This is a genomic window from Burkholderia sp. BCC1208, from assembly GCF_902833095.1.
In the GTDB taxonomy this organism is placed as follows: Bacteria; Pseudomonadota; Gammaproteobacteria; order Burkholderiales; family Burkholderiaceae; genus Burkholderia.
Window position 1 is genome coordinate 456,866 of the sequence record NZ_CADFDY010000001.1, and the last position, 228,459, is coordinate 685,324.

Here is a 228,459-nt window from a genome sequence, read left to right on the forward strand (position 1 = left end):
CCGCGTTGTTGCTGATGCAGGTGATGCCCTTGACGGCCGTATCGCGCAACGCCGCGATCAGCGCCTCCGGAATCCCGCACAGGCCGAAGCCGCCCACCGCGAAGGTCTGTCCGTCACGGACGATCCCTTCCAGCGCGGCGGCCGCGCTTGGATAGACTTTGTTCATCTGTTGTCCCTTCCTCTATGGAAACCAGCGAAACCGGTTCACGCGCCCTTGTGGGCCGCAAGCCCGCCGCACCATTCTATGCATGCACGGCGATACCTGCGTCGAGGCGCGCTGTTTTTATGTCGCGGCAAACCGCCGCGAGATGCCCGAAAGGGTACGATGTGACGCCGATACGGCACAATACGCAAAAATACATAAGCATTTGCCTCCGCTTGCCCGCGCCATGCCCGACCTCGATTACCAGACCGCCTTCCACCTCGCGCCGCTCGGCCTCGTGCTGTCGCGCGACCGCGTGATCGAGGACTGCAACGACGCGCTCGCGTCGATCTTCCGGTGCGCGCGGGGCGACCTGATCGGGAAATCGTACGAGGTGCTCTATCCGTCGACGGACGAATTCCAGCGAATCGGCGAGCGCATCTCGCGCGTGATGGCAGCGAACGGCATCTACTCGGATGACAGAATCATGAAGCGCGCGGACGGCGAGCTGTTCTGGTGCCACGTGACGGGCCGCGCGCTCGACCGCACCGCGCCGCTCGCGGCCGGCGTCTGGACCTTCGAGGACTTGAGCGCGACGCGCCGTGTCGCGGTCGAGCTGACGCCGCGCGAGCGCGAAATCGCCGCCCAGCTCGCGACCGGCAAGACCAGCAAGCAGATCGGGCGCGTGCTCGACATCAGCTCGCGCACGGTCGACATCTACCGCGCCCGGCTGATGCGTAAATACGGGACGAACAACACGCCGGAGCTGCTCCAGCGCCTGCTCGGGCAGTGAACGCGCATCGCGTGGCGGCGCTCGAACGACAATCGGCCGCACATGGCGGCCGATCAGGGGAAACAACGGAGAAACAACAGGCACGGCATGCCACCGGCGCCCGGTGCCGGCCTGCCGGCAGCCGCGCTCAGACGACTTTCGTCGCGAGCGCGTGCTCGATCGTGTCGCGCAGCAGTTGCGGCAGCGGCACCGACTTGCCGAGCGCGTAGTCGACCCACACGCAGCGTGCGTTGCCACGCGCATAGACGTGCTGCGGATCGTCCGCGCGCGTGAGCTCGAACCCGGTGTCGAAGCTGCTTCGGCCGGGCTTGGCGGCCGACATCTTCGCGATCACGTCGCCCGGATAGTGCAGCTGCTTGAGGAATTCCATCGACGCCGTGACGATGACGGGCCCCTGCCCCTCGCCGTTGCCGCCGGCAATGCCGAGCGCCTCGAACCACGAAATCCGCGCCTGCTCCATGTAGCGGAAATAGACCGTGTTGTTCACATGGCCGAACGCGTCCATGTCGCCCCAGCGGATCGGCATCGACATCTCAAAAACGGGGGAGTAATCGCTTGTTGCGCTCATTGCACTCTTCTTTGTTGCTGAATGTCACCCGCTCAGGCGAGGCCGAAACCGTCGTCGGCGGAGATGATCGAACCGTTGATGAACTGCGACTCGTCGGCCGCGAGCAGCAACAACAGCCCGTCGAGATCCTGCGGCTTGCCGACGCGCCGGCGCGGCAGCATCGACTGCAGCTTCTGGCCCTGTTCGGTTTCCCACAGGTAATGATTGATTTCGGTATCGATATAGCCCGGACAGATCGCGTTCACGTTGATCCCGTGGCGCCCCCACTCCAGCGCCATCGCGCGCGTCATCTGCACGACCGCGGCCTTGCTCATCGCGTACAGCCCGATCTGCGGGAACACGCGCAGCCCGGCCACCGACGCGATGTTGATGATCCGGCACGGCGGCTTGCCGTTGCCGCCGCCGTTCGCGCGCATGATCATCCGCTTCGCGACTTCCTGCGCGACGAAAAATGCGCCGCGCGTGTTCGTATCGAACACGAACTCGAAATCCGCCGGCGTCACGTCGACGAGCTTCTGCATCGTCGACACACCCGAATTGTTCACGAGGATGTCGATCGTGCCGGCTTCCGTCTCCGCATGCGCGACGGCCGCCTTGATGCTCTGGACGTCGGTCACGTCGAGCGATACGACGTGCGCGGCACCGCCCGCCGCCTCGATCTCCGCACGCAGCTCCTTCAGGCGTTCGACGCGGCGGCTCGCGAGCACGACCTTCGCGCCGGCCTGCGACAGCACCTGCGCAAAACGCTGCCCGAGGCCGCTCGACGCGCCCGTGACCAGCGCAACCTTGCCTTCCAGATTGATCGATCGACCCATTTGCACATCCCCTTTCGATATCGTTTCGCCAGCCCAGGCGGCACTGCCTGAGCGGCATTACCCTAGCACAAAAAATAGAACGATCGTGCTAATCTACTTGCATGTTGTTGCGGCAAGCGTTTCGTTTCGCAGACAATACGCTCCCGAATAAAAGCATTCTAACGGTTAGAGGAACGCCAATGACCCCCGCAAGCCTCATCGAGCAATACGGCCCGCGCGAATCGATGGAATACGACGTCGTGATCGTCGGCGGCGGCCCCGCCGGGCTGTCGGCGGCGATCCGGCTCAAGCAGCTGGCCGCCGAGAAAGGCACCGAGATCGGCGTATGCGTGCTCGAGAAGGGTTCCGAGATCGGCGCGCACATCCTGTCGGGCGCGGTGATGGACCCGCGCGCGATCACCGAACTGTTTCCCGACTGGAAGGAACGGGGCGCACCGCTCGATGTCGAGGTGACGGAAGACCGCTTCCTGTTCCTGTCCGAGAAAAGCGCGGTGACCACGCCGAACTGGGCGCTGCCCGAGAACTTCAAGAATCACGGCAATTACGTGATCTCGCTGGGCAACGTCACGCGCTGGCTCGGGGCACAGGCCGAAGCGCTGGGCGTCGAGATTTTCCCGGGCTTCCCCGCCGCGGAAATCCTCTACAACGACGACGGCTCGGTCAAAGGCGTCGCGACCGGCAACATGGGCGTGGGCAAGGACGGCGAGCCGACCGAGAACTTCCAGCTCGGCATGGAATTGCACGCGAAGTACACGCTGTTCGCCGAAGGCTGCCGCGGCCACCTCGGCCGCCAGCTGATCTCGAAGTTCAAGCTCGACGCGAACGCCGATCCGCAGGCGTACGGGATCGGCATCAAGGAACTGTGGGAAATCGATCCCGCGAAGCACAAGCCGGGTCTCGTGATCCACACGGCCGGCTGGCCGCTGAAGTCCGATACCTACGGCGGCTCGTTCCTGTATCACATGGACAACAACCAGGTCGTGGTCGGCTTCGTGGTGGGCCTGGGTTACACGAACCCGTACCTGTCGCCGTTCGAGGAATTCCAGCGCTACAAGACGCATCCGTCGATCCGCGCGTTCCTCGAAGGCGGCAAGCGCGTGTCGTACGGCGCGCGCGCGATCACCGCCGGCGGCCTGCTGTCGCTGCCGAAGACGGTGTTCCCGGGCGGCGCGCTGATCGGCGACGACGCGGGCTTCCTGAACGCATCGCGGATCAAGGGTAGCCACGCGGCGATCAAGACCGGCATGCTGGCGGCCGACGCCGCATTCGACGCGGTGCAGGCCGGCCGCCAGTCGGACGAACTCAACGCGTATCCGGATGCGTTCAAGCAATCGTGGCTGTACACGGAGCTGTACCGCGCGCGCAACTTCAAGCAGTGGATGGCCAAGGGGCTGTACCTGGGCACGCTGATGGTCGGACTCGAGCAGAAAGTGATGGGCGGCAACGTGCCGTGGACGCTGCATCACCAGCATGCGGATCACGAAATGCTGAAGCCGGCGTCGCAGTGCGAGCCGATCGCGTATCCGAAGCCGGACGGCAAGCTGACGTTCGACCGGCTGTCGTCGGTGTTCATCTCGAACACGAACCACGAGGAGAACCAGCCGGCGCATCTGACGCTGAAGGATGCGAGCGTGCCGGTGAACGTGAACCTGCGCACGTACGCGGGGCCGGAGGCGCGGTTCTGCCCGGCGGCGGTGTACGAGTTCGTGAAGAACGACGACGGCGGCGATCGCCTGGTGATCAACGCGCAGAACTGCGTGCACTGCAAGACCTGCGACATCAAGGACCCGACGCAGAACATCGTGTGGGTCACGCCCGAAGGGGGCGGCGGGCCGAATTACCCGAACATGTAACCTGCCGGAACGCGCCGCCACGAGCGGCGCGTTTTGTTTGGTCGCTACACACTGCCGCAAACGAAACGGGGCGCTGCATCACGCAGCGCCCCTCTTGCATTCGTCGTTCGACGGTCGGGATGGCGCACGCCGCGCCCCGCCCGCTCGTATCAGGTCGCGCTGGCGGCGATCTTCGGCGTCGGCGTCTCGACGTCGCCGCACTGCGCGCGGTGACGCAGCGCATGGTCGATCAGCACCAGCGCGAGCATCGATTCGGCGATCGGCGTCGCACGAATGCCGACGCACGGATCGTGGCGACCGAAGGTTTCGACCGTCGCCGCCTCACCGCTCTTCGTGATCGAACGGCGCGGCGTGCGGATGCTCGACGTCGGCTTGATCGCGATCGACACGGTGATGTCCTGCCCCGTCGAAATCCCGCCGAGCACGCCGCCCGCGTGGTTGCCGACGAAGCCGGCCGGCGTCAGTTCGTCGCCGTGCACCGAGCCGCGCTGCGCGACGCTGTCGAAGCCCGCGCCGATCTCGACGCCCTTCACCGCATTGATGCTCATCATCGCCTTCGCGATATCGGCATCGAGCCGGTCGAACACCGGTTCGCCCCAGCCGACCGGCACGCCCGACGCGACGACGTCGATGCGCGCGCCGATCGAATCGCCCTCCTTGCGCAGCGCGTCCATGTACGCCTCGAGCTCCGGCACGACCGCCGCGTTCGGCGAGAAGAACGGGTTCTCGTGCACGTGCGACCAGTCGACGAACGGCACGTCGATTTCGCCGAGGCCGCTCATGTAACCGCGCACCTCGACCCCGAAGCGCTCGCGCAGCCACTTCTTCGCGACCGCGCCGGCGCCGACGATCGGCGCGGTCAGGCGCGCCGAGGAACGGCCGCCGCCGCGGTAGTCGCGAATGCCGTATTTCTGCCAGTAGGTGTAGTCGGCGTGGCCGGGACGGAACGTCTCGACGATGTTGCCGTAGTCCTTGCTGCGCTGGTCGGTATTGCGGATCAGCAGCGCGATCGGCGTACCGGTCGTCACGCCTTCGAACACGCCCGACAGGATCTCGACCTCGTCGGCCTCCTGCCGTTGCGTCACGTGCCGCGATGTGCCGGGCTTGCGGCGATCGAGCTCGGCCTGGATGTCGGCTTCGGTCAGCCCCATCCCCGGCGGGCAGCCGTCGATCACGCAGCCGATCGCGGGACCGTGCGATTCGCCGAAGGTCGTGACAGTGAAAAGCGTGCCGAGGGTATTGCCGGACATGATGGAACCGCCCAAAGAGAAATGGGCAAACCGATGCGCTGCCGGGGCCGCAGGCAGGTCGATCGTTTGCCGGTCGAGAAAAGAGGTAAACCGCTATTATGCCAGCCGTCCCGGGCCGGCGGGCCGCCTGACCGCCGGCTGGGCGCAGGCGTGTGTGCAAGCAAGGCCCCGGAGGGCGCGACCGGACGCCCGTTCCAGCCCGGACGCAGCCGAATGTCCGTGCGCTATCGGGCCGGGCGCCCTTCTACTTCCGCGCGCCGCGCAGCTCGGTCACCGCCGCCTGCAGCGACTCGGGCGTCGCAACCGACGCCGGGATCGGCTCACCGACCGCCAGCGTCAGCCGGCTCATCATGCCGCGCTTGATGGGACGCGGCATCCGCGCATCGGTATGCCGCGAAAAATAGCTGCCCCACAGCCCGCGTAGTGCCATCGGGATCACCGGCGCCGGCGTGCGGTTCAGGATCTCGGTGATGCCGTGGTGAAACGTGTTGATGTCGCCCGTCTTCGTCAGCTTGCCCTCGGGGAAGATGCACACGAGTTCGCCGTCCTTCAGCGCGGCCTCGCACAGGTCGTACGCGCGCGCGAGCATCGCGGGATCCTCGTGACGCGGCGCGATCGGGATCGCCTTCGCATGCCGGAATACCCAGCTCGCGAAGCGCGTCTTGAAGATCCGGTGATCCATCACGAAACGAATCGGGCGGGGGCTCGCGGCGGCCAGCACGAGCGCATCGACGTAGCTGACGTGGTTGCACACGAGCACCGCGGCCCCTTCCGCCGGGATCCGCTCCGCGTGCACGAGGCGAATCCGGTAGAAGGTGTGCACGAGCACCCACGCGACGAAGCGCAGCAGGAACTCGGGCACGAGCAGGTAGATATACCCCGCGACGACGACGTTCAGCAGCGCGGTGACGAGGAACAGGCCCGGGATGTCGACGCCGGCCTTGGTCAGCCCCATCGCCATCACGGCCGACAGGATCATGAACAGCGCATTCAGGATGTTGTTCGCGGCGATGATCCGCGCGCGGTGCGTCGGCGCGCTGCGGCTCTGGATCAGCGCGTACAGCGGCACGCTGTAGAAGCCGCCGAACATCGCCAGCAGGAACAGGTCGGCCAGGATGCGCCAGTGGCGCGCACCGGCCAGGAATTCGCCGACCGACAGCAGATGGCCGGGCGACGGCAGCGCGTGGCTCGCGAAATACAGCTCGATCGCGAACACGCTGATGCCGATCGAACCGAGCGGCACGAGCCCGATCTCGACGCGCCGCTGCGACAGCCGCTCGCACAGCAGCGAACCGAGGCCGATACCGACCGAGAACGTCGCGAGCAGGACCGTGACGACGTCGGGGCTCGCGGACAGCACGTCCTTCGCGAAATTGAAGAACGACGTGAGGAACGTCGCGCCGACGAACCACAGCCACGAGATGCCGAGCAGACTCAGGAACACCGTGCGGTTCTGGCGCGCGAGGCCGAGATTGCGCCAGGTCTCGCTGACCGGATTCCAGTTGATCACGAGGTCGGGCTGCGGCGCGGGCGTCGACGGCACGCGCTGCGCGACGAGCCGCCCGGCCAGCGCGATGACGACGACGCTCACCGCGAGTATGCGCTCGCCGCTGCCTTCGATGCCGGCCGCCGCGCCGCCGATGATCGTGCCGATCAGGATCGCGATGAACGTGCCCATCTCGACGAGACCGTTGCCGCCGACCAGCTCGTGTTCGCCGAGATGCTGCGGCAGGTACGAATACTTGACGGGCCCGAACAGCGTCGAGTGCATCCCCATCATGAACGTGCACAAATACAGCAGCGTCGCGCTGTGCGTGACGAAGCCCGCCGCGCCGACCAGCATCAGCACGATCTCGAAGGACTTCACGAAGCGCGTGAGGGTCGCCTTGTCGTATTTGTCGGCGATCTGGCCGGACGTCGCCGAGAACAGCACGAACGGCAAGATGAAGATCGCGGAAATCAGGAACGCGGCCGTCTTCGCGTCGACGCCGGAGAACCGCGCGGTGTGATACGTGACGAGCGACGTGAAGCCGATCTTGAAGACGTTGTCGTTCAGCGCGCCGAGGAACTGGGTCGTGAAGAACGGCGCGAAGCGGCGCTCGCGCAGCAGGTCGAACTGCGATGCGTGCGCGCGCCGTTCGTCGCGCCGCCCGGAAGTGGCTTGCGTGTGATCGCTCATGCGGAATACGCGCGCATCGTCTGGGCGAAGCTGCGCGGGCCTCGTGTTGTTGTCGTTGAAAAAAAGGCGGCGCAGGTCAAACCTGCGCCGCCGCATGCCGGATGGCGGCGCCCATGCATCGAGGTGCCGGGCGCGGCATGGTTCACGGCTTGTGCGCTTCGGCTTCCGATTCCGGCCAGTCGCGGATGTACGCCTTCAGCATCCGGTTCTCGAAGCTCTGCGCCTCGACGACCGTCTTCGCGACGTCGTAGAACGAAATGACGCCCATCAACACCTTCTTGTCGAGCACCGGCATGTAACGCGCGTGACGCTCGAGCATCATCCGGCGCACTTCGTTGACGTCCGTTTCCGGCGTGCACGTGAGCGGCTCGTCCATCACCTTGCGCACCTGCACGTCGCCGATCGCGCCGCCGTTCACGTGCAGACGCAGGATGATCTCGCGAAACGTCAGCATCCCGACGAGATCGCCGTACTCCATCACGACGAGCGAACCGATGTCGTGTTCGGCCATCGTATCGACCGCTTCGCGCAGCGGCATATCGGGCGTCACCGTAAACAGCGTGTTGCCCTTCACTTTCAGAATATCGCTGACGCGCATCGTAGTCCCCTCATGCTTGAATGCAAAATCTCTTTCGATCCTATCGGAAAGCCTGTCAAAAGGAAAGCACGGGCCGGCGCGGCGGTCCGCCGCCGCTTGCGGACGCGGGCCGCCGGCCGCACAATGGCCTCATGAACGGCGGCCCGAGGAGACGGCCATGGCGCATACGCATACGGAGCAATTCGCCAGCTTCGCTGACTTCTACCCGTATTACCTGAACGAGCACCAGAACCTGACGTCGAGGCGGCTGCACTTCATCGGCTCGCTCGGCGTGATCGGCTGCGTCGCGATGGCGGTCGCGACGGGCGACTGGCCGTGGCTGCCGGCGGCGGTCGTCTGTGGCTACGGGTTCGCGTGGGTCGGACACTTCTTCTTCGAGAAGAACCGCCCGGCCACGTTCCGGCACCCGATCTACAGCCTGATGGGCGACTGGGTGATGTTCAAGGACATCTGCACCGGCAAGATCCCGCTGTAACCTGCCCGCCCCGCCTTCACGCTGGCCGCGGCGGCCGCGCGTGCGGGTCGGCCACGCCCGGCGCCGGACCGGCGCTCCCGGCCGGCTGCGCGCCCGCGAGCCGGTGCGCGGCGATCAGCGACGCGAGCGTCACGTCGAACCGGTCGCTCGACAGCACCGCGAGGAGCGCCGCGCCGTCGACGTGGCTGCGGCGCCGCTGGAGCTGGTAGGTCAGCTCCGTCCGATCGATCACCAGCACGTCGAACAGGTGCGCGAGCGTCAACTGTTCGGGGTTCGCGAGCAGGATGTAGCGCGGCGTGGCCTCGCCGTCGCCGTCGAGCCGCGCCACCCATTCCCGCTCCTCCATCGTCGTCAGCAACCGTTGCGCGGTTTCCATGTCGCAGCGCAGCATCGTCGCGAGCCACATCGCCGTGTGGCCGCGCTTGCCGGCCGCGCGCGCTTCGGCCAGCCGTGCGAGCAGTTCGAGCGCGTCGAGCAGGTCGCTGCCCGGATAGTGGATGCGGTGGAACTGGCCGACACGAATCGCCGGCAGCGCCGACGCCACCATCGCGCCGAGCAGCGCGATGAACCAGCTCAAATAGACCCACAGCAGGAACACCGGCAGCGCCGCGAACGCGCCATAGACGGCCGTATAGGTCGGAATGCGCCGGACGTAGTAGCCGAAGCCGCGCTTCGCGAGTTCGAACGCGATGGCCGCGAACAAGCCGCCGATCACCGCGTCGCGCCATGCGACCGCGCAGTTCGGCAGGTACACGTACAGCAGCGTGAACGCGAGCACCGTCAGCGGCAGCGACGCGAGCGCGAGCAGCCACTCGACGATCGACGTGGACGACGCCGCGCCGGTGAATGCGAGCGACTGCGTGAACAGGTACGACGAGATCGACAGGCTCACGCCGAACAGCAAGGGCCCGAGCGTGATCAGCGCCCAGTACGCGAGCACGCGCTGCGCGAACGGCCGCGGCTTGCGCACGCGCCAGATCAGGTTGAACGCCGATTCGATCGTCATCATGGTCATCACCGACGTGACGACGAGCACGATCAGGCCGGCCGTCGTCAGCCCCTTGGCCTTCGCCGCGAACTGGTTCAGGTACTTGAAGATCTGGATGTTGAACTGCGCGGGCATCAGGTGATCCGCGAGGAACCCCTGCAGCGAGATCTGGAACGACGCGAACATCGGAAACGCGGTGAACAGCGCGAACGCGACCGTCACGAGCGGCACGAGCGCCAGCATCGTCGTGAAGGTCAGGCTGCCCGCCACTTGCGGGATGCGATCCTCGGCGCTACGCCGGGCCGCGAACTGCGCGAGGCGCTTGATGGTGACGAAATCCACGCTCAACTTCGGCAAACGGCTTCTCCTTCCTGATGCTGCGCGTCACGGCGCGCCGCCGCCGCGCTGCGCGACGGCTTCAGCCCCTATAATAGCCGCTCGATTCCAGCAGGGGCCGACTGCACCGGGCACGCGCGCGGCCGCACGCGGCTCCGTCGCCCATGAAAGACATCCTCGTCCTCTATTACAGCCGGCACGGCGCCACGCGCGATCTCGCGCTCGCGATCGCGAACGGCATCGACAGCGTGCCGGGCATGCAGGCCCGCATCCGCACCGTACCGCCCGTGTCGGCCGTCTGCGAAGCCACCGCCCCCGACATCCCGGCCGACGGCCCGCCGTACGCGGAACTGCGCGACCTCGAGGAATGCGCGGGCCTCGCGCTCGGCTCGCCGACCCGCTTCGGCAACATGGCCGCGTCACTGAAGTATTTCCTCGACGGCACGACGCCGCAATGGCTGTCGGGCGCGCTGACCGGCAAGCCCGCGAGCGTGTTCACGTCGACGGGCAGCCTGCACGGCGGCCAGGAATCGACGCTGCTGTCGATGATGCTGCCGCTGCTGCATCACGGGATGATGATCGTGGGGATCCCCTACACCGAATCCGCCCTCAGCACGACGCGTACCGGCGGCACGCCGTACGGCGCGTCGCACGTCGCGCAGCACGATCGCTCGGCGCCCGGCGGGCTGTCGGCGGACGAGAAGGCGCTCGCGGCCGCGCTCGGCGTACGGCTCGCGCGCGCCGCCGCGGCCCTCGCCGGCGCCCAGGCCGCCGAGGCGGCATGAACACCCCCGCCCGCCCCGCCGTCGCGGCCCGGCCGCGCTATGCGCTGGCCGCCGCCGCGTGTCTCGTCGCGCTGATCGCGCTGTCGCTCGCGTGGGAGCTGTGGCTCGCGCCGTTGCGCCCCGGCGGCTCCGCGCTGATGCTCAAGGCCGTGCCCCTCGCGCTCGCGCTGCCCGGCGTCTGGCGGCGTAACATCTATACGATGCAGTGGGCGAGCATGCTGATCCTCGTCTATCTTGCCGAAGGCATCGTGCGCGGCATGTCCGATCGCGGGCTGTCCGCGACGCTCGGCTGGTGCGAGACCGCGCTTGCCGTCGGCTTCTTCGTGGCGGCGCTGGCTTATGTCGCGCCGTTCAAGCGCGCGGCGAAAAAACCGCGCGCCACGTCCTGACCCTTACGCGACAAGGTGATGATGTCCTCCGAAGCTTTCGTTTCCGCGTGCCGCGACGCGATCGGCGCCGACCACGTGCTGACCGATCCGCACGATACCGAACCGTTCCTGACCGACTGGCGCCGCCGCTACAAGGGCGCGGCATGCGCGGTGCTGAAACCCGCGAACACGGCCGAAGTCGCGGCGCTCGTGAAGCTCGCCAACGCGCACGGCGTCGCGCTCGTGCCGCAAGGCGGCAATACGGGCCTCGCCGGCGGCGCGACGCCCGACGCGAGCGGCAGCCAGGCCGTGCTGAGCGTCGCGCGCCTGAACCGCGTGCGCGCGCTCGATCCGCACAACAACACGATCACCGTCGAAGCCGGCGTGATCCTCGCCGACGTGCAGGCGCGCGCCCGCGAAGGCGGCCGGCTGTTCGCGCTGAGCCTCGCGGCGGAAGGCAGCTGCACGATCGGCGGCAACCTGTCGACCAATGCGGGCGGCACCGCGGTACTGCGCTACGGCAATGCGCGCGAGCTGTGCCTCGGGCTCGAGGTCGTGACGCCGCAGGGCGAGATCTGGGACGGACTGCGCGGACTGCGCAAGGACAACACGGGCTACGACCTGCGCGATTTGTTCATCGGCGCCGAAGGCACGCTCGGGATCATCACGGCGGCGGTGATGAAGCTGCATCCGCTGCCGGCGGCACAGGTCACGGCGCTGGCCGCGCTCGAATCGCCGCACGCGGCGCTCGATTTCCTCGCGCTGGCGCAGCGCGCGGCCGGGCCGCTGTTGACCGGCTTCGAGCTGATGTCGGATTTCTGCATGCAACTGGTCGGCAAGCACTATCCGCAACTGCGCTACCCGTTCGCGCAGACCCATGCGCAAACGGTGCTGCTGGAGCTGTCCGACAACGAAAGCGAAGCGCATGCGCGCGCGCTGTTCGAGAAACTGATGGAAGAAGCGTTCGAGGCCGGGCTCGTGGTCGACGCGGTGGTCGCGGAGAACCTCGCGCAATCGCGTGCGTTCTGGGACCTGCGCGAGCACATCCCGCTCGCGCAGGCCGATGAAGGGCTCAACATCAAGCACGACATCGCGGTGCCGATCTCGTCGATCGCACGCTTCATCGACGAGACCGACGCGGCGATCCAGCAGGCCGCGCCGGGCGCGCGCATGGTCACGTTCGGCCACCTCGGCGACGGCAACCTGCACTACAACGTGCAGATGCCCGAAGGCGGCGATGCGAAGGCGTTCCTCGCCGCGTTCCAGGCGCCGATCAACCGGATCGTCTACGACAACGTGCACAGCCACCACGGCACGATCAGCGCGGAGCACGGCATCGGCCAGCTGAAGATCGACGACGCGCAGCGCTACAAGTCGCCGGTCGAAACAACGCTGATGCGCACGCTGAAGGCCGCGCTCGACCCCCGCGGCCTGATGAATCCCGGCAAGGTCCTGCGCTGAAGCCGCCTACTCCGGAGCGAATCCCGTGAAAGTCCGCGTTCTGTCCGACCTGCATCTCGAAAACGACCTGCCCGACGCGATCCCGCATGCCGACGCGGATCTCGTCGTGCTGGCCGGCGACATCCACAACCACGCGGAGGGCCTGCGCTGGGCCGCCGAAACGTTCGACCTGGCGGTGCCGGTGATCTACGTGCCGGGCAACCACGAGTATTACGACGGTGAATTCGGCGCGCTGGAGTCGTCGATGCGCGACGCGGCGCGAGCGCTCGACAACGTGCATTACCTGAACAACGGCGTCTATATCGATCCCGAACAGCGCTTTCGCGTGCTCGGCACGACGCTCTGGACCGATTTTTCGCTGTTCGGCACCGACGACGCCAGCGTCGCGAGCGCAATCGACGCGGGGCTGCGCGTGATGCTCGATTTCAAGGGATTGATCCAGGTGACCTGGCCGCACGACGCGGCGCTGCATGCGGCACCGGGCGCGGCGGAACGGGATTTCGCGCCGGCCGACGCGATCGCGCTGCACCGGCAAGGTCGCGCATGGCTGGAAGCGCAACTGGCGGCGCCGTTCGCCGGCAGGACGATCGTCGTCACCCATCATGCGCCGCACCGGCGCTCGCTGGCGGAACGCTATGCGGAAGATCTGGCGTCGGCGGGGTTCGTCACGGACCTGGCGGAACTGGTGCGCCCGCCGGTGGATCTGTGGCTGCACGGCCACACGCATACGTCATTCGACTACGCGGCGGACGGCGGCACGCGCGTGGTGTGCAATCCGCGCGGCTACCTTCACCGACGCACCGGCGAATGGGAAAACCCCGCGTTCGCGTGGGACAAGGTCGTCGAGCTCGGCTGAGCGCCGGGCCGGGCGGCCGCGTGGCGCGGCCTTGCCGGCCCGAAGCGCGACGGCAGGATCAGCGGCCGGGGCGGCGCGGATCGCGCACGCGGACCGGCACGGGCTTCATCTGCGCCTTCGCCTTCATCGCACGCAGCAGGTCGCGGGTCGCCGCCGCGGCGGCAGCCGCGCCCAGCAGGACGCCAAGGCCGATCATCAGGTGCGTATCCATTGCTACTCCGGTGTGGTGTATCTCGTTAATTCCAACAGTATCAAACTGTCTGACACACGTTCGTAAAAAAATGTTGCGTGAAGGACAAATCTCGTCAGATTGCGGTCGCCCGCGCTGTCATGTCGCACGCGTGTACTGTTCGAGCGCGGCTTCGTCGGCTTCGAGCGTGAGCGGCAACGTTTCGCGCAGGAAATCGACCCAGGTCCGGATTTTCGCGTCGAGGTACTGGCGCGACGGATACAGCGCGTAGATGTTCATCACGTGCGACCGGTACTCGGGCATCACGCGCACGATGTGTCCGCTGCGCAGCCAGCCGATCGCCGAATAGACCGGCAGCCCGCCGACGCCCATCCCCTCCCGCACGGCCACCGCGAGCGCCTCGGCGACGTTCACGCGGAACGGCGACGCCGTGACCGACACGACCTCGTCGCCGTCCGGCCCCGCCAGCGCCCATTCGTCGAAGTGAAAGCCCGGCGCGACCATCCCGAGGCACACGTGCTGCGCGAGATCGCCCGGCCGCTGCGGCACGCCGTGCGACTCGACGTAGCCCGGCGATGCACACACGACGCTATAGCTCTCGCCGAGCCGCTGCGACACGAGCCCCGAATCGGGCAGATCGCGGCCGACGACGATCGCGACGTCGTACCCCTCGTCGAGCAGGTCGGGCATCCGCTGCGCGAGCGTCAGCTCGACGTGCACGTCCGGATAGCGCTCGCGGTAGCGCGCGATGGCCGGCACCAGATAGTGCTGGCCGAGGCTCGTGAAGCAATGGACCTTCAGCTTGCCGGACGGCCGCGCATGCGCGTCGCCCGCCTCGGCTTCGGCCTGGTCGACGTACGCGAGGATCTGTTCGCAGCGTTGCAGATAGCGCTCGCCGGCTTCGGTCAGCGCGATCCGGCGCGTCGTGCGGTTCAGGAGACGCGTGCGCAGGTGCGCCTCGAGATCCGAGACCGCGCGCGACGCGTAGGCGGTGGTCGAATTCATCTGCTGGGCGGCCGCGGTGAAGCTGCCCGCGTCGACCACGCGGACGAATACCCGCATGTTTTGTAGCGTATCCATCCTGTTACCCCCATGAATCCGGAGGGATTGTTGCACAGGGTCGAACAAATATTATCTCAGGATTCGTAAAAATGACTTGCACCGTTGTCCGTTTATTCAGGAATCGCTGAAAAATATAATCGCCTCCGACTCATCTATATCCGAAAGGGAGAAAATCGTGCAGTCTCCGGCGACAAAAGGGACGCTCGCACTGGCGGTTCTTGCAGTCTCATTAATAATGGCCGGTTGCGCGAGCATGGGCGACAACAAGACCCAGTCCACCCGCATCGAGGCGAACGCGCTCGACGCAGGCGCGGCGATCCGCGCGGCCGACCGCGACGCGGGCTGGCCCGCCGCCGACTGGTGGCGCGCGTATCGCGATCCGCAGCTCGATGCGTGGATCGCCGCCGCCCAGGCCGGCAACCCGACCCTCGCGGCCGCCGAGGCCCGCGTGCGCGAAGCGCAGGCGATGGCGCGCGTCGCGCGTTCGGCCGAACTGCCGCAGATCAACGGCAACCTGTCGCTGATGCGCGAGCACTGGCCGGACAACGTGTACTACGGCCCGGGCCCGCTCGCGAATGCCGACACCTGGAACAACACCGGCACGCTCGGCCTGTCGTACCACCTCGATCTGTGGGGCAAGGACAAGAACGCGACCGAGCGCGCGCTCGACACCGCGCATGCGAGCGCCGCCGACGCACGGGCGGCGAAGCTCGAACTCGAGGTCAACGTCGTGCGCGCGTATGTCGGCATGTCGATGAACTACGCGCTGCTGGATCTCGCCCACGAAACCTTCGAACGCCAGCGCGCGCTCGCCGATCTCGCACGCAAGCGGCTGCAGGCCGGCCTGGGCACGCAGCTCGAAGTGAGCCAGGCGGAATCGACGCTGCCCGACTACGAACGCCAGATCGACAGCTATGAAGAAGCGATCCAGCTCGCGCGCCACCAGCTTGCCGCCCTCGCCGGCAAGGGCCCGGGCGCCGGCGACGCCATCAAGCGGCCGCAGCTTGCGCTCGATGCGCCGGCCGGATTGCCGTCGGCGCTGCCGGCCGACCTGCTCGGCCGCCGCCCCGATGTGGTCGCGGCGCGCTGGACGGTCGACGCGCAGGCGCGCGGCATCGACGTCGCGAAAGCGTCGTTCTACCCGAACATCGACCTGCTCGCGACGGTCGGCGGCTTCGGCGTGACCGCGCCGTTCACCGACTTCCTGCGCGCGATGAACGGCGGCTGGACGGCCGGCCCCGCGCTGTCGCTGCCGATCTTCGAAGGCGGCCGGCTGCGCGCGCAGCTCGGCGCCGCGAATGCCGGCTACGATCAGGCGGTCGAGCGCTACAACCAGACGATCGTCGGCGCGCTCAAGGACATCGCCGACCAGGTCGTGCGGATCCGCTCGCTCGATACACAGAAGAAGGACGCCGCGCGGTCGGTGGCGGCCAACGATCGCAGCTATCGACTGTCGCGCGAAGGCTTCCGCCGTGGGCTGACCGATTACGTGAACGTGCTGGTCGCGCAACAGCAGCTGCTGCGCGCGCAGGAAACGGCCGCCCGCATCGACGCGGAACGCCTCGCCGCGCACGCGCAGTTGATGGCCGCGCTCGGCGGCGGAGTCGAGACGGGCAAAGACGTTCCGGCGGAGGACCCACCCGCCGGCGGCGCCGCCCCGTCGGGCGCGAAGCCCGCGGCGGCCGTTGCCCGGCCCGAGGCGTTCGCCGCTGCCGGCGCGTCCGGCACGACGTCCGGCACGTCCGGCACGTCCGGCACGTCCGGCACGTCGGCCGCACGGTAACGCGGAGCGCCCGCCATGTCAGCCTCCTCCCCCGCTTCCACGCCCGCCGGCGGCCCGTTCGCGGCCTGGTATGCCGCGTTCGGCGACTGGGCCCGCACCGACGGCGCCGCGTGGCTCTACCTGTTCAAGGCGCTGCTCGCCGCGTTCATCGCGACCGGCGTGTCGATGCGGCTCGACCTGCCCGCACCGAAAACGGCGATGACGACCGTGTTCATCGTGATGCAGCCGCAAAGCGGCGCGGTGCTCGCGAAGAGCTTCTACCGCGTCGCCGGCACGATCTTCGGACTGGTCGCGACGCTCACCTTCGTCGGGCTGTTTCCGCAGCAGCCGCAATTGTTCCTGCTGGCGGTCGCGCTGTGGGTCGCCCTGTGCACGGCCGGCGCCGCGCGCAACCGCAACTTCCGCAGCTACGGCTTCCTGCTGGCCGGCTACACGACCGCGCTGATCGGGCTGCCCGCGTCGCAGCACCCGGACGGCGCGTTCATGAGCGCGATGACGCGCGTGGCCGAAATCATGGTCGGAATCGTGTCGGCCGGCGTGGTCAGCGCCCTCGTGTTTCCGCAGACCACCGGCGAGCAGATGCGCACGACGGTGCGCAAGCGCTTCGGCAGCTTCGTCGACTACGTCGCGGCGGCGCTGTCGGGCCAGCTCGACCGCGAGCATATCGAAACCATCCATACGCGCTTCGTCGCCGACGTGGTCGGGTTCGAGGCCGCGCGCAGCATGGCCGTGTTCGAGGATCCGGACACGCGGATGCGCAGCGGACGCCTCGCGCGGCTGAACAGCGAGTTCATGAGCGCGTCGAGCCGGTTCCATGCGCTGCACCAGTTGATGAACCGGCTGCATGCGGCCGGCGCGCAGGCCGCGATCGACGCGATCGAGCCGTACTTTCGCGAGATCGCACCGCTGCTGCTGACGCCCGCCGGCGAACCGGTGCGCACGTCGGACGATGCGGGCCACGCGGCGGCGCAACTGCTCGCATGGCGCGACGCGCTGCCGCGCCGCATCCGCGCGACGCGCGCCGCACTCGAAACGCGGCCGGACTTTCCGCTGCTCGACTTCGACACGGCCGCCGAGCTGCTGTACCGCTTCATCACCGACCTGCACGAGTACGCGGCCACCTATGCGTCGCTGTCGACCGCGACGCACGAGCGCGAGCGCTGGATCGAGCGCTACGAGCCGCGCACCAATGCGACGGCGATGGTGATCGCGGCGATCCGCACCGCGACCGTGATCCTCGTGCTCGGCTGGTTCTGGATCGAGACCGCGTGGCCGAGCGGCGTGACGATGACGCTGACGGCGGCGGCCACCTGCGCGCTCGCGTCGTCGACGCCGCGCCCGACCGCGATGTCCGCGCAGATGGGCATGGGCACGGCGCTCGCCGTCTGCACGGGCTTCCTGCTGACGTTCGGCATCTATCCGCACATCGACGGCTTTCCGCTGCTGTGCGTCGCGCTCGCGCCGCTGCTCGCGATCGGCATCTTCATGACGCTGAAGCCGAAGCTCGCCGGCTACGGGATGGGCTACCTGATCTTCTTCAGCTTCCTCGCCGGCCCGGACAACATCACGCACTACGATCCGACCAGCTTCATGAACGATTCGCTCGCGCTCGTGCTGTCGATGGTGGTGTCGGCGATCGCGTTCGCGGTCCTGTTCCCGCCGACCGCGCCGTGGCTCAAGAAGCGGTTGTTCGCGGACCTGCGCCACCAGGCCGTCGCGGCCGGCCACGCGCGGCTCGCGGGCTTGCGCACGCGCTTCGAGAGCGGTGCGCGCGATCTGATGTACCAGGCGCACACGCTGTCGGCCGACCAGCCCGACGTGCAGCGCGACGCGCTGCGCTGGATGTTCGCGGTGCTCGAAGCCGGCAACGCGACGATCGACCTGCGTCACGAACTCGCGACGCTGCCGTCGGACCCGCGCTATGCGCCCGCGATGCCGTGGCGGCGCGCGATCGAGACGATGCGCGCCGCGCTGTCGGCGCTGTTCTCGAAGCCGAGCGCCGCGCGTTTCGACGCGACGCTCGCCGCGACCAACGCGGCGATCGACGCGACCCGGCAGACGCTCGATGCATTCGAGCCGTCGCGCGACGAGCGCCACCGGCTGCAGCGCATCCTGAGCCACCTGCATTTCGTGCGCACCGCGCTGCTCGACCCGGAATCGCCGCTCGAGCCGCTCAACCGCAATCGCCCCGTGCGTCCCCAACCAGGAGCCTCGTCATGATGCCGCGTGAAATCGCCATTCTCGATGCCTACATGCCCACGGTGGTGCTGATGTTCGCCCTCGGCGCGATCGCGACCTGGGCTGTCGACCGCCTGCTCGCCCATACGGGCCTCTACCGTCTCGTCTGGCACCCGTCGCTGTTCCGGGCCTGCCTTCTCGTCTGCATTTGCGGCGGACTGAGTCTTGCCGTTTACCGTTGATTCCGAACCATCATGATGCTCAGAAAACTCTTCGGCTTCGTCGCGACCGCCGTCATCCTTCTCGTCGCGATCCTCATCGGGCGCTCGCTGTGGGTCCACTACATGGACGATCCGTGGACGCGCGACGGGCGCGTGCGCGCCGAGATCGTCAACGTCGCGCCGGACGTGTCGGGCGCGATCGTCGAGCTGCCCGTGCATGACAACCAGCTCGTGAAGAAAGGCGACCTGATCATGCAGATCGACCCGTCGCACTACCAGATCGCGGTCGAGCAGGCGCAGGCGGCGGTGGCCGCCCGTCGCGCGGAACTGCAGATGCGCCGCGACGACGCGGCCCGCCGCGCGGATCTCGACGCGCTCGTCGTGTCGAAGGAAAACCGCGAGAACGCGGCGCACAGCGCGTCGAGCGCCGATGCGCAGTACCAGCAGGCCATCGCCGCGCTCGACGCCGCGAAGCTCAACCTCGAACGTACGCGCGTCGTGGCACCGGTCGACGGCTACATCACGAACCTGCAGACGTTCAAGGGCAACTATGCGGTGGCCGGCCAGGCGAAGCTCGCGATCGTCGACAGCCACTCGTTCTGGGTCTACGGCTACTTCGAGGAAACCAAGCTGCCGCGCGTGAAGATCGGCGCGCCGGCCGAAATGCGGCTGATGAGCGGCGGCGTGATGAAGGGCCGCGTGGAGAGCATCTCGCGCGGCATCTACGATCGCGACAACCCGCAAAGCCGCGACCTCGTCGCGGACGTGAACCCGACCTTCAACTGGGTGCGCCTCGCGCAGCGCGTGCCGGTGCGCATCAGGATCGACGAAGTGCCGGCCGACGTGGTGCTGTCGGCGGGCACGACCTGCACGGTCATCATCGATCCGGACCAGCAAAAGAAGTCGTGATCGCGCCGCGGCAGGGGGCACCCCCGCCCGGCTACGTCATTCCCAGAAGAACCGGTAAGGCAGGAACGGCGACGGGCCGAGCCCGTATTCGCCGAACATGTTGCGCAGTCGCATCGCAAAGCCGATTGCGCCGACCACCGTCAGCGCAACGATCACGTGCCGGCGACGCATGCGCGGCACGTGCTGCAGCGGCACGAACTGGCAGCCCATCGCGAACAGCACGAGCCACTGGAAACGCAGCCCTGCGTAGCTGATCCGCGCGAGCGCAAAGCTCGCGATCTCGCAGACGAACAGGAACACGAGCGTGCGCGGCATGCGCGCAAGCAGCACCCAGCCGGCCACGAGCGTCAGCCATGCAAGCACGAGCGGCGCGCTGCCCGACATCTGCGCGGGTGGCGTAAACGCCGCATAGAGGCCGATCTTCGCGAGCAGCGCGTCGTGATGCATCGCGAACAACACGCCGCCGATCGCGGCGGCCAGCCCCGCATAACGCAGCACGCGCAGCCGTCCCACCTGCAGCAACACGACGAGCAGCGCCGCCGAGACATGCATGCCGGCCGCCGCGGCCGTGAATGCGATCGACGCGCCGTGCCGCCTGCGCGCCCAGGCGTCCGACGCGAGTTTCGCGACACAGAACGCGATGCCGTAGCGCAGCCCGCTCATCGCCATGTCGTAGAAGAACAGCGGAAAGATCAGCGTGGCGAATACGCACGCGTCCTCGGTACTCCGGCCGAACGCGGCGACGCACGCGACGACGACCAGCAGCGACAGAATCGCAGTCGCGACGCGCGGATCGTGTCCGACCCATTCGAGCGCGCGCACGAGCCACACGAAGCCCGGTTCGAGCGTGCGCGGCACGACCTTGAGGTTTCCGCTCCAGATGCCGGCGATGATATTGCGGTAGATCGCCGTGTCGGTGCCCGTTTGGCCCCGCAGCACGGCGAACGTGGCGGCCGGCGCGATGCCCGCCGCAAGCCATCGCCATGCGGCGACGCGTGCGCGCATGCCGAGCGCGGCGGACGCGAGCATGCCCAGGTACCCGACAAGGTAAATCGTCACTGTCATTGTTATGACCCGCTCGGCGTGCACGCGGGTGTCGGTGCACACGCGCGGGTTCTGGCCCCCAACTGTGTGGACGCGCATTCTAAGGGATTGCGCGCAGGCCGACTGCCGGGTTTGTCACCAATCGACAGCATGCCGCCGATCTGCGCGCGTCACGGGCGGCCGACCCGCGACGCGGCGAGGCTCAGGCCGCGATACGAAAGCGCCCCACCAGCGACTTCAACGCCTGCGCCTGCTCGTCGAGCGCGTTCGCGGCTGCGGCCGCCTGCTCGACGAGCGCCGCGTTCTGCTGGGTGCCGGCATCCATCTGCGTGACCGCGCGGCCGATCTCGTCGATCCCCGCGCTCTGCTCGTCCGACGCCGCCGAGATCTCGCCGATGATGTCGGTCACGCGCTTGACCGCGCGTACCACGTCGCCCATCGTGCGGCCCGCGTCGTGCGCGAGCGCAGCGCCGTTCGCCACGCGCTCGACCGACGCGCCGATCAGTTCGCGAATCTCCTTCGCCGCGGTCGCCGAGCGCTGCGCGAGCAGCCGCACCTCGCCCGCGACCACCGAGAAGCCGCGCCCCTGCTCGCCGGCACGCGCGGCCTCGACCGCCGCGTTCAACGCGAGAATGTTGGTCTGGAACGCGATCCCCTCGATCGTGCCGATGATGTCGCGGATGTTCTTCGCGCTGTCGTCGATCTCGCTCATCGTCGCGACCACGCGCCCGACGACCTCGCCGCCCGTCTCCGCCACCGCCGACGCATTGGCCGCGAGCGTGCTCGCCTGCCGCGCGTTCTCGGCGTTCTGCCGTACGGTCGACGTGAGCTGCTCCATGCTGGCCGCGGTGCGTTCGAGCGCGACGGCCTGCTGCTCGGTACGCCGCGACAGGTCGAGGTTGCCGGTGGAGATCTCGCCGGAGGCGGCCGCGATCGCCTCGGCGCTCACCGCGATCTCGCCCACGGTGGCCGCGAGCCCGGTCTGCATCTCCGCCAGCGCGCGCACCATGCTGTCGCGGTCGTGCCGCGCGAGCGTGATCGGCCGCGTCAGGTCGCCGCGCGCGATGTCCGCGGCAATCTCCTTCGCGTGCGCGGGCTCGCCGCCGAGCTGCGACGCGAGGCGCCGCACGACGCGCTCGGCGATCGCGACGGCCAGCACGATCAGCGCGGCCGTCATCGCCGCGATCATCGCGAACGACGACGAAAAAATGGTCGCGGACGCATCGAGCGTCGCCTTCGACTTTTCGCCGCGCGTCTTCACGAGTTCGGCGACGAGTTTTTCGAGCTTGCCGGTTTCGACCAGCAGAGACACGTCCTGCGTGCCGACCTGCCAGTTCATCTGCGACAGGTCGAGCGGCTGCGCGCGCACGAGCGTGACGAAATCGCGCAGATGCGTGCTCCACGTGCCGACCGCCGTCGAGAATGCGTGCAGCCGCGCCGAATCGCCGGCATCGGCCGGATCCGCATGGCGCTGCAGCGTGCCGAGCGCCTGGCCGATCGACGCGAGCCCCGCGCTCACCTCGGCGCCGAGCTCGTCGCGCTCCTTCGCGGTGGTCGCGGTCAGCAGCATCTTCTGCGCGCGGCTCGCCCGCAGCACTTCGGCGCGGACTTCCTCGGCCGCACGGCTCGCGACGTGCCCCTGCGCGTAGACCGACGCGATCGACGCGTTCAGGCGGCTGATCTGCCACAGCGAAAACACGCCGATCGCGAGCGTGCCGGCCAGCAGGATCGCGAATGCGGCGCGCAACGTCGCCTTGACGGTCCACGGCCGGCGCGCGCGACGCGCCGCGTGCGCACGCCGAGCGGCGCGACCGCCGGCAACGTCGGGTGCGGCGGCGGCCGCACCGGCCGGTGGATGCAAAGATGCTGCTTTCATCGATCTACCCCGTATTGATCACGCTGCCGGAAAGGTCGGTCCGGCGTTCCCGCGACGGCTGGTCATGCCGCGCGTCATGCGCCCTGCCCGGCGGGTAGCCGGTGCCGGGCGCCGCGTGCCTGTTGTCATTGGGTCGTTCTACGGCCTGCGCCGCCGTTTCTTGAGTCCGGTAAAACACCACCCGGCCCGGCGCGCCCCGCTGACGCGGCTGACACGCCGCGAGCGTTATACCCGTTCAAAAAAGCATGCACCGGCCGATCCGCCACACGAATGTCCGATTCACGACAAAACTTGGCCTGACATTCTCGATACGCCACATTACACTTCTTTGACGCAGCAACGATCCAGAACGCGCCGGTCCCCAACAGAGCGCGCCAGCCACCTCAACTCGTTCAGCTCTCATGGAAACCAGCCTCGACTCCGGCTCCGCCGGCGCAACAGCCGCCCAGCCGTCCGCACCGCCCGTCGCCCGCACCGTCTATCCGGTGCTCGGCGCGATCAGCTTTTCGCACATGCTCAACGACATGATCCAGTCGTTGATCCTCGCGATCTACCCGATGCTCAAGAGCCAGTTCGCGCTGTCGTTCGCGCAGATCGGCCTGATCACGCTGACTTACCAGATCACCGCGTCGCTGCTGCAGCCGCTCGTCGGCCTCTATACCGACAAGCGTCCGAAGCCGTACTCGCTGCCGGTCGGCATGGGCTTCACGCTCGCGGGGCTGCTGCTGATGTCGGTGGCGTCGAATTTCCCGATGCTGCTGGTGGCCGCCGCGCTCGTCGGCTGCGGCTCGTCGGTGTTCCATCCCGAATCGTCGCGGGTCGCGCGGATGGCGTCGGGCGGCCAGCACGGGCTCGCGCAGTCGGTGTTCCAGGTGGGCGGCAATGCGGGCTCCGCGCTCGGGCCGCTGCTCGCCGCGCTCGTGATCATTCCGCACGGCCAGCACAGCATCGCGTGGTTCTCCGCGGCCGCCCTCGTCGCGATGATCGTGCTCACGCAGATCGGCCACTGGTACAAGAAGCATCCGTCGATGAAGAAGAAGGCCGCATCGGCCGGCCACCCGACGCTGTCGCGCGGCCGCGTGATGGGCGCGATCGGCGTGCTGGTGCTGCTCGTGTTCTCGAAGTACTTCTACCTCGCGAGCATCAACAGCTATTTCACGTTCTACCTGATCGACAAGTTCCACCTGTCGGTACAGGCCGCGCAGATCCACCTGTTCGTGTTCCTCGCGGCGGTGGCGGCCGGCACGCTGATCGGCGGGCCCGTCGGCGACCGGATCGGCCGCAAGTACGTGATCTGGGTATCGATCCTCGGCGTCGCGCCGTTCACGCTGCTGCTGCCGTACGCGAACCTGTTCTGGACGACCGTGCTGACCGTGATCATCGGCATCGTGCTGGCGTCGGCGTTCGCCGCGATCCTCGTCTATGCGACGGAGCTGATGCCCGGCAAGGTCGGGATGGTCGCGGGCCTGTTCTTCGGCTTCGCGTTCGGCCTGGGCGGCGTGGGCGCGGCCGTGCTCGGCCAGCTCGCGGACGCGACGAGCATCCCGTTCGTCTACAAGGTGTGCTCGTTCCTGCCGCTGATCGGCGTGCTGACGGTGTTCCTGCCGAACCTCGAAAGCAGCCGGCGCAAGAAGGCATGACGAACGACCGGCCGCGGCGTGCGCGTCGCGGCCGGTCGAACGGTACGAACGGTACGAACGGAGAATTCGACGGCGGCCTCAGGCCGCCGTCGTCGCGTGCAGCGTCAGGAAACGCTTGAGGATGCCGGACGAATAGCTGCTCGCGATCGCCGACAGGAAGTGCGAGAACGACTGCATCGCGTGATCGTCGGCCGTATCGGAGATCGTGCGCACGAGCGCGAACGGCACGTCGTGTTCCGCGCATACCTGCGCGATCGCCGCGCCTTCCATTTCGACCGCGAGCGCGTCCGGCAGCGCGTCGCGCAGCGCGACGACTTCCTGCTCGCTCGACACGAAGCGGTCGCCGCTGATGATCAGCCCCGCGTGCAGCGCCGCGCCGGCGAGCCCGAAGCGCTCGGCGAACCGCGCGCCCTCTTCGTCGACGAACAGCGCGCACGCAGCCCGCAAGCGGGCCGTCAGCGCCGCGTCGGTCGCGAAACGCGTGATGCCGAGCAGCGGCACCTCGTAGCGCGGAAAGAACGGCGACGCGTCGAGATCGTGCTGCAGCAGCGTATCGGCCACGACGACGTCGCCGACCCGCACCGTGCGCGACACGCCGCCCGCGACGCCGGTGAACACGACGCCCGACACGCCGAACACGTGGATCAGCGCGCTGACCGTCGCCGCGGCCGCGACCTTGCCGACCCGCGCGAGCGTGACGACGCAGGCGGCACCGTGCACGGTGCCGACGTGATAATCGCGGCGGCCGAGCGTGACCGTCTTCATCGCGCCGTCGGCGCGCATCGCGGCGATCAGGTCGCCGAGTTCCTCGGGCAGCGCGGCCAGAATGCCGAGCGGCCGCCCGGCAGGCGTAACGACCATGTCGACGTCCATCATTCCACCGCCTGCAGTTTCGCGACCGCGAGCGCGAGCCATTTCTCGCCGTGGCGCTTGAACTTCACCTGCGCCTTCGCATCGGTGCCGTTGCCTTCGAGCGCGGTGACCGTGCCTTCGCCGAACTTCGTATGGAATACCTGCTGGCCGACCCGGAAGCCGGCGTCGGCCGCGCGCTGCTTGTCCGCGAACGCCGGCAGCGGCGCGGACACGGCCGCATCGACGATCTGCTCGCGGCCGCCGCCGCCCGGCCGCGCGAACCAGTCGCGCCCGTAGCCGGCATTGTCCGAACGCCCGCCCCAACGCGACCCGGCCTCGACCTTCGGCGTCAACCACTTCAGCACGTGCTCCGGCAGTTCGTCGAAGAAGCGCGAGCGCACGTTGTAGCGGGTCTGGCCGTGCAGCATCCGGCTTTGCGCGAACGACAGGTAGAGCCGCTCCTTCGCGCGCGTGATCGCGACGTACATCAGCCGGCGCTCTTCCTCGAGGCCGTCCGATTCGAGCACGCTGTTCTCGTGCGGGAACAGCCCCTCCTCGAGCCCCGTGATGAACACGGCCGAGAATTCGAGCCCCTTCGCCGCGTGCACCGTCATCAGCTGCACGGCGTCCTGGCCGGCCTGCGCCTGGTTGTCGCCGGCCTCCAGCGACGCGTGCGACAGGAAGCCCGCGAGCGGCGTCATCGTGTCGGGGTTCTGCGCGGGGTCGGCGGGCGACGCCGGGTCGAGCACGTCCACCGCCGGATCGTCCGTCGCGGCGCCGAGCTCGGGCGCCGCGATCGCGCCCGCGCGCAGCGGAATCGAGCGGGCCGGCGTGTCGAGGCCGTAGCCTTCCTCGGCGATGAACGCGGTGGCCGCGTTCACGAGTTCCTGCAAGTTCTCGAGGCGATCCTGGCCTTCGCGCTCGCCCTGGTAGAAATCGGCGAGGCCGCTCGCGCGCACGATGTGCTCGACGGTGTCGGGCAGGTTCATGTGCTGCGTGTCGGCGCGCATCTTCGCGATCAGGTTCGCGAACCCGCCGAGGCTCGTGCCGGCCTTGCCGGCCACGTACGGAATCGCGGCGGCCATCGAGCAGCCGTACAGGCGCGCGGCGTCGGCCAGCTGCTCGATCGAGCGCGCGCCGATCCCGCGGGTCGGGAAATTGACGACGCGCGCGAATGCCGTGTCGTCGTTCGGGTTGTCGATCAGGCGCAGGTACGCGAGCGCGTGCTTCACTTCCTGTCGCTCGAAAAAGCGTAGGCCGCCGTACACGCGGTACGGAATGCCCGACGACATCAACGTGTGCTCGATCGAGCGCGACTGCGCGTTGCTGCGGTACAGAACGGCCACTTCGCTGCGCGCCATCCCGGTGTTGATCAGCGAACGGATCTCCTCGACGATCCAGCCGGCCTCCTGCGCGTCGGTGCTGGCTTCGTACACGCGCACGGGCTCGCCGTGGCCGGCATCGGTGCGCAGGTTCTTGCCGAGGCGGTGCGCGTTGTTCGAGATCAGCTGGTTCGCCGCGTCGAGGATGTTGCCGTGCGACCGGTAGTTCTGCTCGAGCTTGATCAGGTTGCGCACGCGGAATTCATCCTCGAAGTCGCGCATGTTGCCGACGTTCGCGCCGCGGAATGCGTAGATCGACTGGTCGTCGTCGCCGACCGCGAAGATCGCGTTCTCGCCGCCGGCGAGCATCTTGAGCCACGCGTACTGCAGCTTGTTGGTGTCCTGGAACTCGTCGACGAGGATGTGCCGGAAGCGCGCCTGATAGTGCGCGCGCAGCGGCGCGTTGTACGCGAGCAGCTCGTAGCAGCGCAGCAGCAGCTCGGGGAAATCGACGACGCCTTCGCGCTGGCACTGCTGGTCGTATGCCTGGTACAGCTCGACGAACTTGCGGTTGAAGTTGTCGGTCGCGTCGACCTTGTCCGGGCGCAGCCCCTGCTCCTTCGCGTTGTTGATGAAGTACTGGACGTTCTTCGGCGGGTACTTTTCGTCGTCGACGTTCGCCGCCTTCATCAGCCGCTTGATCGCGGACAGCTGGTCGGCCGTGTCGAGGATCTGGAAGGTCTGCGGCAGGCCGGCATCGCGCCAGTGCGTGCGCAGCATCCGGTTGCACAGCCCGTGGAACGTACCGATCCACATCCCGCGCGTGTCGATCGGCATCATCGCCGACAGGCGCGCCATCATCTCGCGCGCGGCCTTGTTCGTGAAGGTGACGGCGAGCACGGTGGGCGGCGATGCATAGCCCTGCTGGATCAGCCACGCGATGCGCGTGATCAGCACGCGGGTCTTGCCGCTGCCCGCCCCTGCGAGGATCAGCGCCGGTTCGTTCGGCAACGTGACGGCGGCGTGTTGTTCGGGGTTCAGATTGGCGAGCAGATCGGGCATGGAGCGGCGGCTAACGGGCGAGAAAAATGCGGACCCGCCATTATAAGTCGGCCGCGCGATACCGTTTCCGATCCGTTCGGCCGCGCGTCGCACGCGCCGTGCGGGCACGTCGCGGCCGCATGCCGACCGGCCCGCGCCGGCAAGGCGATGGCTGGCCGATGGGCATCCATTTATAATTATCAGATTCGGCATCCAATTCACGCATTTTTCGGCAGATTTCCAAACATGAGCGACAACACGCTTGCGAAGAGCTTCGAGCCCCATACCATCGAGTCCCAATGGGGGCCGGAGTGGGAAAAACGCGGCTATGCCGCCCCGGCATTCGATCCGTCCCGCCCCGATTTCGCGATCCAGTTGCCGCCGCCGAACGTGACGGGCACGCTGCACATGGGCCACGCGTTCAACCAGACGATCATGGACGGCCTCGCCCGCTATCACCGGATGCTCGGCGAGAACACGCTGTGGGTGCCGGGCACCGACCACGCGGGGATCGCCACCCAGATCGTCGTCGAACGCCAACTCGACGCGCAGGGCGTGTCGCGCCACGATCTCGGCCGCGAGAAGTTCGTCGAGCGCGTGTGGGAATGGAAGCAGAAATCCGGTTCGACGATCACCGACCAGGTGCGCCGCCTCGGCGCGTCGACCGACTGGTCGCGCGAATACTTCACGATGGACGACAAGATGTCGGCCGCCGTGCGCGACGTGTTCGTCACGCTGTATGAACAAGGGCTGATCTACCGCGGCAAGCGCCTCGTCAACTGGGATCCGGTGCTGCTCACCGCCGTGTCGGACCTCGAAGTCGTCAGCGAAGAGGAAAACGGCCACCTGTGGCACATCCGCTACCCGCTCGTCGACGGCTCGGGTTCGCTGACGGTCGCCACCACGCGTCCCGAGACGATGCTCGGCGACGTCGCGCTGATGGTCCATCCGGAAGACGAGCGTTACGCGCACCTGATCGGCAAGCTGGTCACGCTGCCGCTGACGGGCCGCGAGATTCCGGTGATCGCCGACGACTACGTCGACCGCGAGTTCGGCACGGGCGTCGTGAAGGTCACGCCCGCGCACGACTTCAACGACTACCAGGTCGGCCTGCGCCACAAGCTCGCGCCGATCGAGATCCTGACGCTCGACGCCAAGATCAACGACAACGGCCCCGAGCAGTATCGCGGGCTCGACCGCTTCGACGCGCGCCGTGCGATCGTCGCCGATCTCGACGCGCAGGGCTTCCTCGACTCCGTGAAGCCGCACAAGCTGATGGTGCCGCGCGGCGACCGCACGGGCGTCGTGATCGAGCCGCTGCTGACCGACCAGTGGTTCGTCGCGATGACGAAGCCGGCGCCGGAAGGCACGTTCAATCCGGGCAAGTCGATCACCGAGACGTCGCTCGACGTGGTGCGCGACGGCCAGATCAAGTTCGTCCCGGAGAACTGGACGACCACCTACTACCAGTGGCTCGAGAACATCCAGGACTGGTGCATCTCGCGCCAGCTGTGGTGGGGCCACCAGATTCCCGCGTGGTACGGCGAGAACGGCGAGGTGTTCGTCGCCCGCAACGAGGAAGACGCGCGCGCGCAGGCCGCGGCGAACGGTTACACGGGTGCGCTCAAGCGCGACGAAGACGTGCTCGACACGTGGTTTTCGTCCGCGCTCGTGCCGTTCTCGTCGCTCGGCTGGCCGAACGAAACGCCCGAACTGAAGCATTTCCTGCCGTCGTCGGTGCTCGTCACCGGCTTCGACATCATCTTCTTCTGGGTCGCCCGGATGGTGATGATGACCACGCACTTCACCGGCAAGGTGCCGTTCCATACCGTCTACATGCACGGCCTCGTGCGCGACGCGGAAGGCCAGAAGATGTCGAAGAGCAAGGGCAACACGCTCGACCCGATCGACATCGTCGACGGCATCGACCTCGAAGCGCTGGTCGCGAAGCGCACGACGGGCCTGATGAACCCGAAGCAGGCCGCGACCATCGAGAAGAAGACGCGCAAGGAATTCCCGGACGGCATCCCCGCGTTCGGCACCGACGCGCTGCGCTTCACGATGGCGTCGATGGCGACGCTCGGCCGTAACGTGAACTTCGACCTCGCGCGCTGCGAAGGCTATCGCAACTTCTGCAACAAGCTGTGGAACGCGACGCGCTTCGTGCTGATGAACTGCGAAGGCCACGACTGCGGCAGCGACAAGCCGGAAGTCTGCGGCGCGGGCGACTGCGGCCCCGGCGGCTACCTCGACTTCTCGGCGGCCGACCGCTGGATCGTGTCGCTGCTGCAGCGCACCGAAGCCGACATCGCGAAGGGTTTCGCCGATTACCGCTTCGACAACATCGCGAGCAGCATCTACAAGTTCGTGTGGGACGAGTACTGCGACTGGTATCTCGAACTCGCGAAGGTCCAGATCCAGAACGGCACGCCGGAACAGCAGCGCGCGACGCGCCGCACGCTGCTGCGCGTGCTGGAAACGGTGCTGCGCCTCGCGCACCCGGTCATCCCGTTCATCACCGAAGCGCTCTGGCAGAAGGTCGCGCCGCTCGCGGGCCGCTATCCGCAGGGCAAGGCCGACGGCGAAGCGTCGCTGATGACGCAGGCGTATCCGGTCGCGAACCTGCAGAAGATCGACGAGGCGTCCGAGCAGTGGGCGGCCGACCTGAAGGCGATCGTCGATGCATGCCGTAACCTGCGCGGCGAGATGAACCTGTCGCCGGCCACCAAGGTGCCGCTGCTCGCGGCCGGCGACGCCGAGCGCCTGCGCTCGTTCGCGCCGTACGTGCAGGCGCTCGCGCGCCTGTCGGAAGTGCAGATCCTCGCAGACGAAGCGGCGCTCGACCAGCAAGCGCACGGCGCGCCGATCGCGATCGTCGGCCCGAACAAGCTGGTGCTGAAGGTGGAAATCGACGTCGCGGCAGAACGCGAACGTCTGTCGAAGGAAATCGCGCGCCTGACGGGCGAGATCGCGAAATGCAACGCGAAGCTCGGCAACGAGGCTTTCGTCGCGAAAGCGCCGCCGGCCGTGGTCGAACAGGAGCAGAAACGCGTCGCGGAATTCCAGAGCACGCTGGAAAAACTGCGCGCGCAGCTCGATCGGTTGCCTGCGTAACAAACGGTAAGGTCATTTGCGTTCACTATAATGCGAACGTGAACATAGACCGTCTGACAAGTCGATTACAGGAATAAAGGTTCGATCATGTTGAAAGTCACCAAGGCGGTATTCCCCGTTGCCGGCCTCGGCACGCGGTTCCTGCCGGCAACGAAGGCGAGCCCGAAGGAAATGCTGCCGGTCGTCGACAAGCCGCTGATCCAGTACGCGGTCGAGGAAGCGATCGCCGCGGGCATCACCGAGATGATCTTCGTGACCGGGCGCAGCAAGCGCGCGATCGAGGACCACTTCGACAAGTCGTACGAGGTCGAGGCCGAACTCGAGGCGCGCGGCAAGGAAAAGCTGCTCGAACTCGTGCGCAGCATCAAGCCGAGCCATGTCGACTGCTTCTACGTGCGCCAGCCGGAAGCGCTCGGCCTCGGCCACGCGGTGCTGTGCGCGGAAAAGCTCGTCAACGACAATCCGTTCGCGGTGATCCTCGCCGACGACCTGCTCGACGGCAACCCGCCGGTGATGAAGCAGATGGTCGACGTGTTCGACCACTATCACAGCTCGGTGATCGGCGTCGAAGAGATCCCGCCGTCGGAGACGAAGGCGTACGGGATCGTCGACGGCAAGGAATGGGAAGAGTCGATCGTCAAGATGTCGGCGATCGTCGAGAAGCCGGCGCCGGACGTCGCGCCGTCGAACCTCGGCGTGGTCGGCCGCTACATCCTGAAACCGCGGATCTTCGAGCACCTGCGCGCGCTGAAGCCCGGCGCGGGCGGCGAACTGCAGCTCACCGACGCGATCCAGGCGCTGCTCGCCGACGAACAGGTGCTGGCCTACAAGTACCAGGGCACGCGCTACGACTGCGGCAGCAAGCTCGGCTACCTGAAGGCGACGGTCGAATTCGCGCTGCGCCACCCGGAAGTCGGTGCGGAGTTCGAGACGTACCTGCGCACGCGCGACGGCGCCCAACCGACCGTCTGAACGCGGCAAGGGCGCGCCCCGACGGGCCCGCCCTCACCTCCCGGCCACCGCTCAGCGCGCGTCGGCCGGCTTCACCGAGACGACGCCCGGCATCCCGCCCGCGTCGTCTTTTTTCGTCTTGACGAGCCAGCCGCTGCCGTCGCCGAACGGTATCTTCGCCAGCGCGCTCTTGACGAGCGCCGGCGCGGCCTGTTGCGTGCCCGGATCGCGATCGCGCAGCGACGCCGACACGCGATAGACGTCGGCACCCGATTGCGCATCGACGAAACGCAGCGTCAGCACGTGGCGGTATACCTTGCCCGCGAACGGCAGCGCGAACGGCGCCGGCCCGTCGACCGTCACGCATGCGCTGCTGGCCGCGCCGCACCGGTCGGCGCTCGTCGCGACCGCCGCCGGCTGCGTCGCATACGCGATCGAGAGCCGATAACGCGCGTCCTTGAGCGGCTGCGCGTCGAAACCGCGGTGCGCGAGTTCGTCGCGTACGAGCGTCTCGATCCGCCGGTACTCGGCGTCGTCCGCCTGCGCGGTCGTCCGTACGAAATCGTAGCCGTGCGCACCGGATGCGAATGCATTCGGCTGCCCGACCGCGCTCACGCCGCTCGTCACGCCGGCGCAACCCGTCAACAGCGACGCCGCCAGCGCGCTCGCCGCCCATTGCTTTCTCATGACTTTCCCCAAATGCCTGCCGTCGCGCCCGGCCCTGTCAGGCGGACGGCTCGTCGATCGCGGGCAGCGACACCGTCACCGCGGTGCCGACACCCACTTCGCTGTCGACCGACACGCTGCCCCCATGGCGCGTGACGACCGTCTTCACGAAAACCATGCCGAGGCCGGAGCCCGGGATGTCGGGCCGCTCGCCGGCATGGAATCGCTTGAAACGCTCGAACAGATGCCGCTGATCTTCCGGCGCAATGCCGTAGCCCTGATCGCGAATCGTACAGAACATCCGCTTCGACGCGTGCTCGACCGTCAGCGTACACGTGATCACCGTGTCGGACGGACTGTATTTGACCGCATTGTTCAGCAGGTTCACGAATGCGCGCGTGATCAGCGAGCGATCCGCGCGCACCCAGCACATGTCGGCGCCCACGTCGGTCTCGATGCGAATGTGCTTCGCCTGCGCCTGCGGCCACACCTCGTCGCTCGCATCGATCAGCACGTCGACGAGGCTCGTCGCTTCCAGCTGGTAAGCCTGCGACTCCGCGCGCGCCAGTTGCACGAACTCGTCGGCGAGCGACAGCGCGCGGTGCGCATAACGCTCGATCCGCGCGAGCAGCCCGCGCATCGTGTCGGTCTCGACGCGATCGCGCTCGATCTCGACCAGCGCAAGGATCGACGACTGCGGCGAACGCATGTCGTGCGACAGCAGGTGCAGCGCTTCCTCGCGATGCCGTTCGGCCGCATGCAGCTCGGTCACGTCGACGAGGCCGGCGATCCAGCCCGTCACGCGCCCTTGCGCGTTCGTACACGCCGCGTAGCGTAGCAGATGGTCGAGCCCGTCGCGATCGCGCACCTCGATGCCGCGCGCCATCGCGTCGTGCTCGGCCTCGAGCGTCGGGTCGAGCGCGGCCGGCCAGCGCTCGCGGATCGCCGCGTCGTGTTCGGCGTTGCCGTCGACGGTCTTCATGAACGTCAGCTCGCCGAGCGCGGTGCGCAGCGGCCGCCCTTCCGGCAGCGGCAGCGCGAGCCGCGACCCGTAGCGTTTCGCCGCGTGGTTCGCGATCAGCACGGTGCCGGCGAGGTCGGTCACGAAAATCGGTTCGGGCATGCTGTCGAGGCTGTCCCACACGAAACGCTTCATGTCCTGCACGCGCTGCGCGGCCTGCGCCATCAGCGCCATCTGCCGCTCCAGCACGTCGCCGCCGACGCTGCGCGTGCGCGGCGCCTCGGGCAGCAGGTGCGGCTCGTCGGCGAGCCGCTGCAGCTCGCGGCGCAGGTACGACATCGTCATTTCCAGCCGTCGCCAGTTCCAGATCGGGTAGACGGCGATCAGCCCGAAGACCGCGGGCGCCGGCGTCAGCCAGATGCGCGCCTCGAACAGCAGCGCCACGCTCGCGAGCACGGCGAGCGCGGCAAGGCTCAGCGTCAGCAGCAGCGCGCGCCACGGCGACAGCATCAGGAAGCCGCCCAGCAACACGGCGAGCGGCAGCAGCGACGCGATGAACAATCCCGCGCGCGACGCGGGCGAGATCGCGCTGCCGGTCGCCAGCATGTCGAGCACGTTCGCATGGATGTACACGCCGGCCAGCGGGCCGAACTCGCCGGACACCGGCGTCGCGAAGCGATCGTACAGCCCCGATGCCGTCACGCCGACGACGACGATCTTGCCGCGCAGCGCGTCGGGCTTCACGCGCCCTTCGAGCACGTCGTCGAACGACAGCGTCGGATACGCGGGCGTGTTGCGGCTGAACGGAATCAGGTAGCGGCCGTCGCCCGCCGCATCGCGCGACAGGTCGTGCGCGTTCGCGCCGGGCACGCCGCCGACCGGGTGCAGCCGGCCGGCCTGGATCGCGCGGTACACGGGCACCATCAGTTGCGGCCAGCGCACGCGGCCGTCGCTTTCGAACAGCGCGACGCTGCGCACGATACCGTCGCGATCGACTTCGAGATTGATATGGCCGAGCCCCGTCGCCCGCGCGGCGAGCGCGGCGACCGGCGGATCGACCGATCGCGTGCCGTCCGCCTGCTCGGGGCTCAGCAGCACCGGCAGGAAGGTCGGCACGCGGCTCATCGCGTCCGCGAACGTGCGATCCTCCGGCGACGGCTCGGTAAACAGCACGTCGTAGACGACGGCGGCCGGCTGCGCGCGCGCGAGCGTGTCGAGCAGCCGCGCATGCACGTCGCGCGGCCACGGCCAGCGGCCGAGCGCGGACACGCTCTGGTTGTCGATGTCGACCACCACCACGTCGGGCGACAGCGGCAGGCTGCGCAGCATCAGCAGCCGGTCGTAGATCAACCCGTCGACGCTCGACGACAGGCGGCCGAGCGCGCACGCGAGGATCACCGCGATCCCGAGGCAGCCGATCGCGATCCATTCGATCAGGAAGCGGCGGCCGAGGCGCCGCCGCGGGGAAACGGAGTCGGGTTTCATGCGCCGCGGGTCAGCGCGACAACGTGAACGCGCTGACCGGACTGGTCTTCTCGTAGAACTTGCCGCCTTCGAATTCCTCGACGGTCACGGCCCAGAAATAGTCGCCCGCCGGCAGGTGCGCGACGGTGATCTGGCGCGCGTGCAGCCCGACCTGATCGACGACCGGCGCGCTCAGGTCCTTCGAGCGCGACAGCACGAACCGGTAACGCGCATTCTGGCCCGACCCGTTCGGCGACCAGCGGAACTCGTAGCCGCCCGCGCCCTGCGACGCGCTCGCATCGAGCCCCATCACGCGACGTTCGAACGCATAGGTGCGCGGCAGCCCCTCGAGGCCGTTCGCATCGATCGCGGCAATCCGCACGAAGTAATTCCCGTTCGGCACGTCGCGGAACACCGCGCGCGGCGAATCGGTACGCGTTTCGCGGAACAGGTCGAGCAGCCCCGCATCGTGCGCGAGCTGCACGCGATACGCATGCGCCTGCGCAAGCGGCGTGACGTCGAATGCGACGTCGGGCTCGTCCTGCACCTTGTCGGGATGCGCGAGCACGGGCGCGTCCAGCAGTTCGACGGGCTCGCCGACCGCACCGGACGACGTCGCCACGCTGCCGAACTTCGCATGCACGAGCGTCGCGCCCGCCGGCTGGCGGCCGCCCGCGACGCCGACGGTGCCGTCGAGCACTTCGACGCGCGTCGACGCAGTGCCGGCGGCGTCGTAGTTCACGCGAAAGCGCGTGCCGCGTACGCCGGCGACGACCGACGGCGAGCGGATCTGGAAGCGGTCGTCGCGTTTCTTCAGGTGGGTGACTTCGCTGTCGACCGAACCGCGCGTGAGTTCGAACTCGCGATCGAGCGTGCCGGTCAGCACCGTGCGGCGCAGCGACTTCAGGTCGAGCTGGCTGTCGGGCGGCAGGCTCATGTGCGTGCCGTCGGCCAGCTCGATCGTCACGAAGCCGTTCGGGCCGGTGCGCACGCGGTCGCCTTCGGCGAGCGTCGCATCGTTCGCGAGCGGCGCGAAGGCGGCGCCGGATGCGCGCTCGGCCGTGCCCTGCACCGCGATCACGCGTGCGGTGAGCGTTTCCTTGCGCAGACGCGCGACCGGCAGCTTCAGCGCGACGCCGGGCTGCAGGCGCTTCGGCGCCGGCACGCCGTTGATCTGCTGGAGCAATTGCCAGTCGTCCGCACCTTGCAGGTAGCGCGCGGCGACCGCGTACAGCGTGTCGCCCGCCTGCGTGCGATAGACGACCATCTTTCCCGCGGCGGCGGGCGGCTGCGCCGCGGCCTGCTGCGCGGCGAACACGAACGCGACCGCGCAGGCCGCGCGCAGCGCCGCCGTGCACAGGCCCGCCGTGCGCTGCGTGATTCGCGCGGTCACTCCGGTTCCCCCTGGCCGACCCGTTCGAGCCGGTAGCCGTACCCGTAGATCGGCGCGAGACGGTAGCCGTTTTCGGGCCGCAGGCCGAGCTTGGTGCGCAGCATCGAAATGTGCGTATCCATCGTGCGCGACGGAATGTCGGTCGCCTGCTTCCACACGAGGTCGAGAATGTGCGCGCGCGACAGCGGCCGGTCGAGATGCTGGAACAGCAGCAGCGCGAGCTCGAATTCCTTTTGCGTGAGGCTCACGGCCTTGTCGCCGACGTACGCCTGCTTCAGGTTCACGTCGAAACGGAACTGATCGAATTCGCGGACGGTCGCCTCGGCGTTGACCGGATACGCGCGGCGCAGCAGCGAACCGATGCGCGCGCGCAGGATCGGGCCCGACACGGGCTTGACCACGTAATCGTCGGCGCCGGCGTTGAGAATCTGCGTGATCCCCGCCTCGTCGTCGCGGCTCGTCATGAAGATGATCGGCAGGCTATGCTCGGTCTGGTTGGCGCGCACCCACTTGAGCACTTCCTCGCCGGACATGTCGGGCACGTTCCAGTCGAGCACCAGCAGGTCGAACGTCTCGCGCTGCAGGCGCTTCTTCAGGGCCTTGCCTTCCTTGAACGCATAGCACGTATGGCCGATGGCCGTCAGCGTTTGACTGACGAAATCCGTCTGGGCCGGATCGTCATCCAATACAGCAATTCTCATAGCACCCCGCAAATCGAAGTCGATTCGTCCATTCGGCTCCCGCGCCTGCCCCGGCCGCGCAGCATGCGCGCGGCACCGGATACCGGCCGGCGAGCCGTCGTTCGCCGCTCGCGCCACCTGCGCAAACCGGCGACCCCGGTTAAATATCTCAAAAACGGGGCACGGACGAACCGGCGATTTCATCATAGTAGTATGAAATTCGCCAAGAAATTGCGCGGACTATCGCCCTTTCTTCGAATAATCCTTTCTGTTGCGCAACCGGACGCCTATTCGGCGCCCGCGATGCCGGCCACCGGCTCGGCAAAATCGTCTGTCGGCACGCGTGGCGACGGCCGCTCCGACAGCGGCGGTTGCGCCAGCATCCGCTGCAACTGGTCGCGCACACGCTCCCACGCGCCGGCCGCGTAGTCGGGCTGGCCTGCCGCCCATGCCTGCGCCAGATCGAACACGCGTTCGATCGTCGCACCGCAGTAGGTCGGGCCCGAGCCATCGCCCCGCGCGGCATCGCGCAGCCGTTCGTCGAGCCACTCGGCCAGCCACGGCATCTCGGCCGCGGCCGAATCCGCATAGGCCTCCAGCGCGGCACGCGCGTGGCGGTCCCGTTGCGGATCGAGCTCGATCCGGTTCAATTCCGAGGTGCGCACGGGCGCGATGCTTTGCGCTCCGGACGGACTTCGAAGGGTCCCTGGTCTGAAGGACATGTCCTCTCCCCGTTGTACGACGGTAGCGTCAGGCATGGCCCCCGAGCCCGCCGTGCGACGTACCGTGGCCGGCGCCTCCGCTGGGAGCGGACGACCGGCCGGGTCAGTATACGCAGCCGGTCACGCAACGAGGTTTAAGAATTGTCAGAGAGGCGCGGTAAGCGCTTTCCAATGGAACAGGAGCCTGAGCGAGGGGTGCGCTGGCTCTTGTGTAGCGCTCGCTCCCGTCAGGCTTCTTTCGGTCTTGGAAAGTACTCAGGGGCAGCCGGCTGGGTGGGCCGGCGAAGCGGTCCGCCAGGCGCGCCGGCCGGGCGCCGGGCGCGGCGGGACGTGCGATGCGCGCCTTCAGCGGCGGCGCATCAGGAACACGAAGGTCTTGTCCTGGGTCGTCGATTCGACGATCTCGTTGCCCGTCTGCTTCGCGAACGCGGCGAAATCGCGCTGCGAGCCCGGATCGGTCGCGAGCACCTTGAGGATCTGCCCGCTTTCCATATCGGCAAGCGCTTTCTTGGCACGCAGGATCGGCAACGGGCAATTGAGCCCGCGCGCGTCCACTTCCTTGTGAATCTGCATCGGCGGTCGACCTTCGAATGACGCGCCACTCACGGCGCGGGAGGAAGCCGCGATTTTACCGCAGCGCCGCCGTGCCCGCCCGGCCCGCCCACGGCCCGGCGCGCGCCGCCGTCGGGCTCACGCGCCGGAGAAGCCGCCCGCAAGCCGTTCGCGCAGGTGCCGCACGAGCGCGCGCACCGCGCTCGGCACGACCGGGCTGTATGGGCGGATTGCGAAAATATGGTCGCCGAACGCGCCCGACGGCCGCCAGCCATCGAGCAGCGCGACGAGCCGGCCGGCATCGAGATCGCGCCGCGCGCTGAAATCGGGCAGCAGCGCGATGCCGAGCCCGCCGAGCGCGGCCTCGCGCATCGCCTCGCTGTTGTTCGCCGCGAAACTGCCGCGCACCGGCACGCTCACGCGCTGGCGCCGGCGGCCGTCCGGCTCGAAGCTCCACGCGGCCGGCTCGTGCTCGCGCAGGTAGCACAGGCAGCTGTGATCGACGAGTTCGCTCGGGTGGCGCGGCGCGCCGCGCATGTCGAGATAGTCGCGGCTCGCGACCAGCAGCGAACGCGTGTCGCACAGCTTCCATGCGACATGGGTCTGCGGCGCGGTGGTCGTATGGCGGATCGCGAGGTCGAAGCCCTCCTGCGTCAGCGAATGCAGGCGGTCGGACAGGTCGAGCTCGATCTGTACGCCCGGATGCTGACGCAGGAAATCGGGCAGGTGCGGCACGATCTGCTGGCGCCCGAGCGCGACCGGCACCGTGAGGCGCAACAACCCGCGCGGCTCGCCGGCGAGATCCTTCACGCGCGCGAAATGCTGGCCGATCGACTCGAACGCGTCGCGCGTGCTGTCGACGAGCGTCTGGCCCGCATCGGTGAGCCGCACGCTGCGCGTGGTGCGCCGCACGAGCGGCACGCCGGCCGCCTTTTCGAGATCGGCGATGCGCTGGCTCATCGCGGCCTTGCTGATGCCGAGCCGCTGTGCGGCAGCCGTGAAACTGCCGGCCGCGGCCAGCACCGTCAGCGAATGGATGTGCGGCCAGAGCGCCTGGACATTTTGCTGATTCATCCACTGATTATTCAGAATTCTGAACAGTGAATCAAGTTTCGCGGCCTTCTCCGGCCCTGCCGGTTTCCCTAGACTAGGTGCTGTTCCCCCCTCATCCCCCAGGAGACACGATGAATCAGGTTCCCGCGTACACGTCCGACGCCGACGTCGGCCACTATGTCGACGGCGCGCCCGTCGCCGGCCGCAGCGGCCGTTTCCAGGACGTCCTCAATCCGGCGCTCGGCCGCGCGGTGCGCCGCGTGGCACTGGCCGACGGCAGCGAAGTGCAGCAGGCCGTCGCCTCCGCCCACGCCGCGTTCCCGGCCTGGGCCGCGACGCCGCCGATCCGCCGCGCGCGCGTGCTGCACCGCTTCCTGCAACTGATGAACGAGCACCGCGACACGCTCGCGGCGATCATCACCGCCGAACACGGCAAGGTATTCTCGGACGCGCAGGGCGAAGTCGCGCGCGGCATCGACATCGTCGAATTCGCGTGCGGCGTGCCGCAGCTGCTGAAAGGCGATTTCACCGACCAGGTCAGCACCGGCATCGACAACTGGACGATGCGCCAGCCGCTCGGCGTCGTCGCGGGCATCACGCCATTCAACTTCCCGTGCATGGTGCCGTGCTGGATGTTCCCGGTCGCGATCGCGACGGGCAACACGTTCGTGCTGAAGCCGAGCGAGCGCGACCCGTCGGCCGCGCTGTTCATCGCCGACCTGCTCACGCAGGCCGGCCTGCCCGCCGGCGTGTTCAACGTCGTGCAGGGCGACAAGGGCGCGGTCGATGCGCTCCTCGATCATCCGGACGTGCAGGCCGTCAGCTTCGTCGGCTCGACGCCGATCGCGGCGTACGTGCAGCAGCGCGCGGTGCAGTCGGGCAAGCGCGTGCAGGCGCTCGGCGGCGCGAAGAACCACCTCGTCGTGATGCCCGACGCGAACATCGACCAGGCCGTCGACGCGCTGATCGGCGCCGCATACGGCTCCGCGGGCGAGCGCTGCATGGCGATCAGCATCGCGGTGCTGGTCGGCGACGTGGCCGACCGAATCGTGCCGGCCGTGGCCGAGCGCGCGCGCAAGCTGGTGATCGGCGACGGCATGTCGCCGGAAGTCGAGATGGGCCCGATCGTCACCGGCGAAGCGTTGAAGCGCATCGAAGGCTATATCGAGCAAGGCGTGAACGAAGGCGCGCAACTGGTGGTCGACGGGCGCGGGCTGCGCGTGCCGGGCCGCGAAGCCGGCTTCTTCACCGGCGGCACGCTGTTCGATCACGTGCGCCCCGACATGCGGATCTACAAGGAAGAGATCTTCGGCCCGGTGCTCGGCTGCGTGCGCGTGAAGGATTTCGGCGAGGCGGTCGACCTGATCAACGCGCACGAGTTCGGCAACGGCGTGTCGTGCTTCACGAGCGACGGCGGGATCGCACGCGAATTCGCGCGACGCATCCAGGTCGGCATGGTCGGCATCAACGTGCCGATCCCGGTGCCGATGGCGTGGCACGGCTTCGGCGGCTGGAAGAAGAGCCTGTTCGGCGACATGCACGCGTACGGCGAGGAAGGCGTGCGCTTCTACACGCGCCAGAAGTCGGTGATGCAGCGCTGGTCGTCGAGCATCGGCAAGGGCGCCGAATTCGCGATGCCGACCGCGAAGTAAGCCGGCCGGTGCGCCGCCCGTCGGCCGGTCAGGCGGGCGGTGCGCCGGCAGAAGCTTCGTCGCATTCCTTGCGCCCGGCCCTTCTGGTGGCCAGCGCAAGCCCGTGATTGGCGGGAACAGCCCTAGCCGGCCTTCGTGCCGTGCGCACCGTCGGCGGTCGGCATATAGGATAGCTCGAGCCGGTACGCGAGCGCGACGAACAGGCTCTGCGCGAGGCCCATCGTGGCCGTCAGCGCACGAAAGCCGAACGTTGCACTGTCCTGCACCATCAGCGTCACTTCCGCGTCCCGCGCGAGCGGGCTCATCCGGCTGTCGGTGATCGCGATCAGTCGCGCGCCGCGCTGCGCGGCCTGCTGCGCGACCTGCACGGTCTCGTCCGCATACGGCATGAACGAGATCGCAATCATCACGTCGCCCTCGCGCACCGACCGGATCTGGCCGAGATGCATGCTGCCGAGCGCGCTGAACAGGCCGATCCGTTTGTCGGTATGCTGCAGCGCATAGTCGAGATACACGGCGATCGGAAACGCGCGCCGCGACCCGGCGATCCAGATCGCCTGCGTATCGGCGAGCAAATCCACGGCCTGCGCGAGCGCCTGCGAATCGAGCGTCTGCCGCAACTGCTGCATCCCGGCAATGCTGCCCTTGATGAATTCGTCGGCGATCTGTTCGGGCTGCAGGCTCGACGAGCCGGCCTCGATCACGTCGCGCAGCCGCAGGTTGTATGCGCGCCCGGGCGCGATCTGCTGCGCGAGCCCCTCGCGAAACAGCCGCTGCATCTCGGAGAAGCCGGAGAAGCCGAAGTGCTTCGCGAAGCGCACGACGGCCGACGGCTGGACGCCGCAGGCTTCCGCGAGCGACTGGATGCCTTCCAGCCCAAGCTGGTCCCGATGCGTTTCCACGTGGCGCGCAATCACCTTCAGGCGATTGCTGAGGCCGTCGTACTCCTGCGTCAGGTGCTGCAGGAACTGCTCGACGGTGGCGGGAGGTTTCTCGGATGAACTCATCGGATAGCGCGAAGTTGACGGCCCCGATGCGCGCGCGATGCTGGCGCACGCGGCCCGGGGCTCGACTGGATACATGCATGAAGGGCGAATTTAATCACGTTTGCGGCCCGGCCCGCGCCGCCTGCTCGCTCCCACGCGCTCGATCATCACTTGCACACGCTCCACGGCACGACTGGAAGCGATTGTCCAACGGGCTCGCGGCGTCGTAAAGATTAGGGCGTCTACCGAGGCCGGCTGTCGCGACGAAGCGCGACGACGCGCCGCGCAGCCCGCCTGCCCTCACCGTTCAACGATAGTCGACCCATACGCTGCCCGCATCGGCCGAACGCACGCAATTCTCGACCCAGCGCACGCCCTCGACGCCCGCGTGGACGTCCGGAAAGCGGATGGCCTTCAACGCCGCGGCGTCGCCGCGATCGGCCGCATCCATCGCGAGCGCGAAGCGCGCGTACAGGTTCGACCAAGCCTCGAACAACCCTTCCGGATGCCCGGCGCCGATCCGATCCTCGCGCAGCGCCCGCGGATGCAGATAGCCCATCCCGCGATCGAGCACCTGCGCGGGCTGCCCCTGGATTTCGTAGCGCAACTGGTTCGGATGCTCGTCCCACCATTCGATGCTGGCCTTCGAGCCGATCACGCGCACCTTCTGCCCGTGCATCGAGCCGGCGTTCACCGCGCTCGACCACACGTAGCCGATCGCCCCGGTGTCGTATTCCATGATCGTGAACGCGTTGTCCTCGAGCGGCGCGCGGCTCTTCACGAAGCTTTGCCGCGAACACATCAGCCGCCGGATCTTCAGTTCCGGCGCCATCACCTCGGAGATGTACAGCGGATGCGTGCCGATGTCGCCGAGCACGTAGCTCGGGCCCGCGAATGTCGGATCGACGCGCCAGCGCGCGGCCGCGCTCGCGGCCTCGACGCCTTCGCTGTGAAAACCGTGCGCGAACTGCATCTGCACGATGCGGATCTCGCCGAGGTCGCCGCGCGCGATCATCTCGCGCGCCTGCTCGATCATCTGGTGTCCCGAGTAGCCGTACGCAACGCCGACGATCCGGTTCTTCTCGATCGACAGCCGCTGCAGCGCCTCGGCCTCTTCGGTCGTGAAGCACAGCGGCTTCTCGCAGACCACGTGCAGCCCCGCGTTCAGCGCGGCGCAGCAGATCTCGAAGTGCGTGTTGTTCGGCGTCGCGATCGACACCGCGCGGATGCCGTCCGGGCGACGCGCTTCGGCGTCGAACATCGTCGCGTAATCGGGATAGCAGCGCTCGGCCGCGACGCCGAGCTTCACGCCGAACTGGCGGCCGCGTTCGGGATCGAGGTCGAATGCGCCGGCAACCAACTGGAAGCTGCCGTCGCGCAGCGCGGCCGACCGGTGGCTGTAGCCGATCTGGCTGCCGAGCCCACCGCCGACCATGCCCCAGCGAATCGAATGTCCAAGCAGAATCTGTCCGTCAATCATGATGGTGGTGTTCCCGGTGCGTGTTCAGGAGGTCATGCAAAACCGGCCGACGCGAGAAACGCGCGGCTCGCGGCGACGTCGCGCAGGCTCGTGCCGGCGTTGCGCGGGTCGCGCTCCTGCTCGATCGTGATGGCGCCCGCGTAGCCGATGTCGTCGAGCGCCTGGCGGATCGCGCGGTAGTCGAGCACGCCGGTGCCGATCGGGCACATCACGCCGCGCGCGCATGCGGCGAAAAACGCGATGTGCTCGCCCATCACCGCGTCGTACACGGCCGCGTCGATATCCTTGAAATGGACGTAGTCGAGACGCGCCGCATGGCGGCGCAGCCACATTTCGGGGTCCATGCCCGAGTAATGCAGGTGGCCGGTGTCGAGACACAGGCCCACCGTATCGGCCGGAATATCGGCCACGATCCGGTCGATCTCGTCCGCGAACTCGATGTAGCCGCCCGCATGCGGATGAATCACCGCGCGCACGCCGAACGCGTCGCGCGCGATCGTCGCGATCTGCCGGATATGGTCGACCATCCGCGCCCAGCGCTCGTCGGACAGCCGCGGCGCGCGATCGCCGTGACCGGCCGCGTAGTCGCGTTCCTCGTGGCCCCAGTCCATCACGACCAGGTACGGCGCCGCGTAGCGCTGGCCGTCCTGCGTCGGCGGCGTCGGCAGCCGCGTGATCAGCGCGCAGATGTCGCGCGTCTGGCGCAGCAGGTTCGGCAGGTTCTCCGGCGACACGAGATCGTCGAAGATCGTGCCGGCCGTGATGCTCAGGCGGTGCCGTTCGAGCTCGGCGCTCACCACGTCGGGCTCGAGCGGGATGTAGCCGTACGGCCCGAGCTCGATGCCCGAGTAGCCGGCCTGCGCGGCCTCGGCAAGCACGTGCCGCCACGGCGGCAGGTGCGGGTTCTTCACGTCGTCGACGCCCCAGCAGCACGGCGCGCAGCCAATCTTCATCGTCATGTCGGTCGGTCCGGTAAGCGACGAGCGGCCGCGGATCAGCCGCGATAGAACGCGGGATGGTCGGCCATCGCGATCGGTTCGACCGCGCCGCTCTTCTGCGCCCGCACGCATGCGTCGGCCGCGACCGCCGCTGCGTAGCCGTCCCATGCGGACGGCCCGGTCAGCCCGCCCTGCCGCACGCCGTCGATGAACGCCTGCAGCTCGACGTCGTACGACGCGATGAAGCGCTCCTTCCAGTCAGTCATGATCTCGACCGACTGCCGCGCCGCGTGCTTGAGCCCGACGGCCGGCGGATCGGGCAGCTTTGCGATGCCCTGCTCGCCGACCACCTCGCACTGGATGTCGTAGCCGTACTGGCAGTTCACGAAAATCTCGACGTCGATGCGCACGCCGCTCGCGGTTTCGAGCAGCACGATCTGCGGATCGGCGAGGTGCGCGGATGCATGGCGCGTCTTCCTCGGATAGACGACCTGCGCGCTCGCATAGTCCTCGCCGAGCAGCCAGCGCAACACGTCGAGTTCGTGGATCAGCGTGTCGGTGATCGCCATGTCGGTCGTGTAGCGCTCGCCGACCGACTGGTTGCGGTGCGCGCAGTGCAGCATCAGCGGCGCACCGATTGCGCCGCTGTCGATCAAACGCTTGAGCGCACGATAGCCTTCGTCGTACGGCCGCATGAAGCCGACCTGCACGAGCCGCTTGCCGTGCGCGACTTCGGCTTCGACGATCCGCATGCAGCCGTCGGCCGTGACGGCCAGCGGCTTCTCGCAGAACACCGGCTTGCCGTGCGCGATCGCGTCGAGCACGAACGCTTCGTGCGTCGGCCCCCACGACGTGACGAGCACGGCCTGCACGTCGGCGGCCGCGACCACTTCGTGGCCATCGCCGTAGATCTCGGCGTCGAGCCCGTATTTCGTCACCGCGTCGCGCGCCTGCCGCGGATCGATGTCGTTGACGGCCACGACGCGCGCGCCGGACAGCGTGCGGGTCAGTCTGCGGATGTGGTCCTGGCCGATCGCGCCGCAGCCGATCACGCCGATTTGCAAGGTCATGCAGGTGTCTCCAGTGGTTCGTTCATCAGCGGCGCGACCCGTGCCGCGCCGGTCATCAATCGGTCAGCGCGCGGCGCGGTCGAAATGGCGATCGACGTAGCGCTGGATGGTGTCGCGCATGTAGCGCGACGAGGCTTCCGCGCGGTCCTCCCATGCGAACACGCACGACGACATCACGCCGTCGAAGCCGGCCGCGCCGAGCGCGCGGAAAAACACGTCCCAGTCGATCTCGCCCTGCCCGATGTCGAGATGCTGGTGCACGCGGATCTGGTTCGAGCCCGGCGGGTTCACGATGTAGCGCAACTGGCTGCTCTTGCGGTGGTCGAACGTGTCGGCCACGCGCACGTGCGCGAGAATCGGCGCGGCCTGCGCGATCATCGCGGCCATGTCGTCGCCGTAGTAGAACGTGTGCGGCGCGATATACGACAGCTTCAGCGCGGGCGACCCGAGATTCGTGACGATGTCGATCGCCGGCTGCAGCTGCTCGATCCAGTCCTCCGGATGCGGCTCGACCGACAGCACGATGCGTTCGCGCTCGAGGATCGGCAGCAGCACGTCCATCGAGCGGAACCACGCGGCTTCGCACAGCTCCTTCGGGTTCGCGCCCGGCCGCTCGCCGACCGAACGCTCGGGCGACGCGCCGCGCCCGAACTCGGACACCATCAGCGGGCACTCCATCTCGACCGCGACCTCGATCGCCTTCTGCCAGCAGCGCACGGCCCATTGCCGCTCGTCCTCGAACGGGCTCGCCCAGCGGTACATCGGCTGCAGCGACGCGAGACCGACGCCGCTCGCGCGCATCGCCTGGCGGAACGCGGCCATGCGTGCGGGGGTCGCGCGCGGCATCACCCACCAGTCGAGAAAATCGCTGCGCGGCGACAGCTCGATCTGGTCGTAGCCGAGCTCGGCGACCGCATGCGGCAGCCGATCGAGCGGAAGGTGGCGAATCATGTAGGGATCCAGAGCGATCTTCATCTTCTTCCCGGACGGTTCCACGGTTTCGGCAGTATCGAAATCGGTCAGCGGCGCGACTTCTTGTTGCGGTACTGGTCGGCGATCACGGCCGCGACGATGATCGCGCCCTTCACCATCTCCTGGTAATACGCATCGATGCGGATGAACGTGAAGCCCGACGTCATCACGCCGAGGATCAGCACGCCGATCACGGTGCCCGTCACGCGCCCGAGGCCGCCCGACAGCGACGTGCCGCCGATCACGACGGCCGCGATCGCATCGAGCTCGTACATCACGCCCATGCCCGACTGGCCGGAGATCGCGCGCGCGGCCGTCACGGTGCCGGCGATCCCGCTCAGGAGTCCCGCGATCGCATAGACGAAGATCAGGTGCCGCGTGACGTTGATGCCCGACACGACGGCCGCGTGGCGGTTCGCGCCGATCGCATAGGTGTATTTGCCGAAGCGCGTGTAGCGCAGCACGACGTGGAAGATCGCGGCGACCACGAGAAAGATGATCACCGGATTGGCGCCCGCGCCGATCGCCGCGAACGGGTCGGTCAGCATCGACACCGGCATCCCGTTGGTGAACCACTTCGCGAAGCCGCGCGCGGCGACCATCGTGCCGAGCGTCGCGATGAACGGCGGGATGCCCGTCATCGCGATCAGCGTGCCGTTCAGCAGGCCGACCAGCAGCCCGACGCACACGCCGGCGAGCACCGGCCAGATGATCGGCAGGTCGGTGAGGTGCGGAAACACCGCGCGCGGAAAGTCGGACACCTGCGCGAGGCTCGCCGACACGACGGCGGCCGCCGCGACCACCGACCCCGACGACAGGTCGATCCCGCTGGTGATGATCACGAGGTTCACGCCGACCGCGATGATGCCGATCACGGCCATCTGCAGCACGATGATCTCGAGCCGCTCGGTATTGAAGAGGAAGCTCTGGCCGACGACGATCCAGCCGACGATCTCGAAGAACAGGCTGATGCCGACCAGCACGAGGAAGATGCTCAGTTCCGGCGGCCACTTCGTATGCCGCGACTTGAGCGTCATGGTCTGCGCATCCGCGACCGGGTTCAGGTTGCCCATTTCAGTTGTCTCCAATCTTGTTACGGCTCAGCGCGACGCGAGATCCATGATGCGGACCTGGTCGGCGTCCTTGCGATCGACGATGCCGGTCATGCGCCCTTCGTGCATCACCATCACGCGATCGCTCATCCCCAGCACTTCCGGCATTTCCGACGAGATCATCAGCACCGCGACGCCCTTGCCGGCAAGCGCGCTGACGAGCCGGTGGATCTCGGCCTTCGCGCCGACGTCGATGCCGCGCGTCGGTTCGTCGAGGATCAGGATGCGCGGCTGCGTGAGCAGCCAGCGGCCGATCAGCACCTTCTGCTGGTTGCCGCCCGACAGGTTCTGGATTTCCTCGTGCAGCCCGGGCGACTTCACGCGCAGCATCCGGCTCATTTCCTCGCAGTCGCGCTTCAACTGCGCCTGCTGCACGAAATTGAACTTCACGTAGCGGCGGCTCAGCACCGCCGCCTCCATGTTCGCGAGCAGGTCGAGATTCAGGAAGCAGCCGGAATCCTTGCGGTCCTCGGTGAGGAACGCCATCCCGTGCTTCATCGCCTGCGCGGGCGTCGCGATCCGCACCGGCTTGCCGTCGATGCGGATCTCGCCCGACGTGGCCGGCACGACGCCGAACAGCGCCTCCGCGACGTTCGAGCGCCCCGAGCCGACGAGGCCCGCGACGCCGAGGATCTCGCCCGCGCGCAGCTCGAAGCTCACGTCGCGGAACACGCCGTCGACGCAGAGATCCTTCACCGACAGCACGACGTCGCCGATCGGCACGTCCTCCTTCGGGAACATCTGCGTGATCTCGCGCCCGACCATCATGCGGATGATGTCGTCGCGGGTGACGTCGCTCGACGCATGCGTGCCGATGTACTTGCCGTCGCGGAACACCGAGAACTCGTCGGCGATCTCGAACAGCTCGTTCATCTTGTGCGTGATGTAGACGATGCCCTTGCCCTGCTCGCGCAGCTGGCGAATGATCCGGAACAGGTGCGTGACTTCCTTGTCGGTCAGCGCGGAGGTCGGTTCGTCCATGATCAGCACGTCCGAGTCGAACGACACGGCCTTCGCGATCTCGACCATCTGGCGGCTCGCGACCGTCAGCGCGCGCACGTCGGTTTCCGGATCGATGTCGATCGACAGCCGCTCGAACAGCGCGGCCGTGCGGCGGCGCAGCTCGGCGTGATCGATCAGGCCGAAGCGGTTCTTCGGTTCGCGGCGGATCCAGATGTTCTCCGCGACCGTCATGTACGGCATCAGGTTGAGCTCCTGATGGATCATCGCGATGCCGCGGTCGAGCGCATCGAGCGGGCCGTTCAGCACGACCGGTTCGCCGTTGATCAGGATTTCGCCCTGGTCGGGCGTGTAGACGCCCGCGATGATCTTCATCAGCGTGGACTTGCCGGCGCCGTTCTCGCCCATCAGCGCATGAACGGTGCCGCGGCGCACGCGGAACTGCACGCCGTCGAGCGCGACGACGCCGGGAAAGGACTTGCCGACGCCGCGCACCTCGAGCACGCAGTCGGCCGCGGAAGGAGGCGGCGAACCGGACGAGCCGGCCGCCCCGGACGAAGCGGCCGGCGCGTCGCCGCCGGCCATCGGGCGCGCGATCCTGGCTGTAAACATGGACGTTCCTCGACAAGTCGCGCGCGAACCCGGCCGTGCCGGGCCCGCGCAGTTCAACGGGACAACCGGTCAGTGCTTCGCGTACTGGTTCATGTTGTCGGGCGTCACGAGCTCGAACGGCACGTTCACGTAGCGGTCGACCGGCTGCTTCTTCGCAAGCTTGAGCGCCGCGGCCACCGCCTGCGCGCCCTGCCCGGACGCGTTCTGGTACACGGACACCTTCAACTCGCCGGCCTTCATCGCAGCAAGCCCGTCCGGCGTCGCGTCGATGCCGGCGACGACCGTCTTCGGCGTCAGCTTGCGCGCGGCCTTCAGCGCGTTGATCGCGCCGATCGCCATTTCGTCGTTGTTCGACACGATCGCGTCGAACTTGGTCCCGGAGCTCAGCCAGTTCATCGTGATGTCCTGGCCCTGCGTGCGGCTCCACTTGCCTTCGCGCTTGTCGACGATCTTCATGCCCGCGCAATCCTTGGTCGCGATCACGTCCTCGATGTCCTTGGTGCGGGCGCGCGCCGATTCGTTGGACAGCTCGCCCATCAGCACGAGGATGTCGCCCTTGCCGCCGAGCAGCTTGCACACCTGGCGCGCCTGCAGCGTGCCAGACTGCTTTTCGTCGGATGCGACGACCGCGACGCCGGCCGGCAGCTTGTCGAAATCGACCGGCTTGCGGTTGACGTAGACGAGCGGGATCTTCGCCGCGGTCACCATCTTCGTGATCTTCGGCGTCGCGTCGGTATCGACCGCGTTCACGATGATCGCGTCGACCTTCTGCGCGATCATGTTCTGGACCTGGCTCAACTGCTTGCCGACGTCATTGCCGCCGTCCTCGATCTGCACCGTCGCGCCGTCCTTCTTCGCGGAATCGGCGATGCTGTTGCGCAGGATGGTCAGGAACGTGTCGTCGAACGATGCCATCGTCACGCCGATCTTCTCGGCATGCGCGAGCGGCGCAGCCAGGATCGCGGCGGCCGCGACGGCCATCAGCTTGGTCTTCATGATCAATCTGTCTCCTCATCTCCGGGGGCGGAAGACGGCGCGTTGCGCGCCGCCGGGCCGAGTCCCGTCTGGTCCGATCGGGACTGAAGCATCCGGATGAAACTGTAGATCACTTCCTCGAAAATTTGGAAATTTATTTCTACGTGATTTCACCTAGGGAACTGGATTTCCAAAAAGTCTAGACTGCGTCCGTAGCCCGAATCCTGACGGCAGGCAGCCTCGCGTCGTGCAGCATCCGCTGCCGATAGCCGCCCAGGATTCGGTCCCCTAATCTGCCGGCAGCGCCGAACGCCGGCCGCGAGCGTGACACGTGATATGAGCCTGCTGAACTTTCCGAGTGACCGCCCCATCGATCTCGCCTGCCTCGGCCGCGTGGCCGTGGATCTCTATGCGCAGCAGTACGGCAGCCGCCTCGAAGACGCGCGCAGCTTCCAGATGTATCTCGGCGGCTCGTCGGGCAACGTCGCGTTCGGCGTCGCGCGGCTCGGGCTGAAGACCGCGATGATTTCGCGCGTCGGCGACGAGCAGATGGGCCGCTTCCTGCGCGAGACACTCGAGCGCGAAGGCTGCGACACGAGCCAGTTGCAGACCGATCGCGAGCGCCTCACCGCGCTGGTGCTGCTCGGACTGAAGGATCGCGATACGTTTCCGCTGCTGTTCGTGCGCGAGAACTGCGCGGACATGGCTGTGCGCGCCGACGAGATCAGCGAGGACTTCATCGCCGGTTGCCGCGCGCTGGCGATCACCGGCACGCATCTGTCGACGCCGGGCACGCGCGAGGCGTCGCTGACGGCGTTGGCGTATGCGCGCCGGCACGGTGCCGTGCGCATCCTCGACATCGACTACCGGCCGGTGCTGTGGGGGCTGACAGCACGCGGCGCCGGCGAGAACCGCTACGTACCCGACGCGCAGGTGACGCGGCAACTGCAGCAGGTGCTCGGCGAATTCGACCTGCTGGTCGGCACCGAAGAGGAATTCCTGATCGCGGGCGGCGTGCCGCACGACCTGATCGCGTCGTTGCAGGCGGTGCGCGCGATCACGACCGCGACGCTGGTGGTCAAGCGCGGCGCGCTCGGCTGCTGCGTGATCGAAGGCGACGTTCCCGTGCGCATCGACGATGCGCCGACCTTCGTCGGCGAACGCGTCGAGGTGCTCAACGTGCTCGGCGCGGGCGACGCGTTCCTGTCGGGCCTGCTGTCGGGGCTGCTGCGTGGGCGCGACTGGGCCGAATCGACGCGGATCGCGAACGCGTGCGGCGCGATCGTCGTGTCGCGTCATGCATGCTCGGCCGCGATGCCGACGCCGGCCGAACTCGCGCACTGGTTCGACGGCAGCCGCAATCCGGCGGTCGATGCCGACCGCACGCTCGCGCACCTGCATCGCGTGACGGTGCCGCGCCGCGAATGGGACGACCTGTGCGTGATGGCGTTCGACCATCGCAGCCAGTTCTACGAACTCGCGGTGCAGGCCGGCGCGGACGAAGCGCGGATCAAGACGTTGAAGCGCCTGCTCGTGCGCGCGGTCGAACAGGTCGAACGCGATCGCGGCATCGCCGGCCACGTCGGCGTGCTGATCGACGGCGGCGCGTACGGCAGCGACGCGCTCGCGTCGGCCACCGGGCGCGGCTGGTGGGTCGGCCGCCCGGTCGAGCTGCCGGGCTCGCGGCCGCTGCGGTTCGACGAGACGCGCTCGGTCGGCTCGTCGCTCACGCACTGGCCGACCGAACAGGTCGTGAAGTGCCTCGTTCACTATCACCCCGACGACCATGTCGACCTGCGTGTCGAGCAGGAGCAGCGCGTGCTGGAACTGTGGGAAGCCACGCGGGCGAGCGGCAACGAGCTGCTGCTGGAAATGATTCCGCCGCGCGCGGTCACGCCGGCCGGCACCGAGGACGACGCGGTGCTGCGCACGGTCGCGCGCTTCTACAACCTCGGCGTGAAACCCGAATGGTGGAAGCTCACGCCGTTGAGCGCCGACGGCTGGGCGCGGCTCGCCGCGCTGATCGCGGAGCGCGATCCGCACTGCCGCGGCGCGGTGATCCTCGGGCTGAACCAGCCGCTGCAATACCTCGTCGACAGCTTCCGCTCGGCGACCGACCCGATCGTCAAGGGCTTCATGGTCGGGCGCACGCTGTGGGCCGATGCGTCGTTGAACTGGTTCGCGGGCCGGATCGACGACCAGGCGCTGATCGACGAAGTGGCCGGCAACTTCGCGCAACTGGTCGACGCGTGGCTGGGCCGGCGGGCCGCCGCGCGCGCCGCGGCGGCAGCCTGATGCCCGTGTTCGTGACGACCATCCGACTTCTCTCTATCGACCGACGATGACCACTACCGTAAGACTGACCGTCAGCCAGGCGCTCGTGCGCTACCTGGCCGCCCTGCGCGCCGAAGTCGTCCAGCCTGACGGCCGCACCGAGATCCTGCCGTACTGCGGCGGCGTGTTCGCGATCTTCGGCCACGGCAACGTGGCCGGGCTCGGCGAAGCGCTGCATGCCGAGAAGGACCGGCTGCCGACGTTTCGCGCGCACAACGAGCAAGGGATGGCCAATGCGGCCGTCGCGTTCGCGAAAGCGAATTTCCGCCAGCGGATGATGGCCGCGACGTCGAGCATCGGCCCCGGCGCGACCAACATGCTCACCTCTGCCGCGCTCGCGCACGTCGGCCGCTTGCCGCTGCTGCTGCTGCCCGGCGACGTGTTCGTGTCGCGGCTGCCCGACCCGGTACTGCAGCAGGTCGAGGATTTCGAACAGGGCGACGTCAGCGCGAACGACTGCTTCCGGCCCGTGACGCGCTACTTCGATCGCATCACGTCGCCCGAGCAGTTGCTCGTCGCGCTGCCGCGCGCGATCCAGGTGATGACCGATCCCGCGCAGTGCGGCCCCGTGTGCCTCGCGCTGCCGCAGGACGTGCAGACCTTCGCGTACGACTGGCCCGAGGATTTCTTCGCGCCGCCGGTGATCCGGATGCGCCGGCCGCCGGCCGACGCGCTCGAACTCGCCGATGCGCTCGACGTGCTGAAGGCCGCGAAGAAGCCGCTGATCGTCGCCGGCGGCGGCGTGCTGTACAGCCAGGCGTGGGACGCGCTGCGCGCGTTCGCCGACACGCACGGCGTGCCGGTGGCCGAATCGCAGGCCGGCAAGGGCAGCCTCGCGTGGGACCACCCGCTGAACCTTGGCTCGATCGGCGTGACGGGCTCCCCCGCCGCCAACCGCGCGGCCGCGCAGGCCGACGTCGTGTTCGCGGTCGGCACGCGGCTGCAGGATTTCACGACCGGCTCGCACGCGCTCTACGGCGACGCGACGCTGCTGAGCCTGAACGTGCAGCCGTTCGACGCGGGCAAGAAACGCGGCCGGCAACTGGTTGCCGATGCGCGTACGGGCCTCGGCCAGTTGTCGGCCGCGCTGGCCGGCTGGCGTGCCGACGCGGCGTGGACGGCCGCCAACCGCGACCAGGCCGCCGCATGGAACGCGCGCGTGACGGAGCTGACCACACGGATGCCGAAGGACACGCTGCCGTACGACGCGGACGTGATCGGCGCGGTGCGCGACTCCGCGGCCGACGCGGGGCGCGACAGCGCGCGCGACGATCTCGTCGTCTGCGCGGCCGGCACGCTGCCGGCCGAACTGCACAAGCTGTGGCGCAGCGGCGTGCCGGGCAACTACCACATGGACTATGCGTATTCGTGCATGGGCTACGAGGTCGCGGGCGGCCTCGGCGCGAAGCTTGCACGACCCGAGCGCGAAGTGATCGTGATCGTCGGCGACGGCTCGTACATGATGCTCAACGCGGAGCTCGCGACCTCCGTGATGCTCGGCCGCAAGCTGATCGTCGTGATCCTCGACAACCGAGGCTACGGCTGCATCGAGCGGTTGCAACTCAATTGCGGCGGCGCGAGCTTCAACAACATGCTCGACGACTGCGTGCCCGAGGGCGGCGAACGCTCGACGATCGACTTCGCGATGCATGCGCGCGCGATGGGAGCGGACGCCGTGCACGTGGGCGACATCGGCGAGCTGCGCCGCGAAATGAAACGCGCGCGTGCGACGACGAAGAGCCAGGTGCTCGTGATCGACACCACGCACCGTCGCACCACCGACGACGGCGGCGCATGGTGGGAAGTCGCGGTGCCGCAGGTATCCGAACGCGCCGGTGTCGAGGACGCACACCGCGCGTATCTCGATGCGAAAACCCGGCAGCGGCGCTGATTGCGCACGCTGCGCCACGAACACGCCTGCCACACATCATCCGAATCAAGGAAGCAAGTCATGAGCTGGAACGTCCGCATCGGTATCAATCCCCTGTCGTGGATGAACGACGACCTGCCGTCGCTCGGCGGCGAGACGCCGCTCGAGACGGCGCTGAAGGAAGGCGCCGAAATCGGCTATGCGGGCTTCGAGCTCGGCAACAAGTTTCCGAAGACGGGCCCCGAACTGAAGGCGAAGCTCGCCGAATTCGGGCTCGTATGCGTGTCGGGCTGGTATTCGGGCTTCCTCGCGGAAGTCGCGCCGGGCATGACCGACGCCGATGCCGTCGCGGCGGAAATCGAGCGCTGCCGCGCGCACATGACGAAGCTGCAATTCAACGACGTGACGGTCGTCGTGTACGGCGAATGCGCGGGCACGATCCAGGGCAGCATCGACACGCCGGTCGCGAAGCGGCCGCGTTTCGTCGACGACGACGCCTGGCGGCGCTACGCCGCGCGCCTCGACGCGTTCGGCGCGCATCTGCTCGACACCTACGGGATCCGGCTCGCCTACCATCACCACATGGGTGCGTACGTCGAATCGCCGGACGACGTCGACCGGCTGATGGCGCTGACCGATCCCGCGAAGGTGTTCCTGCTGTTCGACACCGGCCACGCGTATTTCGGCGGCGCGGCCGACCCGGTGACGCTGTTGAGGAAGCACGTATCGCGCGTGGCGCACGTGCATTGCAAGGACGTGCGGCCGCAGGTCGTCAACCGGGCGCGCAACGACGGCTGGAGCTTCCTGAACGGCGTGATCAACGGCACCTTCACGGTGCCGGGCGACGGCGCGCTCGACTACGACGCGACGCTGCGCACGCTGAAGGACGCCGGCTACGAAGGCTGGCTCGTCGTCGAGGCCGAGCAGGATCCGGCCGTCGCGCCGAGCTATGCGTATGCGAAGAAGGGCTATGAATCGCTGCGCGCGATCGTCGACCGGTTGAGCGCGTGAGCATGTGCGCAAACGCCCGAGCGCGCCGCCCTATCCTATTGCGGAGACCCATTTCATGACGATTTCTCCCCTGCTGGTCAAGGCATCCGCCGACCGCGAAATCTGCAACGTCACGCCCGAATCGGCCGGCTGGAAACACGTCGGCTTTCGCGCGCTGCGCCTGAAGGCCGGCGACACCGAGACGCTCGACACGGGCACGCGCGAACTGTGCGTCGTCGTGCTGACGGGCACGGTGCGCGCGGAGGTCGACGGCGAAGCCTACGACGCGCTCGGCAAGCGCGACAGCGTGTTCGAGGACGTGTCGCCGGACGCGCTGTACGTGCCGGGCGGCAAGCGCGTCACGCTGGTCGCGACGCGCGATGCGGAGGTCGCGCTGTGCACCGCGCCGTACGCGAGCGGCGACAAACCCGTGCGGCGCCTCGACGGCGAACGGATGCGCCGCTCGGCGCGCGGGCAAGGCACCAACACGCGCTACGTATGCGACATCCTGATGGGCGACAACCCGGCGGCCGAGCGCCTCCTCGTCGTCGAAGTCGTCACGCCGGCCAGCCATTCGAGCAGCTATCCGCCGCACAAGCACGACCGCGACGCGGCGCCCGACGAAACCTCGCTCGAGGAAACCTATTACCACCGGATCGATCCGCCGCAGGGTTTCGCGTTCCAGCGCGTGTACACCGACGACCGCAGCCTCGACGAGGCGTGCGCGGTCGAGAATCACGACGTCGTGATGGTGCCGCGCGGCTACCACCCGGTGGTCGCTCCGCACGGCTACAACCTGTACTACCTGAACGTGATGGCCGGGCCGAGCCGCGCGTGGGCGTTCAAGAACGATCCCGCGCACGAGTGGATGCTCGATGCGGCGCCGAAACGGTGAAGGGCTGAAGTATTGAAGCGCCGAAGCACTGAATGGAAGACGGGCCGACGCGGCCCGTGACGATGCGACGCCCGGCACGCGCATACAGTGCCGGCAACGCTACGGAGCCGCCATGGTGACGCCCCCCTTTCGCCTCGAATCCCACGCCTTCGACGACGATACGTCGAACCCGGCGCTGCCGCACTTCAATGCAGCCGTCGCGCGCCGAATGGGAGAAATCGCGATCAACCTCGCGTCGCGACGCGGGCTGCCGATTGCGGTCGGCATCGTGGGCGAGCAGGCGTTGCTGTTCTACTGCGCGCTCGACGGCAGCGGCGCGCACGACGGCGATGCGATCCGCCGCCGGCAAAACACGGTCCTGCGTTTCGGCCAGAGTTCGCTCGCGGTCGGCGCGCGCTTTCGGCGTGCCGGCTGGTCGCTGCGGTCGCAGGGCCTGTCGGACGACGATTACGCACTCGACGGCGGTGGCGTGCCGGTGCGTATCGCCGGCGCCGGCATCGTCGGTGCGATGACGATCGCGGGGCTCGGCTCCGAACGCGATCACGCGCTCGTCGTCGAATGCTTGCGCTGGCACGTCGGCGCGAATACGCTGGCGATGAGCGCGTAACGGCGCGAACGGCGCCCCTGCACCGTTCGCGCGGTACCGCCGACGATCAGTTCAACCCGCCGCTCACGACGAGATGCTCGCCGGTCATCCAGCGCGCATCGTCCGAGGCGAGGAACACGGCGACCGACGCGATGTCGTTCGGCTCGCCGAGGCGGCCGAGCGGCGTCTGGCCGAGCACCTGCGCTTCGAGATCGGAACCGATGATGCCCGCGCTGTGCGTGCCTTCGGTCACGACCATCCCCGGGTTGATCGCGTTCACGCGGATCTTGCGCGGGCCGAGTTCGAGCGCGAGCACGCCGGTGATCGCGTCGACCGCGCCCTTCGTGCCGCTGTACACGGCGCTGGCCGGCGGCGTGATGCTGGTCACCACCGAGCTGATGTTGATGATGCTCGCGCCTTCGCCGAGATGCTTGACCGCCGCCTGCGTCGTCAGCAGTACGCCGAGCACGTTCGTGTCGAACTGCCGGCGGTAGTGCTCTTCGGTGATCGCTTCGATCGGCGCGAATTCGTACACGCCGGAGTTGTTGACGAGTACGTCGAGACGACCGTACGTTTCGATGGCGGTATCGACGATGCGCTGCGCATCGGCGGCCTTCGACACGTCGCCGCCGACCGCGACCGCGCGGCCGCCCGCTTCCGTGATCGCGCTCACGACCGCGTCCGCGCCCGCCTTGCTGCTCGCGTAGTTGACGACGACCGATGCACCTTCGTCGGCCAGTGCCTTCGCGATTGCCGCGCCGATGCCCTTCGATGCGCCCGTGACGATCGCTACCTTGCCTGCCAGCTTGCTCATGATTTCATTCCTCTGTTCGAAGACCTTCGATGGATGGCGCCGGTTGCCGCGACGATGCGTCGATGCGTTTCAATGGCGACCGGCCTGACTGGCAATGTAAGGTGCGGCACCGCAGCGATAAAGCGGCTCGAAGCGAATTGACTGGCGGAGTTTGCCGAACAATCGAGCGGGCGTCGTCAGCCAGCGCTCAGCCAGGCGTGCGCGACCTCGCCGCCGAGGCCGTCGAGCCCGCCGTCGTAGACGATCCGTCCGCGCCCCATTACCGCCGCGCGTCGCGCGAGCCGCGGCGCAAGCTGCAGCCGCTGCTCGATCAGCACGATCGAAACGCCGTCGGCCTGCAGCGCGGCGAGGCACGCGCCGACTTCGTCGACCGCGAGCGGCGCGAGCCCTTCGGCCGGTTCGTCGACGATCAGCACGCGCGGCCGGCCGGCGAGTGCGCGCACCAGCGCGAGCACCTGCTGCTCGCCGCCCGACAGCCGCCCGGCTTTCACGTCCGCGCGCGCGGCCAGCAGCGGAAAACGGTCGAACAGGCGGTCGAGCGCCGAGCGTTCGGTTGCGCCGCTTGCGCCGCGCAAACCGAGCCGCAGGTTGTCGCGCACGGTCAACAGCGGGAACACGTCGCGGCTTTCAGCCACGTAAGCGACGCCGCGCCGCGCGATCTCGAACGTGCGCGCGCCCACGCATTCGGCGCCGGCGATGCGCACCGAGCCGGCGGTACGCACCAGCCCCATCACGGCCTTCGCGAGCGTGGAGCGCCCCGAGCCGTTGCGCCCGAGCAGCGCGAGCGTCTCGCCCGGCGCGAGCGCGAGATCGACGCCGTCGAGCACGGGCCGTATCCCGTACCACGCGCGCAGCCCGCGAATGTCGAGCACGGCGCTCATGCCGCGCCCTCGCCCAGATAGGCGGCCCGCACGCGCGAATCGGCGCGGATCGCGTCGGGCGCGCCGGTCGCGACCACCGTGCCGCGCACGAGCACCGTGATGCGTTCGGCGAAACCGAACACCGCATCCATGTCGTGCTCGATCATCAGCACGGTGCGGCCCTGCGTCGTCGCGCGGATCAGCGCGATCATCCGCGCCGCCTGTGCGCGGCTCATGCCGGCCGTCGGCTCGTCGAGCAATAGCGTACGCGCACCGCTCGCCAGGGCGATGCCGAGATCGAGCGCGCGCTGCTCCGCATAGCTCAGCTCGGCGGCCGGCGTGTCGCGTCGCGCGTCGAGCCCGATGTCGTGCAGCACGCGCGCCGCCGCGACATCGACCGACGCCGATTCGCGCAGCCGGTTCCACCAGCGCCGCCGTTCGGCCGGCGCATGCAGTGCCGCGCAGCGCAGGTTGTCGAACACGGTCAGGCGCGCGAACGCACTCGTCTGCTGGAAACTGCGGCCGATGCCAAGCCGGCTCGCGACGACCGGTCCGCGCCCGCGCAGCTCGATGCCGTGCAGCACGACGCGCCCACGCGTCGGCCGCGTCGCCCCGGCGATCACGCCGAACAGCGTCGACTTGCCCGCGCCGTTCGGCCCGATCAGCGCATGGCGCTCGCCGGCCGCGATGCTCAAGTCGACACCGTCGAGCACCGTCTGCGCGCCGAAGCGCTGCACGACGCCGTGAAGCGCGATCGCGTTGCCGTTCATCGCGCGTCCTCCGGCGTGGCCGCCGCGGCGCGATGCCCGAGCCGCGCGCGCCAGCTCCACAGCAGCGTGCCGATGCCGGCCGCCGAGCACGCGACGGCCCAGCCAGCCGGCGTATCGGCGTCGATGCCCCATGCGCCGAACGCGAGGCCCGTGCCGCCGTCCTGCGCGAAGCGCCACGCATAGCCGAGCTCGGCCGCGCAGACGATCGCGACGCCCCAGAACGCGCACGCGCCGACGCCGCACAGCGCGCGCCATCGCTCGACCGCCGGCGCGCCGCGCCTGAGCACATGCGCGAGCGCCCGGGCAATGCCCGCGATCCCGCCGGGCGCGGCCACGACGATCGCGACGAACAGCACGCCCAGATACAGCGCCCACGCACGCGACACGCCCGCGACGACGATACTCAGCGCGGTCAGCACGGCCGCGCCGGCCGCGGGCCCGAAGAACGCGCCGGTGCCGCCGATCACCGCGGCTATCAGCACGGTCGCCGAGCGCGCCATCGACACGCTGTCGGGTGTCGCGATCTCGACGTCGATCAGCGTCAGCGTACCGGCGACGCCCGCGAAGAACGATGCGCAGGTGACCATCGCGAGCCGCACGCGGCGCGGATCGGTGCCGAGCGCGGCGACCCGCTCAGGGTTGTCGCGCACCGCGTTCGCGAGGCGCGCCAGCGGCGTGCGCGTCAGCGCATGCATGGCCCATGCCGACACGACGCACCACGCGGCGATCAACGCATACGCATGCGCCGGCGCGCCGAATTGCCCGTTGCCCCACGACACGCCGCTCGCACGGTCGATCGGCACGCCGCCGAGGCCGCCGAACCACGCGGGCACGCTCCACGCGGCGGCCGCGACGCATTCGCCGAGCCCGAGCGTGATCATCGCGAACGCGGTGCCGGAACGACGCGTCGCCAGCAGCCCGGCAACGAACCCGAAGCCCGCGCCGGCCACGCCGCCGACGAGCGGCAACAGCGGCAGCGGCGCGCCGATGCGGTTGAACCAGTGGGCGGCCGCGAACGCGCCGAGGCCCGCGAACGCCGCATGCCCGAACGACAGCAGCCCGGTCGTACCGAGCTGCAGGTTGTACGACAGCGCGAGCACGACGAGCGCGGCCGTCTGCGCGAGATAGCCGAGCACCGCGCCATGCGGCCACAGCCATGCGGGCAGCGCGACGCACGCGACGAACGGCGCCCAGCGCGCGAGGCCGGCGAGCGCTCGACTACGCATCGGCACGCTCGCCGAACAGCCCGCGCGGCCGCGCGACCAGGACCGCGACGAGCAGCAGGTACGGCACCAGCGGCGCCAGTTGCGCGATCGACACCGCGGCGACGCTGTCGGGCAGCGCGATGCCCGTCCATTGCGCGAGGTCGCGCAGCGACGTGTCGCTCGCGGCCGCGAAGGTCTGCGCGAAGCCGACCGCGAGCGACGCGACGAACGCGCCGCCGAGCGAGCCCAGGCCGCCGATCACGACGACCGCGAACACGACCGACCCGACCGTCTCGGCGAGCGCGGGTTCGATCACCGCGAGCGGCGCGCCGATCACGCCGGCCAGCGCCGCGAGCGCGGTCCCCGCGCCGAACAGCGCCGTCATCACACGCGGCACGTCGTAGCCGAGCGCCTCGACGGCCGCGCGATGCGTGAGCGCCGCGCGCACGACGAGCCCGATGCGCGATGCACGCAGCAGCCCGCCGAGCGCGACCAGCATCGTCGCGGACATCGCCATCATGAACAGCCGGTAACGCGGCAATGCGAGACCGAACACGCTCGCGGGCGCGCCGTCGAACAGCGGCGGCACGGGCGCCGGCAGCGGCGCGAGGCCCCACGCGAGTTTCGCGCCCTCGCCGATCAGATATGCCAGACCGAAGGTCAGCAGCAGTTCGCTGGTATGGCCGCGCGCCTGCACGCGGCGCAGCAGCGCGCGTTCGCAGCCGGCGCCGAGCAGCCCGACCGCGAGCGGCGCGAGCACGAGCGCGGGCCAGAAGCCCGCCCAGGCCGCGATGCTGTAGCCGACATACGCACCGAGCATGTAGAAGCTCGCATGCGCGAAGTTGAGCACGCCCTGCACGCTGAAGATCAGCGTGAGGCCGGCCGACAGCATGAACAGCAACAAGCCGTAGCTGAGGCCGTTGAAGGCCTGGAGCGCGAACGCGTGCACCGCGTACCGTCAGGCGGCGAGCGGTTCGAGCGCGGCGCGCAGCGCGTCGGGCAGCGGCGCCGGGCGGCGCGTGCCGCGATCGACGTACACGTGCACGAAATGCCCCTGCGCGGCGGGCGATGCATCGCCCTGTGCGAACAGCCCGACTTCATAGCGCACGCTCGACGTGCCGAGCTTCACGACACGCAGGCCCGCGTCGACCGATTGCGGAAACACAAGCGGCGCGAAGTAGTTGCACTGCGTCTCGACGACCAGCCCGATCGTCTGCCCATGCTCGACGTCGAGCACGCCTGTGCGGATCAGATACTCGTTCACGACGGTGTCGAAGTAGCTGTAGTAGACGACGTTGTTCACGTGCCCGTAGACGTCGTTGTCCATCCAGCGGGTCGTGATCGGCAGGAAGTGGCGATAGGCGTCGCGCGGACGCGGCTGCGGCTTGTCGGACATGGCGATGGCGGTCAGGACGATGGAAGCGAAGGGAACGACGGGAACGAAGGGAACGGCGAGGACGACGCGTGACGGCCGCACGACGCGGCGCGCCGGCCGGCAACGAAGCGCCGCGTCGCGATCGCGCGCGCCGCGGCGGATGACACGCTGCGGGCAGGCCGGCCCGTCACTGCCCCGGCCGGTCGACGAATTCGAAATCGAGGCCGCGCGCGCGCATCCAGTCGGCGAGCGCGACGCCCGTGCCGGCGCGCCACGGGCGCAGCAGCGGCGGATCGACGAGCTTGTATTCGAGCAGTTCCGGCGACAGCGACACCGTGCCCGACGCCCGCACGTGATACGCGATGATCAGTTCGTTCTTGCGCACGAACTCGTACACGCCGACGAGCGATACGTGCTCGGCCTTCAGCGCGGTTTCCTCGAATACCTCGCGCGCGATGCCGTCCTCGGGCGTCTCGCCGTTTTCGAGGAAACCGGTGATCAGCGCGAACATCCCTTCGGGCCAGGCCGCGTTGCGCGCGAGCAGGATCTTGCCGTCGAGTTCGACGATCGCGGCGACGACGGGCAGCGGGTTGTTCCAGTGCACGTAGCCGCAGGTGTCGTCGGGGCAGGCCTGGCGAATGCGGCCGCCCTCATGGTCGGGATCGGCACGCTCGGTCAGCGGGCTCGCGCAGCGCGGGCAAAAGCGGTAGTCGGCGGTGGTCATCGATGGAAGTCTGGCGAGCGCCGGACGGCCGACTGCCGGCTGCCCGCGCACCCGCTCGGCGCGGGAAAGGCTTCATTCTAGCGAGTTTGCCCGCGCCCGATACGATCCGGCCCCACCGGTATCAGGATGACCGGCGAGCGTGTGCGGCGGTCGCCGCGAAGCCGCCGGCGCCGATCAGCAGCGCGGCCACCGCGACCCACAGCGCGGGCGTAAACGACCCGAAGCGCGCGGCCAGCGGCGCCGCGACGAGCGGCCCGAGTATCTGCCCGACGCCGTACGACGCGGTCGCATAGCCCATCAGCCCGGCCGCACGCTCGCCGTGCAGGCGCCGCGCCTCGCGCATCGCGAACAGCGTGATCGCGGTGAACGGCAGGCCGAGCAGCGCGCTGCCGATCGAGAAACCGGCCGCGTTCGGCCACACGATTCCGGCCGCGATGCCGAGCGCCTGCGTCGCGCAGCCGGCCGCGAGCAGCAGCCGGTTGTCCCAGTGCCCGGGCAGCCGCGCGGCGGTGATCGCGCCGACGATCAGCGCCGCGCCGAACATCGGCCAGAAGAGGTCGGGCCACGGTGAACCGGCCGGCAGCGCGGCGCGCGCGATCACCGGCAGGAACGTCGCGGTGATGATGTAGCCGAAGCCCGGTGCGCCATACAGCACGACGAGCCAAGCGGCGTCCGCGCGATGGCTTCGCGTGCCGGCCCGCGCCGCCGGCGTGGCGGGTGCGCCGGCGACCGCTTGCGGCGCGGCGGGCGGCGGCGGTGCTGCCTGCGCATGTGCCGAGGCCGGCGCCGCACCGAACGTGCGCCAGATCGCGACCGACAGGACGGCCGACAACGCCGCGAAACCGAGCCAGCCCGCCGCCGCACGCTGGCCCGCCAGCGCACTGCCGATCAGCCCGGTCATGACGATGCCGACGCCCGGCCCCGCGTAGATCACCCCGCTCCATTTGGGCGCGATCAACTCGGCCAGGCGTCGCAACCCCCATTGCGACATGAACACGAACGTCCATGCGCTGACGACGCCCGCGACGAAACGCACGACGAGCCACGCCGGCAGCCAGTGGCCGACGCCCATCGCGGCGGTCAGCAGCACGGTCGCGACGAGCCCGAAACGCACCATCCGCGCGGGCGCCACGCGCAGCGCCGCGCAACTGACCGCGCCGACGAAGTAGCCCGCGTAGTTTGCCGACGCGAGCCAGCCGCCTGCTTTCAGGCCGATCGAGCCGTCCGCGAGCATCAGCGGCAACAGCGGCGTGAACGCGAAACGGCCAACGCCGAGCACGATGGCCAGGCCGATCATGCAGGCGAGCGCGGCCGCGCGGGCACCGCGGTCGGCCTGGTCGGACGAAAGCACGCGGGCGGTCGGAGCATCGAAGCGGGACATGGCGGCATGGGCCGACGCGTCGCGCGCCGGCCGGATCGGGAATCGGAATGCGTCCATCCTAGCTTGACCAAACGTTCTTGAAAAATGAATAATTGAGAATCGACTCATCCCCTGGAGAGAATCATGGACCTGGCGGCGCTGGCGATCTTCCGGGCGGTCGTGCGCGAGAACGGCGTCACGCGCGCGGCGGCCAAGCTCAATCGCGTGCAGTCGAACGTCACGACGCGCATCAAGCAGCTGGAAGAAGAACTCGGCGCGGCGCTGTTCGTGCGCGACGGCCGCCGGCTCGTGCTGACGCCGGCCGGGCATACGCTGCTGCCGTATGCGGAGCGCCTGCTCGCGCTCGCCGACGAGGCGCGCGACGCGGTGCGCGAGGACACGCCGCGCGGCCGGTTGCGGCTCGGCACGATGGAAAGCACGGCGGCGAGCCGGCTGCCGACCATCCTCGCGCGCTACCACCACGCCTGGCCCGACGTATCGCTCGAACTGCTGACGGGCACGACGGGCTGTCTGATCGACCGCGTGCGCGACTTCGAAATCGACGCCGCGCTGTTCGCGCGCCCGCCCGAGCCGGACACGCTGCCCGACACGTTCGAGACGGTGCCGATCTTCCGCGAGGATCTCGTGCTGCTCACCCCGCGCGGCCATCCGCCGGTGCGCACGCCGCGCGACGTGCTCCTGCCGACGCTGATCGCGTTCGAGCGCGGCTGCACGTATCGCAAGTACGTCGAGCGGTGGTACGCGGCGCACGGCGTGAAGCCGGCGCGCGTGCTCGAGCTCGGCTCGTATCACGCGATCGTGGCATGCGTCGCGGCCGGCGCGGGCATCGCGGTCGCGCCGCGTTCGGTGCTCGATCTGCAGCCCGAGAGCGGCAACATCACCGCGCACACGATTCCCGAACTCGAAGGCATCGACACGCTGCTCGCGTGGCGGCAGGGTTATGCGTCGGCGGCGCTCGCCGCGCTGCGCGATGCGCTCACCGACGCCGTACGGCAGCCTGGCGACGCAACGGAGCCGGCCGCGACCGTGCCGGCCTGATCCGGACGTGCACGTCGCCGCATCGAGCGACGTGCACGTCCGGCACAAACAAAACGACCCGACCGGCACCTGCCGATCGGGTCGTTTTTCGATTCACGCGATGCCGTCAGTGCGACGACATCGCATCGGTCGTGCAACGATCAGAGCCGTTCCTCGATCCAGCCCTTCACGCCGGCCAGCGCGCCCGGCAGGTTCGCCGGCTCGGTGCCGCCTGCCTGCGCCATGTCCGGACGGCCGCCGCCCTTGCCGCCGACCTGCTGCGCGACGAAGTTCACGAGTTCGCCGGCCTTGACCTTCTTGCTCGCATCCGGCGTGACGCCCGCGATCAGGCTGACCTTGCCGCCTTCGACGGCCGCCAGCACGATCGCCGCGCTCTTGAGCTTGTCCTTCAGCTTGTCGACCGTTTCGCGCAGCGTCTTCGCGTCGGCGCCGTCGAGCGTCGCGGCCAGCACGTACACGCCGCCGATTTCGACGGCCTGCTGCGCGAGTTCGTCGCCCTGGCTCGATGCGAGCTTCGACTTCAGCGCGCCCAGCTCCTTCTCGAGCGACTTCACCTGGTCCTGCACCTGCGCGATGCGCTGCGTCAGCTCCGACGGCTGCGCCTTCAGCGCCGCCGCCGCTTCGTTCATACGCGCGTCGAGCTCCTGCACGTAGCGCACCGCGTTGTCGCCGGTGATCGCCTCGACGCGGCGGATGCCGGCCGCGACGCCGCCTTCGACGACGATCTTGAACAGGCCGATGTCGCCGGTGCGGTGCACGTGCGTGCCGCCGCACAGTTCGCGCGAGAAGCCGAGGTCGAGCACGCGCACTTCATCGCCGTACTTCTCGCCGAACAGCGCCATCGCGCCGCCCTTCACCGCTTCGTCGTACGGCATCACGCGCACGATGCCCGGCGCGTTCGCGAGGATTTCGTTGTTGACGATCTGCTCGACGCGACGGATTTCGTCGTCGGTCATCGGCGCGTTGTGCGCGAAGTCGAAACGGGTCTTGTCGGCATCGACGAGCGACCCCTTCTGCTGCACGTGCGCGCCGAGCACTTCACGCAGCGCCTTGTGCATCAGGTGGGTGGCCGAGTGGTTGCGCTGCGTGCGGGCGCGGCGATGCGCGTCGATTTCCGCGCGCAGCACGTCGCCGACCTTGAGCGTGCCTTGCTCCAGCGTGCCGTGGTGGCCGACCACGTCGGCCTGCACCTTCAGCGTGTCGGCCACCGCGAAGCGCGTCGCGGCGTTCGCGAGCACGCCCTGGTCGCCGACCTGGCCGCCCGATTCCGCGTAGAACGGCGTGTGGTCGAGCACGACGACCGCATCCTGGCCGGCCTTCACTTCGTTGACGGCCGAACCGTCGACGTACAGCGCGACGACCTTCGCGTCGTCGAACGCGATTTCCTCGTAACCGTGGAACGTGGTCTTCGCGCCCGAGTATTCGAGGCCCTGCGTCGCCTTGAACTTGCCGGCCGCGCGGGCCTGCTCGCGCTGGCGCGCCATCGCGTCGTCGAATGCCGGCTCGTCGACCGTCATCCCGCGCTCGCGGCACACGTCGGCCGTCAGATCCAGCGGGAAGCCGTAGGTGTCGTGCAGCTTGAACGCGAGTTCGCCGTCGAGCACCTTGCCGCCCTTCGCGTCGACGTCGGCCAGCGCGGCTTCGAGGATCGACATGCCGTGCTCGATCGTTTCGAAGAAGCGCTCCTCTTCCTGGCGCAGCACGTCGGTCACGCGCTGTTCGGCTTCCTTCAGCTCCGGATAGGCCGTGCCCATCTCGGCGACGAGGTCGGCCACCAGCTTGTGGAAGAACGCGCCCTTGCGGCCCAGCTTGTAGCCGTGGCGGATCGCGCGGCGCACGATCCGGCGCAGCACGTAGCCGCGGCCTTCGTTGCCGGGGATCACGCCGTCGACGATCAGGAACGAACACGCGCGGATGTGATCGGCGATCACCTTCAGCGAGTTGTTCGTGAGGTCGCTGATTTCGGTCACGCGCGCGGCGGCCTTGATCAGGTTCTGGAACAGGTCGATCTCGTAGTTGCTGTGCACGTGCTGCAGCACCGCGGCCAGGCGCTCGAGGCCCATGCCGGTGTCGACCGACTGCTTCGGCAGACGCGTCATGTTGCCTTGCGCGTCGCGATTGAACTGCATGAACACGAGGTTCCAGATCTCGATGTAGCGGTCGCCGTCTTCTTCGGGCGACCCCGGCGGGCCGCCCCACACGTCCGGGCCGTGGTCGTAGAAGATTTCGGTACACGGGCCGCACGGGCCGGTGTCGCCCATCGTCCAGAAGTTGTCCGACGCGTAGCGCGCGCCCTTGTTGTCGCCGATCCGGATGATCCGCTCGGTCGGCACGCCGACTTCCTTCGCCCAGATGTCGTACGCTTCGTCGTCTTCCTGGTAGACGGTGACCCACAGCTTGTCCTTCGGCAACTGATAGACCGTGGTCAGCAGCTCCCACGCGAACTTGATCGCGTCGTGCTTGAAGTAGTCGCCGAACGAGAAGTTGCCGAGCATCTCGAAGAACGTGTGGTGGCGCGCCGTGTAGCCGACGTTCTCGAGATCGTTGTGCTTGCCGCCCGCGCGCACGCTGCGCTGCGCCGTGGTGGCGCGCGAATACGGGCGCGGGTCCGTGCCGAGGAAGACGTCCTTGAACTGGACCATGCCCGAGTTCGTGAACATCAGCGTGGGATCGTTACCGGGCACGAGGCTCGACGAGCGGACGATCGTGTGGCCCTTCGATTCGAAGAATTTGAGGAATTTCTCGCGGATTTCGGCAGCTTTCATGGCGTGCGGGGACAGTCTGGCAAAGACGGCTTCAAACGCCGGCGCCCCAGGCGGGGCGCGCGGCGGCATGGATTCGGAAACGATCGATTATACGATACAGACCGCCCGCCCAAGCGGCAGCGGCCCGCTGCGCCGGACGACCCGCCTGGGCCACCGGCACGGCCGATTCGCCTTAAGATGCTCGGCATGCCAATCGGCCGTGCCAGGCCGGGCAGGCCAGCGATGAAAGGAGACGATTCGACGATGGGTGCCCTGAGCCATATCCGCGTGCTGGACCTCACCCGCGTGCTCGCGGGCCCGTGGTGCGCGCAGACCCTCGCCGATTTCGGCGCGGACGTGATCAAGGTCGAGCGCCCGGGCGCCGGCGACGACACGCGCCACTGGGGGCCGCCGTACCTGAAGGACGCGGACGGCGCGGACACCGCCGAGGCCGCGTACTACCTCGCGGCGAACCGCAACAAGCGCTCGGTGACGATCGACATCGCGACGCCGGAGGGCCAGCAGATCGTGCGCGAGCTCGCCGCGCAAAGCGACGTCGTGCTCGAGAACTACAAGGTCGGCCAGTTGAAGAAATACGGGCTCGACTACGACTCGCTGCGCGCGGTGAAGCCCGATCTCGTCTACTGCTCGGTCACCGGCTTCGGCCAGACCGGCCCGTATGCCCATCGCGCGGGCTACGACTTCATCGTGCAGGGGATCGGCGGCTTCATGAGCATCACCGGCGAACGCGACGGCGAGCCGGGCGGCGGCCCGCAAAAGGCCGGCGTCGCGATCGCCGATCTCGCGACCGGCCTCTATTCGACCGTCGCCGTGCTCGCCGCGCTCGCGCACCGCGACCGCACGGGCGAAGGCCAGTACATCGACATGGCGCTGCTCGACGTGCAGGTCGCGCTGCTCGCGAACATGAACACCAACTTCCTCGCGAGCGGCAAGCCGCCGGTGCGCTGGGGCAACGCGCATCCGAACATCGTGCCGTACCAGACGTTCCAGACGAGCGACGGCTGGATCATCGTCGCGGTCGGCAACGACGGGCAGTTCCGCAAGTTCGTCGAGGCCGGCGGGCGGCCCGAGCTGGCCGACGACGAGCGCTTCGCGACGAACCCGTCGCGCGTGCGTCACCGCGACACGCTGGTGCCGATCCTCGCGGAGATGGTGAAGGCGCGCGACAAGGCCGACTGGATCGGCGCGCTCGAGGCGGCCGGCGTGCCGTGCGGGCCGATCAACGATCTCGACGAGGTGTTCGACAACGAGCAGGTGGTCGCGCGCGGGATGCAGGTGTCGCTGCCGCATCCGTGCGGCGCGGACGTGAAGCTCGTGCGCAACCCGATCCGGATGAGCGCGACCCCGCCCGACGCGCGCACGGCCCCGCCGCCGCTCGGCGCGCAGACGGACGACGTGCTGCGCGACATGCTCGGCTACGACGACGAGCGGATCGCGGCGTTGAAGGCGAAGCAAGCGATTTGACGCGGTTCGGGTGATGGCGTCGCGGCGGCCGCGGGCGCACGCGGCGACAACGATCGGATCAAACCGTCGCGACTAGCGCACGACGAGCAGACCCGCTAACGCGCGAGCGCATCGAGCCAGCCGCGCGCTTGCGGCCAGTCGCCGAGCCCGCTGTCCGCGTTGATGTGGCCGCGCGGGCCGAGGTCATGGAACGTGCTGCCCCATGCGCGCGCGCAGCCGCGCGCGAATGCGATCGAGCCGTACGGATCGTCGCTGCTTGCGACGACGCAGGTCGGAAACGGCAGCCGCTCGTGCGGCACCGGGCCGAAGCCGTGCGCGTCGGCCGGAAACGCCGGCCCGGCGGGATCGGGCAACGCGACCAGCAGCGCGCCGCGCACTTTCGCGAGCGCGGCCGGCCGCGCGTAGCGGGTCGCCCACCACGCGGCGGTCAGCGTACCGAGGCTGTGGCCGGCGATCAGCACCGGCCCGCGCGCGGCTTCGACCGCCCGGTCGAGCGCGAGACACCAGCCGTTGCGAAATGCCCGCTCCCAGTCGGGCATCGCCACGCGCACGAAGCGCGCGTCGGCGCGCTCCCAGCGGCTTTGCCAGTGGAACGGACCGGAGTTGCCGTAGCCCGGCAGCACGAATACGAGGGGGTCGCTCATGAAAGGATTCGTCGACGAATGAAGTCGTTATGTGGCGTCGACGAAGTGTCGCACACCCGTTCCTCCCTGATACTGCCTGTCGAAAAATGGAAGGGGTGTGCGGGCGGGCCGTTACGCGTACGCAACGGCATCACGCCCGGCCGGCGATCGCGCGAGCACACCGAGGCCCGCGCACGCCGGCGTGAATCAGCGTACGCCGGCGCCGACCAGGCCGCCTGCCGCCGCGCCGGCGACCGTGCCGACCGGCCCGCCCGTGATCAGGTAGCCGAGCGCGCCGCCCGCGGCCGCGCCGATACCGGCATTGCGCTGCGTATGCGTCATCGCGCATGCGCCGAGTTGCGAGAGAGCCGCGACGATCACCGCGGTACGAACGAGAAAAGTGGTCTTCTTCATCATGATTATTGGCTTCCTCCCGCCACGCAAAAATTGCGAATGGCGGCATTGAATCGGTAAAGCCATCATAGGAAAAGCCGAACGGCGCCGGCAATCCGATTTACGTCGTGTTACAGCCGACACACACTCGATATATTGCGGTACGCATCGCGAACGCGCGCCGCCCGACCGGCAGGCCGCGCGGGACGGACCCCGGTCAGGTAGAATTACAGGATTAAACCGGCGCGACGCGCCGACACAACCCTGACGCCAACCGCATGAGCACCGAACGCAACGACGCCCCCGCGGCTTCCAATTTCATCCGCAACATCATCGACGACGACAACCGCACCGGCAAATGGGGCGGCCGCGTCGAGACGCGCTTCCCGCCCGAGCCGAACGGCTATCTGCACATCGGTCACGCGAAGAGCATCTGCCTGAACTTCAGCGTCGCGCGCGACTACGGCGGCGTGTGCCACCTGCGCTTCGACGACACGAACCCGGAAAAGGAAAGCGTCGAATACGTCGACTCGATCGTCGACGCGGTGCGCTGGCTCGGCTTCGACTGGCGCAAGGACGCGGTCGATCATCAGTATTTCGCGAGCGACTACTACGACAAGCTGTACGAATTCGCCGAGTTGCTGATCCAGCGCGGCCACGCGTACGTCGACAGCCAGAGCGCCGACGAAATGCGCGCGAACCGCGGCTCGCTGACCGAAGGCGGCAAGCCGTCGCCGTTCCGCGACCGCTCGCCCGAGGAGAACCTCGACCTGTTCCGCCGCATGAAGGCCGGCGAGTTCAAGGAAGGCGAGCACGTGCTGCGCGCGAAGATCGACATGGCTTCGCCGAACATGAACATGCGCGACCCGGTGATCTACCGGATCCGCTACGCGCACCACTACCGCACCGGCGACGCATGGTGCGTGTATCCGATGTACGACTACACGCACTGCATCTCGGATGCGCTCGAAGGCATCACGCATTCGCTGTGCACGCTCGAGTTCGAGGATCACCGCCCGCTGTACGACTGGGTGCTGAACGAGCTCGCGGAAGCCGGCGTGTTCACGCGCCCGCTGCCGCAACAGATCGAATTCTCGCGGCTGAACCTCACGTACGCGATCACCAGCAAGCGCAAGCTGCTGCAGCTCGTCACCGAAGGCCACGTCGACGGCTGGGACGACCCGCGCATGCCGACGATCGTCGGCATTCGCCGCCGCGGTTTCACGCCGGAGAGCATTCGCCTGTTCTGCGAGCGGATCGGCGTCACGAAGATCGATTCGTGGATCGACATGAGCATCTTCGAAGGCGCGCTGCGCGACGACCTCGACGAGAAGGCCGCGCGTACGGTCGCGGTGCTCGATCCGCTGAAGCTCGTGATCGACAACTATCCGGAAGACCTCGAGGAAGCCTGCACGGCGCCCGTGCATCCGCATCATCCGGACCGCGGCGTGCGCACGTTCCCGATCTCGCGCGAACTGTGGATCGAGCGCGAGGATTTCGTCGAGAATCCGCCGAAGGGCTATTTCCGCCTGTTCCCGGGCAACAAGGTGCGCCTGCGCTATGGCTACGTGATCGAGTGCACGGGCTTCGACAAGGACGCCGACGGCAACGTGACGGCCGTGCACTGCAATTACTTCCCGGACAGCAAGTCGGGCACCGAAGGCGCGAACACGTACAAGGTCAAGGGCAACATCCACTGGGTCAGCGCGAAGCACGCGCAGCCGGCCGAAGTGCGGATCTACGATCGCCTGTTCAAGGAGCCGCACCCGGACGCGGGCGGCGCGAACTTCCTCGAAGCGCTGAACCCCGATTCGAAGAAGATCGTGCAGGCGTACGTCGAGCCGGGCAACGGCGACGTCGCGCCGGAAACGCGCCTGCAGTTCGAGCGCCACGGCTACTTCGTTGCAGACCGTGTCGATTCGAAGCCGGGCCAACCGGTGTTCAACCGGATCGTCGGGCTGCGCGACAGCTGGGGCAAGCCGGCCTGACGGCCCCTGCTCCGCGCGGGCGGCGTGCGGCTTCGCGAGCCGCCGCTGCCTGTCCATGAAAAAACCGGCTCCAGGGCCGGTTTTTTCATGGACGTGCGCCGAACGACGACAGGCGGCAGCGCAAGCCGCAACGCCCGTTCAGGCGCCCGACAGCCGCCGATGCAGTTCCACCAGCGACAGCTTCGTGCGAAACAGTCGCGCGAGACTGCGGCTCGCATAGGTGTCGATGTCGCCCGGCACGGTCCAGCGGTACGCATCCATCTCGGGAATCATCGAGCCGTCGCGACGGCTCGGAAACAGCGACGTACACGTGCAGTGCGCGGGATCGATCTCGCCTTCGGCCACCTGCACCGCGAACAGGTGCAGATCCTTGTCGTGCCGGTATGCGAAGCGGCCTAGATCGAGCAACCGTGCCGGCGCGAACTCGATGCCGGTTTCCTCGAGCAGTTCGCGCAGCGCGGCATCGGCCGGCGTCTCGCCCGGTTCGCCCTGCCCCTTCGGGATGTCCCAGTGCGTGGTGTCCGTCGCGTGCGCAAGAAACACGCGGCCGGCCGCATCGAGGATCACGACGCCGCACGACACCGTGCGCGGCGCGTCGCCCCGCTTCGTCATGCGCGTGCTCAGCGCTTCTGCAGCTGCCACTTGCCCGCGGCCGTCTTGCAGTAGACGGGCTTGAGCGTCATCGTCTGGCCCTTCGCGGTGATTTCGGTCGCGACTTCGCGGCAGGTCTTGCCGTCCGCCTCGGTCGTGCTCGGCGTGAGCTTCGCGTCGATCTGCGTGCCGCGGCCGCTGCTCTGCCACGTCGTGGTTTCGCCATCCTTGCCTTCGTCGCGCGCCTGCACGACCGCTTGGGAGAGCGACGCGCGGTCGGTCTTGCTGAAATAGCTGATCGGCGTGTCGTTCAGGAAGTTCAGGTTGTTCTGTGCATGGGCGGGCAGCATCGCAGCTGCACACGCGGCGCCGGCCAGCACACGCGTGACGACGGAAAGGGATGCACGCATCGACATGTTTTTCTCCTTGGATGTTCGATCGAACGGTGCGGCGCATGCCGGCGAACCGGGGGCCGGCCCTCTGGCACGCGCCACGCCCGTCAGCGAGCGAGCATAGCATGCGTGCCGCAAGGGCCGTCGTCTAGCGCGCGGCCGACGTTGCCGCCGGTTGATATCCATCAGTCAGCGTGCCGAGGAACGCGATGACGTCCTTGATCTCGGCCGCGTTCAGCGCCGGCTGCTCGCCGCGCTTGCGGTCGAACGGCGGCTCGCGGTTGATGTTCGGCCAGTAGCGCTTCGGCAAATCGTCGTAGATCTGCACCTTGCCGTGCACGACCGGGTAGAACTTCTCCGGATGGATGTCGCGTTCGACGTAGAAACGCATCACGTCCTCGAGCGAGTGATACACGCCGTTGTGAAAGAACGTCTTGCGCAACGCGACGTTGCGCAGCGACGGCGTGCGGAACAGCCCGCAGAATTCGTCGCGCCCCTTCAGGTCGGTGCGTTCGGGGCCGCATGCGCCGAGATCATGGAAGCGCGGGTCGCGATTGACGGGCAGCGCGCGGTTGCGCGGCACCGCGATCGCGATCAGCCCGAAATCGCTGAACTGCGGCGGCCCGCCTTCGAGCGTGCGCTGGCTGATGTGGCAGCTCGCGCAGTTGCCCTTCTTCTCGTCGTTGAACAACTGCAGCCCGTGCAACTCCGCGGGCGTGAGCTGCGCGTGGCCGGCCAGATACGCGTCGTATTTGCTCGTGTACGGATCGAACAGCGCGGGCTGCTGCTGGAATGCATCGAGCGCGCGCAGCACCGCACCGAACGTCGCCTGGTCGTCGCCGAGCACCTGGTCGCCGAACGCCTTGCGGAATGCGTCGACATACGGGGCGGCGCGAACCGCCTTCGCGACCCGCGCGGGCGAACTGCTCATCTCGAACGGCGACGTGAGCGGAATGCGCGCCTGCGCATCGCGCGTATCGACGCGACCGTCCCAGGTCAGCCCGCCGGTCGGACCCGCGTCGATGCTTTCGTCACCCTCGTCCGGCGAATCGTGGAAGTGCTCGCTGAACGGCGGGATGCCGCGCAGATACTTCAGCGACGGTACCGCGCGAAAGCCGGTCCGGTGCATGTCGTCGCCGCCCAGCTGCACCGACAGCGCGTTCGGCGGCCCGAACGCATGCTCGGCGCTATGGCATGACGCACAAGCGAGCTTACCGGACCCGGACAACGACGGATCGAAGAACAGCTGCTTGCCGAGTGCCGTCATCTGCTTCACGCCCTCGAACACCTGCGCGCGCGTCTGCGGCTGGCCGGCCGGCGCGACCGCCGGAGCAGCCGGGGTAGCCGGAGCGGCCTGAGCCGCCGGTACGACGGACGCGGCCGACGCGTTCGTGCCGGGCCGCGCATCGCAACCGGCGAGCGCCGCGAGCGCGCCGGCCACTGCGAGCGCCGCCGCGGCGGGGATCAGCGATCGCGCGGACGCGAAGGATTTCAGAAGGGTGTGCATCGTCGTTGTTCTAGTAGCGGTGGGCAATCGGCCGGAGCTTATGTCAGTTCCGTGACCGTTGAATGACGTTCGACCGACAGTCAATTGAAAGCGCCCCTACACCCGGCTGTCAAATCGGTTCCAGATAATGCGCGCAGCCGGGCGGTACCGCGAGGTTCGTGCGCCGGCCCTCCCGCCACCCGGTTCCCACACGCGACCAACGACGAAAGAGAGAGAACATCGCATGAAGAAGCACGCCTGGATTCGCTGCACGCCGATCGCCCTTGCGGCCGCGCTCAGCCTGACCGCCTGCGGCGGCGACGACGTCACGCAGCAGGGCCTGTCGGCCGTCAAGAACGTCGTCGTGATCTACGCTGAAAACCGCAGCTTCGACAACCTGTACGGCAACTTCCCGGGCGCGAACGGTCTGCAGAACGCGACGGCCGCGAACTCGGTGCAGAAGGATCGCGACGGCTCGACGATGGCGACGCTGCCGAAGATCTGGGGCGGCCTGACCGCCACCGGCATCACGCCGGCGGTGACCGAGGCGATGACGGCGAACCTGCCGAACGCGCCGTTCGCGATCGACGATCCGAAGGGCTTCAACCAGTCGATGAGCATCGCGACGCGCGACATCGTGCATCGCTTCTATCAGGACCAGATGCAGATCAACGGCGGCAAGAACGACATGTACGCCGCATGGACCGACGCTGGCGGCCTGACGATGGGCCACTACACGGCCGATCCGTCGAAGCTGCCGCTGTGGAAAATCGCGCAGCAGTACGTGCTCGCGGACAACTTCTTCATGGGCGCGTTCGGCGGGTCGTTCCTGAACCACCAGTACCTGATCTGCGCGTGCGCACCGTACTACCCGAACGCCGACAAGAGCCCGGCGGCCGGCAAGATTGCCGTGCTGAACGCCGACGGCAAGTCGCTGAAGGTCGCGACGAACTCGCCGGCTTCCGCGTTGAGCGGCCCGCCGAAGTTCGTCAACGACGGCGCGCTCACGCCCGACTTCTACGGCATCAACACGATGCAGCCGGCGTATCAGCCGAGCGGCAACAAGGCGGCCACAGGCGGCGACCCGCTGCTCGCCGATCCGGCCAATGCGTCGACGATGCCGCCGCAGACGGCGACCAACATCGGCGACCTGATGACCAATGCGGGCGTGTCGTGGGCATGGTATGGCGGCGCATGGGGCCAGGCGCTGCAGGCGAGCCAGAACGGCACGTCGAACGTGATCTATGGCGCCGACCTGTCGACGCCGAACTTCCAGCCGCACCACCAGCCGTTCAACTACTTCGCGAACCAGGCACCGGGCACCGCGAGCCGCGCGCAACACCTGCTCGACGGCGGCGCGAACGGCGCCGAGTTCATCAAGGCGATCGATGCGGGCACGCTGCCGCAGGTCGCGTTCTACAAGCCGCAAGGCAACCTGAACGAGCACCCGGGTTACACGGACGTCACGTCCGGCGACCAGCACATCGCCGACGTGATCGCGCACCTGCAGGCCAGCCCGCAGTGGAAGAACATGGTCGTGGTCGTCACGTACGACGAAAACGGCGGCTTCTGGGATCACGCCACGCCGCCGAATGCCGACCGCTGGGGCCCGGGCACGCGCATTCCGGCGCTGATCGTATCGCCGTATGCGAAGAAGGGCTTCGTGGACCACACGCAGTACGACACGGGTTCGATCCTGCGCTTCATCACGCGCCGCTTCTCGCTGCCGCGCCTCGCGGGCCTGCAGCAGCGCGACGACGCGCTGAAGGCGAACGGCGCGCAGCCGATGGGCGACCTGACGAACGCGCTCGCGCTGTCGCCGAACCTGTAATCGCGTCGCGATCGCGAACGGGCCGGGCACGCTGCCGGCCCGTTCGAACGAAGAGCGGCCCCTCGGGGCCGCTCTTTTTTTCATGCGCGCACGATGCCGCGTGGCTGCGTCACCATCCGTACTTCAGCTCGACGCCGACGTAGTCGGCGTTGTGCCCGCCCGCCTGCCGGATCGCGTCGCCTACCTGGAAATGCACGGCCTCGACCGCGCCGATCAGGTTCGCGGCGATCGTCCAGTCCGCGCGCAGCTGTACGTACATGCCCGTCCACAACCCGCCCTTGCCCGCCGTGCCCGGCACCGGGATGTTCGGCTGCTGATAGACGGCATCGCCGGTCGTCTCGCGCCACTGGAAACCCAATGCGCCGAGCAGCGACAGGTTCGGCGACGGCTTCAGCGTCACGGACGGCTTCACGTGAATCAGGTTCGCGTAACTCGTATAACCGGCCAGCGTGAAGTAATAGCCGTTCGGAAACAGCGGATTGAAGGTGCCGACGCGTCCGTCGTGCGGATGCCGGTCGCCCGATGCCGCGTCGACCTGCAGCGCGATGCGCGGCGACCACGGCGCGTCGAGCTTGTAGCCGGCAATCGAACCGACGGCCCACGCGCCGATCGTGGCGTTGCCGACCGTGCCGGTCTGCAGCATCGTTTCGAGATCCCAGTCGAAGCGGCCCTGCGTGCCCGTGTAGCGCACATCCCACACGTCGCGATGCTCGGGGCCGCTCGCATCGAGAAAACGCGCGCTGTTGCGGTTGTAGCGCGACCAGTAGCCGGACAGATCGCCGGGCCCGACCGACTGCCGCTCGAAGCGCACGCCGCTGAACGTGAGATCGCGATTCGACACGTCGTCGAAATCGGACGCGTTGCGGTTCTGCACCGGCTGCGTCGCATAGCCGATGAAGCGCCACTTTCCGTATTCGTAATCGGCCCAGACCGCATCGAACGCCAGCCGCACGTTCGGGCCGTCGCGCGTGGCGATGAAGCGCTGCAGGTCGAACGCCATCTCCTGACGGCCGACGCGGAACTTGACCGTGCCACCCCCGAGCGCACCCGTGTAGGTCGCGAACGCCTGTTCGAGATCGAGCGGGTTTCTGTCGACCGGCGACACCGCGTTCTTGCCGAACGCGCGTGCATCCTGCAATTGCGCGAAGAACTGCCAGTGCCGGCCGAGATGCGCATCGGCATGCACTTCGACGCGCTGGATCAGGTACGTATCCGATTGCGCGGATCCGATGCCGAACAGCGGCGCGTCGTTGGTCTCCAGACGGTCGCGCAGGTTCACACCGAGCGACAGATAGGAGGCCGGATCGTTGCCGAGCGGAATGTACTTCAACCCGTCGAGCGGCGCACGCGGCACGCAGGGATTCGCGAGCACGGACCAGTCTTCCTGCCAGCGGTTGAACAGCACCGTGGGCCGCTTGGCGGTGCACGTCGATGCGGTGGTGGCTGCGGACGTCGAGGCCGGCGCCCGTTCTTGCGCCGAAGCTGGCGTCGGAGCCGAGGTAGACACGGCTGCCGTTTCCGCGAACGCGGCCTCGGCACCCGCGAACAGCAGTCCCGCGACGACCGACACGCGCACGGCCCGCTCGAAGCGGCGGCCGCGGCGTCTCCTCCGTCGCTCGATCATGCGCGCTCCTGCGTGGTTGCACCGGCCGATTGCGCGGCGCACAGCGCAAGCGCGGCGAGCGCGCCGACGGGAACCAGCAGCGCCAGGAATCCGACATGGCGGAACCCGAGCGCCCCGCACGCCGCGCCGAGCGCGAACGCGACGATCGCCGGCAGCATCTTCGCGAAGCGTGCGCGCGCGGTTGCGCGCACGCTGTCCGCCGTGCCGGGCGACAGCATGTCGACGGCATCCAGGATCGCCTGCGTGACGTTGCCGGTCATCACCGTATTCGGCACGCCGCCCGCGCGCGCGATCACGCGCGGATGCGCGTTCTGCACGCCCATCGCGAACGTGCCCACGATGCCGGCCACCAGCGCCGCGAGACTGTCGGGCTGCGTGACGGGCGTCGCCCACACGCCGGCCGCGCAGAAGCCGAGCAGCAGCACGGCCTGCACCGCGTGCAGCACGCGCGTGCCCTGCCACGCCGGCCGCGCGGACATCGACCGCGCGATCAGGCTGCTCGCGATCACGCCGCACACGAACGCCGGAAACACGCTGAGCTTGAGCACGACGCCCTGGCCGAAGCCCGCGATGCCCGCGCCGATCAGCACGAAGTTGCCGGTCACGTGCGCGGTGAACAGCCCGAACAGCGCGACGAAGCTCAGCGTGTCGACGAAGCCGGCCACCGCGGCAAGGATCGTGTCCTCGTGCTTCATCGCGCCGCACTCGCGTGAATCTCGGCGACGTAGCCGCCCGGGAACTGCACGAGCGCCGCATCGCGGCCGTCCGACTTGAACGGCGGCACGAGCACCGTCACGCCCGCGGCTTCGGCCTGCTTCAGCGTCGCGGCGAGATCGGGCACTTCGTAGCCGGTCATCTCGCGGCCGAACGGGTAAGGCAGATGACCATCCGTCACCAGCACGGTCATCCTGCCGAAGCCCGATTCGATGCGAATGCGGCGATAGTTATCGTCCGGCCGGCCGATCTCGATACCCGGCGCTTTCAGGTTGTCGGACACCACCTTGCCTTTCGAGAACTTGACGAAGTCGTGCACGAACTTGCGTACGCTTTGCGGCGAGACGTACACGCGGTTCTCGGGGATGGTCTGCAGCGCGTCGTAATGCGGCGCCTGCGTGTGCCAGTACAGCTGCATGTTCACGCCGCCCGCCCACGTGACGATCGCGTCGCGGCCGATCGGATCGGGAAACGTGTCGACGATCACGTCGGCACCGTGCTCGCGAGCCGACTTCACGGCGACGTCCATGTCGGTCACGAGATAGCCGGTGCGCTCCGCACAGAACGGATACGGGATCGGCGTCTTGAAGCCGAACACCGAGATCGTGCCGACCGGCGTGAGCACGAGCTGCGACATCGTCTGGCTCGGCGTCGGCGTGACCTGGAACACGCCCTGCTTCGACTTCTTGCCGCCGAAGGTCGCGACGAAACTGTCGGTGAAGCGGTCGAAGTCGTCCGGCGCGACGCACACGTGGGTCGTGTCGTACTGCGGACCGACCGCCACCGTCGGGACCACCGCGGGCGGCGCCGGCGGTTTCGCGAACGTCACGGGGGCGACGGCGAGGCCGCCCGCGAGCATCGCGGCGAGCAGCACTGAACGGAGGGATTTCATCACGGGATGTCCTGATTGTTGCATCGTCATCGAATGGAGCGGCCATCATCGGCCGGTTGCCGCGCATCGTCGAGCACGGTCGCGAGCACGAGTGCCGCGATCAGCCCGAGATGCTCGAAAAAGCTGTTGAGCGCCATGAAGTGCTCGGCGCCCGAACGGTTCCAGAAATCGTTCGCCACGAACATCGCGACGAGCGTCAGCATGCCGAGGCTGCCGGCGCCGAGCCACGTGAAGCGGCGAAACACCACGCACAGCGAGCCGGCGATCTCGACCGCGATCGCGAGCGCCGCCCACAGCGCGGCCGGCTGCAGGCCGAAATGCGCCTGCTCCGCGACCGCGCCGTTGAAGTCGAGCGCCTTCGCGACGCCGCCGAGCAGATAGGCGGACACCAGCGCGAGGCGCGCGAGCGGCAGGACCCACGGCTGCGACAGCAGCACGCGGATCCACGCGGGGGCGCCGTAAGCGATGCGCGTCGTCATGTCAGACCGCCCAGCACGAACAGCCGAACGCGCCCCAGAAGCCCTTCGCATCCGACGTCGGCAACGCACGGCCCCACGCACTCGCGTGCGCATGCCCGTGCACGTTGCATGCGCTCGAACAGCCGCACGCCGCGGCGGCCGCCGCCGCGCGCTGCAACGGCGCACCGCTGCGCTGCGCCGCGCCCCAGCCGCCGTAACCGCCGTACTCGCGCACCGGCGACCAGTCGGGCATCGCCGGCGGAATCGGCGCGTCGTGCGACGCGAACGGCCCCGCGCCCCACACGATCTTGCCGCCGACCACCGTCAGCAACGCACTCGTGGCGACGATATCGTCCTCCGCGCACGTGAAGAAATCGCGATCCGGGACCATCAGGTCGGCAAGCTGCCCGACCGCGATGCGCCCTTTCTTGCCTTCTTCGTTCGAGAACCACGTCACGTATTCGGTCCACATCCGCAGCGCGGTTTCGCGATCGAGCAGATTGCGCTGCGGATACAGGCGCAAACCGCCGACCGTCTTGCCCGTCACGAGCCACGCGAGCGACACCCACGGGTTGTACGACGCGACGCGCGTCGCATCGGTGCCGGCCGACACCTTGAGCCCCTTGGCAAGCATCTTCGCCACCGGCGGCGTGGCCTCCGCGGCTTGCGCGCCGTAACGCTCGACGAAGTATTCGCCCTGGTACGCCATGCGGTGCTGCACCGCGACGCCGCCGCCGAGCGCGGCGATCCGATCCATCGATTTCTCGGAGATCGTTTCCGCGTGATCGAAGAACCAGTTCAGCCCTTCAAGCGGGATGTCCGCGTTGACCTTCTCGAACACGTCGAGCGCACGGCTGATCGTTTCGTCGTAGGTCGCATGCATGCGCCACGGCCAGCGATTCTGCGCGAGCACGCGCACGACGCCTTCGAGATCGTCCTCCATCTGGGCGGGCAGATCCGGGCGCGCGACGCGGAAGTCCTCAAAGTCGGCCGCGGAGAATACCAGCATTTCGCCCGCGCCGTTATTGCGGAAATAGTCGGTGCCGTCGTGGTACTTGACGCTCCTGGTCCAGTTCACGAAGTCTTCCTTCTCGGCATTCGGCTTCTGCGTGAACAGGTTGTAGGCGATGCGCACCGTCATCTCGCCCGCATCGTGCAGCTTGCGGATCACTTCGTAATCGTCGGGATAATTCTGCGACCCGCCGCCCGCGTCGATCACGCCCGTCACGCCCAGCCGGTTCAGCTCGCGCATGAAATGGCGCGTCGAGTTGTACTGATACTCGAACGGCAGCTTCGGGCCCTTCGCGAGCGTCGCGTAGAGGATCGTCGCGTTCGGGTTCGCGAGCAGCAACCCGGTCGGATTGCCGGCGGCATCGCGCAGGATCGTGCCGCCCGGCGGCTCGGGCGTGTCCTTCGTGTAGCCGACCACCCGCAGCGCCGCCGCGTTCAACAACGCGCGATCGTACAGGTGCAGGATGAACACGGGCGTATCGGGCGCGACTGCATTGAGTTCGTCGATCGTCGGCAGCCGTTTCTCCACGAACTGATGTTCGGTGAAGCCGCCGACCACGCGCACCCACTGCGGCGCGGGCGTGATCGCGACCTGGCGCTTCAGCATCTCCATTGCGACCGCGAGCGAGCGCACGCCGTCCCAGCGCAGCTCCAGGTTGTAGTTCAGGCCGCCGCGAATCACGTGCGTATGGTTGTCGATCAGGCCCGGCAGCACGGTACGGCCGTCGAGGTCGACGACCTTCGTCGCACGGCCCGCGAGCGGCACGATCTCCGCGTTGCCGCCGACCGCGACGAAGCGGCCGTCCTTGATCGCGACGGCGGTGGCCACCGGGTTTGCACGATCGAGCGTCGTGATGCGCCCGTTGTGCAGGATGAGATCGGGTTGGGTATCGGTTGCGCTCATGAATTGTCCTCGATGCGGTCAGAAGCCGAGCCAGTGACGAACCGGCGCGATGGCCTGGGCGCCGACCAGCATGCCGGCGAGGCCCACCAGCGCGATCAGCGGCGGCGCCGGCGAACGCACCCTGATCACGCTGTACACGACGCCGATCAGCATACCGGCGCCCAATGAAAGTAAATAAGATTCCATAACGTTTTTTCTCCCGGCCGGATTAGAATCAACCGCATCGCGAGGCCGCGTGCGCGGCGCATCGCACCCGTTTCGCTTCCCTGCCATCCCGTCCGACCATGCAACACCTTCCTGATCTCGAAGCCTGGGCCATCTTCGCGCGCGTCGCCGAGACGGGTTCGTTCGCGAAAGCCGCCGAGCTGCTCGGCGTATCGCAACCCACCGTGTCGAAAGCGATCGCGCGCCTCGAAAAGCGCCTCGGCGCGATGCTGCTGTACCGCACGTCGCGCAAGCTGTCGCTCACGCCGACCGGCGAACTCTTGCGCGACCGCGCGATCCGCCTGCTCGCCGATGCGGAGCTGATCGAAAACGAAGCGACCGCGCAGGCGCTCGAACCGCACGGCCTCGTGCGCGTGAATGCGCCGATGTCGTTCGGGGTGCACCATCTGTCGCCGGTGCTGCCCACGTTTCTCGAGCGCTATCCGCGCGTCGACATCGATCTCGTGCTCACCGATCACCTCGTCGACATCGTGTCGGGCGGCTTCGACGTCGCGATCCGCATCGCCGAGCTGAGCGATTCGACGCTGCGCTCGCGCCGCCTCTGCGCGGTGCGCCGGCCGCTCGTCGCGTCGCCCGCGTATCTCGACCGGCGCGGCCGCCCGATGCATCCGCGCGACATCGAACAGCACGTGTGCCTCACGTACACGAACCTGCCCACGCCCGAGCACTGGCGCTTCCGTCATTCGGCGTCGGGCGACGAAGTCGGCGTATCCGTACACGGGCGCATCCGCACCAATAACGCGGACGTGATCCTCCCCGCGCTCGTCGGCGGTCACGGTCTGGCGCTGCAACCCGAGTTCCTCGTCTGGGACGCGATGCAGCGCGGCGAGCTCGAGGAAGTGATGAGCGACTGGAAGATCGCGGACATCAACGTGAATCTCGTTACGCCGCCCGGCATGCTGCGCGCCGCGCGCGTGACGGTGCTGCTCGACTTCCTCGCGGAACACTTCGCGCGCGCGCCCTGGGCGCTGCCCGTGGCCTGAACGCGCCATGGTCGATGGCGCACGACCGCCGCATCCCGCGCGGCGATCGCGGCCAACGGCCCGTTACCCGTTACTTCGCCGGCACGGCCGGGATCGACTCGTGCGGCGTCGCGGTACGCTGCGGTGCCTTGTGGACCATCGTGTACGCGTAGTCGACGCCCATCCCGTATGCGCCCGAATGCTCCTTCGCGATCGCCATCACCGCGTCGTACGAGTCGCGGCGCGCCCAGTCGCGCTGCCATTCGAGCAGCACCTGTTGCCACGTGACCGGCACCACGCCGGCCTGCACCATGCGCTGCATCGCGAAATCGTGCGCGGCCTGCGACGTGCCGCCCGATGCGTCGGCGACCATGTAGATCTCGTAGTCGCCTTCCAGCATCGCGCACAACGCGAACGTCGTATTGCAGACTTCGGTCCACAGGCCCGACACGACCACCTTCTTGCGGCTGTTCGCGGCGAGCGCGTCGCGCACCTTCTGGTCGTCCCACGAATTCATCGACGTGCGCTCGAGCGTCTTCTGGTTCGGGAACACGTCGAGCAGCTCGGGATAGGTATGGCCCGAGAAGCTCTCGCTTTCGACCGTCGTGATCGTGGTCGGGATGTTGAAGACCTTCGCGGCCTTCGCGAGCCCGACGACGTTGTTCTTCAGCGTCTGGCGATCGATCGACTGCACGCCGAACGCCATCTGCGGCTGCTGGTCGATGAAGATCAACTGGCTGTTCTGCGGCGTCAGTACTTCAAGCTTCGGGTTGCTCATGGCGGATGGAGTCCTGTGAACGAAAAAAGGCGGGCCTGCCTCGACCGTGAAAACGGGAGGAGCCCGGAATGCGTCGGCGCCGGAGATCGTCATCCGGGCCCGAGTATTTAAGCCGCAAACGCGCGGCGCGAACACCCAAGAAACGGAATCGATCCGATTCCCGGATGGATGCCCGTTCGGAGCCGCCCGCCCTTTTTTTCTTCACGCAAACCCGATACGCTTTCAAGACTTTGACGGTGCCGTTCCGGCGCCGCTCGGCCATCACGAGGCGCACCACCATGAAACCGTATGTCTTGTCGCTGCTCGCCGGCATCCTCGCCGGCGTCATTTACGGCGCGCTCGGCCTGAATTCGCCCGCGCCGCCGATCATCGCGCTCGCCGGCCTGCTCGGCATGCTGGCCGGCGAACAGATCCTGCCGGTCGCGCGCCGCATGCTGTCCGGCCATCGGCTGAACACCGCATGGCGCGACGCGCGGTGCAGCCAGCACATGTTCGGCGCGCTGCCGGGCGGCGCCGCCAACGACCGCAAGCCTTCGTGATCCACCCCGTCGCCCCCGGCCGCGCATGACCAACGTCGAGCTGTTCCATTACCTGCTGCTGTTGATCTGCGGCGCGGGCGCCCTCACGTGGCTCGCCGAGCGGATCTCGATTCCGCCGGCCGTCGTCCTGCTGCTCGGCGGCTGCGTGGTCGCCGTCGCCGGCAAGCGCGTGCCCGACATGGACCCGGCGCTGCTGCTCGCGGCCGTGCTGCCGCCGCTCCTGATGTCGAGCGGCTTCTACACCGCCTGGAAGGAATTCCGGCAGGAGCTCGCGTCGATCGCATCGCTCGCGCTCGGGGCCGTGGCGTTCACGACCGTCGCGGTCGCGCTCGCCGTGCATGCGGCGAATCCGGCGCTGCCGTGGGCCGCGTGCTTCACGCTCGGCGCGATCGTGTCGCCGCCCGACGCGGTCGCCGCGAAGGCGATCCTGCAGCGCCACCCGCTACCCGCGCGGCTCGTCGCGGTGCTCGAAGGCGAAAGCCTCGTCAACGATGCGTCGGGCCTGCTGCTGTACCAGATGGCCGTATCGGCCGCGCTCGCCGTGTCGATCACGGCGGCGAGCGCCACCGGCATGTTCTTTTCGCTCACGCTGATCGGCATCGCGGTCGGCCTCGCGTGCGGCCATGCGATGTGCTGGGTGCTGCAACGTCTGCGCGAGCCGATGCTCGGCATCGTCGTGACCTTCGCGATGGCATGGGGCAGCTACGGGATCGCGGAGGCCGTCGACGGCTCGGGCGTGCTGTCGGTCGTCACCTGCGGCCTCGTGCTCGGCGTGCGCCAGCATCGCGTGTTCGACGCCGACATGCGGATCAAGGCGAAGGCGACGTGGGAAGCGATCGTGTTCGTGCTCGACGCGCTCGTGTTCATCCTGATCGGCCTTGCGCTGCACGCGATCCTCGCGCGCGTGAACCACGAAGGCGCGGTGCTGATGGCCGGCCTGCGGGTCGCGCTGCCGGCGACGGCCGCCGCGATCGGTGCACGCGTGGTGTGGGTGTTCGTCGCGATGTGGCTGCCAGGCCGCCTGCGCGCCCGGCGTGCGGGCCACGCGCCATGGTCGTGGCGCGAGGCCATCGTACTCGGCTGGTCGGGCATGCGCGGCGTCGTGAGCCTCGCGGCCGCGATCGCGCTGCCTGCCGACTTCCCCGGCCGCGACCTGATCCTGTTCAGCACGTTCCTCCTGATCATCGCGACGCTCGTCGTGCAGGGCGGCACGCTCGCGCCGCTGATCCGCGTGCTGAAGCTGCGCCCGGCCGCGCGCCACACGATGTCCGAACACGCGGTGCGTGCGCACACGTTCGGCGCGGCGCTCGCCGAGCTCGATGCGCGCGAGCAGCGCGGCGCCAGCCTCGAACGTGCATCGCTCGACCGGCTGCTGACCGAATACCGCAACCGCGTCGCGTTCAACGAGCACGCGCACCGCGACGGAGCGGAGCCCGCTGGCGTGCGCGCGCGGATGCTGCGCGTCGAGCTCGAGCTGGTCGGCGTGTCGCGCGACGCGCTGCTCGACCTGCATCGCGACGGCAAGGTCGACGATGCGGTGCTGCACCGCATAGAATCGGAGCTCGATTTCGAGGAGCTGCGGCTGCAGCGCCTGCTGGAACCGTAACGCCCGGCCGCGCCGCCGGCCCGTCCCCTTTCTCACCTGGAACTTCAATGAGCGAACTGTCCGTCGAAGCGAGCATCGGCCCGCTCGATTATCTCGTCCACTTCAGCGATGGCGTCCACCAGTGGCGCGCCGACGAACCCGCGTCGCTCGGCGGCGGCGATGCCGCGCCGACGCCCGTCGCGCTGCTGCTGTCGAGTCTCGGCGCGTGCACCGCGATCACGCTGAAGATGTACGCGCAACGAAAAGGCTGGCCGCTCGACGAAGTGCACGTGAAGCTCGCGCACGAATCGGGCAGCGCGGGCAGCACGATCGTGCGCCGCATCACGCTCGACGGCGACCTCACCGACGAACAGCGCGAGCGCCTGCTGCAGATCGCGAATGCCTGCCCGGTGCACAAGATCCTCACGCATCCGATCGCGATCGACACGGCGATCGCCTGAGCACTTCCCGCCACCGTCACGAGATTCCCGTCATGTCCGCCTCGATCAAGACCCTGCTCACGCCGCGCGAAAGCGATATCGGCAACCTCGTCGTGCGGCGCGTGCTGCCGGCGCGCGCCGCGCGCCTCGTCGGTCCGTTCATCTTCTTCGACGAGATGGGGCCGGCCGTGTTGCCGCCCGGCCGCGGCATCGATGTGCTGCCGCATCCGCACATCGGGCTCGCGACCGTCACCTACCTGTTCGACGGCTCGCTGATGCATCACGACAGCCTCGGCTTCCGGCAGAAGATCGTGCCGGGCGACGTGAACTGGATGACGGCCGGCCGCGGCATCGTGCATTCGGAGCGCTCGCCCGACGAGGATCGGCCGCGCGAGCAGCCGGTGCACGGGATCCAGACCTGGGTCGCGCTGCCGGTCGAGCATGAAGACACCGCACCCGCGTTCGCTCACCACGCGGCCGACACGCTGCCGTCGTTCACGCGCGACGGCGTGACCGTGCGCGTGATCGCGGGCACCGCATTCGGGCTCGCGTCGCCGGTCGCCGTGTTCTCGCCGACGCTCTATGCGGTTGCCGAATTCGCGTCGGGCGGCCAGCTCGCGCTCGATGCGGAGCACGACGAGCGCGGCGTGTATCTCGTCGACGGCGACCTCACCGTCGACGGCACGCCGCTCGCGAGCGCGACGATGGCCGTGCTCGAACCGGGCGCGACCGTCGCGCTCGCGAGCGCGCACGGCGCACGCGTGATGTTGCTCGGCGGCGCACACCTGCCGGGCGAACGGTTCATCGAATGGAATTTCGTGTCGAGCGCGCGCGCGAAGATCGACGCGGCGCGTGCCGCGTGGGCCGATCAGACGTTCGGCAAGGTGCCGGGCGAAGAAAGCGAATGGACGCGCCAGCCGGAACGCAAGGCGCAATAAGCGGCGCGTCCCCACGAACCGACGACGGCCGGCAGCCATGCCGGCCGTCGTACGTTTACCGCTTCAACCCCATCAGCTTCGCGAGCGTCGGCCAGCGATCGAGCGACGCGTCGAACGCGCGGCGCGCCTGTTCGTCGACGTAGCGCTCGGGATCGAGCGCGGGCAGATGCCGCGCGAGGCCGATCACGTCGTTCGGTTGCGACAGGCGATCGTCGTCGCCTTCGCCGGCAATCGTTACTGTTCGTCGATCCATACGCCATCCGGAGTTTTCACCGCGTAACCCGCGGCCGTCTGCATCGTCACCGTGCCCTCGTTCTCGCCGATCATCCGCGTGCGCGGCAAATCGGCCGCGTATTGCGCGAGCGTCGTGCCCGGCTTGAACGGGCTGTTCGACACGAGGTTTGACAGCAATTGCGCGAGCGCGAGGAAGCTGGTCGGCTGCTCGATCACGGTCGTCGCGCCGTGATTGCCGGCGAAGCCGACGAGCCGCACGCCGACCGGCCCGTGCACGATGCGCGGCGCCGGAATTTCGCGCAGCCCCGCCACCTGGTTCTTGTCGCCGCGCAACGCGGCGCCGTGCTCGGGCACGAACACGATCACCGCGCGGCGGCCCGATTGCGCGATCAGGTCGGCGAGACGGTCGAAGTCGGTCATCAGCTTCGTCGCGCGCTGCGGATACGAATCGATGCTCGTCAGCGCGCTGCCGACGACGCGGTTGCCGTCGTGCAGGCTGATCGTGTTGTAGTACAGCGCGACCGGCCCCGGCACCGCCGCGCGCTGCGCGTACCAGTTCGCGAGCGTCGCATAGTCGTCCTTGATCGCCGAGCCGTCGAACGCGTGCATCGCGACCGGCGCGGCCGCGTTCGAGATCATCGGCGCATCGGCCACACCGATGTTGTCGTGGATCACCTGCAGGAAGTTGTCGAAATGGCCGTCGTGGTTCAGCAGCGACTGCACCGTGTAGCCGGCGCCCGCCAGTTGCGAGAACAGGTGGCACTGCTGCGGCGCGGGCTTGTACAGGTCCGCATGCGCTTCCTGCCCGCAGCTCGCGCGCAGCACGCGGATCGCGGCCGGGCCGCTGTAGCTCGCGGCCGTGCTGAAGTTCGTGAACAGGTAGTCGAAGTGGCTCAGCATCGGATGGTTGCGCACCTTCGCCGCATCGAGGTCGTCCCACGACAGCGAGCAGATGTGCAACACGATCACGTCGAACTGCGCGGCCGGATCATTGCCGAGATGGCCGAACGCGACCTGCCGCTGCGACTCCTGCGTGCGGAACGTCGCGAGCGCCGCATTGTGATCCTCGGGCTGGTCGACGCGGGTGGTGCCCGCGACGGTCGCCTGCGGCTGGGCCGGCGCGGCGACGCGCGCCATCAGCCCGCTGCCGGCCTGCCACAGCGGCATCACGACCAGCACGGCCACCACGAACGTCGCGACGCGCAGCCAGCGATTGACGATGAAATAGACGATCAGCACGCCGACGATCGTCAGCGCCAGCACGGGCGGCAACAGGCGCGGCAACAGCTCCATCCAGTAGTCGAGGCGGAACGTGCTGACCTCGCGCGCGGCCTCCGCGAGACGGGCGAGCGGCGGCGCATGCAGCTCGCGCGCGAGCAGCGGCACCGCGATCGCGATCGCCGCGACCTGCCGGACGATGCGCCATGCGCGCGACCGGAGCGGCGCGCTCGCCACCAGCGCCACCGCGAACGCGAGGTTCGCGAGCCAGAACGGCTGCAGGTGCCCGGTCGCGAACAGCGCGAACTTCAGGATGAAATACAGATTCCAGAACGTCATCTAACCCACTCCATGATGCGCGCCGCGTCAGTCGCGCGCGCGATCGAGTTTCGGCGCGAGCATGGCCTGCAGGCCGCGCGCCGCACCCTTCCACATCCGTACATAACCATCCAGCCCGATCCGCAGCACTTCCTTGAGCCCGCCGAGCGGCGTGTCGGGCCGCGCGCCTTCGTGCCAGTCGAGCCACGCATCCGCGCGGCCGAACGTGCATTGCACGAGCTGGCGCTCCTGCTCGAGCGTCAGTTCCTCGAAGCTCACGCCGACATGGGTCGGCGTCGCACGGGTCACGCGCACCGGGAACGGAAACGCGCGGTCGCCGCGCGTCACGCACACCGTCAGCGTGTCGCCGACGGCGAGCGGGAGCCCCGGCACCGCTTCGAGGCCGAGGCCACCGGTCGAGTAGTCGCTCGTGAAGCATGCGGCGGTCGAGCCGTCGGCGAGCAGCAGCATCGCCGGCACGCGCATCGCGATCCGGTGCGTGACACGCACCTGCTTCGTCTCGCGCGCGACGGCCAGCGCCGCGCCGAGCATCGCGAGGTTGTACACGGTCCAGCCGAGCGTGATCAGGATCGTCGATGCCTCGTCGCCCTGCTCGGCCACGAGCCGCCACAGGCCGGCGACGATCGCAAGCACGTTCAGCGCGAACAGGACGAGATACGGCTTCGACGTCGACCAGTCGACGTAGCCTTCGTCGATCTTGCCGCCCTTGTCGGTCACGTTGAACTTGCCGTGCTTCGGGCTGAAGAACGCGACGGTGGTCGGCAGCGCGATGTACCACGCGAGCACCGATTCGTAGACCTCGGCCCAGAACGAATGCCGGTAGCGCCCCTGCATCCGCGAATTCGCGATGTTCGCGAGCACGAGGTACGGGATCACATAGCTCGCGAGCGCGAGCGACGACGCGTTGATGAAGTACAGGTGGAAGAACAGGTACGCGAGCGGGATCGTCAGGAACACCAGCCGCGGAATCCCGTAGAAGAAATGCAGCATCGCGTTGCCGTAGCAGATCCGCTGGATCAGGCCGAGCCCGCGCCCGAGGAACGGGTTGTCGATGCGGAAGATCTGCGCCATCCCGCGCGCCCAGCGCGTGCGCTGCTTCACGTGGCCGGCAAGGCTTTCGGTCGCGAGGCCGGCCGCCTGCACGGTCGGCAGATACGCCGACGTATAGCCGCGCCGATGCAGCTTGAGCGCCGTATGCGCGTCCTCGGTCACGGTTTCGACCGCGACGCCGCCGACCTCCTCGAGCGCGCTGCGCTTGAGCACCGCGCACGATCCGCAGAAGAACGTCGCGTTCCACAGGTCGTTGCCCGACTGCACGAGGCCGTAGAACAGGTTGCCCTCGTTCGGCACCTCGCGGAACGTGCCGAGATTGCGCTCGAACGGATCGGGCGAGAAGAAATGGTGCGGCGTCTGCACGAGCGCGCACTTCGGGTCGCGCAGGAACACGCCCATCGTCGTCTGCAGGAACGAGCGGGTCGGCACGTGATCGCAGTCGAAGATCGCGATGTACTCGCCGTGCGTCTTCGGCAGCGCGCGGTTGATGTTGCCGGCCTTCGCGTGGCGGTTGTCGTCGCGCGTCAGGTAGTCGATGCCGGCCTCGGCCGCGAATGCCGCGAACTCCGGACGCCGGCCGTCGTCGAGCAGGTACACGCGCAGCTTCGCGCTCGGCCAGTCGATGCTCTGCGCGGCGAACACCGTCGGCTTCACGACCGACAGCGGTTCGTTGTAGGTGGGGATATAAATGTCGACGGTCGGCCAGGTGTCCGGATCGTCGGGCAGCGGCACGATCGGCCGGTCGAGCGGCCACGCGGTCTGCACGAAGCCGAGCAGCAGGATCATCCACGTATAGGCTTCGGCGCCGTACAGCAGGTAGCCGGCGACGGCTTCGACCGGGCTGCGGAAGTCGAGCGTCTGGGTCGTGCGCCACCATACGTAGCGCACGGTCGCCAGCAGCGCGAGCGACGCGAGCGCGAGGGTCGTCAGGTGGCCGGGCAGCCGGCGCAGCGCGAGTGCGAGCACCGCGACGATCGCGAAGAACGCGAACTGCGCGCCGGGCATCAGCGGCGACATCCCGGCCGCGGCCCACAGCACCGCGCCGGCCACGAGCAGCAGCGGCGCGAGCCAGCGGCGCCGGCCGACGCCGTTCGCGCGCGCATCGAGCCAGCCGCCCCAGCGCGTCCACGGCAGACGCGCGAGCATCGCGTCGATGCGCCGGCCGACCGCGCGCAAGGCGACGTAGACGGGCACCACCAACGTGTCGAACCACGCGAGCGGATCGCGCGCGGGACGGCCGTCGGCCACGCGCGGCGCGCGCACGATCGCGCGCCACAGCCACTCGCGCACACTGAGCGGTTGCAGCACGCCCCAGTCTTGTGCGAGCCGCAGGAACGCGACGCGCACCCAGCGGCGCACATGATCGGGCCGGCCGGGCGGCGGTGCGTGGAAGAACAGCCGCACGAGCCAGTCCACCCGCGTGCGTTCCGCCGGCAGCCCGATGCCGCGCGCGCACCAGTCGGCCGCTCGACGGCCGAACCCGCGCAGTCGCGACGCGAACGCGGCCTTCATCGCGCCGCTCCGGTACGGCCCGCGACGGCCGCCGTCAGCCACGCATCGACCCAGTTCGCGACGCCGTTCAGGTCGTGCGACGCCTGCGAATACGGTGCATCGTCGAAAATCCAGCTGCCGCGCGCGAGCGCTTCGGGCACCGCCGCGTCGACGTGGATGCGCTGTTCGAGCATCGATCCCGGGCCCGCGACCGCGCGCAGCATCGCCAGCGCATCGCGCTGCATGTCGCGCGCCGGGTTCAGCCGGTTCACGACGATCTGCAGTTCGCCACGGCCGGCCCGCAACGCGCCGAGCCGCGCGGCCGTCGCCGCGCAGGCGACCGGCTCCGGCGGCACGACGACGAGCGTCAGGTCCGCGCACCGGATCGCCTGCCCGGCCTGCGGCGACGGATAGCGGGCGGTGTCGACGAGCACGACGCCGTCGGCCGGCAGCGCGATCTCGTCGAGCGCGCGCGACAGCCAGGTCGGATCGGCCACGAGCCGCGCATCGCACGCGGCGGCCCCGGCCGCATCGACCTGCCCGTACGGCACGAACAGCACGCCGTCGGCGTTGCGCCACGTGTGCGCGTGCCACGGTTCGGCGCCGCCCAGCAGGCCGTGCGCGAGACCGTGTTCGGCCAGCGTATCGAGGCCGAGCGTCGCACCCATCAGGTTCTGTGCATCGAATTCGACGGCGACGACCGGCCGGCCGCGGCGCGCGAGTAGCACCGCGAGCGCGGCGGCGAGTGTCGTGCGGCCCGCGCCGCCCGTCGTCGAAGTAACGGCGATCGTCTTCATCGTGCCGCCTTGCCGTCGCGCTTGCCGCGTTTGTTGCCTTCGTCGCCTGCGTTGCCGCCGGCGCCCGGCAGCAGGCGGCCGCGCAGCACGACCGGCACGAGTTCGCACGGCACCGCGTCGCGTCGGTCGATGCCGCGCGGTGCGTGGAAGCCGCGGCCGACGCCGAGGTGCTGCGCGACGACCCACACCGGCACCGCAATCGCGATACCGACGATGAAGCCGATGACGAGTTCGACGATCATGCGTCCTCCTGCTTGCGCAGCGGCATCGCGCTACGGACGGCGCCGCGCGCACGCGCGGCGGGAATGACGGGGTCCGGCGCCGCGGCGTCGACGGCGGCGGGCGCGGGCGCCTGCGGCGCGCCGATCGCGTCGAGCGCGACTACGGTATCGATCGCATCGATCGCGTCGCTCACCTCGCCCGCGTCGGGCAACGCCGCGCCGGGAGTGGCGCGCGCGGCGCCCGGCGGCTGCGTCGCCGCGAACAGGTCGCTGTAGTCGGCGATCGGCGCGCGCCGGTTCTCGGCCTTCAGTGCGTCGAGTTCGGTGTCGATGCTGCCCTGCCCGAGGCATACGACGCGGTCGGACAGCGTATCGACCGGCACGTCGAAGATCCGCGCGAGCGCGTCGTCGGCGTCGACCGGCTCGCAGGCGAACAGGAACACGAACAGGTGTCCGGCATCGGCCGTCACGACGTCGCCCGCGCGGCGCGGCCGGCAGTGCCGCAGCGCGTCGACGTGCGACACGCCCGGCAACAGCGTGAGCTTCGCGAGCGTATGCGGCAGCGCGAGCACCGCGCCGCGGTCGAGCACCGCGCGAATCCGCTGGCAGAACGCGCCGACCGGCAGATAGCCGAGCACCGAATCGCCGAGCGCGGCCGCGAGCGCCGCGCGGTAGTCGGCCGCGACGGGCCGCGCGTAAAGCTGGCCGTGCAGCGCGTGCACGGCGGCCTGCATCCGCGAGACGGGCAGATCGCGCGCGACGACCCGGTTCGCGCCGACGCTCAGCACGAGCACCTCGAACTGCTGGCGCAGCACCTCGCCGCGCTCGACGACCGCGATCTTCAGCGCGCCGCCGCACTGCCGGCGCAGCGCGTGCACGTCCGCGCACAGCGCTTCGAGCTGCGCATGCGAGCGGAACACGAGCACCGCGGTCGCTGCCTGCGCGTTGGCGCACGCGGCGACGACGGCCGCGTTGTCGTCGACGATTTCCCAGCCGTCCGGCACGCGGCTCGCGCCGTCGAGCACCGCGCGGCTGACCACCACGCGATCCTCGTCGCTCGCGAGCTTCATCCGACGCGCCGGTTCGGTCGCGCCGCCCTCGACGCTCGCCGACAGCCGGCCGCCCGGTGCGAAGCGCAGCGGCCGCACCTCGCCGGCCGCGAGCGTGTCGCCCGCGCGCCAGAAATCGACGACCCACAGCAGCTCGCCGTGCGTGCGCTGCAACTGCGCGACGCCCGAGCAGATACCGTGGAAGCCGCTGCGCGGCGTGCGATCCGCATCGCGCACGAGCGGCGCATCGTCGGCGCGTGCGTCGCCGTCCGCGCGGGACGCTTCGGGGTCGAGCAGCAGCACGAGCGCGATCCGGCGCGTGCGGCACCAGTCGGCCAGCGCGTGCGCTTCATCCGCGAGCGCGACCGGATCGTCCCAGCTGAACCAGCGCTGTGCGCCTTCGACGAAATACAGCGAACGCGCATGCAGCCCGTAGCGCTTCATCGCGCGCAACCCGCCGGTCAGCCGCGCGAACGGGCCCGGCGCCGCGCGGCCCGGCGCGTTGCCGGCCGCGTCGGCGTCGGCACCGTCGCCGGCCGGGCCGGCCGCCGCCGGCATCGCCAGCACGTTCAGGTTGCGCGGCCAGCCGGCCGGCTGCGCGCCGCCCGCGAAACCGAGCGATGCCATCTGCGCGGCGACGCGTGCCGGATCGCGTGCCAACACGATCGTGACGTCGCGCGTGCGCGCCTGGCGCGCGCTTTCCCACACGAGCGCATCGCATGCGGGCGTGCCACCGGCCGCGTAGATCGCGTAAAGGCCGCCGGCTTCCAGTTGCGTCCAGGTATCGGGCAGGCCGTCGATCGCGAGCCGGCCCGATGCGCCGGCGCGGCCACCCGCCGGCGCCATGCGCAGCAGCGCACGCAGGCGGTCGGCGAGGCCGGTAGCGCCGGGCGCGGAGCGGGTGGCATCGAATTCCGTATTCACGGCGTTCCCCTAGGGTCTGTTTCCATATGGAACGTGCATGCGTTGCCACGAGAACGGCCGCTCGCGAGGCGCGTGACGCCGCGAATACTGATGTATTCGCAAGGAGCGCAACGCGGCGAGCGGCCGTTCTCGTGGCAACCCCTGATTAAGAAATTCATGTCACGGGAATGCCCGAAATCGCCCGTAGGGCGGCGTCGCTCGTCGCTTGTTTGGCACGGCCAAACGGCGCTCCTCACTTCTTGCCCTACGGGCGATTTCGGGCATTCGCATGTACGTTCCATATGGAAACAGACCCTAGTAATCCGAATAAAGCCGCACGGGCGTCGGCGTCACGAGCCAGCTGCGCGGCGCGCGCGCATCGAACGCATAGCGCAGGTACACGAGCGCCGAGCTCGGCGCATAGTCGTGCGACCGGTCGATGTGCAACTGCGCGCCGACGCTCAGGTGCGGGTTCACGCGATACTCGACGATGCCGTTCACGCCGTACGAGAACGACACGCCGCGCGTCGAGCTGCCCGCGTACACGAACCCGGCCGCCACCTGCGCGGCCCGCCGGTCGGAGAACGTCGGATAAAACAGCGAATCCTTCTCGTAGCTGTTCGAGATCCCGCCCGTGACGGTCAGGTCCCACGACAGCGCATCGTGCCGCCCCGCCCATTCGATCGGCACGCCGAGCGACAGATAGCGCTGCGGGCTGTAGTAACCGCCCTGCCCGTACGTGTAGTAGCGCAGGTTCTGCGCGTAGTGCCACGCATTGCCGACGAGCCCCGTGCTGACCTTCATCGTCGCGCGCTCGTACACGGGCACCGTGAAGCCGGTGCGCAGCGTGACTTCCGCATTGCGTTCGACGTTGCGGCCGGACAGCACGCCCGCGCCGAGTTCCGCGAACAGGTTCGTGCGGCCGACGTCGACCGACGCGCGCAGGTTCACGCCGTCGCGGCGCACGCCGCCCCACACCGCGCCCGTCCACGGGTCGCGCATCCCCGCGTACGACAGCACGCTGCTCGTTTCCGGCCGCCGCGACGCATTCACGGAGAAGCTCGCGGGGCCCGCGTCGAAGCGATAGCGCACGCCGCCGACGAGATAGTGCACCGGGAAGCCGAGCGGCGACGTGCCGAGATCGACACGCCACGCATCCGACAGATAGCCGGCGCCGAGCGCGACGCCGGTTGTCGACTGGTGCAGCGAGCCCGGCGGATTCGCGAGCAGCGCGGCGGCCTGGGGGCTCGTTTGTGCCCTGAGCGCCGCATAGGTGCCGAACGTCTTCAGCGAATACGCGTCCGGATCGCTCGTGTCGAGCGTGCCCGGGTCGAGATGCACGGTGTCGATCTGCGCGAACACGTGCCCGTCGTAGCGGACCGGCATCTGCATGTAGATCGGCACCTGCTGCGCGCGATACGACGAGATGCCTTCGTCGCCCGACTTGTATGCGGGAATCCAGCCGGCCTCGATCTCGGGATTGCGCCGCTGTTCGAGTTCCGCAAACGCGGCCTGCGCGGGCGTCAGCCCGTCGCGGCCCGGCCTCACGCCGGTCGCGCTTTCCTGTGACCGCGACAGCCGGTACAGCGACGCCGCATCGTCGTAGCGGCCCTGCGCCTCGGCCACGCGCGCGGCCGCGACCGTCACGTCGGCGCGTGCCGGATACGCGGCCTGCAGCCGGTCGGTCACCTGCGCGGCGTCGTCCGGGCGGCGCAGCGCGTTCAGGCGGCGCACGGCCGACAGCTGCGTGTCGACGTCGTCGTCCGGCGTGCGCGCCAGCACGGCCAGCACGCGCGTGCGTGCGGCGGTACGGTTGCCGCTGTCCTCGTCGATTCGTGCGAGCGCGAGCTGCGTATCGGCGTCGTCCGGCGTGCGCGCCACGACCGGCGCGAGCGCATCGCGTGCGGCACCGTAATGACCCTGCGCGCGTTCGAGATCAGCGAGTTCGAGCGCATAACGCTTGTCCGCGCGGCCGACCGGGCTTGCGCGATCGAGCAGCACGCGCGCCCGTGCATAGTCCTGTTGCGCGATCGCGTCGTCGGTCTGCCGCAGCACGAGCCGCAGCGACTGGTCCTCGAGCCGCGCCGTCTGCGCGGGCGTCAGCGCCGGGTCGCGGCGCAGCGCGTCGAGCCACGCGGCGAGCGCCTCGTCGCGCCCGGCGCTGCCGAGCAGATCGCCGTAGCGCAGCCGCACGTCCGCGTCGGCTTCGCGCGGATGCGCGGCGATCCAGTCGCGCAGCGGCGCGACGCCGCGCTCGGGTTCGCCCGCGTCGATCCACTGCGCGCCGATCGCGGCGAGCATGTCGGGATCGTCCGGCGCGCTCGCCTGCGCGTGCGCGAGCGTGGCGGCGAATGCCGCGCGGTCGCCGCCGGCGTATGCGCCGCGCGCGTCGGCCAGCGCGCTTTCGGCATCGAGCTTGCGCGCCAGCGCGCGCATGCCTTCCGAACGGCGCGCATCGTCGACCGGCGCCAGCGCGGCCTGCGCGCCCGCGACATCGTCGAGCGAGTTGCGGTACAGCGCGCTCGCGTAGCGCATCTCGGGCGTGTCGCTCCGTGCGAGCCCGTCGTCCATCACCGTGCGGCCGAGCTGCGGCAGCCCCATGTCGCGATAGAGGCGCGCGAGCGCGAAGCGCGTCCACGGCGCGTCGGGCGCCGCGCGCACGGCCGCCTCGTAGCGTTGCGCGGCCGGCCCGCGTGCGCCCTTGTCGGCCAGCGCGCGCGCCTCGTTCGCGAGCAGGTCGCCGCGCAGGCCGTCTAGCACGCGGCGATCGTCGGAGCCCGTCACGCGCCCTTGCAGCGCGTCGAGCAGCGGGCCGATCCGGTCCGCGCGGCCGGTGTTTTCATACAGCGTGGCCGTGTCGCGCACGGCCGACAGGCTCGGCGAGCGCGCGGCCAGCAAGCCGCGCAGCAACGGTTCCGCCTGGGCCCAGTCGCGCTGCGCGAGCAGCGCATCGGCGAGCTGCAGCTTCGCGTCCGGGTTGTCCGGCTGCATCGCGAGCGCCGCACGCGCGGCGCGTTCGGCATCCCGCGCGCGTCCCGCACTGGCCGCTTCGCGGCCTTGGGCGAGCAGCCCCCAGAACTGCGCGGTACGCGCGAGGCCTTGCCATTTGCCGCGCTGGTCGGTCGCACGCGTCGCGGCCCGCGCGAACAGCGCGCGCGCTTCGTCGTGCCGCCCTTCGCGCAGACGCAGCAGGCCGAGCCCGCCCAGCGCATCGGCGTCGTCCGAGCGAGCGCGCGCGGCGCGCGCGAGCAGCGGATCGGCGGCGGCCAGATCGCCGCGCGCGAGCGCCTGCAACCCGCGCTGCTGCGCGATGTAGTCGGGATCGCGTTCGAGTCGGCGCTGTGCATCGCGCTGCTGATCGAGGCCGGCGGCGCGATCGCGGAATTCGGTGTCGTCCGGCGCGAGCGCGAGATAGGCATGCAGCGCATCGAGATACGCGGGATCGTTGCCGGCCGACTGCAGCACGCGCCGCCACAGCGCCATCGCTTCCGTATGGTCCGCGTCGGCGCGCTTCGCGAGCGACGATGCGATCCGGTTCGCTTCCGCGCGCGTGTCGTCGCGCTGGTTCAACAGCCGCGCGAGCGCGACCGCTGCGCTCGTGTCCCGCGGATCGGCGGCGACCGCGCGGCGCAGCGCGGCGATCGCCGGCTCGCGGCCGCCCGGCGCATTCGACACGATCTGGTAATACTCGGCGCCGAGCGCGCCCGCCGGCGCTCCGTTCGGAAACAGCGCGACGATCCGCCGGGCCGCCTCGTCGGCGCGGCCGCTGCGCGCGAGCAGCCGGATCTGCGCCATCTCGCCGCGCCCGCTCGTCGCGACGCGGTATTCGTCGGCCACCTGCCGCGTGACAGGCGCATTCGGCGACTGCGCCTGCAGCCGCGTCAGCGAGGCCTGCGCGCCTTTCGCGTCGCCGAGCCGCAGCAGCACGCGCACCTGTTCGGCCAGCAGCTCGGGATCGCCCGGCGCGATCAGCAGGCCCTTGCGCAGCGCATCGCGCGCGAGATCGTCGCGATGCTTGATGCCCCACATCCGCGCGGTGTCGAGCTCGCGCCGCGCATCGGCCGCGGCCGAGGTCGCCGGTGTCGCGGCGCTCGCCATCGCCGCGCCCGAGGCAACGCTCGGCGCCGCCGCGCACACCGACGACGCGAGCCATGCGAATCCCGCGACGTGGGGCGCGGCGCACTTCAGCGGGCGGCGCACGAACGGCCTCCCCAGCGGGTGTCGAGCGTGCCGTCCGCGCCGAACCGGTAGCGGCCGTCGCGCCAGCCGAGGCCGAACAGCGTCAGCACGCTCGTGTAATAGCCGGGTGCCGACTGGCGCGCGAGCGTGTCGACGCGGGCCGCCTGCGCATCGGCGAGCGCATGCTGGCCGCGTGCGTCGAGAAACGGCACGGCCGCCGCGGAGAATCCGCCGTTGCCGTCGTTCGGCCCCGCGACGCCCGTCGTCGTATCGACCCGCTCCGGCGGCGCGCCATGCGCGGCGATATGGTCGGCGAACGGCGCGAAGCGCGCGAGCAGCGGCGCGGCGAGCGGATCGGCGCGGTCCAGCATGCCGGCCCACAAGTACACGCGGATCGCGTTGTACGCGCTCTCCGCATGCGTGTCCGGATCGGGCCCGAAACCGTTGCCCGCGCGATACAACGCCCAGTCGGGCGAGAAGCCCTTCGGCGCGGTGTCGAGCAGCACGCGCCCGGTGCTGGATGCCAGCGCCGCCCAGCGACGGTCGTCGGGCAGCCGCGCGCCGAGCGCGCGAATCACCTGCGGCGGCGAATAGCTGGGATTCACGCGCCATTGGCCGTTCGCCAGCTTGAACCCGGTCGGCCCCGGCAGCAGCGTGAGGCCCAAGCCCGGGACGGTCGCCGTCTCGGTGTCGAGCACGCGCTTCGCGAGCAGCGCGCCGCGCGCCGTATAGCTGCGCTCGTGCCACAGCCGCCCGGCCTCGACGAGCGCATACGCGATCCACAGGTCGGCGTCCGACGCCGCGTTCGCGTCGAGCACGCGCCACGCGCCGTCGGGCGCGCGGCCCCACAGCCACGCCGGCAGATGCGCGCTCAGGTCGCCCTGCGCGAGGTTGTTCTCGGTCCATGCGAGGATCGTGTCGAACATGCGCCGGTCGTTCGCGACCAGCGCGAAGAAAAGTCCATACGCCTGCCCCTCCGATACCGTGCGCGAATCGGCCGAGCCGACGTCGATCACGCGGCCGTCGGCCGAGATGAAATCGCGCTTGAACGCATCCCAGCGCGGCCACGCCGCGCTGCATCCCGCGCCCGCCGCATCGGCTGCGCTGGCCCCTGCGGCGTGCGCGCGCGTGGCCATGCCGGCCGCCGCGCACGTCACCGCAACCGCCAGCGCGAGCATCGCGCCGACACGCCGCGCCGGCTGCGTTGCCCGTCGCTTCGTCATTGCCCGCGTCATCCGTTACATCCCCCGTCGACGCGCGGCGATTCGCTGCAGCACGCTGAACACGCCGAGCGCGAGCAGCAGCCCCGCGACGACGCCGACCGCGCCGAGCACGACCGGATGCCGCGCCGCCTGCGTCCACACGCGCGCATACCACGGCACGAAGCCGACCACGTAAGGCTCGCCGACCCGCAAGCTGTCGACCTGCCCCGGCCGCACCAGCGCGAGGTCGCCCTGCAGCTGCGACACGAGCCCGGCGTTCTCGAACACGTCGAGCAGATCGCCGAGGCGCGGCTGGTCGGTCGCCGTCAGCGCGACGACGCTGCGGCCGCGGCTGCCCGGCAGCTCGAAACCGGCGAGCGCCGCGAGCGGGCCCGTCTGTTCGATGTGCGCGCCGCCGTCGGCGAGGCCCACGCCGTTGCGCCAGCGCTCCTTCACCGTGAACGCGACGCGCGTCGTGCCGGCGCCGCCCGCGCCGCCCTGCTCGCCGATCGCGAGCGGCAGCGCCGCGCGCCAGTGCGCGAGCAGCGGCGACGCGGGCGAGCCGTCGATCACGAGCAGATCCTTGTGCCCCGACAGCGCGGCGACGTCGCCGGGCCGCGCGACCTGCACGCGCAGCGCCGGGAAGCCGGTCCATTCGCCCATGTGGCCGAGCATCGTCAGGTAGGCCTCGAGCTCCTGCGGCGACGGCCGATCGGGCATCACGACGGCCGTCTGCGACAGGTCCGCGAAGCGCGTGAACGGAAAGCCGCTGTTCGCGAAGAACGCGAGGTTGGGCAATTGCGCGTAATGGACGAAGTGCGAGAAGTCGATCGTCGAATCGGGATCGATCGCCGCGCGCTGCGGCTCGGTGGCCGTGCTCGAGCACAGGCCCGTCTTCTGCGAATCGAGCGTGAAGCGGAACTGCAGCTGGTTGCCGCTGCCCACGCGAAACGCGGGAATGTCGACGTCGCTCGTCACGCGCCCTTCCGGCACCGCCAGCAGCGGCAACTGCATGCGGCCGTGCGCGTCCTCCGCGTGGGCCGGCCCGAGCCGGTACGACTTCACGAGTTGATCGTTGATCTCGACCGCGAGCGTGGAATTGTCCTGGACGGTGGGCGCCGTGTAGCGGTAGCGCAGCGTGATCGGCACGCCCGAGCCGTTCCACGAATGCAGATCGGCCGGCACGCGCAGGTTCAGCCGGATCGCATCGGGCGTCGTGCCGCGCACTTCCAGCTGGCGCGGGTCGTTCACGAGTTCGCGGAACGCGATCGGCCGGTTCACCGGCAGCCAGCGCGGCGCGTCGTACGGCTTGCGCGGCGCGCCGAGATCGACGTGCGCGACCGTCGCCGCCGGACCCGACAGCGCCGCGCGGCCGAGCACGAGCGTCGCGACCGCGTCGTCGACCTCGGCCGCCGTGCGGCCCGTGACGACCAGCAGCTTGCGGCCCGGCGCGGCCGGGTTGTCGGCGACCGCGAGCAGCGGGCCGCCCACCGGCGGCAGCGCGAGACCCGCCGGCAGCGTCGCGGCCGTGCCGACCACGACGGCCTGGTCGTCGGCCGGCAGCGCGGCCGACACCGGGAAACGCGCATGCCGGTAATCGGCCAGCGCGCCGAACCACGACGCGAGCACGCCCGCGCTGCGCAGCGTCGCCGAATCGGGCGAGGCCGGCAGCACGAACGGCAGCCGCAGGCGGCCGTTGTCGCGCCGGTCGAAGAACGGCGCGGGCAGCAGCGCGAGATCGTTCGGCAGGCGCGCCGGCGATTCGTCGAGGATCAGCTCGCTCGTCGGGCTCACGTCGGCCCACAGCGCCGAGTTCGCCGGATCCTCGCAGTGGTCGAGCGTGTAGTGCGCGATCAGGCGCAGGCCGATCTGGTTGAAATCGGAAAAGTAGCGCGGATCGATCGGGATCTCTTGCGTGACCGTGCGGCCCGCGCGCGCGGCGTCGAACGGGACGGTCGCGATCACCTCGCCGTTCACCGACACCTTCAGGTGCGACAGCGGAAAGACCAGCGACGGCGAATACGCGTAGGTCAGGCGCAGCCGCGCGCCCGTGATCACGCGATCGAGCCGCACGCCGGCGTTGATCGTGCGTGCGTCGTCGGCGCCGCGTAGGCGTAGCGGATCGAACGCGCCGAGCGACGAGAACGGCACATGCACGGTCGTCGTCGGCAGCCCGGCGGCCGGCGCGCTGGCCGCCGTCGACGCCGCCGCGAGCACCGCCGCCGGCGCCGCAGCGGGCGCCGCCGCGTGACTGGCAGCGGCCGTCGAAGCGGCGGCGGCCGGCACGGCCGGCATCGGCGCGGCCGACAGCACGGCCGTGTGGAAAGCGCCGGTCATCGCGGCCGCCAGGACGAACAGCGATACGGCCGGCTTCATGCGCCGCTCCGCGTCGTCACGATCGTCCGGTCATCCTGCGCGTCGAAACCGACGCGCGCAAAGCAGCTATGCCCGTGAGTGCGCATCCCCTCTGCTTCCCCTCATGTATGTTGCGCGTCGCGTAACGCGGATATGGCCTGATTCATTTATCGGTACGACGCGGCGGATTCTTCAATGACCCGTTCGTCGCGTGGCGAAGCACCTCGCACCGGCGCCCGCCCATCATTCGTCACACTATCTCAAAAATAGAACAAAACTCACCGCGATTCGCGACTGGGAAGCGAAAAAATCTCAATTCGGTCGGAAATGCTGCTCGGGAAGCGTGAATGGCAAGAATTGCGCCGTTGCTGCCGAACGGCCGGAACGGCATACTGCCGGCGCGATACGGCTGGCCGGGCGTCGGTCGCGATCCGTTGCGGATCGCCCGCGACACGCTGCCGCAGGCGGCGCGTATGCTACCGCAAGCACGCGCCGCGCAACGGATTTTCTTCGTGGGAAACTGACTTGAATCAAATCGTCGACTCCGCCCCCCGTCCCCGGACACGTTGCTGCGGATCATCGCCGCCCAAACCGAAATCGCGAAACTCGGCCTGGACCTCGGCAGCGTGATGGCCTACGTGGCCGAGCAGGTACCGCAGATCACCGGCGCGAGCGCCGCCGCGGTCGAATTCGCCGAAGGCGACGACATGGTGTACCGCGCCGCGTCGGGCACGGCCGCCGGGATGCTCGGGCTACGGTTGCGGCGCTCGGGCAGCCTGTCGGGCCTGTGCGTGCAGCAAGGTGAGTTGCTGCACTGCATCGATTCGGAAACCGACCCGCGCGTCGATCGCGATGCGTGCCGCCGGGTCGGCCTGCGCTCGATGCTGGTGATGCCGCTCACGCATGCCGACACGACGGTCGGCGTGCTGAAGGTGATGTCGCCGGACGTCGACGGTTTTTCGCAGGCGGACGCCGCCACGCTGCGGCTGATGGCCGATCTGATCGCCGCCGCGATGTTCCACGCGGCGCGTAATGAAGCGAACGAACTCTATCTGCGCGCGACGCACGACGTGCTCACCGGGCTGCCAAACCGCGCGCTGTTCTACGATCGCCTGCGCCAGTCGATGCACACGGCGTTGCGCGCGAGCGGCCGGCTCGGCATTCTCAACATCGACATGGACGGGCTGAAGCCGATCAACGACGGGTTCGGCCACCGCGCGGGCGACGCCGCGCTACGCGAGATCGCCGCGCGGATGCAGGGCGCGGTGCGGCGCTCGGATACGGTCGCGCGCGTCGGTGGCGACGAATTCGCCGTGATCCTGCCGAACCTCGGCACCCGCGACGATGCGCATGTGCAAAGCACGCGGCTCGCGCGGCAGGTCGGCGAGCCGTTCGAATTCGAGGGGCATGCGCTGCGGCTGGGCGTCAGCATCGGAATCGCGGTGCTGCCGGACGACGGCACCGACATGAATGCGCTGATCGAGCGTGCGGATCAGGCGATGTACGAGGTGAAGCGCACGCGGGGGCAGCGCTCCGCGCCCGCATGACGCCTGGCACGCACCGCTAGCCGATCGGCCGCACCGCGATCGCGATCCCGACCGCGACCCACTGCACGACGGCGACGAGCACGGCGGCACGGCACAGCCCGACCGCGCCGCGCACGCGCGCATCGAGCATGCGCCCGGCCTTCGCCGCGTCGATCCAGCCGAGATCGGTGAGCGCGCGGTCGAGCGCCGCGAGCCCGTCGTCGACCGCTGCATCGCCCTCCACCGCCCGCGCCAACGCGGCGAACAGCCACCGATCGATCTCGATGCGCACCGCGTACCACAGCGCCGCGATCCCCGATCCCGTGCTGACGGCGGCCAGCAGCACGCGCGCGAGCGTCGCCGGCAGCCAGCCCGCCGCGATCCACCCGCCCGCGCCGGCCGCGGCCAGTGCGGCCGCGATCGCCCACGCGCCCGCATCGAGCGCGCCGCGCGCGGCGGCAATCCTGAACGGAGCGGACGGATCGCGCGTCATCCGAGCCTCCCATCGCGACGGCGATCGATCCACTGCTGCAGCACGGCCGCGCCGTCGTCGGACCACACCGCGTGCGGCCGGACCGCGCGCACCGCGGCCAGCGCGTCGCGCGCATTCGTCAGCCCGCGCCGCGCCGCGAGCCAGGCGGCCGCGCACAGCACGCTGCGCCCATAGCCGAGCGCGCAGCAAACCAGCACGTCGCGCCCTTCGCCATGCAGGCGTTCGAGCGCCGCGACGGCCTGCGCGAGCTGCGCCGCCGTCGGCGCGACGAGGTCGAGCTGCGGCACGCACGCATACGCGAACGATGCATCGGCCGCGGCCCAGCGCGGCATCTCGGCGGTCAGGTCGACCAGGGCGGTGAAGCGATGGCGCCGGATGTCGCGCGTCGTCGGCGTACGGCCGATCGACACGCGTTCGTCGATCCGCACCGGCGCCGGCTGCCGGAACGTCCACAGCCGCGAATTGACGAACGCGCCGGCGATCGTCGGCGCGAGCAGCCAGCCGATGAAGACCGGCAACCGTCCGTGCGCATCCTTCTGAAACGCGCCGGGCGCGCCGCGCCGGTAGGCCCAGGCAACGCAGGCGAGCGCCAGCGCAACCCACCCTGCCGCCAGCGCCCCGCCCGGCGCGCGCGGCACGCACGCCAGCGCCGCGAGTGCGATCAGCGCGGCACCGAACCCATAGCGGCGCGCGAGCGCGCGACTGGCCGCGCACGGCGACGCATCGGCGCCCGGCAATCGGCCTGCGGCATCGCGCAGCGGAAACAGGAACAGTGCGAGACAGCCGACGGCCGCACCGGTCGGCACGTCGATCGCGTGATGCTGGTAAGTCGTCAGCACCGACACGCCGATCGCCGCGAACCACAGGTGCAGCACGACGCGCTCGAACGTGCCGCGCAGGTGCTTCGCATAGACGGCCCACAACACGACCAGCAACCCGATATGCAGCGACGGCGCCTGGTTGAACGGCTTGTCGAAACCCATCAGCAGCGCGAACAACGTACCGGCCATGCCGCCCGCGTCGGGCCGTTCGAAGCCGAAGCGCAGCGGCCACGCGATGAAGCACGCGACCGACACCAGTTGCACGGTCAGCAGCCGCTTCACGTGATCGAGCAGATCGTCGCGGCGCGTCCAGAAGAAGAACGAGAGCGCATACAGCAGGTCGATCGACCAGTACGGCACGATCGTCCACGGCACGAACGGGATCGCATGCTCCCAGCCGAACGCGAACGTCGGCACCGCGGCGCGGCGTGCGGCGAGCCAGTTCGCGAAGCCGTACGTCGAGAAGAACACGGCGCCCATCGCCGCGAGCCAGCCCAGGCGCAGCGCGAACGACGCGTCGCGCGCGCCGGCCGCCGGCTCGGCCAGCCCGCCACCCGCGCCCGTACCCGCACCGCCGCCGCCGTCGCCGAGCACACTCATGACGGTTCGACCCGCTGCGCGAGGCTGACCGTGAAGATGCCCATCTCGTCGATCCGCTGATCGAGCTTGCGGAAGCCCGCCCGCGCGACGAGCTCGTCCATTTCGGCCTGCGAACGACGGCGCATCACCCAGGTCGACTCGCCGCGGTGATTGTTCAGCGCGCGCGCGATGAATTCGAGCTGCGGATGCCACGGCTGCCCCGTATAGACGAGATAGCCGCCCGGCGGTACGGCCTGCGCGAGCCCGCGCAGCGAGCGCTCGATCAGCGCGTTCTCGCCGAACAGCTCGTACAGGCCCGACACGATCGCCAGCGTCGGCTGCGGCTCGAGCGTCGCGAGCGATGCCTCGTCGAACGCGTCGCCGCGCTCGAAGCGCGCGATCGGCTCCAGGCCGCGCTGCGCGATCAGCACGCGCCCGGCCTCGACGTTCGGCGGGCTGTAGTCGCGCAGCGTGATGTCGTCGGGCGCCGCGCCGTCGCGCTCGGCGGCCGTCGCGATCGCATCGAGCACGTAGCGCCCGTGGCCTGCCGCGATGTCGACGATCCGCACCGGCGAGCCGCGCCCGCGCAGGCGGCCGATCGCCGCGCCGATCAACTCCTGCAGATGGACCTTGCGCTGCCGGATGCCGACCCAGCCCGGCGAATCGAGATACGTGCGGTCGATCAGCGCGCCGACGCCGAGCCGCCCCTGCGCGCGGTTGCGGTACACGTAGTCGAGCGTCGAGCCCGAATCGAAGCCGAGCCGCAGCCCGAGCGCGATGCCGTCCGACAGCGCGCCGCCGGCTTTCAGGCCGGCGCGCGTGAGCGCCCAGTACGCACGGGCGAACACGTTGGCCGGCGGCCGGCCGAGCGCCGCGTATTCGTCGTGGAACGCGCCGCGCCGGTCCGCATCGGCGAGCGACACGCGCGGGCTCGGCGCATCGAACTCGCGCAGCACGAACGCACGCAACGGCGCGAGCGCCTGCGCACGGTCGCGCTCGCCGAGCGTGTCGTGATAGAAGCCCGGCAGCACGATGCGCTCCTTGCGCGCCGAGCCGAGCCGTTCGAAGAAACGGTCCTGCGGGCCGCGATGCACGACCCAGTCGGCGCCCGAGATCAGCAATTGCGTCGGCACGGTGATCGCGGCCGCGTCGGCGACGATCCGCCGCGCGGTATCGTGCAGGTCGAGCAGCATGTTGACCGCGATCGGCCGCGTGATCAGCGGATCGGACGCGTAGCTCGCGATCCGTTCGGGATCGTGCGTGAGGAATTTCGGCTTCACGTAGCTGTTCACGTAGAACAGCCCGCGCAGCTTGTGCATCAGCCGCAGCCCCGGCCGGGCGAACGGCACGTAGAGCTTGATGTGGAACGCCGGCGACGCGACGACGAGCGCGCGGATCGGCGGCGCGTAGTCGTGCGCCCAGGTCGCCGCGAGCACCGCGCCGACGCTCTGGCCGACCACGGCCATATCCTCGATCGCGAGGCCGTGCGTGTCGCGGATATGCTCGACGAAGGTCTGCAGGTCGCGCACCGACGCGGCCGCGCTCGGACTGTAGCCGCGCGCGCCCGGCGACCGGCCGTGGCCGCGTGCGTCCCATGCGAAAAAGGCGAAATCCGGCAGGTCGAGCTCGTCGACGAGGTGCGCGACGCGCGCCGAATGTTCGTGCCCGCGATGCAGCAGCACGATGGCGCCGCGGCAGCGTGCGCCCGTCGCGGGCCAGTGCCGATAGAACAGCGTTTCGCCGTCGTGCGTGATGAAGTCGGCCTCACGGGCCGTGCGTGTGCTCATGTGGTCTCTCTCGTTTCGTTATTCGAATCATGTGGCGCCGCCCTCCGGCGCCCGGCCCGTCAACCGCCCGCTTCGGCAATGCCCGCCTGGACGCGCCGCACCACCGTCACGATCGACAGCACGATCAGCAGCCGCCACAGCCACGCGGCGACACTGCCGACCGGCAAGCCGAAGCCGATCCACAGCGCGAACGCGCCGAGGGCCAGCGCCCGGTCGCTCTTGCCGAACGGGCCGTCGTAGCGGCGCGTCGCGCCGACGAGCGGGCCGATCAGCCCCGCGCATTCGACGATCACCGCCATCAGCGCGAACAGCCAGACGTCCGCCGGAGCGAACGCGGGAATGGCAAGGAACGGCAGCACGAGCGCGACGTCGGACACGATGTCGCCCAGCTCGTTCAGGTACGCGCCGAGCGTGCTCTTCTGCCCGTGCTCGCGCGCGAGCATCCCGTCGATCGCATTGAGCGCCATCCGCGCGAACAGCCACAGCGGAATCAGCAGGAACAGCACACGGGCGAACACGCCGAGCCCGGCGAGCGCGCCGACGACGATCGAGCCGCCGGCCGCGAACAGCGTGACCTGGTTGGCGGTGACGCCGCGTTCGGCGAGCGAATTCGCGAACGGGCGCAGACGGTCCTGGAATTTGGGTTTGAGTGCGTAGAGGCTCATCGTTTCGTATTCGTATTATTCGCGCGGCACGGTCGGATACGTTTCCCGCCGCCATGCCCCGGGCGGCGAAACGGCCGTCGTCGGCCTGGATTGAACGGCCCTCATCGTCGCCGAGCGGCCTCGATGCGTCAAGCGTGCGGGCCGGGCCGCCCGTGCGGAGCCAATCTGGCGTTTTTCGTCGAAACTCGCGATAATCCGCTGGCCCGATCGCAGCGAGATCGATTCGAACTGCAGACGGGCACTCGTGCAACAGCCGATTATCACGCCGCCGACCGGCGCATTCGCCGCGACGCAACAGCGTGCGACGGCGAATCGTCCGATTATCGCGGACCTGCGACAGGCAGCCACGAACTTGAAAAAATTTAAACGAGAGCCGTCCGGCGCGCATCCTGCCGCGCCGGCATTCCGAGGTTCCGTCCGCCGCGCGTGCGCGGCGGGCCGGGCACGCACGCGGGAGCCAGCGCGCCGATGAACATCCTCAACGTCTGGCAGCGCGACTTCCTGCTGTCCATCGTGCGGCTCGTCGCCGGCGCGTATCCGGTCTGGCATCAGGCGCCGCCGTCGCCCACGCAGAAGATCTACTTCTCGAACCATACGAGCCACATCGACACGCTGGCGATCCTCGCCGCGCTGCCGCGCGACGTGCGCGCGGTCGTGCGGCCGGTCGCCGCGCGCGACTACTGGGACAGCAGCGACCTGAAGCGCCATATCGCGCAGAAGCTGCTGAACGTCGTGCTGATCGACCGCCATCGAGAAAGCGGTGGCGACCCGCTCGACCCGGTGCGCGACGCGCTGCGGCAGGGTCACTCGATCATCATCTTCCCGGAAGGTACGCGCGGCGCCGACGTATTGCCGCAGCCGTTCAAGAGCGGGCTGTTCCATCTCGCGACCGAATTCCCGGACGTCCCGCTCGCGCCCGTCTATCTCGAGAACCTGCAGCGCATCATGCCGAAGGGCGCGATCTGGCCCGTGCCGCTGATCTGCAAGGTGCATTTCGGTGCGAACGAAGCGCTCGACGCTCAGGAAGACAAGCCGACGTTCCTCGCCCGCATGCGCGACGCGGTCATCGCGCTCGCGCCGCCGCAGCGGCCGGCCGGCTGAACGCGGCGCCCCCTTCTCCTTTTCCGGATATCAACCATGCGAACCCTCTTCTGGGAACTGGTCGCGGGCGTCACGGGCGTGCTCGTCGTCGCGACCGTGATCGGCGCGATCCTCGGCGCGCGCAGCGGCGGCACGAGCGCGACCATCGTCAACCTGAACCAGCGCATCCGCGCATGGTGGGCGATGATCGCGATCATGGCCGTCGCGATCGGCCTCGGCAACAACGTCACGTATCTGGTGTTCGCGCTGCTGTCGTACCTGACGCTGCGCGAATTCATCACGCTCACGCCGACCACCGCGAGCGACCATACGACGCTCTTCATCGCGTTCTTCATCGCGATCCCCGTGCAGTACCTGCTGCTCGGGATCAACTGGTACGGGATGTACTCGATCTTCGTACCGGTGCACCTGTTCTTCGCGATGTCGCTCGTGTCGGCGCTCACGCAGGACACGCGCGAATTCCTGAGCCGCAACGCGAAGATCAACTGGGCGCTGATGGTGTGCGTGTACGGGCTGAGCCACGCGCCGGCCGTGCTGATTCTCGACATTCCGCGCTACGCCGGGCAGAACGCGCTGCTGCTGTTCTTCTTCCTGTTCGTCGTGCAGATCAGCGACGTGCTGCAATACGTGGTCGGCAAGCTGTTCGGACGCCGCAAGATCGCACCGCAGCTGTCGCCGTCGAAGACGATCGAGGGCTTCATCGGCGGCGGCCTGCTGGCCACGCTGTGCGGGGCCTCGCTGTATCGCGTGACGCCGTTCAGCTTCGGCGCGGCGTTCGGGATCTCGCTCGCGATCGTGATCGCGGGCTTCGTCGGCGGGCTCGTGCTGTCGGCGGTCAAGCGCTCGCTCGGCACGAAGGACTGGGGCTCGATGATCGCCGGCCACGGCGGAATGCTCGATCGCGTCGATTCGATCTGCTTCGCCGCGCCGGTGTTCTTTCACCTCGTGCGCTATCTGTACGTGTGATGCGCGGGCGGCGCAGCGCCGCCCGTCCTGCGCGCGACGGCTCAGTATCCGTCGCGTAGCGCCTTCGGCACGAGGTAGCGACCGCGCACGGCGTCGAACTTAACTGTATGGCGCACCTGAATGCGCCGGTCGCCGCGCGTGACCGTTTCCGTGACCGTCAACGGATAGACGTCGCCGGCGCCGGTGATGTCCGGCGCGATCTCGAAGCGACGCTCCTCGCAGCGCGCCCGGGCGTTCGCGCATTCCGTCGACTCCGCATTGTCGAGCGCCTCGTCGATGCGCGCCGCCGCCGGCACCAGTGCATTGCCGTACGGTAGCCAGATCGAGCTGAAGCGTTGCGTATAGCCTTGCCGCGTATCGCTTTCGCCGATCACGAACCCGAACAGGTGCGGCCCGAGCCGCTCGATGCGCACCGTGCCGGGCGCGCCGCGCTGGCCCGAGGCGATTTCCGTCTTCTTCACGACCGGTTCGAGCGCCTTGCCGTCCGGCGTCGCTTTCAGCACGTACAGATCGATCGTGCCGGTCGTCGCGTCCGAATCCATGCCCGGCATCCCGTTCTGCACCGCCGCCTCGGTCTCGCCGCACATCGCGAGCAGCGTGCGCGGGCCGTCGGCGGTCGCGACACGCAGCGAGCCGCACGGCGAATAGATGAAATCGTCCCCTTCCGCCTGCCAGCCCTTGCGGTCCGCACGCCAGTTGCCGTACGTGTCGTGGATGAAGGTCTGCAGCGGAGGGTCAAGTCGGGGCGGCTCCGCGGCATGAACGAGCGACGGCGCCGCGAGCGACGCGAGCACCGTGAGCGCGCCAAGGGCAGCGAGCGAAGCCGCGAGCGGCTTGAGACGTCGGTTCAGGTACTGGACAGTCATGACGAGGTTCGGTCGGATTGGAAAGACAGGTAGCGGATCGTTGCAGGCTCGCCCGATCACGGGTGCCGTTGGGCAATGCCGGTGCCGTCCGGCTTCAGCCGGGCGGTGCGCACCCGAGCGAGCCGGCACACGCCAGCGCGACGCGCATGGCGACGTGCACGTACCGGCTGCGCCGCTTGGCCTCGCCATTCGCGCCGGCCGACGCTACGATCTCGTTCTTCACCACAGGCTCCGTTCGATCGCGCGGGAATTGGCACGCGAAGCCGTAGCGTACACGTACGGCGCAGCGCCGCAAGCGTCGGGCGGCCAACCCGACATGGACACACGCATGAACCGACCGTGCAGGACATCGCCTGGCACCGCTCGATCGGGCGGCTCATCGAGACGCTCGACCAGCCCGGCTTCTGGCTGCCGCTGATCCGGCTGATCGAGGAATACGTCGCGGTCGACAGCCGGGTCGCGCCGATGTTCGGCGACGCCAGCCCGCAGGCGTTCGCCGAATGCCCGTACGAAGACGCAACCTCTACGCGAAGCTCGACATCAATTCGCAGTCGGCGCTGTCCGCCTTGTTCCTGAAAGCGCAGACCGCCCGATGACGCACGACCGGCGCCGCCACGCTCACGCCGCCTGCACGTCGACCGACTGCGCCCGCGCGAGCTTGAATTCGCCGACCGTCTGCGCCAGTTGCGCAGCCTGCTCGCGCAGCAGCGCCGCGGCCGCGGCCGACTCCTCGACGAGCGCGGCGTTCTGCTGCGTCGAGTGATCGAGCTGCGACACCGCCTGATTGACCTGCGCGAGGCCGGTGCTCTGCTCGTTCGCGGCGACCGTCATTTCCGCGATCACGCTGCTGATCCCGCGCACGCCTTCGACGATCTCGTCCATCGTCGCACCGGCCGTCTGCACGAGCCCCGACCCGCCCTCGATCCGCTCCACCGACGACTGGATCAGATGCTTGATTTCCCGCGCGGCTTGCGCACTGCGCTGAGCCAGCGTGCGCACCTCTCCCGCGACCACGGCGAAGCCGCGGCCGTGCTCGTTCGCGCGCGCCGCCTCGACCGCCGCATTCAGCGCGAGGATGTTGGTCTGGAACGCGATGCCGTCGATCACGCCGATGATGTTCGAGATTTCGGTGGACGCCTTCGTGATCTCGCCCATCGTCTCGATCACCTGGCTCACCACCGCGCCGCCACGCATCGCGACGCCCGACGCCGATTCCGCGAGCCGGTTGACCTGGGTCGCGGAATCGGCCGAGTTGCGCGCGGTGCCGGCGATCTCCTCGAGTGCCGCGGCGGTTTCCTGCAGGCTCGATGCGGCATGTTCGGTACGACTCGACAGATCCTGGTTGCCCTGCGCGATCTCCGCACTCGCCACGCTCACGGATTCGCTGAATGCACGGATCTGCAGCAGGATCGCACTGATTTTTTCCGCGAACAGGTTGAACGCACGCGCGATCTGCGCGGCTTCGTCGGAGCCGTCGGCTTCGAGCCGCTTCGTCAGGTCGCCGCTGCCGCTCGCCACATCGGTGAGCGCGTCGCGCACGAGCAGCACGCGCTTGAACGCCGCGTTCGTCAACGCGCCGACGAGCGCGGCCGCGATGCAGGCGACGACGAGGATCGCCACCAGCGTCGTCGTCGCGACGGCGCGCATGCCGGCCGTCACATCCGACCGGTCGAGCGCCATCACGAGCGACCAGTCCGTTCCGGCGATCGGTTGCGCGCGCAACAGCTTGGTCGCGCCGCCGATGTCGACCGCCACCGGCTCGGACGCGGCCTGCAATCCGGCAAGGCGCTCGGGCGTCAGATCGGGCGACAGCCCGAGCGCCGGTTTCATGATCAGGTCCGTCTTCGCGCCCGCGATCAGGCGTCCGCTCCGGTCGACCAGGAACGCGAAGCTCGACGGCGTCGGATGCATCGATGCGACGATCTCGCTCGCGCGCTCCATGTAGAGGCTCGCGGCCAGCACCCCCTTCAGCGTGCCACCGCGCAGGATCGGCGCGGCGAACGCGAAAGCCGGCTTGCCGGTAGACGCGTCCAGGTACAGCGCGGTGACGACGAGCCGGCCGGCCTCGACGGCCTGCTTGTACCACGGGCGCGCGGTCGGATCGTAGCCGGCGGCGAGCGGAACGTTCGAGAACGCCGTGCGATCGGGCAGGCCGAGCGTGAGTACCTGGAAGCCGCCCGACTTGCCGAGCAGCGTCAGCGCGGGCAGCGGATCGCCGTCGCCCACCGTCAGCGTATCGGCCAGCGCCCGGGTTTGCTGCGCACGGCTGGCGATCCACTCGTCGAGCGCGAGCGCATGGCCGGCCAGCACGGACTTCAGGTTCTGGTCGATGGTTTCGTCGTTGTGCTGCTTCACGACGTAATACACGAGGCCGCCGGTCACGGCGAGCGCCGTGATCACGATGGCGACGCAGGTCGCCAGAATCCGTGCGCGAATCGATGACAGCATGATGACGATGATCTCCGGTGGCCGTGTTGTTCGAATGGTCAAATGAGGCACGCACCCGCTCTATCGGCCATTCGTTGCGCAACTTGAGGTTGGACTGGTCAGACCACACGAAAAAGCGCTATGACTTGGCCCGGAATCAATACCCCGACGGGGTTAACACGTCGGCGGGATAGGAAAACCGGCGGGGCAGCGCATACTCGGCGTTCCGGCATCGACGCCTGCCGCTCCTGCGCAATCACTCGACTCATGAAACTGAAGCTCGACATCGACCAGCTCGCCGGTCGCGACGGCGACACACCCTACAACCTGCAACGCACGCTCGATGCGATCGCGGCCTGCGCACCCGCCACCGACCTCGTGATGTTTCCGGAAGCGCAGCTCACCGGCTTCCTCGATCCGTCGAATCTCGCCACGGTCGCCCAGCCGCGAACTACCGATTCCGTGAGCGCCCGGCCCCGCCCGCCCACTACGCCAGCGTCACGCCGGATCGGGCACCTCGATCGCCAGCAGCGCCGAACTGACCGACTTGCCGTGCGCGTCGAGCGCGAGCGAGCGCGTCACCCCGCCGCCGAGCGCATCGCGCAGCACGAAGTTGAACGCGCCGAGCGCCGGCAACTCGTAGCGCACGACGTCGCCGTGCACGATGCCCGCAAGCCATGTCTTCACCGTTGCCGCATCCAGATGCGTGCGCAGATGGTCGTAATGACGCGGATCGCGGCAGATGACCGACACGTTCAGCGTATTGCCCTTGTCGCCGGTGCGCGCATGCGCGAGTTCACGCAGTTGCATCAGGCCTCCACGAATGAAAACGACGGCGTCACGGCCGCGCGCGGCAGCAGCACCGACTGCACGGCGATGACCTCGCGCGTCGACTTGAACGCGCCGCCGCCGCCGGCCGGCCCGTTCGTATAGAGCGTCTCGACTTCGTTGCCGATCCGCGCGGCTTCGGCGGCGTTCGCCGCCCGGCCGGCCACCCGCACGCGCACCTCGGCCGGCTCGCCGCGTACGGCCGGCGTCGCGTCGCCGTACAGCGCATCGACGCCGATCAGGTCGAAGCGCAGCTCGCTCGCGGCGACGCCGGTCAGCGCGAGCCGCTCGCGAACGATGTCGAGCGCAAGACGCGCACGCGCGAGCGCGCCCGGGCCGCCGTACGAGATCTGGCCTTCGCCGATGTAGCCGTCGATATAGGCCACCGACACCTTCAGCGTATCGGGCCGCGCGGCGCCGCGCCCGCCCGTCACGCGCACGCGATCGGCCGCCTCCTCGGCGACCGCCACGCGCGTGAAATCGGCCACGACGTCGGGCTGCAGATATCGCGCCGGGTCGTGAATCTCGTAGAGCAGTTGTTCCTTGCAGGTCGCCGCGCTCACGCGGCCGCCCGCATGCGGCACCTTCGTGATCACGACCGAGCCGTCGGCCGCGACCTCGCCGATCGGGAAGCCGAGCCGCGCGAGATTCGGCACGTCCTTGTAGCCGGGGTCGGCGAAATAGCCGCCCGTCACCTGCCCCGCGCATTCGAGCAGGTGGCCGACGACGGTCGCCTGCCCGAGCGTGTCCCAGTCGTCCATCCGCCAGCCGAACGCATGGATCAGCGGCGCGGCGAACAGCGACGGGTCGGCGACGCGCCCGGTCAGCACGACGTCCGCGCCGGCCGCGAGCGCATCGACGATCGGCGCGGCGCCGAGATACGCGTTCGCGGACACGATGCGGTCGCGATACGCGGCGACTGCGTCGCCCGATTCCTCGAAACGGAACGCCCCGCGCAGCACGACGTCGAGCACGTCGTCGCCTTCGACCGCTGCGACGCTCAGCCCCGCGATGCCGAGCGACTGCGCGATCTCCGCGGTACGCCGCGCGGCCGCGCGCGGGTTCGCCGCGCCCATGTTCGACACGATCCGCACGCGCCTGGCCGCCGCGACCGGCAGTACCGCCTGCATCCGCGCGTCGAGCAGCGGATCGTAGCCGCGCGCCGGATCGTTGCGGCGCGCCTGCTGCGCGATCGCGATCGTGCGCTCGGCCAGGCATTCGAACACCAGATAGTCGAGCTGCCCGTGTTCGGCGAGTTCGACCGCGGGCTCGATCCGGTCGCCCGAGTAGCCGGCGCCCGCGCCGATGCGCACGCGCCGTTCAGGTTGCTTTGCTGTCATGTCCGTACCGTCGTCCGGCGGCGCGCACCGCCGGGAAGAATCAAAAGATGCCGAGCACGACGCAGGCGATCGTCATCACGATCGACGCGCCGAACAGCAGCGGAAACGTGAATTTCTGATGCTCGGCCAGCTCGATCCCGCACAGGCCGACGACGAGGAACGTCGCGGGCGTGAGCGGGCTGACCGGGAACCCCGTCGTCATCTGGCCGAGCAGCGCCGCCTGCCCGACCTGCACGGCCGGCACGCCGAGCTGGCCGGCCACTTCGGCGATCACGGGCAGCACGCCGAAGTAGAACGAATCGGGATCGAACAGCATGCTGAGCGGCATCGATGCGAGGCCGAGCACGACCGGAATGTGGCCGGCCATCGACGGCGGCACGAAGCCGACCGCCGCCTGCGCCATCGCCTTCAGCATCCCGCTGCCCTGCATGATCCCGGTGAACACGCCGGCCGCGAGCAGGATGCCGGCCATCATCAGCGCGGCGCGTGCATGCGCATCGATGCGCTTTCGCTGCATGTCGACGTCGGGGTAATTCACCATGAGCGCGATGCACAGCCCGACCATGAACATGATCGCGGGCGGAACCTTCTCGCCCATCACGACCATCGTGCCGAGCACGACGAGCGTCAGCACGAGGTTGAACCAGAAGAGATGCGGCCGGTGCAGCGCCTGCTCGTCGGCCGTCAGCTCGCGTTTGGGCAACGGAATCGACGCATCGTCGCGCGACAGCCCGAGCCGCTTCTCCTCGCGCCGCCCGAGCCAGTATGCGACGCCGAACACGAACACGAGCCCGATCGCCTGCACCGGGATCAGCGGATTGAACAGCGCCGACACCGGCAGGTGCAGCGATGCCGACGCGCGGATCATCGGCCCCGTCCACGGCAGGAAGTTGATGCCCGCGGCCATCGACACGGCGGTGGCCAGCACGCGCCGGTCCATCTTCAACCGGTCGTACAGCGGCAGCACGGCCGGAATCGTCACGAGAAAGCAGACGGCGCCCGAGCCGTCGAGATGGATCAGCAGCGCGAGCAGCGTCGTGCCCATCACGATGCGCGTCGGCCGCGTGCCGACCGCGCGCAGGATCCGGTCGATGATCGGATCGAGCGTGCCGGCGTCGGTGATCGTCCCGAAATACAGGATCGCGAACACGAACATGCCGACGACGGGCGCGAGCCCCTTCAGCCCGTCGACGACGAACTTGCTGGTGTGCAGCCCGAAGCCGCCGAGCAGCGACGCGGCGATCGGCACGATGATCAGCGCGACGAGCGGCGACATCCGCTTCGACAGAATCGCGGCCAGCAGCACGACGATCGTGCCCAGCCCGAGTAACGGCAGCATCGGTTGTCTCCTACCTTGTCTTTTGTTGGAGACGAGCGTAAGGTCGGCGCAGCAATAGCACAATTGAAATGATTTGATCGCAGCAATCACGAACCATTATGGATCTGAATCTTCGCGACATTCGCGCGTTCGTTACCGTCGCGCACGCCGGCAACTTCACGCGCGCCGCCGCGCGGCTGCACCTGTCGCAACCGGCGCTGACCGTGCAGATCCGCCGGCTCGAGGAAATCGTCGGCGCGCGCCTGTTCGACCGCAACAGCCGCAGCGTCGCCCTCACGCAGACCGGGCGCGAACTGCTGCCGCTGTTGCAGCGCTCGCTCGACGACATGGAACGCGTGCTGCGCGATGCGCGCGCGCTCGGCGAAGGCACGAGCGGCACGGTACGGCTCGCGTGCCTGCCGACCTTCGCGTCCAGCGTGCTGCCGGAGCTGATCCAGTCGTTCCGGCGCGACGTCCCGCGCGCGGGCTTCGAGATCCGCGACGGCGTCGCGAGCCTCGTCACCGCGCTCGTGCGCAACGAGGAAGCCGATCTCGGGCTGACCGGCGGCGACGTGTTCGATGCGTCGCTGGAGGTGCTGTATGCGGGCGCCGACCGGCTCGTCGCCGTGTGTCCGAAGGATCATCCGTTCGCGCGCAAGCGCCGCGTGACCACCGCCGACGTCGCCGGCGTACCGCTCGTGCTCACCGCGCAGGGCACGAGCGTGCGCAGCGTCGTCGACGCCGCGCTGGAAGCGGCCGGCTGCACGCCCGACATCGCATGCGAGCCCACCTACATGATGACGGCCGTCGCGATGGTGCGTGGCGGCCTCGGCGTGACGATCCTGCCCGCGACCGCGCGCGAGGTGCGCGCCGAGCCCGACCTCGTCGCGAAGCCGATCGACGATCCCGCGTTCGTGCGGCCGATCGCGCTCATCGCGAAGCGTGGACGCACGCTGCCGAGCGTCGCGCAGGCCTTCGCCGACATCATGCTCGCGGAATTGAAAAAGCGCGCATGAAGCGCGCCCGATTCGGGACCGTGCATCCGGCGCTTACTGCGCGTCCGGATCGACGTGCAGCGATTCGCCGATCGCATAGAAATTGCCGCCCGCGATGTAGTGCAGGCTGCGCAGCGCGGGGTCGGCCGATTCGAAATACCAGTGGCCGTCGCGGAACACGCGCGTGTCGGACCACGCAGCGACCACCTCGCCGATGAACAGGTCGTAGGTCTGCTGGTTGTGCGGCTCGGGAATCAGCTTGCACGCGAGCCACCCCGAGCATCCTGCAACGAACGGCAGGTCGTGGCCTTCGACGTCGAACAGCGTGACGCCCGCTTCGCGCAGCTTGGTCGGCCGCTCCGCGAGGCTGTGGCTGCCGACCGCATGCGTGAGCTGCAATTGCGCGACCGTCGGCACCTGGATCACGAACGTGCCGCTGCGCTCGACGAGTTCGCGCGTCTTCGCGGATTTGTCGAGCACCACGGTCAGCTTCGGCGGCAGGAAATCCAGCGCGCACGCCCAGGCGGCGGCCATCACGTTGTCGACGCCGTCGTGGCGGGCCGATACGAGCACGGTCGGGCCGTGATTGAGGAGACGGTAGGCTTTCTTCAGCTCCACCGGAGCGATGTGACTGTCCATACGGGTTCCTTGGAGAACGGCGCGCACGGACGGTTGCCGTGCGGCGCGGCGCCGGCCGTCGCACCTGCGCGCGCTCGGGCCGCCGGCCGCATTCTCGCACCCAATTTCAATCGGCGCTCGCGCCGCTGCCGGTTACTTCGCGAACAGCTGGCCGATGTCGCGGAACGCCTTGAATTCGAGCGCATTGCCGCACGGATCGAACAGGAACATCGTCGCCTGTTCGCCGACCTGCCCCTGGAACCGTACATACGGCTCGATCACGAACGTCACGCCGAACGCGCGCAAGCGTTCGGCCAGCGCTTCCCAGCTCGCCCAGTCGAGCACGATCCCGAAATGCGGCACCGGCACGTCGTGACCGTCGACCGCATTCGTATGCGCGCCTTCCTGCGATGCGGTTTTCGGATGCGCGTGGATCACGAGCTGATGCCCGTAAAAGTCGAAGTCGACCCACTGCGCACTCGAGCGCCCCTCTTCCAGCCCGAACACGCGGCCGTAGAAATCGCGCGCGGCCGGCAGGTCGTAGACCGGAATCGCCAGGTGAAACGGGGAAAGACTCATGATGGCCTCGTGAAGAAACGCTCGCGTGGCGCGAGGACGGCACCATGGTAGACAAGGCCGAGTAAAAATTAAATCAATATATAATTTCACGATTCACAAACAGAATCGATGAATGATCCGCGAGCTGAAAACCCTCGTCGCCGTCGCCCGGGAAGGCACCTTTGCCGCGGCCGGCAATCGGATCGGGCTCACGCAGGCGGCCGTGAGCGCGCAGATGCAGCGTCTCGAAGCCGAGCTCGGCTTCGCGCTGTTCGACCGGCAAGGGCGATCGGCGCGGCTCAACGAGCGGGGCCATCACGTGCTCGACCAGGCGCAGGCGCTGATCGGCCTGTACGAGAACCTGAGCTCGGCCGCGCCCGGCGCGCCGGCCGTCGTACGCGTGACGATCGGCGCGATCGCGTCGGTGCAGAGCGCGCTGCTGCCGGCCGCGCTGGCCGATTTCCATCGCCTGCACCCCGCGTGCCGGACGCGCGTGATACCCGGGTTGTCGATCGAGCTGGTCAACCGGGTCGACGCGGGCGAGATCGACATGGCCGCGATCATCCGGCCGCCGTTTGCGTTGCAGAGCGACCTGCACTGGACGACGCTCGCGCAGGAACCGTTCCGCCTGATCGTGCCGCGCGGCGTGAAGGGCAAGGACTGGGCCGCCCTGCTCGCGAGCGAGCCGTTCGTGCGCTACGACCGCGCGTCGTTCGGGGGCCGCCAGGTCGACCGCTTTCTGCGCAAGATGCACATCGCGGTGCGCGACACCTGCGAACTCGACGAGCTCGACGCGATCGTCAAGCTGGTCGAGAACGGCGTCGGCATCGCGATCGTGCCGCAGACCGCCGTGTATCGCCGCTGGCCGGCCGGCGTGCGCGCGATCGACCTCGGGCATCACACGTTTCACCGCGACATCGGGCTCGTGCATCGCGCGCGGCGCACGATGTCGGAGCCCGCGCAAACGCTGGCGCAACTGATCGACGCGGCGTCGCGACGGCGCCCGCCGCCGCGGGCCGCGTGATCGACGCGCGGCGGCTCAGCGCCGCCCGGCCGCCCAGTCCACCGCCGCGTCGAACAGCGCGACACCGGCCGGCGACAGGTTCGTGAACGTGTCGTTGTCGAGGAAGAACATCACGCGGCGCGCCGGCGCGAGCGTTTCGTAGTCCATCGTCGCGCCCTTCTCGTATGCAAAGATCGCGGCCTTGTCGGGCTGGCCGTACACGGTCGCGATCGTGATCGCGCCGAGCCCCGGCTTGCCCCAGCTCATCGGCGCCTGCTTGCCGTACGCGTTCGTCGCGCCGGCCGGCAGCCCGGCCGCCATCGGATGCGGCGCATTGACGAGCCACAGGTAGCGCTCCTTGCCCGTTTCGCCGAAGTCGACGTCGTGCCGCTTGCCCGTCATCGCAAGATCGTCGAGCAGGTCGTTTTCCCACGTCACGAGCGGCTTGTCGAGCGTGCGCCAGCCGGGCCGCACGTTCTTCGACGATACCGTCGACGAGATCACCACCAGATCGGCGTCGCGCGCCGCATCGGGCGTGGCCGCCTCGTCGATCAGGCTCACCGCGTAGCCGCGTTCACCAAGATGCTGGCCGATGCGCTCGTCGACCTTCAGGTTCGGGCCGTGCAACTGCACGAGCATCGCGACGCGCGTCGCGGCCTGCGGCGCATCGGCGGCAAATGCGGGCGCCGATACGCCGGCGCCGAGGCCCGCGGACAGCGCGAGCACCGCACCCGCGATCGTGCGCAACAGGCGGCGGCGCGCACCGGTCTTCGTCTTCAGATTCATCTGGATTCCTCTCCGAAGCCGCGCACCGGCGTAACGGCCGCGCGGCGATTGCATGGTCAGAACTGCAGCGTGGTGAGCAGCGACACCTGTCGCGCGTCGCCGATCGCGACGAAGTAGCGGTTCGCGCTCGACGGGTAGTACGTGCGGTTGAACAGGTTCTTCACGTTGAGTTGGAACGACAGCTTCTGCTTGCCGATCCGCGTGTCGTAGGTCGCGAACGCATCCGCGAGCACGTACGACGGCAGCGTGAAGCTGTTCGCCGAATCGCCGGGGCGCGCGCCGACGTAGCGCGCGGCCGCGCCGATGCGCAGGTCGTCGCCGCCCGCCACCGTGCCGAAGTCGTAGACGGCCGCGAGCGATGCGGTGTGGCGTGCGACGTTCCACAGCTGGTTGCCCGCGTACAACGGATCCTCGGTCGTCTTCGCGTCGATGTACGCGTAGCTCGCGATCACGTTCACCCGTTCGCCGATCTTGCCCGACACGTCGAGTTCGACGCCGCGCGAGCGCGCCTTGCCCGACGTGCGCCAGTCGGTCAGCTTCGTCGCGTCGTTGTACTGCGACACGAGCACGTTCTTCTTGTCGATGTTGAAGAGCGCGAGCGTGCCGGTCATTCCGCCCGGCAGGTCGAGCTTGCCGCCCACTTCCCACGCGGTCGCTTCCTCGGGCGGCGTCGCGCCGTCGATCACGTAACCCGTCATCGGCGCGATCGACGACGACGGTTTCAGCGACTGCGAATAGCTGCCGTACAGCGAGAACGCATCGGTCCACTTGTAGACGACGCCCGCGCGCGGCAGCCACTTCGAGCCGCTGAGATCGGTGTTCGCGGTAAACGGCCGGCCGCGCCCCGCGACCTGGTTGTACGTGATGTAGCGGATGCCGCCCGACACGATCCACTTGTCGGTCAGGTGAACCGTATCCTGGAAGAACGCGGACGCATCGTGCAGCGTGTCGGTCTGGTCGCTGTCGCTCGCGGACACCGTGCTCGACGGCGGCAGCAGCCCGTACACCGGGTCGACGTAGCTGAACGGCGTCTTCACGGCCTGGCGCAGCATGTCCTTGCGATAGATGCGGCGGTATTCGGTATCGAAGCCGACCTGCACGTCGTGCCGCATCCCCGCGAGCGTCAGCTTGCCCGTCACGTAGCCGATCCCGTAGCTGTCGGTGCTGAGCGACCCGTGCGTCGCATCGTTGCTGCGCGTCAGCGTGCCGTTCACCGGATCGACGCCGGTCGTGCGCAACTGGTTCGCATCGTAGGTCTCGCGGTTGTAGCTGTAGCCGAAATGCGCGCTCCAGTCCGCGTTGAACTGGTGATCGACGCTCAGTTGCGCGAGATGCGATTCGCCGTCCATGTCGTTGAACGGCTCGTCGATGCGCCGCCGTGCGGGAATGTCGAGCGGCGCGTTGGTGCGCGGGTCGAGCGCGGTGCCGCGATCGAACGGCGCATGGAACTTGCGGTACTGGTACGACACCGCGACCTGCGTATCGCGGCCGTACCACGCGAGCGACGGCGCGACGAAGGTCTGCCGGTACTCGCCGAAGTTGCGCCAGTACTGCTCGTTCGACTGGTCGACGATCAGCCGGTACGCGAGCCGCGAATCGCCGACCGGCCCGGTCGAGTCGAAGGTCGCGCTGCCGCCGTTCTTGCCGTGCCCGAACGTCGACGCGCCGAGCGAGATCGCGTTGTAGCGCGTGAGCTGCGGCTGCTTGCTCACGACGTTGACGACGCCGCCCGGGTCCATCAGCCCGTACAGCAGCGACGTCGGCCCCTTCAGCACCTCGACGCTGTCGGTCGCCGCGTTGAATGCCCGGCCCTGCACGAGCGGCATGCCGTTTTGCATGATCGAGCCGTCGCGATTGCCGCCGAAGCCGCGCTTCATGATCGTGTCCTGCGTACCCGCGAGCGTGTTGCCCTGCGTGATGCCGCTCACGTTGCCGAGCGCGTCGTCGAGATTGCGCGGCCGCTGGTCGCGCAGCACCTGCGCGGGCACGATGTTGACGGCCTGCGCGGTGTCGAGCAGCGGAATGTCGGAGCGCAGCACGCCCGCCTCCTTCGGCGCGCGATAGCTTTCGGCGCGCAATGCGCTGGACCGCACGTTGATCGTCGGCAACTCGGCGGCCGGCGCGGCGCCGGCCGCCACGGGCGCGGCCGCCGAACCGTCGGCGCGCATCAGCGTGTAGCCGCCGCCCGGCTGGCGCAGCGCGACGAGCCCCGTGCCGGCCAGCAGGCGGTCGAACCCGCCGTCGACGTCGAACCGGCCGTGCACGCCGCCGCTCGTCAGGCCCGCCGTCAGCTCGGCCGGGAACGCGAGCAGGATCCCCGCGTCGCGGCCGAACCGGTTCAGCGCCGCTTCGAGCGGGCCGGCCGGAACGTCGAACGCACGACGCGACGCGCGCTGCGCGGCGGGCGCCGCATCGGCGTCGGTATCGGCCAGCGCGGGCAACGGCAGCAATGCCGACAACAGGACGGCGCCGGCGAGCCGGCGGGCAAGACGGCCCGGCGCGGCCGGGCGCGACCCGCGCGGCAGATGACGGGCGGGCGCCGGACGGCGCCGATGCGTGAGACGGATGGAAGCCATGATCGGGGAGTCGGTGGACGATGGGCCAGTGCTGCTTTCACTACCCATGTCACGCGAACATCGGGAAACAGCTCAAGTCGGCGAAAAAATTTTCGACGCGCTCACGAACGGGCCGGCACGACGGTCGCCCAGTAACGCGTCAGGTAGTGGACGTCGATCGGCAGCATCGCCGTCAGCGTATCGAGCACGCGCGCGGGATCGTCGAGCGGATAGGTGCCCGACACGCGCAGATCGGCCACGGCCGGATCGCAGCGCAGGCTGCCGCGCCGATAGCGGTCGAGCTCGGCGACGAGATCGGCCAGCCGCATGCGCGACGCGACGAGCATGCCGCTCGTCCACGCGGATGCGTATGGATCGAGCGGCGCCGGCGCCCCGATCGTATCGCGCGAGAAATCCGCGCCCTCTCCGGCCGCGATCACGCGCGTGCCGGCCGACGCATCGACCGGCTGCACCTGTACGGCGCCGGCAAACACCTCGCAGCGCGTCGCACCGTCGCGCTGCCGCACCGCGAAGCGCGTGCCGAGCGGCCGCAACTCGCCCTGCGCGGTCGCGACCACGAGCGGCCGCGCGGGCGCACGGTCGTCGTGACCGCTGGTGACCATGATCGTGCCGCGCAGCAGATGCAGGCGCCGCGCCGCGTCGTCGAAGCGCACGTCGAGCGCCGTGTCGGAATCGAGCACGACGACCGTGCGATCCGCGAGCGTCACCGTGCGCCGCTCGCCGACCACGGTGCGCAGGTCGGCCGGCCAGACCGCCGCGCGCCGCGCGGGCTCGGCCATCCATGCGGCGCCGCCCGCGAACAGCAGCACGGCCAGCGCCTTCACGGCCGCGCGGCGGCCTGCCCGCTTCGGCAGCAGCGCCGCCTGCGCGGCCTGTGCGTCGAGCCCCGCCGCCAGTCGGCCGAACCTGCCCTGCATCGCTTCGATGTGACGCCACGCCGCGTCGTGCGCCGAATCTTCCGCGCGCCAGCGCGCGAGCGCGGCGACGAACGCGTCGTCGGTCCGGCCGGATTGCCGGTCGACCCACCATTCGACCGCGCGACGTGCAACGTGCGGCGGCACCGCCGGCGCTCCCGGGGCGGCCATCGGTCAGGCCGCCATCGCGAAGAAACACTGCGTGCCGGCCTTCACGAGATAGCGCTTCACCGTCGCGAGCGACACGCCGAGTTCGCGGGCGATCTCGGCTTGCGTGAGCCCGTCGAGCTGCGCGAGCAGGAACGCGCGCTTCGCCGCGAGCGGCAAGCCGTCGAGCAGCCGGTCGATGTCGAGCAGCGTCTCGACGACGACGGCCCGCTCTTCCGGCGACGGCGCAACCGCTTCGGGGCGCTGCGCGAGCACGTCGAGATACGCGCGCTCGATCTGCTCGCGCCGCCAGTGGTTGCTCAGCACGCGCTGGGCCACCGTCGTCAGGAACGCGCGCGGCTCGTCGGCGCCGATCGGCTCGTCGCGGGCGAGCAGGCGCATGAACGTGTCGTGCGCCAGATCGGCTGCGCGGTGCGCGCAACCGAGCTTCCGGCTCAGCCAGCCGCGCAGCCACGCGTGGTGGCCGGCATAGAGGGCGTCGATTTCTCGATGCAGGGACAGCTTGTCAGCGGACATGGCCGGGTTCCGGGCGCGCGGGCGTCAACGATTCTGTAAATGAGAATGATTATTATATACAAAAGTAAGCTGGCGACCGCGGTTTCGGTGCGCGGGCGACGACCCAGCGACCGGATGGCGACGTCGCGATACCGGCTGCCGGACGCGATCCGCACGCGTTTATCACCCTCGCTCCAGCCCGGTCAATTCAACTCGTTAAATAATGATTTAACGGATCGACAACAATATTGAGATAGCGATCATTCGCCCGAAAATCCCGCCGAATTATCACGGCATACGCAAAATGCAATGAAAAACCGGCGGAATGACAAACCCATTGATACGCGGCTATCAATAATGCAGATCCCTCAATGGTGAATTTCCAGCAACATCCCCGTCTGCATCAGGCCACAACGGAGAATTTCATTTTTGCCGTTTTATTGCGGCTCTGTAGTCTCCTGCCATTCGAATCACGAACACACGCCAATGCGCAGGAGATGAAATGAAACGCACGACCCTCTCGCTGATTTCGCTCGCGTCGTTCGCGGCGATGCCCGTCGCGCATGCGCAGTCGAGCGTCACGCTGTATGGCGTGATCGACACGTCGATCACCTATGTGAACCATGCGCAAGGCAAGGACAACGCGTGGATGCTCGGCAACAGCAGCGCGGGCAACCTGGCCGGCAGCCGCTGGGGCCTGAAAGGCACCGAGGATCTCGGCGGCGGGCTGAAGGCGCTGTTCCAGCTGGAGAACGGCTTCGACCCGAGCAGCGGCCGGCAGGGCCAGGGCGGCCGCCTCTTCGGCCGGCAGGCCTTCGTCGGCCTGACGAGCGACCGCTACGGCACGCTCACGTTCGGCCGCCAGTATGATCCGCTCGTCGATCTCGTGCAGGGCATCACCGCCGACAACTACCTCGGCAGCGTGTTCGCGACGCCGGGCGACGTCGACAACTACGACAACAGCTTCCGCGTCGACAACGCGGTGAAGTACACGTCGGCCGTCTATGCGGGCCTGCAGTTCTCGGCGATGTATTCGTTCGGCGGCATCGCCGGCAGCACCGGCGCCGCGCAGTCGTACTCGGCCGCCGTGTCGTACAACAACGGGCCGTTCAGCGTCGCGGGCGGCTACTTCCACGCGACCAACGGCCCCGCGTCGAACGGCGTGCGCGACGGCTGGACCAGCTCGTCGGACGGCACGTTCGACGGCCCGATCAACAGCGGCTATGCCAGCGCGCATTCGATCGGCATCGCGCGTATCGCGGGCCAGTACGTCGCCGGCCCGTTCACGTTCGGCCTCGGCTACAGCAACGCGCAGTACCGCCGCGACGCAAGTTCGGTATTCGGCTCGAACGAGCACTACAACACGGGGCAAGGTTTCGTGAACTACCAGGCGACGAATGCGCTGCTCGTCGGCGTCGGCTACAGCTACACGCGCTCGGGCGGCGACACGTCGGCGACCTATCACCAGGTATCGGCCGGCGCCGACTACAGCCTGTCGAAGCGCACCGACGTCTACCTGACCGCCGCGTACCAGCACGCGAGCGGCCAGACCGGCGACGGCAACGGCGGCTCGATGGCCGCGCAGGCATCGATCGGTTCGTACGGTTATGCGGGCACGAGCTCGCAGACGATGGTCAACCTCGGGCTGCGTCACCGCTTCTGATCGCGATTCGGGGACACGGCAGGCTGCGCGCCGCGCGGCCGGTCGTATCCGCAATGCGCATGCGGCGGCTTCGGCCGCCGATTTTTTCGTCGCTTTCTTTTGCCCCGCCAATGGCTGCCGGGCGATTTTCCCTTTCGTCCGCTCCATCGCGGTTTTCATCGCGCGACTGACGTAATACGTCAGGTTTCCGTCGCCGCCATTGCATTGGCATTCGCGTAAATACCGGCCATTTTTACCGCTCGGGCATCGCTTCGACCCGTGATCCGGCGCGATAAAAATGCGCGGCGCACGCGCCGGCAAATGCAAAGGAAAGTTTGACGCGAGCCATTTGGCCGCCTGCTATGGCACACTTCGCGTCTGCGTAATTTCCTTGCATCGGGCGGCCGGATTCCGCCCCATCCTGCCATGCCGCGTCATACCACTCGCCCGCTCAGCCGCCGCACGCTGACCCTTGCCTCGACGATCGCGCTCTCGTGCGCGCTCGGCGGCGTCGCGCGGGCCGACTGCCTGGACGACGCGGCCACGTTCCAGCACGTGAGCGTCAGCCTGATGCGCGGCATCGCGCAGGTCGAATCGGGGATGAATCCGAACGCCGTCAACACGAATACCAACGGCACGGTCGACATCGGGCTGATGCAGATCAACAGCACGTGGCTGCCGACGCTCGCACGCGAGGGCATCACGCGGGAAAGCCTGTTCGATGCGTGCACGAACGCGTATGTCGGCGCGTGGATCCTGTCGCAGAACATCCGCCAGCTCGGCCCCAACTGGAACGCGATCGGCGCGTACAACTCCGCGTCCCCCGACAAGCGCCTCGCGTATGCGCGCAAGGTCTATGATGCAATCCGGACCATGCCGGATTCGCCGGATACTCCCATGCCCATCCTTCCCCCCTCCTTCACGCCGCCGCAACAAGCGCAGACGTACAACCCGTTCGCGAGCCTCAGCGTGTCGGCGCCGCCCGTCACGCGGGCACGCACGATATCGCCGGCCGCGCCGCCTCCGCCGACGCAGGGCGGCCCCGCCGGCCCGGCCGGTACGTACAACTTCGGATGGACGGTCACGGGCGCCGACCAGGCCAAGCCGACCCAGGTGTTCGACGACGGGGCGCGGATCTACGTGCAGTTCAGCGACATGAAGCACGTGCCGGCGATCTTCACCGAAACGTCGTCGGGCCGCGTGCTGATGTCGTGGGAGCTGCAGTTCCCGTATGCCGTTCTGACGCGCCCCGCGCAAACGTTGATCTTCCAGCTCGGGCCGTTCGAAGCGCGGGCGCAGCGCGGTGCGGCGGCCGCGGGCATGACTGCGCAGGGCGGGACGGCGGGGGCGGCTGGTACGGCGACGGCCTCGAAGAAGTCGGCCGGTACGGCAGCGAATGCGGCGCCGAACATGACAGCGAAACGCACCGCCTCGGCCGATGCGCTGTGGTACGTGAATACGCCGTCGACGTCGGGAACGGCGGCGGCCTCGCCTTCGACCGCGAATATTCCCGCCACGCTGCCGACGGCCATCACGTCGAACGCGCCGCCGCCCGCGCCGGCTCAAGCACCGGCTGCGACCGCTCAGCCGTCACGCGCCAGCGCGGACGCGCTGTGGTACATCTCGAAGTAACGCGCGCCCCATCGCACGCGCATCGCGGCGCTCATTGGTCCGCGGTTGGCCGCAGTTCGGGCGCGTTCATGTCGTCCACCCATTGCAGTTCGGCCGTGCCGTTCTTCCTGAAATACACACGCAGGTAACGCGACGTCGGCGATTCCGGCTGCGGAATCGTCACGTCGATCGTCTCGTGCTCCGCCGGGACGCCGCGCTGGATCTCGTCCAGCGGCTGCGCGAATGCCCAGTACAGCTTCACCTTCCGCCCCGGCGTGACCTTGCAGCCGCACGCGAACCCGCCGCCCCCGCCGAATGCCTCGCCCGCGTCCCGTGCCGACGGATTGCCGAAGCATCCCGACCGGTGTTCGTTGTCGAGCCGGAATTCGTGAAGCTTGCGAGCGTACTCGTTGTATCCGGTGACGCACACGGTACGCGCCTCGGCTGACGCATCGCCGTCATGCTGCCCGCATCCGGCAAGCACGCCCGGCACCGTCAGCACCCATGCGAGCGCCCGCGCCCTGATCCTCATCGACGGCCCGGCACGCGTGGCGATGCCGTGCAACGCGTGCCGGGCCACGGCACGCACGGGTACGTCATCCCCTTGCGCCGACTCCCTCACCCGCGCCGCACCCAGATCACTTTCCCGTCTCGAATGCCGAGATTGCGGCGCTCCTGCCGATAGTCCATCGTGCCCGGCAACGACTTGCCGTCGCGCTCGAGTACGCGCCACAGGCAACCGTCGAGCAGCGCGCCCGCATCCGCCTCGGTCTTGCCGACCAGCGCATCGTCCGGCGCGGCATCCGCCTTGCATACCTGCGCGGCGCCCGGCTCCAAAGGGGGTCTGGCCGCGCCGCCCGCAGTGGCGTTGGGGTGCTTCGTGTTCATGTCGGCACATCCTGCAAAGGTTGTGCTCGCAACGAGTGCAGCGAGCATCGCGATCGTGTTCTTCATCGGTTTCTCCCTGTCGCGGCCCGGCGGTCCATGTGCGGCATTCGTGCACGACCGGGCATCGCATGCGTGATCGGTTCCGCACGCTGCCGGCCGTTTCCCGATGGAGCCGGCCGGCGAATGGCGGCCTTTCGCGACCCGGCCGAGCCGCCTCGGCGCACCGGCGTCGCAGGCCCGGCCTGACGCCGAACCCGCCCGCATGTTACCGCACGCGGCTCGCAGCGACGGCGCCACCCCGACGCATCGTATGCACCTGCGCGCGCCGCCCCGCGTCGGCAATCCGCTCAGAACTTGTACGTCACGCCCGCGATGCCGTAGTAGTTGCTACGCGACTGCACGATCGGGCTGTCGCCGGCGCGGCCGAGCAGCCGCGTCACGCCGCCGGTCGCGAGCACCGACCAGTGCCGCGACAGCGTCCAGTTCCACGCCACCGCCATCGCTGCGCTGTCGATCCCGCCGCTCGCCGAATACGGCCGGAACCGGCTCGTCATCGATTGCGCGTCGGTCACGCCGTAAAAGGTCTGCATGTAGCGTCCCGAGCCCGCGTGCACGGTGCCCGTCACGATGATCTCGTGCTGCGACGTCTTGAGCACCGGCACCGCAAGATCCACGTGCCCCGACACGCCGCGCGACGTATGTGTCACGGGCGTATCGATCGTGACGCTCAGTTCCGCCGCATCGAAGAGCGTCACGCCGGCGCGCACGCCCACGAGCACCGAGCCCGGAATCCGGCCCATCCCCTTCAGGTAGTCGGAGCCCGGCAGGTCGAAGCGGTTCTCGTCCGCGCGGCCCGCGTCGTAGCTCACCGCCGCCGACACGAACGCACCGTGCGGCAGGTTCAGCCGGTAGCCGGCGCCCTGCGTGCTGTCGACGAAGAAGCCATTGCCGAACGTGGCGGAAAACGACGGCGCCACGACGCCGCGATACTGGTTGCTGCCCTGATAGCGCGGTGCGAACCCGCCGCCGAGCGACAACGAATACTGGTTTTCCGCGTGGGCGGCGGCGGCGAGGGTCAGGCCGGCGAGCGGCATGCAATAGCGGTAGCGGCGAAGTGATGGGCGCACAATATTGAGATATGAGTGACGAAGCCCGCAGTCTAGGTGCCGCCCTGCGCCGAGACTGTCCTGAATGTGCGGAGAATCTGTGCGCAATTGTGTTCGATTGTTCGAGATTGTCGCCCCGCTGCCCCGGCAGCCGGCCCGCCGGATAGAATTCGCGTGCCGCGCCGCGCATCGGTCTGCCGGGAGTGAGATGGCGCGTGCATCCTGAGGAGATCATGAACGAAGTTCCGCTCAAATACCGTGTGCTGCTGATCGAGGACGACGATCGCCTTGCGCAGCTCGTCCGCGAATACCTCGACGGCTATGAATTCGGGGTGACGGTCGTACGGCGCGGCGACCTCGCCGTCGCGGCGGTGCGCGAGCACCAGCCGGCCCTCGTGATACTCGATCTGATGCTGCCGAATCTCGACGGCATGGAAGTCTGCCGACGCATCCGCGCGTTCACCAACGTCCCCGTGCTGATCCTGACCGCGCGCGTCGACGTGTACGACCAGGTCGCCGGGCTCGAGACCGGCGCCGACGACTACGTGACGAAGCCGATCGAGCCGCGCGTGCTCGTCGCGCGCGCCCGCGCGCTGTTGCGCCGCGCGCAGCCGGCCGCCGCGGAAGCGCCCGTCGCCGCGCCCGACGCGCTCGTATTCGGCGAACTCACGATCTCGCCGCCGAACCGCACCGTCACGTGGCGCGGCGAGCCGGTCGATCTGAAGACAGCCGAATTCAACCTGCTGCTGATCCTCGCGCGCGCGGCCGGCACCGTGCTGAGCCGCGACGACATCCTCAAGCAACTGCGCGGGATCGAATTCGACGGGCTCGACCGCTCGGTCGATTCCGGCATCTCGAAGCTGCGCCGCCGCTTCGAGGATGCTTCATCGGAGCCGCACAAGATCAAGACGATCTGGGGCCGCGGCTACCTGTTCAGCCCTTCCGCGTGGGACGAATAAATGCTGCGCCCGTTGCTCCGGTTGTACCTCGTCGTGATCCTGTTCGTGGGCGCGTCGATCATCTTCATCCAGTTGTCGTTCGACCGGATCTTCTACGAGCGCGTCGCGCAGGCGCAACGCGACTCGCTGACGACCTATTCGTTCGTGCTGAACGACTACCTCGAACGCCATCCGGGCGCGCAGCGCGAGCTCGCATTGCGCGAACTCGCGCTGCACGGCCGCGAAGGGTTCGGCTTCATGTCGATGGCCGACGCGCGTGGGCAACTGAGCGGCGCGCCGCTGCGCGATCTCGACGCCGGCAGGATCGCGATCAGCTACAACGGCAAGGATTACTACATGCCGCTCGCGGACGGCTCGGTGCTGCATGCGCGGCCGATCGAGGCGCCGGACCTCGACATCCGTATCTATGCGTACCTGCTGCTCGCGCTCGCGACGCTGTTCGCGGTGGCGCTGTGGATTCACTATCACTGGCGCGACATTCGCCGGCTGCAGGACGCCGCGCGCGCATTCGGCGCCGGGATGCTGTCGACGCGCGTGAAGCTGTCGGGCAAGTCGAACATTGACGATCTGTCGCAACAGTTCAACGACATGGCCGCGCGCATCGAGGCGTCGATCAAGCAGCAGCGCGAAATGATGCACGGCATCTCGCATGAACTGAAAACGCCGCTCGCCCGACTCGAATTCGGGCTCGCGCTGCTCGCCGATCCGGACGAGACGGACCGGACGCGCGAGCGCCGCGACGCGCTGCGGCGCGACGTGCGCGAACTCGACGATCTCGTGACCGAGCTGCTGACGATCGGCCGGCTCGAACAGGGTGCGAGCGAACTCGCGCCAATGGAAGTCGTCGTCGACGCGCTGATCGACAGCGTCGCCGGCAACGTCGCGGACGACATCGCCGATCGCGGCATCGCGCTCGACGTGTCGACGCTCGACGCGCCCGCGACCCACGTATGCGATCCGAAGCTCGTCGCCCGCGCATTGCTGAACCTGATCCGCAACGGCGCACGCTATGCGTCGCACAAGGTCGTGCTGGCCGCCACGCGAGATCGGTCCGGTGCGCTCGTGCTGAGCGTCGACGACGACGGGCCGGGCATTCCGCCCGCCGAGCGCGCCCGCGTGTTCGAGCCGTTCCAGCGGCTCGACTCGAGCCGCGACCGGCAGACCGGCGGCTTCGGGCTCGGGCTCGCGATCGTCCGACGCGTCGCGCAGGTGCACGGCGGCGACGTGCGGCTCGAGGATTCGCCGCTCGGCGGCGCGCGCTTCGTGGTCACGCTGCCCGTGCGCGCGCTGCCGGACAGTCTGTTCGACGTCGCGCGGGACGTCGCGAACCCGCACGCCGATGCGCGCCGCGGCAGCGGTACGGGTACGGCCATCCCGCTTCGATGAAACAGGCCGGCGCCCATCCTGCCCTCGCCTTCGCTCAGCGCCGACGCAGCAGCGCGACGAAGAACAGGCTGCCGAACAGTGCGGTCACGATGCCGATCGGCAGATCCTCCGGCGCCGCGAGCGTGCGCGCGGCGACATCGGCCCACACGAGCAGGATCGCGCCGGCCAGCGCGGCGACCGGCAGCAGCCGACCGTGCTCGGCCCCGACGAAGCGACGGCACAGATGCGGCGTCACGAGCCCGACGAAGCCGATCGCGCCACTCACCGCGACCATCGCGCCCGTCGCGAACGACGCGACGACGAACACCTCGCGCCGCATCCGCGCGCTCGGCACGCCGAGCGACGCGGCGGCGACATCGCCCGACATCAGCGCATTCAGTTCGCGCCGACGCGCATAGAGCGCACCGCCGGCGAGCACCGCGCACACGGCCGGCACCGGCAGCAGGTCCCAGCGCGCGAGCCCGACCCCGCCGAGCATCCAGAACAGCACCGACGACGCGGCGCGTTGATCGCCGAGGTACAGCAGCAGGTTGCCGAACGCGGCCATCATGAACGACACCGATACGCCCGCGAGCAGCAGCCGGTCCGATTCGAGCCGGCCGCTGCGATAAGCGAGCGCGATCACGCAGGCGGTGGCCGCGAGCGCCCCCGCGAAAGCGGCGGCCGACAAGGTGAACGGGCCGAACGCCGCGCCGGCCACCACCGTGACCGCGATCGCGCCGAGCATCGCGCCCGCGCTCACGCCGAGCAGGTGCGGATCGGCCAGGCGGTTCGCGGTCGCCGCCTGCAACGCGACGCCGACCGCCGCCAGCGTCGCGCCGACGATCGCGGCCAGCAGCGCACGCGGCATCCGGATCAGCCAGACGATGCTGTCGTCGCCCGCGGCCGCCGCGAACGCATCGGCGCCGCCAAACGCGGACGCGACGTGCGCGGCGACGATCCGCACCGCGGCCGGCATCGCGATCGGCGCGGGACCGAACGCGGCCGACACGACGATCGACACGATCAGCAGCACGGCCAGCACCGGCACCACCACGCGCATGCCGGGCCGGGCCGCCGGCCCGCGCACGCTCATCGTGCCGCTCCGGAAAATGCGGCCGGATACAGCGCACGGGCGAGCGTCTCGACCGCCGCGACGTTCTCCGGGCCCGGCGTCGCGGCATCGTACGGAATCACGACGAAGCGCCGGTCGCGGATCGCGGCCACGCGCGCGAGCGCCGGCTGGCTCGACAGGAACTGCCGCTTCTGCCCGGCCGTGATCGCCGAATAGTCGACGATCACGATCACCTGCGGATCGCGCGCGACCACGCTTTCCCAACTCACCTGCGTCCAGCTGCGCGGCAGGTCGTCCATCACGTTGCGCGCGCCCGCCGCCGCGAGCAACGCGGTCGGCATCGCGAGCCCGCCCGCCGTCATCGGCTTGTCGGTGCCGCTGTCGTACACGAACACGCGCAGCGGCGCCGGGCGACCGATCGCGCGCGACACCGCCGCGAGCCGCGCACGCATCCCGGCGACGACCTGCGCGGCGCGCGCCTCGACGCCGAAGATCCGGCCGAGATTGTTCAGGTCGCGGAACACGTCGTCGAACGATGCGGCCGACTGCTTCATCACGTGCGAACACGATTCGGTCAGTTCGTACGTGAGGATACCGAACGGTGCGAGCGTCGCCGGCGTCACCGGCCCGCCGACATGCATCCCGTAGTTCCAGCCCGCCAGATAGAAGTCGGCGCGCGCGGCGGCCAGCACTTCCAGCGACGGATACTGGCTCGCCAGTTCGGGCACGCCGCGCAATGCGTCGCGCACGCGCGCGGTGCCCGTCTTCCAGCCGCCGATGCCCGTATAGCCGACGAGCCGGTCCTTCAGGCCGAGCACGAGCATCATCTCAGTGAGGTTCACGTCGTTGCTCACCGCGCGCGTCGGCGCCCGCTCGAACGTCACGTCGCGATCGCAACTGCGCACGGTGACGGGATGAGCCCCCGCGTGAACGGCCGCACCGGCGAGCACGGCAGCGGCGAGCAGCCGGCGGGAAATGGAGGACAAAACGGAGGACAAGACAGGAAACGGCATGGCGGTCATTCCGGATGAAGCGGCGTGATGCGCGGGCGGCCCGTGACGGGATGGCGATCGACGAGCGCGGCGACGCCGAACACGTCGCGCAGCAGCGCTTCGGTGAGCACGTCGTCCGGCACGCCGGACGCGACGACACGGCCATGTGCGAGCACATGGATCCGGTCGCAATACGCGGCCGCGAGATTGAGGTCATGAATCGTCGCGAGCGTCGCGATGCCGAGGCGGCGCACGCGCGCGAGCAGTTCGAGCTGGTGACGCAGATCGAGATGGTTGGTCGGTTCATCGAGCAACAGCAATTCGGGCTGCTGCGCGAGCGCGCGGGCCAGCAGCGCGCGCTGTTTCTCGCCGCCCGACAGCGACGCGAAGCGTTGCGCACGACGCTCGACGAGACCGACATCGTGCAGCGCGGATTCGACGATCCGGCGATCGTCGGCCGACTCCGCATCGAACGGCCGCTTGTGCGGCGTGCGGCCCATGCCGACCAGTTCCTCGACCGTCAGCCCGAAATCGTCCGGCGTTTCCTGCTGCAGCACCGCGATGCGCTGCGCGAGCGCACGCGGCCGCATCCGCCACACGTCCTGCGCGTCGAGCGCGACGCGGCCCGCGTCGGGGCGCGCGTAACGGAACACGCAGCGCAGCAGGCTCGTCTTGCCGCTGCCGTTCGGTCCGACCAGACCGACGAATTCGCCTTCGGCCACCGTCAGCGTCACCGAATCGAGCACGTCGACCGCGCCGCCGGGAGACCAGCTCACGCGTTCGATGTCGAGCATGTGTGTAACCGGACGCATGTCGTACCGCCCTAGAAGCGCATCGTCGCGACGAGCTCCGCCGAGCGCGATGGACCGAGCAGCCATTGCTCGCCGCCGTTCGACGTCGTCACCGCGTATGTGCGGTTCGCGAGATTGCGCAGATACAGTGCGAGCTCGGTGCGCGATGTCGGCTGCCAGCGCAGCGACGCATCGAACACCGTATACGACGGCACCTGCACGCGATTCGCGTCGTCGCCGTAGGTCGCGCCGACGTAACGCACGCCCGCATTCGCGTGCCAGTGCTCGGCGAACGCCCAGCCGAGCCACAGGTTCGCAGTCTGCCGCGGCACGCCGGACGGCACGTTGCCGGCCCGCGACACCGTCGCGCCGCCGGCCGTCTGGTTGAATGCGTCGTAGCGCGCACGCAGCAGCGCGACGTTCGCATCGATCGTCCAGCCGTGCGGCAGCCGTGCGCCGCCGGTCAGCTCGACGCCGCGCGACGACTGCCGGCCGACCTGCTGGCGCAGCGCCGGATTGAACGGATCGGTGCTGAGCAGGTTGCGTTTCGTGATGTCGTACATCGCGAACGTCCAGTACGCGCGACCGTCGAGCAGCGTCTGCTTGAGCCCGGCTTCCCACTGTTCGCCGGTCGCGAGCCGATAGTTCATCTGCGACGCGGACAGCGTCACGAGCGAGCCGACGCCCTCCGCCCCCGTCGTGTACTGCGCATACGCGCTGAACGTCGGCGCGATGTCGAATACGAAACCGGTGCGCCAGCCGACGTTCGCGAACCGCTTGTCGAAGCCCGTGCCGGTCGCCGCCTGCTCGCGGCTGAACGCGATGTGGTCGTAGCGCAGACCGCTCACCCACGCGAGCCGCGGCAGCACCTCGAGCCGATTCTCCGCGAATACTGCCGCCTGCCGCGCGCGCGTGCCGAACTGCGGGACGGTCGGGTCGGGGCTCGTGAAGACACCGGGATCGAAGCCGTGCGCCGGCACGGTCGTTTCGCCGCCGTACGGCGAATTGTTGATGCCGCTGAACGTGATCTGGCTGAATTCCGTGCCGGCGGCGAGACGGTTCGCGCGACCGAACAGCATCCCGTCGAAACGCGCGCTCAATCGGTCACCGATCTGCCGCTGGTGGTGGCCGATGTCGAGATAGTCGCCGCGCGTGACGCGCCCCGTTACAGGGTCGAGCACATACGACTCGGCGTTGCGCCAGTGGCGGTTCGACGTCAGGTAGTAGAGCTGATTGTCGATCGTCACGCCGGCCGCGGGGCGGTAGCGGGCGGACAAGCGCGTCCACTGGTCGTAGTACGAAATCGTCGCATCGCCGACGGTGTAGTTCAGCTTGCGCAGCGACGGATCGAGCACGCCGTTCGGCGCGGGCACGCCATAGTACGTCGCGGGCATCTGCCGCCCGTAGTCGTAGTCGAGCGTCAGCGTGAGCTGCGGGCTCGCGTCGAACGTCAGCGCGCCGCCGACGGCCGTCATATGCGTATCGGCCCGCTCGGCGAGACCGTTCGCGCGCGCATCGCTCGCGTAGAAGCGATACGACAGCCGCGGACCGAGCGCGCCCGTCGTATCGAACGCGAAGCGCTTCGCGCCGTCGGGGCCGACGCCAACCTGCAGCGTCGTCTCGCGCGTGCGCTGCGGCCGCTTCGGCACCACGTTCACGACACCGCCGATCGCGCCTTCGCCGTACAGCACCGATGCCGGGCCGCGCAGCACCTCGATGCGCGCGACCGACCACGTGTCGAACGGAAACGTGATCGTGCCGGCCGCCGGCATCAGCCGCACGCCGTCGAGCAGCGTCATCACCGATTCCTGCCCGCTGAAGCCGCGCACGCTCAACGCGGTGCCGCCGGTGCCCGGCGCGATCGCGCTCGACAAGCCGGCCGTACGCGTGACCGCATCGAGCACCGTGCGATCGCCGCGCGCCTCGATCGTGTCGGCCGTGACGGTTTCGACGCTCGCGGGCGTGTCGAGGCTGGCGAGCCCGAGCCGCGAGCCCGTTTCGAGCGGTTGCGTCAGCGGATCGGCAGGTGCGGGCGAAGCGGTGACGTTGATCGCCGGCAGCGCGTGCCGGTCGTCCGGCGCCGGTGCGGCAGCTTCGGCGGCCAATGCACCGGTGGTGGCCATCGCGCAGCCCAGCAAGGTCGTGCAACTGCGTGCCGCGCGTGCGTGCCAGGCGCTCGTGTTCCGACGCGTCGCGGCATGGCGCCGCTCCCCGCGCGCCGGGGTGTGTCCGGTTCTCGTCACGTCGTATCGATCTTCGTAGGTGGCGTCGCACGCGGCCGACCCAGGCACCCCGGCCGGCCGGCGACGAAAACGTCAGATGATACAATATATCAATTTAATCCGTCAGGGTTTTGACAGCTTGGGTTGGTTCTCGCCCCGCGCATCCATACCCGGAAACAGAACTGCACCCCCACCCCAGCTAGTCGCCCTGCGGCCGGTTGCGCACCGCGAATGCGTGCCGGTACCTCATGACCGCGCCCGACGCCAGCCCCCACATGTCGCGCAACTGCGCGACCGATCACGACCGTTTGCCCGCCAAAGCCGCCTGCTCCGACCGTCACGCCGTCCTGCGTATCGTTCGTGAACGGCTTCAGGAACGGTTCTCCGTTACACGGGGAAATGCGCGACGACGCAGCGCCGGCCGTTACTCAGCGGCCGACCTCCTTCCATTTGCGCGCGAGCCCGAGCCGCTCGAAACGCTCGATCAGGAACTCGGTGAAGACGCGGATCTTCGCCGGCTGGTGTCGTCGGCTCTGGTACGCGATGTTGACGGTGAGCGCCGGCAGTTGCCAGTCGGTCAGCACCGGCACCAGCTTCCCCGCGACGATATCGTCGTGAACGATGTAAAGCGGCTGGATCAGGATGCCGAGCCCCGCGAGCGCCGCGGCGCGGATCACCTGCCCTTCGTTCGCATCGAGCACGCTCTTGATCGTGACCGACTGCTTCTTCGCCCCGTGGCGGAAATGCAGCACGTACGGGTCGTTCGCGAGGTTGTAGACCAGCAGCCGGTGATCGCCCAGCACGTCGGGCGTGGTCGGTGTGCCGTGCTTCGCCAGATACCCGGGCGACGCAGCCAGCACGCGCCGCGTCTCGGCGAGCTTGCGCACGGTGATGCCCGAATCCGCTTCGTGTTCGCGCGTGCGGATCGCCACGTCGATGCCGGCCTCGATGAAATCCGGGTAGCGGTTCGCCGCGACGATCTGCACGTTCAGGTTCGGGTAGCGCCGATGAAACTCGGGCAATGCGGGCGCGATGTAGATCGATGCGAACGACACCGACGCGGTCACGCGCAGCGTGCCGGCCGGATTGACGCTCGCTTCGTTGACGGCCGCGTCGGCTTCCGACAGCTCCGTCAGGATCGCGACGCAACGCCGGTGGTACTCGTGTCCGGCGTCGGTCAGCCACAGCCGGCGCGTGGTCCGCTCGACGAGCCGCGCGCCCAGCCGCTCTTCCAGCGCGTTCAGGCAGCGGCTCGCCGCCGCGCTCGACATGCCGAGCCGCTCGGCGGCCTTCGACAGGCTGCCGAGTTCCGCCACCTGTACGAAAAACTCGATCTGCGCCCACTTGTCCATGCGTTCGATTCTTCCACCTGGCGGAGAACAAAACTCCTCCAAACCTACTTTTTTACGATTCGAGGAGGAATTAATGTTACGTCAACGCGCCATCGAACGACATCAGGAGACACCCCCCATGCGCAATCTCGACGAAGACACCATCACGCAGGCCGTGATCGCGTCGCTCTCCGGCTGCCGCGACGAGCGGTTGCACGCCGTGATGACGAGCCTTGTCCAACACCTGCATTCGTTCGCCCGCGAAACGAAGCTCACCGAGGCCGAGTGGCAAGCCGCGATCGGCTTCCTGACGGCCGTCGGCCACATCACCGACGACAAGCGCCAGGAATTCATCCTGCTGTCCGACGTGCTCGGGCTGTCGACGCTCGTGACCGCGCAGAACCATGGAAAGCCGGCCGGTTGCACGGAGGCGACCGTGTTCGGGCCGTTCTACGTCGACGGCAGCCCCGAATTCGGGATGTTCGACGACATCGCGAACGGCGCATGCGGCGAGCCGTGCTTCGTGTCGGGCCATGTACGCGGCATCGACGGTACGCCGGTCGCGCATGCGTCGCTGGAAGTGTGGCAAGCCGACGAGGACGGCCACTACGACGTGCAGTTGCCGGACGACGACGGTTCGGTCACGCATCGCGCGCGCGGCCGGCTGCGCAGCGACGCCGACGGCCGCTATGCGTTCCGCTCGATCCTCGCCGAGCCGTATCCGATTCCGCACGACGGCCCCGTCGGCGCGATGCTCGATGCGCTCGGCCGGCATCCGTGGCGCCCCGCCCACCTGCATTTCATGATCGAAGCGCCCGGCTACGAAACGCTGATCACGCACGTGTTCCGCGACGGCGACCGCTACCTCGACTCCGATGCGGTCTTCGGCGTGCGTTCGACGCTCGTCGCCGACTGGGTCCGGCATGCGCCCGGCATCGCGCCCGACGGTTCGCGGATGGACACGCCGTTCTACACGCTCGACTACGACTTCGTGCTGAATCGCGCGCAGCGGGCCGTGTGATCCGGCACGTCGTGATGGGGAAGGTTGCAGGCGCAACCGATCGCGAGCGCGCGAAAGCGTGCGCCGGTGTCAAGAAGGTTTTCGAAAGCCCGCGCGGCCGGATTCCGGGCATGACGCAACTCGAGGTCGGCGCGGATTTCAGCGCGACCGATTGCGCGTGCGACCTGATCCTCGTCGCCAGCTTCGAGTCGCGCAAAGCGCTCGACGGCCATGCGACGCAACCCGAACACGCACACGTACGCGACGCACTGACCGGGTCACGCGGCAACCGCCGCGCCGCTCAACCGCCAGTCTTGAACGCCGGCAACTGCTGCCCGAGCCGCGCGCCCATTTCCGCGCCGAGCGCCTGCAGTGCATTGAACGGCCGGATCATGACCTCGAACTCGACGATCCGACCGTCGTCGTCGAAGCGGATCATGTCGATCCCCTTCAGCGCCTTGTCATCGACGGTCGCGCCGAACTCCAGCACGACGCTCTTGCCGTCGTCGGTCACGAACTGGCGGTGATACGTGAAATTCTCGAGAATCGTGATCACCGTGCGCAGCGCCATCAGCAGCGCGGGCGCCGGCCCGTACGGCTTGAACGCCATCGGCGAACGGAACACGGCGTCCGGATGGACGATCGATTCCAGCGCGCCGAAATCCTTGCGCTCGACCATCTCATGCCATGCATCGAGCGATTTCGCGACAGCGGGATGAAGAGGCAGCGGGGAATGTGTCATCGAAGTCTCCAGCATCGTTGTTGAACGGAACGGAACGGAAACGAATCGGTATCAAAGGGTCGCGGCCAGCGTCGTGCCCTGGTGAATCGCGCGCTTCGCATCGAGTTCGGCGGCCTCGTATGCACCGCCGATCAGATGCACGCGGCATCCGGCGGCCTGCAGTTGCTCCGCCAGCTCGCGCGACGGCTCCTGCCCCGCGCAGATCACCACGTTGTCCACCGGCAGCGTCTGCTCGACGCCGTCGATCGTCACGTGCAAGCCGTCGTCGTCGATGCGCCGGTACGTGACCGCCGACGACATCCCGACGCCGCGCGCCTTCAGCGCCGTGCGGTGAATCCATCCGGTGGTCTTGCCGAGCCCGTCGCCGACCTTCGACGCCTTGCGTTGCAGCAGATCCACGTGCCGCGCCGCCGGTTCGGGCCGCGCGCGGCCGAGCCCGCCGGCATTCGCATACGATCGGTCGACGCCCCATTCGCTGAAGAACCGATCCGCATCGACACGCTCGGCGCCGTCGCGACGAACGAGATACTCGGCGACGTCGAAACCGATGCCGCCCGCGCCGACGATCGCGACGCGGCGGCCGACGGCCTTGTCGTCGCGCAGCACGTCGAGATAGCCGAGCGCTTTCGGATGCCCGATGCCGTCGATCGGCGGCGTGCGCGGCACGATGCCCGTCGCGATCACCACTTCGTCGAATTCGCCCTGCAACAGCATCTCGGCGGTCGCACGCGTATCGACGTGCAGCGCGATGCCGCGCAGTTCGATCTGCCGGCGGAAATAGCGCAGCGTTTCGTTGAACTCCTCCTTGCCGGGCACCTTCTTCGCGATGTTGAACTGGCCGCCGATCTCGGCGCCGGCTTCGTACAGCGTGACCGCGTGACCGCGCTCGGCCGCCGTGACCGCGAAGCCGAGGCCCGCCGGCCCGGCGCCGACCACCGCGATCCGCTTGCGTCGCGGCGTGGGTTGGATCACGAGCTCGGTTTCATGGCACGCACGCGGATTCACGAGGCACGACGTGATCCTGCCGCTGAACGTATGGTCGAGGCACGCCTGGTTGCAGCCGATGCACGTGTTGATTTCGTCCGCGCGCCCTTCCCGCGCCTTGCGGACGAACTCGGCATCGGCGAGGAACGGTCTCGCCATCGACACCATGTCGCAATAGCCGTCGACGAGCAGTTGCTCGGCGACTTCCGGCGTATTGATCCGGTTGGTCGCGACGAGCGGAATGCCGACCTTGCCCATCAGTTGCCGCGTCACCCAGGCGTATGCGGCGCGCGGCACCTTGGTCGCGATGGTCGGGATGCGTGCCTCGTGCCAGCCGATGCCGGTATTGAGGATCGTCGCGCCGGCCGCCTCGATCGCCTGCGCGAGCCGGATCACCTCGTCGAGCGTCGAGCCGCCTTCGACGAGATCGAGCATCGACAGCCGGTAGATGACGATGAAGTTCGCGCCGACGCGCTCGCGCACGCGCCGCACGATCTCGACCGCGAAGCGGATGCGGTTGTCGTACGCGCCGCCCCACGCATCGTCGCGATGGTTCGTGCGCGCGGCGATGAATTCGTTGATCAGATAGCCTTCGGAGCCCATGATCTCGACCCCGTCGTAGCCCGCGTACTGCGCGAGCGCCGCGCACCGCACGAAATCGGCGATCGTCTCGTCGACCTCGTCGCTGCTCAGCGCATGCGGCGTGAACGGGTTGATCGGCGCCTTCAGCGCGCTCGGCGCCGCAAGCGTCGGGTGATACGCATAGCGTCCGAAATGCAGGATCTGCAACGCGATCCTGCCGCCCTCCGCATGCACCGCACGCGTCACGACGCGATGACGTTCGGCTTCCGCTTCGGTAGTCAACATCGCGCCGCCCGGTGCCGGACGGCCGCGCTCGTTCGGCGCGAAGCCGCCCGTGACGATCAGGCCGGCCTCGCCTCGCGCACGCTCCGCATAGAACGCAGCCATCCGCTCGAAGCCGTTCGGCGCTTCCTCGAGGCCGACATGCATCGACCCCATCAACACGCGGTTCCTGAGCGACGTGAAGCCGAGTTCGAGCGGGGTCGTCAAATGCGGATAACGGGATGTCATCGGGCGTCTCCATTTTTTATGCAACAAGTTGCACGGATGGTAGCCCGTCGACCTCGTTTATGCAACATGTTGCAGAAACATGTTTTCGTCGTTTGTGCTACGGCCCCGATATGGCAAGATGCGGTTCATTGCGCCGCCTCCTTCGATCCGACATGTCCCTGCCTCACGCGCTTCTCACCGCTCTCGCCGAACGCCCCGGTTCGGGGTCCGAGCTCGCCGACCGCTTCGACCGCTCGATCGGCTATTTCTGGCAGGCGACGCACCAGCAGATCTATCGCGAACTCGGGCGTCTCGAGGAAACGGGCTGGATCGAATCGCTGCCCGCCGAGTCCGGCCGCGGCCGCAAGCGCGCGTACCGGATCTTGCCGGCCGGCAAGAAGGAATTGCGACGCTGGATCGCCGAACCGGAAGATCCGACACCGCTGCGCGAGGCGTTGATGGTGCGCCTGCGCGCGGAAGCCGTGCTCGGGCCGGCCGGCCTCGAGGACGAGATCCGGCGGCGCATCGCATTGCATCAGGAAAAGCTGGACGTGTATCTGCAGATCGAGGCGCGCGATTTTTCGACGGCCGACGATTCACGCACGAAGCGCCTGCAGCATCTGGTGCTGCAGGCCGGCATCGCGAACGAGCGGTTCTGGGTCGAGTTTTCGCAGCATGCGCTCGATACGCTGCGTCTGCCGAAGGACTGAAGGCATCGACGCAGGACCGGCGGCGTTCGTTTCAGCACCGCCCGGCATCGTGCGCCCGGGCTACCGGATCGCCACGCCTTTACAACGGTCGCGCCGTGCCGCTTTCTTGAAGCACCACCGCGCGGCTTGCGTTGAACCCGCCGCGCGCCGAAACCGGATCACGCGTCCGGAAAAATCACCACCTTGCCCTTCACCTGCCGGTTCGCCATCCGCGCGATCGCGTCGGCCGCGCCGGCCAGCGGCACGCGCTCGGTGATCGCGGGCCGAACCTTGCCGGCCGCGAACCATTCGGCGAGCGTCCGCATGTTCGCGGCATGCTGCGCCGGATCGCGCCGCACCGCGTCGCCCCAGAACACGCCGAGAATGTCGCGCTCCTTCAGCAGCGCAAGGTTCAACGCGATCTTCGGGATCTCGCCGGCCGCGAAGCCGACCACGAGAAACCGGCCGCGCCACGCGGTCGCACGCAGCGCCGCTTCGCTGCTTGCGCCGCCCACCGGATCGTAGACGACGTCGGCGCCGCGCCCGCCGGTCAGTTCGTCGACGCGGCGGCGCAGGTCTTCGGTCGCATAGTCGATCGTCTCGTCGGCGCCCGCTTCACGGCACAGCGCGAGCTTGTCCGCGCTCGACGCTGCCGCGATCACGCGCGCGCCGAGCGCTTTCGCGATCTCGATCGCGGCGATCCCGACGCCGCCGGCCGCGCCCAGCACGAGCAGCGTCTCGCCCACCTGCAGGCGCGCGCGCTGCTGCAGCGCGTGCAGCGACGTGCCGTAGGCAAGCACGAGCGCCGCGCCCTGCTCGAACGTCATCCCCGGCGGCAGCGCGGCGAGCTGGTGCGCATCGGCCACGCACTGCTGCGCGAACCCGCCGTGCCCGGTAAACGCCATCACCGAATCGCCGGGGCGCCACGCGGTGACGCCCTCGCCGACCGCGTCGATCACGCCGGCAAACTCGGCGCCCGGCGAAAACGGCAGCGCCGGTTTCACCTGATACAGACCCTGGACGATCAGCGCGTCGGGGAAATTGAGCGACGCCGCCTTCACCTGGACCCGGACCTGCCCGGCAGCCGGTTCAGGAATCGCGACATCCTCGATGCGCAGGCGATCGATCGGGCCGAATGCGGTACACAACAGGGCTTTCATGCGCTTCTCTCTCCTTGCGCGGCATGGCCGCGCATCGATACGGTGTACGGGATACCCCGCGCGGCCGGTTCGCGACGCGTATGCGATGGCCATCGGCATCGGCAAGATCGTCTGTATTCCGGAATATCGTCGAAGTCACGTTCAGAACCACGCGTCGCGCATGTCGAGCGTCGTCGTGTCGATGCTCGACAGCAGGTCGAGCTGCGCATCCACCTTCGGCAGTTCCCAGCGGAAAAAGTAACGGGCCGCCGCACGCTTGCCGTCGTGGAAATCTCCGTCGTGCCCGTGCGCCGCGAGCGTCACGTCGAGCCACAGCCATGCGACGACGAGATGACCGAACGCTTCGAGATACACGCTCGCGTTCGCCAGCCGCGTCCGCGGATCGCCGATCGCGCTCAACTGGCGTGTCACGTCGCACAGCCGCGCCCAACGCCGCGCCAATGCATCGGCTTGCTCGCGCATGCCGGCATCCAGCGCCCGTGCACGCTCGACGGTCGCATCGATCCGCGCATCGAGCGCGCGCAGCGACGCGCCATCGTCCTGGCCAACCTTGCGGCCCAGCAGGTCGAGCGCCTGGATGCCGTGCGTGCCTTCGTGAATCGGATTCAGGCGATTGTCGCGATAGAGCCGTTCGACCGCGTAGTCGCGCGTGTAGCCATAACCGCCGTGTACCTGGATCGCGAGATCGTTCGCGGCAAGACACCACTGCGACGGCCAGCTCTTCGCGATCGGCGTCAGGATGTCGAGCAGGCGCGCGGCATCGGCGCGTATCGCGGCATCGTCGTGCGCGCGCGCTTCGTCGACCTGCTTCGCGCAATACAGGATCAGCGCGAGACCGCCTTCGACATAAGCCTTCTGCGCGAGCAGCATGCGCCGCACGTCCGGATGGTCGACGATCGGCGCCTGCGGCGCGGCCGCATCCTTGCCGGCCGGCCCGAGCGGGCGCCCTTGCGGACGGTTGCGCGCGTAGTCGAGCGCGTGCAGATAGCCGGCATAGCCGAGCGCCACCGCGCCCGCGCCGACGCCGATGCGCGCTTCGTTCATCATGTGGAACATGTATGCCAGCCCGTGATTCGGCTGGCCGACCAGGTAGCCGATCGCACCCGCACGCCCTTGCGGCCGATAACGCGTCCCTTCGCCGAAATTCAGCAGGCAGTTGGTCGTGCCGCGATAGCCCATCTTGTGGTTCAGCCCGGCGAGCACGACGTCGTTGTGCTCGCCGTTCGCGTCGGCATCGGCGCCGGTCAGGAACTTCGGGACGATGAACAGCGAGATGCCGCGCGTGCCGGGTTGCAGCCGGCCGTGTTCGTCGGGAATCTTCGCGAGCACGAGGTGGACGATGTTCTCCGCCAGCTCGTGCTCGCCGCCGGAAATCCACATCTTGTTGCCGGTCAGCCGGTAGCGCGCGCCGAGCGGCGAATCGCCATCGAAATCGGCGCGCGTCGCGATGTCGGACAGCGACGAACCGGCTTGCGGTTCGGATAGGCACATCGTGCCGAGGAAACGCCCTTCCAGCTCCGGGCGGGCGAACGTGTCGATCTGAGCGGCGCTGCCGTGCGCGACGAGCAGGTTCGCATTGGCGACGGTCAGGAACGGGTACGCGGCCGTCGCGATGTTCGCGGCCTGGAAGAACAGGAACGACGCGGCTTCGACCAGTTTCGGCAAGCGCATGCCGCCGAGCGCTTCGTCGTGCCCCGCAGCGATCAGCCCGGCGTCCGCGAACGCGCGCACGGCCGGTTCCACCTCCGGGATCAGCGTCACGCGTTCGCCGTCGAATCGCGGCTCCTCGCGGTCGCCGCGCGCCGCGTGCGGCGCGAACAGCTCTTCGGCAATCCGCTCGCTGGTGTCGAGCACCGCGTCGAAGGTCTCGCGACCGTGCTCCGCGTAGCGCGGCAGCGCGGCGAGCGCTTCGGCGTCGAGCCAGTCATACAGCAGGAACGCGAGATCGCGTCGCGACATCAACAGGCTCATCGTGCCGTCTCCCGGGGTGCCGGCCGTGTCAGCCGAATGAAGGGTTGCGTGACTGCAAGTGCTGGCAGGAATTTAGCACGGTCGTTCGCAACCGACAACGGCGAACATCGGGGTCGTACATGCGCAAGCATCCGGCCGACCTTGCGGCCGGACCGGATGCCTGACGTCGACGCCGAACGCGCGGGAGCGAACTACCGCGCGATCCGCCTCACGGCGACCGCAACGCCTGCAACCCGAGCGTGAGCGCGTTGAACGACATCTCCGCGGCACCCATCGAGAAACTCGTCGTCTTCGCGGGCACCCCGGGCGTACGCATCAGCGCGTGAACGATCCGCTCGCTCGCATGGCCGTCGCCGTACGGATTGCTCGCCCGCGACATTTCCTCGTACGCGCTCTCGCTGTCGAACAGCCGCGACGCCTCCCAGACGATCCTGTCCTGATCGGTACCGACGAGCCGCGCGGTGCCGGCCTGAATCGCTTCGGGCCGCTCGGTCGTCTCGCGCGTGACGAGCACCGGCTTGCCGAGCGCCGGCCCTTCTTCCTGGATGCCGCCCGAATCCGTGATGATGAAATGCGCACGCGACATCAGGAATACGAACGAAAGATATTCCTGCGGCTCGATCAGGTAAATGTTGGGGATATCGCCGAGACGCGCGCGCGCCGGCTCCCGCACGTTCGGGTTCAGGTGCAGCGGATAGACGAACTGCGCATCGCGATAGCGGCTCGCCAGCGTGCACAGCGCGTCGCAGAAATGCCGGAACGGTTCGCCGAAACTTTCCCGGCGGTGGCCGGTGATCAGCACGACGCGCCGCGACGGTTCGAGAAACGGGAAGTACGCGGCGATCTTGTCCGACAGCGCGGCGGTGCGATCCAGCATGCGCTTGACCTCGTGCAACGCATCGATCACGGTATTGCCGGTCAGCGAGACCGCCCCGCCCGGCACGCCCTCGCTCAGCAGGTTGTCGCGTGCCTGCCCGGTCGGCGCGAAATGCCACGACGACACCGCATCGGTCACGCGGCGATTCAGTTCCTCCGGCCACGGAGACCAGATGTCGCCGCTGCGCAAGCCGGCCTCCACGTGACCGACCGGCAGATAGCGATAGAACGCCGCAAGGCTCACCGCGAGCGTGGTCGTCGTATCGCCGTGCACCAGCACGACGTCCGGCCGGAATTCGTCGAAGACCTTGCCGATCGCCTGAAGAATGCCGGTCGTCACGTCGGTCAGCGTCTGGCCTTGCCGCATCAGGTTCAGATCGTAGTCGGGCTTGATGTCGAACAGCGTCAGCACCTGGTCGAGCATTTCCCGATGCTGCGCGGTCACGCATACCCGGGCGTCGACATCCGCGTGCGCCTTCAACGCGCGCACCAGCGGTGCCATCTTGATGGCTTCCGGCCGAGTCCCGAACACAAGCAAGATCTTCTTCATCGTTATCCTCGTTTTTAGCCGCTTCGTGCCCGGCGATCCTGCACGTGGCGCGAAGCATGTATTCGGGCGGCGCATCCCGTACTCGCGCGCGATCGACACGCGGCGGTGTGGCGGGGCGAGCGTGCTGCCTCGTCCGCGCGGTCCGGGCCGCGCGAATCGTCGTACTACCGGCGTCCCGTTGCACTGAATCATTCACGTCATGAGCGTTCCTCGCTGTGTCGAGCGTCGTCCTTCCACTACAGCAATATTCAAACCAACCGGCCTGCATCCCGGCCCGCTTCGCTCCACGGCAGGCGCGTGCAAACGGCGCGTGACGGAATGTTTCACAACTGCTACGGACGCTCGCAGCGCCGGATCGACGCGACAACGAGAAACAGCCGTACGCTCGCGCGATCCGTCTGACGACGTCGTCCGATGAATCGCGCATGCGTGTCGAGCGCCGATGACGACGCAAATCGCGTGTCCCTTTCGATGCGCTTTGCGTCGCCTCGATTCGCCACTTTCGTCTGTGCAGTGCGTGGCGCGCACTCGCGTGTCGGTCACCGTCGCGCGCGCGGGATTTCCCCGCCATCCGACAGTGCTTGCGTCACACGAATCGCGGGTGTGGGAAATGTTGCGCTTGTGTAACGCGGAGCCGAAACCGTCAAATACATCGGAGTCCGGTCTAGTTGTCTCATGTGACGGCGGTGCCCGTTTCAATCGCTGGACCGATGCACACACCACGAACGACACACGACGGCCAGTTATGCCGAGCCGCACCCCGGCAACGCGACCTCGGCGGGTTGGACGACCCGGGTCGCCGCGCGATCTGCTCGCTGCGTGCGACCGACCGCATAGGGTCGAATGCGGCGCCCGCACGCTGATTCGTCAGTGAATCAAAACGCGTCGACCGCACGCCCGTCGCATCCGCTCCCCCTGCGCGGCCCCTTGCTGCGCGGGGCATCGCGGCAGATGGCTCACGCCTTGCTTGATGTCGGACAGGTGCGTCCCGAAGCACTGGCATGGCAGCAGACGAAAGGGGCGACAAAGCAACGAAGCCGGGAAGCGACGCGACGCATCCGTCCGGGGCAACCGATGACCGCCCCTATGCGACGAACGCGCCACCGCTTCCCATTGACATCCGCACGATCCACGGAGCGTCTTCGGCTCTCATCGGTCGTCGTTGCGGGCACGGGGACCAGGACATGAAGCAAACGCGGATGGCGTCACTCTGCGAGCAAGGCATCCTGCTGCTGATCGTGCTTGCCTGCTCGCTGATCGTGCGCGACACCGCATCGCGGGCGATCGCCGAGCCGGCCCGGTTCGGCGTGTCCGCCACGAACGTCGCAACCGCCGGGATCGCGATGGAGCGCATCGCGCTCGACAGCGCGACGCTCTCGCTCGCCGCACAGGCCTCGCCCGATCCCGATGCGTCGCTCGAGCTGCCGCCCGCCGCCACGCCTGGCATCACGTTCGATCCCGAGGCGCTGCTGATGCCGTGCGTCGCGTACCTGTGGCTGTTCACGCTATTGACGTGCGCGTATGCCGCACGGCATTACGTATTCAGCCTCGACCGACTGTTCAAGCCGCAGCACGCGCCCTACCGGACGATGACCCACGGCGATTGGCCGCGGCTCACGGTGTTCGTCGCCGCGCATAACGAGGAAACCGTCATCGTCGATTGCCTGACGGCGCTGCTGGCGACGACCTATCCGCGCGACCGGCTGACGATCATCCCGGTCAACGATCGCTCGACCGACAACACGCGCGCATTGATCGACGAAGTCCGGGCACTCGCGCCCGAGCTGATCCATCCGTTTCACCGCGAGACCGGCAAGCCGGGCAAGGCAGCCGCGCTGAAGGATGCGCTGCGTTTCATCCGCGGCGACATCATGGTGGTATTCGACGCCGACTACCTGCCACGCCCTGGGCTGCTGAAGGAGCTGGTCGCGCCGTTCTTCGATCCGGAGGTCGGCGCGGTGATGGGCCGCGTCGTGCCGCAGAACGCCGACAGCAACCTGCTCGCGCGGCTGCTCGATCTCGAGCGCGCGGGCGGCTACCAGGTCAATCAGCAGGCCCGCAACAATCTCAACCTGGTGCCGCAGTACGGCGGCACGGTCGGCGGCATCCGCAAGGGCGCGCTCGACGCCGTGGGCGGCTGGTGCGACGACACGCTCGCCGAAGATACCGACATGACCTACCGCCTGCTGCTGAGCGACTGGCGCACGGTCTATCTGAACCACGCCGAATGTTATGAGGAAGTGCCGGAGCGCTGGGCCGTCCGCGCGCGGCAGCTGACACGCTGGGCGAAGGGCCACAACCAGACGATGCTGCGCTATCTGGTCCCGGTGCTGCGCAATCCGCTGATCTCGCGGCGCTGCCGGCTCGATGGCGCACTGCTGCTCGGCGTGTTCGCGATGCCGGCGCTGCTCGCGCTGGCGTGGAGCGCCGCGCTCGCACTCTACCTGTTCAACGGCGTCAACTCGACCGCGCTCGGCCTGCTCCTGTCGCTGTTCGCGCTGTTCTCGTTCAGCACCTTCGGCAACTTCGGCGTGTTCTTCGAGATCGTCGTCGCCGCTCGGCTCGACGGCCGCGCGACGCGCCTGCGGCTCGTGCCGGTCAACGTCGTCGGCTTTTGCGTGACGATTGCGGCGGTCGTCTCCGCACTCTGGGGGCTCGCGCTCGACGCCGCGTTCCGCCGCGAACTGAAATGGGACAAGACCGAGCGTTTTCGCCGGCAATTGAAACCGGAGCGATGAGCGATGACGACCTTCAATGTGATGGTGCCGGTGGCCGGCGTGCTCACCCTGCCGTTCCTGCCGATGCTGCATGAAATGATCCGGCGCAGCGACGTCGCGGCGCTGCCGATCGGCGACGGGCCGTTCGTCGATCAGGCGCTGCTCGCCGCGCGCTGGCACGACGCACTGCGCGCGCACGTGGCCGGCACGCCGCCGGCGGATGCATCGGCCGCGCCGCCGTGGCAAGCGCTCGGGCTGACCGTCCAGCATGCGGACGCGATCCATGTCGAACGCGACGCGCATCGCGACGATGTGCTCTACGCCGATCGCGCGATCACGCTCGACGATGGCGCGCGCGCCGCCTACGCGTTCGCCGACGAGCACATCGACATCCGCGCCGGCGCGACGATCGGCACGCTCGCGCATGCGCCGCTGATCGACGTCGACGACGCGGTAATCCGTGGCGTCGTGGTCGGCGACACGGTGCGCCTGCGCGGCGCCGGCGGCTTCGCGTGCCTCTATGGCGAGCCGATCGTCTTCGGCGCGCCGCCCGGCGCGCGCCCCGCGGACACACCGGCCGCCCCGCGCCGCGCGATCTCGCTCACCCGCCACTTCGCGTCGCTGCCGCATCGCTTCCTGCACGGTCGTTACCTGCTGCCGTGCGACGTTCGCCTGCCCGCGCACACGGTCGTGCAAGGCAACCTGATCGTCGAAGGGACGCTCGTGCTCGGCGAAGGCTGCGTGCTGCGCGGCAGCGTCAAGGCGCATCGCGTCGAACTCGAACGTCACGCCTTGCTGCACGGCGCGGTATTCGCGCGCGACGACGTGTTGCTCGCCAACGCGAGCTGCGTCGACGGCGTCGTGTCGGCCGGCGGCCTGCTGCGACTGACCGGTGCGCGCATCGGCGTCGCCGGACATCCGGTCAGTGCGTGTGCGCGCGACGTCTCGGTCGTCAATCACGCGTGCGCGCATGGCGATCTCGTTGCGTGGCGCAGCGGCTGGTTCCACACATCCCGTTAAGGAGCGCCCCATGTCCGATCGCCCCAGCCATCGCGGCCCGCGCGTGCCGGTTGCCACCCTCGCGATGCTGTGCGGCGTCGCCTTCGGCGCGCCCGCGGCGCTGGCGGAGCAGCCGGACGATGCCGCCGCCGTGCCGGCCGTGCAGCCTCCGGACCCCGCGACCGTCATCACGCCACGGCTGCGCGACGAATCGATGTTCGTGCGCGTGGACGCCGAAGGCCTGCCGGACGGCATGGCACTCGCCGAGTTTACGCCCGAGGATACGAACCGGCCGCCGCTGCCCGATGCAGTCGTCACCCATGTCCAAGCGCCGCAGGAATCGCACACCGAATTGTCGCTCGGCTATTCGAGCGCACATCTGACGCACGGCTACGGCGACTGGTACGGCGTGCATCTGCGCGGCGTCTATCAGGATGGCGGGCGCACCGTGCTCGGCGAACTGGCGCAATTGCATCGCTTCGGCGAGAACACGCAACTCGGCGCGCTGACCTACGTGCAGGACCTCGGCCCCGACTGGTTCGGCGGGATCGGCTTTTCCGGCACCACGTCGGGCACGATCCTGCCGAGTGCGCGCGTCGACGTGTCGCTCAACCGCAAGCTATTGTCCGATCGTTCGCTGATCGTGTCGCTCGGCGCCGGCTACGCATGGAACCGCAGCGGCCACCGCGATCAGCTCTATCACGCGGGCGTGATCTGGTATGCATTGCCGAAGTGGATTTTCGAGGCGGGCGCCAACTATACGGTCGATTCGCCCGGATCGGTGAAGGCGCCCGCCTATTACGGCGCCGTCACCTACGGCGAAGTCGGCAAGAGCGTGATCGTTCTGCGCGGCGGAGTCGGCCGCGAAGCGTACCAGGTCACCGGGGCCGGCGCGCAGATCGCGGATTTCCGCAGCCACGAGATCACCGCGAAATGGCGCTACTGGTTCACCCGCAAGTGGGGCACGCAACTCGAATTCGACTATTACCACAACCCGTACTACTCACGAATCGGCGGCGAGCTCAGCGTCTTCTATCGCTGGTAACCGGGCGGGCGCCATGCACACGCATCCCGTCCGTCCTCCCGTCGATCGTTCACTGCGCACCCACGCGCACCCGCAACGCTGGCTTGCGTCGATTGCGCTGCTGACGCCCGCGCTGTACGCGTCGCTGTGGTTCGGATTGCCGCTGGCCTGGCGCTACTGGCGGACGGTCATGGCGTGGGGCGCGCAGCAGATCGATCCTGCGCTGCACGTGATCGTGATCGGCTATCCGAGCGACGCACCGCGCGTGCCGCTGCTGTCGATCGACATCGCGGCCCGCATGCCGGGCGGCATGCTGCTGGCCGCCACCGCCGCGCTCTGTGCGATCGGCTTCGCCGCATCTTTCATCCGGCGGACGCGCTGGCTGCCCGTTGCATATCTGTTACGTATCGCGAGCTTCACCCAGCTGCTGATTTGCGCGTACTTCTGGCTCGCGCCCGGCACGTTCCCGTATGTCCCGCGACTGCATCTGCGCGACATGTTCGTGCTGCACGGCGCGGCGATCGCGCTGATCCCGCTGGTGATGGCCGCGCTGTACTACCCGCTCGATTTCTCGCTGCCGCAGAAAGCCGGCGCGTCGCTGCTGGTGCTCGGCTACTTCGTGTTCGCCCTGCCGTTCGTGATGTTGCTGCACGCGACGATCATCCATCACGGCTCGCTGCTGTTCTTGCCGTTCTGCTATTTCCTGCTCGGCGGGCCACTGCTGATCGGCTTGCTGGTCACGCTCTATACCTACTGCGCAAGCTGGCCCGGCGCACTGACGCGCGATCGCGATTCCGTCTGCTGATAGCGCGTCCAAACGCGCCGTATCAGCGATGAAACGAATCCGTCGTGTTTTCGAACGCGCCGCCCGACCCGCATCGCAGGAAGCCCGCAGAACCGGGCTTCCCGCGCCAATGGCACGTTGTTCGCTTCTTTCAAACCGTCGCATCGAGTCCTCTCATCGGCGAACGCAGCGCGTCAGACCGGCGCATTTGCGCAATCCGGCCGCCGTCGACACGCACCGCTCGATACCCGACGAACCGGACAGCCGCACACACCTACGGGGCTGGATTGGTCGACCTGGCGGCACGCGTATCGCGGCTGCCGCACGCCCCCATTCCTTGAGCGAGGAGCACACCATGTTGGCAAAGTCAGGCAAGTTCTTGCGGATCCTGTTCGCGCTGTTCGCGCTCGCGTTCGCATTCAGTCCGGGCGGCGTTCAGGCGGCCTCCAACCAGCTTCTCCTGTTGGTGCCAGACGCGCTGACGCTGCCCGATTCGCGCGTGTCCGCATGGCTCGACAGTGCGCAGGAGGAAGGGCTGCAGATCAAGGTGATGACCGACAGCCAGTTCATGGCGGCCGGCGCATCGCTGTCGCAGTATCCGGGCCTGATCCTGCCCGACCAGGTGCATACGACGGCCGACGATACGCTCGTGACGGCGATCCAGAACTATGCGCTGAACGGCGGCAAGGTGATGCTCGTCTACGATTTCGGTGTGCTGAATTCGGCCGGTTTCTACGTCAGCCCGAAATCGCGCTTCAGCAGCATGGTCGGTGTGGACTATGTGCTGTATGACCAATACGGCGGCAACATGATCGGCCTCGGCAACGTGACCGGCATGAGCAGCTGGCTGCGCACGCTCCAGGTGCCTCCCGGCAAGTCGATGGCGTGGACCACGACTTCGTCGGCCACCACGACCGCGACTGCGCTCGCGTCGACGAGCACCTCCGGCACCTCGACGAATTCGACGTCGACGTCGGGCAGCGCCCTGTTTCTGGCCGCCAGCCCGTCGAATCCGGGCGGCCTCGCCAACTACAACCACGGGGCATGGTTCCAGTACACGACGCCATCCACGGGCAGCGGCGTGCTGAGCCAAACGCTTCCGAAGCTGACCGGCACCGTGACCGGCAAGCTGAAGAAAACCACGACGTATACCGCCAACTCGCTCCTGAGCACGTCGACCGGCAAGAAAGCCAACACGCTCGCGTCGACGCTGGCCACCAGCACCGATACGCTCGAAGGCATCTCCGGCTACGTCTACGGCTTCCTCACCTATCCGAGCTTCGTCACGCAAGGCACGTACACCGGCACGACGATCCTGACCTCGCCGACCTTCGGGCTGGTGTCCGGCTACAACACCTACGGCAACGGCGGCGTGCTGTTCGTCAACCTGCCGCTCGCCTATCTCGACGGCCAGACCGACGGCATGCTGATTCACGGCTATCTGCATTATTTCGGCACGCAGATGCTGAACCTTCCGTCGTTGTCGCCGCTGCCGAAGGCGATCGCCGGGCTCGTGTTCAACTGGCACTTCTGCGCAGGCGACCAGATCCAGCCGGCGCTTTACCTGAAGAGCCTCGGCGTCTGGAACAACGGGCCGTTCTCGCTCGTCATCACGGCCGGCCCCGATGAAGCGACATTCGGCGACGGCAACGGCATCAACCTCGCCAACAACCCGACCGCACAGAATCTCGTCAAGTATTTCCTGACCAAAGGCCAGCACGTCGGCAGCCACGGCGGCTGGATTCACGACTACTGGGGGGCGAATGCGAGCGAGACGAACGCGAGCACGTTCACGCAGTACCTGGTGATGAACCACCAGGCCGTTCAGGCCGCGACGGGCTTGCCCGATGTCGAGTACGCGGCGCCGGAAGGCAACACGCCGACCTGGTCGGTCAACTGGCTCGAAAGCAACGGCTTCAACGGCTACTACTTCACCGGCCACACCGGCTCGGCGCCGACCCGCGCATACCGCAACGGCGCACTGCTGAACCCGGGCCTGTGGGCATACCCGGTGATGCCGTTCGGCAAGTACGCGACATTCGAAGAGTTCCAGCAGTACGCGGTGCCGACGAGCGACGTGAACAACTGGTACGCATCCCTGATGAACTTCGTCGTCGCGAACCGCACGAGCCGGCTGATCTATGCGCACCCGCTCGGCGCGTCGTCCTACACGTCGACGCTGTCCGCGATCTTCACGCAAGCCAACATGCTGAAACTCGCGGGTCAGTTCAAGTGGTACACGATGAGCGACATCACGATCTTCGACCGCGCACGCCTGAACGTCACATGGTCGGCCACGGACACGGGCAGCGGCTGGACATTCGCCGCCAGCCACCCGACCAGCCTCGCGAACATGACGTGGCTGCTGCCGAAGAAGGGCTTCGCACTGCCATCGATCACGCAAGGCAACGGCAGCGTCGTCATCACCGATGCGACGTACTGGCTCGTAACCGCGAACGGCGGCACCAGTCTCACGTTCACCAGCGCCAAGGTGCACTGAGCCGCGACATCGACACACCCGCCGGCGCGCGACGCGGCCAACGCCGCGCCCGGCGGGATTTGCGCAGGACCACCGCGCAGGAGCCCCCCGATCATGAACCGGCCCGCGCTTTTCCCGGCCGCACGCGCACGCGTGGCGGCCACCGCCCGGCTATGCCGCCTGTGGTGCGTCGCCTGCTGTGTCGCCGCATGCGGCGTCGCGCTGCACGCGAGCGCCGCCGAACTCCAGCTCAACGGGCTCTACCAACGCCCCGACGGCGCGATCACCGTGCGCCTGAACGGCGCCGGCATCGATCCTTATTTCGCGGCGAAGGCGCTGCTCGGCGCCGCCGATGCCGGGCTCGACGCCCATCAGGCCGCGCTCGCATGGATCGCGTGGCTGTTGCCGCGCCAACGTCCGGACGGCGGCTTCGATCGCTACTGCATGAAGAGCGGCCAGTACAGCGCCTGCGCCGAAGCCGACGCCGACGACGCGATGATGGCGACCTGGATCGAACTGCTCGCCCGCTTCGCGCCGCCCGACGGCCTGCCTGCCGCATGGGAACTCAGCCTCGATCGCGCGGGTGCGCATCTGGACACGCTGCTCGGCAAGCCCACGGGCGTTTACCAGATCTCGTCGACGCTGCACGTCGCGCTGCTGATGGACAACGTCGAGGTACACAGCGCGTTCCAGGCGCTCGCGGCGTATTACGTCCGGCATGCCGACTACACGCACGCCGGCCCGTGGAGCCAGCGCGCCGACCGGCTCGCGTCCGCGATCCTGAAGGTGTTCTGGCGCGGCATGCAGACCGGCTTTCGCGCGAGCACGCAGCGCATCAGCGACACGACGTTCTATCCGGCGAAAATCGCGCAGATCTTTCCCCTCCTGTCCGGTATTCAGGTTCCCGCGCAATCGAACGAAACGATCTACGCGCAGTGGATGCAGAAGTACGGCAAGACCTGGCTTCAACTCGCCGGCTCCGATTATCCGTGGGGCTTGATCGCGCTGGTCGCATTCAAGATGCACGACATGAACACGGTCGCGTGCTGGCATGCGCGATCGGGCCCGTACCGGCACGGCGCACACTGGAACGTACTGGAGGAGGCGCTTTACCTGGCATTCGAAAGCCGGATGGCCGACCCCGTCGCGCCCGCTCAATGCGGCTTCACGACGGCGGCGACAACGGAGACCGTGTCGCGCTGATCCGCGCGTGCGCACGGTCCGGGGGCATCTACAGGGAAGGAGACGTGTCATGTGTGGCATCGTCGGCGCGGTCGCGCAACGGGATATCGTCCCGATTCTGATCGAAGGTTTGCGCCGCCTTGAATATCGCGGCTACGATTCATGCGGGGTGGCGACGGTCGTCGACGGTCAGGCGCGCCGCGAGCGCAGCATGTCGCGCGTCGCCGATCTCGACGCCCACGTGCGCAGCGCCGGCCTGACCGGCAGCACCGGCATCGCGCACACGCGCTGGGCGACCCACGGCGCGCCCGCCACCTGCAACGCGCATCCGATCTTCTCGCGCGACGAAATCGCGCTGGTTCACAACGGCATCATCGAGAACCACGAAACGTTGCGCAAGCAACTTTCCGACGAACATTACGAGTTCGACGGTCAGACCGACACCGAAGTGGTCGCGCATCTGATCCACAGCAAGTATCGCGGCGACCTCCTCGCCGCCGTACGCGATGCGACCTCGCAACTGCACGGCGCCTATGCGATCGCGGTGTTCAGCAAGCACGAGCCGCAGCGGCTGATCGGCGCGCGCGCCGGCTCGCCGCTCGTCGTCGGCGTGAAGGACGGCGAATGCTTTCTCGCGTCCGATGCGCTCGCGCTCGCCGGCATCACCGACCGCTTCATCTTTCTCGAGGAAGGCGACATCGTCGAACTGACCGCCGGCGGCGTGCGGGTGCTCGATCGCACCGGCGCGCCGATCGAACGGGCGATACAAACCGTTTCGTCCGCGCAGGGCGTGGTCGAGCTCGGGCCATACCGGCACTTCATGCAGAAGGAAATCTTCGAGCAGCCGCAGGCCGTGGCCGCGACCATTCCCGATGCCGGGCTGTTCGATCCCGCGGTATTCGGTCCGGACGCCGCGCGCGCGTTCGAGCAGATCGACAACGTGCTGATCCTCGCGTGCGGCACGAGCCATTATTCCGGCCTGACCGCACGCCGCTGGCTCGAGACGATCGCGCGCATCCCCGCGCAGGTCGAGATCGCGAGCGAATACCGTTACAGCGACGCGCTCGCGATGCCGAATACGCTGGTGGTCAGCGTGTCGCAATCCGGCGAGACCGCCGACACGCTCGCCGCGCTCAAGTATGCGCAGGCGCTCGGCCACGTCGACACGCTGGCGATCTGCAACGTGCCGACCAGCGCGATGATGCGCCAGACCGGCCTGCGCTTCCTGACGCGGGCCGGCCCGGAAATCGGCGTCGCATCGACCAAGGCGTTCACGACGCAGCTCGTCGCGCTGTTCATACTCGCCGTCACGCTCGGGCGGCTGCGCGGCTACGTCGACGACGCGCAGCTCGCGCGCTATACGATGCAGTTGCGGCGCCTGCCTGGCGCGCTCGAGGACGTGCTGGGGCTGGAGCCGCAGATCGCGCGCTGGGCGGCGGAATTCTCGCAGCATGAAAACGCGCTGTTTCTCGGGCGCGGGCTGCACTACCCGATCGCGCTCGAAGGCGCGCTGAAGCTGAAGGAAATCTCGTATATCCACGCGGAAGCGTATCCGGCCGGCGAGCTGAAGCACGGGCCGCTCGCGCTCGTCACGCATACGATGCCCGTCGCCACGATCGCGCCGAACGACGCGTTGCTGGAAAAGCTCAAGTCGAACATGCAGGAAGTGCGGGCCCGCGGCGGCCAGCTTTACGTGTTCGCGGATGCCGATACGCGGATCGACAACGGCGAAGGCGTGTCGGTGCTGCGAATGCCGGATTACTACGGGTTGTTGTCGCCGATCCTGCACGTCGTGCCGTTGCAGTTGCTCGCGTATCACGCGGCGTGCCTGCGGGGCGCGGATATCGACAAACCGAGGAATCTGGCGAAATCGGTGACGGTCGAGTGACGAGAGGTTCCTTGACGCGGGCGGGCCCATCAAGGTCGTCAACCGATCGAACCGGCCCGCCCTGCACGATTCAAGCTAAATTCATGCGTCGACTCCCGAATACTTCCTACAATATCTAAACCATATGTCGTCCAGTCCCCGCTGGAAAAGCCGGCCGGGACCGCCTTCGCCGACGATCGGGTAACGGCCGACCGGCGGACGACAACGGAAACCTACGGTGCAACGCAAGCCGAATCTCTCCGGGGGGCCGCAACGTGTCGACGCATGCCAGGAAGCCGCTGATATCGCTCGTCGTGCCTTTTCACGACGAGGAAGAAACGATCGACGCATTCTTTGCCGAAACGCTGCCCGTTCTCGAGTCGCTCGCCTCGGTGCGCTTCGAGATCGTCTGCATCAACGACGGCAGCCGCGATCGCACGCTGGACCGGCTGCTCTCGGTTGCCGCCGGCGACGCGCGCGTGCACGTCGTGGATCTCACACGCCGCTTCGGCAAGGAGGCGGCGCTCACTGCCGGCCTCGACGAAGCCGCCGGCGCGGCCGTGATCCTGATCGACGCCGACCTACAGGATCCGCCCGCGCTGATCCCCGCGATGCTCGAACGCTGGCACGCGGGCGCCGAGGTCGTCGCCGCGAAACGCACCGACCGCAGGTGCGATCCGCTGATGCAGCGCGTGGCAGCCGCGCTCTACTACCGCGTGCACAACCGGCTCTCCGAAGTCGGGATGCCGGAGAACGTCGGCGATTTCCGGCTGATGGATCGCGAGGTCGTCGACGCGCTGCGTGCGTTGCCGGAACGGCGGCGCTTCATGAAGGGGCTGTTCGCGTGGGTCGGCTTTCGCACCGAGATCGTCGAATACACGCGTGCGCCGCGCAGCGGCGGCCGCTCGAAATTCTCCGGATGGCGGCGCTGGAATTTCGCGCTCGAGGGCATCACGAGCTTCAGCACGGTGCCGCTACGCGTGTGGACCTACGTCGGCGTCACGTTCGCAATGCTGTCGCTCCTGTATGGCGCCTTCATCGTGGTGCGCACGCTGCTGTACGGCAATCCGGTGCACGGCTACCCGTCGCTGATTTCCGTCGTGCTGTTCGTCGGCGGCGTCCAGCTGATCGGCATCGGCGTGATCGGCGAATACCTCGGCCGGATCTATCACGAGTCCAAGCAACGCCCCGTCTATCTCGTGAGGCGGCGCTACCGTGCCGAGCGCGATGCCGCCGCGCGACCGGCATCGAAGCTGCTGCAGTTTCCGCTCAAGCGTGCGCACTCGGCGCGCCGCCGGGCCATGACGCCGGCGGCCGACGGCATCGCGGCCCGCAAGCCGTCGTTCAAGTAAAACCGGGCCGCGTCAATTGGACATCCCCAGGCAATCGGCACGCCCCCCGGAGCGGCCGGCCGGCGCGTGGCTCACGTCGCGACGCGTCGTCCTGTACAGCACGCTGATGCTGGCGTTGTACGCGCTGTTCATTGCCATCTGGGTGACGGTCGTTCGTCATGCGTCCGGCAGCGGCAGCGTCCTGCCGCGTCCGGGCGCCGACTTCTCGGTGTTCTGGTCCGCCTCGTACCTCGTGCTGCACGGCGCGCCATCGCAGGCGTACGATTTCTCCGCATTCTCGCGGCTGACGTCCGGGCTGTTCCCGAACCTTCCCCGCGACGTCTTTGCGCCGTGGCTCTACCCGCCCACCTATCTGCTGCTCGTGACGCCGCTGGCGCTGCTCCCGTTCGCGCTCGGTTATCCGCTGTTCGTCGCGTTCGGCGTGTTCATGCTCGGCCTCGCCGCGTGGCGCGTATCCGGCCTGCGCGCGATTCCCGGCGCGTGGCGCACCGGCACGCTTGCGCTGGCCGCCGCGCCATGCGTGTTCGTCACCGCGACGCTCGGGCAAAACGCGTTCCTGACCGCATCGTGTGCGGCGCTGGCCGTTTACTGGGCCGATCGGCGGCCGCTGTGGGCCGGCCTCTGCATCGCACTGCTGTCGATCAAGCCGCAGATGGCGATGCTGTTCCCGTTCGTGCTGGTCGCCGTGCGCGCATGGCGCACGATCACGTGGGCCGCGCTCGCGACCGCTGCGTTCGTCGCGCTGAGCATCCTGATCTGCGGCGTCGAGTCGCTGCGCCTGTTCGCCGGCAGCATGGGCCTCGCGCGCTCGATCGTCCTCGAGCACGGCATCGTGTTCTGGCTCGCGTCGCCGGCGCCGTTCGCGACGTTCCGCCTCGCGGGCGTGCCGCTCGGCGCCGCGTATGTCGCGCATGCGGGGATCGCCGCGATCGCGATCGCGGCCGCTTGCGTCGTATGGATGCAATCGCGCGATACCCGCGTGCGCGCGGCCGTGCTGGCGGTCGCGACGCTCGTGGCGAATCCGTACGTGTGGCACTACGAGCTCGCGTGGCTCGCCATCGCGATCGCCTGCATGCTGTCGATCGGCTGGCACGACGGCTGGCTGCGCGGCGAACAGGCCGCGATCGCGCTGATGTGGGCGCTGCCGATTGCCGAATACCTGAATCCGTGGCTGCAGCTGCCGCAGTTCGGCCCGGCCGTGACGCTCTTCGCGCTGCTGGTGCTGCTGCGCCGCGCGCGGCACGATGCCCGCAACCGTCACAACGCCAGCCGCGGCGGCACGTACACGCCGTAGTATGGCCCGACGCCCGTCGCGACGCCGGTCATCTTGACGCCGGCGACGAAGTGCCCCTGAATGTACTTGTAGGTGCCGCCCAGCGACACGTCGATGTGGAACGCCGCGAACGCGACGATCGGCACGTAGGTACTGCTCGACGTCTGCGTGACGACCGGCAGCACGACCGTCGCGCCGACCGGCACCGACGTATAAAGCGTCGCCTTCACGCCGGTCGCGAGATAGATGCTGTCGCCGATATTGAGCGTGGTCGGGTTGCCGCTCACCATCAGGCCGCTCATCGTCGTCGTGTCGGTCGCGGTCGACTGGAACGACGTCCACTGGCCGCCCATGCATAGCAAGCCATACGTCTGACCGTTCGTGATCGAAAACTCGTACGGCAACCCCGTGAGCGGATTGATCAGCGGCTGGTTGGTCAGCGGGTTCCAGTACTGGTTGTACACGCACTGGTCGATCGCGATCGGAAAGAGCCCGCCCGCCGCGACGCCGCCCGGCGCGGCGAGCACCGCGATCGCGGTCGCGCCGCCGGATGCGCCGGGGATGCCCAGCAGCCCGCCGAGCAGCAGCGGAATCGAACCGCCGTTGACGCCCGGCGCGCGCGATACGGTCACCTGCACCGCCGGCACGTCGTAGGGGCCGGGCGTGATCGTGATCGGCTGCATCGACGCGGGCGTGCGCGTCACGTTCCAGTAGCCGGTCGTCACGGTGCCGCTCGCCAGCGGCGCGCCCGCCGCCGAATTCCGCGCGATCACGCCGTTCGCCGTCGGCGCGGCCTGCGACCAGTTCAGCGCCCCGCCGGTCGGCGACATCATCGCATCGGCCGCCGCGAGCGCGGCCGCATCCGCGGCATTCTGCAGCTGGTTGCGCACCGCGGCGACCCACGCGATGTCGATCGCCAGCGCACCGAACGACAACAGCGGAATCAGGAACATCAGGAAAAACAGCGCGACGGAGCCGCGTTCGCGCGCGGCGCCGATGCATCGCGTGCCGGGTGCGTCATTCATAGAGCATCACCGAGCTGGCCGAGATCGTCACCGGGCCGGTCAGCGCGCTGAACGCCGAACCGAGCACCAGCCCCGAATACGTGTAGGTCACCGTGACCGTCAGCGCGGTGCCCGACGTCGTGCCGTTCGCCTGCGTCACGGTCACGACCGGCGTGGTCGGCGTGCCGCCGGTGATCAGGCTGTTCTGCGTATAACTCAGCGCGACGTTGGCAATCTGCGTCGTGGTCAGCATCGGCACGCGCAGTACGACGCCGGCCCGCGCGGCTTCGCGACTCGCATTCGTGATCACGGCCTTGTCGCACAGAAGCAGGCTCGTGTCGATGATGCCGATCAGCACCATCAGCAGGAACGGCAGCATCAATACGAATTCGAGGGATACGACACCGCGCGCGTGGCGCGCGCCCATCGCCCCGCGTGTCATTTTGCGGCCCCCTCGGCGGGCGGCGCGGTACGCGGCTCGAGCGCGGCGCCCCTCGACGGCCGCGACGCATCGGCGACCGGGTGCGACGCGAGCCGCGCACGCACCGCCTGGTACACGCGCAGATTGTCGGTCACCGCCGACGCAGGCAGATCCGCGGACAGCAGCTTCTTCGCCGAATCGGTGTTGCCGAGCACGCCATACGCGAACGCGAGGTTCTGGCGCGCCTGCCACGGCGCGTCGGGCAACCCGGCCACGTCGAGCAGCACGTTCACGCCCTCGCGCGGACGATTGCTCAGCACGAGCGACAGCCCGAGGTCGATGCGCAGCCCCTGCGCGTCCGGATGGGCGCGCAACGCGTCCTGGTACACGGCCTGTGCGTCCTCGTGGCGGCCCTGCAGGTCGAGCACCGTGCCGAGCCCTTGCGCCGCAAGCGGCAGGTTCGGCTGGGCGGCGAGCAGGTCGCGATAGCGGCGGCCGGCCTCGTCGAGCCGCCGCTGCCGCAACGCGACGCGCGCGAGCCCGACCTGCGGCCCGAGTTCCGCGGGCGCTTGCTGCCGTGCCTGCTCGTAAAGGATGCGTGCGCGCTCCAGATCGCCGGCGCGATAGTTGACGTCGGCGAGCCCCAGTTGCGCCGCGAGCGAGTCGGGATGCCGCGCGAGCACCTTCCCGTACAGCGTCGACGCGAGATCGACGTTGCCGCCGGCAAGCGCGCTGTCGGCAATGCGCAATTCGGCCTGCGGGTCGTCGCTCCGGTGCGACAGCGCCGCCCTCGTCTGGATGCCCGGCGCGCAGCCGCCGGCGAGCTGCGGCAGCACGACCGCGAAGGCGAACGCGCGCATGACGGAGCCTGTCATTTGAACACCTCGAGCAAACGGATGGCCGCCGGGCCCGCCGCGATCAGGCCGACCGTCGGCAGGATGAACAGCATCATGGGCAGCGTGATCTTCGGTGCGAGCTTCGCGGCCTGCTCCTCGAGCGCGACGATCTGCTCGGTGCGCTCGCTGCGCGACAGGGTCCTCAGCGCCTGCGTGATCGGTGTGCCGAACCGCTGCGATTGCGTGAGCGTCGTGGCAAGCGAACGCGCCGACGCGAAGTCGACACGGAGCGCGAAATGCGTGAGCGCTTCGGACACGTTGCCGCTCAGCGTGAGCTCGTCCGCGCATACCGTCAGCTCGTCCGCGAGCGGCGGGCAGATGCGATCGAGTTCGCGCGCGACGCGCCGCACGCCCGATACGAGGCTGTTGCCGGCCATCGTGCAGATCACGAGCAGGTCGAGCGCATCCGGAAAGCACGCGGCGATGATCCGCCGGCGGCGCCGGATCATCGCGCCGAGCACGTATTCCGGCACGATCACGCCGACCACGAACGCGGCGACCATCGCGACGGCCCGGATCACGAAGTATTCGCCGAAGCGCGGAATATACGGACTGAACACGATCGCGACGCCGGCGAACAGCACGCCGCAGCTGAGCTTGATGCCGATCATCGACGACACCGCGCGCCGCTCGCGAAAGCCCGCGCGCGTCAGCTGCAGCCCGAGCTTCGCGCGCTGCATCGGATCGAGCACGGGCAGCCGCTCGCCGAGCTGCGCGAGCCGTCGCGTCAGATCCTGACGCATGTCGCCCGGCTGCAGGCGCCCCGCTCCCAGCGACGGCGGCCGTTGTCCCGCGGCCTGCTGCACGCGCATGGCGATCCGCCGGCGCGTACCGCCGCCCGGCTTCGCGAGCGCCGCCGCGACGCACGCGATCAGCAGCAACAGTTCGAGGCCGCGGGCGGCCAGCATCGACATCGTCATCGCGCGGTATCCAGTTTCGAGATCTTGTGAATCGTCACCAGTCCGATCGTCAACAGCACCGCGGCGATCGTCAGCATCACGCGTCCGGCATGCGTGTCGAACAGCAGCATCACGTACGTGCGGTTCACGAGGAACAGCGCACCGATCATCACGAACGGCACCGCCGAGATGATCTTCGTCGTGATCCGCCCTTCGGCGGTCAGCGCGCGTGTCTTCAGGCGGATGTCGCGGCGCGTGCGAATGATGCTCGACAACTCGTCGAGCGTCTCGCCGAGGCTGCCGCCCGTCTCGCGCTGCAGCAGCAGGTAGACGGTGAAGAACGAGAAGTCCGCGATCATCAGCCGGTCCGCCGCCTGCGTCAGCACGTCCTTCAGATCCGCGCCGACGCGCAGGCTGTCGCCCATCGTGCGGAAGGTCGAGCGCACCGGCTCGGCCGCGCTGTCGCCGACCGTGCTGATCGCCTGCGTGACCGGAATGCCCGCGCGCACCGCCCGCACGATCAGGTCGATCGCGTCGGGGAACGCCTCCAGAAAGCGCAGCCGGAAGCGCTCGACCAGCGCGCGGTAGCTCGCGCGCATCGCGATCAGCGGCAGTCCGACGTAAATCGCCGGATGCACCACGCGAGGCACCGTCACCAGCTTCACCGCGACGATCGCGGCGATCGCGCCGACAATCGTGCTCGCGACGACGATCCGCAGCCCGCGCTCGCCGCCGACCGCGCGCACGCGCGTCACGTAGCGCTGCACCCATGCCCGCACGCGGGTTTGCCGGCGCGGCAGGTTGAACAGCGCGACACCGGCCCCGGCGGCCGCACCGGCGTCCCGGCCCGCCAGCGATGGCGCAATGCGCTGCAGCCGCGCGCGGATGCGCTGCTCCGGCGTCTGGCGCGCGCGGTCCAGCAACGCAGACAGCGCGAGCCCCACCGCGAGGATCACGGCGAAGGCGCCGAGCGCGAACAGGTCCGCCGTCCTCATTGCCGGAATGCCTCGGAGAGCGCGTCCTCGACGCCGTAGTACGCGGCCCGCGGCGCGAAGGCCGGCCGCAGCGACGACGCCTCGAACACGCCCTTCACCGCGTCGCGCGTCGTGTCGCCTTCCTGGCGAAACGCGAACAGGTCCTGCGTGATCACGACTTCGCCTTCCATCCCGACGATCTCGGTGATCCGCGTCACGCGGCGCACGCCGTCGCGCATCCGCTCGACCTGCACGAACAGATGCACGGCGCTCGCGATCTGGCGCCGGATCGACAGCAGCTGCAGATTCGCGTTCGCCATCATGACCATGCTTTCGAGCCGGCTGATCGCGTCGCGCGGCGAGTTCGCATGGATCGTCGTCATCGAGCCATCGTGGCCCGTGTTCATCGCCTGCAGCACGTCGAACGCCTCCGCGCCGCGGATCTCGCCGAGGATGATGCGATCCGGCCGCATCCGCAGCGCGTTGCGCACGAGATCGCGCTGCGAGATGCCGCCGAGCCCTTCCGTGTTCTCGGGCCGTGTCTCGAGACTCACCACGTGCGGCTGCAGCAGTTGCAGCTCGGCCGCGTCCTCGATCGTCACGATCCGCTCGTGCTCCTCGATGTGCTGCGACAGCGCGTTGAGCAGCGTCGTCTTGCCCGAGCCGGTGCCGCCCGAGATCACGATGTTCAGCCGGCACGTGCATGCGATCTTCAGTACCTGCAGCATCCCGTGCGAGATGTTGCCCTGATGCGCCATCCGTGCGAGCGTGATGTCGCGCTTCGCGAACTTGCGGATCGAGATCGACGCGCCGCGCATCGCGATCGGCGGTAGAACGACGTTCACGCGGCTGCCGTCGGCGAGACGTGCATCGACCATCGGGCTGCTCTCGTCGACGCGGCGCCCGACCGCCGCCGCGATCCGCTGCGCGACGCTCGTCACGTGCGCGTTGTCGCGAAACTTCAGCGGCGTGAGTTCGAGTCGGCCCGCGCGCTCGACGTACACCTGGTCCGGGCCGTTGACGAGGATGTCGGACACGGTGTCGTCGGCGAGCAGCGGCTCGATCGGCCCGACGCCGAACATGTCGTTCAGGATCGCGTCGACGATCAGCACCTGCTCGCCCGCGGTGATCTTCAGGCGCTCGCGCTCGACCGTGTGCGCGGCCACCTGTTCGATGCCCGCCCGCACTTCGTCGCGCGTCTTCATCAGCGCGGCCGACATGTTCATCGACGCGAACACCGCGGTGCGGATCGCATCGAACTTGCCGGAGCGGATGAGGGCCTCCTGCGTATCGGCCGTCGCGGCCGCGCGCGCGGACGTGGACGCAGACACCGGCACCGGCGTCGGCACCGGGTTCGCGGCCGGACCCGGCGCGGGCGCGCCGTCGCGCGGCGCGACAGGAGAACCCACCGGCACGGCGTCCGGCGTCGGCCGTTTGCGGGTACCGAACGTCACGATCCTTTCCTCCATTTGAAGAAGCGCGCATACCACGGCTCGGCGACGGCCATCGATTCGCCCGTGATGCCGTTCGCGAGCAGCCGGATCTCGTCCAGGAAGCCGCGCCGTTTCGAGCCTTCGATCGGCTCGCCCAGGTTCTCCGCGACCGCGAGCGCCTGCGCGTCGTGCGGCAGCTCGCGTAGCCGCACGCCGCCGAACGCGTCCTCGAAATCCGACTGCGGGACGCGCCCCTTGACCGGCTCGAGCGGATTGTTCAGCACCATCGACAGCATCCGCTCGCCCGGCATTTCCTTCACGAAGCGTGCAAGCCGCGCGGCTTCGTACGCGGCATGCACCGACCGGTCGGCGACGATGTAGACGAGATCGGACACCGCCAGCGCATCCTCGAACAGCTTGCCGGCACGATAGCCCACGTCGAACAACACGTAATGGAAGCGGTCCTTCAACATGTCGACGAGCTGCGCGATCGCGTCGTCGCGCAGCAGCGCGTCCTCGCCATACGCGAGTTCGGCCGAGAGCACGTGCAGGCGGTCGCCCTTGGTGACGAACATGCGGTCGAACAGCGCGTCGTCGGGGCGCAGTTCCATGTTCAGCAATTCGATCAGCCCGTTGTTGCTCGACAGCCCGAGCATCGAGTTCGCGCCGCCGCCATGCAGGTTCAGATCGACGTAGGCCACGCGCCGCCGCTTCTCGCCCGCCAGGCAGCGCGCGAGGCTGACCGCGATCGTCGTCGTGCCGACGCCGCCGCGCGCGCCGACGAAGCTGACGATCTTGCCGGTGCGCACCTGCACGACCGCCTCCGTCGTGGTCAGCGCGCGCCGCATCAGCTCGACGGTCAGCGGCTTCACGATGTAGTCCTGCACGCCGATACCGAGCAGGTTGCGGAACAGGCCGACGTCGTTCTGCGTGCCGATCGCGACGACCCTCACCGACGGTTCGCACACGTCCGAGAGCCGCATCAGGTCCGACACCGGCAACACCGAATCGGACACGTCGACGATCAGATGGCGCGGCGAGCGCTCGTGCTGCTGCAGCAACCGGATCGCGTCGTCGCAGTTGCCCGGCTGCACGTGGGCGCGCGTGATCGACAGGTCTTGCGCGACGCGGCGGATCACGTCCTCGCTACCGGCGTCGGACACGACGGCGACGAGATCCGCCGCTCCGGCGGAAGCGGCGCGCTTGGCGTTCTGGCGGTCGAGGACGTTCATGGGCGGCATCGCGATCGCATGGGGAGTGGGTCAACGACCGGGCGAGCCGGTCGTCGTCAATGTCTTGCCCGGCGCGGGCTGCTTCACGCGATCCTCGACGTAGCGGCGCACCGCGTCGGCCGCGACTTGCGCATCGGCGCCGCCGTACGGCACGGGCGCGACGAGGTCCTCCGGCCGTGCGAGCATCGTCGCGAGATTCGTGTACGTCGCGCAGCCGAACGGCACGCCGGGCCGCCCGAACCCTGCATCGACGAGATGCGACGGCTGCATCAGCTTCGCGCAGTCGGGCGGCACCGCACGCACGCCGTCGAAGCCGATCGCGCGTGCGTCGGGCAGGTTGATCGGCGGCGGCGTCGACAGGCACGCCGCGAGCGCCAGCGGCAACGATGCGGTGAACAGGGTTCGAATTAGCATGCGCGCGCCTCCGGTCAGTACACGAAGCCCGCAGCGCCGACGAGACGCGGCGTGTCGCCCGACAGCATGTCGAGCCCGAGATTGCGCTGAATCGCGAACTCGAGATCGCTGCTCGGCCGCGCGACCGTGTCGAGCGCCTGCTCGAGCTGGCCGGGCCCGGTCGGCTGCACGATGTACGGCGTCACGATCACGACGACCTCGGTCTTGTTGTCCTGGAAGTTCTTCGACGAAAACAGCCGGCCGATGATCGGCAGCCGGCCGAGCCCCGGGATCTGCGACACGGTGTTGGCCGTCTGGCTCTGCAGCAGCCCGCCGATCGCGAAGCTCTGCCCGCTCGACAGCTCGACCGTCGTCTCCACGCGCCGCACGGAGAGCCCCGGCACCGTGACGCCGCCGGTCGTCACGCTGTTGCTCGGATCGACCTCGCTCACTTCGGGGCGCACCTTCAGGCTGATCCGGTTGTCGGCGAGCACGGTCGGCGTGAAGTCGAGCGACACGCCGAACGGCTTGAACTCGACCGTGATCGCGCCGGTCGTGGTGCCGGCCTGCGCGACCGGAATCGGGATCTCGCCGCCCGCGAGGAAGCTCGCGGTCTGACCGGACATCGCGGTGAGATTCGGCTCCGCGAGCATCGTGATCAGCCCTTCCTGATCGAGCGCGTCGAGCACGACGTCGATCGACCAGCGTCCCGTATGGAAGCCGCCCAGCACCGAATACGCACCGCTCGGCGCCAGGTTGAACAGCTTGTTCGTCGGATCGAACAGCGTACGCCCGTTGAACAGCCCGCCGATGAAGTTGCCTGCCGCGCCGAGCGAACTCCAGTTGATGCCGAGCTGCTGCGTGATGTTGCGGCTCACTTCCGTCACGCGCACGCGCAGGTTCACCTGAATCGGGCGCGACAGCGTGAGCCGGTTGACGATCTTTTCCTTGTCGCTCACATAAGGCGCGAGCGATTGCATCACCGCGTCCGCGTCGGCCGCGCTCGGCACCTTGCCCGACACCATCAGCGAGCCCGGCGCGCCGGACACCGACAGCTTCAATTGCGGAAACCGGCTGTCGAGCACCGTCTGCAGCGATGCGGTGTCGACCTGCACGATCACGGTCCTGCGCAGGATCGGCCGATGATTCGCGCCGAGCGCGATCAGCGTGGTCGTGCCGGCCTTCTTGCCGAACACGAATACGGTGCGCGGCGACGGCACCTGAATATCCGCGATGCTCGGGTCCGCGACGAACATCGCGGTCGCCGGTTCCGGCAGCGACAGCATCTCGCCCTTGCCGGTCGCGATCGACAACGCCGCGCCGGCGTCCGCCGCCTGCGCGCGCTGCGCGAGCGCGGCGCCCGGCGCGACGACGCAGGCCAGGCACCAGAAAGCGATCCAACGAACCATGCGCACCATGCGTGTTCCCGTCAAATGCCGGCCGCCGGGCGGCCGGTTCCGAATCGACATCTCGTCATCGCGTCACTGCGCGGCCGCCGCCCGCGGCACTTGCGCCGTCGCGTCGGCGGCGGCATTGCCGGCCGCGGGCGCAGGCGGCATGCCCGGCCAGCCGGACGGCAGCGGCGGAATACCGGGCGGGCCGACACCGCCGCCGCCACTGCCGCGCGAGCCGTCGTCCACCGACGAACCGCGATAGATCACGACCGTGTTGCCCTGCGGGGCCGGCCGCGTGCCGGCATCGGTCCGCGCGGACGGCGAGCGCGTCGCGTCGCGGAACGCGCGCGATACGTCGCCGGCCCACACCGGCGGCGTATCGGGCTCCTGTTCGTCGCCGCCCGCGGCCTCGCGGCGGTCGCTCGTTGCGAAGCTGCGCAGCGCGAGCGACAGCGAACCGAGGCGCGTCGCGACCAGCACCACCTGTGCGGTGCGCGGCGCGACCTCGAGCGTGACCGTCCGCGCGCGCACCGGCGCGTCGGGCGCGCTCGCAGCCATCTTCGCGCGCTGGAATTCCGAGCCGACCGCGAGCACGCGCGCGCGGCGCACCACCGTCTCCGCTTCGAAGGTGCCGGGTGTCGTCGCGGACCCGCCGATCTGCTGCGTGAGCACGACATCGACGAAGTCGCCCGGCTGGATCAGCCCTGCGTTGCCCGACACGTCGTCGACCGGTACCGAGATCGCGCGCATGCCCGGTTGCAGCGCGGCCGCGAGAAAGTCCGGCGCGCCGGCCGAAATCACGTTCTCCGCGCGAATCGGCGCACCGGCGTCGACCCGGTTGCGCAGCAGCGCGCCCTTGAGGTCCACGCCCGGCTGGGACTCGACGAACGCACCGGCCGGCACCTGCGCGCGCGGCATGCGCTTCCACGCGAGATCGTTGTCGCGCAGCAGCAGCCCTTCGGGCAGGTCGGCCGCCGCGACGCGCACGTTGACGTCGCTCGACGTGCCGGGCGCCGACGGCGTCGACGCGGAGACATAAAGCTGGCGCAGGATGAACGCACCGACGGCGGCAGCGATGATCAGCACGGCCATTCTCAGAGGTTTGGGCATGGCGGCGTGCGTTCCCGCTAGGTGAGAGAAACCGTGTGGGGAAACGGCGTCCAGACGGCCAGTGCGCCGCCGAGCGCGAGCGCGACGCCGTACGGCACGCCGCGCATCTCGATCGCGCGCGCCGGCGCGATGCGACGACGCTGCCACGCAACGGCCGCGAGCACGGCAAGGCCGCATGCGGCGCCGCTCGCACCGACGATCATCAACACCGGCAACGCGAGCGCCGGGCCGGCCCACAGGAACACGGCCGCCGCCAGCTTCACGTCGCCGCCACCGATCCAGCCGGCGTGACGCAGTCCGCCGAACAGCAGCAGCATCGCCACGGCGGTCGCCACGTGACCGGCGAGCTGCGCGAGCCCTTCGCGCGCGAGCGCGGCCGCGACGAAATACAGCATGGCGAACGCGAGCACCGTGCGGTTCGACAGGCGCCGCGTGCGCACGTCCTGCAGCACGAGCGACATCAGCACGAGCGTCGCCGCCGACTGTACGAGATAGAGCATCGGAGAGCCGTCCATCGGCGCGCCCCGGCTGGATACGTCGTACCGCGGCGGATCCTTATGTTCGTCGGCGGCGCGCGGGTTCAGGGGGATCAGATCAGCGCGGTGACCTTGTTGATCAGCGACGTGAATATGGCCGGCAGGCCGCCAGTATTGCTGCTCAGGATCACCCCGACCGCCGCCAGCGCGACGACGACGATGCCGGCGAGAACCGCGTATTCGAGCGAGCTGACGCCGCGTTCATCGCGCAGCAGGGATTTGACGTAGTGCAGCATGACAACCTCCGTGTGACGGGGTCGGTGATCGACCGTTGAATGTAAAGACGCGGCGTTGCTTCGATGGCGCGCACGGCGTTCGCCCATTCACGACTCATGCGGCAGCCCTGGCATCGGGCATTCGCATCCCCTCGAATCCGTTCGATCGCTGCAACGCGCGGCCGTCTGCAATGGAATCTGCCACCGCCGGCGCTCGCTTGTTGCGTAGCCGCATCGGCACGATGCGGATCAAGCCATTTCGTCTAGGGTATAGACAATTTTTTCGGTGTTTTCAAATAATTTAGCGTCGAAATGTATTTATGAAAATGCCTGTGAAAAAAAGCAAATCCGGATCTCGGCACTCCGGAAATTAATGCCGCCCCAACTCTGTGATTGTCATCCAAATTAACAACCTTACTGCTTCGCGCGGAATGATGTTCCGGACCGTGCACAATTCATGCATTTATTCAATTTTCGATTGCCGGGCGATCCCCCTGACCGCCCGGGCATCGAATGCCGGTGGGCGTCCGGCGTCACGTCGAGCAACCCGGGCGCTGCCGCACGCTCCCTATCGCACCGAGCGAGTGCCGCAGTCGTTTTCCTTGCGCCGTGATGGTGATCGATTGACGATTTAGACCTCGACATTTTCCCGCCAGCCGAAATTCATTCAGCGCTCGCACGGCATCTTTGTGCAATCAATTCGGGCACGGCGTGCCGCACGAGTTTTGCGCATCGATTGCGGCATCACGACAAGAAACTATCCGGACAGATGCATCGCTTTATCCAGCTGCCTATTCCGCGACAGAAAAATCGGCTCGTCAAACCACCTGAAAATCGGCTCCCGGCGAGATCGCCCCACGCGCCGAAATTCGCGCGCGGCGCATCCCGGGCCGCCGCTCAACCGCGATCGCGCGGTTCCGGCGCGTCGAGAAACCGCAGCGGAGACGCGCGCGTGCCGAGGCGGGCCACGCCAAGGTCTGCCCCACTCAGCGACGTGTGCTCGAACCGCTGGAACGACTCGGCAATGTGCTTGCGCAGCAGCGCGACGTCCCATGGCTTGATCAGCAGCTTCTGAACGGATCCGTTGCCGGACGCATCGACGATCGACGCCCCATCGCCGTAGCTGGACAGCAGGATGCGCACGATGTCCGGGTACAGTGCCTTGACACGCTGCAGCAGGTCGACTCCCGATACGCTCGGCATCCGGAAGTCAGACACGATCACGCCGACGCGATGCTGGGCGAGCAGGTCGACCGCTTCGTCGGGATCGGTGGTGTCGAGAATCTCGTAGCCGTCGCGGCCGAGCGCCTGCCTGAGCATCTGCAGCACCGCACGGTCGTCGTCCACCAGCAGCAGCGTACGGTGCAGCAGCTCGCGCTGCCGGCAGTGCTCGGGGAGTTCCGAGCCGGCGGACAACATGTCGGCGATCGCGTCGCCGGTGACCGGATGGCTGAAGTAATAGCCCTGCATCGCATGACAGCGATGCCGGTTCAGGAACGACAGCTGTGCTTCCGTTTCCACTCCTTCGGCCACCGTCTCCATGTGCAGCGACTCCGCCATCGCGATGATCGAGCGCGTCAACGACGCGCCTTCCGCGCTGGTGGTGACGTCGCTGAGGAACGAACGGTCGATCTTGACGACGTCGATCGGCAAGTCCTTCAGGTAGGACAGACTCGAATAGCCGGTGCCGAAGTCGTCCAGCGACAGCACGACGCCGAGCGTCTTCAGTTCGCGCAGCGTCTGTGCGATCGCGTTGCAGTCCTGCATCAGCACGCTTTCGGTCAGCTCCAGTTCGAGCGAGTGCGGTTCGAGACCGGTTTCCGCGAGCGCCGTGCGCACCATTTCGGCCACGTCCTGCTGCCGGAACTGGCGTGCGGACAGATTGACGGCAATCCGAATCGGCGGATGCCCTTCCCGGCGCCACGCAACGGCCTGTGCGCACGCGGTACGCAACACCCATTCCCCGATCGGCAGAATCAGCCCGCTTTCTTCGGCGATCGGGATGAACCGGTCGGGTGGAATCACGCCGATTCCCGGACGTCGCCAGCGAATCAGCGCTTCGACGCCGCTGATCTGGCCGGTCTTGAGATCGACCTTCGGCTGGTAGTACAGCTCCAGTTCGCTGTTCGCGACGGCCTGATGCAGCGCGTTTTCGAGGATGGTCTGCTCTTCGACGCGGGCGCCCAGTTCGCGCGTATAGAAGCTGTAGCAGTTGCGCCCGTGTTCCTTCGCGCAGTACAGCGCGGCATCGGCCGTCTTCAGCAGCGTCTCCGCGTCGGTCCCGTCCGTCGGGAAGAGGCTGACGCCGACGCTGGTCGTCACGTGCAGGTCGTGCCCGTCGAGCACGAACGGCGCAATGAAGGTATCCAGGATCTTGCGGGCGATGACGTCCGCGTCCGCGGGTGTCGGCAGGTTGACCAGCATCACGACGAATTCGTCGCCGCCGAGCCGCGCGACCGTGTCGCCGTCGCGCACGGAGCTTTTCAGGCGCGCGGCGACGACCCGCAGCAGTCCGTCGCCGACCGAGTGGCCGAAGCTGTCGTTGACGTGCTTGAAGCGGTCCAGGTCGAGCACCATCACCGCGATCAGCTGCCCGGTGCGCCGCGCCTGCGACATCGCCTGCTCCATCCGGTCGCCGAGCAGGTTGCGATTCGGCAGACCGGTCAGCGCGTCGTGATTGGCCAGGTATTCGATGCGCCCCTGCTGCATCTTGCGTTCGGTGATGTCCTGGACGATGCCGCGCAGGATGATCGCGTGGTTCGGGTCGCGGCCGGACTCCGCCTGGTGCAGCACGCAGCGCTCGGTGCCGTCCGCATGGATCAGCCGATGCTCGAGCGAGAACGCGACGCCTTCGGTGCGCAGGCTCGTGTAGGACTGCACGAGCATCGGCTGCTCGTCGGGCGGAACCGCCTGCACGAGTCGTTCGAACGTGGGCGGCGTGTGTGCGGCGTCGAGCCCGAGAATCCGGTACAGCTCCGGCGACCAGTAGCCGTCCGTCCGCCCGGCCTGGTATTCCCAGTTGCCGAGGTGCGCAAGCGCCTGCGCATGCGTGAGGCTGACCTCCGTCGTCGCGAGCTTTTCGACCGCCGCGGCCGCGCGCAGCAGATAGCGGATCCGGTAGCCGAGCAGTTTCCACCGCATCGGCTTGGACACGAAATCGGTTGCGCCCGCATCGAACGCGCTGGCGATTGACGCGTCGTCGTCGTTGCCCGTGAGCATGACGATCGGCACGCGGCGGCCCTCGGGCAACGCACGCAACGCCCGGCAACAGTCGAAACCGTCGCCGCCGGGCATTTCGACGTCGAGCAGCACGACGACCGGACGATGACGCAGGAACGCGTCGATGCCCTCCTGCGGCCCCGTCGCCTCCTCGACGCGAAAGCCTTCGGGTTCGAGCGTCTCCACGACCAGCATCCGCGTCATTGCGTCGTCATCGATGATCAGAATCGCCGGCACATCGGCATGTTCCTGGTTCACGACCGTCCTCCTGTTTTGCCGACGCGCGATCGCCGTGGCGATCGGCCGGCGTCCATTCAACCTTCGACGCGCTCCGCGATCAGCGCCGCGTGTGCGTGCCCGAATTCCGCGTCCGTACCGGCGACCAGTTCCGCCGCGGCGCGCACGTCGGCGGCGCGCGCCAGCCGCTCGATTTCGCGGCAACGCGCCGACAGCAGGTGCGCACCGACGTTCGCGCTGCTCGATTTCAGCGTATGGGCGGCCAGCTTCAGCGCGTCGGGGTCGCCCGCTTCGACCGCCGCATGCATGTCGCGGATCAGCCGCGGCGCATCCGCCGTGAACTGGTCGATGATCCGCGTCAGGATATCCGGACGGCCCGGCCGCTGAAGCGCGCGCAATGCATCGAGCGCCTTGCGGTCGATCACGCTTGCGTCGTCGTCCGGATCGGCGGCGGCTTCGCCGCCCGCTTCCGGATTCGTTTCGACGCCGGCGCCCGTCGGTGCCGCATCGCTTCCGGATGCCGCCGCGCATGCCGCGCCGCCGACATGGCGCGCGAGCACCTGCAGCAGCGCATCGCGGCGGAACGGCTTGCCGAGATAGTCGTCCATGCCCGCGGTCAGGCAGCGCTCGCGATCGCCGCTGAGCGCATTGGCCGTCAACGCGATGACCGGCATACGCGGCGCACCGGCTTCGGCTTCGCGGCGGCGCAACTGCCGCGTCGCCTCGAAGCCGTCGAGCGTCGGCATCTGGCAATCCATCAGAACGACGTCGAATACATCGTCCGCCAGCAGTTTCAGTGCCTGCTCGCCGTCGTCGGCCACGGCGACCTGGTAGGCGGTGTCCTCCAGCATCGCGAGCGCGATCTGCTGATTCACGACGTTGTCCTCCACCAGCAGCACACGCGCCGAGATCGCGCCGAGCGGTCGGCCCGGGTCCGCGCAGGCGTCGTCGGATACCGGCTCGGCCGGCGTCAGCCGCGACGGCATCACGTGCATCGCCGACGCGATGGCCGTATAGAGGTCGGCGCCATGGAGCGGCTTCGTCAGCCGGGCGGCGATGCCGAGTTCGTGCGCGACCTGGATGCTGTCCATCATCTCGAACGCGGTCAGCGTGATGATCCCGAGCGCACGCAGCGACGGATCGTGACGGATATGCTGCACGAGCGAGATACCGTCCATCCCCGGCATCCGCACGTCGACGATCGCCAGATCGAACGGAGCGCCTTCGGCGACCGCCGCGCGCAACTGCGACAGCGCGTCGTCGCCGCCGATCGCCGTGGCGACGCACAGCTGCCATTCGATCGCATGTTCGAGCAGCACGCTGCGATCGGTTTCGCTGTCGTCCACGATCAGCACCTTCAGGCCGGCGAGCGACGGTCTTGCATCCGCTGCGATGCCGACCTCGCCGGAAGCCGGCTCGAACCGGGTCGTCACGGTAAATACCGAGCCCTTGCCGGGCGTCGATTCGAGCGTGAGCGTGCCGCCCATCATCTCGGCCAGCTGGCGGGAAATCACGAGACCGAGCCCGGTTCCCCCGTATTTGCGCGCGATCGAGTTGTCGGCCTGCTGGAACGGCCGGAACAACTGCGCGGCCACCTGCGGGGCGATGCCGATGCCGCTGTCGGCGATCGCGAACACGATGCGGCCGTCGTCCGAATACGAGGCGCTGAGCTCAACATGCCCGTGCTCGGTGAACTTGATGGCATTGCCCAGCAGGTTCGTGAGCACCTGGCGCAACCGCACCGGGTCGCCGCGCATCCATTCCGGAACGGTGTCGCCGCGCTTGTACACGAGCGCAAGCTCCTTGCGTCGCGCGTTGGGCTCCAGCAGCGCGACGACATCGTCGAGCAACTGATGCAGATTGAAATCGATGCGTTCCAGCCTCAGCTTGCCCGCCTCGATCTTCGAGAAATCCAGAATGTCGTCGATGAGGACGAGCAGCGTCTCGCCGGATCGATACACGGTGTCGACGAACTTGCGCTGCTTCGACGTCAGCCGCGTGCGCTGCAGCAGTTCGGTCATGCCGAGCACGCCGTTCATCGGCGTGCGGATCTCGTGGCTCATCCGCGCGAGGAACTCCGATTTCGCCGAATTCGCGGCTTCGGCCGTGGCGATCGCCGCCTGCAGATCGACGTCGCGGCGCTCGATTTCGTCGAGCATCATGTTGAAGCCGGCGATCAGCGCCGCGACTTCGTCGCTGCCTTTGTGCGCCATGCGCAACGACAGGTCGCTGCCGCTGCGAATGCGGGCCATCGTGCGCGTCAGTTTCGACAGCGGCCCGGAGATCGACGCACCGAGCCGATGGCTGATCACCAGCCCGCCGATCGCGAGCAGGAACGATACCCCCACGATCATCACGATCGCGGTTGCCACGGCCCGATAGACGTCCGAGACGATGCCGCGCTGCTGAAGATCGACACGCACGGCCTCCTGCTCCGTGTAGGCCGCGAGGCGATTGGCCGTCGTGTCGACGTCAGCGACGATGCCCTGCATGGCCATGTCGTTCGCCAGCATGTCGGACTTCACCGCCAGGATGCGGCGCGCGGAACCCGCCAGCGCCGTGGTCAGCCCGACGACATCCTGTGCGCGCTTCGCGTTGCCCGGGCCGTCCGCGACGAGCGCATCGCGCAGCGCGCCGGCGGAGGTGGTCAGCGCGCCGATGCTCCTTCGCAGCTCGTCGTCGGCGCGCTTCAGACGGTCGGCGCTGTCGCTTTGCGCGATCATGCGCAGGTCGAACGCCAATGCGTTGATGCCGCCGCTCACGACCGACGACAGTGACTCAACCCGCGCGGCGCGCCGCCGGAATTCGATCGCCTCGTCGAGGCGCTGTCGCGCCTTGACGATCTGCAACGCGAACGGATCCGCGACCTCCGCGAGCTTCGCGTCCAGCGCATCGAGCGACTGCAGCACCCGGTCCTCTTTCGCACGGTAGCGCGGTGCGACGGACGGCTCGGCGAACATGGCGCCGCGCAGCGCGACGAGGCCGTCGTGGCCATCGAGGATGTCGGCCGACACGCGCCCGAGCGCGCTCGTCACGCCCTGCGCGGTCGCGGCATCGAGATTCGGCGCCGCGATCGCGAGCGCATTGCGCGCGCCGTCGATCGACGCCTGCATGCGTTCGCGCAGCGGCGCGAGCCGGTAACGGTTCGGCGCGACGTCGACGCGGCCGGCGGCGGTGATGACGTCCTTGACGTTCATGCGTACCTGATCGAGCGCATGAATCGTCCGGTTGTATGCGGTGTTGGCCGCGAGCGCGCCGCTCACCGCCGCATCGGCGTCGTTGTCCAGCCGCCCGGTTTCCTTGCCGATCTCGGTCAGCAACGTGGCGCCCCGTGTCTGCACGCGTTCGATCAGCCGGCGTTCGGCGACGAGTTGCGCATCGCCGCGCAGGCGCTTGTCGACGCCTTCGTTCATCGACCCGAGCATCGTCCGCAGGTCGGTGGACGGTTCGTCGATGCCGTGCCCGTCGATCGCGCGCACGGCGGCCGTGATGCCGGAGATCCGCTGCAATTGCGTTTCGATCTCCGAGGACGACTGCTGCCGCTCCGACGCATCCTGGGCGTGCTCGAGCCGGCCGAACTCCACCGCGAGTTCCGCATACGCGCGCTGGAGTTCGTTGCTGCGCACCTGCAGCGGCAGCGATTCCGTCGTCAGCGTGCGCACGCCGGACGCGATGCCGTGCACCGCGATCAGGCTGGTCACGGAAATCGCCACCGCGCCCAGCAGCATCAGGCTGGTGCTGGTGACGAGCTTCGCCTTGATGTCCATGCAGCTCTCCAGGATCGGGATGGCCCGGCGGCCATCCGGCCGCTCATTGCGCCGGCACGGCGAGCGGCGTGACGCGGCCGTGCGCGATTTCGGTGAGGAATACGTCGTTCAGCGCCTGGTGATCGTCGGTGCCCAGGTTGGCCACCAGGCCGCCGAGGTCGAGGTGCCGGATCGATTCGAGCGCCTGCTTCAGCGTCGCCCGGGTCGGTGCCGGCCCCGCACGGTCCAGCCCGATCAACGCGACCTTCGCGTCGAGGCAGCCCTCGATGTGCACCACGCCGATGTGCTCGTCCGGAAAGCGCTGCGCGATCAGCCGTGCGCAGTCCCGGACCACGGGACGCTCGCTTTGCGGCAGCGGCACGACCTGCGAAATCAGCATGCCGTTCCCTTCGTCGCCGATCAGGCGCAACAGGTCGTCGGTGCCGACGAACGACACCGCCGCGAGACGGGCCGCGAGGCCTTCGCGGTGCGCCGCACGAATGAATGCGGCGACCGGCGTATACGGGCCGACCATGATGACGACGTCCGGCCGCGCGTCGAGTACGGCGGCGAGCCCCGTATTGACCGCCGTCGTGCCACGCCGGAACGTGCCGGTGGCGACGACGTCGAGGCCATGGCGGTGCAGCGCGAACTGCGTGCCCGCCAGCACCGCGAGCCCGAAGCCGTCGTCCTGGTAGAACACCGCGAAGCGCTTCGCGCGGTCGTTCGCGATCAAGTAATCGACCAGCGCGCGCGTTTCGTCGTCATAGCTCGCCCGGATGTTGAAGACCTCCGGAATGACCGGCCTGCGCAGCGCCATCGCGCCGCTGAACGTACCGACGAGCGGAATGCCGGCGTCCCGGATCATCGGCAGCACCGCGGTGGTCGTCGGCGTGCCGACATAGCCGAACAGCGCAAGGACGTTGCCCCGCTCGATCATTTCCAGCGTGTTGTCCACCGTCCGGTCGGGTTCGTAGCGATCGTCGGCGACGACGAGGTCGATTTTTCGGCCGCGCACGCCGCCGTGAGCATTGGCGTCGTCGAATACGGCTTGCGCGCCGATCAGCAGCCCGTGTCCGAGGCCCGCGGAATTGCCCGATTGCGCGTTGACCATGCCCAGGCGGATCGTGTCGTCGGTCACGCCGGGTTCCGCCGCGAAGCCGGCGCCCTGGCCGCTTAGTGCGGCGCAGCCCGCGATCAGCGCCAGCGCCTGCCTGGCGCGGGGACGCGTGAGTGCGTGCAGTCCGTTCGAAAGCCAGGTGCCGGAACACATCCGTGTGACTGACACAGTCTCGTCCATGTTGGGCTCCCGTTCGGCCCCCGATTGTTCTGATTTGATGGCGCGCCCCCGCCGCATGCCGCACCGCTGCCGTGGTACGAGTCAATTAGTCATATATATAGGTGGCATACGTTGCGACTGCAAGCCGGAGGAGCGGAGCGGCGTCGTTTGGCGCGGGTTGTTCCGCTGCGGGGGCGGGATGCGGGTGGACGCGACCGCGCGGGATCGCCCTTTGGAGTTTCGATATGGTTGTCAGTGCGGTGATTTGTTGCGGAAATCGATGTGCGATGGCCGGACGCCCGCGGCCTGTTACGAACGTTCGGCGGGGTGCAACGGGGGCCGAGACCGCGCGCGACGACTTCGAACTCGCCTTCGGGGTATCAGGAGTCTACGTGTCGGAGAAGTACCTTGGCTCATTGTCTTCAGAACTGAGCGGTCACCTGAAAACCGAGCGTCACACGTGCCGTCGGAAAACCTGACGGCTTGTAGACAGGCGTACCCGCGAAGAGATCGTACGCATAGGAGCCGAATCGCGTGCCGATATTCCCCTTCACGCCGATCACAGCACCCGCCAGTTGCGTGCCGACGAGTGCGATCGGCTGCGGCCCCCATACGCGGCCATAATCGAGCCCCGCATAGAGCGCCTGCCCCGTCTGCCCAATCGGCGCCTGTAGCTCGTTGCGCCAGTAGAAGCCGCGTGCGGAGGCCAGCATCGTTTCACCGTCGAAGCCGCGTACCGTGTAGCGACTGCCAATCGTCAAGTCGTCGATGTAGTACAGCGTGTTCCCGGTGTACTGGCCGTGGAGTGTGCCGACATAGCGGAATGGCTGCTTACCGATCGCAAAGGGCACCGACAGGTTCGCGTCGAGCGCTGCCATCTTGAAGCGATAGGTCAGCCCGCCCCCCGCCGCGAACGCATCGTCCTGAGCGCCCAACCCACCGCCCCCTTGACGATATGCAAGCGAGCCGTCGAACTGCGCGCCGCCGAAATAGTGGCGGTCGGTCAGACCGAGTTCGATGATCGTGTTGTTACGGCGCTGCTGCGAAATCTCGGTATCCTCAATAAAGCTCTTACCAAAACGGCGGGATAGCCGGAAGTACGCGCCGAGCACGTCGCTCTTGCTGCGCGCCAGCACCCGAGCGAGCTTGAAGTCGACCGTCTTCGAGTTGCCGCTCGCGACGAACGTCTGATTCACGCCCGCGATCTGCTGGTAGTAGGTGTTCGTGTACGCCGATAGCGTGGCCGTCCAGTAACCCCACGGAATCGAATAGAAGCCATTCCAGCCGTGCGAGCCGAGCCGCTTGTCGCCGAACTCAAGGTCTTGGCTCACGCCGACGTTGAAGATATCGTTCAGGCCGAGCGGGTTATCGATGCCGACCGACAGGTTGCCTTGCAGCTTGCCGGTGGCACGCGTGCCCGAGTTGTCGATCGATGCGACGACCGTCCACGGCTTGCCGCGCTTCACGTCCAAAACCACGTCGCTTTCACCGGGCAGTTCGCCCGGAACGATCTGCATCGTGACGTCCTGGCTCGATACGCGTTTCATCTGCTCCAGACCTTGCTCCAGGTCGCGCAGATTCAATACTTCACCATCGCCGGTCGGGAATGCAGTTTTCCATGTGCCGCGCAGCTTTTCATCTGAGAAACGGATGCGCCGGATCGTGCCGGGAATCAGCGACAGTTTCAGCCTACCGGTCGACAGGTCTTGTTCGGGGACGAGAACGCGCGTGGTGACGTAGCCGCGCGCCAGAATTGCCCGAGACAGCCCCTTGACCAGCACGTCAATGCCTTGCTTGCCAACGCATTGGCCCGCGTAGTGGTTCAGCCAGTCGCGCGCAAACGCGAAGCGATCCATCGGCAGCGCCGACGCACCTTGTGCTTTCACTGCGTCGGGCAACGACGCGGGCACGTCGAGCGTGAAGCGATCGAGACGAAAGCACGGCGTTTCCGTGGGAAGCGCCGGAAAGGCTTCGATCTTCGGCACGTCCGAGCGCATCGAAGGCGCGCGCACGGCCGCGTCACGTTGCTGCGCGTCGCGTTGTTGCTGCGCTTGTCGATCCTGCTCCGCATTTGCGCGCGCGGCGGCGGCTCGGTCTGCAGGTGTCGGAGCCTGCTGCGCGTGTCCCCCGAGCGACATCAAGGCTGTGAATGGCAAAGCCACCAGCCGATTCCTTATTCTCATTATCAACTAACCCCTGATTCAGCCTGCTACATAATCGTTGAGAATGCACGCCGTCTTATCTGCTGCGAAAACGTGCATCTCGAATGCACCGACTACAATGGCGCTAACTCCGCCGCAAAACTGCTGCTATCTTTAGCGCACTGCTACATCGACTTTGATAAGCCTCTGGGTACAGCCAACGCTCGTGGGCTGTCGTGTTTCGCTTCCAGGCTCAATGCCAACCAAGACCCTCTTTTTCTAGAGGAGCATTCCGACGGCAACATCTCACTCTCTCGCGGGCACAACCACAAGGGCGCCACAACAAGAATTTAAATCCGTCGATACATCGATTTACAAATATCAATCATCCAGCCAATCCCGGACCGGATTTCTATTCCTTTCGAATTTATATTCGCCATTATTTTTAACATATGACGATACTATTTCCGGCCTGACATCGACATCCACATACCGGCCGCTTCCCCTGTCAGGCTCTACGCATATGTTTTCGGCCCTCAAAATCGAGGGCAAACAACATTCCACAACGGCACTTATTTTTGCCCGATAAAATATAAGCGACCATCCACCCCCCAAGCTCGGAATCTGTTCCAAAATTGGATACATGATATTTCCGTTGGCGATCTTGACCCTATAAGGGTGTTCATAATTTTCAGGCCAATGATCTCCCAAGATGAACAAGCCATCGCTTGTATCAACCAGCCAGCCGGATACTTCAACACGATCACCAGGCTTCAGGCTCCGCGAATCTAGCAAATCTTTCACATCCATGTTACTTCCCTATCACAATTGCATTGACGCCACGTGACATAGCAGAATTTAGTGCGTTAGCCAAGACTCCACGGGGACCCACGTATGGGTCCCGAGTCATGTAGTACGAGACTCCATTAACCATCGTTTCGCTGTCCACGATGATAAAGTGCCCGTTTACATTAACTATTGCCGACTGCCCATTTGACAACACTCGACTCAGTTGCCCTGGCAACATCACCGTCTCAACAGTATTCTGCACTCCAGCGTTTGATATTACGCTCGATAGCTCGGTCGTGCTGACGCCCGTTGGTCGGATGCCATTTGTGAAACTACCTATCGCGTCTGCCAAACTGACTGAGTTTCCGGTGTTATCTGTAATAACCATTGCCGCACACGCTGGACCACATACTGGCGCATTTCCCTGCAGAATCACGGTCCCGCTCGGCTGATAAGGAATAGTCTTGGGTACTCCCACAGCACCGCCAGCGCCTTCCGATACACCAGCAACTTTGCTGTCTACGGCGGCTTGCACCGCTCCTTCGGCTCCTGAGCCGAAAACCGCGCCGAGCACGCGTGAAACAATCTTGCCAACGGCCGCCCCCCCTACCAGATTCTCGACCGTGTAGTCCGGCGTAACTGCGCCGTTCGACGCCCCAGCTCGCTGAAGCACGTTTTGCTCAAAGCCCGCCACCTGCTGATTTATCGCACCGGCCGTAGCGTAGTTTTTCTCTCCAATCCCCGCTGTATGTGGCGTCTGTCCCAGCGCTAACGCCTGCGCGGTGCCAGCCGGTGAATCGAACAAGTACTTATCGTTGTACTGCGCAGTAGTCGATTGGAACGTCTTGACCGGGCTACCATCCGCCACGATCGGACCGGTCAATGCAATCGCCGATGCTCTCTTCGACCACGGGAGAATCATCGATAAACTGCCGCCCATGAACCGTGATGGCTTCCGAGAAATCATTGGGGCTGCCATCGCGGAATGGGCCTCCCAAGATCAAGCTACTGTCGATGAGAAGTTCGCAGATGCGGCTTCTGGAATTACCGACCACCTCGATTCGCTCGAAGGCCAATTGCGTTATTTTCTTGGACGCGTGAAGGCCATTCCGACCTACGAGATGATCGACCTCGTAGTTCTCAATATCCGCGAGCGACTGTCGAAGATTCGCGCTCTTGCCGCCCCGCAACCCGCGCAGGCCGACGCACCGGCCGAGCCGCGCGAGCCGCTGAACGACGTCCTGTTCAACAACGACGAGTCGCTGGAAATGGCCGCTGATGCGCTCGATCGGCTCGGGCACGACAGCGCTGCTGCCGGCGTCCGCGCCGTCGCCTACGAGTTGCGCATGCTGGCGCACAAGACACGTTGCGCCCCCGCCGATGCGGGAGAGGCGCGCCTGACGGAGCGTTTCATCACGGAATTCGGACATCGGCTGGCGACGCTGCTGAAAATCGACGCATACGACATTGCTGACCGTGACGCGCAAATCGCCACCCTTCTCAATGGAGCCGACCATGACCAGTAAGCTGACGGACGCCGAGCATGCCACGATCATGGACGCCTGCCAGAGCATTTCGCGGAGCGCCGATGCGCTGAAGGATTGCCACACCGTCGACGGCGATTGGGGTGATGACGTGGACGCGAAGGCGTTCTACGACGCCGAACTTCGGCTGCTCGGGCGGTTGACGAACCTTCTCGCCCCCACGCAGCAGCCGAGCGGCGAGGTGACGGACGTCCAGTGGTGGCTAGCCGAACTCGATCAGTACGGCAACCCTAAGCTGTCGGACGGCGCACATAGCGAACGCGCCGGCGCGGACAAGGCCATGTACCTGATCAAGAACCTTGGCCTCGACACGAAGGGAAAGCGCTGGGCGGTCGCGCGAGTGGAGCTGTCCGAACCGCGCCCGAGCGCAAACGGCGTGAACATGGAAGCTGTCGCGACGTGCCGGTCTATGGTCGATGCCACCCGCGCCCAAGGAGGTGAATCGTGATCCACAAAGACAATCTCCCGGCCCCGCGCCTTCAGCTTCGCTGGGCTACCAGCGATGAGCCTGGATACGGTTGGGAATGCCATTACGAGCTCGTGATGCCTCTCGGCGAGTTTGACATCCGCGGCGAGCAAGAAGGACCTGATGGTGAGCGGCTTCCGAATCTGAAAGAACTGGTCGTGCCGATGAAGGAGCCCAGCTTGCGTAGCAGTTCGGGAATTCCTTGCACCGCCCAGGACGGAAGCCGCTATTACGACGATCCGTATCGCGATGGCGCACATGCCTGGTGGGATTCGAAGGTGCTAGGCAATCTGCCGATATTCGTGATCGCACCGGACGGGATGGCTTTCCCTCGTCCGGATCGCGAGCGGGGTCATGCAGGAGACTCCCATGAGTGAGTCGATTCCCGAAGGATATGGATTTTCGCGTCCATGCGACTGCGACAAGGAGGGCGGGAATCAACATGAGTACAGCGAAGAATGCGCCGGCTGGAATGGCTGTTATCACTGCGACAACGGCTGGTTTCCTTGCAATCAGAACTGCATCGTTTCAGGAGATAGCAATGAGTGAGCCGATTCTGTCGCGCGAGGAACTTCAGCATGCAGCCCGCGCCATTCTCATGGCTGTTCTTGGTGGCCCACATGACATCGAGCGCGCCTCGGTGACGGTCCATTTCGATGATGCCAAGCCCGGTCACAACGCACTCAACCAGATGTCTCGGCGGATCGAAATTGAGCTGGCCGCATTGCTGGAGAAGCTGCGCGGGGAGCCGGTAGCGTGGCGTGACCCGTCCAATATGGACGCCGCCCAATCGGTAACGTTCGATGCGCGGGATGCTTCCAAATGGCCGCACATTTATAGCCAACCCCTCTACAACCTCAAGGGCCAATCACGAAGATCACCGATGACATGCTGACGGAGTGGTTTCCGGACTTCGTTGACCCGACTACTGCGCCGGAGAACACCTGCCGCCGAGTATCCGTGCGTTCCGCGAGCTTTGGGATGGACTGAACGCCGGACGCGGGCATGGCTGGAATTCAAACCAGTGGATATGGCGCATCGAATTCCGGAGGGCCGAAAAGTGAGCGAACTAGACGAAACTGCCCTCACCCTTCAGCAAGTCGCGGAACGCATGCAACTGTCGTACAGCACCGTGTTTTCGATGCGCAAGCAAATTGGATTTCGCCTCCCTGGTTCCCGGGTTTGGCGTGTCTGGCCGTCGCGGCTTGCCGGGCTAACAGAAAAACGCAACAATCTGACCCGGCTATCGCTGCGGGTCGGTGGAGAAAATGGATGTCAATCCGCAGACGTAAAGGCTCCGGGGTCTGGTTTATCGACCTCCGCACGCCAGGCGGCGAAAGAATTCGCCGCTCTACTGAAACAACGGACAGGCGGGCAGCGCAGGAATACCACGACCGGCTAAAGGCCGATCTGTGGCGGCAAGACAAGTTGGGGGAGGTGCCGGATCGCATTTTCGAAGAAGCCGCAATGCGGTTTTTGAAGTTGTGCGAGGGTCAACGTGACTATGCCGGGAAGTTGAGGCACATCACGTACTGGGGAGGGCAATTTGCCGGTCGCTCGATCCGGGCCATCACGGCCGACGAGATTTTCGATGCACTTCCCACGCATCGACTGATCAAGGGAAAGCCGGCGCGGCCATTGGAGCCCGGCACGCGCAACCGATACGTCAACACCATCCGGCGCATGCTGAATCTGTGCCAGGAATGGGGATGGATCGATCGCGTGCCGAAGCTCCAGCGGTTCGAAGAGCCTGACGTGCGGGTACGCTGGGAGCCGCCGGCGGTCATCATGGCGATGATCAATGCGTTGCGTCTGCCGTGGATGCGCGACGCGGCGATCGTGGCCGTGGCGACCGGGATGCGCGAGTCGGAGCTGTTCGGTCTGCGCGTCTCGCAACTCGATCTCGCGCAGTGCAACGCGTGGATCACGCACGAGGGTGCGAAGTCAAAGCGCGCCCGGTCGGTGCCACTGAACGAGGATGCGATGAGCGTGCTCGAGCGGCGAGCCCGGACGGCAACGGATCTCGTCTTTACGCGCGGATACACGCGCGGTGGCGGGCCGCCCAAGCTGATCGGGCAGATCGATAAGCGGGACTTTGCGCAGGCGTGCAAGGCGGCCGGGATGGTCGACTTCAACTGGCACGACCTCCGTCACACGTGGGCGAGTTGGCATGTGCAGCGCGGCACGCCGCTGATGGTACTGAAGGAGCTGGGCGGCTGGGAGACCGTTGCGATGGTGCAGAAGTACGCGCACCTTGCGCCGAGCCATCTGGCGCAGCACGCCGGGACGGTCACATTTTGGGCGCAGTCGCGAGAGCAGAAAGAAAAAACGCCGCTGTCGGAAGCGGCGCAAATCCTTGCTGCATAAGGCTTTCAACTGGCCCGCCCTACACGATTCGAACGTGTGACCTACGGCTTAGAAGGCCGTTGCTCTATCCAACTGAGCTAAGGGCGGTCGGGGAGAAAAGACACGGTCCGACACGGGCCGCATTCGGCATCGGGCTTTTGAGCAACGAGCGGCAGCCACACCGCCCACAACAACACAACTCAACCCCCGAAACGAAACGGGCCCGGCACGGAGCCGAGCCCGAAATTATACCCGATCATCGCGCCGGATCACGCGAGACCGGTGCCCGCGGCATCAAACCGGCTGCGGATGCAGCATGAACCAGCCGAGGCAGAACACGCCGGCGATCACGCAATACACGCCGAACGAGGCAAGCCTCCCGCGCCCTTCGAAATAGCGCATCAGGAACCGCACGCTCAGGTATGCAGCGATCGCCGTCAGCACGCCGCCGAGCAGCGCGTCGGCGAGCTGGTCGCGCGCATGGAACAGTTTCGGCAGTTCGAGCACGCCCGCGGCAAAGATGATCGGCGTGCCGAGCAGGAACGAGAATTCCGCCGCCTTCTCCGCCGTCAGCCCGGCCGCGTTGCCGGCGATCATCGTCAACCCGCTGCGCGAGAAGCCGGGAATCAGCGCGCCGATCTGCGCAAGGCCCACGAAGAATGCCTGCTTGAACGTCATCTTCTCGGGCGGTCGATGCGCGCGGCTACGCTGAATGCGATCGCCCAGCCATAGCAACACACCGTTGACGATCAGCGCGATCGCGACGATCCGCAGATCGTGAAACACGCGTTCGATGCGCTTCTCGAGCAGCAGCCCGACGATGCCGGTCGGGATCGTACCGATGATCAGCGCCCACATCAGGTGCCCGTCGTCGTTCTTGCGGCCGCCGAGCTGCGCGAAGAAACCGCCGATCAGCGCGACCCAGCGCGCGCGGAAGTACCACAGCAGCGCCAGCGCGGTGCCGAGGTGAAGCGCGACGAGGAAGGGCAACAGTTGCGGCGCGTGCTTGTCGATATGCATGCCGAACAGCGCCGGCACGAGCAGCGTATGGCCAAGGCTGCTGACGGGGAAGAGTTCGGTGACGCCCTGCAGGACGCTCAGGAATATCAGAAACCAGAGGCTCACGCGTCGGTCCTTTAAGTGAAGATTAAGCGGGAAGGAAGGCGGACGACGCGATGCGCGTCCTGAAAAACGCGCACCGATTATGCCGAGGCCGGATTACTGCGCCAAGGCATTTGGCAGGATATTGCGGCAATGCACACAAACGCTTGCAATTTGTAAGCATTCAGAAAGCAAAAAGCCCGCCATTTGCATGGCGGGCCTGTCGTCTTCGGCAGAAATTGCCGTCAGCGGCCGAGCTGATAGAAAAATAATACCGTGCTACCGGTAAACATGCCGAACAGTGCGATTCCCATTGCCATTGCCAGATCCATGGCCCCCTCCGCGAAGTGTCATGACCCGGCAACATCACCGGTTTAGAGGCATTATCCAGACCGTCGACAGTGTTAAAAACTCGCAATTTCCCGAGAAGGGTTTTCCCCGACCGCTCGCGGCCCGATAATGGAACGCACGTTGCTCCCGTCACCCGCCCAACCCGATTCGCCATGCCGATCTTCCAGCAACACGACATTCACGAACTTCACGCCGGCCCGTCGCTAGTCCGGGTCGCCCCGCAATTCGGCGGCCGCCTGCTGTCCTGGCACGTCAATGGCGAACCGGTGATCTTCTGGCCGGAAACCGCCGACTGGAGCAATCTCGCCCGCGTGCGCGGCGGCAATCCGCTGCTGTTCCCGTTCCTCGGCCGTCACCGCGTCGACGGTGAAATCGGCCGCTGGCGCGACGCCGCCGGCGTGGTTCGCGATCTGCCGATGCACGGTTTCGCGCGCGATCTGCCGTTCGACGCGCATCCGTCGGCCGACGGCGCCGCGCTGACGATGACGCTCGACGCGAACGACGCCCTGCGCGCGAGTTACCCGTTCGATTTCCGGTTCGAGACGACCTACCGGCTCGCCGACGCCCACACGCTGGAAGTCGCGCTGACGACGACCAATCGCGGCGACACGCCGCTGCCCTATTACGCCGGCCACCATTTCTACTTCGCGCTGCCGCACGGCGAGCGGGCCGATACGCTGCTCGAGTTGCCGCCGACGCATCGTTGCCAGCAGCGCGCGGACGGCTCGATCAGCCCGGTCGAACCGGGCGAAGCCCGTTACCGCCTCGACGATCCGGACATCCTCGACCGCTTCCACTGCCTCGACGGCGAGCCGTCCGCGCCGGTGCGCATCGTGATGCCTGGCCGCCGCCGCACGATCGAGATCGCGCTGGACGTGCCGGGCTCGATCCCGTGGTATGCGGTCACGACGTGGACCGAAAAGCCGGATTCGAACTTCTATTGCGTCGAGCCATGGCTCGGCCTGCCCGATGCGATCCACAACGGCCTCGGGCTGCGCATGCTCGCGCCGGGCGCGACCGAAACGGCCGCGCTGCGGATCCGCGTCGCCCCGCTCGCCGGCTGATCCGGCACGCGTCGAACCGGGGTACTGCGGGCCGCCAGCGACCGAAACTGCGGTGCGCGGGTCGAACCCGTTAAAATCGGACGTTTTGTGTTGCCTGCCGCGTCACACGCGGCGGGGTTTTGCGAGGTTCAATGTTCGGAACAACAACGAAGCGACTCTTCGCAGCCGCCTGCGCCGCCCTGCTCGTCGCGTGCGGCTCCGCGCCCGTCGGCCCCGGGTTCTACCGCGTCGAGCGTGGCGACACGCTCTACAAGATCGCGCGCGACAATCGCACGTCGGTACAGAGCATCGTGCGCTGGAACCAGATGACGAATCCCGATGCGATCGAAGTCGGACAGGTGCTGCGCGTCGCGCCGCCGCCCGGCACGGCCACCGCGTCGACGCCATCGACCACCGGCACCGGCAGCGCGGGCCGCGCGCGCCCGGCCCCTGCCGCGCCGGTCGAATCGGCCGTGAAACCGGCCACGAGCATTGCGCTGATCTGGCCGGCGGCCGGCAACGTGGTGCGCACGTTCGACGGCTCGAAATCGAAGGGCATCGACATCGCGAATTCGCCGGGCACGCCGGTGGTCGCGGCCGCGCCGGGTGTCGTGGTCTATGCCGGTAACGGGCTGCGCGGCTACGGCAACCTGATCATCCTGAAGCACAACGCCGATTACCTGACGGCCTACGCGCACAACCGCGCGCTGCTGGTGAAGGAAGGCCAGTCGGTCACGCAAGGGCAATCGATCGCGGAGATGGGCAACAGCGACAGCGATCGCGTCGCGCTGCATTTCGAGTTGCGCTATGGCGGCCGCTCGATCGATCCGTCACGCTACCTGCCGGCGCGCTGAGCGCACGACAGACGACACGCGACGCCGGCGCGCATCGCGTGCCGTCGCGGCGAAAACGGAAAAAATCGAGTCAGCGCTTGCGCAGACGTCCGGTGAAACGGCCGGACAACGGATCGACATGACGAGCAAACGCCACCAGCACACCGATTCCGATCAGGCTGAACCCCGCAGCTATCAGAAGCAAATCCATGGTCACACCACTGTTTTGTCTTGATCTTATGCGTCATTGTGGAATCGTGCACTGAGCCGAGGCGATTGGACGAGCCCGAACATTCCCTATCAGCAAACACCATTGTGGATTCGTCTGCGTGAAATCCTGATGTAAGCCGTTCACCCGACGCCACGCCGACACCCAGGAGACCATGCGATGCCGCCCGCCGCCGACCGCTACGATCACCTCCTCTCCCGCTTCCACTGGGACATTCCGGCGCGCTACAACATCGCCGTGGACGTATGCGACAAATGGGCAGACGGCAGCGGACGCCTCGCGCTGATCCACGAAACGGCGCAAGGCGACGTTTTCCGCATCACGTTCGACGACCTGAAGAATGCTTCTAACCGGCTCGCGAACAGCTTTGCGCGGGCCGGCTTGCGGCGTGGCGACCGGATCGGCATCTTTCTCGCGCAGGGCCCCGAAACGGCGATCGCCCATCTCGCCGCGTACAAGCTCGGCGCGATCGCAGTGCCGCTCTTCACGCTGTTCGGCGTCGATGCGCTCGAGTACCGGCTCGCGAACAGCGAGGCCGCCGCGCTCATCACCGACGCGGCCGGCTACGCGAAGATCGCGCCGCTGCGGGCGCAACTGCCGGCGCTGCATACCGTCTACTGCATCGGCGACGATGCGCCCGACGCACCGGGCGTGCTGCACTATGACGCGGCGCTTGCCGCCGAAACACCGGAGTTCGTGCCGGCCGATACGGCCGCCGACGATCCGGCCGTGATCATCTATACGTCCGGCACGACGGGCAAGCCGAAAGGCGCGCTCCACGCGCATCGCGTGCTGCTCGGCCACCTGCCCGGCGTCGAGATGTCTCAGCAATGCTTCCCGCGCGACGCACGCCTGTTCTGGACGCCCGCCGACTGGGCATGGATCGGCGGGCTGCTCGACGTGCTGCTGCCGTCATGGCATCACGGCGTGCCGGTGCTCGCGCGCCGCTTCGAGAAATTCGACGGCGACGCGGCGTTCGCGCTGATGGCGCGGCACGGCGTCACCCATGCCTTCCTGCCGCCCACCGCACTGAAGCTGATGCGCGCCGTCGCGGCGCCGCGCGAACGCTACGCGCTGTCGCTGAAATCGGTCGCAAGCGGCGGCGAATCGCTCGGCACCGAACTGACGGCGTGGGGCCGCGACGCGCTCGGCGTGACGATCAACGAGTTCTACGGGCAAACCGAGTGCAACATGGTGCTGTCGTCGTGCGCGGCGTTGTTCGATGCGCAGCCCGGCGCGATCGGCAAGACGGTGCCCGGCCATGCGGTCGCGATCGTCGACGCGGCGGGCGCGCCGCTGCCGCCCGGCGTCGAAGGCCGTATCGCGGTGCGCCGGCCCGATCCGGTGATGTTTCTCGAATACTGGCGCAATCCCGGCGCGACGCGCGACAAGTTCGCCGGCGACTACCTGCTCACCGGCGATACGGGCACGATCGACGCCGACGGTTTCGTGCGCTTCGTCGGCCGCGACGACGACGTGATCACGAGCGCCGGTTACCGGATCGGCCCGGGCCCGATCGAGGACTGCCTGCTCACGCATCCGGCGGTGCGGATGGCGGCCGTCGTCGGCGTGCCCGACACGACGCGCACCGAAATCGTCAAGGCGTTCGTCGTGCTGAATCCCGGCCACGTAGGCGACGCCGCGCTCGTCGGCGCGCTGCAGGAACACGTGCGCACGCGGCTCGCCGCGCACGAGTATCCGCGCGCGATCGCGTTCGTCGACAGCCTGCCGATGACCGCCACCGGCAAGATCGTGCGCCGCGCGCTGCGCGACGCGTGAGCGGCCCGCCCCCGCTCGGCCCGCCCGGCCGGATGGTTTATAGTGGCGCCACGCAGCTATTCCAAAAAACCGATGTCCTCTGATCAACACTCCGCCACGGGCGCGTCGCACAGCCCGCTCTACGCCAAACTCCTCGGCGAGACCGCCAAGATCGACTGGTGCGATCTCGAGCGCTTCTTCGCGCAGGGCAAGCTGCTGTCGGTTGCGCGCGACCTCGATCTCGTCAGCGTCGCGGAAGCGGTCGCCAGCGACGATGCCGAACAGGTCACGCGCTGGCTGTCATCCGGACTCGTCGCGCGCATGCCGGCCGAGACCGCCGCCGACTACGCGGCGCGCAACCCGGAGTTGTGGGCGGTCGTCGTCTCGCCGTGGGTCTGCGTGCAGGAACGCGCCTGACGCGTCCGCCATGTCCGAATCCGCCTTACCGCACGGAGCCGGCGCCGCCGCGGCCGCCGTCACGCATCGGCGCGTCCTCGCGCTCGCGTTCCCGATCGTCATCGCGAACCTGACCCAGCCGATCCTCGGCGCCGTCGACACGGCCGTCGCCGGCCACCTCGACGGGGCGCAATATCTCGGCGGCGTCGCGCTCGGCGGGCTGTTCTTCAATTTCGTGTTCTGGGGCTTCGGCTTCCTGCGGATGGGGACGACCGGCCTCGTCGCGCAGGCGCATGGCGCCGGCGACGCCGCCGGGATCCGCCTGAACCTGCTGCGTGCGCTGATCGTCGCGTTCGCGCTCGGCGCCGCGGTGCTCGCGCTGCAGGTGCCGCTGCTGTCGTTCGCGCTCTCCGTGCTCGGCGGCAGCGATGCCGTCCACGCGACGGCGCTCGCCTACAGCCACACACGAATCTGGAGCGCGCCGTTCGCGCTCGCGAACTACGTGGTGCTCGGCTACCTGCTCGGCGTGCAGCGCGTTCGGCTCGCACTCGTCGCGCAGGTGTTCATCAATGCGGTGAACATCGGCGCCGTGCTGCTCTACGTGTACGGTTTCGGTTGGGGCATCGCCGGCATCGGCGCCGCGACCGCCACCGCGGACGCGTGCGGCTTCGCGCTCGGCGCGTGGATGCTGTGGCGGCTGCGGCCGCGCGGCCTTGCACCGCTCGCGGTACGCGCGCTTGCCGACCGCGTCGCGCTCAAGCGGCTGATCGTGCTCAATCGCGACATCTTCCTGCGCACGCTGTGCCTGCTCGGCGCGTTCGGGTGGTTCGCGCATCTCGGCGCGAAACAAGGCGACGCGACGCTCGCCGCGAATGCGCTGCTGCTGAATTTTCAGACCTTCATGGCGTATGGCCTCGACGGCTTCGCGCATGCGGCCGAGGCGCTCGTCGGCGCGGCGGCCGGCGCGCGCGATCGTCACGCATTCCGGCAGGCCGTGCGCGTCACGCTGTTCTGGTCGGCGCTCGGCGCGCTGCTGTTCGCGCTCGTTTACTGGGCGGCGGGCGGCTGGATCGTCGCGCGTCTGACCGATCAGGCCGAGATCCGCGCCGTCGCGCTGCGCTACCTGCCGTGGGCCGTGATCTCGCCGATCGTGTCGGTCTGGGGCTTCCTGCTCGACGGCGTGTTCATCGGCGCGACGCAGACGCAATCGTTGATGCGCGCGATGGCCGTGTCGTTGTCGATCTTCATCGTGGCCACGCTCGCCGCCGTCGGCAGCTTCGGCAATCACGGCCTCTGGTTCGCGCTGCTGCTGTTCATGGCGGCGCGCGGCGCGACGCTCGCGCGCTACCTGCCGGCGCTGTTGCGGCGCATCGGCGCCGACCCGCAGGCCGCGTCCGCGGCCCGTGCGTGACAGTGGGCTGTGCGAGCGTTATTGCACGGGTTTCGGCGACGGCGCATCGAGCATCGACGGCGGCGTCATGTCGGTCGGCACGCCGTGATAGTCGGCCGGGTCCGCCGGCGGGTGGCCACGGCGCGCCTGGCGGGGATCGCTGCTGCAGGCGGCAAGAAGGGATGCGACCAGCACGGCCAGCATGAAACGGGTCATCAGGTAGGGCTCCGGAAAACGGCGCGCCCATCGCACGCCGGGACCGCGCCGAGTCTAGCGGAAATCCGGTTTCAGGGTTGCGCCGCGCATGTCCTACTATGTACGCATGGCGCTGTACCGTTGAAAGGAGGCTGCCATGTCGTCTGAAGAAATTGCGGGCCTGATCGGCTTGTTCATCGGTGTGATGGTGCTGGTCGCGCTGTCGTACTTCGAGTCGCGCGAATACAAGCGCAGCCACGAAGGCGAAGGAATGATCCACCACTGGATGGCGGAACACCACCTGCTCGACTGGCGGCGCAAGCACTGAGCGCACCGGCTGCCGTGCGGCCCTCCTTCGGGCCGCCGCGAACGTGCCGCCCAGCGGCGCGGTGCCAGTTGCGTATCGCTGAAATTATCAGGGCCCGATATGCACACACGGACCGGATACACGAACGCCGTCGCGCGGCACCGGCCACGCGACGGCGTTCGCTTGCGCGCGCCGCGCCTCGGAAGGCGCGCCGCGATTCGGACCGCTCAACCCAGGAAGTGGCGGGCGTAGCGCGCGTTGATGTCCGACAGGCGGAACAGCGTCAGCAAATCCGCGCAGTTGAAGTCGGGATCCCAGGCCGGTGCACCGCAAATCTTCGCGCCGAGACGCAGGTAACCCTTGATCAGCGGCGGCGGCGCGACGACGGTGCCGGTCTGCAGTTCGTCGACCGGCAGCGCCGTGTGCGGGAACGCACGATACTCGGGCGCCGTCAGCGAACCTGCCGACAGCGACTGGTACAGGTTCGCCGCGTAGTGACCGCCATCGGCCATCGACACGCTCGCGCAGCCGAGCATCGTCTCGTAGCCGTTCTGCATCATGTACGCGCCGAGGCCGCCCCACAGCGCCATGATGACGGCGCCGCTGCGGTAGTCGCTGTGCACGCACGAGCGGCCGACCTCGACCATCTTGCCGCGCAGGTGCGTGAGGCGCGACAGGTCGAACTCGCCTTCGGCGTACAGGCGGCCGACACGCGCCGCCTGGTGCGGCGGCAGCACGCGGTACGTGCCGACGACTTTCAGCGTGTCGAGATCGCGGACCAGCAGGTGATCGCAATACGCGTCGAACGGATCGACGTCGAGACCGGAAGGGCCGCTGACCTGCGCGCCCATCTCTTCGGCGAACACGCTGTAGCGCAGGCGCTGGGCTTCGCGCAATTCGTCTTCCGTACGCGCCCATGCGGCGCGCAGGCGATACTCCGATGTGACGGTTTCACTGGCGCGCGGCAGGTGGCGCCGCGACGTGTCGAGGGGCAGCGAGGCAAAAGGGAGCGTAGGCGTCGGCAGTTCTCGCATTAGGCTTTCCTGATCGTAAGGAATAGGACGACATGCCCGCCAATGTAGTAATCGGCCGTGACCGTTATGTGGCACGACCGTGTCCTTTCAATGACGTGTCGCCGATTTGACTTTAGCAGAAAGCTTGCGAAACCGTATGATCAATCCCTTCAAACCAATTCAGACGGGCCTCACACCAGTTCGGGCGTCAGAAAAGCCCGCAGCACGGCCTGCCGGCTGCCGTCGCGCGTGCGGCTCGCCAGCCACACGATTCCGCCCTTCTTGACGCTCCAGCTGTCGTCGCCGCCGGCGATCAATTGCGCGGCGACGCTGCCGAGCGTCGGCTGGTGGCCGACGATCACGACCGTCGGCGCGATGCCTTCCGGCCAGCCGGCCGCCGCCAGCACGTCGTCGACGCTGCCGCCCGGCGCGAGTGCATCGACGGTGCGGTACTGGTCGGTCAGCGCCTCGACGGTCTGTACGGTGCGCGCCGCCGGGCTCGCGAGGATCACGGCATTCGTCTCGAGCCGGCCGCGCAGCCATTTGGCCATCGCTTGCGCGTCCTTGCGGCCGCGCACGGTCAGTTGGCGCGCGAGATCGCTCGTCGCGTAGTCTTCGGCCTCGGCGTGGCGCCACAGAATCAGGTTCATCATGATGTTCTCCTTGCTCCGGCGAGCGGCCGCGCGCGCTTGCGCGCGGACCGGCCGATCATCACGAGAATTGTCGCAAATCGTGGCCGGTTCGCGGTCGCGGCATTTACCCGCATATCTTGATTGACCGAATCGGTCGTTCGACGTTATTATCTTTGGCTCGTCGGAGCGTAGCGCAGCCTGGTAGCGCATCTGATTTGGGATCAGAGGGTCGTAGGTTCGAATCCTATCGCTCCGACCAAGGAATCAAGGGGTTACGGTTGAATACCGTAGCCCCTTTTCCGTTTACGGGCACTTTTTACGGTCCTTGAATCGGCCGTCCATTTTCGGGGCTCGCGACGATGCGGCCCGGACACGGTTCAACTGCCAAGCCCGCGCACGGAACTTGCTGGAACACGCGATAATACGTGTGAACAACCCGCAAACCGCGCATGAAAAACAACGTTCTCAAGCCAATCCTCTGCGCGTCGCTACTCGTGCTTGCCACCGCCGGCACCGCGTCGGCGAAAGCGCTCGACGACGCGCTCGACTGCCATTCGACCGGCCACAAGTTCGTCGCGCCGCTGCTCGCCTCCGGCGACATCCAGTCGGAGCCGATGCACGTCGAATCGAACTCGGTCAATGCATTCCGCACGAACCGCCCGCTGACGGCCTACGGCTTCGGCGTCTACGTCGTGCTCGGCTACCAGGCGAACGACCCGATCTTCCGGCCGGGCGACGGCACGCCGATCGGCGACTGGGCCTACGGGGTCGTCGTGCGCGGCACGAAGAGTTCGGTCGAGGAAGCGGTGCGCAAGGCCGGCAGCGACGCAACCGTCAAGCAGGCGTTCCCGTTCCTGACGGCGATCGTCTGCTCGTCGGACTGAGCGGACCGCCACACGAGTGCGGCCGCGCCTGACGGCGCGCCGCCGCGTATCGCCTCCAACCGGCGCCCCGAGCGTCTTGCGGGCCCGCTATCGACCTGTCACGCGCCGGTATACACCACGCGATACGGGATACCGACCTTCTCCCACTCCGCCGCCTCCTGGCTGAGACTGTAGTCGGTCAACGGGTTCTGCTCGACCCATGCGCCCGGCAGACGCACCTCATACCCGCCCTTCTTCATCCGCGAAACGGAAATGTCGGGCAGCCCCGCATCGGTCCGGCGCCGGCACAGCAGCGCCGCGAGCCGCAGGCAGAACAGCAGCGGCCATTCGACCTCGCGCGCCTGCGACAGTTTGCCGAGCTTGCCCGCATGGCCGAGCACGAGCGCGGCGAGCCGCGCCTGGTCGGTACGCGAAAAACCCGGCATGTCCGCGTTGCTCGCGATATAGGCCGAATGCTTGTGATACGCGCTGTGCGAGATCGACAGGCCGATCTCGTGCAACGCGGCCGCCCAGCCGAGAAACATTCGCCCTTCCTCGCGCGCTTCCTCGTCGTCTTCCTCGAGTTCGTCGTAGAAACGCCCCGCGAGCGCACCGATCCGCTCGGCCTGCGCACGATCGACGCCGTAGCGGCGCGTGAAGCCCTCGACGGTCACCGCACGCATGTCCTCGTGCTGCGTCCGGCCGAGCAGGTCGTACAGCACGCCGAGGCGCAGCGCGCCGTCGGTCGTGTCGACGTAGTCGACGCCGAGTTCCTCGAACACCGCCAGCATGATCGCCAGGCCGCCCGCGAGCACCGGCACGCGGTCGGGCTTCAGCGCGACCAGCTTCAGCCGGTTGACGTTCTCCGACTTGATCAGCGCACGCTTGAGCCGCTCGAGGCCGCCGCGCGAAATGCCGTGGGTGATGCCCGGATCGTTGAAGCCGTTCGCCTCGACGAGCTCCGCGAGCGCGCGCGCGGTGCCGGACGAACCGATCGCCTGGTCCCAGCCGGCCTTCTTGTATTCGCTCGAAATGATCTGGATCTCGCGCTTGGCCGCGAGTTCGGCCTGCCGCATCGTGTATTCGTCGACGTTGCCGGCCGGAAAGAAGGTGCGGCTATGGCTCACGCAGCCGATATAGAGGCTCTCCATCACGATCGGCGTGTAGTGCGAGCCGATGATGAATTCGGTCGAGCCGCCGCCGATGTCGACGACGAGCCGCTTGCCGGCGCTCGCCGGCACCGAGTGCGCGGCGCCCGCATAGATGAGGCGCGCCTCTTCGCGGCCCGCGATCACTTCGATCGGGAATCCGAGCGCCGCCTCGGCCTCGCCGAGGAACTCGGCGGCGTTCTTCGCGACGCGCAGCGTGTTGGTCGCCACCGCGCGCACATGATCGGGATGGAAATCGCGCAGGCGCTCGCCGAACCGCTTGAGCGCCTCCCAGCCACGCTCCTGCGACGCGCGATCGAGCATCTTGTCGCTCGACAGGCCCGCGGCCAGCCGAACCGGCTCGCGCAGCGCATCGACGGGATAGATCTGGCTGCCCGCCGGCGTTTCCTCGACGCGCCCGACGATCAGCCGGAAGCTGTTCGAGCCGAGATCCACGGCAGCCAGCAAGTGGGGAGTTGTAACCATCAGAAGGGGGCTCCGTGCGCGTTCTTCCGCGGCAGCCGTTCCGGCAACCGCGCGGGATCAATCAAAGGCGACATTTTAAGCGTGGAACGCTTGCCGTTGCCACGCTTCACGGGCATGCATACTGCTCGATTCCATATAGCCGAAACATTTATGCGACGAAAGGGTTACGGCGTAGAATTTCCCGATATAAAACCATTACTGTCATCAGCACGTCATCGTACCGTGAGAGTTTCCGAGCGTCCTTTCGAATCATCGCCTGAATCATCCCCTACTCTGCCGATGTCCGTCCGTTACCCGCTTCTCAATCGTGAACTCGGCATCCTCGGTTTCAACGAGCGCGTGCTGGCCCAGGCGGCCGATCCGCAAGTCCCGTTGCTCGAGCGCCTGCGCTTCATCTGCATCACCAGCAGCAATCTCGACGAATTCTTCGAAGTCCGGATGGCCGGCCTGCAGGAGCAAATCCGCGACAACCCCGGCGCGCTGACGCCCGACGGCATGTCGTTACAGCACGCTTACGATCTCGTCGTCGAACGCGCGCAGCGGCTCGTTCATCGACAGTACACGATGCTGCACGAAACCGTGCTGCCGGCGCTCGAACAGGAAGGCATCTACTTCCACGCGAGCGACTCGTGGAACGACGAGCAGCTCGAATGGGCGCGCCACTACTTCCTCGACGAACTGCTGCCCGTGCTGACGCCGATCGGCCTCGATCCCGCCCACCCGTTCCCGCGCGTGCTGAACAAGAGCCTGAACTTCGTCGTCGAGCTCGAAGGCCGCGACGCGTTCGGCCGCCAGGCCGTGATGGGCATCGTGCAGGCGCCGCGCGCGCTGCCGCGCGTGGTGCGCATGCCGCATGCGCTGTCGGGTTTCGAGCACGGCTTCGTGCTGTTGAGCTCGTTCATGCAGCGCTTCGTCGGCGAACTCTTCCCGCAACTCGTCGTGAAGAGCTGCAACCAGTTCCGCATCACGCGCAACAGCGAGCTGTTCGTCGACGAGGACGAAATCACGAACCTGCGTGTCGCGCTGCAGGGCGAACTGCCCGCGCGCCATCTCGGCAACGCGGTACGCCTCGAAGTGTCGGCCGACACGCCGCTGCACATCGTGCGACGCCTGCTCGAGGAAAGCGAACTCGGCGACAAGGACTGCTATCGCGTGGCCGGGTCCGTGAATCTCGTGCGCCTGATGCAGATTCCCGATCTCGTCGACCGCCCCGACCTGAAGTTCGCGCCGTTCACCGCATCGACCCCTGCCGCCATCACCAACGCGCCGACGATGTTCGACGCGATCGACGCCGGCGACATCCTGCTGCATCACCCGTACGAGAGTTTCCAGCCCGTGCTCGAACTGCTGCAGCAGGCCGCGAAAGACCCGAGCGTCGTCGCGATCAAGCAGACGATCTACCGCACGGGCACCGTCTCGCCGCTGATGGACGCGCTGATGGAAGCCGCGCGCAACGGCAAGGAAGTGACCGTCGTCGTCGAGCTGCTCGCGCGCTTCGACGAGGAAACCAACATCAACTGGGCGTCGCAGCTCGAAGCCGTCGGCGCGCATGTCGTGTACGGCGTGGTCGGCCACAAGTGCCACGCGAAGATGATGCTGATCGTGCGACGCGTCGTGCAGGGCGGCAAGGCGACGCTGCGCCGCTACGTGCACCTCGGTACCGGCAACTACCATCCGCGCACCGCGCGCCTCTACACCGACTTCGGGTTGATGACGGCCGACCAGAAGATCTGCGAGGACGTTCATCACGTCTTCCAGCAACTGACCGGGATCGGCGGCGAACTGACGCTGCACGAGCTGTGGCAGTCGCCGTTCACGCTGCATCCGCGCATCATCGATTCGATCCGCGCGGAGATCGACAATGCGCAGGCCGGCAAGCGCGCGCGCATCGTCGCGAAAATGAACGCGCTGCTGGAGCCGTCGGTGATCGCCGCGCTGTACGAAGCGTCGCAGGCCGGCGTCAAGGTCGACCTGATCGTGCGCGGCGTGTGCGCGCTGAAGCCCGGCGTGCCGGGGCTGTCGGAAAACATCACGGTGCGCTCGATCGTCGGCCGCTTCCTCGAACACCACCGCATCTACTATTTCCACGCGGGCGGCGCCGAGGAAGTCTATCTGTCGAGCGCCGACTGGATGGACCGCAACCTGTTCCGGCGCGTCGAAGTCGCGTTCCCGGTCCGAGAGCGCAAGCTCAAGCGGCGCGTGATCGCCGAAGGGCTGTCGGTGTGCCTCGGCGACAACCAGTCGGCATGGCAGATGCACAGCGACGGCCACTATCGCCGCCGCCGCACCGGCAAGACGATCCGCAACGCGCAGCTCGGGCTGCTCGCGAAGTTCTGCACCTGAGCGGTCGGCGCGATGCAGGTCGAGCGCCGCCGCTTCGCCAAAAAAAAGCAGCCCGCGGGCTGCTTTTTTAACGCCGGACCGCTACGCGATCATGCTTCGTAAGCGGCCGGCCGGATCACGATGATGCGCGAGCCCGGGAACCGCGCGGTGAACGTACTGCCGCGCCCTTCCTCGCTCTGCACGTACAGATGCGCGTCGTGCCGCTGCAGCACGTGCTTGACGATGGCAAGCCCGAGGCCCGTGCCGCCCGTATCGCGCGAACGGCTGCGGTCGACGCGGTAGAAGCGCTCGGTGAGCCGCGGCAGGTCCGCGGCCGGAATCCCGAAGCCGCTGTCGGTGACGGAAAACACGCCCTGCGCGCCCTCGCGCCGCCACGACACGACGATCTTGCCGCCGTCCGGCGTATAGCGGATCGCGTTCGTGACGAGATTCGCGAACGCGCTGAACAGCTCCGTCTGCGCTCCCGTGACGCCGAGCGTCTCGTCGATCGAGAACGCGATGTCGTGATGCCCGCTCGACAGCGTCTGCGCATCTTCCTTCAGATGATCGAACACCGCGCGCATGTCGATCGCGTGATCAACCGGCGGCCTGCTCTCGCCTTCCAGCTTCGCGAGCACCAGCAGATCGGTCACGATGTGCCGCATCCGCGACGCCTGCTGCTCCATCATGTCGAGATAGCGCGCGCGATCCTCCTCGTTCAGCGGCAGCTCGCGCATCGTCTCGAGGAAGCCCGACAGCACGGTGAGCGGCGTCTTCAACTCGTGCGACACGTTCGCGACGAAGTCGCGCCGCATCGCGTCGGTGCGCTCGAGCTCGGTGATGTCCTGGGTGAGCAGCAGCTTGCGGTTCTCGCCGTACGGAAACACCTGCACGGCCAGCACGTTCTGCCGCGAGTCCCCCATGCCGCGCATCAACAGCGTCTCCTCGTAATGCTGCGCATTCAGGTAGCGGACGAAATCGGGATGGCGCACCAGGTTCGTGATGTGCTGGCGCAGGTCGCGCTTCGCATCGAGGCCGAAATGGACTTCGGCGATCGCGTTGCACCACTCGATCTGGTCGTGGTCGTCGAGCATCGCGACGCCGTTCGGCGATGCCTGGATCGCCTGGATGAAGCGCGAGTGCTGCTGTTCGACCTGGCGCACCTGCGCATGCCACTGCTTCGCGAGCTTGTGCAGCCGATAGTAGATCTCGCCCCAGATGCCCGGCGCGCTCGGCACTTCGCCGTAGACCGGCGCATCGAGCAGGCGCCACAGACGTTGCGTATGGAAGGTGCTGAAAAAGCCCTGCGCGACCAGCATCACGACCACGAACACGAGGCCCGCGGTCGGGCCGGCGAAGACGCCGACCAATACGCCGATCAGCACGAGCAGCACGAGCGACACCAGAAAGCGCGCCCAGATGATGTTCATGATTCAGCGTCCGAAAGAATGAACGGCACGCCGCGGCACACGGCATGCCCGAATACGTTACGCGTGCTTGGCGAGGCGGTAGCCGCTGCCGCGCACGGTTTCGATCATCGCATCGCAGCCGGCCGGTTTCAAGGCCGCGCGCAATCGTTTGATGTGCACGTCGACGGTGCGCTCCTCGACGAACACGTGGTCGCCCCACACCTGGTCGAGCAGCTGCGTGCGGCTGTGCACGCGCTCCGGATGCGTCATGAAGAAATGCAGCAGGCGGAACTCGGTCGGGCCGAGATCGAGCTTGATCTCGCTGCCGTCCCCGTGCGCGGCGACGCGATGCGTGGCCGGGTCGAGGCGCAGCCCGTTGATCGACACGACGTCCTCGGTCAGCTGCGGCGCGCGGCGGCGCAGCACGGCCTTGATGCGCGCCATCAATTCCTTCGGCGAGAACGGCTTCGTCACGTAGTCGTCCGCGCCGATCTCGAGGCCGAGCACCTTGTCCTGCTCGTCGCCGCGGGCGGTGAGCATGATGATCGGGATGTGTTTGGTCCGTTCGTTGTTGCGCAGGTCGCGCGCGAACGCGATACCGGACTTGCCCGGCAGCATCCAGTCGAGCAGCACGAGATCGGGCAGCACATCGCTGATCAGGTTCTGCGCCTGTTCGGCGTTGTACGCACGAATCGGGCAGTGACCGGCGTGCTGGAGATTCACCGAGATCAGTTCGGAAATCGCGGGCTCATCTTCAACGACGAGAATGTTGCTGGGCATCGGCACCTCTGTTCTTCCTATACGGAGTCGATTAACTGTTGGCTTCGCGATCGAGCGTGTCGCGCGGCTGGTGCCGCACGTCGGTGCCCTTCACGATGTAGATGATGAATTCGGCGATGTTCTTCGCGTGGTCGCCGATCCGTTCGATCGCCTTCGCGATGAACAGGTAGTCGAGGCCGACCGAGATCGTGCGCGGATCTTCCTGCATGTACGACACGAGCTTGCGCACGAACGCGCGGAATTCCATGTCGATTTCCTTGTCGTCCTTGACGATCTGCGCGGCGGCCACCGTATCGAGACGCGCGAACGCATCGAGCGCGCGGCGCAGGATCGACACGGCCATCTCGCCCGACACCTTGATCTCGGCGATGTTGACCGCACGCGCGGCCGGCTCGTCGACCAGGCGGCGCACGCGCTTCGCGATCTTCTCGGCCTCGTCGCCGGCGCGCTCGAGGTTCGTAATCGTTTTCGAAATCGACATCAAAAGGCGCAGGTCGCGCGCGGCAGGCTGCCTCCGCGCGATGATGTTGCCGCACTCCTGGTCGATGTCCACTTCCATCGCGTTCAGCGTTTCCTCGGCCGTGATCACCTTCTCGGCCGCATCGCGATCGAATTCGTTCAGCGCGTGCATCGCGCCGACGATCTGCGACTCCACGAGTCCGCCCATTTCCAGCACTTTCGACGACACGGCATTCAGGTCCGCATCGAACTGGCTCGACAGATGTTTATCCGACATGATTGTTGTTCTCCGTCATCAACCGAAGCGGCCGGTGATGTAGTCTTCCGTTTCCTTGCGCACCGGCTTGATGAAGATCTTTTCGGTCTCGCCGAACTCGATCAGCTCGCCCAGGTACATGTAGGCCGTGTAATCCGAGCAGCGTGCGGCCTGCTGCATGTTGTGCGTGACGATCACGACCGTGTAGTCGCTCTTCAGCTCCGCGATCAGCTCCTCGATGCGGCCCGTCGAGATCGGGTCGAGCGCCGAGCACGGTTCGTCGAGCAGCAGCACTTCCGGACGGATCGCGATACCGCGCGCGATGCACAGACGCTGCTGCTGGCCGCCCGACAGCCCGTAGCCGCTCTGGCCCAGCTTGTCCTTCACTTCGTTCCACAGCGCGGCCTTCGTGAGCGCCCATTCGACGCGGTCGTCCATTTCCGAACGCGTGAGCTTTTCGAACATCTTCACGCCGAACGCGATGTTGTCGTAGATCGACATCGGGAACGGGGTCGGCTTCTGGAACACCATGCCGATCCGCGCGCGCAGCAGCGAGATGTCGCGCTTCGTCGTCAGCAGGTTCTCGCCGTCCATCAGGATTTCGCCTTCGGCGCGCTGCTCCGGATAGAGCGCGAACATCTTGTTGAACGTGCGCAAGAGCGTCGACTTGCCGCAGCCCGACGGGCCGATGAACGCCGTCACCTTCCCTTCGGGAATGCGCAGGTTGATGTTCTTCAGCGCGTGGAACTTGTTGTAGAAGAAGTTGAGGTTGTTGACCTCGATCTTCGCGTTCAGCGGCGCGAGCGGACGGCCATTCGCCGCATCTTGCGTGCCGGCGGGCGCAACGGTGCGCTCGACGGGATTCAGGTGGCTTTCTGCCATATTCATCGGATTGCTCCGCCGTTACTTTTTCGAGAAGACCGAGCGCGCCAGGACGTTCAGTCCGAGCACCCCGAGCGTAATCAGGAACACGCCCGCCCATGCGAGCGATTGCCATTCCGCGAACGGGCTCATCGCGAACTTGTAGATCGTGACCGGCAGGTTCGCCATCGGCTGGCTCATGTCCCACGAGAAGAACTGGTTCGACAGCGCGGTGAACAGCAGCGGCGCCGTTTCGCCAGCGATCCGCGCGATCGCGAGCAGCACGCCCGTCACGATCCCGCCGACCGACGCGCGCAGCGTGATCTTCAGCACCATGCGCCACTTCGGCGTGCCGAGCGCGACAGCCGCTTCGCGCAGCGCATTCGGCACGAGCTTCAGCATGTTCTCGGTCGTGCGGATCACGATCGGGATCTGCAGCAGCGCGAGTGCGATCACGCCGGCCCAACCCGAGAAGCGCCCCGACTTCGCGACGACGATCGCGTACACGAACAGGCCGATGACGATCGACGGCGCCGACAGCAGGATGTCGTTGATGAAGCGGATCGTGCTCGCGAGCAGGTTCTTCTGGCCGTATTCGGCGAGATAGACGCCCGCGAGGATGCCGATCGGCGTACCGACCAGCGTGCCGAAGCCGCACAACAACAGGCTGCCGACGATCGCGTTCGCGAGACCGCCGCCTTCCGTGTTCGGCGCCGGCGTCGATTCGGTGAACAGTTGCAGCGACAGGCCGCCGATGCCGAGGTGCACCGTCGTGTAGAGAATCCACACGAGCCACAGCAGGCCGAAGGCCATCGCGCCGAGCGACGCGGTGAGCGCGATCGCGTTGACGGCCTTGCGCTTGCGCTGCAGGCGGTTGCGCATCGCGTCGAGCGCGGCGCCGGACGGCCCCGGGAAATTCATGATGGGCTCGCTCATTTCTTGCCCTCTCCCTTCTCGAGACGAAGCAGCAGCAGTTTGGAGATGGACAGCACGATGAACGTGATCACGAACAGGATCAGACCGAGTTCCATCAGCGCGGACGTATGCAGACCCGGCTGCGCTTCCGCGAATTCGTTCGCGAGCGCCGACGTGATGCTGTTGCCCGGCGCGAACAGCGACACGCTGTCGAGCAGGTTGGTGTTGCCGATCACGAAGGTCACGGCCATCGTTTCTCCGAGTGCGCGGCCGAGGCCGAGCATCACGCCGCCGATCACGCCGGTCTTCGTGTAGGGCAGCACGACCTTCGACATCACTTCCCAGGTCGTGCAGCCGATTCCGTATGCCGATTCCTTCAGCAGCACCGGCGTGACCTCGAACACGTCGCGCATCACCGACGCGATGTACGGGATGATCATGATCGCGAGGATCACGCCGGCCGCGAGGATGCCGATGCCGATCGGCGCGCCGGCCGTCAGCGGGCCGAGCACCCACACGTCCTTGAGCAGGCGGCCGAGCGGTTTCTGGAAGTATTCGGCGAAGATCGGCGCGAACACGAGCAGCCCCCACATGCCGTACACGATCGACGGAATCGCGGCGAGCAGCTCGATCGCGATGCCGAGCGGACGACGCAGCCACACGGGCGCGAGCTCGGTGAGGAACAGCGCGATGCCGAAACTGACCGGCACCGCGATGACGAGCGCGATGAGCGACGTCACGATCGTGCCGTAGATCGGCACGAGCGCGCCGTAGATGTCCGAGTTCGGATCCCACTCGGATTGCCACAGGAAGCCGAGGCCGAACTTCTGGATGGTCGGCAGCGACGCAATGATCAGGGAAACGATGATCCCGCCCAGCAGCAGCAGGGTCACGATCGCGGCGAGCCGTGCAAGGCCGCCGAACAGGACATCCCCGAGACGGCTCGGCGCGCGCTGCTGCGCACTGTCGGGCGATCGGGAGGACGTGTACGAAATATCAGACATGGGTGCCTGCTTTTGATTGCCGGGCGCCGTAACGCCCGGCTTTACCGCACACACTGCCCGACCGGCACGGCCGGGCAGCGAACCGCTGGATGGCTTACTCGGCGGCGACCGGCTTGCCCGAAGCGTCCGTCACCTTCGTCTTCCACTGCTTGCGGATTTCCGTCTCGACCGTCGCCGGCAGCGAGATGTAGTCGAGGCTGTCGGCAGCCTTCTCGCCGTTCTTGAACGCCCAGCTGAAGAACTTCAGCGTTTCCGCGCCCTGCTCCGGCTTGTCCTGCTTCGCGTGCAGCAGCACGAACGTCGCGCCGACGACCGGCCACGCTTCCTTGCCCGGCTGGTTCGTCAGGATCTGGTAGAACGACTTCGACCAGTTCGCGCCTGCTGCTGCTGCCTTGAACGTTTCCGTCTTCGGCTCGACCACCGTGCCCGTCGAATTCTTCAGCGCAGTGTAGGTCATGTTGTTCTTCTTCGCGTACGCCCACTCGACGTAGCCGATCGCGCCCGGCAGGCGCTGCACGAAGGCCGCGACGCCGTCGTTGCCCTTGCCGCCCGTGCCCGTCGGCCAGTTGACCGTCGTGCCTTCGCCGATCTTCGACTTCCACTCGTCGTTGACCTTCGACAGGTAGTTCGTCCAGATGAAGCTCGTGCCCGAACCGTCAGCGCGGCGGACCACGGCGATGTCCGTATCCGGCAGCTTGACCTTCGGGTTCAGCGCGGCGATCGCCGGGTCGTTCCACTTCTTGATCTTGCCGAGGTAGATGTCGCCGAGCACCGGGCCCGACAGCGTCAGTTCGCCGGCCTTCACGCCCGGCACGTTGACGACCGGCACCACGCCGCCGACCACCGTCGGGAACTGGAACAGGCCTTCCTTCGCGAGCTCTTCATCCTTCAGCGGCGCGTCCGAACCGGCAAAATCGACCGTCTTCGCGACGATCTGCTTCAGGCCGCCCGACGAGCCGATGCCCTGGTAGTTGACCTTCGAACCGCCGGACTGCTGATAGTCGGCAGCCCATTTCGTATAGATCGGCATCGCGAACGTGCTACCTGCGCCCGTGATGTCGGCAGCGTGGGCGGCGACGGCGAAAAGCGCGCCAGCCAGGCCGGCAATCGCGGTTTGCATCAATTTCATGAGACCTCCAGTGTGTGAGCGGATGACTACGGCACCGCGAAGGTTAGGGGCTGCTCATGACGGTAATGTGACAATCGATGAAACTGGCGTGACAGTAACATGACTGGTTGAAAGGGAGTATCGGGCGGTGCGTCGGGGCGCGGGAACGGCGCCGGCGGCAAGAATTGCCGGGCTCGGAGGGGAAGGGATGAACGCCCTTTTCCAAGGGCGTGCTGGGTGCATCGTAGCGCAGCGTCAGCCGGCCGGGAAGCCCGGTGCGGCGGCGAGCATGATTTCGGGGTCGGATGCTCGATTCGAGCGGAACAGTGCGTTTGTCGAACGTCGCTTATATTAGGTAGGCAAACCTTTGCGTCTGACAAAACGACGGCGCCCGAGGGCGCCGCACGCACATTCGCCAGGGAGCCGGCGCGCGGCCGCTCGGACCGCCGCGCGCCACCTTGCCTAGATCAGGCTGTCGCCGCGCGCACCGCGTCGGCGATCGTCTCCGCATGGCGCACCGCATCGGCTGCCTGCTGCGCTTCGACCATCACGCGCAGCACGGGCTCCGTGCCCGATGCGCGGATCAGCACGCGGCCGCTGCCGGCGAGCTCGGCTTCGGCTGCATCGATCGCGGCGCGAATCGACGTGCTGCCCTTCCAGTCGGCGCCCGGCTTCATCCGCACGTTGATCAGTTTCTGCGGGAACAGCGTGACGCCGTCGAGCATTTGCGCGAGGGTGCGGCCGCTGCGCTTGAGCGCGGCCAGCACGAGCAGCGCCGACACGATGCCGTCGCCGGTCGAGTGACGGTCGAGCGACAGGATATGCCCCGACCCTTCCGCGCCGAGCTGCCAGCCATGCTCGCGCAACTGCTCGAGCACGTAGCGATCGCCGACCGCCGCACGCACGAATTTCACGCCCTCGCGCTGCAGCGCGACTTCGACGGCGAGGTTCGTCATCAGCGTGCCGACCGCGCCGTCAACCTTGCCGTCGGTCGCGATCCGGTCCTTCACGAGCACGTACAGCAACTCGTCGCCGTTGTACAGGCGGCCGGTCGCGTCCACGACCTGCAGGCGATCGGCGTCGCCGTCGAGCGCGATGCCGAGATCGGCGTGGTTCGCCCGCACCGCACGCACCAGCGCGTCCGGCGCGGTCGCGCCGACACCGTCGTTGATGTTGAAGCCGTTCGGCGCGACGCCGATGGGAATGACGTCCGCGCCGAGTTCGTGGAACACGTGCGGCGCAACCTGGTACGCGGCGCCGTGCGCGCAATCGATCACGAGCTTCAGCCCGCGCAGGTCGAACGCGGCCGGGAACGTGCTCTTGCAGAACTCGATGTAGCGGCCGCCTGCGTCGTCGAGGCGGCGCGCCTTGCCGAGCCCGTCCGACGGCGCGCATTCGAGCGGCTTGTCGAGCCACGCTTCGATCGCGGCCTCGGTATCGTCGGGCAGCTTGTTGCCGTCAGCCGAGAAAAACTTGATCCCGTTGTCGTGATACGGATTGTGCGACGCGCTGATCACGACACCGGCCGACAGACGCAGCGCACGCGTCAGATACGCGACGCCGGGCGTCGGCATCGGGCCGGCCAGCATCACGTCGACGCCGGCCGCCGAGAATCCGGCCTCGAGCGCGGCTTCGAGCATGTAGCCCGATACGCGTGTGTCCTTGCCGATCAGCACGGTCGGACGCGAGCCTGCCGTGACGTCGGCCGAGCCGGCCAGTACCTTGCCGGCCGCATAGCCGAGACGCAATACGAAATCCGGTGTGATGGGCGCGTCGCCCACCGTGCCGCGAATGCCGTCCGTGCCGAAATATCGACGTCCCATGGAATTCTTCCTCCTTCGTCTTTCTGACTTGCTTATCGTTGCCGCGCGGCTGCGCGCACGGCATTCCATACTTTCAGCGCATCGACCGTCGCCGCGACGTCGTGCACGCGCACGATCGCGGCGCCGCGCGTAACCGCGCACACCGCGGCCGCCACGCTCGCCGCGACACGCTCCATCGGCGGCTTGCCGCCGATCACCGCGCCGAGCATCGACTTGCGCGACATGCCCGCGAGAATCGGATAAGCGTGCCCGTCGGGTCGCGCGGGCGCCGTGTCCGGCAACGCGGCCAGCAGCGCATAGTTGTCGTCGACGACCGCCTTGCCGAACCCGAAGCCGGGATCGACGCAGATGCGCTCCGCCGCCACCCCCGCGTCGCGCAGCGCCTGGGCGCGGGCCGCGAGAAAATCGCGCACGTCGGTCACGACGTCGCCGTAGTCGGGCTCGCCGACCTGCATCGTCTGCGGCTCGCCGAGCATGTGCATCGCGCACAAGCCGCTATTGCCGTCGCGCACCGCATCGATCGCGCCCGGCTGGCGGAACCCCCAGATGTCGTTGATCAGGTCCGCGCCGGCGGCCAGCGCCGCGCGCATCACGGCCGGCTTGTAGGTATCGATCGACAGCGGCACGTTCAGCGGCCGCAGCGCCTCGACAAGCGGGATCACGCGCGCGAGCTCCTCGTCGAGCGGCACGGGCGGCGCGCCGGGGCGCGTCGATTCGCCGCCGATGTCGAGCAGGTCCGCACCGTCGGCAATCATCCGCTCGGCCTGGCGCAGCGCATCGTCGCGCGCGAGGAAGCGGCCGCCGTCGGAAAACGAATCGGGCGTAGCGTTGAGGATGCCCATCACGAGCGGGCGTTCGAACGTCAGTTCGAAGCGGCCGCACCGGAGCGGCGCGGGAATGAACGGGGACACTGCGGAATCGGACACGAGCAACGGACGTGGATGAATGCAAAACGGGCCGGTGTGAAGCCACACCAGCCCGTGAACGGCGCTAAAGCGGAGGTTATGCCGCCGGCGTAGCCGGCGCCGGCGCGCTGCCGGGCTTGACCTCGGCGCTGCCGCCGCCCGACGAATCGCCGCCGACAGCCGGCGAGCTCTTCGGCGAGCGCGGCGGACGGCCTTCCATGATGTCGTTGATCTGATCGGCGTCGATCGTCTCCCACTCCATCAGCGCGGCCGTCATCGCCTCGACCTTGTCGCGGTTATCTTCGAGCAGGCGGCGCGCGAGGTTGTACTGATCGTCCAGCACCCGGCGGATTTCCGAGTCGACCTTCTGCTGCGTCGCTTCCGAGATCGTGCGCGTGAAGCCGCGGCCGAACGGCGACGCATCGTTCTCGTCGTCGACGTAGACCATCGGCCCGAGTGCGTCGGTCATGCCGAAACGGGCAACCATCGCACGCGCCGTCTGCGTGGCCTTGTTGAAGTCGTCCGATGCGCCGGTGCTGACCAGATTCATGAACAGCTCTTCGGCCACCCGGCCACCGAACAGGATCGCGAGGCGGTCCAGCAGGTAATCCTTCGAATACGTCTCGTTGTCATGCTCCGGCAACTGCCAGGTGACGCCCAGTGCGCGACCGCGCGGGATGATCGTGACCTTGTGCACCGGGTCGGCCTTCGGCAGCAGCTTCGCGACCACCGCGTGGCCCGACTCGTGGTAGGCGGTCGCACGCTTCGCTTCCTCGCGGATCACGGCCGACTTGCGCTCCGGACCCATGAAGATCTTGTCCTTCGCATCCTCGAAATCCTGCATCTCGACGATGCGCTTGCCGCGACGTGCGGCGAACAGCGCCGCCTCGTTCACGAGGTTCGCAAGATCGGCGCCCGAGAAGCCCGGCGTGCCGCGTGCGATGACTGCCGCGTCGACGTCGTTCGCGATCGGCACCTTGCGCAGGTGCACGCGCATGATCTGCTCGCGACCGCGGATGTCCGGCAGGCCGACATAAACCTGGCGGTCGAAACGGCCCGGACGCAGCAGCGCCTTGTCGAGCACGTCGGAACGGTTGGTCGCGGCGATCACGATCACGCCCGAGTTCGCCTCGAAGCCATCCATCTCGACGAGCATCTGGTTCAGCGTCTGTTCGCGCTCGTCGTTGCCGCCGCCCATGCCGGCGCCGCGATGACGGCCGACCGCGTCGATTTCGTCGATGAACACGATGCACGGCGCGTGCTTCTTCGCCTGCTCGAACATGTCGCGCACACGGGCCGCGCCGACGCCGACGAACATTTCGACGAAGTCCGAACCCGAGATGCTGAAGAACGGCACCTTCGCTTCACCCGCGATCGCGCGGGCGAGCAGCGTCTTGCCGGTACCCGGAGGGCCGACCAACAGCACGCCGCGCGGAATGCGGCCGCCCAGTTTCTGGAATTTCTGCGGATCGCGCAGGAAGTCGACGAGCTCGGACACTTCTTCCTTCGCTTCGTCGCAGCCCGCGACGTCGGAGAAGTTCACCGCGTTGTTGTTCTCGTCGATCAGCCGCGCACGCGATTTCCCGAACGAGAATGCGCCGCCTTTGCCGCCCCCCTGCATCTGCCTCATCATGTAGAACCAGAACACGATGATCAGGATCGTCGGCCCGAGATAGTACAGCGCGGACATCAGCGCGTTCGGCTCGTCGTCGGCCTTGCCGCTGACCTGCACGCCGTACTTCATCAGATCGCCGACCATCCAGATGTCGCCGGGCGACACGATCTGGTATTTCTGGCCATCAGCCGGAGTGACGGTGAGGTTGCGCCCCTGAACGATGACGTTCTTGACCTTGCCGCTCTTGGCGTCGTCCATGAACTGCGAATAGGACACGCCTTCCTGAACGCGGGGCTTGTCGAACTGCTTGAACACCGTAAACAGCACCAGTGCGATCACCAGCCACACCGCTGCCTTCGAAAACATATTGTTGTTCAAAGCACCACTCCTTCACTCGTAGACGAGCGCCTACATTTTCCTTGCGGCGCCCCTCGGTCATTCTAATCCAGTCCGACCACCCTCGCCATAAGCATTGACAACCGCCGCGATAGCGCGTCGCTTGTCTGGCAAGGGCCGGAGCCCGTTTGCGGCTCCGCGCTGCGCATCAGCGCGGATGCTTCAGCTGCCGACCCAAAATGAACGTTTCGGACGATTTGTCGCGGGATGCCTTGGGCTTGCGCGGCGCGACAACCTTAAACTGCTGTTTGAATTTCTCGACGATCTGGCTGTAGCCGCTGCCGTGAAAGCACTTCACGAGCAGCGCACCATCCGGCTTCAGATGATTCTGCGCGAATTCGAGCGCCAGATCGCAGAGATGCTCGATGCGCGCCGCGTCCGCCGAGGCCACGCCAGAGAGGTTGGGGGCCATGTCCGAAATAACAAGGTCCACCGCGCGGCCTTCGAGCACTTCTTCGAGCTGGCGGAGGATGTCGTCCTCGCGGAAATCGCCCTGCAGGAAGTGGACGTCGGCGATCGGCTCCATCGGCAGGAGGTCGAGCGCAACGATCGTGCCGTCGATGCCGCCCTCGCGCTCCGCGTCGCGCTTCTTGCCCTGCGCGAGCTTGTTGCGGGCATACTGGCTCCAGCTGCCCGGCGTGGCGCCGAGATCGACGATCACCTGGCCCGGACGGATCAGCTTGTCCTGCTCGTCGATTTCCTTCAGCTTGTACGCGGCACGCGCGCGATAGCCCTCCCGCTGCGCCATTTTGACGTACGGGTCGTTGATGTGGTCGTGCAGCCAGTTCTGGTTGAAGCGGTTTTTTGCCATTCGAGAGAGAGATTGCTGCTATTTGCTTCGTGAAGCCGCGCTTTTAGCGGATAATACGCGTCTTCTTCGCGCGGCTGCGGCCCCTTTTCAGGCCCAAGCCGCGATTTTACGTGGTTTCGGCGCACGTCTGACGCGGTAACTTTCCGCGATCGCTTTTCAGGCAGCGCGCCCTTATTAAGATTTAGACATTTCCATGCCCGCCCTTTCGCTTTCTCCCGCCGAGCGCTCCGCGCTGCGCTCCCAGGCCCATGCGCTCAAGCCCGTCGTGCTGATCGGTGCCGAAGGGCTGACCGACGCCGTGCTGAAGGAAATCAAGGTGCACCTCGACGCGCATCAGTTGATCAAGATCCGCGTGTTCGGCGACGAACGCGACGCACGCGTCGCCATCTACGACGAGATCTGCGACCGCCTGAGCGCGGCGCCGATCCAGCACATCGGCAAGCTGCTGGTGATCTGGAAGCCCGAGGCCGCGGTTGCCCCGACCCGCGGCCGTCGTGCCGGTGCGCTGCCGAGCGCGGCCGAAGTCGTCGACGACCGCAAGGGCCGTGCACCGCGCACCGTCAAGGTCGTCAAGGTGTCGCCGAACGCGAGCCCCGTGCGCCGCCCGAAGCCGACGAAGGTCGTCGTGCGCGGCAACGAACGCGTGACCGCGGGCGGTACCGTGAAGCGTGCGAAAAAGCGCCAGGCCAGCACCAAGCGGCCGTTCCAGGACAAGTAAAACGCCCGTGCGGCACGGATTCCCGTGCCGCCTGCCCGGCGCGTCGCTCAGGCGTCGCGCGCCGGCAGACGCCAGATCAGCATCAGCCCCAGCACGCTCTCGACAAGATAGAACACGCTCGAGACGCCGTGCAGCATCCCGAAGCGGCTCGCATACGGCGAATTCGCGATATCGGTGCCCGCATCCATCGCGGCCACCCGCAGCGCATTCATGAACGGCTGCAGCGCGAAATACCCGACCAGCACGCACACGACCATCGCGGCGACGATCCAGCGCACGCGGCGATATTCGTCGCTGCCGCGCCGCACCTGCTGGTTCGACAACGCGAGCAGCAGCACGCCGCACACGACGCCGAGGATCGCCTCGATACGGAACAGCTGGGCGGCGACCGAACCGGCCGTCATCCGCTCCAGCGTCTTGAACAATACGGGGGCGACCGCATACCCGATCGTCAGCAGGCTGCCGACCCATACGGCCGACAGCAGACGGAACACGCGATGCGGCATCACGTCGCCCCGCTTCAGACGTAGCTGACCGAGATGATTTCGTACTCGCGCACGCCGCTCGGCGCCTGCACGGCCGCGACGTCGCCTTCGGACTTGCCGATCAGCGCACGCGCGATCGGCGAGCTGACCGAGATCAGGCCGTGATCGATATCGGCTTCGTCGTCGCCGACGATTTGATACTTGACGGTATCGCCCGACTCGAGATCCTCGAGTTCGACCGTCGCGGCGAACACCACGCGGCCGTCGGCGTCGAGCACCGTGGGATCGATGATTTGCGCGGCGGACAGCTTGGATTCGAGCTCCGCGATACGACCCTCGATGAAGCCCTGTTTTTCCTTTGCGGCATCGTATTCGGCGTTTTCGGACAGGTCGCCCTGTGCGCGGGCCTCCGCGATCGCGTTGATCACGGCCGGCCGCTCGACGGACTTGAGGCGCTGCAATTCATCGCGCAGTTGCTCTGCGCCACGCTTTGTCAACGGAATGGTGCTCATAAACGGCTCAATCGCTAAAAACGGCTATAAAAAAAATCACCGCGATTAAGCGCGCTTCCGATGCACTGGAAACACCGCCTAATCGCGGCACGTGTTGCTTCGACAGGTAACTGAACGCTTAGTTTAGGCGAGCGTGAAGACCTTGTAAATCATAGACTTCCAGATCCTTCAGGTAGCGCAAGCCCTCGACGGCCGCGCGCGCGCCCGACATCGTCGTGTAGTACGTGACCTTGTGCGCCTGCGCGCTCATGCGGATCGAACGCGAATCGGCGATCGCCTGGCGCGTCTCGTCGACCGTCGTGAACACGAGTGCGATCTCGCCGTTCTTGATCATGTCGACGATGTGCGGACGGCCGTCCTTCACCTTGTTCACGACCTTCACCGGCACGCCGGCCGCTTCGATCGCGGCAGCCGTGCCCTTGGTGGCGACGATCGGGTAGCCGAGGTCGTGCAGCATGCGCGCGACTTCGACGGCCTTCGGCTTATCCGCGTCCATCACGGTCAGCAGCACCGTGCCCGACTCCGGCAGGCGCGAACCGGCCGCGAGCTGCGACTTGAACAGCGCTTCGCCGAACGTCTGGCCGACGCCCATCACTTCGCCGGTCGAACGCATTTCAGGCCCGAGGACCGGATCGACGGTCGGGAACTTGACGAACGGGAACACCGCTTCCTTCACGCTGAAGTACGGCGGCTCGACTTCCTTCGTCACGCCCTGCTGCGCGAGCTTCTGGCCGACCATCGCGCGCGCCGCGATCTTCGCGAGCGGCAGGCTGGTCGCCTTCGACACGTACGGCACCGTGCGCGACGCGCGCGGGTTCACTTCCAGCACGTAGATGACGTCCTGCTTCGAACCATCCGCCTGCGGTACCTGCTGGATCGCGAACTGCACGTTCATCAGGCCGACCACGTTCAGCGCCTTCGCCATCGCGCCCGTCTGGCGCTTCAGCTCGGCCACGGTTTCCTTCGACAGCGAATACGGCGGCAGCGAGCACGCCGAGTCGCCGGAGTGAACGCCCGCCTGCTCGATGTGCTCCATCACGCCGCCGATGAACACGGCTTCGCCGTCGCAGATGCAGTCGACGTCGCACTCGATCGCGTCGTTCAGGAAGCGGTCGAGCAGCACCGGCGAATCGTTCGACACCTTCACGGCCTCGCGCATGTAGCGCTCGAGGTCGCGCGGCTCGTGGACGATTTCCATCGCGCGGCCGCCGAGCACGTACGACGGACGCACGACCAGCGGATAGCCGATTTCGTCGGCCAGCGCGAGCGCTTCGTCCTCGGCGCGGGCGGTGCGGTTCGGCGGCTGGCGCAGGCCCAGGTCCTGCAGCAGCTTCTGGAAGCGTTCGCGGTCTTCGGCCGCGTCGATCATGTCCGGCGACGTACCGACGATCGGCACGCCGTGCGCCTCGAGGTCGAGCGCGAGCTTCAGCGGCGTCTGGCCGCCGTACTGGACGATCACGCCGACCGGCTTTTCCTTGTCGACGATTTCGAGCACGTCCTCGAGCGTCAGCGGCTCGAAGTACAGGCGATCGGACGTGTCGTAGTCGGTCGACACCGTTTCCGGGTTGCAGTTGACCATGATCGTTTCATAGCCGTCCTCGCGCATCGCGAGCGCCGCGTGCACGCAGCAGTAGTCGAACTCGATACCCTGGCCGATCCGGTTCGGGCCGCCGCCCAGCACCATGATCTTCTTGTTCGTGGTCGGCTGCGCCTCGCACTCTTCCTCGTAGGTCGAGTACATGTAGGCCGTTTTCGTCGCGAACTCGGCCGCGCACGTGTCGACGCGCTTGTAGACCGGGCGCACGTTCAGTTCCACGCGGCGCTTGCGGACGTCTTCCGGCGTCGCGCCGAGCAGCTTCGCGAGGCGGCGGTCGGAGAAGCCGCTCTGCTTCAGGTAGCGCAGCTCGTCGAACGTCAGCGACGCGAGCGTGCGGCCACCGAGCGCCTTTTCCTTCAGGATGATCTGCTCGATCTGCTCGAGGAACCACGGGTCGATCGCGGTTTCCGCGAAGATTTCCTCGGCCGTCATGCCGATACGGAACGCATCGCCGACGTACCAGATGCGGTCCGGGCCCGGCTCGTGGATCTCGATCGCGATCTCGTCGCGGTTGGTCGACTTCTCGTCGAGGCCGTCGACTCCGACTTCGAGGCCGCGCAGCGCCTTCTGGAACGATTCCTGGAACGTGCGGCCGATCGCCATCACTTCGCCGACCGACTTCATCTGCGTGGTCAGGCGCGAATCGGCCTCGCGGAACTTCTCGAACGCGAAACGCGGGATCTTCGTGACGACGTAGTCGATCGTCGGCTCGAACGACGCCGGCGTCTGGCCGCCGGTGATTTCGTTCTTCAACTCGTCGAGCGTGTAGCCGACCGCCAGCTTCGCTGCGACCTTCGCGATCGGGAAGCCGGTGGCCTTCGACGCGAGCGCCGACGAACGCGACACGCGCGGGTTCATCTCGATGACGACCATGCGGCCGTCCTTCGGGTTGATCGAGAACTGCACGTTCGAGCCGCCCGTGTCGACGCCGATCTCGCGCAGCACCGCGAGCGATGCGTTACGCAGGATCTGATACTCCTTGTCGGTGAGCGTCTGCGCGGGCGCGACCGTGATCGAGTCGCCGGTGTGCACGCCCATCGGGTCGAGGTTTTCGATCGAGCAGACGATGATGCAGTTGTCGGCGCGGTCGCGCACGACTTCCATCTCGTATTCCTTCCAGCCGAGCAGCGACTCTTCGATCAGCAGCTCGCGCGTGGGCGACAGGTCGAGACCGCGCTTGCAGATTTCCTCGAACTCTTCGCGGTTGTACGCGATGCCGCCGCCCGAGCCGCCGAGCGTGAACGACGGGCGGATCACGATCGGGTAGCCGCTGCCGCCCGTCTCCGCCATGATTTCGGCGTGCACCTTGGTCGCTTCTTCCATCGAATGCGCGATGCCCGACTTCGCGGAGCCGAGACCGATCTTGGTCATCGCTTCCTTGAACTTCTGGCGGTCTTCGGCCTTGTCGATCGCTTCCGGCGACGCGCCGATCAGCTCGACGCCGAACTTCTCGAGCACGCCGTGGTGGTGCAGGTCGAGCGCGCAGTTCAACGCGGTCTGGCCGCCCATCGTCGGCAGGATCGCGTCCGGGCGCTCCTTCTCGATGATGCGCGCGACGACTTCCCACGTGATCGGCTCGATGTAGGTCACGTCGGCCGTGTTCGGGTCGGTCATGATCGTCGCCGGGTTGCTGTTGACGAGAACGACCTTGTAGCCCTCCTCACGCAACGCCTTGCAAGCCTGCGCGCCCGAATAGTCGAACTCGCACGCCTGGCCGATGATGATCGGGCCGGCGCCGATGATGAGGATGCTCTTGATGTCTGTGCGTTTTGGCATGGCTTGTGAATTCAATAAGTAATCGTTGTCGTGGGTCGGCCGGCGGCGCTCAGCTCATGGTCGCGAGCGCAAGCTTCACCGAGAAACCGATGAACAGGCCGCCCACGCTGCTCGCCGCGCCTGCCGCGAGCTTGCGGCGGCGGCGGAAATGCTCGGCGAGCCGCGCCCCCGCGAAGATCAGCGTGCTCAGGTACAGGAAGCTCGCGCATTGCGCGATCGCCCCGAGCACGACGAACGACAGCGCGGGATGCGGGAATGCCGGGTCGACGAACTGGATGAAGAACGAGATGAAGAACAGGATCGCCTTCGGATTCAGCAGGCTCACGATCAGCGCCTTGCGGAACGGCTTGTCGAAAGACTGCTCGCCGTCGACCGTACGCGGCGCGTCGGCCGGCGCATGGGCCGGCGTGCGCAGCTTTTGCCACGCGCTGCGCAGCATGCCGGCACCGATGTAGAGCAGATACGCGGCGCCGCCGTACTTGACGACGGAGAACAGCAGCGGATTCGCCTTCAGCAGCGACGCGACGCCCGCGGCGGACAGCACCATCAGCACGGTATCGCCGACGAACACGCCGCAGGCCGCGCGATAGCCGGCCTTCACGCCGCGCTGCGCGGCGAGCGACAGCACGTACATCGAGTTCGGCCCCGGCAGCAGGATGATGAAGATCACGCCGAACACGTAGGTCCAGATATCCGTGATGCCGAGTGCGTGGCCGAACATGATGTGAATCTCCCGTCCTTCGGTTGCGTCGATGACGTTAAGCGTTGCGCTGCTTCGCCGCGTCCATCAGCGCGGTGAAACGGTCGAACAGGTAGCCGATGTCGTGCGGGCCGGGCGACGCTTCCGGGTGGCCCTGGAAGCAGAACGCCGGCTTGTCGGTCAGCTCGAAGCCCTGCAGCGTGCCGTCGAACAGCGATACGTGCGTCACGCGCGCGTTGGCCGGCAGCGAATCGGCATCGACCGCGAAGCCGTGGTTCTGCGACGTGATCACGACTCGGCCGTCGCCGAGATCCTTCACCGGATGGTTCGCGCCGTGGTGGCCCGTTTTCATCTTGAGCGTCTTCGCGCCGACCGCGAGGCCCATGATCTGGTGGCCGAGGCAGATGCCGAAGGTCGGCACGCCGCGCTCGATGAATTCCTTCGTGGCCGCGATCGCGTAATCGCACGGCTCCGGATCGCCGGGGCCGTTCGACAGGAAGACGCCGTCCGGATTCAGCGCGAGCGCATCGGCCGCGCTGGCCTGGGCGGGCAGCACCGTCACGTGGCAGCCGCGCTGCGCGAGCATGCGCAGGATGTTGTACTTGACGCCGAAGTCGTACGCGACGACGCGATACTTCGGCGATTCCTGCATGCCGTAGCCGCCTTCGAGACGCCATTCCGTCTGCTTCCATTCGAACGGCTTCGTGGTCGACACGACCTTCGCGAGATCCATGCCGGCGAGGCCCTCGAACGAGCGCGCGAGCTCGATCGCCTTCGCTTCGTCATCGGAGCCCGTCAGGATGCAGCCGCTCTGCGCGCCCTTGTCGCGCAGGATGCGGGTCAGCTTGCGGGTGTCGATGCCGGCGATCGCGACGACGCCTTCGTCGCGCAGGTAGTCGCCGAGCGTGCGGTCCATGCGGAAGTTCGATGCGAGCGTCGGCAGATCGCGGATGATCAGGCCGGCGGCATGGACTTTCGTGGCTTCGACGTCTTCGGCATTGACGCCGACGTTGCCGATATGCGGATAGGTGAGCGTGACGATCTGGCGCGAGTAGCTCGGATCAGTCAGGATTTCCTGATAGCCGGTGATCGCGGTATTGAACACGACTTCGCCGATCGTATGGCCTTCGGCCCCGATCGAATAACCACGAAAGACCGTGCCGTCGGCGAGTGCAAGCAAGGCGGGAGAAAAAGACGGCAACACGGGAGGCTCCTTGGGGAACACCCTGCTGCCGACCTGTTTACCCTGCCGCGCGAGCGCCGCGCTGCGTGGGCGCGCGTGGTCGCTAGCTGGACGCGGCCTGCGTTGTCGAGACGCGAGCCCGGCGCGTGGCGCACGAGGCTTCGCGGCATCGCCCGGCAGGCGGCGTGCGGCGGATGAACGGGATGAATGAGGTAGGCGCTAGGGTGCGAGGTTGATCAGCACAAACTTTCAAATTATAGCCTGAAAATGGGCCTATCTTCAATTGCCATGGCCGTCCGACCGTGCGCGCGCCGCGCCCGGCAGCGTAACGCGACGTGCTGCGGCCCCGTTTTCGCGGCCGCCCTACCCGCCAGCGTACCGCCGGATCAGTGCGCTTGGCCAGTGCCGCGCGCGGGCCACGCGTACCAGACCGCGCTCGCGAGCTGCAGCGCGAGCAGCACGCCCCAGGCGGTGAAGTGCGCGGCCGCCGGATAACGGCCGTCGACCGCCGGCCAGTGCGACAGCACGGCACCGACGCCGATCTGGAACGCGAAGATCAGCAGGAAGATCACGAGCGTGAGCGTCGTGTTCGCGCGGCCGATCAGGTGAGCGGGAAAATGGCCGGCCATCACCGCGTAGGTCAGGATGCCCACGCCGCCGAACATCCCGTAGGCAGCCCACAGCACGGCGGGCGGCAACGCCACGCGCGCGACGATCGCGAGCTGCGTCGCGACGAACAGCGCCATGCCGATACCGCACGTTGCGTAGACCGACAGGCCGCGCCGCTCGAGCACGCGCGCCGCCGCGCCGAAGCCGACGCAGCCGGCCATCATCGCGAAGCCGAGCACCGACACGAGACGCGCGGCATGCGGCGCGTCGAACCCGCCGACGTCGCGCAGATACGGGCCGACCCACAGCGACTGCATCGCATAGAACACGCCCTGCGTGACGACGGAAAACGACGAGATCTTCCAGAACGCGCGGCTGCTCAGGATGTGCCATGTACCCTTGAACTGGCTGACGAGCCCGCCCTGATGGCGTGCCTGCTGCGCGTCGGGCGCTCCGAAGCCGATCGATGCCGCCACGACCACCGTCAGCGCCGCAAGGCCGACACAGATCATGCGCCAGCTCGTCCAGCCGAGCAGCCAGGTCAGCGGCGAGCCGACCATCACGCCGCCGAGGCCGCCCACGGCCATCACGAGACCGTTGACGAGCGGCAGCCGGCCGACCGGGAAATGCTGCGCGAGCGCCTTGAACGCCGCGCCGAGACACACCGATACGCCGACGCCGATCAGCAGCCGGCCGACCATCATCGTGCCGATGCCGTGCGCCGCGCCGAACACGGCCGCGCCGGCCGCCGCGAACAGCAGCATGCCGGCCGTCACGCGGCGCGGGCCGAAGTGGTCGAGCATGACGCCGGCCGGAATCTGCGCCCCCGCGAAGCCGAGGAAATAGAGGCTGGTGAGCAGGCCGAGATCGGCGGCCGACAGCCCGAGCTCGTGCGTGACGAACGGCGCGAAGCCCAGATTGACGCCGCGAAACACGTACGACACGAAATACCCGACCGAAAACAGCGCGAGCACCCTCACCTGCACCGACGACATCGCTTCCCCTTGTCATGAAGACGCGCGACGCAGCGCCGCCGCGTCGCGCACAAACGAAAACGCCGTCACCTCGGTGACGGCGTTTCGCCGAATTCGTCGGATGATAGCGCAACCGTGCGGGCCTCACCGGCCGCCACGCCGCGCGGCAGCCGCGCTTACTTCTTCTTGCCCTTGTGCGCGGCGGTCTTGGCCGGCGCGGCTTTCGCGGGCGCGGCCTTCGCCGACTTCGCCGACGATTTGGCGGCGCCGCGCTTGCCGCCGTGCGACTTGCCGCCCACCGCCAGGCTCGCGCGCTCGATGTGCGCACCGCCCGCCGACGTCGCGATCCGCTCCGGACCGGGTTCCGCCGGCACCGCACGGCCGACCGGCACGTGCAGCACGAGCGCCTGGCCCGGCATCGCGAGATCGCGGTGCGTACGGTTCCACGCCTTCAACTGGCCGACCGACACGCCGTAGCGGCCGGCGATCGCCGCCATCGACTGCTTGCGGCGCACGCGGATCAGCATCTTGCGGGTATCGGGGACGTCCGGCTCCATCGCGAGCGCGCCGTTTTCGGCGACGTCGGCGCTGATGTCCTCGTCGTCGTCATCGCCGCGCGGCACGACGATCGTCGAGCCCGGCTTCAGGCGCATGCCGGCCGGAATCTTGTTGACCGACATCAGCGTATCGGCGTCGACGCCGATCTTCTCGGCGATCGCGGCCGGGCGCGCACGCTCGCTGACCGTGTAGGTGGTCCACGACGACAACTGGCCGTTGTAGGCTTTCAGGTTCTTCTCGAACGCGGACGCGTTGTCGAACGGCAGCAGGATCTGCGGCTCGGTCGCGCCGAGAATCACCGGTTTCGAGAACGACGGGTTCAGCGAGCGGAACTCGTCGAGCGGCAGGTTCGCGAGCTTCGCGGCCACCGCCACGTCGATGTCGCGCGACGTCGTGACCGTCACGAAATACGGGTGGTTCGGGATATCGGGCAGCGACAGGCCGTACTGCTGCGGGCTCGCGATGATGTTCTTCACCGCCTGCAGCTTCGGCACGTAGTTGCGCGTCTCGTTCGGCATGCGCAGGCTCTGGTAGTCGGTCGGCAGGCCGGCCGCCTGATTGCGCGCGATCGCACGCTGCACGTTGCCTTCGCCCCAGTTGTACGCGGCCAGCGCCAGATACCAGTCGCCGAACATGTCGTGCAGGCGGGACAGGTAGTCGAGCGCGGCGCTCGTCGACGCGAGCACGTCACGGCGCTCGTCCTGCCACATGTTGCGCTTCAGGTTGTACGTGCGGCCGGTGCCGGGCATGAACTGCCACATGCCGGCCGCTTTCGCGACCGACAGCGCCTGCGGGTTGTACGCGGACTCGATGAACGGCAGCAGCGCGAGCTCGGTCGGCATGTGACGCGCCTCGAGCTCCTCGACGATGTGATACAGGTACTTCTGCGAGCGCTCGGTCATGCGCTGCACGTAATCGGGCCGCTGCGTATACCAGGTCGTCTGCATGTCGACGAGATCGCTCTGCAGGTCGGGCATCTGGAAGCCGCGACGGATGCGCGCCCAGAGATCGGAGTCCGCACTGGTCAGGTCGCCGACGGATTGCTTGTCGACGTCGACAGTTTCTTTGGCGGTGGCTGATTTACGGAGGTAGTTGGACGTCGCCTGCGAATCGGCGGCGTTGTTGGCGACAGGGGGCTGGCTCGCACAAGCGGCGAGTAGCAGCACCACCATCGCACTCAATATAAGTCGCATGAAAATCTCGGCTTCCGACGGCTGGAAATTGCAGGCGATACTACGGAAGTGCGTGCTTCACGTCAATAAAAACACCGAAAACTCAGCGAAATCCTACATTTGGAGCAATTTTTACAGACACCGCTTGAGCTTTTGGAGTCCTCCGGAAAACGTCATCGAAACCGGTTTTTCCATTCGCGCATCAGCGTGAACGCCGCCAGACGATCCGTCACCGTTTCGTGCAGCTCGGCCTCGAGCGTCGCATGGATCGCCGCGCTGTCGGCCCGCATGAACGGGTTAACGGCACGCTCGTGGGCGATCGTAGTGGGCAGCGTCGGCACGCCGCGCGCACGCAGTGCCTGCGCGTCGTCGCGCCACGCGGCGAGCGCCGCATTGCCGGGCTCGCACGCGAGCGCGAAGCGGATGTTCGACAGCGTGTATTCGTGTGCACAATGCACGCGCGTGTCGCCCGGCAGTGCCGCGAGCGCGTCGAGCGACGCGAGCATCTGCGCGGGCGTGCCTTCGAACAGGCGGCCGCAACCGCACGAGAACAGCGTGTCGCCGCAGAATACGTGCGGCACCGCATTGCCCTGCCCGGCCTGCTGAAAATATGCAATGTGGCCACGCGTATGACCCGGCACGTCGAGCACGTCGAATGCGACGGCCGGCGCGTCGAGCACCACGCGATCGCCGCCCGAAAGCGGCTGCGTGACCACGTCGATCGATTCGGCCGCGGGGCCGTAAACGGTGAGCGGAGCATCGGCCGGTTGGCTATTTCGCAGCCCCTCGACACCGCCGACGTGGTCGGCGTGGTGGTGCGTGAGTAAAATAGCGGTCAACCGCCAGCCTCGTTCGGCAAGAACCCGGCGTACGGGCGCGGCTTCACCCGGATCGACGGCGATCGCATCGCGGCCGTCCGAGACGAGCCAGATATAGTTGTCTTCGAATGCCGGAACCGGCACGTATTCCAGCTCGTTCATGGGCGCGCAATCATCGTTATGTCTGACCGTCAAATTATAGACTGGCCTGCCTGGACCGACTCGCCGCCCGGCCGCTACGTGCTGGGCTGGGAACAGGCGCAGCTCGACCGGATCGTGTCCGACGTCTTCGGCTTCCACGCGCTGCAGCTCGGCCTGCCGCAGCTCGATGCGCTGCGCGAGAACCGCATGCCGTATCGCGGCCTGGTGCTCGACCCGGCGAGCGGCGCGAGCGCGCCGTATCAGTATCCGTGGGCGCGCAAAGCGCACACGGGGGCCCACGCGCCTGCCGATCGCAGCACGACCTGGTGCGACCTGCTCGACCTGCCGTTCGAGTCGCAGAGCGTCGACCTGATCGTGATGCCGCACACGCTCGAATTCACGTCCGACCCGCACCGCCTGCTGCGCGAGGCCGAGCGCGTGCTGATGCCGGAAGGCCAGCTCGTGATCACCGGCTTCAATTCGCTCAGCCTGTGGGGCATGCGGCAGTCGTTCGGGCGCATGGCGAACCGCCCGTTCGTGCCGGCCACGCGCGACCAGATCGCGTTCATCCGGCTCAAGGACTGGATCAAGCTGCTCGGCTTCGACCTCGAACGCGGCCGCTTCGGCTGCTACCGGCCGCCGCTCGCCACCGACCAGTGGCTGGCCCGCTACGGCTTCATGGAGGCCGCCGGCGACCGCTGGTGGCCGATCTTCGGCGCCGTCTACATGGTGACGGCCGTCAAGCGCGTGCGCGGCATGCGCCTCGTCGGCCAGATCAAGATGAAGAAGCCCGTGCTCGCACCGGGCCTGACGCCGGCGGCCTCCCCGACCACCCACCAAGAACGTTCATGACAACCGACACCATCGACATCTATACCGACGGCGCCTGCAAGGGCAACCCCGGCCCCGGCGGCTGGGGCGCACTGCTGCGCTACGGCGATCAGGAAAAGGAACTGTTCGGCGGCGAGCCGAACACGACCAACAACCGCATGGAGCTGATGGGCGTGATCGCCGCGCTCGAAGCGCTCAAGCGGCCGTGCCGGGTGATCGTGCATACCGACTCGCAATACGTGCAGAAAGGCATCAGCGAGTGGATCCACGGGTGGAAGAAGAAGGGCTGGGTCACCGCGGCGAAGACGCCCGTGAAGAACGCCGACCTGTGGAAGCGGCTCGACGCGCTCGTCGTGCAGCACGAGATCGAGTGGCGTTGGGTCAAGGGCCACGCGGGCCATCCCGAGAACGAGCGGGCCGACGCGCTCGCGAACCGCGGCGTCGAATCGCTGGCCGCCTGAACGCCGGCCGCCCTCTCCCGTTTTCCTTGCTTTTCCCGACATGCGCCAGATCATTCTCGATACCGAAACCACCGGCCTGAACGCCCGCACGGGCGACCGCCTCATCGAAATCGGCTGCGTCGAGCTGCTGAACCGGCGGCTCACCGGCAATAACCTGCATTTCTACGTGAACCCCGAGCGCGACAGCGATCCGGGCGCACTGGCGGTGCACGGCCTCACGACCGAATTCCTCAGCGACAAGCCGAAATTCGCGGAAGTCGCCGATCAGATCCGCGACTTCGTGAAGGGCGCCGAGCTGATCATCCACAACGCGCCCTTCGACCTTGGCTTCCTCGACGCCGAATTCGCGCGGCTCGGCCTGCCGCCGTTCAGCGAGCATTGCGGCGGCGTGATCGACACGCTGGTGCAGGCCAAGCAGATGTTCCCCGGCAAGCGCAATTCGCTCGACGCGCTGTGCGACCGTTTCGGCATCAGCAACGCGCACCGCACGCTGCACGGCGCACTGCTCGACTCGGAGCTGCTCGCGGAGGTGTATCTCGCGATGACGCGCGGTCAGGACAGCCTCGTGATCGACATGCTCGACGACGCGGGCGCCGACGGCGGCACCGCGAACGGCAAGCGCGTGTCGCTCGCCGCGCTCGATCTGGCCGTGGTGGCCGCGAGCGACGACGAGCTTGCCGCGCACCAGGCTCAGCTCGACGAGCTCGACAAGTCGGTCAAGGGCGCCTGCGTGTGGCGCCGGTCCGCCGATACGGACACCGCCGAAGCAGCCTGACGCATGCGGCCCGCGGCCCGCGCCGCGGCCGCGCTCACGCGCGCGGCTGCAGCGCGATGACGGCCATCCCGCCGAGCGCGAGCACCGCGCCGGCCACGTCCCAGCGGGTCAGCGCGACGCCGTCGACCACCCGCAGCCAGATCAGCGCCACCGCGATGTACACGCCGCCGTACGCGGCGTAAGTGCGCCCCGCCGCGCTCGGGTGGAGCGTCAGCAGCCACGCGAACAGCGCGAGCGACACCGCGGCCGGCACCAGCAGCCAGGCCGGGCGCCCGGCCTTCAGCACGAGCCACGGCAGATAGCAGCCGACGATTTCGGCCAGCGCGGTAGCGGCGAACAGCGCCGCGATCCTCATCAATTCGGTCATCCGGTTCCTCGCGAATTCAGCCCCGTCGCGGCGGGCGGAACGGCCGCGCCGCGCGCCGCCGATCATACCCGAGCGGGCCGGGCCGAATGCCCCGCCAGACGGGCGAGTCCGGGCAATTTGCACGATCATCCGTCATCGTGCTATCATGTCGCCTGTTTCAACATTCAATCTCTGTCTTTTCGA

General features: G+C 67.8%; 198 protein-coding genes, 2 tRNA genes and 1 pseudogene (1 of these 201 running past the window's edge). 70 read left to right on the top strand and 131 right to left on the bottom strand.

The features are described from left to right. Positions 1-166, bottom strand: the 5' portion of a protein-coding gene (locus HWX09_RS02070; RefSeq protein WP_027784250.1) for a CoA transferase subunit A. It extends 539 nt beyond the left edge of the window; 166 of the gene's 705 nt are visible here — the first part of the coding sequence; the start codon lies at positions 164-166; its stop codon lies beyond the left edge, outside the window. Positions 167-389: 223 nt separating this feature from the next. Here HWX09_RS02070 and HWX09_RS02075 point away from each other — a divergent pair, with 223 nt between their 5' ends. Next, on the top strand, positions 390-935 hold the full coding sequence (locus HWX09_RS02075) for a LuxR C-terminal-related transcriptional regulator (protein ID WP_027784249.1): 546 nt from the start codon (positions 390-392) through the stop codon (positions 933-935). Positions 936-1,062: 127 nt separating this feature from the next. Here the strand turns inward: HWX09_RS02075 and HWX09_RS02080 are convergent, their stop codons facing one another. Then, positions 1,063-1,503, bottom strand: coding sequence for a thioesterase family protein (locus HWX09_RS02080; RefSeq protein ID WP_027784248.1), 441 nt, complete (start codon positions 1,501-1,503; stop codon positions 1,063-1,065). Between the two features lie 32 nt (positions 1,504-1,535). Further along, on the bottom strand, positions 1,536-2,318 hold the full coding sequence (locus HWX09_RS02085; protein ID WP_011545236.1) for an SDR family oxidoreductase: 783 nt from the start codon (positions 2,316-2,318) through the stop codon (positions 1,536-1,538). Between the two features lie 179 nt (positions 2,319-2,497). Between HWX09_RS02085 and HWX09_RS02090 the strand changes: the two genes are divergently transcribed. After that, the gene (locus HWX09_RS02090; RefSeq protein ID WP_027784247.1) at positions 2,498-4,171 is read left to right on the top strand and encodes an electron transfer flavoprotein-ubiquinone oxidoreductase; all 1,674 of its coding nucleotides are present in this window, start codon (positions 2,498-2,500) and stop codon (positions 4,169-4,171) included. A 149-nt stretch (positions 4,172-4,320) separates the two neighbouring features. Here the strand turns inward: HWX09_RS02090 and aroC are convergent, their stop codons facing one another. The 3 genes from aroC to HWX09_RS02105 form a co-directional block, all read right to left on the bottom strand. Then, a complete protein-coding gene (aroC, locus tag HWX09_RS02095) occupies positions 4,321-5,421 on the bottom strand; it encodes a chorismate synthase (RefSeq protein WP_027784246.1) in 1,101 nt (366 codons plus the stop codon). A 244-nt stretch (positions 5,422-5,665) separates the two neighbouring features. Continuing rightward, entirely contained in the window at positions 5,666-7,600 is a 1,935-nt protein-coding gene (locus HWX09_RS02100) for an MFS transporter (RefSeq protein ID WP_027784245.1), read from the bottom strand. A 142-nt stretch (positions 7,601-7,742) separates the two neighbouring features. After that, complete coding sequence (locus HWX09_RS02105; protein ID WP_027784244.1) at positions 7,743-8,198, bottom strand: CBS domain-containing protein; 456 nt, start codon at positions 8,196-8,198, stop codon at positions 7,743-7,745. 157 nt (positions 8,199-8,355) lie between these two features. Here HWX09_RS02105 and HWX09_RS02110 point away from each other — a divergent pair, with 157 nt between their 5' ends. Continuing rightward, complete coding sequence (locus HWX09_RS02110) at positions 8,356-8,673, top strand: Mpo1-like protein (RefSeq protein ID WP_027784243.1); 318 nt, start codon at positions 8,356-8,358, stop codon at positions 8,671-8,673. Positions 8,674-8,689: 16 nt separating this feature from the next. Here HWX09_RS02110 and HWX09_RS02115 read toward each other — a convergent pair whose 3' ends face one another. Continuing rightward, positions 8,690-10,018, bottom strand: a complete 1,329-nt coding sequence (locus HWX09_RS02115; protein ID WP_027784242.1) for a YihY family inner membrane protein — start codon at positions 10,016-10,018, stop codon at positions 8,690-8,692. A 143-nt stretch (positions 10,019-10,161) separates the two neighbouring features. Between HWX09_RS02115 and wrbA the strand changes: the two genes are divergently transcribed. Genes wrbA through HWX09_RS02135 form a run of 4 tightly spaced genes read left to right on the top strand, consistent with a single transcriptional unit; the run spans position 10,162 to position 13,467 of the window. Then, positions 10,162-10,782 (top strand): NAD(P)H:quinone oxidoreductase, encoded by a 621-nt coding sequence (gene wrbA, locus HWX09_RS02120; RefSeq protein ID WP_027784241.1) that lies wholly within the window; start codon positions 10,162-10,164, stop codon positions 10,780-10,782. Continuing rightward, a complete protein-coding gene (locus HWX09_RS02125) occupies positions 10,779-11,171 on the top strand; it encodes a DUF2069 domain-containing protein (protein WP_027784240.1) in 393 nt (130 codons plus the stop codon). The genes wrbA and HWX09_RS02125 overlap by 4 nt, the downstream gene beginning before the upstream one ends. An 18-nt stretch (positions 11,172-11,189) precedes the next feature. After that, positions 11,190-12,611, top strand: coding sequence for an FAD-binding oxidoreductase (locus HWX09_RS02130; protein ID WP_027784239.1), 1,422 nt, complete (start codon positions 11,190-11,192; stop codon positions 12,609-12,611). Between the two features lie 25 nt (positions 12,612-12,636). Then, entirely contained in the window at positions 12,637-13,467 is an 831-nt protein-coding gene (locus HWX09_RS02135; protein WP_027784238.1) for a metallophosphoesterase, read from the top strand. 58 nt (positions 13,468-13,525) lie between these two features. Here HWX09_RS02135 and HWX09_RS02140 read toward each other — a convergent pair whose 3' ends face one another. Further along, positions 13,526-13,678, bottom strand: coding sequence for a hypothetical protein (locus tag HWX09_RS02140; protein WP_174429583.1), 153 nt, complete (start codon positions 13,676-13,678; stop codon positions 13,526-13,528). Positions 13,679-13,795: 117 nt separating this feature from the next. After that, positions 13,796-14,737 carry a LysR family transcriptional regulator gene (locus tag HWX09_RS02145; RefSeq protein ID WP_027784237.1) on the bottom strand — a complete coding sequence of 314 codons (942 nt, stop codon included), beginning with the start codon at positions 14,735-14,737 and terminating at the stop codon, positions 13,796-13,798. Positions 14,738-14,894: 157 nt separating this feature from the next. Between HWX09_RS02145 and HWX09_RS02150 the strand changes: the two genes are divergently transcribed. Genes HWX09_RS02150 through HWX09_RS02165 form a run of 4 tightly spaced genes read left to right on the top strand, consistent with a single transcriptional unit; the run spans position 14,895 to position 19,810 of the window. Further along, positions 14,895-16,502, top strand: a complete 1,608-nt coding sequence (locus tag HWX09_RS02150; protein WP_080681330.1) for an efflux transporter outer membrane subunit — start codon at positions 14,895-14,897, stop codon at positions 16,500-16,502. Positions 16,503-16,517: 15 nt separating this feature from the next. Continuing rightward, positions 16,518-18,722: an FUSC family protein gene (locus HWX09_RS02155; RefSeq protein ID WP_027784236.1), complete on the top strand. Its 2,205-nt coding sequence runs from the start codon at positions 16,518-16,520 to the stop codon at positions 18,720-18,722. Beyond that, complete coding sequence (locus tag HWX09_RS02160) at positions 18,719-18,922, top strand: DUF1656 domain-containing protein (protein WP_027784235.1); 204 nt, start codon at positions 18,719-18,721, stop codon at positions 18,920-18,922. Before HWX09_RS02155 ends, HWX09_RS02160 begins: the two co-directional genes overlap by 4 nt. Positions 18,923-18,934: 12 nt before the next feature. Then, positions 18,935-19,810: an HlyD family secretion protein gene (locus tag HWX09_RS02165; RefSeq protein ID WP_027784234.1), complete on the top strand. Its 876-nt coding sequence runs from the start codon at positions 18,935-18,937 to the stop codon at positions 19,808-19,810. Positions 19,811-19,846: 36 nt separating this feature from the next. On the opposite strand, the gene HWX09_RS02170 is transcribed toward HWX09_RS02165, so the two are convergent. Continuing rightward, on the bottom strand, positions 19,847-20,875 hold the full coding sequence (locus tag HWX09_RS02170) for an EpsG family protein (RefSeq protein ID WP_175888552.1): 1,029 nt from the start codon (positions 20,873-20,875) through the stop codon (positions 19,847-19,849). Between the two features lie 181 nt (positions 20,876-21,056). Beyond that, entirely contained in the window at positions 21,057-22,730 is a 1,674-nt protein-coding gene (locus HWX09_RS02175) for a methyl-accepting chemotaxis protein (RefSeq protein WP_027784232.1), read from the bottom strand. 401 nt (positions 22,731-23,131) lie between these two features. Between HWX09_RS02175 and HWX09_RS02180 the strand changes: the two genes are divergently transcribed. Next, complete coding sequence (locus HWX09_RS02180) at positions 23,132-24,370, top strand: MFS transporter (RefSeq protein ID WP_027784231.1); 1,239 nt, start codon at positions 23,132-23,134, stop codon at positions 24,368-24,370. A gap of 78 nt (positions 24,371-24,448) precedes the next feature. Here HWX09_RS02180 and HWX09_RS02185 read toward each other — a convergent pair whose 3' ends face one another. Together HWX09_RS02185 and HWX09_RS02190 are read right to left on the bottom strand one after the other, a co-directional pair. Further along, positions 24,449-25,246, bottom strand: a complete 798-nt coding sequence (locus HWX09_RS02185) for a 5'-methylthioadenosine/adenosylhomocysteine nucleosidase (protein ID WP_027784230.1) — start codon at positions 25,244-25,246, stop codon at positions 24,449-24,451. Then, entirely contained in the window at positions 25,243-27,606 is a 2,364-nt protein-coding gene (locus tag HWX09_RS02190) for a UvrD-helicase domain-containing protein (RefSeq protein ID WP_027784229.1), read from the bottom strand. Before HWX09_RS02190 ends, HWX09_RS02185 begins: the two co-directional genes overlap by 4 nt. A 225-nt stretch (positions 27,607-27,831) precedes the next feature. Here HWX09_RS02190 and HWX09_RS02195 point away from each other — a divergent pair, with 225 nt between their 5' ends. Both HWX09_RS02195 and galU read left to right on the top strand, forming a co-directional pair. After that, positions 27,832-30,699 (top strand): valine--tRNA ligase, encoded by a 2,868-nt coding sequence (locus HWX09_RS02195; protein WP_027784228.1) that lies wholly within the window; start codon positions 27,832-27,834, stop codon positions 30,697-30,699. An 87-nt stretch (positions 30,700-30,786) separates the two neighbouring features. Then, positions 30,787-31,671, top strand: coding sequence for a UTP--glucose-1-phosphate uridylyltransferase GalU (gene galU, locus HWX09_RS02200; protein WP_027784227.1), 885 nt, complete (start codon positions 30,787-30,789; stop codon positions 31,669-31,671). Positions 31,672-31,722: 51 nt separating this feature from the next. On the opposite strand, the gene HWX09_RS02205 is transcribed toward galU, so the two are convergent. The 7 genes from HWX09_RS02205 to HWX09_RS02235 form a co-directional block, all read right to left on the bottom strand. Then, complete coding sequence (locus HWX09_RS02205) at positions 31,723-32,337, bottom strand: DUF4136 domain-containing protein (RefSeq protein ID WP_027784226.1); 615 nt, start codon at positions 32,335-32,337, stop codon at positions 31,723-31,725. A 37-nt stretch (positions 32,338-32,374) separates the two neighbouring features. Then, positions 32,375-34,762 (bottom strand): CHASE2 domain-containing protein, encoded by a 2,388-nt coding sequence (locus HWX09_RS02210; RefSeq protein WP_027784225.1) that lies wholly within the window; start codon positions 34,760-34,762, stop codon positions 32,375-32,377. A 10-nt stretch (positions 34,763-34,772) separates the two neighbouring features. Then, a complete protein-coding gene (locus HWX09_RS02215; protein WP_027784224.1) occupies positions 34,773-36,134 on the bottom strand; it encodes a FecR domain-containing protein in 1,362 nt (453 codons plus the stop codon). Continuing rightward, positions 36,131-36,835 (bottom strand): response regulator transcription factor, encoded by a 705-nt coding sequence (locus HWX09_RS02220; RefSeq protein WP_027784223.1) that lies wholly within the window; start codon positions 36,833-36,835, stop codon positions 36,131-36,133. Before HWX09_RS02220 ends, HWX09_RS02215 begins: the two co-directional genes overlap by 4 nt. 266 nt (positions 36,836-37,101) lie before the next feature. Beyond that, complete coding sequence (locus tag HWX09_RS02225; protein ID WP_027784222.1) at positions 37,102-37,536, bottom strand: hypothetical protein; 435 nt, start codon at positions 37,534-37,536, stop codon at positions 37,102-37,104. A 345-nt stretch (positions 37,537-37,881) separates the two neighbouring features. Beyond that, positions 37,882-38,109, bottom strand: coding sequence for a sulfurtransferase TusA family protein (locus HWX09_RS02230; protein WP_006402122.1), 228 nt, complete (start codon positions 38,107-38,109; stop codon positions 37,882-37,884). 117 nt (positions 38,110-38,226) lie between these two features. Continuing rightward, complete coding sequence (locus tag HWX09_RS02235) at positions 38,227-39,162, bottom strand: LysR family transcriptional regulator (RefSeq protein ID WP_027784221.1); 936 nt, start codon at positions 39,160-39,162, stop codon at positions 38,227-38,229. Between the two features lie 110 nt (positions 39,163-39,272). On the opposite strand from HWX09_RS02235, the gene HWX09_RS02240 reads away from it, so the two are divergent. Further along, positions 39,273-40,793 carry a CoA-acylating methylmalonate-semialdehyde dehydrogenase gene (locus HWX09_RS02240; RefSeq protein ID WP_027784220.1) on the top strand — a complete coding sequence of 507 codons (1,521 nt, stop codon included), beginning with the start codon at positions 39,273-39,275 and terminating at the stop codon, positions 40,791-40,793. Positions 40,794-40,915: 122 nt separating this feature from the next. Here HWX09_RS02240 and HWX09_RS02245 read toward each other — a convergent pair whose 3' ends face one another. From HWX09_RS02245 to HWX09_RS02280, 8 genes are all read right to left on the bottom strand, one after another. Further along, positions 40,916-41,800, bottom strand: a complete 885-nt coding sequence (locus HWX09_RS02245; RefSeq protein WP_027784219.1) for a MurR/RpiR family transcriptional regulator — start codon at positions 41,798-41,800, stop codon at positions 40,916-40,918. A gap of 286 nt (positions 41,801-42,086) precedes the next feature. Further along, complete coding sequence (locus HWX09_RS02250) at positions 42,087-43,259, bottom strand: Gfo/Idh/MocA family oxidoreductase (protein WP_027784218.1); 1,173 nt, start codon at positions 43,257-43,259, stop codon at positions 42,087-42,089. A gap of 32 nt (positions 43,260-43,291) precedes the next feature. Further along, entirely contained in the window at positions 43,292-44,218 is a 927-nt protein-coding gene (locus HWX09_RS02255; protein ID WP_027784217.1) for a TIM barrel protein, read from the bottom strand. Positions 44,219-44,253: 35 nt separating this feature from the next. Beyond that, complete coding sequence (locus tag HWX09_RS02260) at positions 44,254-45,267, bottom strand: Gfo/Idh/MocA family oxidoreductase (RefSeq protein WP_027784216.1); 1,014 nt, start codon at positions 45,265-45,267, stop codon at positions 44,254-44,256. A gap of 63 nt (positions 45,268-45,330) precedes the next feature. After that, on the bottom strand, positions 45,331-46,242 hold the full coding sequence (locus HWX09_RS02265) for a sugar phosphate isomerase/epimerase (protein ID WP_027784215.1): 912 nt from the start codon (positions 46,240-46,242) through the stop codon (positions 45,331-45,333). A 44-nt stretch (positions 46,243-46,286) separates the two neighbouring features. After that, positions 46,287-47,312 carry an ABC transporter permease gene (locus tag HWX09_RS02270; RefSeq protein WP_027784214.1) on the bottom strand — a complete coding sequence of 342 codons (1,026 nt, stop codon included), beginning with the start codon at positions 47,310-47,312 and terminating at the stop codon, positions 46,287-46,289. Between the two features lie 27 nt (positions 47,313-47,339). Then, on the bottom strand, positions 47,340-48,923 hold the full coding sequence (locus tag HWX09_RS02275) for a sugar ABC transporter ATP-binding protein (protein ID WP_027784213.1): 1,584 nt from the start codon (positions 48,921-48,923) through the stop codon (positions 47,340-47,342). Between the two features lie 69 nt (positions 48,924-48,992). Continuing rightward, on the bottom strand, positions 48,993-49,919 hold the full coding sequence (locus HWX09_RS02280) for a sugar ABC transporter substrate-binding protein (RefSeq protein ID WP_027784212.1): 927 nt from the start codon (positions 49,917-49,919) through the stop codon (positions 48,993-48,995). A 315-nt stretch (positions 49,920-50,234) separates the two neighbouring features. Here HWX09_RS02280 and iolC point away from each other — a divergent pair, with 315 nt between their 5' ends. From iolC to HWX09_RS02305, 5 genes are all read left to right on the top strand, one after another. Then, positions 50,235-52,193 (top strand): 5-dehydro-2-deoxygluconokinase, encoded by a 1,959-nt coding sequence (iolC, locus tag HWX09_RS02285; RefSeq protein ID WP_027784211.1) that lies wholly within the window; start codon positions 50,235-50,237, stop codon positions 52,191-52,193. Between the two features lie 46 nt (positions 52,194-52,239). After that, entirely contained in the window at positions 52,240-54,123 is a 1,884-nt protein-coding gene (gene iolD, locus HWX09_RS02290; protein ID WP_027784210.1) for a 3D-(3,5/4)-trihydroxycyclohexane-1,2-dione acylhydrolase (decyclizing), read from the top strand. A 60-nt stretch (positions 54,124-54,183) separates the two neighbouring features. Next, positions 54,184-55,113, top strand: a complete 930-nt coding sequence (gene iolE / locus HWX09_RS02295) for a myo-inosose-2 dehydratase (protein WP_027784209.1) — start codon at positions 54,184-54,186, stop codon at positions 55,111-55,113. 55 nt (positions 55,114-55,168) lie between these two features. Then, on the top strand, positions 55,169-55,987 hold the full coding sequence (gene iolB, locus HWX09_RS02300) for a 5-deoxy-glucuronate isomerase (protein ID WP_027784208.1): 819 nt from the start codon (positions 55,169-55,171) through the stop codon (positions 55,985-55,987). Between the two features lie 112 nt (positions 55,988-56,099). Further along, the gene (locus HWX09_RS02305; protein ID WP_027784207.1) at positions 56,100-56,594 is read left to right on the top strand and encodes a heme-degrading domain-containing protein; all 495 of its coding nucleotides are present in this window, start codon (positions 56,100-56,102) and stop codon (positions 56,592-56,594) included. A 46-nt stretch (positions 56,595-56,640) separates the two neighbouring features. Here HWX09_RS02305 and HWX09_RS02310 read toward each other — a convergent pair whose 3' ends face one another. The 8 genes from HWX09_RS02310 to HWX09_RS02345 form a co-directional block, all read right to left on the bottom strand. Further along, positions 56,641-57,387, bottom strand: a complete 747-nt coding sequence (locus HWX09_RS02310) for a glucose 1-dehydrogenase (RefSeq protein WP_027784206.1) — start codon at positions 57,385-57,387, stop codon at positions 56,641-56,643. Positions 57,388-57,563: 176 nt separating this feature from the next. Next, complete coding sequence (locus tag HWX09_RS02315) at positions 57,564-58,268, bottom strand: ABC transporter ATP-binding protein (RefSeq protein ID WP_027784205.1); 705 nt, start codon at positions 58,266-58,268, stop codon at positions 57,564-57,566. Beyond that, positions 58,265-59,017 (bottom strand): ABC transporter ATP-binding protein, encoded by a 753-nt coding sequence (locus tag HWX09_RS02320; RefSeq protein ID WP_027784204.1) that lies wholly within the window; start codon positions 59,015-59,017, stop codon positions 58,265-58,267. The genes HWX09_RS02315 and HWX09_RS02320 overlap by 4 nt, the downstream gene beginning before the upstream one ends. Further along, positions 59,014-60,243: a branched-chain amino acid ABC transporter permease gene (locus tag HWX09_RS02325; protein ID WP_027784203.1), complete on the bottom strand. Its 1,230-nt coding sequence runs from the start codon at positions 60,241-60,243 to the stop codon at positions 59,014-59,016. The genes HWX09_RS02320 and HWX09_RS02325 overlap by 4 nt, the downstream gene beginning before the upstream one ends. Continuing rightward, on the bottom strand, positions 60,236-61,171 hold the full coding sequence (locus HWX09_RS02330; RefSeq protein WP_027784202.1) for a branched-chain amino acid ABC transporter permease: 936 nt from the start codon (positions 61,169-61,171) through the stop codon (positions 60,236-60,238). The genes HWX09_RS02325 and HWX09_RS02330 overlap by 8 nt, the downstream gene beginning before the upstream one ends. Positions 61,172-61,180: 9 nt before the next feature. Continuing rightward, on the bottom strand, positions 61,181-61,618 hold the full coding sequence (locus HWX09_RS02335) for a thioesterase family protein (protein ID WP_027784201.1): 438 nt from the start codon (positions 61,616-61,618) through the stop codon (positions 61,181-61,183). A 166-nt stretch (positions 61,619-61,784) separates the two neighbouring features. Beyond that, positions 61,785-62,321 carry an NUDIX domain-containing protein gene (locus HWX09_RS02340; protein ID WP_027784200.1) on the bottom strand — a complete coding sequence of 179 codons (537 nt, stop codon included), beginning with the start codon at positions 62,319-62,321 and terminating at the stop codon, positions 61,785-61,787. Between the two features lie 121 nt (positions 62,322-62,442). Continuing rightward, entirely contained in the window at positions 62,443-63,702 is a 1,260-nt protein-coding gene (locus HWX09_RS02345; RefSeq protein ID WP_089500393.1) for a YbfB/YjiJ family MFS transporter, read from the bottom strand. 123 nt (positions 63,703-63,825) lie between these two features. On the opposite strand from HWX09_RS02345, the gene HWX09_RS02350 reads away from it, so the two are divergent. Beyond that, positions 63,826-64,740: a LysR family transcriptional regulator gene (locus tag HWX09_RS02350; protein WP_027784198.1), complete on the top strand. Its 915-nt coding sequence runs from the start codon at positions 63,826-63,828 to the stop codon at positions 64,738-64,740. A gap of 140 nt (positions 64,741-64,880) precedes the next feature. Here the strand turns inward: HWX09_RS02350 and alaS are convergent, their stop codons facing one another. Then, positions 64,881-67,505: an alanine--tRNA ligase gene (gene alaS / locus HWX09_RS02355; protein WP_027784197.1), complete on the bottom strand. Its 2,625-nt coding sequence runs from the start codon at positions 67,503-67,505 to the stop codon at positions 64,881-64,883. Positions 67,506-67,748: 243 nt separating this feature from the next. Between alaS and HWX09_RS02360 the strand changes: the two genes are divergently transcribed. After that, positions 67,749-68,969: a CaiB/BaiF CoA-transferase family protein gene (locus HWX09_RS02360; protein WP_027784196.1), complete on the top strand. Its 1,221-nt coding sequence runs from the start codon at positions 67,749-67,751 to the stop codon at positions 68,967-68,969. A 95-nt stretch (positions 68,970-69,064) separates the two neighbouring features. Here HWX09_RS02360 and HWX09_RS02365 read toward each other — a convergent pair whose 3' ends face one another. Next, positions 69,065-69,613: an alpha/beta hydrolase gene (locus HWX09_RS02365; RefSeq protein ID WP_027784195.1), complete on the bottom strand. Its 549-nt coding sequence runs from the start codon at positions 69,611-69,613 to the stop codon at positions 69,065-69,067. A gap of 186 nt (positions 69,614-69,799) precedes the next feature. After that, positions 69,800-70,009, bottom strand: a complete 210-nt coding sequence (locus tag HWX09_RS02370; protein WP_006497729.1) for an ornithine acetyltransferase — start codon at positions 70,007-70,009, stop codon at positions 69,800-69,802. Between the two features lie 254 nt (positions 70,010-70,263). Here HWX09_RS02370 and HWX09_RS02375 point away from each other — a divergent pair, with 254 nt between their 5' ends. After that, a complete protein-coding gene (locus HWX09_RS02375; RefSeq protein ID WP_027784194.1) occupies positions 70,264-71,973 on the top strand; it encodes a glutamine--tRNA ligase/YqeY domain fusion protein in 1,710 nt (569 codons plus the stop codon). Between the two features lie 138 nt (positions 71,974-72,111). Here the strand turns inward: HWX09_RS02375 and HWX09_RS02380 are convergent, their stop codons facing one another. The 3 genes from HWX09_RS02380 to HWX09_RS02390 form a co-directional block, all read right to left on the bottom strand. Continuing rightward, entirely contained in the window at positions 72,112-72,585 is a 474-nt protein-coding gene (locus HWX09_RS02380; RefSeq protein WP_027784193.1) for an NUDIX hydrolase, read from the bottom strand. Between the two features lie 8 nt (positions 72,586-72,593). Further along, on the bottom strand, positions 72,594-72,980 hold the full coding sequence (locus tag HWX09_RS02385) for a hypothetical protein (RefSeq protein WP_027784192.1): 387 nt from the start codon (positions 72,978-72,980) through the stop codon (positions 72,594-72,596). A gap of 124 nt (positions 72,981-73,104) precedes the next feature. After that, complete coding sequence (locus HWX09_RS02390) at positions 73,105-74,463, bottom strand: cytochrome c peroxidase (protein WP_027784191.1); 1,359 nt, start codon at positions 74,461-74,463, stop codon at positions 73,105-73,107. A 223-nt stretch (positions 74,464-74,686) separates the two neighbouring features. Between HWX09_RS02390 and HWX09_RS02395 the strand changes: the two genes are divergently transcribed. Then, positions 74,687-76,273, top strand: a complete 1,587-nt coding sequence (locus tag HWX09_RS02395; RefSeq protein WP_027784190.1) for an acid phosphatase — start codon at positions 74,687-74,689, stop codon at positions 76,271-76,273. Positions 76,274-76,382: 109 nt separating this feature from the next. On the opposite strand, the gene HWX09_RS02400 is transcribed toward HWX09_RS02395, so the two are convergent. From HWX09_RS02400 to HWX09_RS02425, 6 genes are read right to left on the bottom strand one after another with little or no spacing between them, the layout of a single operon-like run. Further along, on the bottom strand, positions 76,383-77,897 hold the full coding sequence (locus tag HWX09_RS02400) for an alginate export family protein (RefSeq protein ID WP_027784189.1): 1,515 nt from the start codon (positions 77,895-77,897) through the stop codon (positions 76,383-76,385). Beyond that, positions 77,894-78,592, bottom strand: a complete 699-nt coding sequence (locus tag HWX09_RS02405) for a YoaK family protein (RefSeq protein WP_027784188.1) — start codon at positions 78,590-78,592, stop codon at positions 77,894-77,896. Before HWX09_RS02405 ends, HWX09_RS02400 begins: the two co-directional genes overlap by 4 nt. Continuing rightward, positions 78,589-79,503 (bottom strand): glyoxalase, encoded by a 915-nt coding sequence (locus HWX09_RS02410; RefSeq protein WP_027784187.1) that lies wholly within the window; start codon positions 79,501-79,503, stop codon positions 78,589-78,591. Before HWX09_RS02410 ends, HWX09_RS02405 begins: the two co-directional genes overlap by 4 nt. Positions 79,504-79,529: 26 nt before the next feature. After that, the gene (locus HWX09_RS02415; RefSeq protein WP_027784186.1) at positions 79,530-79,982 is read right to left on the bottom strand and encodes a DoxX family protein; all 453 of its coding nucleotides are present in this window, start codon (positions 79,980-79,982) and stop codon (positions 79,530-79,532) included. 1 nt (position 79,983) lies between these two features. Then, positions 79,984-81,876 (bottom strand): amidohydrolase, encoded by a 1,893-nt coding sequence (locus HWX09_RS02420; RefSeq protein WP_027784185.1) that lies wholly within the window; start codon positions 81,874-81,876, stop codon positions 79,984-79,986. An 18-nt stretch (positions 81,877-81,894) separates the two neighbouring features. Further along, entirely contained in the window at positions 81,895-82,062 is a 168-nt protein-coding gene (locus HWX09_RS02425; RefSeq protein ID WP_034185414.1) for a DUF1427 family protein, read from the bottom strand. A 98-nt stretch (positions 82,063-82,160) separates the two neighbouring features. Here HWX09_RS02425 and HWX09_RS02430 point away from each other — a divergent pair, with 98 nt between their 5' ends. After that, the gene (locus HWX09_RS02430; protein ID WP_027784184.1) at positions 82,161-83,084 is read left to right on the top strand and encodes a LysR family transcriptional regulator; all 924 of its coding nucleotides are present in this window, start codon (positions 82,161-82,163) and stop codon (positions 83,082-83,084) included. A gap of 70 nt (positions 83,085-83,154) precedes the next feature. On the opposite strand, the gene HWX09_RS02435 is transcribed toward HWX09_RS02430, so the two are convergent. Then, the gene (locus tag HWX09_RS02435; protein WP_027784183.1) at positions 83,155-83,841 is read right to left on the bottom strand and encodes a hydrolase; all 687 of its coding nucleotides are present in this window, start codon (positions 83,839-83,841) and stop codon (positions 83,155-83,157) included. A 278-nt stretch (positions 83,842-84,119) separates the two neighbouring features. Between HWX09_RS02435 and HWX09_RS02440 the strand changes: the two genes are divergently transcribed. From HWX09_RS02440 to HWX09_RS02455, 4 genes are read left to right on the top strand one after another with little or no spacing between them, the layout of a single operon-like run. Continuing rightward, a complete protein-coding gene (locus HWX09_RS02440) occupies positions 84,120-84,380 on the top strand; it encodes a XapX domain-containing protein (protein ID WP_027784182.1) in 261 nt (86 codons plus the stop codon). Positions 84,381-84,405: 25 nt separating this feature from the next. Continuing rightward, complete coding sequence (locus tag HWX09_RS02445) at positions 84,406-85,986, top strand: sodium:proton antiporter (RefSeq protein ID WP_027784181.1); 1,581 nt, start codon at positions 84,406-84,408, stop codon at positions 85,984-85,986. Between the two features lie 47 nt (positions 85,987-86,033). Then, complete coding sequence (locus HWX09_RS02450; RefSeq protein WP_027784180.1) at positions 86,034-86,426, top strand: OsmC family protein; 393 nt, start codon at positions 86,034-86,036, stop codon at positions 86,424-86,426. Between the two features lie 32 nt (positions 86,427-86,458). Then, on the top strand, positions 86,459-87,343 hold the full coding sequence (locus HWX09_RS02455; protein ID WP_027784179.1) for a pirin family protein: 885 nt from the start codon (positions 86,459-86,461) through the stop codon (positions 87,341-87,343). 55 nt (positions 87,344-87,398) lie between these two features. Here the strand turns inward: HWX09_RS02455 and HWX09_RS02460 are convergent, their stop codons facing one another. The 9 genes from HWX09_RS02460 to bcsB all read right to left on the bottom strand — a co-directional run bounded on the left by HWX09_RS02460 (position 87,399) and on the right by bcsB (position 102,405). After that, complete coding sequence (locus HWX09_RS02460; RefSeq protein ID WP_027784178.1) at positions 87,399-87,596, bottom strand: hypothetical protein; 198 nt, start codon at positions 87,594-87,596, stop codon at positions 87,399-87,401. After that, the gene (gene bcsG / locus HWX09_RS02465) at positions 87,578-89,134 is read right to left on the bottom strand and encodes a cellulose biosynthesis protein BcsG (protein ID WP_027784177.1); all 1,557 of its coding nucleotides are present in this window, start codon (positions 89,132-89,134) and stop codon (positions 87,578-87,580) included. The genes HWX09_RS02460 and bcsG overlap by 19 nt, the downstream gene beginning before the upstream one ends. 27 nt (positions 89,135-89,161) lie before the next feature. After that, on the bottom strand, positions 89,162-91,699 hold the full coding sequence (gene bcsA, locus HWX09_RS02470) for a UDP-forming cellulose synthase catalytic subunit (RefSeq protein ID WP_027784176.1): 2,538 nt from the start codon (positions 91,697-91,699) through the stop codon (positions 89,162-89,164). After that, entirely contained in the window at positions 91,696-92,475 is a 780-nt protein-coding gene (gene bcsQ / locus HWX09_RS02475; protein ID WP_027784175.1) for a cellulose biosynthesis protein BcsQ, read from the bottom strand. Before bcsQ ends, bcsA begins: the two co-directional genes overlap by 4 nt. Next, positions 92,472-92,717, bottom strand: coding sequence for a hypothetical protein (locus HWX09_RS02480; protein ID WP_027784174.1), 246 nt, complete (start codon positions 92,715-92,717; stop codon positions 92,472-92,474). Before HWX09_RS02480 ends, bcsQ begins: the two co-directional genes overlap by 4 nt. Further along, a complete protein-coding gene (gene bcsE, locus HWX09_RS02485) occupies positions 92,714-94,669 on the bottom strand; it encodes a cellulose biosynthesis protein BcsE (protein WP_175888553.1) in 1,956 nt (651 codons plus the stop codon). The genes HWX09_RS02480 and bcsE overlap by 4 nt, the downstream gene beginning before the upstream one ends. Positions 94,670-94,963: 294 nt before the next feature. Continuing rightward, positions 94,964-98,848: a cellulose synthase subunit BcsC-related outer membrane protein gene (locus tag HWX09_RS02490; RefSeq protein WP_027784173.1), complete on the bottom strand. Its 3,885-nt coding sequence runs from the start codon at positions 98,846-98,848 to the stop codon at positions 94,964-94,966. Further along, on the bottom strand, positions 98,833-100,062 hold the full coding sequence (bcsZ, locus tag HWX09_RS02495; RefSeq protein WP_027784172.1) for a cellulose synthase complex periplasmic endoglucanase BcsZ: 1,230 nt from the start codon (positions 100,060-100,062) through the stop codon (positions 98,833-98,835). The genes HWX09_RS02490 and bcsZ overlap by 16 nt, the downstream gene beginning before the upstream one ends. A 3-nt stretch (positions 100,063-100,065) precedes the next feature. Further along, on the bottom strand, positions 100,066-102,405 hold the full coding sequence (gene bcsB, locus HWX09_RS02500; protein WP_027784171.1) for a cellulose biosynthesis cyclic di-GMP-binding regulatory protein BcsB: 2,340 nt from the start codon (positions 102,403-102,405) through the stop codon (positions 100,066-100,068). Positions 102,406-102,950: 545 nt separating this feature from the next. Here bcsB and HWX09_RS02505 point away from each other — a divergent pair. Further along, positions 102,951-103,931 (top strand): sensor domain-containing diguanylate cyclase, encoded by a 981-nt coding sequence (locus HWX09_RS02505; RefSeq protein WP_034185412.1) that lies wholly within the window; start codon positions 102,951-102,953, stop codon positions 103,929-103,931. 16 nt (positions 103,932-103,947) lie between these two features. Here HWX09_RS02505 and HWX09_RS02510 read toward each other — a convergent pair whose 3' ends face one another. The 4 genes from HWX09_RS02510 to HWX09_RS02525 are packed head-to-tail and all read right to left on the bottom strand — an operon-like array spanning position 103,948 to position 108,255. Next, complete coding sequence (locus HWX09_RS02510) at positions 103,948-104,403, bottom strand: hypothetical protein (protein WP_027784170.1); 456 nt, start codon at positions 104,401-104,403, stop codon at positions 103,948-103,950. Further along, complete coding sequence (locus HWX09_RS02515; RefSeq protein WP_027784169.1) at positions 104,400-105,824, bottom strand: phosphatase PAP2/dual specificity phosphatase family protein; 1,425 nt, start codon at positions 105,822-105,824, stop codon at positions 104,400-104,402. Before HWX09_RS02515 ends, HWX09_RS02510 begins: the two co-directional genes overlap by 4 nt. After that, entirely contained in the window at positions 105,821-107,590 is a 1,770-nt protein-coding gene (locus HWX09_RS02520; protein WP_027784168.1) for a bifunctional alpha/beta hydrolase/class I SAM-dependent methyltransferase, read from the bottom strand. Before HWX09_RS02520 ends, HWX09_RS02515 begins: the two co-directional genes overlap by 4 nt. Positions 107,591-107,649: 59 nt before the next feature. Next, positions 107,650-108,255 carry a CDP-alcohol phosphatidyltransferase family protein gene (locus tag HWX09_RS02525; RefSeq protein ID WP_027784167.1) on the bottom strand — a complete coding sequence of 202 codons (606 nt, stop codon included), beginning with the start codon at positions 108,253-108,255 and terminating at the stop codon, positions 107,650-107,652. Between the two features lie 468 nt (positions 108,256-108,723). Between HWX09_RS02525 and HWX09_RS02530 the strand changes: the two genes are divergently transcribed. Together HWX09_RS02530 and HWX09_RS02535 are read left to right on the top strand one after the other, a co-directional pair. Beyond that, complete coding sequence (locus HWX09_RS02530) at positions 108,724-109,356, top strand: lysophospholipid acyltransferase family protein (RefSeq protein WP_027784166.1); 633 nt, start codon at positions 108,724-108,726, stop codon at positions 109,354-109,356. 36 nt (positions 109,357-109,392) lie between these two features. After that, positions 109,393-110,322, top strand: a complete 930-nt coding sequence (locus HWX09_RS02535) for a phosphatidate cytidylyltransferase (RefSeq protein ID WP_027784165.1) — start codon at positions 109,393-109,395, stop codon at positions 110,320-110,322. Positions 110,323-110,363: 41 nt separating this feature from the next. Here the strand turns inward: HWX09_RS02535 and HWX09_RS02540 are convergent, their stop codons facing one another. Both HWX09_RS02540 and HWX09_RS33795 read right to left on the bottom strand, forming a co-directional pair. Continuing rightward, positions 110,364-111,188: a hypothetical protein gene (locus HWX09_RS02540; RefSeq protein ID WP_027784164.1), complete on the bottom strand. Its 825-nt coding sequence runs from the start codon at positions 111,186-111,188 to the stop codon at positions 110,364-110,366. Between the two features lie 94 nt (positions 111,189-111,282). Further along, complete coding sequence (locus tag HWX09_RS33795) at positions 111,283-111,411, bottom strand: hypothetical protein (protein ID WP_256980652.1); 129 nt, start codon at positions 111,409-111,411, stop codon at positions 111,283-111,285. 116 nt (positions 111,412-111,527) lie between these two features. Here HWX09_RS33795 and HWX09_RS02545 point away from each other — a divergent pair, with 116 nt between their 5' ends. Continuing rightward, positions 111,528-111,764: a hypothetical protein gene (locus HWX09_RS02545; RefSeq protein WP_027784163.1), complete on the top strand. Its 237-nt coding sequence runs from the start codon at positions 111,528-111,530 to the stop codon at positions 111,762-111,764. Between the two features lie 42 nt (positions 111,765-111,806). Here the strand turns inward: HWX09_RS02545 and HWX09_RS02550 are convergent, their stop codons facing one another. The 4 genes from HWX09_RS02550 to HWX09_RS02565 all read right to left on the bottom strand — a co-directional run bounded on the left by HWX09_RS02550 (position 111,807) and on the right by HWX09_RS02565 (position 117,122). Continuing rightward, on the bottom strand, positions 111,807-113,636 hold the full coding sequence (locus HWX09_RS02550; protein WP_027784162.1) for a methyl-accepting chemotaxis protein: 1,830 nt from the start codon (positions 113,634-113,636) through the stop codon (positions 111,807-111,809). A 477-nt stretch (positions 113,637-114,113) separates the two neighbouring features. Then, the gene (locus tag HWX09_RS02555) at positions 114,114-114,425 is read right to left on the bottom strand and encodes a hypothetical protein (RefSeq protein ID WP_027784161.1); all 312 of its coding nucleotides are present in this window, start codon (positions 114,423-114,425) and stop codon (positions 114,114-114,116) included. Then, positions 114,425-115,783, bottom strand: a complete 1,359-nt coding sequence (locus HWX09_RS02560; protein WP_027784160.1) for an acyclic terpene utilization AtuA family protein — start codon at positions 115,781-115,783, stop codon at positions 114,425-114,427. Before HWX09_RS02560 ends, HWX09_RS02555 begins: the two co-directional genes overlap by 1 nt. Before the next feature lie 40 nt (positions 115,784-115,823). Next, positions 115,824-117,122 carry a citrate:proton symporter gene (locus tag HWX09_RS02565; RefSeq protein ID WP_027784159.1) on the bottom strand — a complete coding sequence of 433 codons (1,299 nt, stop codon included), beginning with the start codon at positions 117,120-117,122 and terminating at the stop codon, positions 115,824-115,826. Positions 117,123-117,220: 98 nt separating this feature from the next. On the opposite strand from HWX09_RS02565, the gene HWX09_RS02570 reads away from it, so the two are divergent. Further along, positions 117,221-118,117, top strand: a complete 897-nt coding sequence (locus HWX09_RS02570; protein WP_027784158.1) for a LysR family transcriptional regulator — start codon at positions 117,221-117,223, stop codon at positions 118,115-118,117. A 33-nt stretch (positions 118,118-118,150) separates the two neighbouring features. Here HWX09_RS02570 and HWX09_RS02575 read toward each other — a convergent pair whose 3' ends face one another. Together HWX09_RS02575 and HWX09_RS02580 are read right to left on the bottom strand one after the other, a co-directional pair. Then, on the bottom strand, positions 118,151-118,735 hold the full coding sequence (locus tag HWX09_RS02575; RefSeq protein ID WP_027784157.1) for a flavin reductase family protein: 585 nt from the start codon (positions 118,733-118,735) through the stop codon (positions 118,151-118,153). A 132-nt stretch (positions 118,736-118,867) separates the two neighbouring features. Beyond that, positions 118,868-119,293 (bottom strand): VOC family protein, encoded by a 426-nt coding sequence (locus HWX09_RS02580; protein WP_027784156.1) that lies wholly within the window; start codon positions 119,291-119,293, stop codon positions 118,868-118,870. Between the two features lie 112 nt (positions 119,294-119,405). On the opposite strand from HWX09_RS02580, the gene HWX09_RS02585 reads away from it, so the two are divergent. Next, on the top strand, positions 119,406-120,296 hold the full coding sequence (locus HWX09_RS02585) for a LysR family transcriptional regulator (protein ID WP_027784155.1): 891 nt from the start codon (positions 119,406-119,408) through the stop codon (positions 120,294-120,296). Positions 120,297-120,311: 15 nt separating this feature from the next. On the opposite strand, the gene HWX09_RS02590 is transcribed toward HWX09_RS02585, so the two are convergent. From HWX09_RS02590 to HWX09_RS02605, 4 genes are read right to left on the bottom strand one after another with little or no spacing between them, the layout of a single operon-like run. After that, positions 120,312-121,061, bottom strand: coding sequence for a hypothetical protein (locus HWX09_RS02590; protein WP_027784154.1), 750 nt, complete (start codon positions 121,059-121,061; stop codon positions 120,312-120,314). Positions 121,062-121,117: 56 nt separating this feature from the next. Next, positions 121,118-123,685: a TonB-dependent receptor gene (locus tag HWX09_RS02595; RefSeq protein ID WP_027784153.1), complete on the bottom strand. Its 2,568-nt coding sequence runs from the start codon at positions 123,683-123,685 to the stop codon at positions 121,118-121,120. Between the two features lie 53 nt (positions 123,686-123,738). Next, on the bottom strand, positions 123,739-124,722 hold the full coding sequence (locus HWX09_RS02600; protein ID WP_027784152.1) for a FecR domain-containing protein: 984 nt from the start codon (positions 124,720-124,722) through the stop codon (positions 123,739-123,741). 3 nt (positions 124,723-124,725) lie between these two features. After that, the gene (locus HWX09_RS02605; protein WP_027784151.1) at positions 124,726-125,235 is read right to left on the bottom strand and encodes a sigma-70 family RNA polymerase sigma factor; all 510 of its coding nucleotides are present in this window, start codon (positions 125,233-125,235) and stop codon (positions 124,726-124,728) included. A 481-nt stretch (positions 125,236-125,716) separates the two neighbouring features. Between HWX09_RS02605 and HWX09_RS02610 the strand changes: the two genes are divergently transcribed. Beyond that, positions 125,717-126,877: a porin gene (locus tag HWX09_RS02610; protein ID WP_027784150.1), complete on the top strand. Its 1,161-nt coding sequence runs from the start codon at positions 125,717-125,719 to the stop codon at positions 126,875-126,877. A gap of 405 nt (positions 126,878-127,282) precedes the next feature. Further along, positions 127,283-128,488, top strand: coding sequence for a transglycosylase SLT domain-containing protein (locus HWX09_RS02615; protein WP_027784149.1), 1,206 nt, complete (start codon positions 127,283-127,285; stop codon positions 128,486-128,488). 31 nt (positions 128,489-128,519) lie between these two features. Here HWX09_RS02615 and HWX09_RS02620 read toward each other — a convergent pair whose 3' ends face one another. The 3 genes from HWX09_RS02620 to HWX09_RS02630 all read right to left on the bottom strand — a co-directional run bounded on the left by HWX09_RS02620 (position 128,520) and on the right by HWX09_RS02630 (position 130,449). Further along, entirely contained in the window at positions 128,520-128,999 is a 480-nt protein-coding gene (locus tag HWX09_RS02620) for a DUF3304 domain-containing protein (RefSeq protein WP_034185471.1), read from the bottom strand. 86 nt (positions 129,000-129,085) lie between these two features. Continuing rightward, positions 129,086-129,421, bottom strand: a complete 336-nt coding sequence (locus tag HWX09_RS02625; protein WP_027784147.1) for a hypothetical protein — start codon at positions 129,419-129,421, stop codon at positions 129,086-129,088. A gap of 281 nt (positions 129,422-129,702) precedes the next feature. After that, positions 129,703-130,449, bottom strand: coding sequence for a MipA/OmpV family protein (locus HWX09_RS02630; protein ID WP_027784146.1), 747 nt, complete (start codon positions 130,447-130,449; stop codon positions 129,703-129,705). Between the two features lie 245 nt (positions 130,450-130,694). Here HWX09_RS02630 and HWX09_RS02635 point away from each other — a divergent pair, with 245 nt between their 5' ends. Together HWX09_RS02635 and HWX09_RS02640 are read left to right on the top strand one after the other, a co-directional pair. Next, positions 130,695-131,420, top strand: coding sequence for a response regulator (locus HWX09_RS02635; protein WP_027784145.1), 726 nt, complete (start codon positions 130,695-130,697; stop codon positions 131,418-131,420). After that, positions 131,421-132,806 carry an ATP-binding protein gene (locus HWX09_RS02640; RefSeq protein ID WP_027784144.1) on the top strand — a complete coding sequence of 462 codons (1,386 nt, stop codon included), beginning with the start codon at positions 131,421-131,423 and terminating at the stop codon, positions 132,804-132,806. 34 nt (positions 132,807-132,840) lie between these two features. On the opposite strand, the gene HWX09_RS02645 is transcribed toward HWX09_RS02640, so the two are convergent. The 5 genes from HWX09_RS02645 to HWX09_RS02665 all read right to left on the bottom strand — a co-directional run bounded on the left by HWX09_RS02645 (position 132,841) and on the right by HWX09_RS02665 (position 139,217). Continuing rightward, on the bottom strand, positions 132,841-133,881 hold the full coding sequence (locus HWX09_RS02645; protein ID WP_027784143.1) for an iron ABC transporter permease: 1,041 nt from the start codon (positions 133,879-133,881) through the stop codon (positions 132,841-132,843). After that, positions 133,878-134,882 (bottom strand): ABC transporter substrate-binding protein, encoded by a 1,005-nt coding sequence (locus HWX09_RS02650; protein WP_027784142.1) that lies wholly within the window; start codon positions 134,880-134,882, stop codon positions 133,878-133,880. Before HWX09_RS02650 ends, HWX09_RS02645 begins: the two co-directional genes overlap by 4 nt. Beyond that, on the bottom strand, positions 134,879-135,664 hold the full coding sequence (locus HWX09_RS02655) for an ABC transporter ATP-binding protein (RefSeq protein WP_027784141.1): 786 nt from the start codon (positions 135,662-135,664) through the stop codon (positions 134,879-134,881). Before HWX09_RS02655 ends, HWX09_RS02650 begins: the two co-directional genes overlap by 4 nt. Before the next feature lie 11 nt (positions 135,665-135,675). Further along, the gene (locus HWX09_RS02660; RefSeq protein ID WP_027784140.1) at positions 135,676-137,766 is read right to left on the bottom strand and encodes a TonB-dependent receptor; all 2,091 of its coding nucleotides are present in this window, start codon (positions 137,764-137,766) and stop codon (positions 135,676-135,678) included. A 527-nt stretch (positions 137,767-138,293) separates the two neighbouring features. After that, a complete protein-coding gene (locus HWX09_RS02665) occupies positions 138,294-139,217 on the bottom strand; it encodes a LysR family transcriptional regulator (protein ID WP_027784139.1) in 924 nt (307 codons plus the stop codon). 118 nt (positions 139,218-139,335) lie between these two features. On the opposite strand from HWX09_RS02665, the gene HWX09_RS02670 reads away from it, so the two are divergent. Further along, positions 139,336-140,217 (top strand): intradiol ring-cleavage dioxygenase, encoded by an 882-nt coding sequence (locus tag HWX09_RS02670; RefSeq protein ID WP_027784138.1) that lies wholly within the window; start codon positions 139,336-139,338, stop codon positions 140,215-140,217. A gap of 14 nt (positions 140,218-140,231) precedes the next feature. Further along, positions 140,232-140,408, top strand: a pseudogene (locus HWX09_RS02675) (Dabb family protein); the annotation flags it as partial. 89 nt (positions 140,409-140,497) lie between these two features. On the opposite strand, the gene HWX09_RS02680 reads toward HWX09_RS02675, so the two are convergent. Together HWX09_RS02680 and HWX09_RS02685 are read right to left on the bottom strand one after the other, a co-directional pair. Next, entirely contained in the window at positions 140,498-140,938 is a 441-nt protein-coding gene (locus HWX09_RS02680) for a nuclear transport factor 2 family protein (RefSeq protein ID WP_027784136.1), read from the bottom strand. A 51-nt stretch (positions 140,939-140,989) separates the two neighbouring features. Next, the gene (locus tag HWX09_RS02685) at positions 140,990-143,014 is read right to left on the bottom strand and encodes an NADPH-dependent 2,4-dienoyl-CoA reductase (RefSeq protein ID WP_027784135.1); all 2,025 of its coding nucleotides are present in this window, start codon (positions 143,012-143,014) and stop codon (positions 140,990-140,992) included. Positions 143,015-143,166: 152 nt separating this feature from the next. Here HWX09_RS02685 and HWX09_RS02690 point away from each other — a divergent pair, with 152 nt between their 5' ends. Further along, entirely contained in the window at positions 143,167-143,703 is a 537-nt protein-coding gene (locus HWX09_RS02690) for a PadR family transcriptional regulator (protein WP_027784134.1), read from the top strand. Positions 143,704-143,861: 158 nt separating this feature from the next. Here HWX09_RS02690 and HWX09_RS02695 read toward each other — a convergent pair whose 3' ends face one another. From HWX09_RS02695 to wecB, 3 genes are all read right to left on the bottom strand, one after another. Further along, positions 143,862-144,842 carry an NADPH:quinone oxidoreductase family protein gene (locus HWX09_RS02695; protein WP_027784133.1) on the bottom strand — a complete coding sequence of 327 codons (981 nt, stop codon included), beginning with the start codon at positions 144,840-144,842 and terminating at the stop codon, positions 143,862-143,864. A 141-nt stretch (positions 144,843-144,983) separates the two neighbouring features. Further along, positions 144,984-146,813: an acyl-CoA dehydrogenase gene (locus HWX09_RS02700; RefSeq protein ID WP_027784132.1), complete on the bottom strand. Its 1,830-nt coding sequence runs from the start codon at positions 146,811-146,813 to the stop codon at positions 144,984-144,986. A gap of 208 nt (positions 146,814-147,021) precedes the next feature. Continuing rightward, positions 147,022-148,239, bottom strand: a complete 1,218-nt coding sequence (gene wecB, locus HWX09_RS02705) for a UDP-N-acetylglucosamine 2-epimerase (non-hydrolyzing) (protein ID WP_027784131.1) — start codon at positions 148,237-148,239, stop codon at positions 147,022-147,024. Between the two features lie 1,184 nt (positions 148,240-149,423). Between wecB and HWX09_RS02710 the strand changes: the two genes are divergently transcribed. From HWX09_RS02710 to HWX09_RS02750, 9 genes are all read left to right on the top strand, one after another. Beyond that, entirely contained in the window at positions 149,424-150,977 is a 1,554-nt protein-coding gene (locus HWX09_RS02710) for a glycosyltransferase (RefSeq protein WP_027784130.1), read from the top strand. A 3-nt stretch (positions 150,978-150,980) separates the two neighbouring features. After that, positions 150,981-151,976 (top strand): polymer-forming cytoskeletal protein, encoded by a 996-nt coding sequence (locus HWX09_RS02715; protein WP_027784129.1) that lies wholly within the window; start codon positions 150,981-150,983, stop codon positions 151,974-151,976. 10 nt (positions 151,977-151,986) lie between these two features. After that, complete coding sequence (locus HWX09_RS02720) at positions 151,987-153,000, top strand: YaiO family outer membrane beta-barrel protein (protein ID WP_027784128.1); 1,014 nt, start codon at positions 151,987-151,989, stop codon at positions 152,998-153,000. Positions 153,001-153,013: 13 nt separating this feature from the next. Continuing rightward, positions 153,014-153,784 (top strand): hypothetical protein, encoded by a 771-nt coding sequence (locus HWX09_RS02725; RefSeq protein WP_027784127.1) that lies wholly within the window; start codon positions 153,014-153,016, stop codon positions 153,782-153,784. A gap of 334 nt (positions 153,785-154,118) precedes the next feature. After that, positions 154,119-156,263 carry a membrane protein gene (locus tag HWX09_RS02730; protein WP_027784126.1) on the top strand — a complete coding sequence of 715 codons (2,145 nt, stop codon included), beginning with the start codon at positions 154,119-154,121 and terminating at the stop codon, positions 156,261-156,263. 93 nt (positions 156,264-156,356) lie between these two features. Then, positions 156,357-157,445: a hypothetical protein gene (locus tag HWX09_RS02735; RefSeq protein WP_027784125.1), complete on the top strand. Its 1,089-nt coding sequence runs from the start codon at positions 156,357-156,359 to the stop codon at positions 157,443-157,445. A 49-nt stretch (positions 157,446-157,494) separates the two neighbouring features. Then, on the top strand, positions 157,495-159,312 hold the full coding sequence (gene glmS, locus HWX09_RS02740) for a glutamine--fructose-6-phosphate transaminase (isomerizing) (RefSeq protein WP_027784124.1): 1,818 nt from the start codon (positions 157,495-157,497) through the stop codon (positions 159,310-159,312). A gap of 254 nt (positions 159,313-159,566) precedes the next feature. Next, complete coding sequence (locus HWX09_RS02745; protein ID WP_027784123.1) at positions 159,567-160,643, top strand: glycosyltransferase family 2 protein; 1,077 nt, start codon at positions 159,567-159,569, stop codon at positions 160,641-160,643. A gap of 106 nt (positions 160,644-160,749) precedes the next feature. Next, entirely contained in the window at positions 160,750-161,937 is a 1,188-nt protein-coding gene (locus tag HWX09_RS02750) for a glycosyltransferase family 87 protein (RefSeq protein WP_080681383.1), read from the top strand. Here HWX09_RS02750 and HWX09_RS02755 read toward each other — a convergent pair. The 18 genes from HWX09_RS02755 to HWX09_RS02840 form a co-directional block, all read right to left on the bottom strand. Then, the gene (locus HWX09_RS02755) at positions 161,901-162,941 is read right to left on the bottom strand and encodes a TadG family pilus assembly protein (RefSeq protein WP_034185410.1); all 1,041 of its coding nucleotides are present in this window, start codon (positions 162,939-162,941) and stop codon (positions 161,901-161,903) included. The two genes, HWX09_RS02750 and HWX09_RS02755, sit on opposite strands and share 37 nt — an antisense overlap. After that, on the bottom strand, positions 162,934-163,362 hold the full coding sequence (locus HWX09_RS02760; RefSeq protein WP_027784120.1) for a TadE family protein: 429 nt from the start codon (positions 163,360-163,362) through the stop codon (positions 162,934-162,936). Before HWX09_RS02760 ends, HWX09_RS02755 begins: the two co-directional genes overlap by 8 nt. Beyond that, positions 163,359-164,216: a tetratricopeptide repeat protein gene (locus HWX09_RS02765; RefSeq protein ID WP_027784119.1), complete on the bottom strand. Its 858-nt coding sequence runs from the start codon at positions 164,214-164,216 to the stop codon at positions 163,359-163,361. The genes HWX09_RS02760 and HWX09_RS02765 overlap by 4 nt, the downstream gene beginning before the upstream one ends. After that, positions 164,213-165,157 carry a type II secretion system F family protein gene (locus HWX09_RS02770; protein ID WP_027784118.1) on the bottom strand — a complete coding sequence of 315 codons (945 nt, stop codon included), beginning with the start codon at positions 165,155-165,157 and terminating at the stop codon, positions 164,213-164,215. The genes HWX09_RS02765 and HWX09_RS02770 overlap by 4 nt, the downstream gene beginning before the upstream one ends. Next, a complete protein-coding gene (locus tag HWX09_RS02775; RefSeq protein WP_027784117.1) occupies positions 165,154-166,131 on the bottom strand; it encodes a type II secretion system F family protein in 978 nt (325 codons plus the stop codon). The genes HWX09_RS02770 and HWX09_RS02775 overlap by 4 nt, the downstream gene beginning before the upstream one ends. Continuing rightward, complete coding sequence (locus HWX09_RS02780; protein ID WP_027784116.1) at positions 166,128-167,564, bottom strand: CpaF family protein; 1,437 nt, start codon at positions 167,562-167,564, stop codon at positions 166,128-166,130. Before HWX09_RS02780 ends, HWX09_RS02775 begins: the two co-directional genes overlap by 4 nt. After that, positions 167,561-168,784 (bottom strand): AAA family ATPase, encoded by a 1,224-nt coding sequence (locus HWX09_RS02785; RefSeq protein WP_027784115.1) that lies wholly within the window; start codon positions 168,782-168,784, stop codon positions 167,561-167,563. Before HWX09_RS02785 ends, HWX09_RS02780 begins: the two co-directional genes overlap by 4 nt. Before the next feature lie 21 nt (positions 168,785-168,805). Further along, positions 168,806-169,189, bottom strand: a complete 384-nt coding sequence (locus HWX09_RS02790) for a CpaD family pilus assembly lipoprotein (RefSeq protein ID WP_027784114.1) — start codon at positions 169,187-169,189, stop codon at positions 168,806-168,808. 14 nt (positions 169,190-169,203) lie between these two features. Then, a complete protein-coding gene (locus HWX09_RS02795; protein WP_027784113.1) occupies positions 169,204-170,586 on the bottom strand; it encodes a type II and III secretion system protein family protein in 1,383 nt (460 codons plus the stop codon). Between the two features lie 63 nt (positions 170,587-170,649). Continuing rightward, on the bottom strand, positions 170,650-171,672 hold the full coding sequence (gene cpaB, locus HWX09_RS02800) for a Flp pilus assembly protein CpaB (RefSeq protein ID WP_027784112.1): 1,023 nt from the start codon (positions 171,670-171,672) through the stop codon (positions 170,650-170,652). Between the two features lie 17 nt (positions 171,673-171,689). After that, the gene (locus HWX09_RS02805) at positions 171,690-172,172 is read right to left on the bottom strand and encodes a prepilin peptidase (protein WP_027784111.1); all 483 of its coding nucleotides are present in this window, start codon (positions 172,170-172,172) and stop codon (positions 171,690-171,692) included. 89 nt (positions 172,173-172,261) lie between these two features. Beyond that, a complete protein-coding gene (locus tag HWX09_RS02810; RefSeq protein WP_027784110.1) occupies positions 172,262-172,444 on the bottom strand; it encodes a Flp family type IVb pilin in 183 nt (60 codons plus the stop codon). Positions 172,445-173,320: 876 nt separating this feature from the next. After that, positions 173,321-175,900: an EAL domain-containing protein gene (locus HWX09_RS02815; RefSeq protein ID WP_027784109.1), complete on the bottom strand. Its 2,580-nt coding sequence runs from the start codon at positions 175,898-175,900 to the stop codon at positions 173,321-173,323. 56 nt (positions 175,901-175,956) lie between these two features. Beyond that, on the bottom strand, positions 175,957-179,646 hold the full coding sequence (locus HWX09_RS02820) for a response regulator (protein ID WP_027784108.1): 3,690 nt from the start codon (positions 179,644-179,646) through the stop codon (positions 175,957-175,959). 43 nt (positions 179,647-179,689) lie between these two features. Continuing rightward, complete coding sequence (locus tag HWX09_RS02825; RefSeq protein ID WP_027784107.1) at positions 179,690-180,925, bottom strand: ABC transporter substrate-binding protein; 1,236 nt, start codon at positions 180,923-180,925, stop codon at positions 179,690-179,692. Positions 180,926-181,326: 401 nt separating this feature from the next. Beyond that, positions 181,327-183,087: a ShlB/FhaC/HecB family hemolysin secretion/activation protein gene (locus tag HWX09_RS02830; protein WP_027784106.1), complete on the bottom strand. Its 1,761-nt coding sequence runs from the start codon at positions 183,085-183,087 to the stop codon at positions 181,327-181,329. A gap of 339 nt (positions 183,088-183,426) precedes the next feature. Continuing rightward, positions 183,427-183,855 (bottom strand): hypothetical protein, encoded by a 429-nt coding sequence (locus HWX09_RS02835; RefSeq protein WP_155257353.1) that lies wholly within the window; start codon positions 183,853-183,855, stop codon positions 183,427-183,429. A 1-nt stretch (position 183,856) separates the two neighbouring features. Next, positions 183,857-184,639 (bottom strand): hypothetical protein, encoded by a 783-nt coding sequence (locus tag HWX09_RS02840; protein WP_155257352.1) that lies wholly within the window; start codon positions 184,637-184,639, stop codon positions 183,857-183,859. Positions 184,640-184,679: 40 nt separating this feature from the next. Here HWX09_RS02840 and HWX09_RS02845 point away from each other — a divergent pair, with 40 nt between their 5' ends. From HWX09_RS02845 to HWX09_RS33510, 6 genes are all read left to right on the top strand, one after another. Continuing rightward, on the top strand, positions 184,680-185,360 hold the full coding sequence (locus tag HWX09_RS02845; protein ID WP_155257351.1) for a hypothetical protein: 681 nt from the start codon (positions 184,680-184,682) through the stop codon (positions 185,358-185,360). Further along, entirely contained in the window at positions 185,350-185,826 is a 477-nt protein-coding gene (locus HWX09_RS02850) for a hypothetical protein (protein ID WP_155257350.1), read from the top strand. The genes HWX09_RS02845 and HWX09_RS02850 overlap by 11 nt, the downstream gene beginning before the upstream one ends. Beyond that, entirely contained in the window at positions 185,823-186,221 is a 399-nt protein-coding gene (locus HWX09_RS02855; protein WP_155257349.1) for a hypothetical protein, read from the top strand. The genes HWX09_RS02850 and HWX09_RS02855 overlap by 4 nt, the downstream gene beginning before the upstream one ends. Then, a complete protein-coding gene (locus HWX09_RS02860) occupies positions 186,214-186,393 on the top strand; it encodes a hypothetical protein (protein WP_155257348.1) in 180 nt (59 codons plus the stop codon). The genes HWX09_RS02855 and HWX09_RS02860 overlap by 8 nt, the downstream gene beginning before the upstream one ends. Further along, complete coding sequence (locus HWX09_RS02865; RefSeq protein WP_155257347.1) at positions 186,386-186,739, top strand: hypothetical protein; 354 nt, start codon at positions 186,386-186,388, stop codon at positions 186,737-186,739. Before HWX09_RS02860 ends, HWX09_RS02865 begins: the two co-directional genes overlap by 8 nt. Before the next feature lie 377 nt (positions 186,740-187,116). Then, positions 187,117-188,211, top strand: coding sequence for a site-specific integrase (locus HWX09_RS33510; protein ID WP_034185409.1), 1,095 nt, complete (start codon positions 187,117-187,119; stop codon positions 188,209-188,211). Positions 188,212-188,221: 10 nt separating this feature from the next. Here the strand turns inward: HWX09_RS33510 and HWX09_RS02875 are convergent. Both HWX09_RS02875 and HWX09_RS02880 read right to left on the bottom strand, forming a co-directional pair. Further along, positions 188,222-188,298, bottom strand: a tRNA-Arg gene (locus tag HWX09_RS02875). 186 nt (positions 188,299-188,484) lie between these two features. After that, positions 188,485-189,315, bottom strand: coding sequence for an undecaprenyl-diphosphate phosphatase (locus tag HWX09_RS02880; RefSeq protein ID WP_027784101.1), 831 nt, complete (start codon positions 189,313-189,315; stop codon positions 188,485-188,487). 479 nt (positions 189,316-189,794) lie between these two features. Between HWX09_RS02880 and HWX09_RS02885 the strand changes: the two genes are divergently transcribed. From HWX09_RS02885 to HWX09_RS02905, 5 genes are all read left to right on the top strand, one after another. After that, positions 189,795-190,706: an aldose epimerase gene (locus tag HWX09_RS02885; protein ID WP_027784100.1), complete on the top strand. Its 912-nt coding sequence runs from the start codon at positions 189,795-189,797 to the stop codon at positions 190,704-190,706. Positions 190,707-190,837: 131 nt separating this feature from the next. Continuing rightward, complete coding sequence (locus HWX09_RS02890; RefSeq protein WP_027784099.1) at positions 190,838-191,539, top strand: peptidoglycan DD-metalloendopeptidase family protein; 702 nt, start codon at positions 190,838-190,840, stop codon at positions 191,537-191,539. 367 nt (positions 191,540-191,906) lie between these two features. Further along, positions 191,907-193,526 carry an acyl-CoA synthetase gene (locus tag HWX09_RS02895; protein ID WP_027784098.1) on the top strand — a complete coding sequence of 540 codons (1,620 nt, stop codon included), beginning with the start codon at positions 191,907-191,909 and terminating at the stop codon, positions 193,524-193,526. A 72-nt stretch (positions 193,527-193,598) separates the two neighbouring features. Beyond that, a complete protein-coding gene (locus tag HWX09_RS02900; RefSeq protein WP_027784097.1) occupies positions 193,599-193,922 on the top strand; it encodes a DUF2288 domain-containing protein in 324 nt (107 codons plus the stop codon). Positions 193,923-193,932: 10 nt separating this feature from the next. Beyond that, positions 193,933-195,312 carry an MATE family efflux transporter gene (locus HWX09_RS02905; protein ID WP_027784096.1) on the top strand — a complete coding sequence of 460 codons (1,380 nt, stop codon included), beginning with the start codon at positions 193,933-193,935 and terminating at the stop codon, positions 195,310-195,312. A gap of 18 nt (positions 195,313-195,330) precedes the next feature. Here the strand turns inward: HWX09_RS02905 and HWX09_RS02910 are convergent, their stop codons facing one another. Then, complete coding sequence (locus HWX09_RS02910; protein ID WP_089499936.1) at positions 195,331-195,507, bottom strand: hypothetical protein; 177 nt, start codon at positions 195,505-195,507, stop codon at positions 195,331-195,333. A gap of 136 nt (positions 195,508-195,643) precedes the next feature. On the opposite strand from HWX09_RS02910, the gene HWX09_RS02915 reads away from it, so the two are divergent. After that, positions 195,644-195,814 (top strand): hypothetical protein, encoded by a 171-nt coding sequence (locus HWX09_RS02915; RefSeq protein WP_175888554.1) that lies wholly within the window; start codon positions 195,644-195,646, stop codon positions 195,812-195,814. A 206-nt stretch (positions 195,815-196,020) separates the two neighbouring features. Here the strand turns inward: HWX09_RS02915 and HWX09_RS02920 are convergent, their stop codons facing one another. Beyond that, positions 196,021-196,827, bottom strand: coding sequence for a GNAT family N-acyltransferase (locus HWX09_RS02920; protein WP_027784095.1), 807 nt, complete (start codon positions 196,825-196,827; stop codon positions 196,021-196,023). A gap of 170 nt (positions 196,828-196,997) precedes the next feature. Then, a complete protein-coding gene (gene sixA, locus HWX09_RS02930) occupies positions 196,998-197,459 on the bottom strand; it encodes a phosphohistidine phosphatase SixA (RefSeq protein WP_027784094.1) in 462 nt (153 codons plus the stop codon). Positions 197,460-197,620: 161 nt separating this feature from the next. Between sixA and HWX09_RS02935 the strand changes: the two genes are divergently transcribed. Continuing rightward, positions 197,621-197,697, top strand: a tRNA-Pro gene (locus HWX09_RS02935). Between the two features lie 190 nt (positions 197,698-197,887). After that, positions 197,888-198,322, top strand: coding sequence for a hypothetical protein (locus tag HWX09_RS02940; RefSeq protein WP_027784093.1), 435 nt, complete (start codon positions 197,888-197,890; stop codon positions 198,320-198,322). A gap of 98 nt (positions 198,323-198,420) precedes the next feature. Here the strand turns inward: HWX09_RS02940 and ppx are convergent, their stop codons facing one another. Then, positions 198,421-199,935, bottom strand: a complete 1,515-nt coding sequence (gene ppx / locus HWX09_RS02945; RefSeq protein ID WP_027784092.1) for an exopolyphosphatase — start codon at positions 199,933-199,935, stop codon at positions 198,421-198,423. A gap of 279 nt (positions 199,936-200,214) precedes the next feature. Here ppx and ppk1 point away from each other — a divergent pair, with 279 nt between their 5' ends. After that, positions 200,215-202,278, top strand: a complete 2,064-nt coding sequence (ppk1, locus tag HWX09_RS02950) for a polyphosphate kinase 1 (protein ID WP_027784091.1) — start codon at positions 200,215-200,217, stop codon at positions 202,276-202,278. 89 nt (positions 202,279-202,367) lie between these two features. Here ppk1 and phoR read toward each other — a convergent pair whose 3' ends face one another. The 11 genes from phoR to HWX09_RS03005 form a co-directional block, all read right to left on the bottom strand. Continuing rightward, positions 202,368-203,687, bottom strand: a complete 1,320-nt coding sequence (gene phoR, locus HWX09_RS02955) for a phosphate regulon sensor histidine kinase PhoR (protein ID WP_027784090.1) — start codon at positions 203,685-203,687, stop codon at positions 202,368-202,370. 57 nt (positions 203,688-203,744) lie between these two features. Next, a complete protein-coding gene (phoB, locus tag HWX09_RS02960) occupies positions 203,745-204,446 on the bottom strand; it encodes a phosphate regulon transcriptional regulator PhoB (protein WP_006750313.1) in 702 nt (233 codons plus the stop codon). A 31-nt stretch (positions 204,447-204,477) separates the two neighbouring features. Further along, positions 204,478-205,182: a phosphate signaling complex protein PhoU gene (gene phoU, locus HWX09_RS02965; protein ID WP_027784089.1), complete on the bottom strand. Its 705-nt coding sequence runs from the start codon at positions 205,180-205,182 to the stop codon at positions 204,478-204,480. Positions 205,183-205,200: 18 nt separating this feature from the next. Then, entirely contained in the window at positions 205,201-206,049 is an 849-nt protein-coding gene (gene pstB, locus HWX09_RS02970; protein ID WP_027784088.1) for a phosphate ABC transporter ATP-binding protein PstB, read from the bottom strand. 15 nt (positions 206,050-206,064) lie between these two features. After that, complete coding sequence (gene pstA, locus HWX09_RS02975) at positions 206,065-206,958, bottom strand: phosphate ABC transporter permease PstA (RefSeq protein WP_027784087.1); 894 nt, start codon at positions 206,956-206,958, stop codon at positions 206,065-206,067. Then, a complete protein-coding gene (gene pstC / locus HWX09_RS02980; protein ID WP_027784086.1) occupies positions 206,955-207,941 on the bottom strand; it encodes a phosphate ABC transporter permease PstC in 987 nt (328 codons plus the stop codon). Before pstC ends, pstA begins: the two co-directional genes overlap by 4 nt. A gap of 94 nt (positions 207,942-208,035) precedes the next feature. Beyond that, entirely contained in the window at positions 208,036-209,070 is a 1,035-nt protein-coding gene (gene pstS / locus HWX09_RS02985; protein WP_006490565.1) for a phosphate ABC transporter substrate-binding protein PstS, read from the bottom strand. Between the two features lie 446 nt (positions 209,071-209,516). Beyond that, a complete protein-coding gene (gene glmM, locus HWX09_RS02990) occupies positions 209,517-210,872 on the bottom strand; it encodes a phosphoglucosamine mutase (protein ID WP_027784085.1) in 1,356 nt (451 codons plus the stop codon). Between the two features lie 32 nt (positions 210,873-210,904). Then, entirely contained in the window at positions 210,905-211,846 is a 942-nt protein-coding gene (gene folP, locus HWX09_RS02995; RefSeq protein ID WP_027784084.1) for a dihydropteroate synthase, read from the bottom strand. Positions 211,847-211,874: 28 nt separating this feature from the next. Beyond that, a complete protein-coding gene (gene ftsH, locus HWX09_RS03000) occupies positions 211,875-213,770 on the bottom strand; it encodes an ATP-dependent zinc metalloprotease FtsH (protein ID WP_027784083.1) in 1,896 nt (631 codons plus the stop codon). 166 nt (positions 213,771-213,936) lie between these two features. Then, positions 213,937-214,599 (bottom strand): RlmE family RNA methyltransferase, encoded by a 663-nt coding sequence (locus tag HWX09_RS03005; protein WP_027784082.1) that lies wholly within the window; start codon positions 214,597-214,599, stop codon positions 213,937-213,939. A gap of 193 nt (positions 214,600-214,792) precedes the next feature. Here HWX09_RS03005 and HWX09_RS03010 point away from each other — a divergent pair, with 193 nt between their 5' ends. Next, on the top strand, positions 214,793-215,317 hold the full coding sequence (locus HWX09_RS03010; protein ID WP_027784081.1) for a YhbY family RNA-binding protein: 525 nt from the start codon (positions 214,793-214,795) through the stop codon (positions 215,315-215,317). A gap of 47 nt (positions 215,318-215,364) precedes the next feature. Here the strand turns inward: HWX09_RS03010 and HWX09_RS03015 are convergent, their stop codons facing one another. The 8 genes from HWX09_RS03015 to gloB all read right to left on the bottom strand — a co-directional run bounded on the left by HWX09_RS03015 (position 215,365) and on the right by gloB (position 225,863). Continuing rightward, complete coding sequence (locus HWX09_RS03015) at positions 215,365-215,823, bottom strand: DUF4149 domain-containing protein (protein ID WP_027784080.1); 459 nt, start codon at positions 215,821-215,823, stop codon at positions 215,365-215,367. Between the two features lie 14 nt (positions 215,824-215,837). Next, entirely contained in the window at positions 215,838-216,314 is a 477-nt protein-coding gene (gene greA, locus HWX09_RS03020) for a transcription elongation factor GreA (RefSeq protein WP_027784079.1), read from the bottom strand. A 118-nt stretch (positions 216,315-216,432) separates the two neighbouring features. Further along, on the bottom strand, positions 216,433-219,687 hold the full coding sequence (gene carB, locus HWX09_RS03025) for a carbamoyl-phosphate synthase large subunit (RefSeq protein WP_027784078.1): 3,255 nt from the start codon (positions 219,685-219,687) through the stop codon (positions 216,433-216,435). A 49-nt stretch (positions 219,688-219,736) separates the two neighbouring features. Beyond that, positions 219,737-220,408, bottom strand: coding sequence for a leucine efflux protein LeuE (gene leuE, locus HWX09_RS03030; RefSeq protein WP_027784077.1), 672 nt, complete (start codon positions 220,406-220,408; stop codon positions 219,737-219,739). Between the two features lie 37 nt (positions 220,409-220,445). Further along, complete coding sequence (gene carA / locus HWX09_RS03035; protein ID WP_027784076.1) at positions 220,446-221,591, bottom strand: glutamine-hydrolyzing carbamoyl-phosphate synthase small subunit; 1,146 nt, start codon at positions 221,589-221,591, stop codon at positions 220,446-220,448. A gap of 365 nt (positions 221,592-221,956) precedes the next feature. Next, the gene (locus tag HWX09_RS03040) at positions 221,957-223,174 is read right to left on the bottom strand and encodes an MFS transporter (protein WP_080681326.1); all 1,218 of its coding nucleotides are present in this window, start codon (positions 223,172-223,174) and stop codon (positions 221,957-221,959) included. A 155-nt stretch (positions 223,175-223,329) separates the two neighbouring features. Then, positions 223,330-224,904 (bottom strand): transglycosylase SLT domain-containing protein, encoded by a 1,575-nt coding sequence (locus tag HWX09_RS03045; protein ID WP_027784075.1) that lies wholly within the window; start codon positions 224,902-224,904, stop codon positions 223,330-223,332. 152 nt (positions 224,905-225,056) lie between these two features. After that, positions 225,057-225,863 carry a hydroxyacylglutathione hydrolase gene (gene gloB / locus HWX09_RS03050; RefSeq protein WP_027784074.1) on the bottom strand — a complete coding sequence of 269 codons (807 nt, stop codon included), beginning with the start codon at positions 225,861-225,863 and terminating at the stop codon, positions 225,057-225,059. An 18-nt stretch (positions 225,864-225,881) separates the two neighbouring features. On the opposite strand from gloB, the gene HWX09_RS03055 reads away from it, so the two are divergent. Genes HWX09_RS03055 through dnaQ form a run of 3 tightly spaced genes read left to right on the top strand, consistent with a single transcriptional unit; the run spans position 225,882 to position 227,909 of the window. Next, positions 225,882-226,694 carry a class I SAM-dependent methyltransferase gene (locus HWX09_RS03055; RefSeq protein WP_027784073.1) on the top strand — a complete coding sequence of 271 codons (813 nt, stop codon included), beginning with the start codon at positions 225,882-225,884 and terminating at the stop codon, positions 226,692-226,694. After that, positions 226,691-227,134, top strand: a complete 444-nt coding sequence (rnhA, locus tag HWX09_RS03060; RefSeq protein ID WP_027784072.1) for a ribonuclease HI — start codon at positions 226,691-226,693, stop codon at positions 227,132-227,134. The genes HWX09_RS03055 and rnhA overlap by 4 nt, the downstream gene beginning before the upstream one ends. A 40-nt stretch (positions 227,135-227,174) precedes the next feature. Next, positions 227,175-227,909, top strand: a complete 735-nt coding sequence (gene dnaQ, locus HWX09_RS03065) for a DNA polymerase III subunit epsilon (RefSeq protein ID WP_027784071.1) — start codon at positions 227,175-227,177, stop codon at positions 227,907-227,909. Positions 227,910-227,943: 34 nt separating this feature from the next. On the opposite strand, the gene HWX09_RS03070 is transcribed toward dnaQ, so the two are convergent. Beyond that, on the bottom strand, positions 227,944-228,276 hold the full coding sequence (locus HWX09_RS03070; protein WP_027784070.1) for a YnfA family protein: 333 nt from the start codon (positions 228,274-228,276) through the stop codon (positions 227,944-227,946). Positions 228,277-228,459: the final 183 nt, after the last annotated feature.

What these genes read in the sequence shown, in the direction of transcription:
- HWX09_RS02365 (WP_027784195.1), bottom strand. Translation starts at nt 69,613, where the DNA reads ATGAGCGACCCCCTCGTATTCGTGCTGCCGGGCTACGGCAACTCCGGT.
- iolE (WP_027784209.1), top strand. Translation starts at nt 54,184, where the DNA reads ATGAGCTGGAACGTCCGCATCGGTATCAATCCCCTGTCGTGGATGAAC.
- HWX09_RS02805 (WP_027784111.1), bottom strand. Translation starts at nt 172,172, where the DNA reads ATGCTCTATCTCGTACAGTCGGCGGCGACGCTCGTGCTGATGTCGCTC.
- HWX09_RS02520 (WP_027784168.1), bottom strand. Translation starts at nt 107,590, where the DNA reads ATGAGCACACGCACGGCCCGTGAGGCCGACTTCATCACGCACGACGGC.
- HWX09_RS02345 (WP_089500393.1), bottom strand. Translation starts at nt 63,702, where the DNA reads ATGTCCCGCTTCGATGCTCCGACCGCCCGCGTGCTTTCGTCCGACCAG.
- HWX09_RS02255 (WP_027784217.1), bottom strand. Translation starts at nt 44,218, where the DNA reads ATGACGATGAAGATTGGCTGCGCGCCGTGCTGCTGGGGCGTCGACGAC.
- HWX09_RS02610 (WP_027784150.1), top strand. Translation starts at nt 125,717, where the DNA reads ATGAAACGCACGACCCTCTCGCTGATTTCGCTCGCGTCGTTCGCGGCG.
- HWX09_RS02910 (WP_089499936.1), bottom strand. Translation starts at nt 195,507, where the DNA reads ATGACCCGTTTCATGCTGGCCGTGCTGGTCGCATCCCTTCTTGCCGCC.
- pstB (WP_027784088.1), bottom strand. Translation starts at nt 206,049, where the DNA reads ATGAATATGGCAGAAAGCCACCTGAATCCCGTCGAGCGCACCGTTGCG.
- HWX09_RS02795 (WP_027784113.1), bottom strand. Translation starts at nt 170,586, where the DNA reads ATGGTGCGCATGGTTCGTTGGATCGCTTTCTGGTGCCTGGCCTGCGTC.
- HWX09_RS02640 (WP_027784144.1), top strand. Translation starts at nt 131,421, where the DNA reads ATGCTGCGCCCGTTGCTCCGGTTGTACCTCGTCGTGATCCTGTTCGTG.
- HWX09_RS02750 (WP_080681383.1), top strand. Translation starts at nt 160,750, where the DNA reads ATGCTGGCGTTGTACGCGCTGTTCATTGCCATCTGGGTGACGGTCGTT.
- pstS (WP_006490565.1), bottom strand. Translation starts at nt 209,070, where the DNA reads ATGAAATTGATGCAAACCGCGATTGCCGGCCTGGCTGGCGCGCTTTTC.
- HWX09_RS02305 (WP_027784207.1), top strand. Translation starts at nt 56,100, where the DNA reads ATGGTGACGCCCCCCTTTCGCCTCGAATCCCACGCCTTCGACGACGAT.
- HWX09_RS02265 (WP_027784215.1), bottom strand. Translation starts at nt 46,242, where the DNA reads ATGAAGATCGCTCTGGATCCCTACATGATTCGCCACCTTCCGCTCGAT.
- HWX09_RS02435 (WP_027784183.1), bottom strand. Translation starts at nt 83,841, where the DNA reads ATGAGCAACCCGAAGCTTGAAGTACTGACGCCGCAGAACAGCCAGTTG.
- HWX09_RS02320 (WP_027784204.1), bottom strand. Translation starts at nt 59,017, where the DNA reads ATGAACGGCAACGCGATCGCGCTTCACGGCGTCGTGCAGCGCTTCGGC.
- HWX09_RS02755 (WP_034185410.1), bottom strand. Translation starts at nt 162,941, where the DNA reads ATGAATGACGCACCCGGCACGCGATGCATCGGCGCCGCGCGCGAACGC.
- HWX09_RS02570 (WP_027784158.1), top strand. Translation starts at nt 117,221, where the DNA reads ATGGATCTGAATCTTCGCGACATTCGCGCGTTCGTTACCGTCGCGCAC.
- HWX09_RS33510 (WP_034185409.1), top strand. Translation starts at nt 187,117, where the DNA reads ATGTCAATCCGCAGACGTAAAGGCTCCGGGGTCTGGTTTATCGACCTC.
- HWX09_RS03015 (WP_027784080.1), bottom strand. Translation starts at nt 215,823, where the DNA reads ATGCCGCATCGCGTGTTCCGTCTGCTGTCGGCCGTATGGGTCGGCAGC.
- HWX09_RS02225 (WP_027784222.1), bottom strand. Translation starts at nt 37,536, where the DNA reads ATGTCCTTCAGACCAGGGACCCTTCGAAGTCCGTCCGGAGCGCAAAGC.
- leuE (WP_027784077.1), bottom strand. Translation starts at nt 220,408, where the DNA reads ATGTTCGGCCACGCACTCGGCATCACGGATATCTGGACCTACGTGTTC.
- HWX09_RS02765 (WP_027784119.1), bottom strand. Translation starts at nt 164,216, where the DNA reads ATGACAGGCTCCGTCATGCGCGCGTTCGCCTTCGCGGTCGTGCTGCCG.
- iolC (WP_027784211.1), top strand. Translation starts at nt 50,235, where the DNA reads ATGAGCCTGCTGAACTTTCCGAGTGACCGCCCCATCGATCTCGCCTGC.
- HWX09_RS02145 (WP_027784237.1), bottom strand. Translation starts at nt 14,737, where the DNA reads ATGGATACGCTACAAAACATGCGGGTATTCGTCCGCGTGGTCGACGCG.
- HWX09_RS02690 (WP_027784134.1), top strand. Translation starts at nt 143,167, where the DNA reads ATGTCCCTGCCTCACGCGCTTCTCACCGCTCTCGCCGAACGCCCCGGT.
- HWX09_RS02375 (WP_027784194.1), top strand. Translation starts at nt 70,264, where the DNA reads ATGAGCACCGAACGCAACGACGCCCCCGCGGCTTCCAATTTCATCCGC.
- HWX09_RS02205 (WP_027784226.1), bottom strand. Translation starts at nt 32,337, where the DNA reads ATGAGAAAGCAATGGGCGGCGAGCGCGCTGGCGGCGTCGCTGTTGACG.
- ppx (WP_027784092.1), bottom strand. Translation starts at nt 199,935, where the DNA reads ATGGTTACAACTCCCCACTTGCTGGCTGCCGTGGATCTCGGCTCGAAC.
- HWX09_RS03005 (WP_027784082.1), bottom strand. Translation starts at nt 214,599, where the DNA reads ATGGCAAAAAACCGCTTCAACCAGAACTGGCTGCACGACCACATCAAC.
- HWX09_RS02415 (WP_027784186.1), bottom strand. Translation starts at nt 79,982, where the DNA reads ATGACGACGCGCATCGCTTACGGCGCCCCCGCGTGGATCCGCGTGCTG.
- HWX09_RS02180 (WP_027784231.1), top strand. Translation starts at nt 23,132, where the DNA reads ATGGAAACCAGCCTCGACTCCGGCTCCGCCGGCGCAACAGCCGCCCAG.
- HWX09_RS02695 (WP_027784133.1), bottom strand. Translation starts at nt 144,842, where the DNA reads ATGAAAGCCCTGTTGTGTACCGCATTCGGCCCGATCGATCGCCTGCGC.
- HWX09_RS02335 (WP_027784201.1), bottom strand. Translation starts at nt 61,618, where the DNA reads ATGTCCGACAAGCCGCAGCCGCGTCCGCGCGACGCCTATCGCCACTTC.
- HWX09_RS02775 (WP_027784117.1), bottom strand. Translation starts at nt 166,131, where the DNA reads ATGAGGACGGCGGACCTGTTCGCGCTCGGCGCCTTCGCCGTGATCCTC.
- sixA (WP_027784094.1), bottom strand. Translation starts at nt 197,459, where the DNA reads ATGATGAACCTGATTCTGTGGCGCCACGCCGAGGCCGAAGACTACGCG.
- iolD (WP_027784210.1), top strand. Translation starts at nt 52,240, where the DNA reads ATGACCACTACCGTAAGACTGACCGTCAGCCAGGCGCTCGTGCGCTAC.
- HWX09_RS02130 (WP_027784239.1), top strand. Translation starts at nt 11,190, where the DNA reads ATGATGTCCTCCGAAGCTTTCGTTTCCGCGTGCCGCGACGCGATCGGC.
- HWX09_RS02605 (WP_027784151.1), bottom strand. Translation starts at nt 125,235, where the DNA reads ATGTCCGCTGACAAGCTGTCCCTGCATCGAGAAATCGACGCCCTCTAT.
- bcsG (WP_027784177.1), bottom strand. Translation starts at nt 89,134, where the DNA reads ATGACGTTCTGGAATCTGTATTTCATCCTGAAGTTCGCGCTGTTCGCG.
- HWX09_RS02380 (WP_027784193.1), bottom strand. Translation starts at nt 72,585, where the DNA reads ATGACGAAGCGGGGCGACGCGCCGCGCACGGTGTCGTGCGGCGTCGTG.
- HWX09_RS02895 (WP_027784098.1), top strand. Translation starts at nt 191,907, where the DNA reads ATGCCGCCCGCCGCCGACCGCTACGATCACCTCCTCTCCCGCTTCCAC.
- pstA (WP_027784087.1), bottom strand. Translation starts at nt 206,958, where the DNA reads ATGAGCGAGCCCATCATGAATTTCCCGGGGCCGTCCGGCGCCGCGCTC.
- HWX09_RS02865 (WP_155257347.1), top strand. Translation starts at nt 186,386, where the DNA reads ATGAGTGAGCCGATTCTGTCGCGCGAGGAACTTCAGCATGCAGCCCGC.
- HWX09_RS02710 (WP_027784130.1), top strand. Translation starts at nt 149,424, where the DNA reads ATGAAGCAAACGCGGATGGCGTCACTCTGCGAGCAAGGCATCCTGCTG.
- HWX09_RS02310 (WP_027784206.1), bottom strand. Translation starts at nt 57,387, where the DNA reads ATGAGCAAGCTGGCAGGCAAGGTAGCGATCGTCACGGGCGCATCGAAG.
- HWX09_RS02185 (WP_027784230.1), bottom strand. Translation starts at nt 25,246, where the DNA reads ATGATGGACGTCGACATGGTCGTTACGCCTGCCGGGCGGCCGCTCGGC.
- aroC (WP_027784246.1), bottom strand. Translation starts at nt 5,421, where the DNA reads ATGTCCGGCAATACCCTCGGCACGCTTTTCACTGTCACGACCTTCGGC.
- HWX09_RS02665 (WP_027784139.1), bottom strand. Translation starts at nt 139,217, where the DNA reads ATGGACAAGTGGGCGCAGATCGAGTTTTTCGTACAGGTGGCGGAACTC.
- phoB (WP_006750313.1), bottom strand. Translation starts at nt 204,446, where the DNA reads ATGCCCAGCAACATTCTCGTCGTTGAAGATGAGCCCGCGATTTCCGAA.
- cpaB (WP_027784112.1), bottom strand. Translation starts at nt 171,672, where the DNA reads ATGCCCAAACCTCTGAGAATGGCCGTGCTGATCATCGCTGCCGCCGTC.
- galU (WP_027784227.1), top strand. Translation starts at nt 30,787, where the DNA reads ATGTTGAAAGTCACCAAGGCGGTATTCCCCGTTGCCGGCCTCGGCACG.
- HWX09_RS02735 (WP_027784125.1), top strand. Translation starts at nt 156,357, where the DNA reads ATGAACCGGCCCGCGCTTTTCCCGGCCGCACGCGCACGCGTGGCGGCC.
- HWX09_RS02245 (WP_027784219.1), bottom strand. Translation starts at nt 41,800, where the DNA reads ATGAGTTCATCCGAGAAACCTCCCGCCACCGTCGAGCAGTTCCTGCAG.
- HWX09_RS02885 (WP_027784100.1), top strand. Translation starts at nt 189,795, where the DNA reads ATGCCGATCTTCCAGCAACACGACATTCACGAACTTCACGCCGGCCCG.
- dnaQ (WP_027784071.1), top strand. Translation starts at nt 227,175, where the DNA reads ATGCGCCAGATCATTCTCGATACCGAAACCACCGGCCTGAACGCCCGC.
- HWX09_RS02655 (WP_027784141.1), bottom strand. Translation starts at nt 135,664, where the DNA reads ATGCGTCCGGTTACACACATGCTCGACATCGAACGCGTGAGCTGGTCT.
- HWX09_RS02645 (WP_027784143.1), bottom strand. Translation starts at nt 133,881, where the DNA reads ATGAGCGTGCGCGGGCCGGCGGCCCGGCCCGGCATGCGCGTGGTGGTG.
- HWX09_RS02550 (WP_027784162.1), bottom strand. Translation starts at nt 113,636, where the DNA reads ATGCTGTCATCGATTCGCGCACGGATTCTGGCGACCTGCGTCGCCATC.
- bcsQ (WP_027784175.1), bottom strand. Translation starts at nt 92,475, where the DNA reads ATGAAGACGATCGCCGTTACTTCGACGACGGGCGGCGCGGGCCGCACG.
- HWX09_RS02090 (WP_027784247.1), top strand. Translation starts at nt 2,498, where the DNA reads ATGACCCCCGCAAGCCTCATCGAGCAATACGGCCCGCGCGAATCGATG.
- HWX09_RS02650 (WP_027784142.1), bottom strand. Translation starts at nt 134,882, where the DNA reads ATGACCGCCATGCCGTTTCCTGTCTTGTCCTCCGTTTTGTCCTCCATT.
- HWX09_RS02085 (WP_011545236.1), bottom strand. Translation starts at nt 2,318, where the DNA reads ATGGGTCGATCGATCAATCTGGAAGGCAAGGTTGCGCTGGTCACGGGC.
- HWX09_RS02385 (WP_027784192.1), bottom strand. Translation starts at nt 72,980, where the DNA reads ATGTCGATGCGTGCATCCCTTTCCGTCGTCACGCGTGTGCTGGCCGGC.
- glmM (WP_027784085.1), bottom strand. Translation starts at nt 210,872, where the DNA reads ATGGGACGTCGATATTTCGGCACGGACGGCATTCGCGGCACGGTGGGC.
- HWX09_RS02920 (WP_027784095.1), bottom strand. Translation starts at nt 196,827, where the DNA reads ATGCGAGAACTGCCGACGCCTACGCTCCCTTTTGCCTCGCTGCCCCTC.
- HWX09_RS02555 (WP_027784161.1), bottom strand. Translation starts at nt 114,425, where the DNA reads ATGCAACTGCGTGAACTCGCGCATGCGCGCACCGGCGACAAGGGCAAT.
- HWX09_RS02615 (WP_027784149.1), top strand. Translation starts at nt 127,283, where the DNA reads ATGCCGCGTCATACCACTCGCCCGCTCAGCCGCCGCACGCTGACCCTT.
- iolB (WP_027784208.1), top strand. Translation starts at nt 55,169, where the DNA reads ATGACGATTTCTCCCCTGCTGGTCAAGGCATCCGCCGACCGCGAAATC.
- HWX09_RS02535 (WP_027784165.1), top strand. Translation starts at nt 109,393, where the DNA reads ATGCGAACCCTCTTCTGGGAACTGGTCGCGGGCGTCACGGGCGTGCTC.
- HWX09_RS02425 (WP_034185414.1), bottom strand. Translation starts at nt 82,062, where the DNA reads ATGGAATCTTATTTACTTTCATTGGGCGCCGGTATGCTGATCGGCGTC.
- HWX09_RS02360 (WP_027784196.1), top strand. Translation starts at nt 67,749, where the DNA reads ATGGGTGCCCTGAGCCATATCCGCGTGCTGGACCTCACCCGCGTGCTC.
- bcsA (WP_027784176.1), bottom strand. Translation starts at nt 91,699, where the DNA reads ATGAAGGCCGCGTTCGCGTCGCGACTGCGCGGGTTCGGCCGTCGAGCG.
- HWX09_RS02510 (WP_027784170.1), bottom strand. Translation starts at nt 104,403, where the DNA reads ATGACGCGCGATCCGTCCGCTCCGTTCAGGATTGCCGCCGCGCGCGGC.
- HWX09_RS02785 (WP_027784115.1), bottom strand. Translation starts at nt 168,784, where the DNA reads ATGCCGCCCATGAACGTCCTCGACCGCCAGAACGCCAAGCGCGCCGCT.
- gloB (WP_027784074.1), bottom strand. Translation starts at nt 225,863, where the DNA reads ATGAACGAGCTGGAATACGTGCCGGTTCCGGCATTCGAAGACAACTAT.
- wrbA (WP_027784241.1), top strand. Translation starts at nt 10,162, where the DNA reads ATGAAAGACATCCTCGTCCTCTATTACAGCCGGCACGGCGCCACGCGC.
- HWX09_RS02340 (WP_027784200.1), bottom strand. Translation starts at nt 62,321, where the DNA reads ATGACCACCGCCGACTACCGCTTTTGCCCGCGCTGCGCGAGCCCGCTG.
- HWX09_RS02220 (WP_027784223.1), bottom strand. Translation starts at nt 36,835, where the DNA reads ATGAGAATTGCTGTATTGGATGACGATCCGGCCCAGACGGATTTCGTC.
- HWX09_RS02325 (WP_027784203.1), bottom strand. Translation starts at nt 60,243, where the DNA reads ATGCGTAGTCGAGCGCTCGCCGGCCTCGCGCGCTGGGCGCCGTTCGTC.
- HWX09_RS02370 (WP_006497729.1), bottom strand. Translation starts at nt 70,009, where the DNA reads ATGATGAAGAAGACCACTTTTCTCGTTCGTACCGCGGTGATCGTCGCG.
- HWX09_RS02760 (WP_027784120.1), bottom strand. Translation starts at nt 163,362, where the DNA reads ATGACACGCGGGGCGATGGGCGCGCGCCACGCGCGCGGTGTCGTATCC.
- HWX09_RS02195 (WP_027784228.1), top strand. Translation starts at nt 27,832, where the DNA reads ATGAGCGACAACACGCTTGCGAAGAGCTTCGAGCCCCATACCATCGAG.
- HWX09_RS02905 (WP_027784096.1), top strand. Translation starts at nt 193,933, where the DNA reads ATGTCCGAATCCGCCTTACCGCACGGAGCCGGCGCCGCCGCGGCCGCC.
- HWX09_RS02830 (WP_027784106.1), bottom strand. Translation starts at nt 183,087, where the DNA reads ATGAGAATAAGGAATCGGCTGGTGGCTTTGCCATTCACAGCCTTGATG.
- HWX09_RS02810 (WP_027784110.1), bottom strand. Translation starts at nt 172,444, where the DNA reads ATGCTGCACTACGTCAAATCCCTGCTGCGCGATGAACGCGGCGTCAGC.
- HWX09_RS02230 (WP_006402122.1), bottom strand. Translation starts at nt 38,109, where the DNA reads ATGCAGATTCACAAGGAAGTGGACGCGCGCGGGCTCAATTGCCCGTTG.
- HWX09_RS02175 (WP_027784232.1), bottom strand. Translation starts at nt 22,730, where the DNA reads ATGAAAGCAGCATCTTTGCATCCACCGGCCGGTGCGGCCGCCGCCGCA.
- HWX09_RS02075 (WP_027784249.1), top strand. Translation starts at nt 390, where the DNA reads ATGCCCGACCTCGATTACCAGACCGCCTTCCACCTCGCGCCGCTCGGC.
- HWX09_RS02515 (WP_027784169.1), bottom strand. Translation starts at nt 105,824, where the DNA reads ATGAGTGTGCTCGGCGACGGCGGCGGCGGTGCGGGTACGGGCGCGGGT.
- HWX09_RS02600 (WP_027784152.1), bottom strand. Translation starts at nt 124,722, where the DNA reads ATGGCCGCCCCGGGAGCGCCGGCGGTGCCGCCGCACGTTGCACGTCGC.
- HWX09_RS02405 (WP_027784188.1), bottom strand. Translation starts at nt 78,592, where the DNA reads ATGAAGCACGAGGACACGATCCTTGCCGCGGTGGCCGGCTTCGTCGAC.
- phoR (WP_027784090.1), bottom strand. Translation starts at nt 203,687, where the DNA reads ATGAACATCATCTGGGCGCGCTTTCTGGTGTCGCTCGTGCTGCTCGTG.
- HWX09_RS02350 (WP_027784198.1), top strand. Translation starts at nt 63,826, where the DNA reads ATGGACCTGGCGGCGCTGGCGATCTTCCGGGCGGTCGTGCGCGAGAAC.
- HWX09_RS02080 (WP_027784248.1), bottom strand. Translation starts at nt 1,503, where the DNA reads ATGAGCGCAACAAGCGATTACTCCCCCGTTTTTGAGATGTCGATGCCG.
- HWX09_RS02260 (WP_027784216.1), bottom strand. Translation starts at nt 45,267, where the DNA reads ATGACCTTGCAAATCGGCGTGATCGGCTGCGGCGCGATCGGCCAGGAC.
- HWX09_RS02210 (WP_027784225.1), bottom strand. Translation starts at nt 34,762, where the DNA reads ATGAAACCCGACTCCGTTTCCCCGCGGCGGCGCCTCGGCCGCCGCTTC.
- HWX09_RS02940 (WP_027784093.1), top strand. Translation starts at nt 197,888, where the DNA reads ATGAAAAACAACGTTCTCAAGCCAATCCTCTGCGCGTCGCTACTCGTG.
- HWX09_RS02670 (WP_027784138.1), top strand. Translation starts at nt 139,336, where the DNA reads ATGCGCAATCTCGACGAAGACACCATCACGCAGGCCGTGATCGCGTCG.
- ppk1 (WP_027784091.1), top strand. Translation starts at nt 200,215, where the DNA reads ATGTCCGTCCGTTACCCGCTTCTCAATCGTGAACTCGGCATCCTCGGT.
- HWX09_RS02660 (WP_027784140.1), bottom strand. Translation starts at nt 137,766, where the DNA reads ATGGCCACCACCGGTGCATTGGCCGCCGAAGCTGCCGCACCGGCGCCG.
- bcsZ (WP_027784172.1), bottom strand. Translation starts at nt 100,062, where the DNA reads ATGACGCGGGCAATGACGAAGCGACGGGCAACGCAGCCGGCGCGGCGT.
- HWX09_RS02480 (WP_027784174.1), bottom strand. Translation starts at nt 92,717, where the DNA reads ATGATCGTCGAACTCGTCATCGGCTTCATCGTCGGTATCGCGATTGCG.
- HWX09_RS03045 (WP_027784075.1), bottom strand. Translation starts at nt 224,904, where the DNA reads ATGCGACTTATATTGAGTGCGATGGTGGTGCTGCTACTCGCCGCTTGT.
- HWX09_RS02400 (WP_027784189.1), bottom strand. Translation starts at nt 77,897, where the DNA reads ATGATCGAGCGACGGAGGAGACGCCGCGGCCGCCGCTTCGAGCGGGCC.
- HWX09_RS02860 (WP_155257348.1), top strand. Translation starts at nt 186,214, where the DNA reads ATGAGTGAGTCGATTCCCGAAGGATATGGATTTTCGCGTCCATGCGAC.
- HWX09_RS02240 (WP_027784220.1), top strand. Translation starts at nt 39,273, where the DNA reads ATGAATCAGGTTCCCGCGTACACGTCCGACGCCGACGTCGGCCACTAT.
- HWX09_RS02270 (WP_027784214.1), bottom strand. Translation starts at nt 47,312, where the DNA reads ATGGGCAACCTGAACCCGGTCGCGGATGCGCAGACCATGACGCTCAAG.
- HWX09_RS02395 (WP_027784190.1), top strand. Translation starts at nt 74,687, where the DNA reads ATGAAGAAGCACGCCTGGATTCGCTGCACGCCGATCGCCCTTGCGGCC.
- HWX09_RS02635 (WP_027784145.1), top strand. Translation starts at nt 130,695, where the DNA reads ATGAACGAAGTTCCGCTCAAATACCGTGTGCTGCTGATCGAGGACGAC.
- HWX09_RS02620 (WP_034185471.1), bottom strand. Translation starts at nt 128,999, where the DNA reads ATGAGGATCAGGGCGCGGGCGCTCGCATGGGTGCTGACGGTGCCGGGC.
- HWX09_RS02630 (WP_027784146.1), bottom strand. Translation starts at nt 130,449, where the DNA reads ATGCCGCTCGCCGGCCTGACCCTCGCCGCCGCCGCCCACGCGGAAAAC.
- HWX09_RS02105 (WP_027784244.1), bottom strand. Translation starts at nt 8,198, where the DNA reads ATGCGCGTCAGCGATATTCTGAAAGTGAAGGGCAACACGCTGTTTACG.
- HWX09_RS02575 (WP_027784157.1), bottom strand. Translation starts at nt 118,735, where the DNA reads ATGGACAGTCACATCGCTCCGGTGGAGCTGAAGAAAGCCTACCGTCTC.
- HWX09_RS02110 (WP_027784243.1), top strand. Translation starts at nt 8,356, where the DNA reads ATGGCGCATACGCATACGGAGCAATTCGCCAGCTTCGCTGACTTCTAC.
- HWX09_RS02275 (WP_027784213.1), bottom strand. Translation starts at nt 48,923, where the DNA reads ATGTTTACAGCCAGGATCGCGCGCCCGATGGCCGGCGGCGACGCGCCG.
- HWX09_RS02280 (WP_027784212.1), bottom strand. Translation starts at nt 49,919, where the DNA reads ATGAAGACCAAGCTGATGGCCGTCGCGGCCGCCGCGATCCTGGCTGCG.
- HWX09_RS02455 (WP_027784179.1), top strand. Translation starts at nt 86,459, where the DNA reads ATGTCCGCCTCGATCAAGACCCTGCTCACGCCGCGCGAAAGCGATATC.
- HWX09_RS02530 (WP_027784166.1), top strand. Translation starts at nt 108,724, where the DNA reads ATGAACATCCTCAACGTCTGGCAGCGCGACTTCCTGCTGTCCATCGTG.
- HWX09_RS02770 (WP_027784118.1), bottom strand. Translation starts at nt 165,157, where the DNA reads ATGACGATGTCGATGCTGGCCGCCCGCGGCCTCGAACTGTTGCTGCTG.
- HWX09_RS02430 (WP_027784184.1), top strand. Translation starts at nt 82,161, where the DNA reads ATGCAACACCTTCCTGATCTCGAAGCCTGGGCCATCTTCGCGCGCGTC.
- wecB (WP_027784131.1), bottom strand. Translation starts at nt 148,239, where the DNA reads ATGAAGAAGATCTTGCTTGTGTTCGGGACTCGGCCGGAAGCCATCAAG.
- HWX09_RS02900 (WP_027784097.1), top strand. Translation starts at nt 193,599, where the DNA reads ATGTCCTCTGATCAACACTCCGCCACGGGCGCGTCGCACAGCCCGCTC.
- rnhA (WP_027784072.1), top strand. Translation starts at nt 226,691, where the DNA reads ATGACAACCGACACCATCGACATCTATACCGACGGCGCCTGCAAGGGC.
- HWX09_RS03010 (WP_027784081.1), top strand. Translation starts at nt 214,793, where the DNA reads ATGCCCGCCCTTTCGCTTTCTCCCGCCGAGCGCTCCGCGCTGCGCTCC.
- HWX09_RS02235 (WP_027784221.1), bottom strand. Translation starts at nt 39,162, where the DNA reads ATGAATCAGCAAAATGTCCAGGCGCTCTGGCCGCACATCCATTCGCTG.
- HWX09_RS03055 (WP_027784073.1), top strand. Translation starts at nt 225,882, where the DNA reads ATGTCTGACCGTCAAATTATAGACTGGCCTGCCTGGACCGACTCGCCG.
- HWX09_RS02625 (WP_027784147.1), bottom strand. Translation starts at nt 129,421, where the DNA reads ATGAAGAACACGATCGCGATGCTCGCTGCACTCGTTGCGAGCACAACC.
- HWX09_RS02715 (WP_027784129.1), top strand. Translation starts at nt 150,981, where the DNA reads ATGACGACCTTCAATGTGATGGTGCCGGTGGCCGGCGTGCTCACCCTG.
- HWX09_RS02460 (WP_027784178.1), bottom strand. Translation starts at nt 87,596, where the DNA reads ATGGATCGACGAACAGTAACGATTGCCGGCGAAGGCGACGACGATCGC.
- HWX09_RS02450 (WP_027784180.1), top strand. Translation starts at nt 86,034, where the DNA reads ATGAGCGAACTGTCCGTCGAAGCGAGCATCGGCCCGCTCGATTATCTC.
- HWX09_RS02680 (WP_027784136.1), bottom strand. Translation starts at nt 140,938, where the DNA reads ATGACACATTCCCCGCTGCCTCTTCATCCCGCTGTCGCGAAATCGCTC.
- HWX09_RS02445 (WP_027784181.1), top strand. Translation starts at nt 84,406, where the DNA reads ATGACCAACGTCGAGCTGTTCCATTACCTGCTGCTGTTGATCTGCGGC.
- HWX09_RS02700 (WP_027784132.1), bottom strand. Translation starts at nt 146,813, where the DNA reads ATGAGCCTGTTGATGTCGCGACGCGATCTCGCGTTCCTGCTGTATGAC.
- HWX09_RS02595 (WP_027784153.1), bottom strand. Translation starts at nt 123,685, where the DNA reads ATGGGTAGTGAAAGCAGCACTGGCCCATCGTCCACCGACTCCCCGATC.
- HWX09_RS02915 (WP_175888554.1), top strand. Translation starts at nt 195,644, where the DNA reads ATGTCGTCTGAAGAAATTGCGGGCCTGATCGGCTTGTTCATCGGTGTG.
- HWX09_RS02820 (WP_027784108.1), bottom strand. Translation starts at nt 179,646, where the DNA reads ATGGACATCAAGGCGAAGCTCGTCACCAGCACCAGCCTGATGCTGCTG.
- HWX09_RS02835 (WP_155257353.1), bottom strand. Translation starts at nt 183,855, where the DNA reads ATGGATGTGAAAGATTTGCTAGATTCGCGGAGCCTGAAGCCTGGTGAT.
- HWX09_RS02410 (WP_027784187.1), bottom strand. Translation starts at nt 79,503, where the DNA reads ATGAAATCCCTCCGTTCAGTGCTGCTCGCCGCGATGCTCGCGGGCGGC.
- HWX09_RS02720 (WP_027784128.1), top strand. Translation starts at nt 151,987, where the DNA reads ATGTCCGATCGCCCCAGCCATCGCGGCCCGCGCGTGCCGGTTGCCACC.
- HWX09_RS02140 (WP_174429583.1), bottom strand. Translation starts at nt 13,678, where the DNA reads ATGGATACGCACCTGATGATCGGCCTTGGCGTCCTGCTGGGCGCGGCT.
- HWX09_RS02725 (WP_027784127.1), top strand. Translation starts at nt 153,014, where the DNA reads ATGCACACGCATCCCGTCCGTCCTCCCGTCGATCGTTCACTGCGCACC.
- HWX09_RS02585 (WP_027784155.1), top strand. Translation starts at nt 119,406, where the DNA reads ATGATCCGCGAGCTGAAAACCCTCGTCGCCGTCGCCCGGGAAGGCACC.
- bcsB (WP_027784171.1), bottom strand. Translation starts at nt 102,405, where the DNA reads ATGAAGCCGGCCGTATCGCTGTTCGTCCTGGCGGCCGCGATGACCGGC.
- HWX09_RS02565 (WP_027784159.1), bottom strand. Translation starts at nt 117,122, where the DNA reads ATGCTGCCGTTACTCGGGCTGGGCACGATCGTCGTGCTGCTGGCCGCG.
- carB (WP_027784078.1), bottom strand. Translation starts at nt 219,687, where the DNA reads ATGCCAAAACGCACAGACATCAAGAGCATCCTCATCATCGGCGCCGGC.
- HWX09_RS02440 (WP_027784182.1), top strand. Translation starts at nt 84,120, where the DNA reads ATGAAACCGTATGTCTTGTCGCTGCTCGCCGGCATCCTCGCCGGCGTC.
- HWX09_RS02155 (WP_027784236.1), top strand. Translation starts at nt 16,518, where the DNA reads ATGTCAGCCTCCTCCCCCGCTTCCACGCCCGCCGGCGGCCCGTTCGCG.
- HWX09_RS02825 (WP_027784107.1), bottom strand. Translation starts at nt 180,925, where the DNA reads ATGGACGAGACTGTGTCAGTCACACGGATGTGTTCCGGCACCTGGCTT.
- alaS (WP_027784197.1), bottom strand. Translation starts at nt 67,505, where the DNA reads ATGAAAGCTGCCGAAATCCGCGAGAAATTCCTCAAATTCTTCGAATCG.
- HWX09_RS02125 (WP_027784240.1), top strand. Translation starts at nt 10,779, where the DNA reads ATGAACACCCCCGCCCGCCCCGCCGTCGCGGCCCGGCCGCGCTATGCG.
- HWX09_RS02580 (WP_027784156.1), bottom strand. Translation starts at nt 119,293, where the DNA reads ATGAGTCTTTCCCCGTTTCACCTGGCGATTCCGGTCTACGACCTGCCG.
- HWX09_RS02390 (WP_027784191.1), bottom strand. Translation starts at nt 74,463, where the DNA reads ATGCACACCCTTCTGAAATCCTTCGCGTCCGCGCGATCGCTGATCCCC.
- HWX09_RS02790 (WP_027784114.1), bottom strand. Translation starts at nt 169,189, where the DNA reads ATGCTAATTCGAACCCTGTTCACCGCATCGTTGCCGCTGGCGCTCGCG.
- HWX09_RS02160 (WP_027784235.1), top strand. Translation starts at nt 18,719, where the DNA reads ATGATGCCGCGTGAAATCGCCATTCTCGATGCCTACATGCCCACGGTG.
- HWX09_RS02100 (WP_027784245.1), bottom strand. Translation starts at nt 7,600, where the DNA reads ATGAGCGATCACACGCAAGCCACTTCCGGGCGGCGCGACGAACGGCGC.
- HWX09_RS03040 (WP_080681326.1), bottom strand. Translation starts at nt 223,174, where the DNA reads ATGTCGTCGGTGCAGGTGAGGGTGCTCGCGCTGTTTTCGGTCGGGTAT.
- HWX09_RS02315 (WP_027784205.1), bottom strand. Translation starts at nt 58,268, where the DNA reads ATGAGCGCCGTGCTCGACATTCGCGGGCTGCGCGCGTGGTACGGGATA.
- phoU (WP_027784089.1), bottom strand. Translation starts at nt 205,182, where the DNA reads ATGTCGGATAAACATCTGTCGAGCCAGTTCGATGCGGACCTGAATGCC.
- HWX09_RS02560 (WP_027784160.1), bottom strand. Translation starts at nt 115,783, where the DNA reads ATGACAGCAAAGCAACCTGAACGGCGCGTGCGCATCGGCGCGGGCGCC.
- HWX09_RS02540 (WP_027784164.1), bottom strand. Translation starts at nt 111,188, where the DNA reads ATGACTGTCCAGTACCTGAACCGACGTCTCAAGCCGCTCGCGGCTTCG.
- HWX09_RS02420 (WP_027784185.1), bottom strand. Translation starts at nt 81,876, where the DNA reads ATGAGCGCAACCGATACCCAACCCGATCTCATCCTGCACAACGGGCGC.
- HWX09_RS02730 (WP_027784126.1), top strand. Translation starts at nt 154,119, where the DNA reads ATGTTGGCAAAGTCAGGCAAGTTCTTGCGGATCCTGTTCGCGCTGTTC.
- HWX09_RS03070 (WP_027784070.1), bottom strand. Translation starts at nt 228,276, where the DNA reads ATGACCGAATTGATGAGGATCGCGGCGCTGTTCGCCGCTACCGCGCTG.
- HWX09_RS02170 (WP_175888552.1), bottom strand. Translation starts at nt 20,875, where the DNA reads ATGACAGTGACGATTTACCTTGTCGGGTACCTGGGCATGCTCGCGTCC.
- HWX09_RS02850 (WP_155257350.1), top strand. Translation starts at nt 185,350, where the DNA reads ATGACCAGTAAGCTGACGGACGCCGAGCATGCCACGATCATGGACGCC.
- HWX09_RS02890 (WP_027784099.1), top strand. Translation starts at nt 190,838, where the DNA reads ATGTTCGGAACAACAACGAAGCGACTCTTCGCAGCCGCCTGCGCCGCC.
- HWX09_RS02190 (WP_027784229.1), bottom strand. Translation starts at nt 27,606, where the DNA reads ATGCCCGATCTGCTCGCCAATCTGAACCCCGAACAACACGCCGCCGTC.
- greA (WP_027784079.1), bottom strand. Translation starts at nt 216,314, where the DNA reads ATGAGCACCATTCCGTTGACAAAGCGTGGCGCAGAGCAACTGCGCGAT.
- pstC (WP_027784086.1), bottom strand. Translation starts at nt 207,941, where the DNA reads ATGTCTGATATTTCGTACACGTCCTCCCGATCGCCCGACAGTGCGCAG.
- HWX09_RS02590 (WP_027784154.1), bottom strand. Translation starts at nt 121,061, where the DNA reads ATGAATCTGAAGACGAAGACCGGTGCGCGCCGCCGCCTGTTGCGCACG.
- HWX09_RS02165 (WP_027784234.1), top strand. Translation starts at nt 18,935, where the DNA reads ATGATGCTCAGAAAACTCTTCGGCTTCGTCGCGACCGCCGTCATCCTT.
- HWX09_RS02685 (WP_027784135.1), bottom strand. Translation starts at nt 143,014, where the DNA reads ATGACATCCCGTTATCCGCATTTGACGACCCCGCTCGAACTCGGCTTC.
- HWX09_RS02250 (WP_027784218.1), bottom strand. Translation starts at nt 43,259, where the DNA reads ATGATTGACGGACAGATTCTGCTTGGACATTCGATTCGCTGGGGCATG.
- glmS (WP_027784124.1), top strand. Translation starts at nt 157,495, where the DNA reads ATGTGTGGCATCGTCGGCGCGGTCGCGCAACGGGATATCGTCCCGATT.
- HWX09_RS02525 (WP_027784167.1), bottom strand. Translation starts at nt 108,255, where the DNA reads ATGAGCCTCTACGCACTCAAACCCAAATTCCAGGACCGTCTGCGCCCG.